The following is a 230,686-nucleotide window of genomic DNA, read 5'->3' as shown; positions in this document are numbered from 1 at the left end:
GTGGCTTTGATAGCAACTTTATGGGTATTAAAAAATTCATTTCCTTGTCTCGACATCCTAAAAGTAATTTTGTAAAAAATTTAAGCTCAAATTTACTATAAAGGCTTGTCCTTGTTTGAATTAAAACCTTAGTTTTTGTAAGGTTGTCATTAATAGTCTATGAATTCACCCATAAAAATGAATTTAAAACAAGAAATTGTAGGAATAAGCTAGAAATTATATACTAGGTGACTAAATTCACCTTAAATAATAACTCTTAGGAAACTTATAAAATTTTAGTGCGATTTAGTCGTGACATTGGGTTATAAAAAGCCTCTAATTTTTGCTTCAGTGATCAAGGCTAGGTCATTTTGTTTTTCAACGCCAAAGATTACTTTAAGTTGTCTTTTTCTATTCTCGATTCCTGCGAGGGATAAATTAATATGTTCTACCATATCCTTTGTTCTAGTGCCAATAGAAACATGGAAAAGGATCCTTTTATCATTGTAGTCTAAAATACTATCGTTGGCCATTTTTTTTCTAATGGCAACCAAGGCTTTCTGACTGTAATAAGGTGGATTGGTAATAACCCCTTTAACCATTGCTATAAGTGATTTTTCATCTATTTCCGATTTCACCATATAGCCATCAGGGTTTACATTTTTTAAAATGCTATTTATCCTATAGTTGTCACTAAAAGAAGACATAAAAACCACTTTGGTGTCCGGAACTACTTTTCGGGCCAATACTCCAAGGTCTTCCCCCGAATAAGGTTCTTCCAAATGTGTTTCTGTCAACTGGATGTCTAGTAATATTAAATCGTATTTAAAAGATCTAGCGGAATCTTCGATTTTTTGTTTTCCGATTTCATAGGTGTTAGCAGTTTCTACCCTTATGCCAAAATCTTCAAATTCAGCTGCTTCAAGTAGGTATTTATAGCCCATTGTGATCATTTCGTGGTCATCTACCGCTAAGATTCTTAATGTTCTCATAGTAAAAATTATAATATAGGTTATGCAGATTTTGGGGCTGCTTGTTTGTTAACTTTAGGTATAGTAATGATAATTTCGGTTCCCTTGCCAACCTGGCTATTCAATTTTAAGGTTCCCTTTAGTTTATCCAATCTGGAGTTTATATTTTTAAGTCCAATTCCTCTTTTTCCTTTTTTAGTATTAAATCCAATACCATTGTCCGTCACTATAATTTTAATTTGCTCATCGCAGGATTCAAACACCACTTCTACCTTTGTGGCTTGTGCATGTTTAATGCAATTTTGCAAGCTTTCTTGAACGATACGGTAAATATTTATTCTTATATCAGCGGTTAACTGGTCCCAATCTATATCATCATCATATCTAAAATTACAATGCATTTTTGAGGAATCCCTAATTGTTTGAAGTAATTCTTCAACGGAAAGAATAAAGTTATGAATATTTTCTTGGGATGCCTTGCTTAATTCATGTGAAATTGTACGGATTTCCTCTTCCAAATGCTGTAATTTTTTTAATAGTTCACTCCGTTTTAAAACGGACTCATTGTCAGATTTATTGTTGAGGCCTGTAAGTATAAGTCTTATCCCTAGCATTTGCCCTAAAATGCCATCGTGTAATTCTTCTGAAATACGTTTCTTTTCCAATTGTTTGCCTTCCTCCACCTTTTTGTTTTGAGCAAGCAACAGATTAAAAATTTCTTGATTTGTTTTTTGCTGGGCCTGTTCAAATCTCAATTTCTGATTTTTTCTCCGTTGATCTAGCATTACTAGGATAAGAACAGCCAATATCAGGAGACTGGCGGAAATCCCAATCCATAATTGCCGCTGCCTAGCCAGTAAAACATTTTGTTCAATGAATTGATCGGTCTCAAAACGTATTCGTGTAAATTTGTTTTGTAGGATACGTTCCTCATGGATAAGGCTATCATTAAGCTTAATATATGCATGGGTGTATCGTGTTGCATTATGCGGATCAATCCTTCCAAGTAATTCCAATAATTCCAACAATCGAAGATTGCTACTGCTCTGTTCTGCATTTTCTTTCCCTCTTCTTGCAAATTCCAAGGCTTTTACACTGTCTCTCTGACTTAAATAATGTTCTGCTATCTGGTATTGGGTCAGGGCCAGACCACGAATGTCATTAAGGCTATCCCTTATTTTTAATACATGCTTATATTTTTCCAATACTTTAAGGGTGTCTCCCAGTTTACTTTGGCTATAGGCGTAGTTGGATAGGACTGTAGCAAAGGTTCTCACATTTTTAGTTTTTATGCTATCTGCTACAATCACTTTATTAAAGAATTCCAAGGCTTTTTTATGCTCCCCCATTTTTTGGTAAACCATACCTATATTATTATAGGTGTTTAGGGTTGAAGAACTTTCGGGGTTGGATTTATTTAAATAAAAGAGTGCCTGATCGTAATATTCTATTGCCCTATCATATTCCTTTAATCCATTGGATAAGGAGCCCAAATTGTTATAACAGTGATAGAGATTTTCGTATTTATTTAAGGGTTTATAAAGTTCAATAGCCTTAATGGTGTTGATTTCGCTTCCGATATAATCCTTTACTGCGGACTGTATAGTGGCCATATTGTACAACATCCGTGCCGAGTAATACTTGTCATTGAGTCCCCTGAATATTTTTTCCGCCTCGGAATAGTGATAATAAGCACTATCCTCAACTGCATAATCACCAAAAAAAGTAGCCAGATCCCAATGATTATTAGCCAAAGAGGTTGAATCCCCTGTTTTCAAGGAATGTCGGATAGCTAACGTATTAGAAACACGAAATCTAGTAGAGTCTTCTTCCAATAAATAATTATACGATAATTCGGTAAAGTACTTGCTTCTTAAAGAGTCATTGTTAATATCTAGGGCAAGGTTATAGGCCTTGTTAAGATGATTTTTAAATTCGATAGAGGAAGTGCTATTTGTCTCGGATAAATAATACAGGACACTATCCGTTGGTTGGGAAATTTCCTGCGTCTCTTTGACATTGGTAGAATTGTTACATCCACATAGGGTACATAGCCCGACTAAGGATATTGAAATAAAATTCCTACATTTTATTTTTTGTTCCATATAGGGGGGAAGATAAAACAAAAAGCCCTAAACTAAATTGTTTAGGGCTTTTAACTTTGATGTTTTTGAAAAACTTATACCAAATCGGTTCTCTTTCTTCTATCCCTTATTATAATGTCCCCATCTGTTGCAAGGGCATTATTAGTATTCTGGATATTTGAGTTTAATGTTTGAGAATCCACTAAGTCGGTTCTCTTTCTTCTGTCCCTTATTATAATGTCCCCATCGGTTGCAAGGGCATTATTAGTATTCTGGATATTTGAGTTTAATGTTTGAGAATCCACTAAGTCGGTTCTCTTTCTTCTGTCCCTTATTATAATGTCCCCATCGGTTGCAAGGGCATTATTAGTATTCTGGATATTTGAGTTTAATGTTTGAGAATCCACTAAGTCGGTCCTCTTTCTTCTATCCCTTATTATAATGTCCCCATCGGTTGCAAGGGCATTGTTAGTATTCTGAATATTTGAGTTTAATGTTTGAGAATCCACTAAGTCGGTTCTCTTTCTTCTGTCTCTTATTATAATGTCCCCATCGGTTGCAAGGGCATTGTTAGTATTCTGAATATTTGAGTTTAATGTTTGAGAATCCACTAAGTCGGTTCTCTTTCTTCTGTCCCTTATTATAATGTCCCCATCGGTTGCAAGGGCATTGTTAGTATTCTGGATATTTGAGTTTAATGTTTGAGAATCCACTAAGTCGGTTCTCTTTCTTCTGTCCCTTATTATAATGTCCCCATCGGTTGCAAGGGCATTGTTAGTATTCTGGATATTTGAGTTTAATGTTTGAGAATCCACTAAGTCGGTTCTCTTTCTTCTGTCTCTTATTATAATGTCCCCATCGGTTGCAAGGGCATTGTTAGTATTCTGGATATTTGAGTTTAATGTTTGAGAATCCACTAAGTCGGTCCTCTTTCTTCTGTCCCTTATTATAATGTCCCCATCGGTTGCAAGGGCATTGTTAGTATTCTGGATATTTGAGTTTAATGTTTGAGAATCCACTAAGTCGGTCCTCTTTCTTCTATCCCTTATTATAATGTCCCCATCGGTTGCAAGGGCATTGTTAGTATTCTGGATATTTGAGTTTAATGTTTGAGAATCCACTAAGTCGGTTCTCTTTCTTCTATCCCTTATTATAATGTCCCCATCGGTTGCAAGGGCATTGTTAGTATTCTGAATATTTGAGTTTAATGTTTGAGAATCCACTAAGTCGGTTCTCTTTCTTCTATCTCTTATTATAATGTCCCCATCGGTTGCAAGGGCATTATTGGTATTCTGAATATTTGAGTTTAATGTTTGAGAATCCACTAAGTCGGTCCTCTTTCTTCTGTCTCTTATTATAATGTCCCCATCGGTTGCAAGGGCATTATTGGTATTTTGAATATTGGTATGTAGTTTTTGAGAGTCTACTAAGTCGGTCCTCTTTCTTCTATCCCTTATTATAATGTCCCCATCGGTTGCCAAAGCAGCATCAAAATTTTGTAATTGCGCTTCTATTGAAGCTGCGTTTGTTGTGGTTGTTGGAGTATACATATCATTCTGTGCGGTTATAATACCTACATTCAATAATGATAATGCTAAAAATCCTGCTAATTTTTTCATAAGTAAATAATGATTCGAGGGTTACTGATTATTTCTTCAGCTAATGTAGTGAAGAGGATCATCGAAAATATTCGCTGTGAAAAAACTATAGTAAAACACCTTCGTCTGCTAGTGAACGGGTGTAGTCTAAGAGGATTCTGTTAATTAAGAGTGGAAATGGTGTTTTTGGATAGAATCTGTTTTAAATTTTCTACGTTGCTTTTATAGGACTTGGAAAATGGCAGTTGCAATTTGGAGTGTTTTAAGGTGCATATGCCCTTTCCATAATTGATCCTAGAAACAAAATTGGTATTGATAATATAACTTTGGTGTACCCGAACAAAATTGGCTGGCAAATTGTTTTCAAAGGTCTTTAACGTTTTAAAAGCACTTATCGTACTTCCGTCTTCCATAAAAAAATCAGTAGTATTATTATCCGCCTGTAAGTACATGATTTCATTGGTATTTAAATAGCGGTAATCCTTATAGGATTGCAATAGTAAGGTCTGTGATTGTTGTTCCTTAGGCCATTTTATCCTAAGCTTCAGGATTGTTTTTCGAATATCAAAGTCATTATAGGGCATCAACCAATAATCGAAAAAATGATTTTTTAAAGCTTGATACGCGTATTGCTGTGAGGAAGCCAAAGCAATAAATACAGGAAGTTCACTTGTGTATTGATGTAATTCCATAATCATATGGAAATATTCCGATGCCTTTTCATTTAAATGAATGAATACAATGTCAGGAGTTTTTTTTAAGATTATATTTAAACCTCCCATACTGTCCTGTGCCACACCATTGCACATAAAATCGCCATACTCTGCAAGGTAATTTTGGAGTTGTAAGTTGGACTTCGCGTCAGAATCAAGTATGGTGTAAGTATACCCCATTATTAGGCCATTTTTGCGCAAATTAATGATCCTACAAGGGGAAGCTTGAGTTTCAACCATAGAAAAACTAAGGTTTTGGTATTTTTAGTTGATTTTTTAATAATTACTAGATTATTCCTACAATTTAATATGTTTAATACTTAGAGATAGCTACGAAAATCATTCACAAGCCTAAAATTCGGTTCGTTTTTATTAATGCCCTAGGGCGCCAATAGTTTTAATTTGCTTTAATTAAGGTGATTTAATGTAATTATAGGTTTGGTTTAAATGGTTATTTGATTAAACCGTATACTTAGTGGAGCAGATAAGTTTTGTTTATTAAACACTTTCTTTCCCATTCATGCTTAATTAGATCTGGCGTTATAAACAGTTTAATTATCAGTAGAATGTGTTTATTGCGCTTTAGTTGCGCTAATCTACCTAGGGGGTTATGTAGATTGTTTTTGAAAAGGCCAATTTTGATTCCAATGGTAAAGTTGCGTACGATACTTCTATGAGTAATTTGTAATAGGGAGCAGGAATTAATGGTAGAAAATAGGACGGTTTATGGATTGCTAATAAATATTTCTGCAATCTCAGGACTTATTCGCATAGGTTTAAAGGTGTCCGATTTCAGTAGGCACCACTCTGTTTTAGCTTTGATTAATAATTGACCGGTTTCCTTGTTAAACATTTCTACGACACGGATACAGATAGGGCCTTTACTTTTTTCGATAAAGGTGTTTAAGATTATTTCATCGTTTAGTTTTGCCGCACTCTTATACGTAATATGATGGGTAAGTACCACCCATACCGTTTCTTTAATTAGCGCTTCAGGTGCTTTGGCTAGCCAATGTTCCTTGGCTATATCTTGCATCCATTGTACATACCTAACATTGTTTACGTGTTCCAGATCATCAAGATCGTCCTGTACAACGATAAGGGTCTTTGAAAATGTTCCCATTTTTATTTTTTACGTATGTTAACCTCGAATAATTTATCCCAATTTTTACCTGTCACAAAAAATGTTTTTCTTTCTGGATGATAGGCGACACCGTTAAGAACATCTAGATCTTTATGTTGGGTGACCTTATCCTTTAAACCTCCAAAATTAATAACGCCTTCTATCGCGCCACTTTTTGCATCAATAATCATCATGCTTTCCTTTTGGTAAACGTTGGCGTAAATTTTTCCATCAACATATTCCAACTCATTGGCTTTATTAAAAATAGAGGTGTTGGTAACCGTTTCAAAATATCCTTCCTCCGCCATAGTTTGAGGATTTAAAAACCATATTTTCTCGGTTCCATCACTTTTAAAGATTTTGGTTCCGTCATTGCACAAGCCCCAGCCTTCCTTGCTCTGATCGTATTTAAAACTATCTATTTTCTTAAATTGGGTAAGATCGTATATAAAACCCACCCCACTTTGCCAAGTTAGTTGATAGATTTTATCGTTTAGAATGGTGATTCCTTCCCCAAAATAATGGTCTTCCAACGCTATTTTTTGCAATACTTGGCCAGTTTTATAATCTACCTTTCGTAAAGAAGACTGTCCTTTTTTTCCCGTGCTTTCGTAAAGAGTGTCCTTATAAAATTCAAGGCCTTGTGTGTAGGCAGTTTGGTCGTGCGGAAATTCATTGACTATTTCATAGGTGTATATTTCTGGGGCTTTTTCGGCCAATAGTTTTATATTTTTACTTATTTCCACCGTACTACCATTAAAACTAATATTGGCAGATATAGTTTTTGCTCCAAGTTGTGGTAGATTAAGTTTAATCTTACTGTCAACAGGTTTAATTTCGGTGTTGTTTATGTGGTAGGTGACCTGGTCAATTTTCACTTCCTTTTTGTTGATTATAGAGATATTAATCAATTCGTTTTGTTGGAATTCTGATCTTTTTCCATCCAATTGAATTTCAAAAAGCTGATTTGGATCTGAGTTCCCGCCGCATGCCATAAAGAATAAAGGAATCAGGAATAGGAAATTTACTTTTAAAGAGTTCATTGTTAGCGGGTGTTTGTAGTGATGAAAAGAATGGTATTTTTGATTTTTCACGGAGTATTAGTGCATTTTTTTTAAGGCGACTATTTATAGGAGCCTAAGAATCAAAACTTCATGAACAAATAATTTATTTAGCGATTTAGGGGCAAGATATTTAATAAAATTAAGACGGGAAAAGGATTGCATAAAAATTAAAAGTTTGTATATTTGCATCGGCAAGTCCTACACGACCAGCTCCTGTAGAATCCCCCAGGGTGGGAACGCAGCAAGGGTATATGGTTGTAGCGGTGCGATGTAGGTAGCTTGCCATTTTTTCTACCCTAAATTTAGCTTAAGAGAATGATGTGGATTGATAGTTATCCATATTTTTAAGCCTACTTCTCAATCTAATTCCTCTTTTATTTGTTAATTTGCAGTCTTATTCAAATTACATGGAACAAAAGGTAGTGCTGGTGACAGGTGGTTCATCGGGGATTGGTAAATCTATTGGGATTTATTTAAAATCTAAGGGATATAAGGTGTATGGAACTACCAGGAATTTGACCAATTATTCCAATTTTAAGGAATTTGATCTTTTGGAATTGGATGTTAGAAATCCAGACAGCGTTAAGCGTTCGGTTACAGAACTTATAGCCAAGGAGGGTAGGGTAGATGTGTTGGTTAATAATGCCGGAATTGGGATTACGGGACCAATAGAAGAAACACCACACGAAGAAATCCTAAAAGCATTCGACACAAATTTTAATGGTCCACTCCATGTTTCCAAGGCAGTTTTGCCCTATATGAGGAAACAAGGATCGGGCCTGATTATCAATATCACTTCCATTGCAGGTTATATGGGGTTGCCTTATAGAGGAATTTATTCGGCAAGCAAAGGAGCCCTAGAATTGGTTACAGAAGCGTTAAGAATGGAAACAAAGGATTTTGGGATACATTTTACGAATCTAGCTCCTGGAGATTTTGCAACCAACATTGCTGCAGGAAGATATCATGCACCAGTTTCGGAGAAGTCGCCTTACAGGGAACCTTATGGCAATACTTTGAAAATGATGGATGAACATGTGGAGAGCGGAAAAGATCCTATGCTTGTTGCTCGTATGGTATTTAAGATAATCAATACTAAAAACCCTAAAGTACATTATAAGGTAGGGGAGTTTATGCAAAAAATATCCCTGATTCTCAAAAAGATATTACCGGACAAAGTATACGAGAAACTCCTATTGAACCATTATAAATTGTAATTTTACATAACCTTTATATAGTTGGGTCTATATTGGACCTGTTCTTAGCATTAATAATTTTTAAAAATCGAATAACATGAAGTTTTTTATTGACACGGCAAACTTAGCGCAAATAAAAGAAGCCCAAGAATTAGGGGTATTGGATGGGGTAACTACCAATCCATCACTAATGGCAAAAGAGGGGATCACTGGAAGGAATAATATATTAAAGCACTATGTAGATATCTGTAACATTGTGGATGGAGATGTTTCTGCAGAAGTTATATCGACCGACCTAGAATCCATGATCAAGGAAGGTGAAGAATTAGCGGAATTGCACGAACAGATCGTGGTTAAGATTCCCATGATTAAAGATGGTATAAAAGCTATTAAATATTTTTCTGATAAGGGGATAAGGACCAATTGTACTTTGGTGTTTTCTGCTGGTCAGGCTTTGCTTGCAGCAAAAGCTGGAGCGTCATATGTTTCTCCTTTTATCGGTAGGTTAGACGATATTTCTACGGATGGTCTGAATCTGATTTCTGAAATTAGACTTATCTATGATAATTATGGTTTTAAAACTGAGATATTGGCAGCTTCTATTAGGCATACAATGCATATAATAGATTGTGCCAAAATTGGTGCTGATGTAATGACCGGTGCGTTGTCTTCTATAGAAGGTTTGCTAAAGCATCCATTAACCGATAGTGGATTGGCTAAATTCTTGGAAGATTACCAAAAGGGGAATTAATCTCTTCCGCTAACTAAGCAAATAAAATAGCCTCGTGACCATTTGGTTGCGAGGCTATTTTATTTGCAAATGCTTAAACTACCATTACGAGGTTTAAAAGCTGCTGTAGAGATCGGCAAATGCATCTACAATAAGACCGTCCTTGGTTATTATGCCTTTATTGAGTCCGCCTATTACTAAATTGTTTTTTAAATTTTCAAAATCATCGGTCCGGTACTGATAGTCTAAATCCAATTGATTGGTAATTAACATAGATTGCCAACGTTTCATTTCGGTATTGCAATTAATCCCTATAAAAGTAAATTTAGGCTTAATCTTTTTAAGTTGATTTACCCTTCGGCTGATATTCTCAAAATGCAGCTTTTGGGTCCCGGACCAGAAATAGAAAACGGTATTCGTATCATTCTCGGCAATATCCTGAAGAGCTATTTTATTGCCTCCGCTATCCATCACTAGTATTTCTGGTAATTTCTTGCCCGGTTGCATATTTTTCACGCCTTGGTAAACCGCTTCTATTTCTTTTATATGTCTATTGTTGGGAGAATACTTTTTAAAATCGGCAATAAATTCATTGTTATTTTCTTCGCTATCGTGAACATTTAGGAGATAATCTATGGCAACGCTCCTAAATAGGTTGTCCCTAAGATTTTTTGTATTCACTAAGCTGTCTATCAATTTTAATTTATGCTGATTAAAATGAAGTTTGTTGCTAACAACTTCCAAATGTTTTACATGGCAACCCGTTACACAGTGCATATAAGATAGGTTGTCAAAATGGGTTTTTAAGAAATTGTAGTAATAGCGGTGATAGGCAAGTTCGTCAATGTTGTAATCGAGCGTTTTTCTATAATCATAAAATTTCTCGTCTAAATCGGGGATAGCTTTTTCACCGGTGATCCGCCTATTCCAAAACGGGTATTTCTCTTTATAGGTATAGTAATTGTAGATGATACTTGCCTGTGCAATTAATATAGCATTGTTGGAAAGATCCACCTCTTTGCGCAATTCCTTAAGTGCGCTGGTTTTTAAATCCTGTAGGGAATCTATTTTATGATCAAATTGGGCAGGTTGAAGATGGGAATAAGAATAGATTAGAGGAAGTTCTTCTTCAGTGCTCAAAAACATATCCAGTAGAAAATTGTTTATTTCTTCCCCTCTACCAGAGAATATAAGAGATTCGTCAAAGTCTTCGGTATTTAATCGAATCATCAGGCTGTCGCCCTGCTCTAGGTAAATGTACTGTAACTCGGGATGATGATCAAAGTGATATAAACCTTCAACAGCAGAATCCAATCGGATGGAGAATCTGTTATCGCTATCCAATTTTGCGGAATCAATAATAACTTCGTTCTTAAAAAGCACCACATATTCACTCGTTGGGTTGACTATTTCACCAGCAAAGAATACGTTTGGGGACTTTTTAACTTTTGTACCACAACTTACAAAAGCAAGTATAAAAGCGTAGAGTAAAGGTTTATTCATATGCGAATAGCAACTTTATTGTGAACAAATCTAACAAACTCCATAGATAATGGCTGTTAATAGTGAGTTAAATATCTCCTATACTCCGTAAAGTGGGGGGTAATGCGATGACAATATACTTGGTTTGAAGGGGTAATTTTCGTTATTTTTGCACAAAATTTAAATCTTCTTTTATGCTATCAGTATCAAACTTATCTGTACAATTTGGAAAACGAATCCTTTTTGACGAAGTAAACGTTTCGTTTACCCAAGGTAATTGTTATGGTGTTATTGGTGCCAATGGCGCAGGTAAGTCCACTTTCTTAAGAATCTTGTCAGGGCAGATTGATCCTACCTCGGGACAGGTACATTTGGAGCCCGGAAAACGGATGTCCATCCTAGAACAGAACCACAACGCCTATGATGAGAATACGGTCTTGGAAAGTGTGGTTATGGGAAACAAGCCATTGTTTAAGATCAAACAGGAAATAGATGCGCTTTATGCTGATTACAGTGATGAAAATGCGGATCGGATAGGGGAATTGCAGGTTCAGTTTGAGGAAATGAACGGATGGAACGCCGATAGTAATGCTGCCGCTATGCTGTCCAATTTGGGAATTGCAGAAGTACTACACAATACCACTATGGCCGATGTGGATTCCAAGCTAAAGGTGCGGGTGTTGTTGGCACAAGCATTGTTTGGTAATCCAGATGTCCTGATTATGGATGAACCTACCAACGACTTGGATTACGAGACAATAAACTGGCTGGAAAATTTTCTAGCGGATTACGAAAATACCGTAATTGTTGTTTCTCACGATAGGCACTTTTTAGATGCTGTATGTACTCATATAGCGGATATAGATTTCAGTAAAATGAACCTTTACTCGGGGAATTATACTTTCTGGTATGAAAGTAGTCAATTGGCAGCCAGACAAAGGGCGCAACAAAATAAAAAGTCAGAGGAAAAAGCTAAGGAATTACAGGAATTCATTCAGCGATTTAGCGCAAACGTGGCGAAGAGTAAACAAGCAACTTCTAGAAAAAAGATGCTTTCTAAGTTGAAGATTGAAGATATAAAGCCGTCTAGTAGAAGGTATCCTGCAATAATCTTTGATAGGGAAAGAGAAGCTGGTGATCAAATATTGAATGTGGAGAAGCTTTCGGCTAAAACTGAGGAAGGAGAAATTTTGTTTCAAGACATCAATATTAATCTGGCAAAAGGCGATAAGGTTGCAATAATTTCAAGAGATTCTAGGGCAACATCTGCCTTTTATGAAATTCTAAACGATAACCGTAAAGCCGATGATGGGGAATTTCAATGGGGGATAACCACCAATCATTCCTATTTACCGGCAGATAACTCCAAATATTTTAATGAAAACATCAACTTGGTAGATTGGTTGAGGCAATGGGCTAAAACTGAAGAAGAGCGCGAAGAAGTTAGTATTAGGGGCTTTTTGGGGAAAATGCTCTTTAGTGGAGAAGAAGCCCTGAAAAAATGTACCGTACTTTCTGGAGGGGAAAAGGTGAGGTGTATGTTAAGTAGGATGATGTTGATGAGGGCCAATGTGCTTATGTTGGATGAACCTACCAATCACTTGGATCTGGAGAGTATTACTACATTTAACAATTCCTTGAAAAACTTTAAAGGAACAGTAATGTTCACTACCCATGATCATGAATTTGCGGAAACTGTGGCGAATAGGGTAATAGAATTGACACCCAAAGGTTGTATAGATCGTTATTTATCCTTCGATGAATACATGTCCGACAAAACTATCAAGGAACAGCGAAATAAAATGTACTCGGTTACGGTATAATCATTCGAGCTAAGATTTTCGGAAAGTCCTCTTGGTGTGCCGGTGGTCGCCTTCAGGAAAATTATAAAGTCTTTATCCTTTGATCCCTAATTTTGTATATCCGTAAGGAGATACAAAGGGTGAAAGGATAAAGATTTCTTGTTTTTCAGAATTTCAATCCAAGGATATACAGCCTTATTATGTTTTCAAATATTTGTTGTTCCAGATAGCATGATTAAAGTTTTTGCCTTTGGCAAAGCCATAGTATATCACAATTGCGGCAATGGTTTTAAACATAAAAAAGAAAATAATCCAAAATTGGGCTACGGAACTCGATTTGGATAACAAGCCATCCGGAACCATTAAAGTTAATAGGTAGCTTATGGCTACTACGGTGATAAACAGGTTTCCAATGCTCTTAAATGACCACATCAGTGTTTTTCTCAATGGATGAAGGTCATTTCCCCATTTATGAATCAAATAGTAATATTCGTTATCAATTGGTGCAAATAAAATGGGATCGTCCCGATCCTCTAGTTTAAAGAGTTTTGAAGGGGCAAGAATTTTGAAACCCTGGAGTTCCATTCCATGTGCTTTTTCTAAACTTCGGATTTTTGAAATGGCTTCATTGGGAATCACGCCTTTAAAATAATGAGAATCCAGAAACCGAAGCCTATAGTTTATCGCAATTTTCTTAATATGACTTATATGATAAATCTCTGAAGTTTCTAATCGATTAAAATCAAAATGATTGACAACTTTTGGAGACCTGACCGTCAAGTTTTGTACAATCCTTTTTTGTGTAGTATCTACTTCTTTGAGGATGTCAAAAACCTCTTGCATTAAAAATTCAGACGAATTATCCTTTTGTTTTGCAAGGATAAGTTTTTTCTGAATGTTGGTTTTTTGCAATAACATGGTCCTTTTTTTTGCAATGCTTATAAAGTTAATAAATTATGGATTCCAAATTACTTCGTAATTCATAAATTATTAAAAAATAATGAAGTCTATTACCCTTTGAAATGTACGTTTAAGGGATTGCTAGTGTTAATTTTTTGTTAGATAACGGCCTAATATAGAAGAGATTTCCCATTAAGTACACTCATTATTGTATATTGCCGAATAAATCTACCGTTCGTCGATGATTTTGTAAATTCAAGCCCTGAATCTTATGAAAACTGTTGCCTCCTTTTTTGTCCTACTTTTCTTCGTGGTCTTATATGGCCATGCGCAGATATCATCAAACAAACAGCTCCGTAAAAACTCCATTTTAGAAAGTACCTCGGAATCTGGTTACAGTACATTGTTGCAGGCGGTAAAAGCAGCTGATTTGGAGCAAATATTAAATGAAGATGGGCCGTTTACCGTATTTGCCCCCTCAGATAAGGCTTTTGCAAAGATGTCCAAGAACAAAATGAAGGTGCTTTTGCAGCCGGAAAATAGAAAAGAGCTATTTTCTCTTTTAACCTATCATATGGTTGCAGGCAACCTTACCGCTTCAAAAATGTTATTGGCAATGAGTAGGGGTAATGGGAAGGCTAGTTTTACAACTGTGCAGGGCAATAAAATATTTGCATCCATGCATGGGTTAGACATTGTCTTAACGGATCAATTTGGCAACAGCGCCAAAATAACTACTGCAGATTTTAACCAAAGAAACGGTGTGATCCACAAAATTGACGCTGTTATCCTGCCTGAAATGCTTTAGGAGTCTATCTAAGTTCTGCTCCTAGATCTTCTTGGTATCGCTTTAGTAATTTATTCATAATACCATCTATTTGCTTGTCTGTCAATGTAGCTTCCTCATTGCGCAAGGTGTAACTTACCGCATATGATTTCTTGCCATCGGGCAGACTTTTCCCAGTGTAAACATCAAATAGATTTACACTCTTTAGGAAATTATTTTCAGTTTGCAAAGCGATATCATAAATCTGTTTAAAGCTTATATTTTCGTTAACTAACAAAGCGTAATCGCGTTTTACCTCAGGGTACTTCGTAATTTCCTTAAAAACAATTTGATTGTTTAGAATCAATTCCAAAATAGTATCCCAATTAAAATCGGCATAAAGCACTTCTTCCTTAATATCGAATTCTGTTGCTACAGATTTTTCAACTATTCCCAGTGACACAATTTCATGACCTTCGATTTTTAGGCTGATTCCTTCGGAGAAAATAGTTCTGTCAGTGGGTTCTGATTGGAATTCTGGAAGGCCCAATCTGGTCAAAATACTAACCACAATGGATTTCAGATAAAAGAAGTCCGATTTTTTGGTGGGGGTGGTCCAGTTGTCTTCTGCTCTGTTTCCGGTAACAACAAGACTTAAATGCTTTTTTTCTTCTCTATTTTCTGGATATTGGTGGTATGTTTTACCAAATTCGAAGAATTTAAGATTGTGCATTCTTCTATTGGTATTATGCTCTACAGCCTCCAACCCAGTGAAAAGCATGGATTGTCTCATAACCGAAAGATCGGTGCTTAGAGGATTGAGCATGCTAATGGTTTGTTCCTCTTTTATATCCGCTGTTAATTTATTATAAAGGGGAGAGGTAAGACTGTTGGCTAATATCTCGTTAAATCCTTTGGCAGCCAGTAAATCACCTATGATATTTTGAATCTTATAATCCTCAAATTTGGATGTCGGGGCAATAGAAGCGTTGAGTTTTTCTGTGAACTCTACATTGTTATAGCCGAATATACGTAGTATTTCCTCAATTACGTCTACTTCTCGTTGTACATCTACCCTATAGAAAGGAATGGATAGTCCCAACCCGGACTCTGTAACGTTTTTTACCTTGATGTCTAGCGAGGCTAAAATAGATTTTATGGTGTCCTTAGGTATATCTTGACCGATTAATTTATTGATTTTGTCAAAGGTCAGGAATACATGGTAGTCGTCCTTTTTCTTTGGATAAATGTCCACGATGTCTGAAGTGACATCACCTCCGGTGATTTCGTGGATCAATAATGCAGCTCGTTTTAAGCAATATTCTACATTGTCTATATCAATCCCTCTTTCAAATCTAAAGGAAGCATCGGTACTTAGTCCGTGTCTTTTGGCAGTTTTACGGACACTAACGGGGTTAAAAAATGCGCTTTCAAGGAAAATACTATTAGTATATTCTGTAACTCCAGAATTTTCACCCCCAAAAACACCTGCAATACACAGTGGTTTTTCGGTATCGCAAATCATGAGGTCCTCTTCGCTCAAGGTTCTTTCAACACCGTCTAAGGTTGTAAATTTGGTGCCTTTGGGGAGCGTTTTAACGATGATTTTATTGCCTTTTATTTTAGCAGCATCAAAGGCATGTAATGGTTGTCCCAATTCGTGCAATACGTAATTGGTGGCATCCACTACGTTGTTCTTTGGGGTGATACCTATTGCCCTTAATCTATTTTTTAACCAATCTGGTGAGGGTTGTACTATAAGGTTACTAATTGTAATTCCGCAATACCTTGGTGCTAACTCACTTTTTTCTACCTCAACATCGATCTTTAAAGATCTATTAATGATATTGAAATTAGAAATGGGGGGCGTAATTAATTCCTTATGAATGTCTTTCTGCTTAAAACCAGCTTTAAGGTCCCTAGCAACACCAAAATGACTCATGGCATCGGCACGATTGGGAGTAAGGCCAATTTCAAAAACCTCATCGTTTTCCACGTCAAATATCTCTGAGCAAAGGGTTCCTGGCTTTAGGGTATCAGAAAGCACCAAAATGCCTTCATGTCCTTCCCCAATACCAAGTTCATCTTCCGCACATATCATTCCATGGCTCTCTTCCCCTCTAATTTTCCCTTTCTTTATAACCCAGGCTTCGCCTTCTTTGGTATATAATGTGGTCCCTATTGTGGCTACCGGTACTTTCTGGCCAACAGCAACATTGGGGGCTCCACAAACAATTTGTAAGGGTTGTTCTAGACCAATATCTACCGTTGTCAATTTTAATTTATCTGCATTAGGGTGTTTTATGCAGGTCATTACTTCACCTACCACAATTCCCTTTAGCCCACCTTTAATGGATTCGAAAGCGGAAATACCCTCAACCTCTAAACCTAAGTCTGTTAATAATTCCGCTGTCTTTTGAGAATCCCAGTCAATTTTTAAAAACTGTTTTAACCAGTTATACGATATTTTCATTGCTTATTTTTAGAGAGGTCAAATATAAAACAATGCAAGTAGACATTCAACAGGTAGCGCATTGAATTGTCTTATTTTTTATAGCTATGTCTTTTGTACTTTTAAACCTAGGATCGTGCGATTTTAAATTTACCTGAAACTTGAAATTAGAATTCTAGTAGTCAACCTTTAAAAGTTTGAGACCTATATTGTAGTTTTGTTCCTGAACAATAACCCTAAAGACATATTTAAAAGTGTATACCAAAAATCGAATTGCTCTAGTTTCTTCCTTGATGTTATTAATGCTTTCTTGTGTAGCTCCCCAAAATTCTAATTTAAAGGAGGGATTCTGGTTGGCAGAGCTCCAAACCTTGAATGATAAATACTTGCCTTTTAATTTTAAAATGATTCTTGATGAAAAAGGAAAATACACCCTAGAGCTTTACAATGCAGAGGAGATAATATATGTAGATGAGATTACAGTTAAAAAGGATTCCATTGTAATAAAACTACCGGTTTTTGAAGGTTATATTGCTGGGAAATTTACGCCAGATAGTATTAATGGCGTTTTTGTAATAGAATCTTTGGATAGGGTAGTGCCTTTTAGTGCCATTTTTGGAATAAACGAGCGGTTTGCCGATGGTAAGACACCAGAGTACAATATAACAGGTGATTGGGAAGCAGAATTTAGCCCCAATACCGAGGATAGTTATATGGCTAAAGGAATATTTAAACAGATAGGTAATAAGGTTCGTGGAACTTTTAGGACGGCAACAGGGGATTATAGGTACCTGGAGGGAGTGCTTCAAGGTGATTCCGTTAAGCTCTCTACTTTTGATGGAGCCCATGCCTATTTGTTTGCGGCGAAGGTTTCAGATAGCATTATGGAGGGTGAATTTTATTCTGGGAATCATTATATGGCGCCTTTTACGGCATTAAGGAATGAAAATTTTGAGTTGCCGCTTGGAGATGGAGTGACCTTTTTAAAAAAGGGATATGACAAGTTGGAGTTTTCCTTCCCTGATGCATCTGGAAAGATGGTGTCTCTAGACGATCCAGAATTTGAGAATAAGGTAGTTGTAGTGCAAATTATGGGAACCTGGTGCCCCAATTGTTTAGATGAAACCAAATTTTTGGTAGAATATTTGAAGGACAATGAGAATAAGGATGTCAGCGTAGTGGCTTTGGCCTTTGAATACGCAAAAACGCCGGAAGCGGCCTTTAAGGCGATTGACAGACTGGTAAAAAGAATCGGCGTGAAGTACCCCGTTTTATTAGCACAGTACGCTAGTTCCGATAAATCCTTAGCCGAGGATAAACTCCCAATGTTAAACCATATACTATCCTACCCCACTACAATAATGTTGGATAGAAAAGGAGTGGTCAGGAAAATCCATAGTGGATTTAATGGTCCCGCTACAGGGAACCATTATAGTAGTTTTAAAAGAGATTTTTACACTTATATGGATCAATTATTGGCTGAAAAGTAGAAAATGGGGGCTTGGGGAATATTTTATATAATGGTAGATTTCCCCAGTCCAATATTTTCGTAATTGTAATTGTAATTATCTTCCGAATCTATGATGTTTGCGGCGATAAAATCGCCTACCTCATTGGTGCCATACTTGCTGGAGACATTAAGATCCTGGGTAACTATTTGTTTTCTCATAGATTTATCCACAGCGGTCACAACCGACCTAGATTCCTCATGTAATCCAAAATGACTCAGCATCATTGCGGTAGATAGTATTGAGGCAACAGGATTGGCAATGTTCTTTCCTTCCGCTTGCGGGTATGATCCGTGAAAAGGTTCAAACATGGCATGATCGTTCCCTATAGAGGCAGAAGGCAATAATCCTTTGGTACCACATATTGCGCTCCCTTGGTCAGAAAGGATGTCCCCAAACATATTATCCGTTAATATAACATCAAAATGATTTGGATGTAGCATCATCTGCATGGCAGCATTATCCACAAAAAGGTATTCCAGTTGTACCTCTGGATAACTTTCCCCAATTTTGGAAACTACTTTACGCCATAGTCGAGAAGTTTCCAAGACGTTAGCCTTGTCTACCAAGGTTAATTTCTTTCTTCTATTTTTGGCGGCCTTAAATGCGAAATGGGCAATCCTACTGATTTCTTTTTCGGAATACTCACATAGGTCTGAAGCTAAGGTACCGTCTTTGCTCAATTTTTTCTCCCCAAAATATATTCCTCCGGTCAGCTCCCTATAGATAATGAAATCGGTTCCGAAAATGACATGCTTTTTTAAGGGCGATTTGTTTACCAGTGTAGGAAAGACTTTTACAGGTCTAATGTTGGCGAATAGTTCCAGCTCTTGTCTCAATTGAAGTAGGCCCTGTTCTGGACGTACCTTGGCACTAGGGTTCTCATCGTATTTTAGGGTACCAATAGTACCAAAAAGGATGGAGTCTGACGCCCTGCAGAGTGCTGTTGTAGCTTCTGGTAAGGGCTTACCATATTTTTCCATGGCCACGGCACCTATGTCTCCCTCCGTAAAGGTAAAATGATGGTGGAAGGTTTCCTCTACGGCACGTAGACATTTTATGGACTGGGCCAAAACCTCAGGTCCAATTCCATCTCCCCCTAAAACTGCAATTTTTAGATTCATTTATGCAATGCTTTCAATTGAAATACCACTTTTTACAATAATGTCATGGATGTCCTTGTCCAAAATTTCCTTTTGCCTGTCAGCGAACTTTAAAAACTCTTGATAAACTAGGTCTAATTGGGTTTTTGTAAGTTCATAACCTACAATTTTAGCACGGTATGCCAATGCTGCTCTTCCACTTCTGGCTGTTAGGACAATGGAGGATTCGTTGACACCAACATCGGCTGGATTTATGATTTCGTAGGTTTCCCTATTTTTAATAACCCCATCCTGATGGATTCCCGAACTATGGGCAAAGGCATTGGCACCAACGATGGCTTTATTAGCCTGTACCAATACACCCATTTTTTGAGATACCATTTGACTGGTATCATATAATAATTTACTGTTTATATTAGTATCAAGATTTAGAGTAGGATGCTGTCTTAGAATCATTACTACCTCTTCCAAAGAAGTATTCCCTGCCCTTTCACCAATACCATTGATGGTGCATTCTATTTGTCTGGCTCCGTTAATGACCCCTGCAATGGAGTTGGCTGTGGCCAATCCAAGATCATTATGGCAGTGGCAAGATAGAATTGCTTTGTGTATACCAGTAACGTTCTCTTTTAAATATTTTATTTTTGCCCCATATTCATCTGGCAGACAATATCCCGTGGTATCTGGAATGTTTAAAACGGTTGCACCAGCCTTTATCACAGCTTCACAAACCCTTGCCAAAAACTCGTTATCTGTTCTTCCGGCATCTTCTGCGTAAAATTCCACATCTTCCACAAAGGTCTTCGCGTATTTTACTGCAGCTACGGCCCTTTCAATAATGGCCTCCTTATTGGAATTGAACTTGAATTTAATATGTGAATCTGAAGTGCCAATCCCAGTGTGAATTCTTGGTCTTTTTGCCATTTGTAAGGCCTGGGCTGCTACTTCAATATCTTTTTTAACGGCACGGGTAAGCCCGCATACTATAGCATTTTTAACTAATTTAGAAATTTGATGAACTGAATTAAAATCCCCTGGACTGGAAATAGGAAAACCAGCTTCAATTACATCAACTCCCAAAAGATCTAATCTCTCGGCTATGATTAATTTTTGCTCTGTATCCAATTTACATCCGGGTACTTGTTCCCCATCCCTTAGCGTTGTATCAAATATATGTACCTTATCTTTGCTCATTATATTTACGTAATTTTATAGGCGCAATACGAATATAGGACCATTAGGTTCCATCGTTGTGGATTAAATTGAATATTTACAATGGTGATGAACTTTTTATAGTAGTTAAAACACTGATTATCAATCATATAAACCTTTTTTATTACGATGACAAATGCTCATAAAGATGCGTTATTTGTTTTGGTTAAATCGCTTTCAAAGTCAGAAAAACGTCAGTTTAAATTATACGTTGGTCGCTTGGGCGTTAATACCGATGCGAAATTTTTGGCACTATTTAATTTATTGGACAAAATTAAGGTCTATGATGAAAAGTTAATACTAGAAAATGGCATTGTTAAAAAAGCCCAATTGTCCAATCTTAAGGCACATTTGTACAAACAGATTCTAGTGAGCCTTAGACTAAATCCAGTTAACCAGAACATAAGGGTGCAGTTAAGGGAGCAGTTGGATTTCGCCACTATACTTTATCAAAAAGGCCTATATAAACAAAGTTTAAAAATTTTGGATAAGGCGAAGGCTACTGCTATAGAAAATGAGGAGAAGAACGTAGCCTATGAGATTGTGGAACTGGAAAAAGTTATTGAGACCCAATACATTACCCGAAGTATTCCCGATAGGGCAGATGAGCTTGCGGTACAGGCAAAGCAATTATCGGAACAAAATGTAATGACTAGTAAGCTTTCAAACCTCTCCTTACAATTATACGGACAAATGCTTAAAATAGGCTATGTACGTAGCGACGAGGATTTTATAAGGGTGAAGAAATATTTCGATAAGCACCTGCCTAAAGTCAAATTGAAAGATCTTGGCTTTCGTGAAAAATTATGGTTATATAAGGCCCATCTTTGGTATAGTTTCTTAACCCAAGATTTTTTGTCCTGTTATAAGTATTCTAGTAAATGGGTGGACCTATTTTACGAGAACAAGGAGATGATTCATCTTAACCCAGTATTCTTTCTAAAAGGGAACCATTATTTGTTGGAATCCTTATTCTATGTTAAGTATAGCTCTCAGTTTAAAGAGACATTGGAGCAATTGGAGGAAATTGTGGTCAGTAAAGATTTTCCTGCCAATGACAATATTGCGTCACTTGCTTTTATCTATATCAATTCCAACAAGTTGAACCTTCATTTTATGGAAGGGAATTTTGAAAAGGGGTTATATCTGGTTAAAATTATAGAATATGGGATTGGCAAACACAAGGATCGGATAGACGAACACCATATTATGATACTGTATTACAAAATTGCCTGTCTCTATTTTGGAGTGGGAGACAATAAGACCTGTATACAATATTTAAAACGTATCATTAACAATAAGAACCTGAAAATGCGCGAGGATCTCATGTGTTTTTCTAGGGTTTTAAGTTTAATAGCGCACTATGAAGCCGGTATGGATTACCATTTGGAGGTTCAACTAAAGAGCACTTATAAGTTTTTGTTGAAAATGAACGACCTCCATGCGGTACAGAAGGAAATGCTCAAATTTTTAAGACGTTTGGGAGATATTTTTCCCCATGAATTACCTAATGAATTCCAAAAGCTTTATATAGAATTAAAAAAATATGAAAACCATCCATATGAAAAACGAGCTTTCTTGTACTTGGATATAATTTCTTGGTTGGAAAGCCACTTACAGAATAAACCAGTTGCACAAGTTATACGGGAGAAGGCAGCATCCAATACCAGATAAACTTAAATATTACATACATGCGTCCCATAGGCTCTCCTTGGGTAAGGGGGCAACTAACTCTAAAAGCTCTTTTTTAACAGGATGAACAAAGGTTAATTTTCTGGCATGTAAATGTATACTGCCATCTTTATTACTCCTGTCCGAACCATATTTTAAATCTCCTTTTATAGGGCATCCCAATGCTGCTAACTGTGATCGGATCTGATGGTGCCTCCCTGTTTTTAAATCGATTTCTAAAAGAGTATAACGGTCCAGTTTCTTCACGACTAAATAGTCTAAAATTGCCTTCTTACTGTCTGGCACCTCGTTTTTATGGGCGTAAGATTTATTTTGTTTCGGATTGCGCTTTAACCAATGCACTAAGGTGTCATTTTCCTTTTCCGGATATTTTTTAACAATGGCCCAATAGGTTTTTTTAGCGTCCTTTTCCGCAAATAACTTATTTAACCTGGGCAATGCCTTTGAGGTTTTTGCAAATACGACTATACCAGTGGTGGGCCTGTCCAGTCTATGGGCCACACCAAGGTAAACGTTACCAGGCTTATTGTGTTTAATTTTCAAGTATTCTTTAACCACTTCACTTAAGGGAGTATCTCCGGTCTTATCTCCCTGTACAATATCGCCCGCCCTTTTATTTATGGCAATTAGGTGATTGTCCTCAAAGATTACCTGTAAATTGGAGGGGTTGGAATGTTCTTTCTGTACGTCTACTGACACTGCGGATCTGGATAAAGGGTTTAAATAGATTTCTTGCCGACTATTTGTAGCGACTAGTACTGTTCTTCATCGTTAGGGAAGTCCTTAGTTTTTACGTCTTCTACATATTGAGAAATGGCATTGCTCATTTCTTCGTAAAGATTTAGGTATCTACGTAAAAATCTAGGATTAAATTCTTGTGTAATTCCCAATAAATCATGCACCACCAATACTTGTCCATCTACTCCATTACCCGCACCTATGCCTATTATGGGGATAGAAACACTTTCTGCTACCTCTTTGGCCAGTGTAGCGGGGATTTTTTCGAGGACAATGGCAAAACAACCTGCTTTTTCCAGCATTTTGGCATCATCCTTTAATTTTTGTGCCTCGTCCTTTTCTTTTGCCCTAACGGTGTAGGTGCCAAATTTGTAAATAGACTGTGGAGTAAGGCCTAAATGCCCCATTACGGGAATACCTGCGTTTAAAATTCGCTTAACAGACTCCTTAATTTCTTGTCCGCCCTCAACTTTTACGGCATGGGCTCCACTTTCTTTCATGATGCGAATAGCAGATCGCAAAGCCTCCTTAGGGTCACTTTGATAACTGCCAAAAGGAATATCTACAACAACAAGTGCCCTGTGCACTGCCCGAATTACGGAAGAAGCATGATAGATCATTTGATCCAAGGTGATGGGTAGGGTAGTCTCATGACCGGCCATTACATTACTGGCAGAATCGCCAACCAATATTACATCTACATTGGCAGCGTCCACAATTTTCGCCATAGAATAATCATAAGCGGTCAGCATGGATATTTTCTCGCCGTTTTGCTTCATATCAACAAGCGATTTTACAGTAACTCTTTTGTATTCTTTTTTGGCGACAGACATGTAATTTTTTTTAGATCGATAAAAGTAAGGAGATTTGTTGTAAAAATTGATGGTATTCATAGGACTTTGTGGATAAGGCCTTTGTTTTTAACTTATTTTTGATAGAGGATCCATAAATTTATCCAAATGTGATTAATACCCAAGGGTCATGGAAAATTATCTAAATCACTGGCACTAGGCGTAAGGAGAAACGCCCATATAAAATATTCAATTTTTACCTGACTCGATTGTTGGCTGTCGAATTTCAGAAATTGACAGTAAATATTTGCTTCATTGGGTGCCCCGATTTATTGGAAATACTTCGGTTAAAAGCAATTTTTTCACCATTGTGGGACCAAACCGGATTTGTAGGCGGATTGGTGGATGGTTTCGTTATTATTTCTCCCTTTTTATCCCCTATTTTTAGTAGGACTAAAGCATTGTCCCAAATGTATATCAAGCTATTTTTTTTTGGATGCCATCGAATTCCACCCATCACATTGGTAGCATGAAAGGTTTGTTGAAGGGGCGTGCCTCCAATTGGTGATAGGGTAAATACCTGTTTAATATTTTGATTGTCCTTGGCGACAAAACCCAATAAACTACCATCAAAAGATGATCGTACAATTCCCTCACAACCGGGAAAATCTCTTTTGGCAGTGAAGGTCAGCCTTCGTTGTTGGGCACCTTTTGGAGGAGAGGGCATGGTGGTGGCCGTGCCTTCCAAGGGACCAATTCCTGCAATGCTGATGTCGGCAGGGATATCCACTATAAATACTTCATCAACGGCTACTCCTTTGGTGTTTTTCACCGTACCTATAAAGGCTCGGGCCCGTTGAAGATCGCCATTTATTTTTTGATATCCGGAATGTCCAACCCAACTGTCACCGGTGGCCTTATTGATCTGGTCGCTACCCGGTAAGGGATCGGGAACTACGGTTACAACGAGGGCGCTAAACCACTCCCCAGAAAAATCTTCTCCCGTATTGGTTTGGGAAACGGCTACAGTTATATTTTTTTTGGATACGCCTATAGTTCTTAGGTTATAAGGAAGTCCCGTTTTGTCTTCCATTTTTTTCATTAGGGCATCATTATAGGTATAGCCAATCCATTGCCCGTCACCGCTAAATTCATGTCGGTGTGTTCCTCCACGTAGTGCCCCAGGTGTAAAAGGGATAGAAGTATCCCTAGCATCCATAAAAATGGGTAGGTTTGGGGTGTTGTCATTGACGATTACCCCGGTCCTTCGCCATTGCTCATAAGGTTGATTTGGACTACAGTTTTTAAGGCCGTGGATAAACACGACTTCGTTATCGGTATGACTATAGCTGACAGCACCTACCCCAGGACCATAGACTGTATTTTGATTTAATTGGTAAAGGACTTTTTTTTCCCCAGTCTCTACCTTTACTTTTTCAATCTTACCATTGGTCCCAATTCCGCCTTCGACTGTTCTGGTATCGTACACCAACCATTGGTCGTCTGGCGAGAAATTATCGTTATTGTCTAAATCGTGATTATAGGATAGATCGTTCGTAAGTTGATGCTCCTCTTTATACTGTTTTTGGTCGCAGCTATTCAATATCATATTTATTGCTATTAGAAGTAATAGGGACCTCTCTTGGAATAGTATTTTTATTAATATTGATAAACCTACCATTTTTTTAGGGTGATATTACTTTGGGAAATAATTGGTGTTTATTGTCTAGAAAGCTGATATAATATGGTTATGCTTTATTAAGATCTAAATTAGAAAGGTTAAAAAGTAAAAGGATACTAATAAAAATACTATACCGTCCGATATCAAATACCAAAGACGCGTGATGTATAGTTTGTTGTTAAAATTGATTTAGCGAAGTCAACTTCGCTAAATCAATATCTAAAAGTCTTCTTTTTAATTATTTGGTAATACGTGCTTTAGGTCTGCTGTCGTTAATCGAGTTTTCAGTTACGCTTACCTGCAGGCAGTTAGGCGCAATTTCCGATTCTGGAATAAATGTTAGTTAAAGCTCGCTTTCAGGGCCCGGATCTAGTGACTCAATATTCAGTACTTCATACTACGTACTAATGACTAATTAACCGGTGCACTGATCACACCCAAATATCTTCCCATCCAATAGGGGAGGAGCCAAATATCCCCTGCAGAATATTCTTCTCCGCCATCCTTTCCAATCCTGTCTAACCGAAACATATTGCCATTGTGGCGTTGTACAGGCCTTTCATCCGGTGGCAACACTTCGGTGATAGTTTGATTTCTAAAATTGGGTTCCATAAAGGTGATGTCCTTTCTGTGACTGTTCATAATATCCCAAGTCACGAGATCCATAGGGTGCTCCCTAAGATACCATGCAGCTTCTTCTAGATCAAATTCTTGTGTGCCTGTCAATGCAGTCATAATATTCCAAGCGCCTTCTTTTTCTGGTCTTTCAATTTCCCAGTGGTCTATGATAGCTTCCTTGAATTTTGTTTTAAGGGTATCGTTAAAGGCATACTTATACAGGCCCCAATATCCTACAAAATACATTTCGTCGTCGGAATGGTTCCAGGATTCAGATAGCATTTTACTCCAGTCGTCCGCATCATCCGGAGCCATGGCAACATCTTTCATAGGCCACATAAGGTTGTCTAAATACCCGTGATTTTCCATTAGGTCGAAGGCTTTCTCCTTATACTTTTCTTTACCAGTAAAATGATAGGCCGTTTGCAACATCCCAATAATATTGGAAGCATTTATCTTTCTATCGCCCACCATCTTGGGGCGTGCATTTACATATTCAGGGTTCCATCTTCCCCAAGTGGTAGGTTTGCCATCAAAGTCCACCATATACATGTCATTCCTCACGATGTGGCTCATAAGGGTGTCAATCAGCACAATGGCACGGTCCTTCAACTCGTTATCCATTAGTTCTGCCATTACACCATAGGCAAATATATGGCCTATAGCCTCATCACTGCTGGTAGTAGATTTCCAGTCCCATTCAGGATCATCTGTATGCTGCCATCTTTCAGGATCTCCTAGACGTTCTATATACCCACTGCGCTCAAAGGAACGGGAAGGGAATCCGGGAACTTTATTTATATTGAAAAGACGTTCCATGGCATCCATAGATTCCATACAGTTCTGCAGGGCATCTTCCGATTCTGTAACGGCATAACGGAATACTTCTCCTGCCAAACACATTGTCGTCCAAAGTCCATCGTTATCGGAATCAGAAAGTCGGCCAGAATCAATATTTCCATTATCCAGATCCACTAGTGAGGAATTAAACCCTAAGCGAATGTGCCTATTCCGAACTTGTTTTTCATAATACTGTGCTTTATCATAAAGGGTCATTTCCTTATATACAATCTGACCTAGTCCAGCATCGGTAAGGATTAGGATAGAACCATCGTTTGCTTTTGAAATATGATTGACCATATTTCCCGGCAACCACCTTTTCCCGTAATAGTAATTAAATTTGCCGTCTTCCCTCAACATAAAAGCACCTTTTGTAGAGCCAAACCATAGATTTCCATCTATATTCTCTATATAAGTTATTTCTGTCCACGGTAAATTTTTATGGGTTTCCCCAATTTTTTTCCCAGTGTCCGATGCTACTTCCATATATCCATCCAAGGTGCCGACAATTAATTTGTTGCCTAAAATGGCCAAGGAATTAAATTTTTCCCCTTTAAAAATTGTTGTCAAGGTTTGCTTTTGGGGATCAAAAGCAGCAATTGAATTTTTCCCCAGGATATAGAAAGTGTTGGAGTTGTGGTCAAATTTAATAGTAAGTACAGTATCATTGGCGAATGCCCCTGTCCATGAATTATTGCTTTTGGATACATATTGAAGGGTCCCACCGTCGCTTATTAAAAAACCAAAATCCTTTCCAGCAGAAAAAATGGTGGCCCTGGGTAAATTGTGTTTTAGATATAAGGTTCCTGCCCAAGCATTGCTTAGTACCGCTTTATCATCTAAATAAATAAATTGATTTTTGTACAGAGTAATGGCGGTAATTTTTTTATCAGTTAGTGGTCTGTAGGTTTTATCCTCCATTAGAATTCCTGGATAAAGGAATTGACCGTCGTGGGTGCGTAGTATGCCTTGTGAGGAAGCAACCTGAATTAATTGATTCCTATCCATATGGGCCGAAAATAAGTTTAGGTCTTCCTTATTGATTGCATATTTAATGCTGTAATCCTGAGGGTAGGGGACATCCTTATATACTGGCATGGATGCGGTTGAATCATCTTGCTTTGGAGCTTTTGCACAGGCAAGGGATAGCAACAGGAGGGACCATGCTAAATTTTTGAAATAAGTTCTCATGTCAATATAAATTTTGGTTGATTAAAAGAGCACATTTTACTCCATTACAAAATAACCTTGTTTACGATTACTATACCTCGTATATTTTACATGATTTACATTGTATTTTGACTTAATTATCAGAATGCGACATTTCTATGTAGTCAGGATGTTAGGATTATTGAGATTAACAATTTGAAAATGAGTTAATGTGAAGATTTGGAAATGGATACTAATGGTTCATGTAGCAATGGAAACAATGTAAAAATGGAACAATGGGGTAGTTTTAAAATGAGTTAATTTGAAGATGTGCTAATTTGAAGATTTGAAATTAAACTAATGTAGTAGTGTACTAATAAGTTGGTTTAATAAAGTTCATTTTTTAAGGCCTGAGGGGGGACTCAATACACCCTGCATGATACGAATCAAAATCAACAATCACTTAAATACACTCCTACAGCAAGGCCTCCTTCCGAGGTTTCCTTGTATTTGGTACTCATGTCTTTGGCGGTTTCCCACATAGTGTTCACTACCTTGTCTAGGGGGACCTTAGCATTTGAAGGGTCTGAGTCCAGTGCTAGTTCCGCCGCATTAATAGCCTTTATGGCACCCATGGAGTTGCGTTCTATGCATGGAATCTGCACCAATCCACCTATGGGGTCACAAGTGAGTCCGAGGTGGTGTTCCATAGCAATTTCTGCTGCCATTAGCACCTGTTCTGGGGTGCCGCCCATAAGTTCGGTCAAGGCTGCAGCTGCCATAGAGGAAGAAACTCCAATTTCGGCCTGACACCCACCCATGGCTGCAGAGATGGTGGCACCTTTCTTGAAGATACTGCCTACTTCTCCCGCAACAAGCAGAAATTGTTTTATGTGATCAAAGCTAGCTTCGTGGTTTTCAATTACCATATAATACATGAGAACAGCTGGGATAACTCCTGCACTTCCGTTGGTGGGAGCAGTTACCACTCTTCCCAAAGAGGCGTTTACCTCATTGACACTAAGTGCAAAACAACTCACCCACTTAAGGATAGAACGAAATTTCACCTCTGTTTTACGTATGGTCTGTAGCCATTCCTCCGGAGTGGAGTAGGGATGGTCCCCAATTAATTTTAAATGTGAGTCGTATGCCCTTCTCCTAACGTTGAGGCCACCGGGCAAATGGCCTTCGGTATGACAGCCAGTGTACATAGAACCTAACATGGTATCCCAGATATGATGTAAGCCTTCATCTATTTCCGCATCGGTACGAAGGGAACGTTCGTTTTCCAGAACTAGTTCCGAGATGGATTTTTGCTCAGTTTTACAAGCTGCCAAAAGTTCTACCCCGTTTTGTATAGGAAACGGAAAGGTTTTAAATACTTTAATATTTTTTTTGGAGATGGCCCTTTCTTCTTTTACTACAAATCCCCCACCAATAGAATAATAGGTTTCCTTGATTTTCTTGCCATTAGCGAGTGTAGCTTTAAAGATCATTCCATTGGCATGAAAGGGTAGGAATTCCCGAACAAAGACAATGTCTAACTTAGGGTCGAATGGAAGTTCCAGAGTATTGTTTAAACGAAGTATTTTTAGTTCCTTAATTTTTTGAATGATTCCCTCTATATTTTCAATGGGCACGGTTACTGGATCGGCACCTGTTAATCCCATCATTAAAGCGATGTCGGTAGCATGTCCTTTCCCTGTAAGGGCCAAGGAGCCGTAAGCTTCTATCCGTATACTAGTTATGGAGTGAAATACATTTTTCGCATTTAGCTCCCCTATAAATCGTTCTGCGGCACGCCACGGCCCTAAAGTGTGGGAACTAGATGGTCCAATCCCAATTTTGAGCATGTCGAAAACACTGATGCATTCCATCTCCCTATCTATCTTTTATTGACAGGTAAATATAGGACTATAAATTGGGTTTTGTGGCCTACCAAATGCTATGTGTTGAAATTAGGGTGGCCTTTTCTAGAGTAGTAATAATTAACAATATTCTGTTCACTGTGTACTGTTTTCATGATCTTCGAGATCTTTACGTAAATCCAATTTTCTAAAAGTTGGGGAAATGGCTCCAGTAAAGAAAACCGTTGCCAGCGTCATACAACCACCAAAGACCACAGCGGTAACAGTTCCCATTAGCTTGGCGGTAAGTCCACTTTCAAAAGCGCCCAATTCGTTAGAGGAACCTACAAACATGGAATTTACAGAGGCTACCCTACCGCGCATATGGTCGGGTGTCCTTAATTGTAGGATGGTTTGCCGTATAACCATGGAAATGCCATCTGTAACCCCACTTAAAAACAAGGCAATTACCGACACCCAAAACCAGGTAGAAACACCGAAAACAATGATACAGATTCCAAATCCAAAAATAGCCCCCAATAATTTCATTCCAGCATTTTTATTTAAGGGGAAATGGGCTGAGGTGAACATTATGATCAGGGCACCTACTGCCGGAGCGGCCCTTAAAACACCAAAGCCTTCTGGGCCTACTTTTAAAATGTCTTGGGCATAGATGGGGAGAAGTGCCACAGCGCCACCAAAAAGGACCGCAATCATATCCAATGTCAACGCACCAAGAATAATTTTGGTGCCAAATACAAATTTAATCCCTTCTTTAAGGCTTTTTATCACCGGTTCCCCGATATTAGGATTTAAGATGGGCTTTTTTTTGATTTTGGTAAGCGTAAGTATGGCCATTAAAGAAAAGGAAAATATAAGGCACATGGACCAGTGCACCCCAATCCAGTTAATACTAAATCCTGCTAAGGCCGGTCCCAACACTGCACCCATTTGCCATACTGAACTGCTCCATGTTGCAGCGTTTGGATACACTTTTTTTGGTACGATTAATGCGAACAGCGAAAAAATAGTCGGTCCTAAAAAAGCGCGAACTATTCCACCTAGGAAGACTAAAAAATAAATGGAGTACAATATTTTATTTTTGGACCAATCGCCCACTACAACTGGCCAAGTCAATAAAAAAAGCCCCAGACTGATCACAGAAAAGCCTAAAATGCATTTTATAAGCAATCCCTTTTTTTCTTTTTGATCTACAATATGCCCAGCGAAAAGTGCTAGGGAAACTGCAGGTATTACTTCCATAAGACCTATAATTCCTAGGGATAAAGGATTCTTGGTGAGGGAGTATACCTCCCATTCTATAACAATGAATTGCATGGACCATGCGAATACCATTGCAAAACGCACCAACAAAAAAATATTGAATTCCTTGTATCTTAATGCGGCATAAGCATCGTTCCTGGTCATTGGTCTAATAGTTGATTCCTAAGAAATTGGAGGATCTAATTTATTGTTTATTTATGAATTCAACATTACCACATGCATACCCCTTATAACCCCTTATTTCCATAAAAATACCCAAAATTCTGTAAGCTAAAGTCCGTGTTCTCGGGCCTTGCCCTAGGGAAGGACTCAATACTCAGTTCTACTACTAAATCGTCCTATAGTTTTTTTACAAACTTAGTCAGGATCACAATTTGTTGTCCATCTACCTTACCTTCTATAAATTCTGCATTTTCGTGATCCAAGGAAACACGTCTTACGGCAGTTCCTCTTTTGGCGATCATACTAGATCCCTTTACTGGTAAATCTTTTATAAGTACCACACTGTCCCCAGCTTCAATTACTACACCATTGCTATCGCGATGAATAATTTGATTTTCGGAAGGGGCACCTTCCCCAGTGGCTTTGGCCCATTCCAACTCATCCTCTTCTAGATACATCATATCCAAAAGATCTTGTGGCCAACCTTCATTTCTAAGCCTGCTAAGCATTCTCCAGGCAATAACTTTTACAGGAGTATGTTCGCTCCACATACTATCATTTAAACATCGCCAATGATTTGGATCAGTGTTATCTGGATTCTCTACCTGATCCTTACAGATAGAACACGCCAAAAGACTGCCATCTAATCCATTATTTTTTGCAGGTTGAACTTCTAATACTTCTAATTTTTCGGTGCTGGTACAGAGCTCACATTTATGATTGCTTCTTTTTCCCAATTCGCGCTCAATATTCATTATTATATATTTTAGAGCAACAAAATTACACGAATTGTATTAATAGGCGCTATATAAGCTTGAAAAATAGGGTTTTGGAACACGCTAATTATTTAATCCCATTTCTCTAGTAAAAATGTGACTTTCCAATGTTTATAAGTTCTAAGTTTTACGATTCCTTAAGAAGGTAAAGCGGGCTATTTTTGCACCCCTCTAAAAAGAATTATACATGCTAAAAGTAGGCGATAAGCTATATAATGTTAGTCAGAATGGATTCAGCGATTTTATGCGATATACCTTTTCTGAAGTTGTGCGATTGACTAAAACCTTGGCTATTTTGGAAAATGGTGAAAGAATAAGAAATATCAAGACTACCTCGGCGCTAGATAACGATTTTTGTTATTCCCAGGCCAACAACCGATGGGTTTACTGGTATTTGGTTTCCGAAGAAATACTGCAGAGAGCAGAAGCGGAAAATGAAAAAATAGCCGTGAGGGATTGGTTTGCTGATCGCTCCTTTAGTTTGGAAGAAAAGAGAATGATCTATAGGCTGTTCAAAGAAAAGGGAATATTGAGCAATAATGAAAACCCCAAGGAACACTCTTTAGATCCTTTTCAATAGATTAACCAATCTGGAGGGGTGCCTAATGGCATAGTACAATCCTATACATAGATTTCCAACACAAACTTACCCGCTTCTACTCTAAATGGGCTGTTTGCGTTGATTGCCTTATTAAATTCCAATAAAATCCTTCAACAAATGAAAATATTGGGCTATATCAAGTTATGGCTTCCTATTTTTCTTCCTATAGTAAATTCATAACAAAAAACGAACTCACTGTTAAATATTGATAGTTTATATAAAATCACTATTTTTAGAAACGGATTAGAGATAATTAAATGGGGCTTATGTTTTTTGGAAGTCCAATAGCCCATCTATTTTCTGGCAATATATTCTTAAAAACTATTGGTAGAACTTGCCATACTTTAATTCAGGATTCCTTTCTCGGCAGCGGATAAATGATGCTTCTGAAAGGATCAATCAATTTAGACTGAAATTAGTAAACATTAAATAAAAACGAGTTTTATATGAAACGACGAAATTTTGTTCAATATGCGGGATTGGGTGCCGGGGCTTTATTGATGCCATCTCTTTTTATGGGAAATAATATTCCCGAGCAGGCATTGTTAGAACCTGGCATGGATAAGATCACCAAAAAAATCATGGCCGATGTGGCCTTAAACACAGCAAAGTCGCTAGGGGCCACTTATGCGGATGCCAGAATTGGCAGATACCTCAATCAGTATGTGTTTACTAGGGAAGATAAGGTACAGAATGTGGTAAATACAGAATCTTTTGGGATTGGTATCAGGGTAATCGCTAATGGGACATGGGGTTTTGCCTCTACAAATAATGTTTCCCAAGATGGTATTAAAAAAGCTACTGAAAAGGCGGTCGCCATTGCCAAAGCGAACTCCAAGATTCAGAAAGATCCAGTAAAGCTGGCCCCGGTTATGGCTTATGGAGAAGTTTCATGGAAAACACCGATTAAAAAGGATTTTAAGGAAGTTCCAGTTTCGGAAAAGGTAGATCTTTTGTTGAGTTCCAATGCAGCAGCAATGGAAAATGGAGCAAATTTCGCCAATTCTGCACTATTTATGGTCAATGAGCAGAAATATTTTGCTTCCACCGACGGTTCTTATATCGATCAAGATATTCATCGTATTTGGCCAACTTTTGGAGTAACCGCGGTAGATCGTGTAGCAGGCAAGTTTAAATCGCGACAGGCATTAAGCGCACCAATGGGTATGGGGTATGAGTATATGGACGGTTTGGATTCCGAGAAATTGGAGGGTCCAGCCGGACTTATTTTGTATAGAAATAGTTATGATATGATTGAGGATGCTGCTATGGCGGCAAAGCAAGCAAAGGAAATGCTTACTGCCAAATCTGTGGATCCTGGTAAATATGATCTAGTATTGGAGCCCAACCACTTGGGATTGACCATTCATGAATCTGTGGGACATCCATTGGAACTGGATCGGGTACTTGGTTATGAGGCCAATTACGCGGGAACCAGTTTTGCAACCTTGGATAAGTGGAAGTCAAAGGATTTTCAATACGGAAGTGATATTGTAAACTTGGTAGCAGATAAAACTCAGCCCGGCTCGTTAGGAGCAGTAGGGTATGATGATGAAGGGGTTAAGACCAAGAAATGGGATCTTGTCCGTAACGGTATCCTGACCAATTATCAGGCAATCCGGGATCAAGTGCATATGATAGATCAGAATGAATCCCATGGTTGTTGTTATGCACAGAGTTGGAACGATGTACAGTTTCAACGTATGCCCAATGTTTCTTTAGAACCAGGCAAGGATAAATATTCCATACACCAAATGATCAAAGATGTGGAGAAAGGTATCTATATCGTAGGAAGAGGTTCATATTCCATAGATCAACAACGGTATAACTTCCAATTTGGAGGCACCGTATGTTACGAGATAAAAAATGGGGAAATCGTTGGCATGTTAGATGACGTTGCTTATCAATCCAACACACAGGAGTTTTGGAATTCCTGCGTTAAAATATGTGATGAAACCGATTATCGCCAATTTGGATCATTTTTCGATGGGAAGGGGCAGCCCTCCCAAGTCAGTGCGGTATCACATGGGAGTGCTACTTCCAGATTTAAAAACGTTAACGTAATCAATACCGGTAGGACTATCTAACATATTTTACGACAAATAATTTTAATATTATGGCAATATATACAAAGGATGAAGCTAAGCGTATCATGGAAAAAGCAATGAGCTTTTCCACAGCGGATGCTTGCGAAATTAATATGAATGGCAGTGAGAGTGGCAATATTAGATATGCCCGGAATACGGTTTCTACCTCTGGTCACCGATCAAATCAAAACTTGTCTATACAATCTAGCTTTGGTAAAAAATCTGGTACAGCTACTATAGATGAGTTCGATGATGTTTCTTTGGAAAAGGTGGTTAGAAGAGCAGAGGAACTGGCTAAATTATCGCCTGAAAACCCTGAATTTATGGAGCCATTAGGTCCGCAGTCCTATGACGACTCCATTAGTTATAATGAGGAAACAGCAAATATAACCCCGGAATATCGGGCCAATGTGGCCAGTAGTAGTATTGACCCAGCAACAATGAATGAGGTGACGGCTGCAGGGTTTTTTAACGACTCTTCAGGATTTAGTGCGATGATGAATTCTAACGGGCTTTTCGCCTATAATAAATCAACGGATTCTGATTTCACCGTAACTATGAGAACCAATGATGGTACCGGTTCCGGATGGGTATCCAGGGATTTTAACGATATAACTAAATTTGATGCTTCAGAAGCCTCAAAAATTGCCATGGAGAAAGCTTTGATGTCCAAGGAGGCGAAAGCGATAGAACCAGGGAGATATACGGTAATCTTAGAACCCGCGGCTTCCGCAGATTTGCTTCGCAATATGTTTGGTTCTTTCGATTCTAGAAGAGCGGATGAGGGAAGAAGCTTTATGTCCAAAGATGGGGGCAATAAATTAGGTCAAAAGATTGTAGACGAAAGGGTGAATATTTGGTCAGATCCCCTGCATCCCGAAGTCCCAACAGCTACTTGGAATGGAGAAGGACAACCCCTTAAGAAAATGAGCTGGATAGAAAATGGGGTGGTAAAAAACCTTTCTTATAGTCGATATTGGGCAGAACAGAAAGGCGTTAGCCCTGTGCCTTATCCTTCCAATTTTATTATGGAAGGTGGTTCGGCATCCTTGGAAGACCTGATAAAAGACACTAAAAAGGGAATTTTGGTTACCAGATTGTGGTACATTAGAAGTGTAGATCCGCAAACATTGCTTTACACTGGTCTTACACGTGATGGAACTTTTTATATTGAAAATGGAAAGATTAAGCACCCTGTGAAAAACTTTAGGTTTAATGAAAGTCCTATAATTATGCTGAATAACCTTGAAACCCTTGGGAAACAGGTTAGGATGAACGGTGATTTAATCCCTTATATGAAGGTTAGGGATTTTACCTTTACTAGCTTGTCCGATGCCGTATAGAACAAATTAATACTGTTAAACTGGTTGCTATGACATTCATAAGTAACCAGTTTTTTATTTTCCATGGTAAGGTTTTTATAGCACCTTAATGTGGGAACATTAGTACGATAAATAACTTAAGGAACCTACATAAGCATTGAGCAATAAGTTTTTTTTTACGAGATTACAATATGAATCAGGAAATTGGGATGTGGATCAGCGTATGCCTTCCAACCTACTTAATTCTTTGGTAGAGTATACTACCTTGGCGGTAGATACCCGAGAAAATATTATTCCTTTGGCAAGTGATGATATTTTTGAGTGTCCCTTTTGCTATATTTCTGGCCATAAACTAGTACAGTTTACCAAAAAAGAAAGGGAGAACTTTGAAAAGTATGTACGGAATGGTGGATTTGTCTTTGCCGATGATTGCAATCACGATATAGATGGTTTGTTCGCAAAATCTTTTGAACGCCAGATGGATGATATTTTTGGCACGGGGACACTGAAAAAAATTCCGAATGACCATGAGCTCTATTCTATTTTTTTTGAATTTGAAGACGGTCCGCCTACAACCTCACAGGAACTCAACGGTTGGGGCGATGATTTGGTACACGAGTATTTAAAGGCTATTGAAATAGACGGAAGAATTGGTGTGTTATACAGTAATAAGGACTATGGCTGCGAGTGGGATTATGATTTTAGAAATAAACGCTGGTATAAAATAGACAATACCCGCTTTGGAGTAAATATTGTGATGTACGCACTTACTTCTTAAATAGAAAATAAATGGATAAGGAATTGATGGATATAAAAACCGAGATAGACCAACTAACCGCTAAACTTCTGGATCTTAAAAACGAGATTGCCAAGGTAATAGTTGGGCAGGAAGAAACCATAGAGCAGTTGATGATTGCCTTTTTAGCGGGAGGGCATGCCCTTTTAGAAGGGGTTCCCGGTTTAGCAAAGACATTAATGATCAAGACGCTGGCACAGGCCATAGATTTAAAGTTTAAGCGCATCCAATTTACCCCCGATCTTATGCCATCAGATATCATAGGAACCGAAATTTTAGAGGAGGACCACAGTACGGGAAGAAAGTTTTTCGAGTTTAACAAAGGTCCAATTTTCGCCAATATTATTTTGGCGGATGAGATCAACAGGACCCCTCCAAAGACCCAAGCGGCCCTATTGGAAGCTATGCAGGAGTTTGAGGTAACCTATTCCGGGAAGACCTATAAATTGGATAGGCCCTTTTTTATTCTAGCTACCCAGAACCCCATTGAACAATCTGGTACCTTCCCATTGCCCGAAGCCCAACAGGATCGATTTCTTTTCTATATTAAAATAGCATATCCCACAGCTCAGGAGGAAATACAAATTTTAAAGCACACTACCGGAATAAAGGATCAAGTCATACAAGCTGTTATAAGCGGGGAGGAGATACTTAAATTACAAAAACTAGTTAGAGAAGTACCTATTAGTGATAAGCTGGTAGAATATGTAAGTATGGTTGTAAGGGCTACAAGGCCAGAAACCACCAGCGAAGCGTATGTAAAGGAATGGGTAAGTTGGGGTGCCGGGCCGCGTGCCGGCCAGGCGATGATCCTAACTGCCAAGGCTAGGGCATTACAACAAGGCAGACTTTCAGTAACCTTGGATGATGTTAAAAAAGTAGCTTTGCCAGTATTGAGACATAGGATAATAGTGAATTTTAAAGCTGAGGCGGAAGGCATTACTTCAGACATGGTCACCCAACACCTTTTAAAGTCCACTGCAATTACAAACTAAGTACACTAACAAGTGAAGCAAGATTATCATCAGCTATTACAGCCCGAAATAATTAATAGTATCTCTGGGCTTTCCCTTATTGCCAAGGTTATTGTGGAGGGGCATTTTACTGGCTTAAATCAAAGTAGAAGAGTAGGGCAGGGGCTTCAGTTTAGTCAGTATAGAGCGTACCAGCCCGGTGATGATATGCGCCTAATGGATTGGAAAATGTTGGCTAGATCGGGTCGGTATTATATAAAGCAATCAGAAATTGATACCCATATAACCGTGAAATTTATTTTGGATGCAAGTAAATCCATGGCCCACAAGGAAAAAGAGATTTCAAAAATGGATCATGCAAGGGTATTGATCGCTTCCTTGGCTTATTTGGCAGAACAACAAGGGGATGCGGTGGGATTATTTGCAATAAACGATCAAAAGCTACATAGTCTTTATCCATCAGGACAAAAACAACATTATAAGATGTTTCTTCATCAGCTTCTCCAAATAGAGAATGAAGGGAAATGGCCTACGGATTCCCATTCCTTTCAAAAAATACATGATAGTGGCCAAAAAGAACTGATTTTCTTTGTTACCGACCTACATGAAGAGGGGGAAGAACTAACAGCGACCATCAAACAGTTAAAAAAAGCAACCAATGAAGTGGTAGTAGTGCATATTATGGGGGGAAAGGAAATGGACTTCAGCTACAACGGAAACATCCTGTTTGAGGATCTTGAATCGGGAAAACGTGTAAAGGTAAATGCAAAGATGTCCCGCAACCTCTATCTTTCTTTACTGAATACTAGGATAGATACAGTGAAGAATGAATTGTTGTCTCATAACATAGGGTACCAATTATTTAGGATGGATGAACCCATCGGAAAAGCACTTCAAATATTTATAAAAACGAGGAGTAGTATACTGTAATATGAACTTTGGAAACCCTACTTTTTTGTGGACATTTTTAGGGCTTTTAATTCCTATCGCCATTCATCTATGGAATAGGAAAAAATTAAAGGTTATTAAGATTGGGAGTATCAAATTGCTGGAAGCCTTGCCACAAAGACATACCAGTAGCATTAATTTGAACGAGTGGGCGTTACTAATTTTACGTATGTTGATTATGGTGCTTTTGACCCTAATAATCAGTGAACCTACCTTTAAAAAGTCAACAATAAAAGAACCGATTACTTATATTGTAGAGCCTTCACTTTTCAACAATGTTGGAGTTAAGGCAATTTTGGATACCATTACCCAAGGAGAGATACGATTATTGTTGAAGGGTCTTCCCCTAAAGGAAGGAGATAATTGTGCAGAGGGTTTAGCTCATACGCCCAATTATTGGCAACTAGCCAAAGAAATGGAATCCCTTGCAACGGACAGTATCGTAGTATTTTCCACAGGATCTAGGAAATGGGTAAAAGGAATGCGCCCAATTGTAGGAGCTAATATTAATTGGACGGTCCTCAATCCAACCAATCAGGTAAGCGGAGATGTTGAGGCTAGGGTCAACCAGGATTCGGTTACCATACTTACCGCCATGGGGACAGCAATGCAGCTCGCTTTTAAAAAGGAGACGTTTTCCGTAAATAATAAAAACATAGAAATAAATGAGACAAGGGATAGCATGCAAATATTTGGGGGGTTAAACGTAAGGCAGGTACCGTTACAGTTGGATACCCCTTTAAAGATCCTAATTGTTTATAACGATTCCCTTATCAGTGAGATGACCTACATAAAATACGCTTATAGAGCCTTATCTAAATTCTTGAGGAGGGATATTATTGTGGAAGAAGCTAGGGAAAATGAAGCTTTGGACACCACGGGGCTACATACGCTGGTTTGGTTGTCCAAAGCACCTGTTTTACCGGTTAATGTACCACAGTTGGTTTATAGGCCCGATGGAATGGCAAATACACTGATTGTAAATGGTAAACGCAACAATGTGTATCATCTTACTGAACCACTTAATTCGGAAAATATCCTCCAAAAGGGAATAATGGAATCGCTGTTGAACATGCTAAATCTACGTAAAGACCTATTCAATAAAATAGAACCTTATGATATTAGGGGAATGGAGAAGAGGGAATTGGAACCAATTATTACTAATCTGGAGAGCGATATTGTTTTTTATAGGACGGAAAACATAAGTCTTTGGCTATGGCCATTTTTGATCGTACTTTTAGTAGGGGAACGCATTTTGGCCAAATACCGCAGACAATAATGGATACGGGAAGGGATATATTGGTAGCTATTAGAAAGCGCTGGATGGTCTTATGGGCGCTGGAGGTTTTTCTTTACGCCCTAGGACCTGCCATTTTTCTTACTATCCTAGGGGTCGGTAAATTAGTCGTTATAATCACCTTTGGAGGTCTTTTGATCCTGCTGGTACTACTTAAAAAACCTTGGAAATTGACGTTGGACCGACTCTGTGCTACGATTGATAAAGATTGGGCACAGCTGGAGTATAGTACAGGTCTTATGCTCTTGCCAAAGAAAGAGTTGTCTAGTTTGGCCGTGCTGCAAAAATATAAGGTAACGGAACACTTAAGAGTAGCCAAAAATGATATTAAACCGGAAACACATTTCAAAAGAGCCACAATCATATTATGTTTATTTATAGTGTTGGGCATTCTCAGTATATCCATCAACGGCGAAGAACAACCGCGGTTACAAGAACAATTGCCACAACAACAGATTACTTTTAAACCTAAGGATTCCACTGAAATCCAATCGGTTATACCAGCGTTGGAGAAACAAAGGCTTTCCATTCGTTATCCTGCCTATACAAAGCTTCCAATGTTGGCCAGCTCTACAATGGAGGTGAAGGCATTGGAAGGTTCAAGAGTAGCATGGAATCTTCAGTTTAATACAGCCGTAGATAGCGTATTTATAGAAAGTATGGGAACTAGTGTTCCCATGCAGCTCAATGATGGGGAATATCGGAAGGAGATTGTCCTAAGGGCCTCCGGATTTTATAATTTTAGGTTTGTTGGAGCTTCTGGAAAATCTTTTTTTTCGGAATTATATCCAATTGAAGTTACTAATGATAGGAGTCCGACCATTGAAATTCAGGATATAGATCAATTTACCTCCTTTAATATTGATGAGAATAAAGAATTGAATTTTAATGTCTATATAAAGGACGATTATGGAATTGGGGCAGCTTATATTATCGCAACCGTAAGTAAGGGAACGGGGGAATCTGTAAAATTTCGAGAAGTAAAAATGGATTTTGATAAAGGGTTGGTAACTGGTAGTCGTAATATGACGTTGTCCAAAAAACTGGATTTAGACAAATTAAAAATGGAAGCTGGAGATGAGCTATACTTTTATGTGGAAGCCTCAGACCAAAAGGAACCAAATAAAAATACATCGCGAAGCGAAACCTATTTCGCTGTAATAAGGGACACCGTTTCCAGTTACTTCGCCGTGGAAGGGTCTTTAGGGGCTGATTTAATGCCCGATTATTTTAGGAGTCAGCGACAATTAATCATAGATACGGAAAAACTTATAGGTACCAGATCAAGTTTACCTAAAACCGAATTTAATTATACCAGTAACGAGTTGGGTTTTGACCAGAAAGCACTGCGTATTAAATATGGGGAATTTATGGGAGACGAAACCGAGATGGGGAGTCACATAGAGGAAGAAAACTTGGTAAATAATGGAGAAACTAACAGTAATAACCCATTAGAAGAGTATACCCATGATCATGATGGGGACAATAGCCATAATTTGGTGGATCATGAACATCAAGGGGAACAAATCCATATGGAGAAGGAAGATCCTTTGGAGAGTTACCTCCATAATCACGATGACCCCGAGGAATCTACCTTATTCACACAATCCCTTAAAAGTAAACTAAGACAGGCCATGGATCAAATGTGGGACGCTGAGCTGCAACTACGCTTATTTGCTCCTGAGAAGTCGCTTCCCTATCAATACAGCGCTTTAAAACTCATCCAAGAAATAAAAAACAGTGCCCGTATCTATGTGCATAGAATAGGCTTTGATCCACCTCCTATTAAGGAAACGGTAAGACTAAGTGGAAAGTTAGATGATATTGCCAGTTATCAAAAGATAGATCGTAAAGCTGCACCTATAACGTATCCCTCAATTCGTACTGCCATTGTAAGGTTGGAGAAAATTAAGGATTCTGGTAGTATAGTTTCCGAGGAGGATAGGGTAATTTTTGGTGAAGCGGGTCATGAACTTGCTGCCAAAGCTATTGAGGAACCTGGGAAATACTTAAACACCTTGCAACTTTTAAAAAAATTAGTGGAAAAAGGAGAAAATTCGCGTCAAATACTATGGGAAGTTCAGCGGGGCCTATTATTTGCTCTGCCCAAACCAATACCAGACCCGAAAAAGGATCATGAATATTATGGGGAAATGCAGGAATTACTACTAATGGAATTGCAAAGCCATGATTGAACCTATTTATTTTTTGAATGATCGTTTGTTTTGGTTCATTATGGGCGGGCTTATCCTCTTATGGGGTGTCTTTATTTGGAAAGAAGGTGCCTTATTTCCTAAAGGAAGATTTTTCGTAAGGATGTTGGTTGCAACTTTGGCCCTGTTGGCGCTGGCCTTAATTGCATTAAAGCCTATGATACCCTCAAAATATAATCCCATGGTAGGAGTCGTGCTTACTCCAGGATATCAGGTCCAATTATTGGATAGTTTAAGAAAAACACATGATAATTTAAAGGTGTTGAACTATGATGATGGAGTTGATATTTCCGATTTCTTATCACTATTACATCCAGTTTATATATTGGGGCGGGGGATAGCACCTTTTAATTTTTGGCAATATAAAAAACGCTCTTCCACATATCTAGGAGGTACTCTTTCCTCAGGGGTCGTCCGATTGAATTATGACCAAGAAGGGACCGAAGGCTCAAAATTGATTGTTAAGGGAGTTTACAATAAACCTCAATCGGGCAATGTATTGGTCTTGACGGATCCAGCTGGGACTGGTCTGGATTCCGTTGCCATGAGCAACTATATTAACCAGGAATTTTCATTGATTTCCGATCGTAAGGTACAGGGACAATTCCTGTTTTCTCTAGTGGAAAAAGATTCGATGGGGATTATAGTAGGTACGGAACCTCTGCCGCAAATTATAAGGAAGAAAAAGATATTTAAAGTGCTGATACTAAATGGTTTTCCAACTTTTGAGACCAAGTATTTAAAAAACTTTTTGGCAGAAGCCGGACATGAGTTGGTAGTAAGGAGTCAAATGACCAAAGGGAAATTCAAATTTGAATACTTCAATACCGAAAAAATAGTGGTCAATCAACTTTCACATACGCTGCTTAAAGCTTTCGACCTATTGATTATGGATTCCGAAACTTATTTGGGATTACCCAAAACTACACTAGAGGTATTGAAGGTTTCGGTATTGGATAATGGGCTCGGAATTTTTGTTCAACCTAACGAAACCTTATATACATCACAAGGGAATCTCCTAGATTTTAATTTCATAAAGGATAACATAAAGGAAATGGATTGGGAAAAGGATTCAAAAACCAAAATGAGTAAATATCCCTTCCATATTCATGATGAAATGAGAGTTGAACCCATTCACAAATCCCATAATACGCTGTTAACAGCATATAAGCGTTTAGGAAAAGGGAGGGTTGGAACTTCGGTAATGCACGGGACGTTTTCTTTACTGTTAGTAGGTGATTCACGGGGTTATAGGGAGTTCTGGACCACAGTGATTGAGGCTATAGGTAAAAGGCATATTCCCGGAGCAGATTGGAAGGTGGAAAATTTCCCTGTATTTGTAAATGAACCTTTAAACTTTAAATTGAATAATTTCACAGCGGATTCCGTTGTTAGGAGTAGTGATGGGTATAGCGTCCCATTGATGCAGCATGTGGAAGTGAAAAATTTATGGTCTGGAACCACTTTTCCCAGGCAAACTGGTTGGAATAGTTTGCAACTGGAAATAGATACTACTACCAATAATGCATTTTATGTTATGGATACTCTTTCTTGGAGTTCTTTACGGGGGTATGATCTAATTCAGGAAAATAAAAGATTTTTTAATTCAAAAAAGGATGCTGCTAAAATTCCATCCCAATACCAACTCATGAATCCATTGTGGTTCTATAGTATTTTTATTTTGGGCATAGGGTATTTATGGTTAGCACCCAAGTTAACAAAAGAAGAGTAGTAAGAAAACAATTGGTAGTTTTCTAGCTAGCTTAGGTGCTCTTAAATTATTCCTTCAGTAAATCTGAGATAACGTTACTCCTTTACATAGGCGGAAATCTCTTCCCCAAATGCTAAAAGGGAACTAATTTCCTCTGAAGTGAAATCGTAGGGGACTGGTTTAGCAACACCCAAGGTGCCGAATAAGGTATTGTTCCACATCATGGGTGCCACTATAGAACCTTCTACTTTTGTTTCTTTTGCGGCCGGACGTGCCACACCCGATTCATCAGTTTGAAGGTTGCACATTTCCACCGGTTCACGGCGCTCGGCGGCTATCCCTGCCATTCCCTTTCCAATCGGAATTTCCGAAAGTTTAGGCAATAAAAATGGAGGAATTCCTTGATGCGATTTTAGCATTAATAGTGATGAATTATCGTCCAAAAAATGAATGGTCCCAGTGGTGCAATTAAAATGGGCAATAATCTTGGATAAGATCTCCTGCCAGTTTATTGGATTGGCAGATAGAAGCGGAGAAATTATAGTGTTTGGTGATGTGTTATGCTGTGTCATGGTTTTTTTTAAAAAATATTTAAGATCAAATCTACTGAATTTGGTTCAATTCCTATGCGTTCAACTAATCTTGATTGGCATTGTTTACCTCTATCCAATACCCCTCTGGATCTTTTAGGTAAATCTGCTGTACGCCATCCGTGCGAAGGGTAATTGCTCCCTTTTTGCCCGGCCAATCCTCATAGACCACATCATTTTTATTTAAATGATCTATAAACCCTTCTAAATTGGGTGTGGACAAGCAAAGATGCATGCTTTTGTGTTTTTTCATCGTTACTGTGTCCTTATAGATGAGGTGTATCTGCGATGCCCCATCAATGGAAAACCAACGAAATCCTGGCGAGCGATCTGGATGTGGAATTTCTGTTAATCCAAGGATGTTGGAATAAAAATCTCCTGTTGTTACTAGATCATTTACAATAAGAGAGGAATGGTCTATAGAAAACGTAAAGGATTGACTATTGGACTGAAGACCAATTAGTAGAAATAATAAGATTAATGATTTATACATGTTTATTTTTAATAGTGATTATAATCTGTACCTACTTTTGTTGTGTAGATAGGTTTTCGCAGCTTTAATTTTCCTTAATGTTTTGGTCAATACTGGCCAATAAACCATTAACGATCAGATACTGTGAAATGGCATAGGTGCCCATGATTAAAAAATGTGCTTTTGGTACGGAAACGTGGAACTTATCGATAGCCAAAATGCTATCTGAAATAATGAAGAAAAAGGCCCCTAACAATACCAATATATAACTCTGCCTACTTACGTTACCCATCCGGTTTTGGGATGTAATGGCCATGGTCAAAATTGCAATAATATATATAGACACCGGAATCATTAATCCCCTTAAATCCTTTATTATTAAGCTAAATAGGGCAATTCCATAGGTAACAAGACCTATACTTACAATCCAAGACACCTTGGAATATTTAGTATTTCGTTGTTTTATAAATACAATGGTATAGCCAATATGGGCTAGTAAGAACGACATCAATCCAAACATAAAAAAGGAAGGTGAACGATTGTCGAAAAGTAACAATGTGTCACCCACTAATGAGAAGAACATGGCTAAGACCGTATATTCGTATATACTTTTTGGCAGGTGTTTACCTTTTATTCCAAAATAGATCATCAAAGAAATAACGATCAACGGCTTGGTAAGAAGTCTGTATTCTTGATAGTCCAAATATCCACATAGTAGATCTATGCAGACAATGATTATATATCCGAGTAAAAATGAAATTGATTTAAAGCTCATATTGAAATTCGGGATAATATTATGGTTTGGTTGGGGTCGTTCTACTTTTTTTAATAACAATAAAACAAAGTGTTAGTTGTAATAAAACGGCAATGGAATTGGTAAGCCATAACGCTATGGTATTAAATCTGACTCCATACAAACACCAGAACAAATAAATAAAAACCCAACCAAATAAAAAGCCATTAGAAAGGCTACTTGGGCCTTTAAACTTGTATTCTTTATAAACTTGAATTGCAATTACCAAACAGGCACTTAATCCTGCCATGATACCTATACTTTCAAAAATATTTTCTGAAATACCATAAATTAAATCCATACAGTAACATATTAAACTATAAACGGAGCAATTATCAAATTAAAGACCTGTAGGAAAGTTGATTTATGCTCCAATACCTGCATCTGGTAGGTATAGTTTTATTAAACTTTTTAGATAGGATTATAAAAATTATTTTAAAAATAGCCTTTTTAATGTTATGGCATACTTCCTCATACAGGTTGCTACGCCACTAAATATAAAGATTTATATGGTTATTCTGCCCTATATTTAATCATAATATCCTTAAAAAGCACGCTAGTAGATGGTGGCGTGTAGGAAATGGCGTTGGCGCCAGCCTCAATAGCCATTAAAATATCGTCTTCATTTTTGCCGCCAGTTGCCAAAATAGCGATGTTCTGATCCAAGTCACGGATTTTTTTTATTATGTCGGCCGTTTTAGTGGCACCAGATACATTAAAGATATCCACTCCTGCAGCAATTCTTCCCTTTATATCGTCCTTTTCCGAAACTATGGTTATAGTGACCGGAATATCAATTTTGGATTTAAGCAGTTGTATCAGGTCATTGGGGGTAGGTTTGTTTAATACGACCCCAAGTGCGCCTTGAAATTCTGCATGCAAAGCCAGTTCCACACATCTTTCCCCAGTGGTTATTCCTCCTCCAACTCCACAGAAAATAGGCTTGTCCGAAGCAAGAATAAGCGAATGGGTGATTAGGGGTTGTGGGGTAAACGGGTAAACAGCGATAATGGCACTTGCATTGGTGTTTCTAATAATGGCCACATCCGTACTAAATAAAAACGACTTTAATAACTGTCCAAAGACTCGTATTCCTGAACATTGATCTATAACTTCAGGTACGGTTACAATATTGTTTCTAAGCCGACTACCAAAGGAAGGAATTTTTTTCATTCGTTGGATTATTTTAGAATAGGAAAGGATCGTATATCATGGAATAAAAACTAATTATCTATAGGGAATTGGTGTTTGGAAAGGTAGTAAATATTTTGTCTGTGTCCATTTAAAACATATGCTCCGATGAGTTTTTTCGTAACTGCAACATTGGTTCCGTTCTAATTTGCCAATTTTTCTATGGCGAATTTGCAGCTATGGAATCGTTTTTTAACACTTTTCCAATATATTGCTTTATGCCATCCTATATAAATCGTTTTGGTGCATGGCATATTTAATTGGCATAGCTCCTTCAGGATTGCACTCTTAAAATTAAATTGACCTTATTCTTCCAAAGAACCAAATTTCCCCAAATTATAATCCTTAATCGCTTCTGTTAATTCTTCTTTTGTATTCATAACAAAAGGACCTTGTGCGGCTATGGGTTCATTAATTGGGGCGCCACTCAATACAAGCACTACGGCCTTTTGTGTAGCCTCTAGGATGAAATCGGTGCCGTTATTTTCAAATAGAACAAAGTGGTCCGTAGGCACGGTTTCTTGATTGTTTACTTTAATTTCCCCTTGTATAACCAGCAAGGCGGTAGTATAGGATTCGGGAAAGGTGAAATTTGCTTTCCCACCCTCTTGTAACTTAACATTCAATAAGTTTACTGGGGTAAAGGTGGAGGCGGCCCCTAAAATACTCTCGTATTCCCCTGCAATTACCTCTATTAGGCCCATATCATCCTTCAAGTGGTACTTATTGACCTGAGAATTGGTAATACCTTGATATTTAGGGGGACCCATTTTATCTTTGGCCGGAAGGTTGACCCATAACTGCACCATTTGAAAGTAGCCTCCCGCTTTGCTAAACCCCTCCTCATGATATTCTTTATGTAGAATTCCCGATGCGGCGGTCATCCATTGTACGTCCCCTTCCTCAATAACACCGCTGTTTCCAGAACTATCGTGATGGGCAACTTTTCCTTGATAAGCAATGGTTACCGTCTCAAAACCCCTATGCGGATGTACACTTACGCCCCTTGGCGCATCTGAAGGGGGAAAATAAAAAGGGGAATTGTAATCCATAAGAATAAATGGATCCATCCTTTTCATATCTAACCGAAAACCACTGGGAATAAAATTGTGTACCCTAAATCCATCTCCCACATAGTGTGGCTCCCTTGGAGCAACGACTATTTCAATAGCTTTTTTATTCATATGTAGATATTTATTGATTTTTAACGGTCATATGCGATTCGCATATCTTAATTCGTATTTGCGACCAGATTTCGGTCATGCTCATTTCATAGTTTTTAATTATTGTTGTGTGTTACAATATTAGGAGAAAATAACCTCCGGTACATTGATGTGGGATAAGAAATATATTAATTGGATTTAAAGTGTTTTCTGGCCAGCTCTTTTCTAACTCTGCTTAGGCTCTCCGGAGTAATTCCCAAATAGGAAGCAATCATCCATTGCTGTGCCCTTTTTGTAAGGTTGGGGTATAATGTGATAAAGTTTAGGTAGCGAGATTCCGCGTTTGCACTTAATAATAAATTGATTCTCTTTTGTTGGTACCGAATATGGTTCTGAAGTGCAATTTGGTGGTAGTTTCTAAAAGTGTTGCTAATTTCACTTGCCGGATTTAGGAAATCGGAATCAATCAATGCAACTGTACTCTCTTCGATAGTATCTATAAATAAATCCGAAGGCTCATTAAAAAATGCACTACTGCGATCGGCGACGATCCAACTTTCAGTTCCAAACTGAATAATATGTTCTTTCCCGGAAGAATCTATAGTATAAGAACGTAAAAGGCCTTTTTCCACAAAAAAAGAATGAGTGCATACTTCCCCGGGCCTAAGTAATATTTCTCCTTTCGCTATATCCCTAAACTCCACCTTTTTTATCAGCTCTAGAAACTCGGTTTCGGAAACGCTCGCCTTTGTTTTTAAGTATTTTGTAAAATTCTCCACAATTGTACATTTATGGTTAAGGCTTTGAAAATCTATACTCCATGTCCTTGGGCGTACATTACAATAAATACGCCAATTAAAGGGTTGGTTGAAGATAGTGAAAAACAACATGCTACATTCCTGAAATTTACTAAAAAAGATATTATTCCAAAGCTTCCTTGTACACTTTTAGACATCGCTCACGGGCCTCCTTATGATCTACCATTTTTTCTGGATAGGAAAGATTATCTAGGTCGGGAATCCAATTTTTAATGTACTTCCCGTCCTTATCAAATTTATCCGCTTGGGTCATAGGATTAAAGATCCGAAAATAGGGAGCTGCATCCACTCCGCAACCAGCTGCCCATTGCCAGTTCCCTACGTTGGAACTCATTTCATAGTCCAGTAATTTTTCTGCAAAATAGGCTTCTCCCCATCGCCAATCTATCAAAAGGTGTTTGCAGAGAAAACTAGCCACCAGCATACGGACTCGGTTGTGCATATATCCTGTAGCATTTAATTCATGCATCCCCGCATCTACCATAGGGTAACCCGTTTCGCCTTTCTTCCATTTTTCAAATTCCTTTTCGTTATTGCGCCATACAATTCGGTCGTATTTGGGTTTGAAGGCATCCTTCACAGTATTTGGAAAATGCCATAATATCTGCATAAAAAATTCCCTCCATATCAGTTCACTCCAGAAAACGTGGTTGTTCTCGGCAATGGCTTTCTTCATAACCTGTCGGATAGAAACCGTACCAAACCGCAAATGGGGCCCAATTCTGGATGTTCCGTTCTCAATGTCTGGAAAATTCCGGGTATCCTCGTAATTGTTAATCAATTTGGAGTTAAGGGAATACTCAGGAACTTTAATAGTAGCTGTGGTAAAGCCGATATCCGAAAGTGATACATTAGGAAGTCTGCTATTTTGTACTAAATTTTTTAAATGTTCTTCTGAGTTACTTTTATTTAAATGGTATTTTTCGTTAAACTGTGTTTGCCACTTATTTTTATAGGGTGTATATACCAAATATGGATTCCCGTCCGATTTTACGGTCTCGTCCTTTTCAAAGATAACCTGATCTTTATAGGTCTTAAATACAAGCTTGTTTTTTGTCAAAATGGTGCTAATTTCCTCGTCTCGGCGTCTGGCATAAGGCTCATAATCCCTATTGGCAATTACTTGTTGCACCTGATAATTTTGGAGTAGGTTCTGGAATATTTCCTTTGGTTTTCCATAGAAGAGGGCCAAGGATGAATTAAATTCCTGTTGAAGCTGGGAACGCATCTGTTGTAATCGATCGTAAATGAAGCCTACCCGAGGGTCATCTTTGGATAGATTCTCTAATATTTCCTCATCAAAAATAAATATAGGCAATACCGGAAAGGAATCTTTCAATGCACTATAAAGGCCAACATTGTCCTCTAACCTTAAATCTCTTCGGAACCAAAATATTGATATTTTTTCACTCATTTTATTTTTTTAATCCCTGTCTGCGTTTTAATCTATCATGCGCTAATGTTGCGCTTGCGTTTCCTGGGTTTATTATTTTTTAACTCGATTTAAATTCTAGGGATGTGGTGGTGTGTTGAACCTCCCCAAAAAGGGCTATTAATTTTTCTCTTCTATAGTCGAATATTTTTTGCAATTGCGGCTTTACCACAGATGGATGTGCAAGTTGTCCAAAAAGTCCAAATGGGAGCTTGTAATCGATGATATCTTCCATTTCCACTCCCTCTGGAACCGATGTTAAAAAATGTTTGTGATGCCAAAGAGCATATGGTCCATAGCGTTGTTCATCCACAAAATATTCCCCATCCCTAACATGGGTTATTTCAGTTGTCCATTTGGTGGTATAACCGGGAAATGGTGAAACTTTATATTGAATAATCTGCCCGGGGAACATGGGCCTGTCTCCTCCAGATAAGATAGAGAACCCCATAGCATCTGGAGTTATAACCTTAAGATTCCTAGGGTCTATAAGAAACTTCCAGGCAATTTCCTTGGATATAGGAAGAATTTGCTTGGAGCGTAATTGGTAAAGTTTCATTGTATTTGTTTGTGTAAAGTTAAAATATTATTGTTTAACAAAAAATAATAAAAGTTAAACATAATTTAATTATCTATTTACTGGCTAGTAATTGGAGCTTGAATTAATAGGTGATTAATTTTCTAACATAGCGGTTTTGAGGGTATAGCAATGTGAAGTTTGATTTAAAATAGTTAAATTAGCAGAAACTTAATAAACAGAATTAGCCATGAAAAAGATTACGATTTTAGCATTAATATTTGCGGTATCGATGGGGGTACAAGCGCAAATTGTGACACCAGAGGCTAGTCCTTTTGCTACTTTAACACAAAAGGTTGGACTTTCTGATGTTTCATTAGAATATTCTAGGCCTTCTATGAGAGGGAGAACCATTTTTGGTGATTTGGTGCCTTATGATAAATTATGGAGAACTGGAGCCAACGCAAGGACGAAAATCACTTTTAGTGATAATGTGATGATTGGAAACCAAGAACTAAATGCAGGCTCCTATGCTATTTTCACCCAACCAGGTGCTTCCAACTGGGAGATTATTTTTTATACGGAAGCAGATGGCGGTGGAGCGCCCGCAGTGTTGGATCAAAGCAAGGTTGCGGCAAAAGTAACTGCAGAAGTTCATCAAATACCCATGTCGATTGAAACCTTTACCATTTCCTTCGACCACCTTTCAGATAATTCGGCTACATTAGGACTGCTTTGGGAAAATTCCTATGTAGGTGTTAAATTTGATGTGCCTACAGAGAAAGCTGTGATGAAAAACATAGAAAATGTAATGAATGGTCCGGGTGCTGGAGATTACTATGCAGCAGCGGTTTATTACCTAAATTCTGATAAGGATATCAATAAGGCGAAAGAATGGATGGATAAGGCTATGGCCATGACCAAAGAACCAGCTTTTTGGCAGTTAAGACAACAATCTCTTATCTATGCTAAGGCCGGTGATAAAAAACAAGCTATTGCAACGGCAAAGAAATCTTTGGCAGCATCGGAAGCGGCGGGTAACGCAGATTACGTTAAAATGAACAAGGACTCTCTTAAGGAATGGGGAGCTAAATAGTTGTCATAAAATTAAAACCAATAAAAGCCCACCTAGAAGCGGGCTTTTATTATAAAATATAATATTTAAACTTATTTTTTAAAATTTTGTAATTGGAATTTTTGAACTGATTTTCCTTTATTGGGCACACGTTTGAAAAAGTATAAATAATGAAAAGACTTACAAATTTTCATTTGATATAAAATAACAACTAATTCCTTTTTTCGAAAAATTGTAAGTTATCGTTGTTGTTTCCAACGATTATCCATTCTTTATCTTTAATAGAAACAGAAATAATTTTTTTGACATCTTTATTTGCAAAAAATCCACTTTCTTTTATTGTTAAGAAATCAAAATCTCCCTTTCCGTTACCCAGCATTAAAACTCCTGTACCGGCATCGTTTCTGGGGGTCTCAATTTCGGAAACAAACATATTTCCAACCAAAATCACATCCAGATTCCCATCTCCATTAAAATCCTCCACTAGCATATCATTAATACTGCTGAACTGTGCCTTGTTAGGCAAAGCTGAAACCTTGAAATTACCATTTCCCAAATTTTCAATATAGGATGAAGCAAAGGTATCAGCTTTATAATGGAGTGACCTCTCTAAATTTTCCTTACCATATATTTGATCTATTTCCAAAGATGCAAAGAGATCGTATTTTTGAATTTTACTCTTTAAACCAGGTATTTGCTCAGATGAACAAGAAAACCCCCTTAGAGGGTAATGCTTTTCACCGTTGTAGTAACCCAACACAATATCATAACTACCGTTGTTATCAAAGTCGTTAAAGTATATGTCGAAAGGTTTCTCGGTCGAGGTTTTATACTTATAATTTAGCCCAATATTGCCGACGATAAAATCCATGTCGCCATCCTTGTCAAAGTCTCCTTTTTCAATGCTATACCACCAGCCTGTTGTGGCGTCCAACGAAGGAATTATTTCTTTTTTTAATTTACCTTGCTCATTCTTAAATACTGTTATCTGCATCCACTCCCCAACTACTATGAGATCCATGTCGCCATCATTGTCATAATCGCTCCATACGGCATCTGTTACCATGCCTAAGTCTTTAAATTCGGGAGCAATTTCCAACGTACGGTTCACCAACTTCCCATTTTCATTCTTTAATAACATGCTTGTAGCAGGCATCGGGTAATGATGTGGCACATGCCTTCCACCAACAAAAAGATCTATATCCCCGTCCTTGTCATAATCCTCGGCCACCACTTTAGAACCACTAGTATGGTCAATATTCAAGATGGCTCCTTTGGAAAAAACTCCATTTCCCATGTTCAAATAAAGTCGGTCTATATAATGTGGGTCGTTAACATTAAATTCGTTTCCACCGCTCACAACGTATAGATCTTCAAGTCCGTCTCCATTTATGTCTAGAAACAAAGCGTCAACATCTTCATAAGCAGCATCTTTATCCCATATACCATGAACGATTTCTGTGAAATTTCCATTTTGATCTGAAATGAAAAGTGAAGCACTAAATCCAGTAGCCCCACCAACAAAGATATCCTCTAGGCCATCATTATTTACATCACCCTTAGCAAGTGCAGGTCCAAATTGTGACATTTTATGAGGTAAGAGGACTTGATATTCAAAATCATTAAATTCGTTTTCTTTGTGTACAAACTCAATGGGGAATGATTCTTCATGTAATTCTTTAAATAATGTTTTACTGCTATTTGCTGCTAAGTAGGGTTTAAACATACCACCTGCCATGTTTAATTTTAAAAGTTGATTGGTCTTTATGTTATATAATTTTGTAATTGAATGATTGGGCCATTGAACCCTTAAACTGTCTATCAAAAATTCATTCCCTGTACCAAAATGTAAGATGGGTTCACTTGTCGAATAAATACCACGGACATTGGTATGTTCTAAATATTGTTTGCCCCCATTTAAATACAATGTAGCTTTTGTGCCAAATACTGGTCTATTTATTGAATCGGTCAATTTAATACGCAAATAATTATTGGCCTCAAAATTCTCTGAATTATTTCTATATACAAATGCCTTATCATTGATGTTGTTTACAATTAGGTCCAAATCCCCATCATTATCCAAATCTGCGTATGCAGAACCATTGGAAAAGGATTCTTCTTTAAGCCCCCATTCATCCATTACTTTCTTAAAATTAAGGTTCCCCATATTTTTATAGGCGTAATTTTTCAAAGGCTGCGAAGGAAGTACAGAAAGCACCTTCTTTAGGTCTAAAATATCGAAGACACTTTTTACATTACCTCCTTGAGGATTTTCCTGTAAGTATTTAAAAGTAGTTTCGTTGATGAGCTTTCCTACTTTTTTATCTGCGTCCGTGTTTCTAATATCGTGGAGCAGACCATTGGTTATATAGGTATCCTTTAAACCGTCGTTATCTAAATCGACAATAAGATTAGACCAGCTCCAATCAGTAGCTGCCATTCCAGTCAATTGAGCAATATCACTAAAGGTGCCATTCCCATTGTTAAGTTGTAGGGTATTGTACATAAATTGATAATGGCCTCCTTCATTGACCACGTTCCAGAACGCATCCGGATTCATTCCGCCCATATTCGATTTTGAGCGGAAGTTATCTTCCGCTACCATATCAACTACAAAAATATCTAAATTACCGTCATTATCAATGTCGGCCACATCCACTCCCATACTATAGTAGGACATATGGTTGAGTGCTTTGTTTCCTACATTGGTAAAAGTACCATCTTGGTTATTGATTAGTAGAAAATCTGGGGCATTAAAATCATTAGCAACATAAAGATCAGTCCAACCATCATTGTTAAAATCGCTTGCCGATACACCATTTGGAAAACCTGTTATCTTAAGCCCGGCCTCCTCGGTGGTTTCAACAAAAAAGTCCTTGCCGGTATTTTTGTAAAGTTTAACATGATATTCGTCTTTAAGCAAAGTAGTACCTGAAAATTTGGAATAACTTCCTGGATTTGGAGGTTGTGTCAACAAAAACAAGTCCAATAACCCGTCATTATCATAATCCAAAAAAGTGGCATGCCTTGTTCTTTGGGAATCGGCAATCCCAATTTTCCCTGCAGATTCTATAAAAATCCCATCCCCGTTATTGATGTATAAAAGATTACTTCTCAAATTTGGTTTATCATCATAAAGTTCACGACTGATATAAATATCCAAATTACCGTCATTGTTTACATCTGCGATGGTGACTCCAGTAGACCACCCGCCATCGTCATTAATTCCAGCCAAGTCTGTTACATCCTTAAAAATAAAGTTACCCTGGTTCATATATAGTTTGTCTGGAACTAAATTTCCGGCAAAATATAGGTCTTGTAATCCATCATTATTAAAATCACCCACCCCAACACCTGCGCCTCCATAAAAATTAGAGTATAGTAATATATTAGCTTCCTTGGTGTCCTTAATTTTATTATTGAATTCTATTCCTGTATTAGTAGATTTCAGTAAAGTGAATCGATTAGAATTCTGGGCTAATCCGAAATTGGATAGCAAATAAAGGAAAAACAAGGCGAACCAAGAATGGAACAAACTGTGCATTTTATTTTTCATTTTATTAAAGTCTTAAACTATTAAAAATAGAAAAGAGGAGAGTTTCCTCTCCTCTTTATTACTTATAAACTGAAGTAAAATGTGATACAAAATAATGTTTTAAGATTATTTTACCCACCACATTTTAGTTGTCCAAGTATCGCCGCCCATATTGGAAACAGCGGCATTGAAATTATCAGGGTTATTGCTTCCTTCTGAGGAGGGATATACTTGCCTTAATGGAATTTGTCCGTTGGTGAAATTTCCAGAAAAACTAACTGGTGTCAAAACTGGATAACCTGTTCTTTTCCAATTATTCCATGTTTCCACAAAATTACCCATAAGTCCGGTTGAAGCCCAGAATTGCTCATTGATCATCTCTAAAGAGGCCTCTGTGGAACTTATGTCCAAAGGACTGGCTGCGGCAAAGTTAAGGGCATCACCCTCACTAATTACAGCGGCCTCACCAAAACTACCCATTGAAAGCATTCCACCAACTATTCCGTTAGAATAATGTTGAGCAGCGGTAGCTGGTGTTGTATAGCCTCTTACGGCAGCATCAGCAAGTAATAACTGTATTTCTCCATAAGTAAGTAGGAAAATTGGAGCTCCCCTTTCCCTATAAATTCCTGTAGGTCTGGAATAGCTGCCTATTTTAGCAACATTATCTCCCGTTCCTGTTGGTCCTGGAAAATCTGGGTGATTACTAATATCAGTAGCACCACCACTAGTGTCATATCCGTTTGGCAATCCGATTTGAATAGTTGGATCTGAATTTCCAACAGTATTGGGGTCAAAGTTCGCAGCTAAGCCAGCAGGAGGTATCTCCGCGGATATTTCCAATCTTGGATCACCATTTGAAACTAGATAATCTATTAAAGGCTTGCTCCACCGAACTTCGTAAGTATCATCCACTGTTCTCAGTGAGGTAGCATTATTGTTAGGGAAATTATCCGCATCCATCATTAGTACCGCCTCATCAGCAGTATTTTCGAAAATGCCTCCTGACAACGCTTTGGCAAGATAAGATTGAGCCTCGGTCGGGTTGGAATTCACCATCCTCATGGCGAGTTTAAGCATTAAGGAATATCCAAACTTACGCCATTTTGTTATGTCTCCACCATATAGAGGGTCATTGGAAGGAGAGCGTTGAGAGTTGTCCAGAGCACTCAAAGCTGTTTCAAGGTCTTGCAACATTGCAGGATATAATACCTCTTGCTTATCATAAGCAGGTTGGGTAATACCATCTTCAGCCATTAGAGCCTCAGAATAAGGAATATCTCCATAAATATCCGTAACAAATGACAATGTCAACACCTTCATCATTTTTCCCAAAGCTTGTAGGTTGACCAATTCTGGATTGGCACTCGCCAATTTTTCCATTTGATCAGCTCTAGAGGCATTTGAAAAATCATTGTTCCAAACATTTTGTATATAAGAATTTATACTCCCTGAAGCTACATATTTATCTCCATTGGAATAATAATTGGCCCCTCCAGTCGTAGTTGACGCCAAAGTTTGTGTCCACATACTCTGGAACAATATAGAGCCATTGTAGCCCGTAGTGTTTTGGGCATAACTGGCTAGAATATTCGGTAGAATTAGGTTTGGATCAAAGGTTTCCGCGCCAGCTCTATTTGGGTCAGTGTTTATTTCATCGAAATTTTTATCACATGATGATAAAATTAGGATGAACCCAATAAAAAATATATTAAGGTATCTTTTCATAATTATTGTAATTTAAAATTAACATTTAACCCTATGCTTCGGGTAGAAGGTAAACTTGTTCCTTCTATACCAGTATAGTTAACATTGGAACCAAAATTATTCTCAGGGTCAATATTCTTAGAATCTCTCATTAAAATGGCCAAGTTTCTAGCAACCAAGGAGATATTTACACCTTTAAGTACACTTGTGTTTTGGAATAATTGTGAAGGCAATGTATAACCCAGGACCAACTGTCGTAATTTAATAAAATCACCATCAACAACACTTGTCCCAGTAACATTTTGGGCTAGAGCCTTATAATAAACTTCTGCATCTGCGGTTATTCCATTGGTTGTAACTCCACCTTCTCTACCTAGTAGAGTCGTTTTGTTTAATCCCCTCCATGTTGAATAATATTCAGTAGCGGAAAGTACTTTGTTACCAAAACTATAATCTATTAAAAATGAAAGATTAAATCCTTTGTAATTGAAATCGTTGTTCCAACCTCCATAAAGGTTAGGTAGGACAGAACCAAAATTTTTAAATTCGCCCCTTACAGGAAGACCATTAGCGTCGACTACTATACCACCGTTGGCATCATATTCATAGTCGTATGCCCTGATTTGGGGACCTGCCTCTCCAACTACAAAGGAGGTGACGGCATTACCCAATGTACCCCTATTCTGACCAAGGTTTATAGGATTATCATCCAAATCAGTTTTTAACACTTCATTTTTTAAAGTAGTTATATTGATTGAACTTGTCCATGAGAAATTATCGTTTTGAATTGGGACACCGGTTACCAAAACTTCTAAACCTTTATTCTGAATAGAACCATTACCAATTACACCAGAAGAAAATCCGGAAGATATGGAGTAGTTTGCATTTTGAATCTCATTTTTAGTTTTCTTATCAAAATAAGAAATATCAAAAGCCAGTCTGTTTTGGAAAAATTTAATATCTAATCCAAATTCATACTCGCTAATTGTAAATGGTTTTAACTTATTAGGTAAACTGGTTGGTGAAGATCCCGTGGGTATTCCGTTAAAGGTGTTGCCAGAATTATAATACACCGAAGTTAGATAGGGGTCATTAGGCTCACCACTAGTAACCGCATAGGAAGCTCTTAATTTTCCATATGTAATGCTCTCTGAATCTACTAAATCTGAAAAGGTAAAAGCACCTGTAACGGAAGGAGTAAATATTTCTCTATTTTCAGCGGGTAAGGTAGAGTAGGTGTCATATCGACCAGTTGTACTTAGAGTCAAATACCTTTTATAACTTAAATCTAAAGAATAATAAGCTGATTGAACCTCTCGTTTATCAAAGTCATAAGATCTTCTAATGTCTACTACATTAAAAGGTGAATATAGATAAGGTAGTACAAAGCGATTTCCACCTACACCAACAGTCTCATATTTATTCTTTCTTAAGTTGGCCCCTATAATTGCATCTAATTCAAAATCCAGATTAAATACAAAAGAGCCTCCTAATAAGCCTTCCAAGTTAAATTCTGAACGCTCAGATTGGCCTTTATTGCTTAGATTACCCTTAAGATCTGCTGTATAGGCCAATCCCCAAGGTTCTACGTCAAAGAACGTATCATTTGCAACGTCATTACCCATACGGACCATAGCATATATCTTCTCAGTGAAGTTATATTTTGTGGACAAAATAGAGATGGTTCTTTTTCTTCCATAATCGTTTACGCCTTGGTTGGCAATAAAATATGGATTAGTAACATATATATCATCACTAAATACCGTTTCAGCACCAGTTATAGGGTCATATCCAGGAGCATAAATTGTAGGATCTACATTGGGCGCCAGAAACAGGAAATTATTTGGGTTTCTTGGACCATCACTTAGAGTTGGACGATTATCCGTTTGCTCGTCAATATAGGATACGGAAGCGGCAACATTTAATTTGTCAGTAATGTTTTGATCTGCACTAATGCTAAAATTATATCTTTTTAAGCCACTATTGGGTACAATCGACTTCGCATCAAGATAGGAACCAGATGCTCTAAATGAACCATTTCCTAAACCTTTGGTAACCCCAACGGTATTTGTGAAATTACTTCCAGTCCTGTAAAAATCAAGGTAATTATTTTTAGCGACATCATAGCTGTATTGATTTCCATCGAAACCGACAACTTGGCTACCGTCCAATTTGGCACCCCAAGCTGATCTTGCCGTAGTACGTGCATCAGGAGCAGTAACTGGTTTAATACCACCTATTCCTTGTCCATATTGTTTTTGAAAATCTGTATAATCAACCCCTTGTTCTACAGAATAATTAGTGTTGTAAGAGATTTCCCAATCAGTACCTTTTTTTCCTTTTTTGGTTGTAATTAAAATCACCCCATTGGAGGCCCTAGATCCATATAAAGCAGATGCAGACTGCCCCTTAAGGACGGTCATTTTATCAATATCATCCGGGTTGATATTTCCAATACCATCTCCGCCATCGGCACCGCCCCATTGGCCAGCACTTCCTCGTTGAGTATTGTCCAAGGGTACACCGTCTATAACAAATAATGGTGATCCACCAGAAGTACTAGAGAGACCACGCATAAATATCTTTGAGGTGCCACCTGGACCACTACTAGTTCCCTTAATACTAACCCCGGCCACACGTCCAGCCAAAGAATTGGCAACGTTGGTCTCACGCGCTTTGGTGAAATTATCACCATCCACGGTGGTAACTGCATATCCTACCTTTCGTTGTTCTTTTGTAATACCAAGAGCAGTTACAACTACTTCGCCTAGTTGCTCAGCATCTTCAGATAAAGTTACATTGATAGTAGATTGACCATTAATTGGAACTTCCGTGGAGGAATAACCTAATGATGAATAGACTAATGTGCCAGTAGAGTTTGAAATTTCAATAGAGTAGTTGCCATCAAAATCTGTTGATGTACCATTCGTGGTTCCTTTTTCTACGACATTGACTCCAGGCAGCTGTGCGCCCGAATCGTCGACGACTGTCCCTGTCACCGTTTTACTTTGAGCCAGCAGCGGATAAGTTCCGAAAACCAGCACAAAAAATAATACGAGTTTTTTTAACATAATTTAATCTTTTTAGTGTTAGTTAATTAGTTGTTTGTTAAAATAATGTTAAGGGCGAAAATAAACTAAAATTTCATTTAATCATATAGATTTTTCATTTTTGTGCTCGAGCACAAAAATGAATTCCTTAATGCGTCTATGGTTTTAATTATTTTTTTTGTAAGGGGAATATGAAATACCTAGAGGTGATAATGGGCGTTTTCGGAGGTAATGATATCAATGGGTAGGAATTTCAAAGTAGGTAAATTCTTTCCAAAAAGGAAATGCTTCGCAATATTTGCAACGCATAAATAAGCTTGTTTGTAAGGTTTTTGGTGGATTAAAAAATCGATTTTACCTTCTTTTAGATATTTGATATTTTCCTTTAATACATCATATCCAATAATTGTAATATCTTTTTTATTCAAATCTTGTAAAATGTTAAGAAACAGATATGCTTTGGAATTGGTAATGTAGAACGCACTTGTCTTAGGGTTCTCCTTTAGAAATAATGCTACTGCCTTACTAAAGACCAATTCATTGTTGGACTTAAATGTTTGCGTAGTAATAACATGTTTACTGCCGCTGTGTTCTTTAAAATAATTTTTAAACCCATTTTCCTTTTGCTCCATATGAGGTTCTTTGTTTATATGGACAATGGCAATGGTGTCATTTTCTTTGATAATCCTATTCATTAGGTTGGCAGCTACCCTACCACTTTGATTAAGGTCTTGGCCTATAAAAACATAATCTGTTAACGTATTAAGTTGGTTGTTGAACAGGATTGTGAAGATATTGGTGTTTTTACATATTCTTAATACTTCCTCTGACTCTTTTAAAAAAGTGGGCACCATTATAAGTACATTTGGACCAGATTTTATCGCTTTTTGGGACTGTTCTACAAAAGAAAACTTATCAATCGGATCATAAAAATATTTTTTGACCTGTATGCCAAATGGGTTAAATTCATTTGAAGCAGCAGTAATCCCTTTGTTGGCGGAATTCCAAAAGGATTCTATATTTGGATCTGGAAGCAGAACGGCTATTGAATAAATTTTGTTGTTTTTGAGATTTCTTGCGTGGAGATTGGGTTTAAAATCGATATTTTTAAGTATACTATCTACTTTTTCGAAAGCGTCCTTTGATACTTTTCCTCGATTATGTAATACCCTATCCACAGTGCCCTTGGAAACACCTGCCATTTGAGCAATATCCTTAATGGTGTACTTTTTTTTAATCATTGCTTTTAGTTGAAAAAAGATTCACATAAAATAGATCAAGTGGTATTAAATTCCATAAAATCTTATCCCAAGTATAGTGTTATTCCTACTGTTAGACGAATATTTTTAAGGATATTCTTTCGCTCTTAAAAACATTTTTAAAATGCAGATTCTCGAAAAACTAAAGTAAGATTTTATTGACTAAATAGTTTTTATAACCAAGGTCTATTATTGATTTTTCACTTGAAATTCTATGATTTCACCGGTGATACCTTTAACAAACGGTCAAAGCTCTCTAAAACAAATGCCAGCAATATAACAAGGCTACATCCAAAGGCATTTAACCACAGATAGGACATCCAATCTAAATACCATCCCATAATAACGATAACTTGGGTGATTAGAGCAGCTACAAAAACGGCATTCCCTTTAATAAATCTAAAGAAAAAGGCAATTAAAAAGATGCCCAAAACATTCCCGTAAAAAATAGATCCAATAATATTTACCAATTGTATTAAATTATCAAAGAGATTAGCGAAGCATGCAATCAATATTGCAATAACACCCCACATTAACGTAAATAATTTCGATACTTTTACGTAATGTTGAGGTGTATGTTCGCCTTTATTGTTGCGTTTATACAGGTCTAAGGCGGTAATGGTTCCTAAGGCGTTCAATTCGGCGGCGGTAGAGGACATCGCTGCTGACAGGATAACGGCCAACAAAAGACCGATTAATCCTTTAGGTAAGTAGTGCAGGATAAAATGGATAAAGACATAATCTTTGTCATTGGTCTCAACACTACCATCTGCTTTAGAAATAAGTGACTTTGCGACTTCCCGATTAATTTTCTCCTTATTGTTAATGTTAATGATCTGCTGCTTGGCGTCTTGGGTTGCGTCGTACTCCTTAAGATCCAAAGCTGCGGAAAATTTGTTCTGTGCTATTCTTTTTTCGACCTCTAGGCTTAGATGTTCCTTCTCTAAAATTTGATAATCCTCGGCATAGGGGGAGTTCATTACCGCATTGGTGGCTGCTGGATTAAAGTTTAAAGGGGAATGGTTGTACTGAAAAAAAACAAAGACCATAACACCCACTAAAAGAATAAAGAATTGCATGGGAATCTTTAGTATTCCATTAAATATCAGTCCCAATTGACTTTCACGAACAGATTTTCCTGAAAGATAACGTTGTACCTGACTTTGGTCTGTTCCAAAATAAGCAAGGGCTAGGAAAAGTCCGCCTGTAATACCACTCCAAAATGTATATCTACTTGAGGTGTTAAAATCGAAGTCCAATATATTTAATTTATCACTGGCACCTGCGACCTTTAAGGCTTTGGTAAATGTAATATTGTCCGGTAGATAGCCTAAAATAAAGAAGAATGCGATAAACATTCCGGTCATTATAATAAACATTTGCTGTTTTTGGGTTACACTTACAGCCTTTGTGCCCCCTGATACCGTGTAAATAATTACCAATATCCCGATAATGATATTAAGTGTCCGCAAATCCCACCCCAATACCGCAGATAAGATTATAGAGGGGGCGAAAATGGTGATTCCCGCCGCAAGTCCACGTTGTATTAGGAACAGAATTGCGGCCAAGCTCCTGGTCTTTAAATCGAACCGATTTTCCAAAAACTCATAAGCAGTGTATACTTTCAGTCGATGGTAAAGGGGTATAAATACAATACAGATGATAATCATAGCCAACGGGAGTCCAAAATAGAACTGTACAAACCCCATCCCGTCATGATACGCTTGTCCAGGAGTAGATAAAAAGGTGATGGCACTGGCCTGTGTGGCCATGACAGATAGGCCTATGGTCCACCATTTGGTAGAATTACCTCCAAGTACATAATCGTGAACATTTTTGCTCCCAGTTGTTTTCCAAACACCGTAACCAACTATAAAAAGCAGCGTTCCCCCAAGTATAATCCAATCTATACTTGCCATATTATTGGTTTGCGGTCATTATTAAATAAAATATGAAAATATAAATCGCATTGAGGACAAGGACCAAGGTATATTCTTTCTTCCAAATAAATTTATCGTGCATAGTTATCCTTTTATTTCTCTTTTGATTTTTCCTGAGTCAGGGAAAGCATATTGGCAAATAACCTGTATGCGCCAGTCACCCCTGCTGGGAGTTCCCTAAAAAAACTCAATCCTGTATAAACATAGTACCCATTGCCGTAAGGAGCAACAAGCAGACTTCCTTCTAAAGGAGATTCCCCGTTATCTTGCATAGATAAAATAGGAGTAAACTCCTTGGACCATTTTTCAGGAAAATACAACCCGCGTTCTTGGATCCAGCCATTAAAATCCGTCAGTGTAATTTTATTCGGATAATTTACTAGTGGGTGGTCAGTATCCAAAATTTTCACCTCGGAAGCCTCATCCGTTACTCGGTCTCTTCCGATAGTGAGCGGGTAGGGAGCAAACTCTTCCATGTCCCAACTATTTCTGCCGGAAGTGTTGTATTGAATGATCAGATTTCCGCCATCCTTTACATAATCCAATAAATAGCGTTGTTTAAATTTTAATGCGTCTACTACATTGTATGCTCTGATTCCTACCACAATGGCATCAAACTTTTTTAACGATCCTGAATTTATGGATTCTGGGGTAATAATAGAAACTTTATATCCAATTTGCTCTAAACTTACTGGGATTTCATCCCCTGCACCATTAATATAACCTATTTGATCCCCTGATTTGAAAATGTTTAAACGCACTACCTTGGATTCTGAAGGCAATAAAACAGTTTGTTTGGGAATATGGTCATATTCAATCTCAATTAATTCTTTGGAAATCTCTTTGCCGTCTATACGTATCATCGGAGAAATAAGATTCTCATTTTCTGTTGTAGGGGGAGTTAATAGAAAACGAATTAGCTGTTGATCACCTTTTTTATCAATTTTAAAAGGCTTTGTTTCTTGATCTACGCTCCATCCATTGCCAAAACATAGTTGAATTTCTCCTTCAATAGTATCTTTATGGGCCTTTATGGTTACCGGAATTTCTTTGGGTAGGTTATCGGAAAAGATAATTACCTTATCTTTAAAACTGGCAGTGGCCTCTGGTAAAACGGTAAACGGCTGGTATATTTCTCCTTTATCGGGTTTAGAATAACGGTATACCACAGGTTTGTTTATGTGGATCGGAAATCCGTTAAATTCCAGTTCAAAGGTTACGGTGAATGCCGCAGGGGTCTCTGGTTTTCCAATGAGGCTTTGGTCGTCTACTTGATACATACCTATACCCCACTTGTTATTTAACCAATAGGGGTTGGAAAATTTGGTATTGCTGGGAATCTGTAAATCTATTTGAAACAATTCCTTTATGTTTTTCTGTAAGGGAATCGCTTTATGTACTGGCAGCTGGTTGGCCACGGAGATATTTTTTAGAATAATACCAGAATCACTCCTGTTTAGGGCTTCTATATTTACGGCTAATTTACCGCCTGGGTACATAGATGGTTCTGCTGCAGTTGCTTCTAAATAAAGTCCACTTACTGAAAGGATAATATTTTCTAACTCCTTAAGTTTCCGTGTACGCCAATGCTCATCTTTTACTTTCTGTAATGCCTTGTAGCCCGCAAGAAGCTGTGGTAGATGTATTGAAGGGTTGGTGAAATCAAAATTTTTCTCCACATTATAAAGAATTTCTCCAACGGCTTTACCGCCCTCAACTCGAGACCAGCTGGTGTTTATCCCATCAAAAATATTGGATTTATCAGCGGGAAGGTCTCCTTTTAGAAGCTCCAAATATTCATTTTCACTTCCGCGAACGTTCAACCTACCAAATCCTTGGCAACGATGTTGGCTACTGGCAAGGGAAGCAATTTCATTGTTAGACAATCCGCTGAGGGGGTAATAAACACCAACATCCAAATTCAACATATTGGATTTATTGGCTTTTTTAAATTTTTCCTCACTCCCGTAAAACCACCATGAGGTGTTGAAAAATAATCGTTTTGGTTGCCAAACCTCTGTAGTTTTAAGTTGTTCTGGATACAGTTTTGGATTGGCGGCCAAATCAAAAGCCTCCACACTCAACATAGCCGAAGAGGTATGGTGCCCATGGGTAGATCCAGGGGTGCGGTGATCAAACCTGTTGATGATAACATCAGGTTTTAAATTACGGATAATCCATATAATATCGCTTAGCACCTCTTCTTTGTTCCAAAGTTTTAGGGTTTCTTTCGGATGTTTAGAATACCCAAAGTCATTGGCCCTAGTGAAAAATTGGCTGCCGCCATCTATGCGCCTCGCGGCCAATAGTTCCTCTGTCCGGAGTACTCCCAACAATTCCTGAAGCTCTGCCCCAATTAAATTTTGCCCACCATCTCCTCGGGTCAATGAGAGGTAGGCGGTTTTGGCTTTTACCTCGTTGGAGAGGTAAGAAATAAGTTTTGTGTTTTCGTCATCTGGATGTGCTGCAACATATAGTGCTGTGCCTAAAAAATTGAGTTTTTGAATGGCGTGGTAGATGTCCGATGAGCTACTTTTATTGGGCGATTGCGGAAAAATAAGGTTACACGATAGTATTATTCCTAGAAAGAATACCCAAAAGGAGCGCATATGGTGTTGTTTTAGTTGGTTGTCAAATATAAAAAGATATATGGGGTAGGTGTAAAATTTACGAGTTCTTTAACAACTTATAAATCACTGGTGTTACCTATAGATTTTTCGTAGGTTGTTGCTAGACCCACTGCCTTTTGGAGCATTAGATTGTTGGGATAGGTAAAGAGTTCTCCGTTGGTTCTTCTTAGGTGAATGTGAAAAGCCCTAATATCCTCAATAACATAAATTTCGTGCGGTAATTCTATCTCCTTATCCATAATTTTAATCCGGTCCCCAATCTTAAAGGGAAAGGAGAAGAATAGGATAATCCCAGCGGTTATATTACTCAAAATGGACCATTGTGCGAAAAGTGCTACTCCTATCACCGCAAAAACAGATGAAAAAACAAGGCCAATTTCTTTAAAATCCACCCCCCAAATTAGGATCAGGGCAAGAATACCAAATGCGGTTAGACCAGCAGTGGAGTATTTTACGATTAAGCGGGTCCTAACCTCATTAATATCACTAAGTTTCCCAACTTTTCTGATGGTTTTGGCACCTAAATATTTCAGTATCATCAATACTAAAAAGCATATGATAGTGCCAAAAAGTTCGTTCTTATATTCAAGGTAAAGTAGTTCCATATAATAAGTTATAGTCCTAAGCTATCTCGCAAAAATACATCACTATTTTTGTTTTCCTGCCAATACGCCTGCTTTAATGTTTTTATTTTTGAAGCTGTAGAGGTGAGGGTCTTGGCATCTTGTCCGAATCCACTTTTATAACTTTCTGTCCAACTTTCTATGCCAAAGGGGAAGGAATTTGAAAAGGTAATAGATAGTGTTCTTTCCAATGAGGGGTATGCAATAGTGTAAACACTTTTTTCGCCGCTGTTCCCTAAGTGGACATTTGCCTCATAAGACGTTAACTCCTTATGCGCCAAACGAAGATATTCTAGGGAGGGGACCATTTTGATCTTTCCCGTGGGTAAATTATTGGGATTGATACGGATCTTGTTCCATATTTCATTTTCCAAATGTGCTTTTTCCAATTCTTGATATTGATCTCCTTCCGATTCGAAGTAGGAATAGGAATTCACCTCAAAATGCGATCTGTTATTTAATTGTGTAAAGACTTGTCCACACCATTCCTGTACGGAAGAGGTCAATTTTATAGCATGCTGGTTGTCATAAACCGGATAGAAGCTACTATTCATAATGGAGTACGGGTATATTCCCGTTAAGAATTTTTTGGTACTGTTTAGTTTTAATACAGAAATATGGTCCGAATTGGGCTGGTCTGGTTTTACTTGTTTATCCGCCATAAAAGGTTCGGTAACAAAAATCAGGACGGCTTTACCATCCCTAATTTCCCCGTATCTGGCTTGCTCTAGTCTGTAAGAGGTGATTTCTGCCTTTCCGCTATACCAATATTCCTTAAACTCTTTTGATAAAGGTGTTTTTTCGGTCTTAGTTTTGGTGGGGATAATTTCCGAGTTTCCCACAAAGCCGCTTTCAGTAGATTTTATATCTTTTTTACAAGAAACAATTGCGGTGAAAAAACAAAGTGCGAAAAAGACTGGGATTAACTTGAATTTCATATTGAAAGGATTTTCAATAAAAATATTCAAAATAAGCTAGTCTACCATGGCTATTAACGTTTTATAGACCAAATGTGTAGGCAAGCCTACCACGTTGGAATAGGAGCCTTGGATTTCCTCGATACCAATTAGGCCTATCCATTCCTGGATCCCATAGCCACCTGCTTTATCAAAAGGTTTATAATGGTCTACATAGTGACGAATCTCTCCTTCTGATAATTCCTTAAACTTCACTTTGGTCTTATGAGCTACTACTTTTTGACTCAGGGGAGTCGTGAAGCAGACCGATGTAATTACCTGATGCCAGTCATTGGACAGCGTTTTTAACATGGCAACAGCTTCCGATTTATCTTGTGGCTTTGCCAGAGATTTTCCATTATGCCAGACCACGGTATCGGAAGTCACCAAGATGTCATTTTCCTTAAGTTTATCCTTAAACTGTGAGGCTTTTAATACCGCCAGATAGTTGGATATTTGTTCCCCTTGCAAGTCTAAAGGATAAACCTCGTCCACCGGAATGGTTTGCACCTTAAATGGAATCCCCATTTCTTTGAAATATTGTTGCCTTCTGGGGGAGGCAGACGCTAAAATTATAGTGTGATTACGAAATTTATCTTCCAGCATTTATTAGTCGTTTCTTGCGCTAAAATTATCGGCCCAATGGCCCCTTATCTTCAAAACTTGCTCTATGACGTCTCTAACACAGCCATCGCCCCCATTTTTATGGGAGATGTATTTGGAGACGGATTTTACCTCCGGGACAGCATTTTGGGGGCAACAGGGTAAACCCGCTATTTTTAAGGGAGGAACGTCGGGAATATCATCCCCCATATATAATACGTTCTTAGGGTCAATATTGTAAAGGTCCAAGTATTCGTCAAATGGATCGATCTTGTGATGAGCTCCCATATGTATATCGGTAACTCCTAGGCCCCGTAAACGCAATTTCACCCCCTCATTAGTGCCTCCAGAAATTATACAGACATTATACCCTTGCTGTATGGCCACCTTTACGGCATATCCGTCCTGTACATTCATAGTCCTTAACAATTCCCCATCGGTAGTTACAATAACTTTACCGTCGGTAAAGACGCCGTCCACATCAAATATAAATGTGGTTATATCCTGTAATAGTTCCTTATAGCTCTTTTCCATATTTTTCGCTGATCGATTTGCTTATCAAGGCGTAAATATCCTTATAATTTTTATTTTTAAGTTGATTTAAATGATTTTCAATGGTACTAATGTCATTTCTTCTTGCCGGCCCCGTCTGCGCATCTAGCGGAGCCATATAATCTAGTTTTTGTACGGTTTCCTTGATCAAAGGGAGCAGGATATGGAATGGCAAATTGTGATCTTCGCAAATATCATGTCCAATATGAAATAGGTGATTGGTGAAATTATTTACAAATACTGCCGCTAAATGTAGGGATTTCCTTTGCTTCGAAGATACTTCCTGCACATTGTTGGATATCATCCTAGCCAAGCGCCCAACCAACTCTACATCCGCTGTGTTCTCGGCCTCAATGCAAATGGGGACCGACTTAAAATCGATGGTTTTTCCCATACTGAAACTTTGAAGAGGATAAAAAACACCTCTTCTATTTTTGTGACTCAATGCAGTTATGGGCACACTTCCCGAACTATGCACTACCATCCCCTTTTTGTTTTCCAAAGCGTTGGCCACTTCAGCAATGGCATCGTCACTCACCGCAATTAAGTAGATTTCGGCATCTTTAATTTTGTTGAAATCAGTACTTACCTCCACCGCGTTTTTAAAGTAGGATAGGTTGACTTTGTTTCGGCCGATTACCTGAAGGATTTTGACTTCCTTTTGTTCCATAAAAGTATCGAACAAATGTTTTGCCACATTGCCCGATCCTAGAATTACTATAGATATCATGTTCAAAAGTAATTAATCTACCAAAACTTCATCGTTTTACGACAAAAGAAAATTTTCATATCGTTTATTTTTTTTGAAGTATAGAATTATGAACGGTGTCTATAGGCTAAAGGTAGGAAATACGGTATGCAGATTTATTAGCAAGGAAAATTTGTAACCAAGGACTGAAAAAAGTATCCAACTTGGTAGTGTTTCCTTATGTTGTTTTTTTGGGGTATTTAGATTTGTATTTCTCCTTTTAGAAGGTTTATTTATTGTTGTTCCTATAGCAATTTTTGTACATAGGAAGTTAGAATTTCAAAGGCGCTTTAGTTTAGTTTTGAAATTATGGCATTGCCCTATCAATTAACAAAAGATTTGCTTATAAAACCTATTAAAATATGTATTTTTGCGCTTTTGAATTAAACTTTTCTTTCCAAGATGACCGAACTCTTAAAAAAGATTTTCTTTTCCAGTCGATTGATGGCCGTTTTATTTATTGTATTTGCAACAGCCATGGCTTTTGGAACCTTTATAGAAAGCTGGTATAGTACTGATACCGCTAGGATATGGATCTATAATGCCACTTGGTTTGAGGCGATCATGGTATTTTTTGTCATTAATTTTATTGGTAATATATCGCGATATAGATTGTTGCGAAAAGAAAAATGGGCGGTCTTAATGCTACACCTTTCTTGGATATTGATTATTGTGGGCGCTTTTGTTACCCGCTACATCAGTTTTGAAGGAATGATGCCTATAAGAGAGGGGAAAACCGAAAATGTGTTTTATTCCGATAAAACCTATTTAACAGTGTATGTAGATGGGGAAATTGACCAAGAACGGAAACGCAAAGTTTTAGAAGATGGTATTTTAGTAACAAAGCAGGCTCTTAAGTCAAACTTACCTTGGACCTCAGATTTTAATGGTCAACCCTTTACTGTTTCGTACGTAGATTTTATAGAAGGGGCAAAGGAAGGATTAATTGAAGATCCTAACGGAAATGAATTCCTGAAAATTGTTGAATCGGGTGAAGGGGAAAGGCATGATCATTACTTGGAGAATGGAGAGGTAGCCAGTATTCATAATGTCCTTTTTGCACTTAATAAATATACTGCAGGAGCTATCAATATAACGATCGCTGATGGGGAATATAAGATAGATTCGCCCTTTGAAGGGCAGTTTCTACGCATGGCAGATCAGTTTCAGGGCGAAGTGGCTAAGGATAGCCTTCAGGAATTCCAGCTTAGATCCTTGTACTCTATGGCGGGAATGCAATTCGTAATCCCAGATCCAATGGTGAAAGGTGACTATGGAATTGTGCCTATTCCCGAAAACGAAAAAACGGATAATGATACCGATGCTTTGGTTTTGGATATCACCAGTAATGGAGAGACAGTACGTAAAAAATTTTTAGGGACCAAAGGAATGTCCAATTTTTCAGGAGGTTTTGAGGTAGGTGGACTGGAATTCAATATTAGTTATGGCTCAAAAGTATATACCTTGCCTTTTGCCATTAAGTTGAACGATTTTATTGCGGAAAGACATCCTGGAACAGAAAATAGCTATTCCTCATTTATGAGTAAGGTAACTGTGGAAGACGAACGCCCTTTTGATTACGATATTTATATGAACCATATTTTGGAGCACAAGGGATACCGCTTCTTCCAGGCGAGTTTCCATCCGGATGAAAAAGGGACGGTATTGTCCGTAAACCACGATTTTTGGGGTACTTGGATAACCTATATAGGCTACTTTTTATTGTACACTGGTTTAATGGGGATCATGTTTTTTGGTAAGACAAGGTTTAAAGACCTCGGAGTTGCCTTGGAAAAATTAAAGAAGAAACAGGCGAAAATGGCAATGGTCCTTATGTTTGTGACCGGATTTACAATGGTTGCCCAAGACCCATCAACTGTAGACGAACATGCCCATAGCAATGTGCCTACAGCGGAACAGATAGATTCCCTTTTACACGCCATAACACCTTCTAAGGAACACGCAGCAAATTTTGCTAAATTAGTAATACAGGATGCGGGTGGCCGTATGAAGCCAATCAATACCTTCTCATCAGAGCTATTGCGGAAATTGAGTTTAAAAGACAAGTATACCGACTTTAATTCCGACCAAGTTTTCCTGTCCATGATGTTAAATGCTCCGGCCTGGTACAATGCAGAATTCATTGCATTGGATAAAAAGGGGCAGAATGACAGCCTAAGAAAGATAATTGGGGTACCACTTGATAAAAATTATGTAAAGGCTACGGATTTTTTCGATTCCAAAGGGCAGTATAAATTGGCACCTTACCTTAAAGATGCTTATAGCACCAATACTCCAAACCAGTTTCAAAAGGATTTTAAGAGTATAGATGAACGTCTTATACTTTTAAATAGAGCCTTGGGAGGCGAAATAGTAAAGATATTCCCCTTGCTCAACCATGAAAATAATAAGTGGATCTCTGCGGTGGAGTTTAGAGGAGGACAATACCCTGTTGCCGATTCCCTCTATGCTAATTTTATAAAAAACGCCGTTCCTTTTTATTTAATGAGCTTGGAGAAAGCGGTAAACACAGGTGACTATTCTGAAGCCGATAAATTATTGGCGGCCTTTAAGAAGAACCAAGAAAATCACGGGAGCGAAGTATTGCCCTCCAAGAGCAAGGTAAAGGCGGAAATATTTTACAATAAAGCCGATATATACAACAAGCTATACAAGTACTATGCACTGGCTGGACTATTGATGTTTACACTTTTGGTGTTCCAGATCATTAAAGATAGAAAAGCACTTCGCATCAGTATTTCAACCTTAAAGGTGATAATTTACCTGTTCTTTATTGCCCATACCCTTGGCTTGGGCCTCCGTTGGTATATTTCTGGACATGCTCCTTGGAGTGACGCCTATGAAAGTATCCTATATGTTTCCTGGGCTACCTTGGGGATGGGACTTTTGTTTGCAAAAAAGAGCAATATGACCGTTGCCGCATCTACCTTTGTAACATCAATGCTGTTATTTGTAGCACACCAAAGTTGGGTAGATCCCTCTATTGCCAATTTAGTACCAGTATTGGACAGTTATTGGCTAATGGTACACGTATCTATAATTGTGGGGAGTTATGGGCCATTAACAGTGGGGATGATATTAGGAGTGGTCTGTCTTCTTCTAATTACGTTGACCAATGAAAAGAATAAGGAGAAAATGAAGTTGAACCTTCAGGAACTTACCATTATAAACGAGCTTTGCCTTACTGTAGGATTGGCGATGTTGACTATTGGAAATTTCTTGGGCGGACAGTGGGCCAATGAAAGTTGGGGCCGTTATTGGGGATGGGATCCAAAGGAAACTTGGGCTTTGGTTTCCATAATGATATACGCCTTTGTACTACATGTTAGATTGGTTCCCGGATTAAGGAGCAGCTGGACCTTTAATTTTTTAAGCGTTATTTCTTTTGGAAGCATTATGATGACCTATTTTGGGGTTAATTTCTATCTAGTAGGGTTGCATAGCTACGCCAGTGGGGCGCAGGTAATAACCCCAACCTTTATATATTATACTGTTGTTGGAGTAGTGCTACTAGGAGGTGTTAGTTATTGGCGTTACAAGAAACACTATGCCAAGTAAGAAGTCTAAAAAGTTATTTTTCTTGATATTGGCAGTGTAATTGTTTTGTACCACCTTTCAGGTTATGGCAATTAATATTGACCAATTACCGACGTTTAAAATACGACTTTACCTAAGGGTTAATGACTCGTTAACCTATAAACTCTCCGACCCATGGGTCGGAGCTATTCGGTTGCACTATAATTTTTATTCCATCGTAAAAAGAAAATACTATTAAATTGGGATCCCAGCTATTTTTGTAACTTTAGCGACCTTAGTCCGTTACATAAAATCGAAAACATGGCTCAAAATAAGAAAGGTTTAAACACGGTATGCACCCATACTGGTGAATTGGAGGACAAAACGTATAAGGGTGCCATTTCACCCCTATATATGAGTACATCTTACGCATTTGAAGATGTGGATGTAAAACGTTACCCTAGGTATTTCAATACCCCCAATCAAGTGGGACTGGCAATAAAGATTGCTGCGCTAGAACATGCAGAAGCTGCCCTTATATTCGGTAGCGGTATGGCTGCGATCAGCACCTCACTTTTGGCCTTTTTGAGGGCTGGAGATCATATTGTATTGCAAAAAACTTTATATGGAGGCACCTACAATTTGGTGACGGAAGAATTTGAGAAATTTGGTATTTCCTATTCTTTTACAGACGGCTTACATGCAACGGATTTTGAAGAAAAAATCCAAAACAACACCAAGGTCATCTATATAGAGACTCCATCCAATCCCTTATTGACCATTACGGATCTAAAGGCTGTTGCGGAGATCTCTAAAAAGCACGGAATTGTGTCTATGATAGACAATACTTTTGCAAGTCCAGTTAATCAGAATCCGCTGGATTTTGGTATTGATGTGGTCATCCACAGTGCTACTAAATATATGGGCGGACATTCGGATATATGCGCAGGGGCGGTCGCTTCTTCGGAAGAAAATATGCAGCAGATCTTCCATCTGGCCAAAAATCTAGGAGGTAGTCTAAGTGATTATACGGTTTGGTTGTTGGAAAGAAGTATTAAAACCATGGGAATCAGGGTAAGGGCACAGAACCAAAATGCGCAACGGATGGCTGAATATCTATTAAGCAACGAAGATATTGATGCGGTGTACTACCCTGGTCTACCGTCTCATCCAGACCATGAAATTGCCAAGTCTCAAATGAAAGGTTTTGGAGGGATGCTTTCCTTTGAGCTGAAACCTAAATTTGACGCTTCAAAATTTCAAAAATCCTTAGAGTTGATAAAACCTTCCATGAGTCTTGCTGGTGTGGAAAGCACCACCTTGTCTCCAACACTCACCTCACATTCTCTACTAAGTGCGGAAGAACGCAAAAGGCAAGGTATTGCAGATGGACTGATTCGATTTTCAGTAGGAATTGAGGAAACCGAAGATTTGATACATGATATTGAGCAAGCCTTAAGAAAAGTTAAAGAAGCCATTAAGCTGTCGATTTAAATATATAGGCAGATGTCTTTTACTTGAGGGGGAGGAATAATAATAATTAATTTAAAGTTTAAATGGATAACAAGTTAGGGGTCCATAAATGGCTTTGTAAAAAGAATTGATGAAATTAGACATATTAGTGTTCGGGGCACATCCGGACGATGCGGAATTAGGTGCAGGAGCTACCATAGCAAAAGAAGTTGCAAATGGTAAAAAAGTAGGCATTGTAGATTTAACCCGTGGGGAGCTGGGTACGCGCGGCTCAGCGGAAATCAGGGATAGGGAAGCTGTAGCTTCAGCTAAAATATTGGGAGTAAGTGTGCGCGAAAACCTTGGTTTTGCCGATGGATTTTTTGTTAATGATAAGGAACATCAGCTTAAGGTTGTTGAAATGATCCGTAAATACCGCCCAGATACCGTATTGTGCAATGCTATAGAAGATAGGCATATTGATCATGCCAAAGGAAGTAAATTGGTAAGTGACGCCTGTTTTTTAAGCGGATTGATGAAAATAGAGACCAAACTGGAAGGGGAGGGGCAAGACGCATGGCGCCCAAAAGTGGTGTATCATTATATTCAATGGAAAGACCTTAAACCCGATTTTATTGTAGATGTGTCTAATTTTATGGAGGTGAAAACCCGTGCGATAATGGCCTACAGCTCCCAGTTTTACGATGCTAAAAGCAAGGAGCCCGAAACGCCAATCAGTAGTAAAAACTTTACCGATAGTGTATTGTATAGGGCACAGGATCTAGGCCGCTTGGTAGGTGTGGAATATGGGGAAGGCTTTACTACAGAAAGATATATAGCCGTAAAAGACTTGGGCAGCCTTATTTAAGCCGACTTTTTACGTTGCCGTTTTCCTTTGGGAACGGTGAAATAAAAGGTAGATCCTTTGTTGATTTTGCTTTGTACCCATAGTCTTCCACCGTTATTTTTTACCATTTCCTTACATAGTGGTAATCCTAATCCGGTACCTTTTTCGTTATTGGTACCATAGGTGGAATAATTGGTATTTTCCTGTAGTATCTTCTTTTGAATATTTGGAGGTATGCCTTGACCAGTATCTTTAATATAGACTTCTATATATCCATCCTTTTCCTTGGCGCCAAAGGTGATACTTCCATTGTAGGGCGTAAATTTAATGGCATTGCTCAATAGGTTGCGCAATACAATATCCAATTGATTTTCATCGGCCTTGATACAAGTGTCATCGGAAACTAAATTCTCTACTTTGATCTTCTTTGAGCTTATAAGCTCGTTTAATAGATTTATATTAGCCTGCACAAGATTAGATAATACCACATTGGATGGGATGGTGGTGGATACATTCAGTTGCGACCGACCCCAACTAAGGAGATTGTTTAGGGTGAAGGATATATTGTTGACATCATTTTTTAGCTTTGGAACAAATGCCATAAACTCGGAACTGTCCATATCACCTCGGTTTAACATTTTTAATACGGTTTCTAAAGCGCCTATAGGGCCGCGTAGGTCGTGGGCAATGATGGAAAATAGTTTATTCTTTGTTTCATTGGAAAGCTGCAATTCTAGCTTATTTTGTTCTAAATCTTTCTTTTGCTTCTTAAGATCTAGGTTTAATTTTTTCTGAATTTTCTCTGCCCTAGCAACAAAAAATCCAACAATCGCCATTATTGTTATTACCAGTAGGGATATATATATATAATTTTGCTGTTTGGCCAATGCTTTTTTATTTTCTACTATCAGGGCCTCCTGCTGATTTTTATGGTCAATTTCCGTTTTTAATAAGGTAAGGCTGTTTCTGTTCTCATCCTTGAATAAGGTGTCCGATATTTTTTGAAAAATCTCATGGTATTTTAAGGCCATAGCATGGTCTTCCTCTTGCTTGTATATTTTATACAGTGTTTGAGACCCGAACTTCATACCATCCATCGATTTTATTTTAGAGGCAATACCGAAGGATTTTAGCGCGTACTCCAATGCCACACTGTCGTTCTTAAGTGCAAAATTTGCTTCAGCCATGCCATTGTATAACTCAATGATTCCTCTTTCATCCTGAAGATGCTCATGTAATAACTTGCTTTCGTCATACCAATAGAGTGCTAGCGAATGGTTCTTTTTCATTAGGTATATTTTACCTTTTACCATATAAGAATGGGCAAGCCAATCCCATAATTCATTATTTTTGAAAATATCTATGCTCTTGTTAACGTTGGTAAGGGCAGATTTAAAATCATGCATTTCCGTATAGGTAATTGCCAAATTGCTCATGGTCTGAGCGGAGGAGAGGTCATCGCCTATGTTATCGTTAATTTCTTCTACCTTTTCATAGAAGTAAATAGCCTGTTTATAGTCCTTTTGGGACACATATATATTGGCTATATTTTCATTGAGGATAGCCTCCATTGATTTGTTACCATGGGTCTGTGCCAATTCAATATTTTCTAAATACCCTTTTAAAGCTAAGGAGTAGTTACCTACGTACACGTGTTCGGAGGCCAGGTTATTCGCGGTTCTAAGAATCAGGTCTGTATTTTGAAGGGTTTTAGCCAATACCAGGGACTGATGGTATAATTCTATTGCATTGATATGCTCTCCTTGATCGGAATAGTAGTCTCCTAAATTTTTTAAGGCCTCACTCTCTTCTTCCCGGTTGTTTAGTTTTTCGCTTAACAGCTGTGCCTCTTTGGATAATAATAAGAGGCTGTCCGAATTAATAAAGCGCAATTTAGCAGCTAAATCGTTTAAGAGTTGAATATAAGAATTTTCGTCAGTTACGATTTTTGTACCTTTTCTTATTTCCTTTATTTCATTAACCAAGAAAGGTACTGACTTTTCCTGGGCAAAAGTGGATAGCCCTAGAAAAAGAAAGAAAATTATTACTATATAATATCTTAAATCCCACCACATAATTATAAAATATGATTCAACATTACGCATTATATGTTGTCATTGCGATTTATAAAATTATAATCCTTGTTAATGAAAAACTAACTATTGTTGTGAAAGTAGGTAATTTAGTTGTTTCAGCCTTAAAAACGGCCTTTACATCGAAGATTTCAGGAAAATTTGACCAAGTTTGTCCCTAAATGAAAGATTGTAAAGTATAATTAAAAATAAGGTCAATTTTATTTTGCTTGATGGAACTAAAATTTTATCTTTGCCACCGTTTACAAATGGTGGTTGTAGCTCAGTTGGTTAGAGCGCTGGATTGTGGTTCCAGAGGTCGCCGGTTCGAACCCGGTCTTCCACCCAGAAATACAAGCCTTATCTTTACGGATAAGGCTTTTTTTGTGGGTTTATATGAAGTGCTTTTTTTAGCTAATATAATTCCAAATGTTCTTATGCTTTACGATCTGGGCATAGGTTTGGCGTATAACTGGATGCTGTTCCAGTTGAATATCTTCCTTTAAAAGTTTAAGGGCGTAATATCTAGCCGTCTTTAATATGTCATTATCCTTTATAATATCTGCGATTTTTAAATTCAATACCCCACTCTGCTGCGTTCCCATTAAATCTCCCGGTCCACGGAGTTTCAAATCAACTTCGGCAATTTCGAATCCATCTGCGGTCCTGACCATGGTTTCCAGTCGTGTTTTGGAATCTGAAGAAAGTTTGTGGCTAGTCATTAAAATACAAAAACTTTGATCTGCACCGCGACCTACCCTTCCCCTCAACTGGTGGAGCTGGGAGAGCCCAAATCTTTCCGCGCTTTCTATAATCATAACAGAAGCATTTGGGACATTTACACCCACTTCTATGACCGTTGTCGCAACCATTATTTGCGTTTCGCCTCTCACAAATCGATTCATTTCATAATCTTTGTCAACGGGTTTCATTTTGCCGTGGACTATAGAAATTTGAAACTCTGGCATCGGAAAATCCCTTGAAATACTTTCGTATCCATCCATTAAATCCTTGTAATCCAAGGCTTCAGATTCCTGTATCAATGGATATACTATGTAAATTTGGCGTCCTTTTCCAATTTCGTCCTTTATAAATTGGAATACCTTTAATCGGTTGGAATCGTATCGGTGCACGGTTTTGATTGTTTTCCTACCTGGGGGAAGTTCGTCTATAGTGGAAATATCCAAATCACCGTACAAACTCATAGCCAACGTTCTCGGAATGGGGGTAGCAGTCATCACCAAAATATGAGGAGGAATATCGTTCTTGTGCCATAATCTGGCACGTTGGGCAACCCCAAACCGATGTTGTTCGTCTACAATGGCCAACCCTAAATTTTTATATTGAACCTTATCTTCCAGTAAGGCATGTGTGCCTATCAAAATATGCAGATCCCCATTCTCTAACTGCTCATGGATTATTTTACGGTCCTTTTTCTTAACCGAACCAGTAAGTAGGGCAATATTTACTCCAATATCATTTAAAAGTTCCTTTATTCCAGTGTAATGTTGATTTGCTAATATTTCAGTAGGAGCCATCAAACACGCCTGAAAGCCGTTGTCAATGGCTAACAACATGGTCATTAAAGCTACTATTGTTTTTCCCGAACCTACATCGCCCTGCAATAATCGATTCATTTGAGCATTGCTGCCAAGATCGGCCCGTATTTCCTTGATGACCCTTTTTTGGGCATTGGTAAGGTCAAATGGAAGATGGTTTTTGTAAAATTCATTGAATAATTTTCCCACTTCATTAAAAGAATATCCTTTTATCCGTTGCTTATGGAGTAGGTTTTTTGAAATAAGCTGTAACTGTATATAGAACAGCTCCTCAAATTTTAATCGAAATTGTGCCTTCGCCAGAAGGTCTTGATTTTTCGGAAAATGAATATTGAAAAGTGCATCCTTCTTTGGCAATAGATTCAACTCGCTTAAAATTCCCTGGGAAAGGGTCTCTGAAAACCTGCCATTGGTCTCAATAAATAATTGTTGCACAAGTTTCCCTACTACTCTATTTGTAATTCCTTTGTTGGATAATTTTTCTGTGGATGGATATACTGGCTGCATGCCAATTTTTAGTCCCTTTTCATGTTCTTCTAACAATTCCATATCTGGATGTGGCATGGAAAAGATACCATTAAACCAATTTGTCTTGCCAAATATTACGTAGGGTACATTTAATTTAAGATTCTCCCGGATCCATTTTTGTCCGCGGAACCATACTAGTTCTATTTCCCCTTGGCCATCAGTAAATTTGGCAACCAAACGCTTTCCTCTTTTTTGTTCTACGGTCTTAATGTTGACAATCTTTCCTATTATTTGAACATCAGCACTGGTTCTTTGTAGTTGATTTATTTTGTAGTATTGTGTTTTGTCGATATACCTATTGGGAAATAAATGTAATAAGTCTTGGCAGGTTTCTATTCCAAGCTCCGACTTTAGTGTTTCGGCCCTGTTGGGTCCCACACCCTTCAGGTAGGCTATTGGTGATTGTAGTATGCTGGGGTTCATTCGCTTAAGATAATTAATTTGCCGGTGCTGATTAATGCCTGCTGGGAATAATCCCGAAATGTTCATTTGTGGTACTAAAATAGGACTTACGTTATCTACCTGCAAAAAACTAAAATGCTAAATTTGATAAGACATTTGTCAATACCTATGAAACAACTAGTAATAATCCTTTTCTTGATGCTGGTTTCCGGCCTTGCCGCACAACATCAAGATAAGGTGATTTTCACCCACGGGAAGGTGGAAATTTTTGTAGATGCTCCAAAGAAGACCTTAAAAGGGAGGGTGACTTATAGGTTAAAAATCCTACAAAATTTAGACACTGTTTTTTTGGATGCTCAAAATCTGGAAATTGAAACCGTTCTCCTCAATACTAAAAATGTTACATTTCGCAACAACGGTAAAACCGTAACCGTCTACAATAGATTCCGTAAAAACAGAGACTATACCTTGAATATTAGCTATACTGCTAAACCAAAACAAACGATTTATTTTATAGGTTGGGATAGTTTATCTACTATTAATCAGGTTTGGACCCAGGGCCAGGGGAAATACACTAGCCATTGGCTCCCCAGTTTTGACGATATGCGGGAAAAGGTAGAATTTGATTTAAACATTAGCTTCGATAAAAATTATGAGGTAATCGCCAATGGAGAGTTGGTTGATACCAAGGAAACGGGAGAGTTAAAGCAATGGGTTTTTAATATGGAACGCCCAATGAGTAGCTATCTCTTGGCTTTTGCAATAGGGAAGTATACTAAAAAACAACTTTCTTCAGATAGGGGAGTACCCCTTCACCTATATTATTATCCAAAAGATTCCTTATTCATTGAACCCACCTATAGGTATACCCAGGAGATTTTTGAGTTTTTGGAGCAGGAGATCGGAGTGGCTTACCCCTGGTTAAAATATGATCAGGTGCCGGTTCGCGACTTCCTTTATGCTGGAATGGAAAATACGGGAACCACTATTTTTTCCGACAATTTTATGGTGGATTCTATTGCTTTTAAGGATAGGAACTATGTAAATGTCAATGCCCATGAAATGGCGCACCAATGGTTTGGAAATCTGGTAACACAAACTGATGGTCATGCGCATTGGTTGCATGAGGGTTTTGCCACTTACTATGCGCTTTTGGCAGAAAAAAATATTTTTGGGGAGGCGTATTATTATTGGAAACTATATGATTCCGCTCTAAGATTAAATGAAGCCTCCAACAATAATGGGGGAGAGGCCTTAACAGACCCCAAGGCGAGTAGCCTAACTTTTTATGAAAAAGGAGCCTGGGCACTGCATGTTTTACGGCGTCAAATAGGCGATTCCGTATACAAAGCTGGTATTGTGCGATATTTGGAAAAATATAAATTCGGAAATGCGGGAATTGACGAGTTTTTACACGAAATGGAGCTGGCTGGCGAGTCTGATCTTAACGTTTTTAAAAAAAAGTGGCTAAATGGAACACTATTCCCATTTCTGGAGGCCAAAGATATCTTGATTGCCGAATCTAAAGATCTAGAACAGCTTTTTAAACTTCAGGAAGAATTGATCACCACAAAAAAGGAAAAGGAGCATGTTATTTGGAAATATTTTGAGCAATCAAAATCGATGCCGTTAAAAGCTAAGCTAATAACGACTTATTATAAGTCGTTGTCCGAAGATTTTATAAGAAAGGCCTTTAAGACCAAGGATCTAAGTGTACGTCAGGCTATTGCAACCTCAATTGTGCAAATCCCAATAGGATTAAAGCATGAGTTTGAATCGATGCTCAAAGATGAAAGTTACCTTACTTTAGAGCACATATTGTACAAATTATGGATATATTTCCCAGATGGTAGACTTCAATACTTAGAGGAGACCAAGAATATAATTGGTTTTCCCGATAAAAATGTTCGGATATTATGGTTGACTTTAGCATTGTTGACCAAGGATTATGAGTCTCAAAAGAAAGAAGATTATTATAAGGAACTCAGTGGTTATACCGATTCTAGTTATTCTTTTGAGGTAAGACAGAAAGCTTTTGGAATGTTGCAAGAGGTAATTGGTCTTTCTGATAAAAACCTATTGGATCTGATTGAAGCAACACAACACCATTCTTGGCAATTTAAACAATATTCACGAAGCTTGGTCGATCAGCTTATAAAAGAGCACAGCATAAGGGATAGAATGGAAAATTTAAAAGTAAAACTAAAAGGCGAGGAATTGCGTTATATGAATAACAAATTGAAGGCAGAATGAGGGCAATGGTAATTTCAGGGGGTGGCAGTAAAGGTGCTTTTGCGGGTGGCGTGGCGCAATATCTTATACAGGAAATGAACCACAAATATGATCTCTTTCTAGGTACCTCTACGGGTAGTCTTTTAATTTCACATCTGGCACTCGGTAAAATTGAAAAGATAAAGCAGGTATATACCTCAGTGGATCAAAAGCAGATTTTCAGCAATTGTCCCTTTGTTATCACTAAAAAACATGGTATTGAGACTATTGGGATCCACCATATAAACGTACTAAGGAATTTTTTTAGTGGAAGTAAAACCTTTGGTGAAAGCCATAATTTGCTACAGTTGATCAAAAACACGATTTCCGAAAAAGAATTTGAACAATTAAAACATGATGCGGAAGATATTGTGGTAACCGTTTCCAATCTTTCTTTAAATCAGGTAGAATACAAATCGATTAAGGATTGTACCTATGTGGAATTTTGTGATTGGATTTGGATTTCCTGTAATTACACGCCATTTATGAGTCTAGTAAAGCGGAATGGCTGCGAATATGCCGATGGGGGGCTGGGTAGCATGGTGCCCATAGAAGAGGCGATAAAAAGGGGCGCAAAGGTGGTGGACGCCATTATTCTTCAGACCGAAGTGACCCAACTCAATAGAATGCCTTCCAAAAATGTATTTTCATTGCTCACCAATATGTTTGCTTTTATGTTAGATAGAATAGAAAATCAGAATATTAGAATAGGCAAGTTTTCCGCTAGCCATAACAATGCTATTATTAATTTTTATTACACTCCAACGGTGCTAACAACCAATTCCCTTATTTTTGAAAAAGAAAAAATGTCCCTTTGGTGGGAAAGTGGCTTTAATTTTGCCAAATACAAAAATTCTGAAACCAACCAAATAGAAACAGCAATAGTATGAGGGCATTGGTAATTAGCGGAGGTGGCAGTAAAGGTGCCTTTGCCGGGGGAGTGGCGCAATACTTAATGGAAGTGGAGAAACGGGAATATGATATTTTGGTAGGCACCTCTACTGGAAGTTTGTTGATTCCTCAATTGGCCTTGAATAAGATCGAAAAACTTCACGCCCTTTATACCAATGTAAACCAGCATGCCATCTTCAGCCTTAATCCTTTTGTAGTCCGTAAAAAGGAAGGTAGGGAATATGTAGCCATAAACTATCTCACCTCTCTCCTTCAATTTGTAAAAAAAAGGAGAACTTTTGGGGAAAGCAAGGCCTTGCGTAGGACCATCAAAAAAAATTTTTCGTTGCAGGAATTCGACGCTATTAAAAGAACGGGGAAGGAAGTGGTGGTCACAGTTTCCAACCTTTCCAAAAATAAGGTAGAATATAAATCAATTAAAGATTTTACCTATGCCGAATTCTGTGATTGGATTTGGATATCCTGTAACTATATTCCCTTTATGTCCTTGGTGAAAAAGGATGGATTTGAATATGGCGATGGTGGCTTAGGCTGTGTTGTGCCGATAAGGGAGGCCATAAGACGTGGCGCAACCGAGATCGATGCCATTATTTTGGAATCTGAAAATATGGAACACAATAAGGTACTTGGTAAAAACCCGTTTTCCTTAATGCTGAGTATTTACGGATTCGTATTGGATCAAATAGAATCCCACGATATTTCCGAGGGGGTATTGGCCGCAAAACATCGAGGGGTAAAATTAAATTTATATTATACACCTACTAGGCTAACCGAGAATTCTCTGATCTTTAATAAAAAATTAATGACCAAATGGTGGCAACAAGGCTATAGCTACGCAGAAGATAAATTTTCTAGCACCCCTGATCCCAGTCTAACAGAACAAGAATAAAGGATACCTTTCTGAAAAGCGTTGTGGCTCTAGGGTATTAAAACAGTTATAATGGCTGATAGGTCTAAATTATCGTGTTTTATCGCCCTATAGGCGCTGGAGAAAGAACAGATTACAGCGAATTAAATCATTTTAATCTATCCCTAAACAGAAATTAATTTCAGCCCTATTTCAAGGATTCAAATGATCCAATTAAACAAAAATATCGAGGATCATTTAGACTTGATTGCGACTATTCTTTGGTAAGTGGAATAAAAGTACGATTGGTTTTATTTGATTTAAGATAACCCAATTGACTGGCTGTATTACCAAAGATCTCCAATTTCCTTTTTCACATAAGACAATGCTGTAGCGGATGGCGAAGCTTTATCTAAGCTTGCATTTAGGATGTCTTCCCTAAATTTATCGGAAGTTTCGGATTCGCTCATTCCCGCTTTGCGTATTATTTGAATGGTAGCACTTTTAGCTGCCTTTATAATGTTCCAGCAATCATCCGTCATGTAGATTTGCTGGGAAAGGTTATGATCAAACTCGTTTTCTATACTTTTGATCAGCAAATTTTCATATTCGTTTTTGTTGGTAGACTTTGGGCCGACACGGACCACTAAACTTGGAATGGAAATCCTTTCCAAAAACAACGCCATTCTTTCATAGGCTTGTAACCGTATGGGAAGCGTGTTTTTTTGAGAATCCTTATGTAATAAATACCTTCTTCTGCCTTCCTCGTTTCTGGTATGTAGTCTAAAAAAATAAAATGCCACAACACCGGTTACCACTGCAGGCAACAGATATGCAAAGAGTTGAAAAATTTCATCACCAGTCATAATTGTATTAAAGGTTATGGTTTGTAGTTGATTAAACGGACTAATGCGAAAAAAATTATGGCCCGCTCAATTTTTTTGCGGGCCGAAATTTAGATTTTCAGAGTAAATTTTAAACGTCCTAAACTTTATAGAACCTCCAAAGGAAAAATTATGGGTTTTTCAGATTATCTCTAACCATTTTATAAAACTCATAAAATTTTGGCTGCACAATAATTTCCGTAGCGGTCTCAATAGTGTACATTCCCAGTTCTGATTTGCCAGTGGCTCTAATCCTTTTTGGTTCCACTTGATATTTGCCCTCTAAAAGATTGGCAACGGTAGAAGCCTGTTGGGTACCTATTTGCCAATTATTGTTCTTCTTATCCGCAGAATTCACCAGGTTACTATTGCTGACAATTTCTATATCCATAGTTGGATGAGCTTTTAAAATGTTGGCAATTTTACTTATTATTGCCTCTCCAGAGTCCGTTATTTTTGCACTTTTTGTTTGCTCACCAAAAAGGAAACTATTATCCAAAACCACGGTAATGGCACCATCGCTAACCGTAATTTTGGGGTCTGGACCTAAGTTTTGCTTAAAAACGGTTAAGACTGCCAGGGTAACGGAATCCCTACTGCTCAGGGCCTCTCTAATTACCCTCAATTGTCCTTCTTTTTCTTGTATATTGGCCAAAGTACTGTTAATATTATCTGATCTTCTAGTGGAGGCTTCCGTGAAATTGTTCAAATTTTGTAGGAGAATGCTATTGGTTTCTTTCATTTCTTCTACTTGGACTTCATAAGATTCTACCTTGGTAGAATTGATCCTTTCTTGTCGCTTTACCTCGGACAATGCAGTTTCAGTGGAGCGTAATCGCGATTCTAAATCTTCAATTTCCTGAACTAGTTCTTTTTTGCTTTGGGCATGCGAAATAGAAATGGTCATTAATAAGACTAATACGGTAATTAATTTCTTTCTCATTTATACTATTTAATTTAATAATTAACTTGATTTCATTTTACTGAATGGCGCAAATTTAACCAAATACTTTACATATTAAGGGTTAATTTGAAACGGTCCATAAGGTGCCAGCCGTTTTGGTTTTCTATCCATATTTAGTATGATGGCACTTTGAACTATTAGTGGCAAACTATAACAGCGCTTGGGAATTTGCCAAATGATATTCCTTTACATTCCCGGTGTATAATTCCACCTATTTATTTAAAAAGTCAAGGCTCATTTCGGTCATGGCTTGTACTCCCAACAGCAATCCACTATCGTCTATCTTAAAATCTGGCGTATGGTGAGGAAAGGATTCTTCGCTACCTGGCGTCATGCCTCCCAAAAAGAAAAAGAAACCTGGCACTTCCCTCTGATAATAGGAGAAGTCCTCGGCTCCAGTAACGGCCTTTTGAGTCTGTACGTTAGAATTGCCCGCTACCCTAATGAGGGTGGGCAACATCTTGTCAACCAATTCTGGATCGTTGTAAGTAATTTCAGTAGCATTTTTAATTTCAATAGTGGCCTCCCCTCCGTAGGCCTTGGCAATTGTAGGGACCATTTCTTTCATTCTGCGATTAATCATTTCTTGCATGTCGTAGTCCAAAGTTCTTATAGTACCTATCATTTCTGCAGTTTCAGGTATAATATTGAATCGCACTCCCGAAGTTATTTTACCCACGGTAATTACAGCAGCTTCATTAGTAAGTTGTGCCTCTCTGCTTATAATGGTCTGAAGCCCATCAATAATCTTGGCGCTTATTAATATTGGGTCTACTCCCGACCATGGTTGGGAACCATGGCTCTGTTTTCCTTTTACCTTAATTTCAAAACTTTGTGCTGCTGCCATAGTCCCTCCAGATTTATATCGGATAACCCCGACCGGCGTCTGGGAATTTATATGCAAGCCAAAAATGGCGTCAACATCAGGATTTTTAAGCACCCCTTCCTTCACCATTAACAGGGCGCCACCTTCCTCTCCTGGTGGAGGACCTTCTTCCGCGGGTTGAAAGATAAACTTTACTGTACCCTTTATCTTGTCTCTGTTCTTAGATAAAATCTCAGCGACACCCATTAGGATTGCGGTATGGGTATCATGACCGCAAGCATGCATAACCCCCACTTCTTGCCCTAGAAACTCCGACACCACTGTAGATTTGAAAGGCAGATCGTTCCGTTCTACCACGGGCAAGGCATCTATATCTGCCCGTAGTGCGATTACCTTTCCAGCTTTGTTTCCCTTGAGCACGCCAACAACCCCGGTTTTGGCAACCCCTGTTTGTACCTCTATCCCTAAAGAACGAAGGTGCGTTGCAATTTTCTCTGCTGTTTTAAACTCCCTGTTGGAGAGTTCTGGATGCTGATGAAAATCGCGTCTCCAGTCAATTACTTGTTGTTCAATATCGTTATATTGCTTTTCCAGTTTATATTTTTGGGCCGTTATACTATAGCAGCTTAGGAGTATTATTACAATAATTAAATGTTTCATAGTTGGTTGTTTTAAAAATTAAAAAGTCCATCGGCATTCAACTGAGTGTGGAATAAAGATGTCTCAGCAGATAACGAGATGCGTATTCCCAGAATATTATGCCCAATAAATTTATCTTGTACCAAGGTTAGTTTAGAATTTAGTCATTTGCACAGCACAGGGTTAAACAAGGAAGAGCTTTTAAAAAAGTTTATTATTCCATAAATATATTCAAATTAGCATTAGGATTTGGTTGGGGTGTTCATAATTATTGGAACTTCCATTTTTGGATAAGGCTATTTATGGTTAAATTCACCGATCCTAAAGATTTAAATCTAATAGACACTTGGAGAATTATATAAATGAGTTAAATGAGGCCCAAAAGGCTCCCGTCCTTCACAAAGACGGTCCCTTAATGGTGATTGCCGGCGCTGGTTCGGGAAAGACTAGGGTGCTGACCTATCGTATTGCCTATCTTATGAGTAAGGGGGTAGATGCCTTTAATATCTTATCACTGACCTTTACCAATAAGGCAGCACGGGAAATGAAGAAGCGTATTTCCGATATTGTAGGATCCTCAGAGGCCAAAAATTTGATGATGGGAACCTTCCACTCCGTCTTTGCTAAGCTTTTACGTTTTGATGGGGACAAGTTGGGATACCCGAGTAATTTTACGATTTACGATACTCAAGATTCTCAGCGACTCCTTTCAGCGATAATAAAGGAAATGGGGCTGGATAAGGATATCTATAAATACAAACAGGTACAGAACAGGATATCGTCCTATAAAAACAGTCTTATTACCGTAAAGGCATATTATAACAACCCCGACCTTTTAGAGGCCGATGCCATGGCCAAAAAACCGCGAATGGGTGAGATATACCAGAATTATGTGGATCGATGCTTTAAGGCTGGGGCAATGGATTTTGATGATTTATTGTTGCGTACCAATGAGTTGCTTACCCGTTTTCCTGAAGTATTGTCCAAATACCAGAATAGATTCAGGTATATTTTGGTAGATGAGTATCAGGATACCAACCATTCCCAATATTTAATCGTCAAGGCACTGTCCGACAAATTCCAGAATATTTGTGTGGTAGGGGATGATGCTCAGAGTATTTATTCGTTTAGGGGGGCTAATATCAGTAATATCCTAAACTTTCAGAAGGATTATGACAATGTAGGTATGTACCGTTTGGAACAGAATTACAGGTCTACTCGGAATATTGTAAATGCAGCCAACTCCATAATTGCAAACAATAAGAACCAATTGGAGAAGGTGGTTTGGACCTCTAATGAGGATGGTCCAATGATCAAAGTCCACCAGAGTCCAACCGATGCGGAAGAGGGTAGGTTTGTGGCCGGCTCAATTTTTGAACACAAAATGCAAGAGCAGTTACCCAATGGTAATTTTGCGGTACTCTACAGGACTAACTCGCAATCTAGGGCCATTGAGGATGCGTTGCGTAAACGGGATATTCCCTATAGGATTTATGGCGGACTATCATTTTACCAACGGAAGGAAATAAAAGATGTACTTTCCTATTTAAGATTGGTGATTAACCCTAAGGACGAGGAGGCGCTTAAGCGTATCATAAACTTTCCTGCTAGAGGAATAGGACAGAGTACCATGGATAAACTAACCGTGGCCGCTAACCATTATAACCGATCAATTTTTGAGGTTATAGAGAATTTGGACCGTATAGACCTAAAAATAAATTCTGGAACAAAAAGAAAATTGGGCGATTTCGTGACCATGATCAAAAGTTTTCAGATTATGAACGAAAGTGCAGATGCTTTTGTCCTGTCAGAACATGTTGCCAAAAAAACAGGGGTGCTGTTAGAGTTTAAAAAGGACGGTACGCCAGAGGGAATTGGCAAAATGGAAAATATAGAGGAGCTGCTGAACGGGATAAAAGACTTTGTTGAGGGACAAAGGGAGTTGGCCGATGCCAAAGCAGATATAGGGGAATTTTTGGAAGATGTGGCCCTGGCTACAGATTTGGACAAAGATACTGGTGATGATGATCGGGTAGCCTTAATGACCATTCATTTGGCCAAAGGATTGGAGTTTCCTTATGTGTATGTCGTAGGAATGGAAGAGGATCTATTTCCTTCTGCCATGAGTATGAGTACTAGAAATGAACTGGAAGAAGAAAGAAGATTGTTTTATGTTGCTTTGACACGGGCGGAGAAACAAGCCTATTTAACCTTTGCTCAAACCCGGTACCGATGGGGGAAATTAGTAGATGCAGAACCTAGTAGATTTATAGAGGAAATAGACGAGAAATATATAGAAAATTTAACTCCTATAAAAAGTCACAGGTATACGCCTTTAATAGATGTAGACATTTTTGGCGATATGGATAAAAGTAGGTTGCGCCAGATAAAGCCTATGAAAGGGACACCACCAAGTGGCAATTCCCCTAATGAAAACCAATTGCGCAAGCTGCGTAAGTTGAAGCCCGAACTAGGCGTTCCTGTAGGCAACACCAATTCGGTAGACCCCAACCTATCCGAGGGTTCTTTAGTAAACCACACTAGATTTGGTAGGGGCCAAGTGATAAAAATAGAAGGTGTAGGAAATGATAAAAAAGCGGAGATAAAATTCGATAAAGGCGATATTAAGAAGTTGTTGCTCCGCTTTGCCAAGTTAGAGGTACTCTAATCTTTTTTATAAGTTAGTATTTAGGTCACAGTTAAACTATAGGTGATTTTGTATAAAGGCCTTTAATTTAATAGAGGTATCCAAAAGATCCAACCCAATCCAACCATGACCACCATTAGGGTATAGGGTAAATTCGTGGGTTACGTTTAATTCCTTTAATTTGTCCCTTAGGTCTATTCCTTGGGAATTGGGAATTAAGGGGTCTTGCGCTCCATAAAACAATATGGTTGCAGGGGAAGTTGAGGTTACTTGGTATATAGGACTCACCGCTTCCAATACAGCTGGGTCACTTCCAAATTGATCTAAAAGTTCTCTTAGTTCTTGATCGGTTGTATTTACATATGACTCGTCTAGCAAATTGGTTGGCCCTACAATACTGCAGACCATCTTTACTTGTTTCTTTGTATCATGGGCGTAGCTCCATAATAAGGAAAGATGTGCACCGGCACTGGCGCCAATAAACCCAATCTCGGGAGATATTTGAAATTCCTGTACCCTATTGCGCAATTCGTTTACCACTCTATCTATATCATTTATTTGCATGGGATATGGAGGGGTGTTAACATCGGCTAGCCTATAGTTCATATTCACAACCGCTATTTCCGGGAGTTGTTCCCGAATAAAATCTTTAAAGGCATCCATTTCCGACTTATCACCTTTGTTCCATCCACCTCCATGTATCAAAATCAGTACTTTAGTGTCCTTAGTTCTATTTTTTGGAAGATAAATGTCATATTTTTGATGTGAATCGGTACCGTATTCCAAATTGATGATGTTTTTGGCTTCCAATGAGGTAATGTCAGACGTAATTGCATCTTCCGAACAGGAAGTGATGCAAAAAAAAAGGAAGCCGAGAAGTAGAATATGTGGTAGCTTATACATGAAAAATTATTTCTTAAATTGATAACGTTTATTTTGAACGAATACTATGTCTGAATTTATTAAAATTTATCCGGAAAATCCTAATCCTAAGGAAATTAACAAGGTGGTCAATATTTTACGCAAAGGTGGATTGATAATCTACCCGACAGATACGGTATATGGTTTGGGTTGTGATATTACCAATACCAAAGCGTTGGAAAAAATTGCTAGGATCAAGGGGGTGAAATTGGCCAAGGCAAATTGGTCCTTTATTTGTGCGGATCTGAGTAACTTGTCTGACTATGTTCGTCAAATTGATTCAGCAACTTTCAAGATCCTTAAGAGGGCTTTACCTGGTCCTTATACCTTTATACTCCCAGGGAACAATAACCTACCAAAAGAGTTTAAAAAGAAGAAAACGGTGGGTATAAGGGTCCCCGACAATTCTATTGCCCGATCATTGGTGGAGGTCTTGGGAAATCCTATAATCTCAACCTCGATAAGGGATGAGGATACCGTATTGGAATATACCACCGATCCAGAATTGATCTATGAGAAATGGAAAAACCTTGTCGATGTTGTAATAGATGGTGGATATGGGGATAACGTTGGTTCTACGGTTATAGACCTCTCCGAGGACGAACCTATAATTGTAAGGGAAGGGAAGGGGAGTCTAGATATTTTTTAAGCGTCATAGTACGTATTTCCTGTTTTTAGGAAACTAGGATTTACGTGACGAAGAGTTTTGAATTATTCCATTACTTCACTTAAATTGATCTATTAAGCTTGATCTTCCTCTAAAACTCTGCTTAAAATTATTAGTTCTAAGCATTAAAATTTAAAGTTTACCACAAAAAAAAAGCGACCAATTTGGTCGCTTTTAAAATTTATAAGAAGTATCCCTTAGTTAATTTTAGGATCTTTCATTCCTTCTTCGATCATGCTGTAGAACTGATCAATTTTTGGAAGTACTACGATACGAGTTCTTCTGTTCTTAGCTCTATCAGTATCTGATACAGGAACATATTGAGATCTACCTGCAGCAGTCATACGCTTTGGATCTACGTTGTAATCGTTCTGTAGGATACGAACAACAGAAGTAGCGCGTTTAACACTCAAATCCCAGTTGTCCAACAATACACCGCTTCTGTACGAAAGTGGATCAGTGTGACCTTCAACCATAAATTCGAAATCTGGTTTGTTGTTGACTACCTGAGCAACTTTACCCAATACATCCTTAGCTTTATTGGTTACTGTATAGCTACCACTTCTAAATAATAATTTATCGGAAATAGAAACAAAAACAACTCCTTTTTCAACGCTAATTTCGATGTCTTCATCATCCAAGTTTCCAAGAACACCTTTTAAACTTTGAACTAAGGACAGGTTTACAGAATCTCTTCTTGTAATAGCGTCGCTAAGTTTTCTAATGGTAAGGTCTCTTTCTTTAAGACTTTCTAAAGATTTCTCTAAATTGTCGGCTCCTTTACTAGTAAGGGTAGTAAGGTTGCCCATGTTGTTAATTAAATCTTGATTATTTGACTTTAAGAATTTGTTTTGATCTTCTAAAGTCTGCATCTTGGATGTGGCCGCGGCCTTATCCTCTAAACAAGTGTTTAATTTAACAGTGGCGGAATTCAGCAAATCTTGTGTTTCTTTGGCTTTAGCCTCTAAATTTGCATACTTTTTTTGCGACACACAGGAGGATAATAATAGGGTTGCTCCTAAACAACCTAAAATAATTTTTCTCATAGTTATTCTAATAATTAATTATTGTTCTATAATTTGTGCAAGGTAATAGATTGCTGCCAAAAATATATAAAATGCTCACATATAATAGCCTTAATTAGTTAATTTTTTATTAAAATGTTAAATTTTCTTACATTATGTACGAAATGGGACCATACAATTGACTTTGTAGTGTAATAGGTGCCCATGAAATTTCGTTTTTCCCGTTTCTTGAACATGGTGTTGAAGTGCTTGTAAAAACTTAAATGTGCTCGTAAAATTGCCCAACAGTGCTGAGGCTTACCTTGAAAAACAAAACGGACACCGGCAACTCCATCCAAGAATAATCGTAAACCTAATATCGGAATCCCTTTTTTGGGCGGAAGGTTTTTGAGTATAGAGAACAAAGAATTTCTAAAATTTAAAAAGGTCTTTTTAGGATCCATATTGCTCAAAGTGGATCCTCCTAGGTGATAAATTTTTGAACTCCCCACATAATAGACATGATAACCATTGTTTTTTGCTCTCCAACACAGATCTATTTCTTCCTGGTGGGCAAAATAATCCTCATCAAAACCTTGAAGTTGGTGAAAAACATCACTTTTTATAAACATACATGCGCCAGTGGCCCAAAAAATCTCCTTTTTGTCATTGTACTGGCCCAAATCTTGTTCCAATTCCTGAAAAATACGTCCCCTGCAAAAGGGATATCCAAATTTATCTATAAACCCTCCTGCAGCCCCAGCGTATTCAAAATGGGTTTTATTCTTATAATCCAATATTTTTGGTTGTATAATGGCTGCTTTCGAATTATTTAAAAATTCTTCGGTGATAGGCGACAACCAATCTTGAGTTACTTCTACGTCCGAATTCAGTAAACAATAAACATCGGCCTTTATTTGTGGTAAGGCATCATTATAACCTTTGGCATAGCCACCGTTGCTGCTATTCTGAATGATTTTGATCTCTGGATACTGTTTCTTAAGGAAGGCGATGGAATTGTCTGTAGAGGCGTTGTCCGCTACATAAATATCAGCTTCCTTCGAGAAAGCCGTCACGGAGGGGAGAAACTTCTCTAAAAGCGCTTCACCATTCCAATTAAGTATTACTACTGCAATTTTCAACATTTGTGGATTCCCAACGTTAATTTTGGGGTTTTTATATTAAAGAAAAATTATTTAAGGGAGCAAAGTAAGGTAATTTTTTACTTAGTTAAATTCAATTGTTTTTTTAGCACTTGTAAATTTAATTTAAGTAAAATGTGATTGGATATTTCAAAATGTTTAAGGGGTGTAGTTAGGGATGGTTTTAAGGAAAGTGTACATTTCCCCTTCTAGGTCCATTTTACAATAAAAATTTTCCAGCCCATTGGTCACCATTAGATATTTTGCATTTAGTTGAAGGTTGTATCTTGCTATCTGATCAAAAACATGCTGGGTTATAGTTATTTTTGGGGCTTTGCATTCTACCAATAATTCAATTTCACCGTCCGGACTAAATATCACTACATCATATCGTTTCTTTAAATTATTGATCAGTAGTTGTTTTTCGATATTAATGTGGCTGAGAGGGTAATTTTTTTCTTTCCACAAATAATGGACCACGTGTTGACGCACCCATTCCTCGGGTTGTAGGACTACAAATTTTTTGCGGATCACATCAAAAATATAGATTTTATTTTCCCTATTTTTGAAGCGAAATGGATATGATGGAAAGTTTAATGGCTCCATGATGTAAAGTTGATGAATTTTTTTAAATGGATGAAGTAAAACAAATTGTAGGCAATATAAAAAAGGGAAATATAGCACCAATATATTTTCTAACAGGAGAGGAACCCTATTATATTGATAAAATTTCGGAGTATATTGAGAAAAATGTTCTTTCCGAGGAAGAGCGTGGATTTAACCAAGTGATCCTCTACGGTAAGGATGTTAGTGTAGAGGATATTGTAGGGAATGCCAAGAGGTATCCAATGATGGCCGAAAGGCAGGTAGTAATCATTAAAGAGGCGCAGCACTTATCTCGGTCCATAGAAAATTTAACATCCTATGCGGATAATCCCCAACCGTCTACGGTATTAGTGATTTGCTATAAGTACAATAAGTTGGACAAACGAAAAAAGCTGTATAAGGCCATCAATAAAACGGGCGTTATTTTTGAAAGCAAGAAGCTATACGAGAATAAGGTTGCAGATTGGATCAGGAAGGTGCTAAAATCCCGTGGATACGATATAAGCTTCAAGGCTGCCAATCTTTTAGTGGAATTTTTGGGTACAGATCTAGGGAAAATTGACAAGGAATTGGAGAAACTTTGTCTTGTGGTTCCCAAGGGGGTCGAAATTACCCCAGAAGCTATAGAGGAGAATATAGGGATCAGTAAGGATTACAATAACTTTGAGTTAAAAAAGGCCATTGGTGAAGGAAATGTGGTGAAGGCCACGATGATCGTTAATTATTTTGGCCAAAACCCCAAGGACAATCCTTTTGTACTTACAATTACCTTGTTGTATTCCTTCTTTAATCAGTTATTGGCCTATCACGGGCTAAAGGACCATTCCTCAAAAAGCGTTTCAAGCGCACTGGGGATACGGCCCTATTTTGTTGAGGAAATTCAGATTGCCGCAAGAAACTATCCCATGAGACGTGTTAGCGGAATTATTTCTGAGCTAAGGGAGCTCGATGTAAAAGGGAAGGGGGTAGGTTCTACCATTTCCCATCAAGACCTTTTAAAAGAGCTGCTGATAAGGATATTCCATTAATAGGCTACTTTATTTTTTGTCCAAACTGTATTTTCCAGGACCTAACAAAAGTATACTGGTAAAACCTACTAAAAATAATATTGCTTTTTCCTTAACGCCTATTGGGTCATTGGCATGAACAATAAATAGTGCAACCATCATGGTTAAAATAATTGGTACAGAGGCCCAACGGGTCCTTATTCCAATAATCACCAAAATAGGACATATAAATTCTCCAATAACCGCTAAGAATAGGGAAGGAGCCGCTCCGATACCCAATGGATTTCCAAATTCGAAGTTGCCTTGTATTAGATTTAGAAATTTAGGAATTCCGTGGGTTAGCATCAAAACAGCAAAACCAACACGTAAAAGAAGTAAGCCGAAATCTTTCATTAGGGGGGAATTAGGTTTAGATTAATTATTAATAATGGGGTTAAAAATAACTAATTGTTTATTATTAATATCGATTTTAATTAAATTAAAATAATGGATAGAACAGTTTTCGCTCCATTGCTTTCTAATTCAGTTTTATCTTAGTTTAGGAAATTCACTGGGGTTGGATTCCCGCATTATGGAATATACTTTTTCAAAGATATCCTCCGCATTTGGTTTGGAAAAATAATCCCCATCTGTGGCATATGCTGGCCTATGTGGCGCGGAGGTCAATGTTTGGGGGGCACTATCCAAGTATTGATAAGCACCTTGTTTTTCTGTTATTTCGTGGATCAGGTAGGCTGAACATCCACCGGGAACATCCTCATCTATAACTAATAATCGATTGGTCTTTTGAATACTCTTTAGAAGGTTATGAGCTGTATCAAAAGGCATTAGACTTTGGGCATCCACAACCTCAGCATCTATCCCCACTTCTTTTAGTTCCAATGCAACCTGCATTACAATTCGCAATGTAGATCCATAGGATAAGAGCGTAATATCATTACCTGGCTTCAGTACTTCCACCACACCAATAGGGGTACATAATTCGCCCAGATTATTGGGTCTATCCTCTTTTAGACGATATCCGTTCAGGCATTCTATAAGTAGTGCAGGTTCGTTACCTTTCATTAAGGTATTGTAAAAGCCGGCCGCTTTGGTCATGTTTCTCGGGACTAGAATATACATTCCCCTTAACAGGTGAATTAGTCCGCCCATTTGAGATCCTGAATGCCATATACCTTCCAGTCTATGTCCTCTAGTCCTTACTATCAATGGCGCACGTTGTTTACCTACAGTCCTGTACAATAAGGTAGACAAGTCATCGGTTAGGGTGTATAAGGCATAGAAAATATAATCCAAATATTGGATTTCGGCAATGGGACGTAAGCCGCGCATGGCCATTCCTATTCCCTGTCCAATAATGGTTGCTTCCCTAATGCCACAATCGGCAACCCTAAGTTTCCCGTATTTTTTTTGCAGTCCTTCCAACCCTTGGTTCACATCGCCTATGGCGCCGGTATCTTCCCCAAAAATTAAGGACTCAGGATATTTGTTAAATAATTGATCAAAATTATCCCTTAATATTACCCTGCCGTCAACCTCATCGGGGTCTTGGTCATAAGTGGCCTTCACCTCGGGAACATGGATGGCGCTATTTTCTTGTTTATTGTATAGAAAGGAACTGAATGTGGACTGGGATTCCTCCAGAAATGTCTCCGTCCAGTTGGCCAAGGCCTCCTTTTCTTTAGAAGTTTCCCCCAATAAATAACGCATGGCCTTTCTTGCTGTAGAGGCCAAGTCTTTTTTAATTGGCTCTTCCGTTGCTATTAGGTCATTTTTAAGTTTTGTGATAAAATTTTTGTTGGGACTTGCGTTTGCGGCATTTTCAAGTAGATTTACCAACGTTTTTCTCAGTTCCCTATGTGGGGCTAAAAACTCTTCCCAAGCTTCCTTTTTTGCGCTTCGGACTACTCTTTTTATATTCTTTTCAATAGTTCCTAATTCCTCTTCCGTTGCAATTTTATTTGCAAGAATCCATTCCCGATAACGTTTGTTACAATCGTTATCCCTTTCCCAAGACAATCGGTCTTCACTCTTATACCGTTCATGAGATCCAGAAGTAGAATGCCCCTGTGGTTGGGTGAGTTCAGTGACATGGATAATAACTGGAACATGCTTTTCCCTAGCTATATCGGCAGCGTTTTCGTAAGCGTGAATCAGCCCAGTATAGTCCCAGCCCTTCACTTTTATAATCTCAAAGCCCTTATCCTTCTTATCACGTTGGAATCCGGCCAATATTTTGGAAATATCTTCCTTAGTGGTCTGATACTTTGCATGGACAGAAATTCCGTAATTATCGTCCCATATGCTTATGACCATCGGTACTTGCAATACACCGGCGGCATTAATGGTCTCAAAAAAAGCGCCTTCACTGGTACTGGCGTTGCCAATAGTGCCCCATGCTACTTCATTTCCATTCTTGGAAAACTTTTCGCTATTAATTCCCTTAACGTTCCTATAAATTTTGGAGGCTTGTGCCAGTCCTAATAGCCTAGGCATTTGCCCTGCAGTACAAGAGATGTCTGCGCTACTATTTTTTTGTTTGGTGAGATCTTTCCATGTGCCATCCTCGTTTAGGCTGAAGGTAGTGAAGTGTCCTCCCATTTGCCTACCGGCACTCATGGTTTCTTTAGTGATATCCGTGGTAGCATAAAGCCCATGAAAAAATTCTTTTGGAGAAAGCAGGTTCAACGCCATCATAAAGGTTTGATCCCTGTAATATCCACTTCTGAAATCTCCATCCATGAAGGAGCGTGCCATGGCAAGTTGTGGAAGCTCCTTCCCGTCGCCGAAAATTCCAAACTTTGCCTTCCCGGTCAAAACTTCCCTTCTTCCCAACAAACTACACTCCCTACTGGTAACTGCAATTTCGTAATCTTTCAATATTTGAATTTGAAAGTCGTCAAATGAAATATCGCTGCTAGTTTCGGAATCTATATTCATCACGGGATTAATGGTTTATTGCAAAAATATCAAATCATTATGGTTTTTGCAAACCATCAAATGTGATAATGCTTAATAATTCCTTAAAATAGTGGTCTGGGTAATTTTATTTATTGGTAATATCGCAAAAAATTAAGGTATAATTACGAATATTTCAATTCATTAAAACCATTTTCTAGTAAATAGTCCGGTTAAGGTCCTAGGGCTAAAGGTAATTACGAATCTGATTTTTTGATCGTACTGGGGTTGTGATATTTCCCAACCATTGTTGGAATATATTGGAAAATAGAGTTCAAAATAGTCGGTCAATAGGTTTAAGCGTATACCAGAATCGTATACAAACCGCTCTTTTATTCCTCTGTTTTTCACGAAACCTAGATCCCCATAAAGCTCTATCCATCTCCATAGGTTGACACTAGAATTTATAGTGGCCATCCAATCATTGGCAAACGGATGTTCTAATTTCGATTTAAATCCCCCTTCGGCAACAATAATCTGCTGGCTATAAATTCCGGAGCCCTCGGAACGGCCCAAATAACTATAATCAAAAAGATAATCTGTTGGCCGGTCTAGAGCGAAACTGAAAAAATTTGTGTTGCCCGCAGTCTTGTTGCGCACAAATTTCCCGGCAAAAAAGCGAATATTGAATTGGGTGTTGTTTTGAAATAGCTTTCGATATTCCAACTCATAGGCCAATTTAGTGAAAAGACTGGAATGTTGAGCATCCACAGACCAAGATAGGTAATTAAGAATATTATTGGTGGTGTTAATATATTTCGCATTAATTACACTGTAGTCGGGGTCCGATTCTAAGCCGTTGTTTTCTAGGGTGTTGTCTATTGTTCTGAATACATTTACAGATCTAAATATTAAGGCTTCCCGCTTATTCAATAGTAGATTATCTGGCCTCCATCCAAAACCAATTGAAGGACTAATGGTGCTATAACGCGAATTTTTTTGAAAATGAGAAGTAGACCCCCTTAAGGAGTAATTAGTAACGTATAATCCACTTTTTCCGTGATACTGTCTAAAATTAAAGTTTCCATAGCCAACGAAAGATTTCTCATTTGGAGCGTAGGAAGGTGCAAAGTCGAATACGAAAGGGCGTTCCAATAACGTTTTGTTATGTAGCCGCATTCCTGGTGACAGACCGTCATATTTGTTAAAGCTCAGTATTGGGACATAAAATACCTGATTGAAATAAGGGTCCTCGGCATCTTTAAAGAATTGGAATTTCAACTTTTTATTACTAGTGAAGAATCCATTGAGCGATTTCCAATTATCTCGCTGGTTAAATTCTGGAATGGTCTGGTCGTAATTCAGGACTAAGCGCTCTTCGTTATTTCTGGGAATATGGAAAGTTTTTTCTTCGGTAATATTGGTGAACCAATACTTGGAGACCACGGTGTCGTTTTTGATGCCAAACAGTGATATGGGTACATTGGTGCCTTGTTTATTCTTTAAGGTGACCAACAGCGAGTCTTGTGTTTTTATAACCTTCGTTATTTTAAAATCGATCTTCTGTGTGGTAGATACGTATTCATCAAAAAACCAATTGATGTCCTTGCTTGAGTTTTCTACGACTATAAATTTAAAATCCGCAGCGGTGGATGCCTTTAATTTATAGAACTTATAAAATTCTCTAACACTTTGATCAATCTGGGTTTTTCCGGTATAATCTGCCAAATAGGCCAACCCCAATCCCGCCTTGTATCTATTGGCTATTTTTTGGTTGAATTTGATCAAGGAATCATTAGGAGTTGTCAAGGATTGATCAATGTTTTTTCGAGCAGATAGCATGTGTAACAAGGGATATTGCTCGTTAAAACTCATTTTTGCCAAGTGAAAGCTTCGAATTCCCCAAATACTCGATAATTTTCCTAGCAATTTCTGGTCCGGATAATGTTGTTCCACAAAATTGATCATCAGATAATTTATAATGGCGTCGTTAACCCAATTTTCTTTTCTTGGGTTTAGAAACATCGTTTCCTTGATAAGGCTGTTTAAGGCAGTTTTTAAAAATTTCATTTCAAATTGAAACTTTTCCTCATAGGGTCTAATAAATTTGGGCAGCTGGTTTATTCCATATAAAGGGTCCTTGTTGTAATCCCATTCACTTACAAGTAATTGTTTGTGAGGGTATTCCCCTAAGCTTTCCTGTATAAATTGTGAAATTTTATTTATGGAAATTCCGGAAGATATTTCATCATATCTAGAAGACTCCAAATCCGTAACCATCGTTAGTCCCGGGGTAACATGTTTGGTAAACCGCCTAGTGGGACCAATTATTAGTTCCGCACTTTTTTGATCGGTCCCGGTTAGGATTATTTGCTGTTTGTTGCCCGAGTTCGATTTCTCCGATTCATAAAAATTAGAAACTAAGTATAGGTCTTTTGGAAAAGTAATTTCCAACGTAGTATTGGTAATTACAGTGAATAGGTCTTCCAAATTTTTATTGGAATATAAGTGCCACTCACCATCATAAACTGCGGGAGTCAGATACCAATCCTTTAAAAAATATTCCCTATTGTCGCTAAATCCATAAGGAGTAAACTTGTTAGGAGGTAATTTTACTCTATAGGTAATGAATAGCTTAACGGAAGAATGTGGGTGCAAGGGGGCATTAAGGTCAATTTTAATAATATCCCGCCCTGGCGTATAGTGCCAATCTAGCCCCTTATGTTCAAAATCTACGGCACTTATTATTTTGGTATATCCCCGTTCTTCCTCTTTTGCAAGATGGAGTCCCTTCTTAAATTCCTCGGAAAATCTTTTGGCCAATGCTGAGTTTTTATCTGCATAGGCATTAGCCCAGTCATTAAAATAAAGTGCATTTAAGGTGTCCTGGGACTCATTGTAGTACTGAATCTCTTGTTGGATGCCAATTTCTTTTGCCTCTTCATTTATGGTTGCTATAAGCTTATTACTGTGTTGGGAATAACCGAGATGGCCTAATAAAAAAAATATCAGGAATATGGTGTTAAGGGGTCTATTGGCCAATTCTTTCAAAAAATTTGGAGTTTAAAAATTTGGAGTTAGTAGGTTGCCTTTGTAAAAGGCGTCAATAATATCCACTACCTCTTCCTCAGTATCTACAATTTGTATTAAATCTAGATCCTTTGGACTAATATTACCTACCTCTAGCATGGAACTTTTTATCCATTCGATCAGTCCGCTCCAAAACTGTGTCCCAACCAATATAATTGGAAACTTTTCAATTTTATTGGTTTGTATGAGGGTAATGGCCTCGAAAAGTTCATCCAAGGTTCCAAATCCACCAGGCATAACTACAAATCCCTGTGAATATTTCACAAACATCACCTTGCGGACAAAGAAGTAATCAAAATCCAAACTTTTATCCTTATCAATATACGGATTATCATGCTGTTCAAATGGCAAGTCTATATTTAAACCCACGGAGGTTCCCCCGGCTAAATGGGCACCTCTGTTCCCAGCTTCCATGATACCGGGACCACCTCCTGTGATAATTCCATAACCTGCTTCAGAAATTTTCTTGGAAACATTAACGGCAAGTTCATAGAACGGGTCTCCAGGTTTAGTTCTGGCAGAACCAAAAATGGAAACACATGGTCCAATTGCACTCATTTTTTCGAATCCGTTTACAAATTCGCCCATAATTTTAAACAAGGCCCAGGAATCATTGGTCTTTATCTCATTCCAGCCCTTATGATGTTGTTCTTTTCTCATATGATGTTGTTATATGTCAATTTTTAAACCTTCCTAAACGGATCAAAATTTGTTAGGGGGCAAAACTTATTAAGGGTATTGCGCTAATTTGGTATATAAATCTTAATAAGTTACAAACCTAATTCTTTTCTTAGAAACTTGGAAGTATAACTTTTTTTGTCCTTTGCCACTTCCTCAGGGGTGCCTTTCGCAACTAACATGCCGCCTTTTCTACCCCCTTCATAACCTATATCCAAGATATAATCCATCATCTTTATAACGTCCATATTATGCTCAATGATTAGGACGGTATTGCCATGATTTACAAGCTCATTTAAAACGTTCATCAGAACCCTAATATCTTCAAAGTGAAGGCCAGTGGTTGGCTCGTCCAAGATATAAAAAGTGTTTCCAGTATCTTTTTTCGATAATTCGGTAGCCAATTTTATACGCTGTGCCTCCCCTCCGGACAAAGTGGTAGATTGCTGTCCAAGAGAAATATAGCCCAATCCCACATCTTGAATCGTTTTTAGTTTTCGATGAATTTTAGGGATTTTCTCAAAAAACTCCACCGATTCGTTGATCGTCATTTCAAGGACATCAGCGATAGATTTCCCCTTGTACCTTATTTCTAGAGTCTCCCGGTTAAACCGTTTGCCGTAACAGGTTTCACAATCCACATATACGTCTGGCAAAAAATTCATTTCTATGACCCTTAAACCTCCACCTTTACAGGTTTCACACCGTCCTCCAGATACATTAAAACTAAAACGACCAGGTTTATAACCTCTAATTGCAGCTTCCTGAGTCTTGGCGAACAAGGTTCTTATTTCACTGAAAACGCCGGTGTAGGTGGCCGGATTTGATCTCGGAGTCCTTCCTATAGGCGATTGGTTAATGTCTATGACCTTGTCTATATGCTCCAGACCACTGATTTTTTTATAAGGCATTGGTTTTTTAACCCCATTAAAATAATAAGCGTTTAGAATTGGATATAGGGTCTCATTGATCAAGGTAGACTTGCCACTTCCAGAAACGCCTGTAACCCCGATCATTTTTCCCAAGGGGAGTTCTACGGAAATATTTTTAAGATTATTTCCGGTGCACCCCGTTAATTTAATAGATTTCCCGTTACCTGGTCTTCTGGATTTGGGGACTTCTATATTTAATTCCCTGTTGATATAGGCCGCAGTAAGTGTGTGATGATTTTTAAGGTCGGCAGGGGTGCCCTGTGAGATTATTTCCCCTCCGTGTTTCCCTGCTTTTGGTCCAATATCTATTACATGGTCTGCGCGTTCTATCATATCCCGATCATGCTCCACCACAATTACCGAATTCCCTAAATCCCTCAGTGATTCAAGGGATTTTATTAATCGCTCGTTGTCTCTCTGGTGCAATCCAATACTGGGCTCGTCCAAAATATAAAGTACCCCTACCAATTGAGATCCTATTTGGGTAGCCAATCTGATCCGCTGGGCTTCCCCTCCGGATAAGGATTTGCTGCTTCGGTTTAGGGAAAGATAATCGAGCCCCACATCCAATAGAAATTGGATCCTAGTTCTTATTTCCTTAATTATTTCTTCCGCGATCTTTAGTTGGTTGCCCGATAGTCTTGCCTCTAAATTCTGGAAATAATCCGCTAACTCGGAAATATCCAAATTGGATAATTGGGCAATATTTTTATCGTCTATCCTAAAGTTCAACGAGGCTTGTTTTAAACGTGTCCCTTCGCAGCTGGGACATTCAACTTTATCCATGTATTCCTTGGCCCATCGTTTAATGGAGGTGGAATTGGCTTCGTTAAATTGACTTTTTATAAAGTGTGATATGCCCTCGTAGTCAATTTTGTATTGCCTTTTAACGCCTAGGGCCTTGGAGTCTATTTCAAAACTTTCCTTACCTCCATAAAGAAGAATTTGAACGGCTTGATCTGGAATTTTAGAAATAGGGTCGTCCAATTCAAAGTTATAGCGTTGGGCAATGATTTCAATCTGTTTAAAGGCCCAGGTTTTTTTATATGGCCCCAAGGGGGCAATGCCGCCGGCAGTAACCGATAATTTTTTGTCAGGAAAAATCTTGTTTTCGTTTACCTCGTATAGGTGTCCTAAACCATTGCAATCAGGACACATTCCTTTGGGTGAGTTAAATGAAAATGTATTGGGTTCTGGAGAGGGATAGGAAATCCCAGTGGTAGGACACATTAGGTCTCTACTAAAGTAACGGGGTTCTTCGGTACCTTCCTCTAAAATCATTAGTACATTATCACCGCTGTACATAGCAGTATTAATGGTTTCGGTTATGCGCTTGTCCAACTCGGAATTCTCTACTATTTTTAGTCGGTCAATAACAATTTCTATGTCATGGGTTTTGTATCGATCCACTTTCATGCCCTTTACAATGTCTTTTATCTCCCCATCTACCCTCACCTTCACAAAGCCTTGTTTTGCGATCTGCTCAAACAGTTCCCTATAATGTCCTTTTCTAGACCTGATCACCGGAGCGAGGATGTTAATTTTCTTGTCCTTATAGGCAGATATTATGAGGTCTTTTATTTGTCCATCGTCATAGCTAACCATTTTTTCACCAGTATTATAGCTATAGGCATCACTGGCCCTTGCGAACAGAAGTCTAAGAAAATCATAAATTTCCGTTATAGTGCCCACAGTGGATCGGGGCGATTTGGAGGTGGTTTTTTGCTCTATGGCAATAACCGGAGACAACCCATCTATTTTATCCACATCCGGACGTTCCATTCCGCCTAAAAATTGTCGTGCATAGGCAGAGAAAGTCTCAATGTACCTTCGTTGCCCCTCCGCATAAATAGTATCGAAGGCTAGGGACGATTTGCCACTGCCGGAAAGACCCGTTATCACCACAAGTTTTTCCCTTGGGATGGTAACATCTATATTTTTAAGGTTATGGACCCGAGCTCCCTGAACCTCAATATTTTCTTCGTATTCTATCATTATTATAAACAAAGCGCGAAGTTACGATTTTGACCTCTAAAAATGAAGTGAGCTGAATTTAGTTTTTTGTTATGTAAGGGCTTAACCATAAATTAGCGGGATTAACATTAAATTAATTTTATATGCGACTATTAGGAATAGGATCACGAATTCTGCACAACGAATTTGGGAAAGGTGTGGTGACCAATGTAACTTCCAAACATTACTGGGTTACGTTTATTGATAGTGGATTGGAAACTATAGCTATTGATTCTGATTTTGAAATTATTGAGTTACTGGAGGATGAGGTGGATACTATAAGTTTTTCAGAAGTTGAGGAATCCCTGATACGTATTCTTAGGAAGTGGGGAGATAACAGTTCTATTACTCCTTTAGCGGACAAATGGAAAGGTGGATCTCTAGTTTTAAGGCCTGGAGATTCTAATTTAACAGAAAAGGAAATTCCAATAGACACTTTTTTTCATAAAATTGTTATGGTAAGGGATCGGATAAGGGTAATGGAACAAAAAATTAATGGTAGTTCAAATTTAGATGATCGAGAAAAGGTTGATCTACAACAATACCTAACCCGTATCTACGGCAGCTTAACTACATTTAATATACTTTTTAAAAACCAAAGCGATAATTTCGTAGGGGAAAAAACTAGGTGATTTCTTAGGACTTTAGAATGTAAGAATCCTCTACTTTTTTAGACAGCTGTTTTTTCACCTCTAAAAGTGGTGGGTTCAGGAATAGTATTATTTGAATAAAGGAAGTTGTTGACCAAGGGTTTTAAGTTTGTCCTAGACAGGGTTTCCTTGGTATGGATAGGAGAGAGGTCTCTGGTGATTATTTCTGTTTTCCCCAGATCGTAATAAATTGCATAACGCCGTTTAAGATCGTAGATCAAAAACTCATTATGGGGGAATTTTGATCGATAATATTTGGATATCAATGGCAATACATCACAATGTGGAGCCAAGGCAGAAAAATAAATGTCATCTTGGGAAATCCTGAATTTTGCGATTGCCTCTATCCTATGCTTTTCCCTAGCAACCATACCAGCATAATGATGAAGTTTTATTTTAATGGATTGCAATTCTTCCAACTCCCCTTCTGAAAGATCATGATAAAGGGAATAGATGTATTTATAGAGCGGTAATTCAATGCCGTTTGTTTCGCTCAAAAAGGAAAAATATATAGTTTTAATAGCGGCATTGTTTTTTATCTGGATCCCATTCCAAACACGCCTGGCCTTATCCCGATCGGTGATAATAGTCTCCGTTTCTGTAAAAAGGCCTTTTTGGACCTTTTTATTTATCTGAATATCCATCACTCTCATTTTGGTTTCGAAGGTCCTGTATATAACAGATAGAAATCCATTGAAGCTTCCGTCGTAACGTAAAATCTTTGCGTTTTCCATACTTAGTCGAATAAACTGGGTTGTATATAAATTCTTTTTCTCGATATATCGGGTTTAAGCCTTGTTGGTGTTGTTCTAAGATTTTCACCATTTCGGGTTTTACGCACCACCAAGGTTTCATCCTCCATTGCCGAAATAGCCAAATGGCTTAATTTTCGATGTAGATCTTCTATGGTCATGGAATATGGCTTTGTAATTACTCCAAATATATGGAATTATTCCTAATTATGGAAATAATCCAATTTAATTATTGGATATAATCCAAAATATGTATATTTGAGGATATTAATGGACTATTCCGTACAGGATAACGGCTACTATTTTTAGGGCCATAAATTAAATTTTGGGATATGAACGATGATTTAGATATTGCAATCAAGCGTTTTACTGAGATACGTAGAGAACTTGGTTTTACCCAAGCTGAATTTGCTAACCTTTTAGGGGTTTCCAATACCACTGCAGATATAGAGCGTGGTAGAACAAAATTATCAGGGACCGTAGTTGCTCAACTGCTTAAACAATTTAATATAAATCCGCTTTGGTTGTTCGGGGACAGTACCCATAGGCATTTGTCTCCCGTTAATGACAGTGTTTTACCTAAAGTAGTTACTGTTGATTCTTCTGATAATGAAAATATGGTATTGGTAAACGCAAAGGCGGCAGCAGGATATCCCCAAAATATACAGGATACTAGTTGGTATAGGCAACTTCCCGCCTTTGATATTCCACTTCCCGAGTTTAGAAATGCTACCTATCGCGGCTTTCAGGTAGATGGGGACAGTATGATGCCTAACTTACGAACAGGGGAGTGGGTCTTGGCAAAGGCAGTAGAAAGTTTACAGGACGTTAATCCAAATAAAATTTATGTGGTAGTCTTGTACGATGCTGTATTGGTGAAGAAAATAGAAAAATCTCCAGATCCTAGGGAGATCAGCCTCATTTCCATAAATGAGAATTATCCGCCCTATCGCGTTAAAACTGATCAAGTGCAGGAGTTGTGGCAAGTAGGTAGTAAATTAACATTTGGCGTGGACGCTACTTCTGAGAATGGCTTGTTACGCCAATTACAGGAATCCATGGAGGAATTGAAAAGTCAGATTAGACGGGTAAATAATTAGTTTACTAGTAGTCCAAGGATGGCATTTTCCACTTCAATATGAAACTGATAAATCTTCTACTATTCACTATTCGTTACTTTATCTGATAGCTGTAAGTTATATTTGGTGATCTAATAGTCACTAATATGTAAACAAATAGTGGTGTACACCACGAAATTTCAAGGTTATACAACAATATCTGTGTTTTATTGTCAATTCAGTTTATATTCGTTTTAGTAAAAGATCCCAAATCTTATCATTACAGATACATACAAAGGCACTGCAATTAATTTGTATTGCCTTTTATTGTTTTTTATTTAAATTTTGAAGAAATCGTGGTTGTATTTCTTGACGGGGAAGACAGGTAAAATAGTTTCCCGTTAATTCGTGGCCAATTTTAATTTCATAGTCTAAATAAATTTGATTTCTACTAAAGGTTAATGGGATGAAATAACGAAGCAATGTTTGATGATGTTAGGAGGATCTTCATATAGATTACCCAATGGATAGCCAACTTAAAGAAATTGAAGGTATAAAAAAAAGATCTTGCTACTGTTGTAGGCAATAACTCAACAATGCAAATAATTTTACTCTTGGTAATTAACTTAAATTAAGGTTTTTATCGATGCCTATAACAAACATATAGTATTGACCCGGTTAATCCAATCTGACACACAACCAGTACAATGATAGAGTTCTTAAGTAAGAAGTTGGTAGTATTTGCCCTGTGTTCCCTCAGTTTGTGGAGTGTCATGGCTCAGGAAAAAGAAGCGGTGCCCAAACTATTTCAGGAGTTTAAAAGCATGCAAAAGACTGATGAAAGATTTCATTATTTCTTTAGCACGCGCAATCGTTATATAGATAATTCAGCCTATGATTGGCAAGCCATGGTTAACCTATATCACAATAACTCCAAAAAAGAGTACGATTCATTAAGTGTAACGAAATATGAGATAATGCAGGCCCAATTGTTTTATGATATTGGGGATTTTAGCAAAAGTGTAGCCATAGCCAATAACTTGTATGATAACCTAGAAGGACTAGATTTGGAGGAGAAGAGAATTCTTTTGGATCTAATCGACGATAATTATGCGAAGTTGGGACTATATGACCGCCAATTTGAAATAAGAAACGAGAAAAAGAAATTAGGAATCTCCGACAAGGTTGTTTTTTACGACATATACGCTAGTCTGGGACTTCATAGAAAGGCTATGGACGACTATATTAAGGATATGTTGAAAACTTTGGGAGAGGATGATTATTTTGGACAAGCGGAATATCAAAATAATGTAGGCACCTATCTGTTGTTGGATATGTCCACGCCCACAGCGCTTACCTATTACAAAAAGGCCGAGGGGTTTATCAATGTCTATCTAAATGATATTAGTAGGCAGAAAACCGAACAGGAAATCATTAAAGGAAATTTACTCAAAGGTGTTATTGAAGGGAATATAGGGAAATGTTATGCCCGACTTAAGGAATTTGACTTGGCCATTCCTTTTTTGGAAAATTCCATTGCTACTATAGAGGAGTACAATATGGGTGAATTTTTCAAAGAATATGTAGTAAATACGTTAGAATTATCGGACTGTCATTTACAGAAGGAAGAATATGGCAAGGCTAGGGAGTTGCTTCTTAAGGTGGCGGCTCTCAATAGTGTGGATAATATTGTTAGGAGAAATGGTTTGTTGGCTGCCTACTTCGATAGAACTGGGGATTATAAAAACTCCGTTGATTATTTAAAAAGGAATGTGAAAATTATGGATTCGTTGAATAAAAATGAGTCCTCAATGAAAAAGCAACAGTTGGCCGCAGTTGCAGGTCAGGAAATTGAGTACTCCAAAAAGATGATGGAGGAACAAAAGCTGGATTTAGAAAAGTCCAAAAGTGACCTTCAGGCTAAGGATGAACGGATACACATTGTGTTTATTTCCTTGATATTTACACTATTGGGTTTTGCGGGACTGGTATATGCTTATCTGAAAAGTATTAAAAATCAAAGGCTTATAGAGGATCAAAAAAAGATAATCGAAGCTTCCTTGGTAGAAAAGGATTCGCTTTTAAAGGAGATCCACCATAGGGTGAAAAACAATCTTCAAATGGTTTCCAGTTTGCTTAGCCTCCAGACCAAAAACACAAGGAGTAAGGCAGCGATACAGGCATTGGAGGAAGGAAAGAGTAGGGTAAAGGCCATGGCGCTGATCCATCAGAAATTGTATCAAAACGATGACCTTTCCGTTATAGAAATGCAGGGATATATCGAAAGTCTTATCAATAGTGTACAATCGGTATATAAAAAAGGAGGTCATAGTATTAATATCACGATAGACGCCGAAGGGGTTGAGTTGGATATCGATAGGGCAATTCCTTTTGGGCTTATCTTAAACGAATTGGTCTCCAACTCCTTTAAATATGCATTTCCGGATGAAGTAAAGGACGACGGAAATGGAAAAATATATATCCACCTAAATAAAAATAACGAGAAAGGGTACTTTGAATACTCTGATAATGGAATAGGATTACCTGAAGACACAGATATAAGGGAAAATTCCTCTATGGGAATACGTTTGATAAACCGATTGGTAAATCAGCTACAATCTACTTTAAATATCGATAAAACTACAGAGGGAGTTCGGTTTTGGTTCAATTTTAAATAACTTTGGAACTAAACAATTTTGATATGCAAATCACATTTTTAGGGCACGCTTCCCTACTAATTTCGGTAGGAGATAAAACACTTTTGGTAGATCCATTTATTTCTGGAAATGAAAAGGCAAAAGGGAAAATTAATATCCATGACCTTACACCCGATTATATTTTGGTTACCCATGCCCATCAAGATCACATTTTGGATGTAGAGGAAATAGCCCTTAGGAGCAAAGCAATAGTTATCAGTAACTTTGAAATAGCAACTTATTTCGAAAATAAGGGAATTACCGTACATCCTATGAATCATGGTGGTAACTGGAGTTTCGATTTTGGAGATTTGAAATATGTAAACGCTATCCATACTTCGTCTTTTCCCGATGGATCCTATGGGGGACAACCAGGAGGTTTTGTTTTGACCTCAGGAGGTAAACAAATCTATATCGCTGGCGATACGGCATTGACCATGGATATGAAACTGATTCCATTGTACGCCAAATTGGACCTGGCTATTTTACCGATTGGGGGTAATTTTACAATGGGGATCAACGACGCCGTTATGGCTTCTGACTTTGTGGAGTGTGATAAGGTATTGGGGTATCACTTCGACACCTTTGGCTACATTGAAATCGATCATAAAAAGGCGGTACAAACCTTTTCCGATGCAGGGAAAGAGCTTGTTTTATTGCAAATAGGGGAGAAGCTGGAAATATAATTAACGAACCTGGCTCTTTAAAACCATTCGGTGCAAGAGTTTTGGGAAAAATCGTTTCATATAAACGCCCATTATTTCCCATTTTCCTATATAGGCTTCAAATTTATCGCTTTGCATGGCCCGTAGCATTTTTTTTGCAAATTTTTCCGGGGACATTCCGTTCTGGGTGGCCTTGTCATTCTCTTTTTGGGATGCTCCCTTAGCGGTCAGTGCATTTCTTGCTATATTGGTGTTTGCAAATCCCGGACAGATCATGGTCACTTTTATATTGTCAGTGGCATGCTCCATTCTAAGGGTATCAAAAAAACCGTGCAGCGCATGTTTGGCTCCACAATAACCAGATCGGTACGGGGAACTAAATTTACCCATTAGACTGGTTACGGTAACGAATTGGCCTTGCTTTCGACCTACATAATGGGGAAGCAAGGCTTTGGTTAACGCAATTGTACCCATATAGTTCACTTCCATAAGCTTTTGATAAACACCTAAATCGGTGTCTAGAATCAGTGATCGTTGACTTATCCCAGCATTGTTGATCAAAATGTCTATTGGGCCGTAAATATCCATTGCTTTACTTACCAATGCAGACATGGTACTATAATTTTCCAAGTCCAATGGAAGTACCGCAATATTTTCAGGATTGGGGCAATTTCTTTTTACGGTTAGGAGCTGCTCCATGTTTCTGGAAGAAATAATTAATTTGCTACCATTGCTGTTCAGTTCCAATGTCAGCGCTTTACCTAATCCGGAAGAAGCTCCGGTAATCCATATAACCTTATCCCTGTTTGTTGTCATTTTATCAATTTAAGAAGAAAAAGATAGTTAAATTTGGCCTTATTGATTATGAAAGCTACCTATAAAAAATATATTCTGGATTTTAAAAGACCAAGTGGCACTTCTAGGGGTGTTATGACCCAAAAGGAAACTTGGTTTATTAGTTTGCACAGGGAGGCCCGTTCTGGAATTGGGGAATGTGGCATATTGAGGGGATTGAGTATAGATGATGTTCCCGGATATGAGGAGAAATTAAAATGGACCTGTAATAATATCCATCTGGGGAAAGAGGTGCTTTGGGATGCTCTTGCAGATTATCCCAGCATACAGTTTGGATTGGAACAGGCATTCCTCTCCCTAGAATCCAAAGACATGTTTGAATTATTTCCCTCAGAATTTACCAAGGGAGAGCGCGTCATTCCTATCAACGGCTTGGTGTGGATGGGAGATGAAGCATTTATGCACCAACAGATAGCTCAAAAACTTGTAGAAGGGTTCCGTTGTATTAAAATGAAGATCGGGGCAATCGATTTTAATAAAGAGTTGTCCATCCTAGCTTCCATACGTAAAACTTACGACCAAAATCAGATAGAACTAAGAGTAGATGCCAATGGAGCCTTTTCCCCTGCCGAGGCCATGGAGAAGTTACGCCTTTTGGCACCTTATGACATTCACTCTATAGAACAGCCCATAAAAGCGGGACAAACTGCTGCAATGAAAGAATTGTGTGGAAATTCTCCGATTCCTATCGCGCTAGATGAAGAACTTATTGGGATTACTAAAGTAACAGATAAGGAAGAATTGCTACTAACCATAAATCCACAATATATTATTTTAAAACCGAGTTTAGTTGGAGGATTTAAAGGGAGCGAAGAGTGGATAGCCATAGCAGAGCGACTCCATATTAAATGGTGGGTTACCAGCGCCCTAGAGAGTAATATTGGACTAAATGCCATTGCACAATGGACGTATACCTTACAGAATAAATTGCCCCAAGGATTGGGGACCGGTAGTCTATATACCAATAATTTTCAGAGCCCATTAACGGTTGAAAATGGACATATAGGATATTCGAAAAATAAAAATTGGGAAGAAAATTTAATGGAAAGTTTATGTATATAGAACAAGGGTATAAAGGTAAACATGAATCTTGGCGGTATGTGGTTGGGGTTTTATTGATTTTTATTGGTTGGCAGATTATTGGAATGATTCCCCTTATGGCAGCTTTGGTCCTCAAATCCTTGGGAGCGGAAACGATGCCTATGGATATTGGAGGAATGTCTAAACTACTGGGGAGCAACATGTTTTTGTTTCTAATGTTATTATCCTTTGTTTTTGGATTATTGGCCACCTTTGTTACCGTAAAATTTATTCATAACCAATCCATAGTTGCTCTAACCACTAGCAGAAAAAATATAGATTGGAAAAGGGTGTTCTACGCGTTTGGAGTATGGGCAGGGATTACCCTGATTATACTGGGAATTGACATTTACCTTTCCCCAGAGGATTATGAACTCAATTTTAGACTGGAACCCTTTTTAATCCTTTGTGCTATATCTATTTTCCTTATCCCCTTACAAACCAGTTTTGAGGAATATTTTATGCGTGGATATTTAATGCAAGGTATTGGTATTATGGTAGGTAAGAGATGGGTGCCCTTGGTCATAACCTCCTTAATATTTGGGCTGTTGCACCTTTTTAATCCTGAAGTGGAAAAATTAGGGTATGGTATAATGGTTTATTATATAGGTACAGGTTTTTTCTTGGGAATTATTACGTTAATGGATGAAGGTTTAGAGCTAGCAATTGGCTTTCATGCGGCCAATAATTTGCTGACGGCTTTGTTGGTTACCGCTGATTGGACTGCCTTTCAGACAGAATCTCTCTATAGGGATATATCCGAGCCAGTATTGGGATGGGATGTGTTTGTGCCCGTCTTAGTAATTTACCCAATACTGATATATGTGTTTTCCAAAAAATATGGCTGGACAAATTGGAAAGACCGTCTTGCAGGGGATGTGAAATCTAAGGAGAGTTTACAATTAGTAGAAGCAAATGGATCTGAACTATAATACTATTCACCCTAAATTTAAATTCAACGGAAACTATTACGGTTTTAAGGATCTGCAAGAGCAGGCTTATTGTTTGGTGAAAGAGGGTGAGGGATATGAGATAGCGATAGGGGATTTTTTACTGGATTGGTTGGATGGGTCTGATGTAGTGAAGGTGAATACCTCTGGTTCTACAGGTATTCCTAAAATAATAACCCTACAAAAAAAACACATGGTCAATTCCGCATTGGCCACCGGTACTTTTTTTAATATGCGGGAAGGGACCAAGGCATTACATTGTTTGCCTACTACCTTTATAGCGGGTAAAATGATGTTGGTAAGGGCCATAGTTCTAGGATGGGAGCTCCAGTGTGTTGCGCCAAATTCCCATCCGTTACAATCGGTTAAGGACTATTACGATTTTGGCGCAATGGTACCCCTTCAAATAGAAAATTCTCTTTCCTGTATAGGTCAAATAGGTACTGTAATCGTTGGTGGTGCTCCTATGTCTGCAGCCTTAAAAAGGAATGTAGCCTTGCTTCCTGTAAACGTATTTGAAACTTATGGTATGACCGAGACCATTACCCATATTGCCGTAAAAAAGGTGATTCACAAGCAGAGTAGCGACAATGAGACTGATGGTGGAGTAGCTTTTATAGCGCTTCCCAAGGTATACTTCTCCACAGACGAACGGGGATGTTTGGTAATAAATGCTTCCCATATTTCGGATGTTGAAGTAGTGACAAACGATGTAGTGCGCCTTCATTCGGATACGGAATTTGAGTGGTTGGGGCGATTTGATAATGTTGTTAATTCTGGCGGGATAAAATTAATTCCCGAACAAATAGAATCCAAGTTATTGGCATTGTTGACCTCTAGATTTTTTGTTGCTGGAATTGTAGATGCCACCTTGGGACATAAATTGATTCTTGTGGTGGAAGGATTGGACGATTCTTCACAATTGCAAAAGGATATCCAAACTCTTACCTCCCTTGATAAATACGAAATTCCGAAGGAAATCTACACCATCCCCAAGTTTATGGAGACTGGAAGTGGAAAGGTAAATAGGGGAGAAACTTTACGAGCTTTAGAGTTAAATTGAAGTATCCAATAACCAGTAGGCAGTAGGCAGTGAGCATTTTGCACATAGACACCTAACTAAATAAACAAATTGCTACATTATTATATTTCCAAATCATCAAATTGGCTCATTTCCAAATTAACATATTGTTCCATTGATTCATTGTTCCATTAAATCACTATACCTGAATCACTCCTAAGTTAAAGGGTTTTTCTATAGGCGCGTGGTTTGCGGCCTCTATGCCCATAGAAATCCATTTTCGGGTATCCAAGGGATCAATAACGGCATCGGTCCATAATCTGGATGCTGCGTAATAGGGTGAAATTTGGTCGTCGTAGCGTTGTTTTATTTTTTGGAATAGCTCCTCCTCTTTGGCTGGTGTAATTTTTTCTCCTTTTTTCTTTAAGGAAGCAGTCTCAATCTGCAGTAATACTTTTGCAGCGGAGTTACCGCTCATCACTGCCAATTCTGCACTTGGCCAAGCCACAATCAACCTTGGATCATAAGCTTTTCCACACATAGCGTAATTCCCTGCGCCATAGCTGTTTCCTATAACAATGGTGAATTTAGGCACTACGGAATTGCTGACCGCATTTACCATTTTTGCCCCATCTTTTATAATTCCACCATGCTCGCTCTTGCTGCCCACCATAAACCCAGTGACATCCTGTAAGAATACCAATGGAATTTTCTTTTGGTTGCAATTGGCGATAAAGCGGGTTGCCTTATCTGCAGAATCGGAATAGATGACCCCGCCAAATTGCATTTCCCCATTTTTGGTCTTTACTACCTTACGTTGGTTGGCAACAATACCTACTGCCCATCCATCTATTCGTGCATAACCGGTTAATAACGATTTACCATAACCTTCCTTATATTGTTCAAATTCTGAATTATCGACCAATCGTTTAATGATTTCGAGCATATCATATTGTTCGGCCCTTGATTTTGGAAGGATACCAAAGATATCCTCTTCTTTTTCCTTTGGTTTGTGGGCAACGCTCCTGTTGTATCCGGCCTTGTCAAAATCACCTATTTTGTCCACAATGTTTTTTATGGTCTCTAAGGCATCCTTGTCGTCTTTCGCTTTATAATCGGTCACCCCACTTATCTCGCAATGGGTGGTCGCTCCACCTAGGGTTTCGTTATCTATAACTTCCCCTACGGCGGCCTTTACCAAATAGCTTCCAGCTAAAAAAATACTACCGGTTTTATCAACAATCAACGCCTCGTCGCTCATAATGGGTAGGTAGGCTCCTCCAGCCACGCAACTGCCCATAACGGCGGCAATTTGGGTAATCCCCATGCTGCTCATTATAGCATTGTTTCTAAAAATCCTCCCAAAGTGTTCCTTGTCCGGAAAAATTTCGTCCTGCATGGGAAGGTAAACACCAGCGCTATCTACCAAATAAATTATAGGCAGACGATTTTCCATGGCGATTTCCTGTGCTCGAAGATTCTTTTTAGCGGTGATGGGAAACCAGGCCCCCGCTTTTACCGTGGCATCATTGGCCACTACAATACATTGTTTTCCTTTGACGTATCCAATTTTCACGATAACTCCACCAGAGGGACATCCTCCATGGGCCTCATACATTCCGTCTCCCACAAAAGCTCCGATTTCTATACTATCCTTTCCCTTGTCCAATAGAAAATCGATGCGTTCACGGGCACTTAATTTCCCTAGGGCATGTTGTTTTTCTAGGCGCTGTTTGCCACCTCCAAGTTTTACTTTGGTCAGTTTATGATTTAATTCCGAGCGTAATAGTTTATTGTGGTCTTCGTTCTTATTGAAGTTAATATCCATGTAATAGTGGGTTTACTTTGCGCCCTAAAGATAAGGAGTTATATTTAATGTTAAGTTATGGTCAATAGGGATTTTGGAATCAATTTACTTCCCAAATTGCACAACAAGGATGAAGTATGCATAATAAAAAAGATCTAGAAATAGTATGGAGCAAAAAATAAGGTGGGGAATTATAGGACTGGGCAATATTGCACATTCTTTTATAAAAGATCTAGCATTGGTGAACAATGCGGAAATTACGGCGGTAGCCTCCAGGAATTTGGAGAAATCTAAGACATTTGCTGGGGAATACCACGTGCCATTGGCATTTGGAAGTTATAGCGAGCTTTTGGAGTGCAAGGAGGTTGATGTGGTCTATATCGCTACCCCACACACCTTTCATGCAGAATTATCCATTATGGCAATGGATCACGGAAAACATGTTCTCTGTGAAAAACCTATGGGTATTAGTACAGAGGAGGTAGAAAAGATGATTGCATCGGCCAAGAAAAACAATGTGTTTTTAATGGAGGCCCTTTGGAGCAGGTTTAATCCCGCAATAAGGAAAGTAAAGTCACTGGTGGAAAGTGGGGAAATTGGGGACATCGCTTATTTGCACGCCGATTTTGCCTTTTATGCCTTGGATAGGGACTTTCAGGGCCGGGTATTGAACCCGAAATTGGCTGGGGGATCACTTTTGGATATTGGTATATATCCCATTTTCCTAACCTATCTCCTTTTAGGAAAACCCGATGAGGTCCTGTCTACCTCCAATTTTCACGATAATGGGGCAGAAATACAGACTTCCATGATTTTTAAATATCCCGAGGCTCATGCCGTTTTATATTCAGGATTTACAAGTGGCTCTGAAATGAAAGCACAAATATCTGGTAAAAAAGGAACTATTGTTATTCCCGAGAGATGGCACCAGGCCCAAGGATATTCCGTGCAAAGAGAAAATGAAAGGGAAGAATTTACGTTACCTACCCAGGGTAAGGGATATTTTCATGAAATTAATGAGGTACACGCCTGTCTTGCTGAAGGGAAGTTGGAGAGTGCTCTGTGGAGCCATCAAAACACTCTGGATCTAATTGGATTAATGGATACGGTGAGGTCCCAAAATGGAATTCACTTTCCACAGAAGGAATAAAGTGCACTTAGACAGATATAATCTTATAAAAATTACGATATTTGACCTTCTACAAATCAAACCAAATTTAAAGATGGGAATGAATAAGAATACGGTGCTTGCTTGGGCAACCTTTATAATGATAGTCGTAGGTCTTGCACTTATAGCATTGGGCGCATTTAGATATGATGATGTTGCCGGATGGGGTTTTGCCTCGGTAGGTATAGGTTTTTTTGCTATTGCCTGGGTATTTAATGCGCTAAAGGGAAGAGTGTAGCCTTTTTGTTGTGTCCTCATCAGAGGTTCACAATTGTGTTGTAAAGTTTGATGTGCTAGTGGCCTAGAAAAGGATGAGGAAATCTGTATGTATGCGGCAAGGTTGTAGGTAATCACACTTTTGGAGGGGATTTTGTAATACACTTTGTTTTTTAAAAGCATTAGGGCATCGGACAAACAACTTATTATTAAAGGGCAATTAGAATTTGCAGCGCGCTTTTAGAGTGAGAAGAATAATAAAGGCGATTTGATCTCCTTAAGAAATTGGAACACAAAAGGACATATGTCCAAACAGAAATAAATTAACATAAAACATTTAAAATAAGATATGTCAGACGATAAGAAAGTGATATTCTCCATGTCTGGGGTAACCAAAACATATAAAACTGCGAATACCCCGGTATTAAAGAACATCTATTTAAGCTTCTTCTATGGAGCTAAAATTGGAATTTTAGGACTTAACGGTTCTGGGAAATCTACCTTACTGAAGATAATTGCGGGAGTGGACAAGAATTTCCAGGGAGACGTAGTTTTTTCCCCAGGGTATAGAGTAGGATATTTGGAGCAGGAACCACAGTTAGACGAGAACAAAACCGTTTTGGAAGTGGTAAAGGAAGGAGTTGCGGAAACCGTAGCCATCTTGGACGAGTACAATAAGATCAACGATATGTTCGGACTTCCTGAAGTGTATGAGGATGCCGATAAGATGCAGAAACTTATGGATCGCCAAGCCGAGCTTCAGGATAAGATCGATGCTAGTAATGCATGGGAGCTGGATACCAAACTAGAAATTGCAATGGATGCCCTTCGTACACCGGATCCCGATAAAAAGATCGGTATCCTCTCTGGGGGGGAACGCAGACGTGTTGCCCTTTGTAGATTGTTGTTACAGGAACCTGAAATATTATTATTGGATGAACCAACCAACCACTTGGATGCTGAATCTGTACATTGGTTAGAGCATCATTTGGCGGAATACAAGGGGACGGTGATTGCGGTAACTCACGATAGGTACTTCTTGGATAATGTGGCCGGATGGATATTGGAATTGGACAGGGGCGAAGGAATTCCTTGGAAAGGGAACTATTCTAGTTGGCTCGACCAAAAGTCGAAACGTATGGCTCAAGAAAGCAAAACTGCTTCCAAGCATCAAAAAATATTGGAGCGGGAGTTAGATTGGGTAAGGCAGGGCGCTAAGGGACGGCAGACCAAACAAAAGGCTCGTTTACAGAACTATGACAAGTTAATGAGCCAGGACCAAAAACAATTGGACGAAAAATTAGAGATCTATATCCCGAACGGTCCACGATTGGGTACCAATGTTATTGAGGCGCAAGGGGTAAGTAAGGCATATGGGGATAAATTACTGTATGAAGACCTAAATTTCAAATTGCCACAAGCTGGTATTGTGGGAATTATAGGTCCTAACGGGGCTGGTAAAACCACTATTTTCCGCATGATTATGGGAGAGGAAACTCCGGATAAAGGAGAGTTTAAAGTCGGTGATACGGCAAAAATTGCCTATGTGGACCAAAGCCATTCCAATATTGATCCCGAAAAATCGATATGGCAAAATTTCAGCGATGAACAAGAGCTTGTTCTTATGGGCGGTAGACAGGTGAATTCTAGAGCTTATTTAAGTCGATTTAATTTCTCCGGGAGTGAACAGAATAAAAAAGTGAGCATGCTATCGGGTGGGGAGCGTAACCGTTTACATCTGGCCATGACACTTAAGGAAGAGGGGAATGTGTTGCTCTTAGATGAGCCAACCAACGATTTGGACGTGAATACCTTACGAGCATTGGAGGAAGGTTTGGAGAACTTTGCCGGTTGTGCGGTAGTCATTTCCCACGACAGGTGGTTTCTAGATAGGGTCTGTACTCACATTCTTTCCTTTGAAGGGGATTCTCAAGTCTATTTCTTTGAGGGATCTTTCTCTGAATATGAGGAAAATAAAAAGAAGCGCTTAGGAGGAGATCTTATTCCGAAACGTTTAAAATACAAGAAATTGATCCGTTAGGATTAAACTACTTTGCATATAAATCCGCTGTGGCCAATTAAAGGTGATGGCGGATTATTTTTCCTATGGCAGTCAGTTGCGTTAATAATCCTCTTTGGGATACCAGTCCAATTGCACTACTTCTATATCTGGCTTCTCCTTGCTTATCAATTTTCTGAATAATGCCACATCGCTAACATCTGGTTGACCGCGGTAGTGATAAGGGTATACTTTCTTGGGCCTAAATTCCAGTACCGCATCTGCAGCCCTATCAACACTCATGGTATAAGGCAGGTTCATACATATAAAAGCTTTGTCTATATTGTTTAGATTTCTCATTTCAGGAATATCTTCGGTATCTCCGGAAAAATAAATACGTTCCCCATTTTTACTGATCACATATCCATTTCCCCTGCCTTTTGGGTGAAAGGCTTTTGCTTCTTCCCTTAAATTATACATGGGAATGGCTTCTACAAGAATTCCAAATCGTTCCTTAGAATCCCCATTGTCCAAAATATCCATTTGGGGTGTAAATTTAGAGGGCATTTTTTCGGCAACGGCTTGGGGAAGGATTATCTTGGCATTTTTGGTATTTATTGCCTCTAAGGTCTCTAAGTTAAAATGGTCTCCGTGAATATCGGTAATCAGAATTAAATCTGGTTCGGGAACATCATTAAAGTTATCCTTTCCACCTACCGGGTCTATATATATGGTGGTATCATCCAATATGATTACCGCAGTTGCATGCTCAATTGGGATTATTTCTATATTGACAGCAGGATTTTCAGTGATGGGATTACTTTCGGTTGTTAGTTGGATTGCGGGTTTGGATTTTTCCTTGCATCCCAAAACAAGAATCGTGAACAATAGTAGTACCGCTTTAAATTTATGTGGAAATTTCATGACAGCGTATTTTAAGTTAAAATCAATTCCATTTTGATATCACTTCTGCTATAGGGCGGATCTTCCTCGAGAGGAATTTCTTTAAACCCATATTTTATATATATATAGATGGCATTTTCCAAGTGGGTACTAGAGTATAATACAATCTTTTCCCATTGGTTATGTTGGCCAACCTGAATTAGGTGCTGCAATAGGTGTTGTCCTATTTTAAGGCCTTGATACACCGGGTCCACCGCCATTTTACTCAATTCGTACTGCCTAGGATGGATATACGGTAAAAGGGCATAACAGCCTACAATTTGCCCATTCAACTGGGCAAAGTAAATATATCCGCCTATATTGATTATATTAGCTTCACAATTCGTTAAAATCTGACTATCCTTAGGTTCTAGCAAGAAGTATTTTTTTAACCAAGCTTCGTTCAAGGTTTTAAAGTCGACGGCATATTCAGATTTAAATGGCACTATGTTTATTGACATAAATGGCAATTAATATTATTGTGATACCATTAAGATAAGCATAATAGTTTTAATGAATAAATTATTTTTTTGCCAAAAAAATCTAAAAATCAAAAAAAATCGTATATAGTAGTGATACAAACAAATTTTTAATAGTTAACCAAAAAGAATTAATTAACATTTTAGAATATGACTGAAACAAAAAGCAATAATGGATTGAAAGTTATAGCAGGTTTACTTGGTGTAATTTTACTAGGTGTAATTATCTACACCGTAAGTCTTTATCAGGATAAGCAAAAAAACACTGCTTTACTTACAAAGGAAAAAGAATTGGTTGTTGAAGATCTTACCAGTTTAAAATCCGAATACGACAAAGCAATCTTGGAGAGCAATGCTACCAATGAGGAATTGGTTTCTGCTAGGGATAATATTGCAAAGTATATCGATTCCGTAAAAACTATGAAATCGGATATAGCGAGTCTTTACAGATACAGAAAGCAAGTGGGTATATTGACCAAAGAGAGAGAGCAGTTAATAAGAAAGGTAGATTCCCTAACTAGGTCCAATACTTTCTTGGCCATGCAAAGGGACAGTACTTATGTAGAATTGGAAAAGCAAACTGTCTTTAACGATTCCTTGGTAGTGCAGAACACCCAATTGGCCGATGTTGTGGAGAAAGGGTCTACGTTAAACCTTTCCAAGTTCAATGTAGATGCCGTGAAGGAAAGAAATAGCGGTAAATTAGTTTCTACATCCAGAGCTAAGTCTACAGATAAATTAAAGGTTTGTTTCACTATTGCCGATAATGTAATTGCGCAGGCTGGTGACAGACAATTTTTTATAGAAGTCTTGGATCCCCAAGGAAATGTTTTGGGGGAGAGCTTCTCCAAAACCAGTGATTCAGGGGCATCTGTAACCTACAGTAAAGGAACCGACTTTTATTATGAGAACCGTGCCTTAGATGTATGTGATTTTATTGATAAGCCTGTTGGAGATTTCCAAAAAGGTAATTATATGGTCAATGTTTATGACAATGGTCTAAAATTATTGGGCACTTCCAAATTCCAATTAAAATAATATACACTATCCACTTAACTTAAAAGGCCGATCTCATATAGATCGGCCTTTTTTTTGTGCTGTAATTTAAGGTTATGATTTAATGGTTCCCACCATATCTTCGGGCTTAACCCATGCCTCATATTCCTCAGCAGTTACGTAGCCGAGGTTAATAGCTTCTACCTTTAAAGTAGTGCCGTTTTTGTGAGCGGTATTTGCAATTTCTGCTGCTTTGTAGTAGCCAATTTTAGTGTTTAGGGCGGTAACCAACATCAATGAATTGTTCAATAGCTGCTCTATTACCTTGTAATTGGGTTCTATTCCAACAGCGCAATTTTCATCAAAACTTATACAGGCATCCCCCAATAATTGGGCAGATTGCAATATATTGGCGGCCATCATCGGTTTAAAGACATTGAGTTCATAATGCCCTTGGGTGCCACCGACAGAAATAGCAACATCGTTCCCCATTACCTGGGCACAAACCATGGTTAAGGCTTCGCATTGGGTTGGATTTACCTTTCCTGGCATAATGGAACTACCAGGCTCATTTGCCGGAATTATTATTTCCCCAATTCCAGATCTTGGGCCAGAAGCCATCATTCTAATATCATTGGCAATTTTATTTAGGGCCACCGCCAGTTGCTTTAATGCACCATGAGATTCTACAATAGCATCGTGGGACGCCAAGGCTTCAAACTTGTTTTCAGCTGTTTTAAAGGGTAATCCCGTGAATTTCGCAATGTATTCTGCTACAAGAACATCATAGCCTTCAGGGGTATTAAGACCGGTACCTACGGCAGTGCCTCCCAAAGCCATTTCACTTAAATGGTCCAAGGTGTGGTTCAACGCCCGTAGACCATGGTCCAATTGGGAAACATAACCTGAAATTTCCTGCCCCAAGGTTAGGGGAGTGGCATCCATTAGATGGGTACGGCCTATTTTCACCACCTTGGCAAATTCCTTGGCTTTTTTGTCTAACGTATTTCTAAGTTGGGTTACTCCTGGAATTGTTGTTTCTACAATTTTTTTGTAGGCGGCAATATGCATTCCAGTAGGAAAGGTATCGTTAGAAGATTGGGATTTGTTTACATCATCATTGGGTTGAATAGTCTTTTCCCCCTCACCAATTTTCTTTCCCGCTAGTTCCTGCGCTCTATTTGCAATTACTTCGTTCACGTTCATATTGCTCTGGGTGCCAGAACCAGTTTGCCAAATTACCAACGGAAATTGATCATCGTGCTTGCCCTGTAATATTTCATCACAGACCTCTGCAATAAGATCTCTTTTCTCTACTGTTAAAACACCTAATTCGTGATTGGTAAAGGCTGCCGCTTTTTTAAGATAAGCAAAGCCATAAACGATGTCCAAGGGCATAGAAGCCGCTGGACCAATTTTAAAATTATTTCTGGAGCGTTCGGTTTGAGCCCCCCAATACTTATTGGACGGCACTTTTACCTCGCCCATGGTATCTTTTTCAATGCGATATTCCATAATTTATATTCCCTTTAATGATAATTACAAATTTAAGGTTATCTGCCCAAGAAAGAAAGTATATTCCCGAGCATTCTATAGTATTCTCCCTTCTTCTTACTATTCCGATAAGCTCGAAATAGGGGGGTGCTTAAAGGAAGGTCAGATAATTTTGACACCACTTTAAGGCTAGTCCAAAAATTTGGCTTTTAATTCTGGGGTAGGCACCATACAGGCCTCCTTTTTCCCGTACCAGCGATAGCGATTTTTAGCAATATAATCGTACACCTTATTGCTGATACTTTCTGGGATCCATTCTAATGCAGCTACCAACCCCCAAACCCCACCAAAGGACTTTGCTATTTTTAATGCTGCGGTAGATTTGGTGTAATATGCCACTCCTGGTTCTATTAAAATTATAGAATCTACAGTTGAGGTATCAATATGGCGTTCTGAAGTTAATTTTCGTCCTATATCACTCTGGAGAGCGGCATATCTATACAAGTCGTCCTTGTCTCTTTGAATAACGTATTGGACAGCACCGTTGCATAAATTGCAAACACCGTCAAACAATAAAATCTTTTTTGAGCTTGTTTCCATTTAGCAAAGATACATTTGGCAATACTTAAAAACTAGATTTTAAAAACTATTCACCAAACTAAAAACCTGTGCCGATCGCGGCCAAGGAAACTTTATCGGTAATACTTAATCAATCTAGAGCCCTCTAGGGGAAGTAGTTCATTTTAAAAGCTACTTTCATTAAGCGTATGGGATGTCGATACCCATGGTTTATGGGCTACTTTTTCACTGCTTCTACCAATTCTAATTGGTCTACATTTACATTGGTAGTGAAAATACCATAATTTACAATGGCCTTATTTTTTTCCAGGTTATCTATACTGCCTACCGCCTTACCATCTATCATTCGCACACGATCGCCAATTTTAAAAACAGGACGGGGCATGTTTTTTTCCTTGACTTCGGCTTTCTTTTTTGCTACTTTTTTCTTTTCGCGGATCACTTCTACCTTTTTAATGACCTCTTGCTCTACTTTTGCTTTTTTCTCTTTTTGGGCCTTTACCTCAACTGTGGTTTGTTTTTTGCGCTTGCTGTTTTCTGTCTCTACGATTTTTAGCAATTCGGAAACCAAAGGCCGCTTCTTTTTATCTTCAAAATATTTCTCTGCAGCGGTATTTAATTTATTCCCCAAATAGATCATCCGCTGGTTATGGTCGTACAACTCCTGATAGTTCTCTAATTTGGATTTAATCTTGGAATTGAGATCTTCTAATTTTTGTGCCTCGGTCCTGGCCTTGGTCTCCTCCTCCTGAAGTCGGGAACCCGTTTTTTCCATTTTACTGCGTTCTTTTTGCAGTTTGGCAATGGTAGCATCAAAACGAACTTTGCCTCGTTCTATTTTCTTCTTCGCCTTGTTGATCAGGCTATAGGGGATGCCATTCTTTTGGGCCACTTCAAAGGTGAAAGAGCTTCCTGCCTGTCCCAAGACCAATTGATAGGTAGGTTCCAAGGATTTCCCATCAAAAAGCATATTGGCATTGGTAACATGGGGCAGTTCGTTGGCCAAAAGCTTTAAGTTTGAATAATGGGTAGTGATAACCCCATAGGCACCTCGCTCGTAAAACACCTCCAAAAAGGTTTCTGCCAAGGCACCGCCAAGTTCTGGGTCACTTCCGGTACCAAATTCGTCAATTAAAAATAAGGTCTTGTCGTTGCACTTTCGCAAAAAAGAGTTCATGTTCTTAAGTCGATAACTATAGGTGCTTAGGTGATTTTCAATGGATTGATTATCTCCAATATCGGTCAGTACATTATCAAACAAACACACTTTTGATCGTTCATGCACCGGAATCAATATGCCACTTTGCAACATCAGCTGTAAAAGCCCTATAGTCTTTAGTGTAATACTTTTCCCTCCCGCATTGGGCCCAGAAATAACAATAATCCTATTTTCGGGATGTAAGATGATGGTCTGGGGATAGGTCTTTTCCTTTTTATATTTATTGCTTAAAAATAGCAATGGATGGTAGGCATCTCTTAGATATAGCTCCTTATTTTCTGTAATTTCTGGTAAAAGGGCGTCCATTTCCAAGGCGTACTTGGCCTTGGACGCTGTAATGTCCATATAGGCCAGGAAATTTTGATAATCGTCCAAATGAGGGGCGAAAGGCCTAACTTGATTGGTTAGGTCGTTCAATATTTTCTGGATTTCTTCCTTTTCCTCAAATTCCAGATTGTTGAGCTCCCTGCTGTATCTTAAAGTAGCTTCGGGTTCTATATAGACAATGCTGCCTGTTTTGGAGGTTCCCATTACAGCTCCATTAACCTTCTTTCTGTACATGCTTTTTACGGCAAGCACCCGCCTGTTGTCTACAACGGATTCTTTTATTTCATCCAATAGATCGGCGGCCTGATAACTGCTGAGTGCAGTGGCAAAACTTTGATTTATCTTCACTTTTACCGTGCCCATCTGTGAGCGAATGCCCTGTAAATTATGGGAGGCAGTATTCTTGATTTCCCCAAATTTATCGATTACGTTTTCTATGGATTTTACAATTTCCGGGTATAAGGTTATCGATTCCGTAACGTGAAGGAGTAATGGATAGTATTCTTTAAACTTTGAAAAGAATTTTACATGGGTAGCTACAGAATTGCAAAGACTACCAATCCTTTTAAACCCTCCGATTTCTAAAGTGGTATTCTCAATCCTCAATAGTTTTAACTCTTGGTGTATAGCATCAAAATTATGATTGGGGATACTATTGTCATTGGAAAGAGAGGCTAAGTACTCCGAGGTTTGACCTAGAGTAGCCAACAGCTCCTCTTTGGATTCCAAGGGACCTACGGAAAGCACCTTTTCCTTGCCCATTTCTGTGCTACATCTAACAGAAAGTTGCTGGAGTACGGTATTGAATTCTAAATCTTGTAAGGTTTTGGAACTTATTTTTGTCATAGTACATTAAAAACATTCCAAAGGTAAGGAATAGGAGTGATATGAAATGCTATAAAAAGGGAAGTATAAGCAACAATTTTCTCGCTTTTAAATCCAGTTTCGCTGCTTTTAGTGATATGGAATTGGAATTAATATAATTTCTAAACAATATTTTTGGCATAGTAAGTGTTTAAGGGTTAGGTTAATTGGATGTTTAAATAGCATCAAATAGAAAACCAATAAAAATTGAACCATGAAAAATTCCAGATCAATACTTTGCTGTATAGGTGTTTTTACATTACTTATTTCATGTAGTGCTACCAACAACTTAACAATGGGCACTACCCAGCCTGCAGTCGTTTCTATTCCCAAAGAGGTAGCTACTATTGGTATTATTAATAGAAGTGCGCCATCGGAAAATAATCAATCTTTGGATAAAATAGATAAAATACTATCGGCCGAAGGCCTACATCTTGATGAAAAAGGAGGAGAGGCAGCCGTATTGGCCTTATCCGACGCTTTAATCAGGACAGATCTATTTACGGAAGTAAAAGTATTGGAAGGGACTCCCGAAATTAGAAAAGGCCTTAATATTCTTCCTACCACCCTTCCCTGGGACATAGTTGAAAAGCTTTGTGAAGAAAATGGGGTAGACCTTATTTTTTCATTGGAATTTTATGATACGGATACCAAGGTTTCTTACAGCGTAGGTACCTATGAATTCCCCAATCAACTTGGGCTAAAAGTATCACTACCTGGACATCAGGTTACTTTAAACACCCAGATCAATAATGGATGGCGCATCTATGATCCAAAGAATAGGGTAGTGCTGGACCAGTTTATATACTCTGATGGATTTATTGCTTCTGGAAAAGGGATTAACCCCATGAAGGCAGTGGAAGCCATAGCCCGTAGGAACGAAACTGTAATGGATTACAGCAAGAATATGGGCAATGCTTATGGATTGCGACTTTCCCCCCTTAGACATAGGGTAAATAGGGATTATTTTGTGCGGGGCACCGATAATTTTGAAGTAGCAAAAAGAAGGGCACAGACAGGCGATTGGATGGGAGCCGCCCAACTATGGGAACGGGAAGTGGGAAATCCAAAATCTAAAATCGCGGGAAGGGCATGTTATAACATGGCCATTATAAATGAAATTAACGGCGATTTGGAAACGGCAATGGATTGGGCCTCCAGATCATATACGGATCATAAGAATAAGGATGCACTTAGGTATTTAAAGATACTTGAATATAGGGCCGAACAAAATAGGGTGCTACAAGAGCAAGCCTCTCGATAACCAATTTGCTTCCACGACAATTATATTATTAGCTTGGATGTTCTAAGTTAGAAATAGTATAACCCAATGATCCCATTATAACATTCCATGAAAATTTCGGGTGGGAAAAAAATACAAGTCCATGCAGTTATGTGAAAATATGGGGGCCATTTAAAGCGACTGCATGGTGACCAATTTCTTATATACCCCATTTGCAGAAAGGAGTTCGGTGTGGGAACCGTGTTCTACAATTTCACCTTTTTGTAGTACTACAATGGTATCCGCATTCTGAATGGTAGAGAGTCGGTGCGCAATTACAATGGAAGTCCTGTTTTGCATCATTTTTTCCAGGGCATCCTGAACCAGTCGCTCACTTTCAGTATCCAGAGCAGAGGTAGCTTCGTCTAGGATCATTATAGGTGGATTCTTAAGTACGGCCCTTGCGATGGACAACCGCTGTTTTTGTCCCCCGCTTAATTTGTTCCCACTATCGCCAATGTTAGTGTTATATCCATTGGGGAGTTCTACAATAAAATCGTGCGCATTGGCAATTTTTGCTGCCTCGATAATTTCTTCCTCGGTAGCATTTTCCTTTCCTAATCCAATGTTATTTTTAACGGTATCATTGAAAAGTATTGAGTCTTGTGTTACCAGTCCTATTAAATTTCTGAGGGATTTTTTGGTGAAATCTTTAATATCGGTCCCATCAATTTGAATGACCCCTTCGTTAACATCGTAAAATCGGGTTACCAAATTGGCAATGGTACTCTTCCCGCTTCCAGACTGTCCTACCAGAGCTACCGTGTGTCCTTTGGGCACTACAAGGTTAAAGTGCTTTAATACGTACTCATCTTCGTATTTAAATGAGATATCCTTTATGGTGATTCCGGTTTCAAAGTTCTCTTTGGAAATAGCGTTGGTCTTTTCCACTATAGGGTTTTCGGTTTCCAAAATTTCCAGGACCCGTTCTGCAGCTGCATTTCCTTTTTTAACTCCAAAAGACGCCTTGCTAATAGATTTAGCGGGTGTTAATATGTTATAGGCTAATCCCATATAGGCGATAAACGATGAGGCATCCAAAGTCTTATCTATTAAAACCATTTTGCCTCCAAACCACAAGAGAACCCCGATTACTAAGATGCCTAGGAATTCTCCTGTCGGCGAAGCCAGGTTCTGCCGGTTCAATAATTTATTGGAAAAATCGAAAAACCTAAGGGTAGAAGTACTAAATGTTTTGTAAAACCTAGATTCGGCATTAAATGCCTTTATGACCCTGAGTCCACCTAAGGTTTCTTCTACAATGGAAAGAAATTCTCCCTGTTCTTTTTGCACTCGGTCCGATTTCTTTTTAAGTGATTTCCCGATTCTCGAAATAATCATCCCTGCAATGGGAATAAAAATAAAAACAAACAAGGTAAGTTCTGTGCTGATACCGAACATGATCAGAATCGTGAATAATATGGTCAACGGCTCCCTAACAATTAACTCCAACACGGAGAGGAAGGAATGTTGAATTTCAAGGACATCGGAGGTTATTCTGGCAATAACATCGCCTTTTCGCTTTTCTGAATAAAAGGAAATGGGCAGGCTTACTATTTTCTGATACATGCTGTTCCTTATGTCCTTCAGTACCCCATTCCTTAAAAAGGTTATGAAATACATCGCCAAATAATTAAAGAAATTTTTTAAGAGAAAAAGTATCAGAACCAAACCAATGACGAGGACTAGGCCTTTCATTTCATCGTCCCCAGAAAAAGCAGTTACCCTGTAATTGATATAGTCTTGTAGGTAATCCTTTAACTGTCCAAAACCGGTATAGATAGGTTCTTGCAATACTTTTTTCTCAGGCGTGAACAGCACGTCTAACATAGGGATTAACGCTGCAAAGCTCAGGGCGCTAAAAAGCGCGTATAAGATGTTGAAAAATATATTTAAAAATCCGTATTTACGATATGGTTTCGCAAAGCGAAGAATCTTTTTAAAGTACTCCATTAATCAATTTTCAGTTCATTTAAGATTCTATCAATCTTTGCATCTAATTGGGCGTCCACTTTTTTAAAGTCGGCCGCTTTTTCTAAGGGTGCATTGATGCTGAAATAGAATTTAATTTTAGGTTCTGTACCACTGGGCCTGGCCGCCATTTTGGTACCGTCTTCCGCGATGTAGATCAATACGTTAGATTTTGGAATATCAAGAGGAGTTATCTTGCCCGATGCTACATTCTTGGAGGTAGCCGTATTGTAATCTTCAACAGTGATTATTTTGGAACCGTCGATCGATTCTACGGGATTTTCCTTAAAATCAATCATCATTTGTTTGATTTCCTCGGCACCTTGCATGCCTTTTTTGGTAAGCGAGATTAACTTTTCTTTGTAAAATCCGTAGTCCACATAGCATTCTATTAAGTCCTTGTAAAAGGAACTGCCATTGGCTTTGGCGTTGGCTCCGATTTCACAGGCCAGCAGGGTAGAGGTAACCGCGTCTTTGTCGCGAACAAAGTCGCCGACCATAAATCCAAAGCTCTCTTCTCCGCCACCAATAAAGGGTTGTTCCGGGAAGTCCTTAATCATTTTAGCAATCCATTTAAAGCCTGTTAATGCGGTTTTGCACTCCACTCCATAAGCTTTGGCAAGTGAATCCATCATTGGGGTAGATACAATGGTGGAAGCAACAAACTCGTTCCCATTAATTCCTTTGGCCTTTCGCTGATCCAATAAAAATTTGGTCATCATGATCATGGATTGGTTTCCGTTCAGAATTTCCATCTTCCCTTCTAAATTCCGTACCGCTACTCCTAAACGATCGCAGTCGGGATCTGTTCCTATAACGATATCTGCGCCTATTTCCTCAGCCTTTTTTATAGCTATGGATAAGGCTTCGGGCTCTTCTGGATTGGGGGATTTTACCGTTGGGAAATTCCCATCTGGTTTTGCTTGCTCCTCAATTATGGTAACGTTTTTATATCCTGCTCTTTTTAATACTTCTGGAACCGCTGTTATAGAGGTTCCGTGAAGGGAGGTAAATACCACCTTATAGTTGTCCTTCTCCTTAGCGTTAAAGTTTCCGTTCTCAACGCAGGCATTTATAAAGGCCTCGTCTACTTCCTTGCCTATGAGTTTTATAAGTTCCTCTTTTGCTTCGAACTTAATATCTTCAAAAGCAAGGCTATTTATTTCTGCAATAATCTTTCCGTCCTGCGGGGGAACTATTTGTCCGCCATCGGTCCAATACACTTTGTATCCATTATACTCGGGTGGGTTGTGGGAAGCGGTCAACACAATACCTGCATGACAATTTAGATATCGTACGGCAAAGGAAAGCTCTGGAGTGGTCCGCAATTCGGAAAATAGATAAACCTGAATTCCGTTTGCCGAAAAAACTTCGGCTACCGTACGGGCTAAAGTATCGCTGTTATGCCTACAGTCATAGGCTATGACCACTTTAAGGTCGGTATTGGGATATGCTTTTTTAAGGAAGTTACTAAGTCCCTGAGTGCTTTTTCCCAAGGTGTATTTATTTATTCTATTGGTGCCAGCGCCCATTATACCACGCATTCCCCCTGTGCCAAACTCCAAATCCTTATAAAAGCGATCTTTTAATTCTTCAGTATTTTGCTCAATTAGAGTCTTTATTTCTTCTTTGGTCTTGGAATCAAAAAAATCGGTTAACCAGCTCTTGGCGTTATTTAGGATAGCTTCCATAGTTTCTTTGGATTGATTATATATTTAAAAATACGAAGAATTATTATTTATTAGGTTTAAGATTTACCTCTTCTGAAATAGTATACCGTGTTTCATTTTTTCTAGATCTCACCATAATTTCACCGAGAAAGCCGGCTAGAAATAATTGCGATCCTATCACCATGGCTATCAGGGCGATAAAGAACTGTGGGCGATCGGTAAGTAGTCTCCCGAAGGGGTTTAAAAATAATTTATCTATCCCAAGGTAAATGGCAAATCCAAATCCAATAGTGAACATAAGTACCCCGAGGGCACCAAAAAGGTGCATGGGCCTACGGGCAAATTTGGATACAAACCAGATGGTAATCAAGTCTAGGAACCCATTGATAAAGCGTTCCATGCCAAATTTTGTTTTTCCGTATTTCCGTGCTTGGTGTTGTACTACTTTTTCATCTATTTTGGAAAATCCTGCTGATTTCACCAATACGGGAATGTAACGGTGCATTTCACCAGAGACTTCAATGGTCTTTACCACATCTTTCTTGTAGGCTTTTAGGCCACAATTAAAATCGTGAAGGTGTACCCCAGAGGTTTTCCTAGCAGCCCAATTGAATAATTTGGAGGGAAGGTTTTTAGAGAGAATGGAATCGTATCTTTTTTTCTTCCAGCCAGATATAAGATCAAAACCATCCTCGTGGATCAATCTATAGAGTTCGGGAATTTCTTCTGGATTATCCTGTAAATCGGCATCCATGGTTATAATAACATCACCTTGAGCTGCTTTAAAGCCCGCATGTAAGGCTTGGGACTTTCCGAAATTTTTTAAAAACCGAATCCCCTTTACATTGGGATTGGTCTCTCCTAGTTGGGTTATTATCTGCCAGGAGCTATCCCAGCTCCCATCATCAATAAACAGTATTTCGTATAAAAAATGATTGGATTGCATTACGCGTACAATCCAATCATGTAGTTCTGTTAACGATTCTTCTTCGTTCAGTAAGGGAATTATTATAGATATATTCATTCGGTACTAATGCAAAATATTTTCAAAAGTACAAATTACTGAATAGTTTCCGTCTTTTTTAAAATTAAAGCTGGTATTAATGATAATACAGAACTGGCGACTATACTATAAATTAGCCCAAAAACAATTTGCATAGACGGAGTGGTGAATTTTTTGCCCACTTCCAATTGTGCATCCACTTGCTCTGGGGTCATTTTGGTAGTTTCTAAAAGTAAACCCTTTTGGTAGGTCATAGCTTTTTCCATCATCTCAGGATCTATTACCCCTGCCATCAACTGGTTAAATAATATACCGATGATACCACCTACAAGACCGATGCCTACACCAATTTTTACTCCTTGGGAAAATGACATAAAACCGTTGTTTGCCTTTTTAAACTGGATCATCCCTAGGATTATAATGGAAATAGTAATTATGAGACTTACAGCAAGAACCATCATGCCTCCCTGGTAATGCATATCCAAGGAAAATAGCATTAATGCAAATACAACGCTTATTGCACCGAGGATAAGGCCATAGGTTAAAGCGAATTTTCCCGTATTAGGTTTGTTAACTTCCATTTTTGAAAAGATTTAGTTGTTTTTTGGTTAGTATTGGTTTCACTATATTTGTTACAATTAAAGATAAGTAAATTTTATTTTTCTTTTTTGAGATTATAAATTGTTCATTTCAGAAAATTAACTAAATTTGCAGCTTGAAATCAAGAAGGAATTAACGTTTTTACAATGAAAAAAGATATACACCCAGCAAATTATAGATTGGTAGCCTTTAAGGACATGTCCAATGAAGATGTTTTTATTACCAAATCAGCCGCAGACACAAAGGAGACTTTGGATGTTGATGGAGTGGAATACCCCGTAATAAAATTAGAGATTTCTAGAACGTCTCATCCGTTTTATACCGGTAAGGCCAAATTAATTGATACGGCAGGTCGTATTGATAAATTCAAGAACAAATACAACAAATTCAAGAAATAATCTTTTTTTTTATAAAAAAGATAAAAAGTCACGCATAAGCGTGACTTTTTTTGTTTTAAATTAGTTGTATGAACTACATCCTCTTTGACGGTACCGTAAGAAAAGCATTGTTGCCCTTTACCTATACTAGGCCCGTTGCGGAAATTCGGATTGGTATTTTGACTATCCGAGAAAAATGGGAAAAGTATTTGGGAAGTACAACTACTACGATTACGGAGGACTATTTGTCGGAGAAATTCCCATTGGTGGAAATGGAAGATAATGTGTTAATCAATGCTTCCTTTTTGCCTAATGCCTCATTGGTGGAATTGGTTTCTAAACTGAAACAAAACGAGGTTGTTTTTTATAATGATGAGCTAATTGCCTTTTACGCTAAAGAAACACAGGAAGAAATAGATTTTTCCATTTATAGGCATATAAAGTATGAGGGTGATGTTTTACGGATAGAGAACACCTGGGATATTTTCTCTAAAAATGCCGAAGCTTTGCAGGCAGATTTCGACCTTATAACGGAAGGGAGGGAAAGTGCTCCAATTTCAAAAACAAACGACCTTATCTGTCCAGAAAATATATTCCTTGAAGAAGGAGCTAAAGTGGAGTTTAGCATTTTGAATGCTACGGACGGACCAATTTATTTGGGTAAGAATTCCGAGGTATGGGAAGGAAACCTTATCCGTGGAGGTTTTGCCCTCTGTGAAAAAGCAGTAGTGAAAATGGGAACCATGATCTATGGGGCCACTACCGTGGGACCTTATAGTAAAGTGTCTGGGGAGCTTAGTAATACCGTAATATTTGGATATTCCAGTAAAGGGCATGAGGGTTATTTAGGCAATTCCGTTTTGGGAGAATGGTGTAATATTGGGGCTAGCTCCAATAATTCTAACTTAAAGAACAATTATGCCAAGGTTAGATTGTGGAATTATGAAACCGAAACTTTTGATCAGACAGGATTGCAGTTTTGTGGGCTAATGATGGGCGATCACAGTAAAACGGCTATAAATACCATGTTCAATACGGGGACAGTGATAGGGGTAAATTGCAATATATATGTTCCCGGGTTCCCGAGGAACTTCATTCCTAGTTTTAGCTGGGGCGGAGCTACGGGTTTTAATACCTACCTTCCTGAAAAAGCATTTGAGGCAGCCAAAGTGATGATGGCCAGGAGGGGCGTAGAATTTAATGATATGGAGGCCAAAATCCTTACCCATGTCTTTGAGGAAACAAAAAAATGGCGTAACGAATAAGGCGGAACCGGTTTTAATAGAATTCTATGAATACACTAAGGGTATTCTAAGGGTAAATGTTAAGTTAAGCCGACATTATCACACAATCCTATCCGTTTTATGCCAAGATCTGCTGTAAAACCCACGATTTCCTTGTTCGTTATTTAACTATAACTTGCCGCAAGGTTTTGGATTATTGGTATATTTGCATCTCAATTAACAAGAATTTTAATGGGTACCAGATTGGAGTTCAATTTGGTGAAAGAGAGATGGATATGAAAAAAAAGGTCGCTTTCTACACATTGGGCTGTAAGCTCAATTTTTCAGAAACTTCTACGATAGCGCGTAACCTAACCGACGAGGGGTTTTTACGGGTTGATTTTACGGAGCGGGCAGATATGTATGTCATTAATACCTGCTCGGTAACAGATAATGCTGATAAACGTTTTAAATCCATTGTAAAGCAAGCGCAAAAAGTTAATCCAGATGCATTTGTTGCGGCAATAGGTTGTTATGCTCAGTTAAAACCTGAAGATTTGGCGGCTGTAGATGGGGTTGACCTTGTTTTGGGGGCTACAGAGAAATTCAATATCGCCGATTATGTAAACGATCTTTCTAAGAATGATTATGGGGAGGTGCACTCCTGTGAAATTGAGGAGGCTGATTTTTACGTGGGCAGTTACGCCATTGGCGATCGGACAAGGGCATTTTTAAAGGTGCAGGACGGTTGCGATTATAAATGTACCTATTGTACCATTCCTTTGGCGCGCGGGATATCCCGTAGTGATGTTTTGCAGAATGTATTGGACAATGCCAAGGAAATTTCGGAAAAAGGAATCAAAGAGATTGTCCTTACTGGTGTAAATATTGGGGATTACGGCAAGGGAGAATTTGGAAATAAAAAACACGAACACACCTTTTTGGACTTGGTAAAGGCATTAGATGGGGTTGATGGGATTCATCGCCTAAGAATTTCTTCTATCGAACCTAATCTGCTCAAAAATGAAACTATAGAATTTGTTGGGGGCAGCAATTCTTTTGTTCCTCATTTTCACATTCCATTACAAAGTGGTAGCGATGAGGTGTTAAAACTGATGAGAAGACGTTATTTAACCGATCTATATGTGGATCGGGTAAATAAAATAAAGGAAATAATGCCAGATGCTTGTATTGGGGTGGATGTAATAGTTGGTTTTCCAGGAGAAACTGAGGAGCATTTTTTGAAAACCTATAATTTTTTAAACGATTTAGATATTTCCTATTTACATGTATTTACCTATTCTGAAAGAGATAATACTAAGGCTGCGGAAATGGATGGGGTGGTTCCAAAAAGAGTTAGGAGTAAAAGGTCTAAGATGTTACGCGGACTTTCGGTGAAAAAACGGAGGGCATTTTATGAAGGACAACTGGGGACAACTCGTACTGTATTGTTTGAAGGTGAGAACAAGGAAGGCTACATTAATGGGTTTACTGAGAACTACGTAAAGGTAAAATTCCCTTGGGATCCCAATTTGATCAATACCTTACAAGTTGTGAAATTAAATGATATTGCGGAAGACGGATTGGTAAAATGTACCATAATGGAGCAGGTTGGCGCAACCGCACTATAAGTGTATTTGGCAGAGTTCTTTTCAAACTTTAGAAATAAAACAAGACCAAAAAAAACCTCTCGATAAGAGAGGTTTTATATTATATCCTAATCCCTACAGGGAGCATTTCCTTGTACTGTCTGTTTTTTCTCAAAAAGCCCGCAATTTCTGGACTGGTAGGTACTACACGTAGATTTTGTTCTTGTAAGTGGTTTAAAACACTTTTAATAAAATCTTCCTGAAATCCTATATCGATAATCTCCTCAGGAATAACTAGTTTCGTTAAAAATACCTTGCGTTCTTGGGAAGAGTACTCAATTTTAGCTAAATGACCATTGATATTAGCTTCAAATTGACGCAAGAAACTATTGTCCTTAATTTCTACTTCATTCATATAAATTGATTTTATTTATTCATTAGTTTTGGATTATAATGTTGAGAAATTATAATCGTAAAACAATAGTTAAAAATAAGTAGTGTTTAAAAAAAGCCGGACAGCAAATTTAATAAAAAAAATGTTATTTTCCTATTTATATAGCATATCCTTATTTTAATGACTAATAATAAAATACATGTGTATTTCGTACCCGGAATGGCTGCGAATATTTCAATTTTCGATAAGATACATTTACCTGAAGAAACCTTCGTCCAGCATTATTTGGATTGGTTTATTCCTAGTAAGGATATTAGCTTGGAAGATTATGCTTTGGAAATGTGTAAACATATAAAACATGCAAATCCGGTTCTTATCGGAGTTTCCTTCGGAGGCATTTTGGTGCAAGAGATGGCTAAACATGTATCCGTAAGAAAGGTAATTATTATTTCGAGTGTAAAAAGTAAGTTCGAATTGCCTAAGCGGATGATTTTTGCCAAATACACCAAATTCCACAAACTATTACCAACAGGATTGGTGAATAATATGGAGTTGCTGGCCAAATACGCTTTTGGGGAAGCGGCGACCAAGCGCTTGGCACTATATGAGCAATATCTGTCTGTAAGGGATAAATACTATTTGGATTGGTGTATAGATAAAATTGTGAATTGGCCACAATCCGAATGCTCAGAAAATTTGGTGCATATACACGGAGAGAAAGACCCCGTTTTTCCAATAGGACATATTAAGCAATGTATTTTGGTGAAAAATGGCACCCATACGATGATAATTCACAGATATAAGTGGTTTAATGAACACTTGCCCACAATTATTTTACAATAAGGGAGATGTATTTAATATCTTTGACATGTATAGGTACCCGTAGTGAAGAGTGGAGTGCCATAATAGTAGGGCTTAAAGCAATCTAAATAACAAGTATTAGAAATAAATAAAACGAGCTATATGAAAATTTTGAAGAATATTTTGATGATTTTGGGAGTGCTTTTTGTGGGCAGCACTTTGATTTTTGCTGTGCAAAGCAACAATAAGGAAATTGCGATGGCAGTGGAACCTGACAATTCCAAAGCAGTTACAAGCGACAATGCGGGATATCGTATTACAGCCATAGAAATTCCAGAAGATTTAAATTTTGCTGGAGAAGCTGTTCCTTTTGAGGATCCAGAAATTATGGAGCGTGTAGATCGGGAGTTTTTGGTGAATACCTACTGGCAGTCCAACGCCTTATTGCTGATGAAAAGAGCTCATAAGTTTTTCCCACTTATAGAGCCTATTTTGGCTAAAAACGGCATTCCAGACGATTTCAAGTATTTGGCCCTAGCCGAAAGTGGTCTTCAAAATGTAGTTTCCCCAGCAGGAGCAACGGGATTTTGGCAAATAATGAGTGGAACAGGCAAGGATTACGGATTGGAAATAAATAAAAATGTGGACGAAAGATACCATGTAGAGAAATCTACAGAAGTAGCGTGTAGGTACCTTATAAAATCTAAAGAAAGATTTGGAAGCTGGACTTTAGCTGCTGCAGCATATAACGCCGGACCAGCAGGTATTCAAAGATATATGGGGGTTCAGAAAGCTGATAAGTATTACGACCTTCTTCTTGGAGAAGAGACCGGACGCTATGTGTTCCGGATACTGGCGATTAAGGAGATTCTTTCAAACCCTGAGAAATATGGGTTTCATTTAGAACCTGAGGATATGTACTCTGCTGTGCCAACCTTTACCGTTGAAATTGACGAACCAGTAGCAGATTTTGCCGATTTCGCTCATCTGTATGAAATAAATTATAAAATTTTAAAGCGACATAATCCTTGGTTAAGAGAACCACACCTTAATAATAGCAGCAACAAGAAGTATACTATTGAAATTCCCAACAAAGGATATTATAAAATCTCCAAATAGATGTTCGACTTCCTAAAAGATAATATTTGGAAGATTCTTTTGGGAGTAAATTATTTATTGGTAATAGCCTTTTCAATTTTGATTGTTCTTAAGAATAAGAACCCAGTCAAAACACTTTCGTATATATTTGTTTTGGCCGTATTGCCTTTTGTGGGACTATTGGTGTACTATTTTTTTGGACAGGATTATAGAAAGGATAAGATATTTGAAAAAAAGTATATCCTAGACAATGATCGGTTAATTAAGTGGCGTAACAAATTTAGCCTGAACAAGGAGGAAAGGCAAGATTTAGAGGACCTTTTTGGCGAAGGGATACTCAAGATCTATCGCTTGTTGAGAAACAACGAAAATGCAGTTCTTACTTTTGATAATGAAGTGGAGATACTTATTAACGGGGAAGAGAAATTTAAGCAGCTCAGAAATGATTTGGCCCTCGCCAAGCATCATATACATATGGAATATTTTGTCCTCTTCGATAATGAATTGGGGAGCGAAATTATTAATATCCTATGTAGTAAAGCGGAAGAAGGAGTTTTGGTTAGGTTGATTTATGATGATGTAGGAAGCAGTATTTCTTCTAAGAACAAAAAGAAGCTTACAAAGAGCGGAGTGGAGCACTTTGCATTTCTCCCTGTTCTATTTTCCAATTCCACTAGCAAACTCAATTATAGGGATCATAGAAAGATTATAGTTATTGATGGACAGATAGGGTATGTAGGCGGAATTAATCTGGATCAAAAATATGATAATTCCTATGACAATGATAAATATTGGAGGGATACCCATCTCCGAATAATGGGGGGTGCGGTTGGTGCACTACAATCCTCCTTTGTTTTGAGCTGGAACTTTGTCTCCAAAGAGGAGCTGGAAATTGAGGAAATTCTTTTGCCTAAAAAGAAAGCAAATATCAAAAAACCAGTTGCCATCCAGATTGCGGCAAGTGGACCAGACAGTGATTGGGCAAATATTATGGAGGCTATATTTTGTGCTATCAACTCGGCTATGGATCGAATCCTAATCACAACACCCTATTTTATGCCCAACTCTTCTATTCTAACAGCGCTGACTACAGCAGCGAGGAGTGGAGTGGAGGTGAAGGTTATTATCCCCTACGAATCGGATTCAATGGCAGCTCAATACGCAACCGATTCCTATATAGAGGAGTGTTTAAATTCGGGAATCCATATTTATAGGTATAACAAGGGGTTTGTGCATGCCAAGACCCTGGTCATTGATGATATGTTCTCCAGTATAGGAACGGCCAATATGGACTATAGGAGCTTTTCCATGAATTTTGAAATCAATGCCCTCCTTTATAATAAAGAGGTCAATCAACAAATGGTAGAGCAGTTTAATCAAGACTTGCTAGATTGCGATGAGGTTACTCTAGAGCGATGGGAGAATAGAGGAATACTGCGAAAGCTTAAGGAATCTTTTAGTAGGTTGTGGGCGCCGTTAATGTAATATGCAGGTAGATATCCATTTATAAACCAATTGCCAATACAAGACTAAGGAAGTCTTGTATTGGCAATCATAAATGCAATATGGATTATTTTTTCTACACTGGAAACTGTGGATTACTAGTGTGAAATACGATTGTTATTTCTAAATAATATGTAGCGTTTCATGCTATCTAATTACTATATCTTTTTCATTTGCTGTTGCATCATTTTAATCTGATCTGTAAGCATATTCTGTTTGTCCAGTTTTTTGGCTTCGTTTAGCAGAGTAGTAGCTTCTCGCTTTCTGCGTTTTTGCATAGCAATACCAGCGAGGCTCAATTTCGCCATAGCCACATCATAATCCATATTAAGGCCTAATTTAAGAGCCTTTTTAAAATATTTTTCCGCCTGAGTAAGATTGGTCTGGGAGAAAATTATTCCGTTAAGGTAGTTGTAGTACCCATGTTGTTTCTGGGTTAGTGCACCTTCTGGGTTTTTAATCTTATCCAACCATTTTTTTGTGCCTGCAAGGTCCTGCTTCCTCATTTTTAAGAAGGCCAAAAGAATAATTTCGTTCCTAAAGTAAAGAAATACAAAAATAGAAGCCAAAAAGATCAGGGAAATTCCGTTTCCTATGTTGCCTTCTACAAATTGGTATACCGCATAAGCAATTATTAACGCAGCAATGATCAGCTTAAAGTTTTTGTTGAACATGTTCCTTTTTAATTAATTCGTAAGTTATTTTAGATTTTATAGTAGTGGGCAATTCCTGATCGCCTAATTGCACTAAGTTGGATACTCCAGTTGAAATTCCTTCCACAGTCATCTTAATAATGAAACCTGTATTGATATTGGAGATAATCCTTGTGTTTTGAGTTCCCTTTAGTTTCATGGTGGTGTTGGGATCCTTATTATACACGGTAACATTGGCCTTGCCATGTATAGTTGCTTTTTGGTCCGCAATTCCTATCAAGGTCCAAGTGTTGGTTGTCGTTAATTTTCCGTTATAGGAATTTTTCCACTTATCGTTGATGCTTACTTTCTGGATCGGATATATAAAGGTCATCTGTTTGTAGCTATTGGACAGAGCTTCTGACCCAAACTCCTTTTTTAAGGAATTTTTCATCAAGTTAATTGCAAAATCGTCTTTAAGTCCAGAGGCATTTGCCATTTTGGACACAAGGCTATCCCCGCCTTGTACTTTAAGGATATCTCCAGTTTTTGACAATATTAATTTCACCGGGTTCTCCAAAATAGTATTGAATATTTTAGATTGAATATCCCCTTGAATAACCTCTTTGGCCTTCACATTCATTAATTCCCCCTCAATGCTAGAAGTTATGATAAGATTTAAATCTTTAAATGTGAGTGCTATTTCGTACCCCTGCGCTACCTCAGATAGTACTCTAAACTCCAAAACACCGTCAATGTGATTGGTAATTACATGGGTGGCTCCATCTAATTCCTGTGTAATGATTTGCTCGGCTTTCTGTTTTACCTTATAGATATCTCCTTTTTTTAAATGATATGCCAAGGTCACTTGCCCTAAGCCCGCTATGTGCCAAAGGGTAAAAACAGATAAAATAACAAAGCGCTTCATGTTAATAATTGATTCTCGTTAAGCCGTTGCAAAAGTAATAAAATAGAACGGGCATGTAGGTGGACAATTCTAAAAAAAATATTTTTTTAATTAGATTTGTCAAAGCAAAAACTCTTTGTATATTTGCAGCCGGATTTTGTCTAAGACTTTTACAAAATTCCAATGCCAAATAATTGTCAATAGAAACTTAAGTAGATCATAAAAATAGGCCACGATGAGCAAAAGAACATTTCAACCATCAAAAAGGAAGAGAAAAAACAAACATGGTTTTAGAGAACGTATGGCTACTGCCAATGGTAGAAAAGTTCTAGCTAGAAGACGTGCAAAAGGAAGAAAGAAATTATCTGTATCTTCTGAACTGAAGCATAAAAAATAATGGGAATATTGTTTTTTAAAATTTCAAAGGTGTTACTTTTTACAGAGTAACACCTTTTTTTTGACCAATTTGTTTTATATTTTTAATACTCACTATAATGCCCAAAAGAAAAGATTTAAACTCTATTTTAATTATTGGTTCTGGTCCCATCGTAATAGGTCAGGCGTGTGAATTTGATTATGCTGGTACACAGGCACTTCGGTCCTTAAGGGAAGATGGAATAGAAACAGTACTGATTAATAGTAACCCAGCGACGATCATGACGGATCCTACTATGGCCGATCATGTATATTTAAAACCCTTGACTACCAATTCTATTCGGGAAATATTGGAAAAACATCCCAATATAGACGCCGTATTACCTACTATGGGTGGTCAGACCGCATTAAACCTATGTATAGAGGCGGATAATAAGGGAATTTGGGAAGAGTTTGGAGTGAAGATCATTGGGGTAGATATAGATGCTATCAATATTACTGAAGATCGCGAAAAATTTCGGGAACTTATGCTTAAAATTGGGATTGGTATGGCGCCACAGGCTACTGCAACCTCTTTTCTGAAAGGGAAGGAAATTGCCCAGAAGTTTGGATTCCCATTGGTAATTAGAGCTTCCTACACCTTAGGAGGTGCTGGAGCATCTATTGTGTATAAGCCAGAAGATTTTGACGAGATGCTTTCCCTTGGACTCGAAATTTCACCTATTCACGAGGTCATGATAGATAAGGCCTTAATGGGATGGAAGGAGTATGAATTGGAACTACTACGCGATAAGAATGATAATGTAGTTATCATCTGTACCATTGAAAATATGGACCCCATGGGAATCCATACCGGTGATTCTATAACCGTTGCACCGGCAATGACCCTATCTGATAGCACTTTCCAAAGAATGCGAGATATGGCCATTAAAATGATGCGGAGTATCGGGGATTTTGCTGGTGGCTGTAATGTTCAGTTTGCCGTAAGTCCGGATGAAAAGGAAGATATTATTGCCATAGAGATCAATCCTCGTGTATCACGTTCTTCAGCCTTGGCCTCCAAAGCTACTGGTTATCCCATTGCAAAAATTGCCGCTAAATTGGCAATTGGTTACAACTTAAATGAACTTAGCAATCAGATTACCAAGTCTACTTCTGCCTTGTTTGAGCCAAGTTTAGATTATGTGATTGTTAAAATACCGCGATGGAACTTCGATAAATTTGAAGGATCGGATCGTACGTTGGGACTTCAGATGAAATCTGTTGGTGAGGTTATGGGAATAGGCCGATCTTTTCAAGAAGCCTTGCACAAAGCTACGCAATCCTTGGAAATTAAAAGGAACGGACTGGGTGCAGATGGAAAAGGGTATACCAATTATGATGAAATTATACAAAAACTTACCGTACCAAGTTGGGACCGTGTATTTGTAATCTACGACGCCATACAAATGGGGATTCCGCTTAGCAGGATCCACGAGATCACCAAAATTGATATGTGGTTCCTTCGTCAGTATGAAGAACTTTATCAGTTAGAGAAAGAAATTTCCAAATACAGTATAGAATCACTTCCAAAGGATCTCTTGTTGGAGGCTAAACAAAAAGGTTTCGCCGATAGGCAGATTGCCCATATGGTAGATTGCTACGAAAGTGAGGTATACAACAAACGTGTTGCCCTAAATATTAATAGGGTCTATAAGTTGGTGGATACTTGTGCGGCAGAATTTGAGGCAATGACCCCGTATTACTATTCTACCTTTGAAGCTGAAATAGAAAAACCGGACGGCACAAAATATGTGCAGAACGATAGCGTGGTAAGTGATAAGAAAAAAATTGTGGTACTTGGTTCTGGACCAAATAGGATCGGACAAGGGATAGAGTTTGACTACTGTTGCGTACACGGCGTGTTGGCTGCAGCCGAATGTGGGTACGAGACCATTATGATCAATTGTAACCCAGAAACTGTATCTACCGATTTTGATGTTTCGGACAAGCTTTATTTTGAACCTGTTTTCTGGGAACATATCTATGATATTATTAGACACGAAAAGCCTGAAGGGGTTATTGTGCAATTAGGAGGACAAACCGCGCTTAAACTTGCAGAAAAGCTAGATAAATACGGTATCAAGATTATTGGGACAAGCTATAAATCACTAGATCTAGCAGAAGATCGTGGAAGTTTTTCCAATCTTTTAGCGGAAAACAATATTCCATTCCCACAATTTGGAGTGGCCGAAACTGCAGATGATGCACTGAGGCTTGCCGATGAGTTGGATTTCCCGCTTCTAGTACGACCTTCTTATGTGTTGGGTGGACAAGGAATGAAAATTGTCATCAACAAAGAGGAGTTGGAAGCGCATGTAGTAGATCTTTTAAGAAAGATCCCCAACAATAAATTATTGTTAGATCACTACTTAGATGGTGCTATCGAAGCGGAAGCAGACGCTATTTGTGATGGAGAAGATGTTTATATCATCGGGATTATGGAGCATATAGAGCCTTGTGGAATACACTCGGGCGATTCCAATGCTATCTTACCACCTTTTAATCTAGGTGAATTGGTTATGCAGCAGATAAAGGACCATACCAAGAAAATAGCCTTGGCCTTAAATACAGTAGGTTTAATCAATATACAATTCGCCATTAAGGAGGATGTGGTGTATATTATTGAAGCCAACCCTAGAGCCTCTAGAACGGTACCTTTTATTGCAAAAGCGTATAAGGAACCTTATGTAAACTATGCAACTAAAGTAATGCTAGGGGAGAAAAAAGTTAAAGACTTTAATTTTAACCCTAAATTGGAAGGTTTTGCAATTAAGCAACCAGTATTCTCATTTGATAAATTCCCTAATGTAAACAAGAACTTAGGGCCAGAGATGAAGAGTACTGGAGAAAGTATTTTGTTTATCGATAGTTTAAAGGATGATCAATTTTACAACTTGTACGCTAGGCGTAAAATGTATTTGAGTAAGTAAGCTTGCCATTACATTTCCGTGGGGCTGTCCCCAGATAATAAAAAACTCCTTTGCCCAATATAGTGGCAAAGGAGTTTTTTTATCTCAAAATGCAATTTATTTTTTTATCAAATATTACTTGATAGCTTTTTTAAAGCCTTCTACACCACCTACCACAGGGATTACAAGATTGGTGTTGGCCAAGTCTATTGTTAATTCGGTTCCCGGTTCCGGCCAAAGAGTAAACTCCCTATCACTGGAAAAAATCATTAATCCTATTTGCTGTCCTAGGGGAATAATTTGATCATCTGGCATTAAATTAAAGGAAACCTCATAAAATTCTCCTGGATTTAACGGTTCACCCTGGGTTAAGGAGCTGTGATTTTGAGGGTCGGCCCAACCTCTGGTAATAATGTTATCGGTAATCTTGGCATTATGGGCATTGTTCCATGGAAGGGAGACCAACCAAACGGACAGGTTGGCCGCGGTTTTAGTACTTGCTAGTGAAATGGTTACTTTTGCTGTTCCGGAAATATGAAGATCTTGGGATAATTTAGGAGTTACATAAAGTAGCCGGTGATCTGTATTTTCTGCCTGCGCTAATACAGCTCCCGAAAATGAGTAGTTATCAATTAGTTTTTCCTTTCCTTTATCTATGGATTTATCTAGGGATAGTCCTCCTGTGGCTGGCGCTCCTTTTTCTAAATACAAGGTTACCGGTAAAGCTTGGGGATTTGGATATTCAGCATAGGGTGTTGGTTGGTCTCTAGCATCGTTTTCGCGAACTATCCATGCCTTAGCATCGTTTTCCACACCGTTTTCAATTCCGTGTAAATAACGGCTGAACCATCGGTTCATCATCGTTAATGGTGGCTCTCCACCGTGACCATTTTGATGGTAATACGTTTGTACAGGCAGCCCCTTTTCCTTAGCGGCCTTATAGATCCTATAACTGTGTTCTGGCATCACGTTCCAATCGTTAAACCCATGCGCCATCAATAGGGCGGCTTTCATCGGTCCCATTTGATTTAAATAATCGCGTCCGGCCCAGAAATCGTTATAGTCCCCCGATATCCTATCCATTCCATTTTTCATCTCTATATCCCTTACATTAGCATTGTTATAAGGACGTTTGCTTTCATCACCGCTATGTATAAAATCGTATAATACATCTATATCCTCTCCAAGATAGCCCCCTGGCGACCTTACTAGTCCGTTAGATCTGTAATAATGATAGTAGGAGGTGTTTGGAGCGATCGGAATGATTGCTTCTAATCCCTTTACTCCCGTTGTTGCCGCTGCCAAGGGCAGGGTTCCGTTATAACTGGTACCGGTCATTCCTACTTTGCCTGTAGACCAATTGGCCTTCACCCTTTCCTTGCCATAGGGTTCCGTATATCCTTTTGCGCGGCCACATAGCCAATCTATAACTGCTTTGGGGGCCAAAGATTCGTTCTCTCCACCAACGGTAGGGGACCCTTGTGAAAGACCTGTTCCTGGTGAGGAGGAGTGGACCACGATATAGCCTCTAGGGACCCAGGTATCGATATGGGAATTAGAGATAATGGGTCTTTTTCCAGTACGGACTACCTCGGGGTGAACCCGTGGGGGAGCAGGTTCCCCTAGTTCATGCCTTACATCCCAAAAACTTCCTTCCAAAAAGGGAGCTACACCAGCAAAATAAGGACTGGTGATATATATAATTGGCAATTTTAGATTTTCGGTATCTGTTTGATAAGGCCTTGTAACGGCAACATGCATACGGTCTTTTTTTCCATCGCCATCAGTATCAAATTCGGTTTCAACCCAGAGGTCGTGCCGTATCCATTTTGTGGCATCTTTAAATTCAGGTACAATCTGGGCTTCTCCATTTTCAAATACCGGGAGAGTTTTTTTAGCTTGCGAAACCTCTTTTGTCTGGGCATTTACGAGGCATATAATCCCAAAAATAAAAGAGAGACAAAGAGTGAGGTTAACTTTTTTGTTCATAGTGTAAAAATTAAATATTTAGTAGTCGAGTATTTTAATAAAACTATTTAAAACCTTGTTTTTAAGGGTGATTTTATATCGGAATATGAAATTAGGGTCTAGCTTATCTATTTTGATATTTTCTCCTGACCAAAATCGCCTTAAATTTTAAACGACTATACATTAAACCGGAAATAAGAAGCGCAGCAGCCACCAAAAGAACATTAAATTGGATCAAGGTATATAGGTACCCACCAAAAATACCTCCTAAAAAGAAAAAGCTTATGATATAGAGTCGCAATCTAATGTTGGTTTTAATATGGTGCCTGTTCAGATGCTTTTTGGGGAACATTAAATAGGATAGCTCTATACCTAAATCTGTGAAGAGTCCGGTTAAGTGGGTAGTACGCACTACTGCATCTGATATTTTGGTAACAAATGAGTTTTGGACCCCCATAGCGAAAAGCAAAAGACAGGCAATTAAACTTGCAGACGGATCGCTTAGTGTCTGTACTAGGACAGCGATCATTACCAGTGTCCCTGCCTCCAAAAGTGTAGGGAGCACATAAATGTTTATTCTTTCGCGAATATCGGTCAGCTCTATTAAGGTACTTGAAATAAAGGAACCAAAAAGGAAGGAAAGGATATAGAGCAAATAAACGCTTCCCTGCCATGGTTCCCATCTATGGATTTCATCGATAAAAAACGCAAAATGACCTGTTACATTTGTGGTGAGCTTGTGGATGGACAAAAAACCAGTAACATTTACAATTCCTGCAACAAAGGAAAGTAAAGAAGCGATTTTTAAATTGTGTTTGGCAGTTCTATATTTGCCTTGATGTCTAAACATTTAAATCTTTTATTATAGGTTTCGTTGTCCTAATCAGTGGAAGCAGTTATTCCGTTAGCGAATAGCTTACGGACCCTGTGAAGGTCGGTTTTAAAGTTTAATCTTATGGTCAAAAAATACTCAAGTTGCCATTTTTGTGTTTTTTTTGCCGTACTATTAATGGGGTGATCCCATGCGGGATAAACTCGAAAACCCCGTTTCCCTTGCCTTTTGTCTCCGGTGATAATACCCTGCTCCAGCAATACAGATCTAGGAAAGACAAATTGCCCGTGTTGGCTATTATATTGCACATTAATTACAAACAGATCAATGTTGTCCCCGTCAGTAAATGGGGTAGTGGTTCCTTGCTCGGTTCTTTTCCATAAGGTTACAAACTGACCTATTTTTTGAGGAGTAATTTTAGCCATTCTCCCCATAATCGGCTTATGGTTAAGTTGATAGGTACATGCTTGGTATTCCGTGCTTTCCGGGGAGAGGCAAATATTGTTTAGCTCCATACCGCAAGGCGTATAGATTTCTTTAGAGAGAAAAGCCAAGTAATCAATTGTTTTTAAGGTCGATGCTTTTGTCAATTGCAAATTGAATTAGTTGTTGCAAAGTAGTTAAATGCACATTTATTCCGAGATAGCTTTCTGTATAATGGGCCAAATGTTCCTAGCGATAATTCGCTGTCCTTCCGCTGTAGGGTGAATTCCATCTGGTTGATTGAGTTCTGGTATTCCGGCCACGTTCTCCAACAAAAATGGGATCAACATCAAATTGTTTAGTGTTGCTAATTGGGGAAATAGATTTTTAAATTCAGCAGAGTACTCCGGGCCCATATTAGGTGGAATCTGCATTCCTGCCAAAATAATGACCGTATCCGGGTTTTCTGATTTTACTGTATCAATAATATCTTGTAAGTTTTTCTTGGTTTCACTCAACGGGATTCCTCTTAATCCATCATTGGCACCCAATTCCAAAATAAACACATCCACCTTTTGTTTTAGGACCCAAGAAACTCTATTCTTCCCACTGGCCGATGTTTCCCCACTAAGTCCAGCATTTATTACCTTATATTCCATGCCAAGGGTGTCTAGTTTTTCCTGAATAAGCGCCGGAAACGCTTCATTGGGATCTAGGCCCATTCCTGCAGTTAGGCTATTTCCATAGAACAAAACAACCTTATTGTTTACAGAATCCATTATTTCCGTGGTGTCCTGTTCGCTTATCACCGCATTATCCTCAGTTTTGTTTTGTGTTTTTTCCCCGCAGGAAATAAACGAGGTCAAAATAATTAAATAACAAAAGCTTAACAAGGTTCGCATGTGATAATGGATTTAATTCAAATTCATTTTCTTATTTTGCCTAATTGCAACTAAGGAAACAAAAGCAACATTAGAAGAATAATGGCAAAGATATTAAACGTAAGCAACTTGGAGAAATCTTACTCCAGTGGTTCAAAAAAACTAAAGGTACTTCAAAATATATCCTTTACGATAGAGAAGGGTGATACCTTTTCCATTGTAGGGCCTTCGGGCAGTGGAAAAACAACCTTACTTGGGCTTTGTGCCGGTTTGGATAGAGCGGATACCGGTATTATCGAACTTTGTGGGACCAACCTTGGTGTTTTAAGTGAAGATGAAAGAGCGCTATTGCGGAGTAGGGAAGTGGGTTTTGTATTTCAGGATTTCCAATTGTTACCGACACTTACAGCCTTAGAAAATGTAGTGGTCCCCTTGGAGTTGCAAGGGGTTAAGAAGGCATCGAAAAAAGGGATCGAGTTGTTGGAGAAGGTGGGATTGGCAAATCGTTTGCACCACTATCCATCACAGCTCTCTGGTGGGGAGCAACAGCGGGTTGCAGTTGCTAGAGCTTTTTCCAATGGACCTTCAATTTTATTTGCCGATGAACCAACGGGCAACTTAGATGCCGAAACTGGTGAAAAGATAATTCGTTTGCTTTTTGATCTTAATGCAGATACCGGAACCACCTTGGTAATCGTAACCCATGATATGGAATTGGCAGACATGACCCAACATCAGATTAGATTAAAGGGAGGTAAAATAATTACAGAACAAAATACGCCAATATCGTGAACAGGAATTCCAACGATCATTCCAAAGCAGGCTTTCTTTGGGTACTAATTATGGCTTGGCGTGATGGGAAGGCCAGTGCCAGAAAGTTGGTGCTTTTTATGGCCTCTATCGTCATTGGAATAGCCGCAGTTGTGTCCATCCAATCCTTTGGAGACAACCTTAAGAAAAATATTTCGGTACAGTCCAAATCCCTTATGGGTGCCGATTTTATTATAGATAGCAAGCGGCCAGCTAATAAGAGGGTTATAGAAATTATGGATTCGCTTGGGGGTGCCCAAGCCAAGGAAATCAATTTCCCATCCATGGCGACATTCGTAGCAAAGGGCAGCTCAAAATTGGTGCAGATCCGAGGTATTGAAGGTGGATTCCCATTTTATGGAGAAATAGATACAGACCCTAAAGAAGCAGCAATCCAGTACCAAGAAAATGGGGCCGCCTTGGTTGATGCTACAGTAATGCTTCAACTGGGAGTAGTCCCAGGAGATAGTATAAAGGTGGGGGAGGTTACCTTACCCATTGCAGGGGCAATAAATTCCATTCCAGGGAGTTCCTCGGTATTTAGTTCCATTGCTCCTGCGGTGGTAATCCCCTATCGTTTTATTGAAGATTCAGGGTTGATTCAACAGGGAAGCCGGTTGGAATATGAGTACTATTTTGTAGCCGCTCCAGAGTTAGATTTGGAGGCGATGGATAAAACGTTGAACCCTATTTTAGATGCCGAGGAAGCGGATTTGGACACCCATTTTTCAACCAGTCGCAATTTAGGGCGGAGATACGACAATTTTGGAAAATTTTTAAACCTAGTCGCATTTATAGCCCTGTTGTTGGGCTGCGTTGGTATAGCAAGCGCCGTTCATGTTTATATTAAAAGTAAACTGCCTAATGTGGCAGTGTTAAAGTGTCTGGGCGCCACCAAGAGACAGACGTTCTTGATTTATTTAACCCAAATTGCGGTGATAGGTTTCTTGGGCGGACTTATGGGCACTGTGGTAGGCTTACTGTTACAACAAGGATTCCCTATAATATTAGAAGGCTTATTACCTGTAGAAGTTAAGATTTCATTGGCACCCCAAGCAATTTTTATGGGGCTGTCGTTAGGGGTGTTAATGTCGGTATTGTTTGCCTTATATCCATTGATGGGAACACTTTATGTGTCACCATTGCAAGCATTACGAATAGGGAATGGGAACGCTAATGCCTCTAAATTGTCTGGTATCCTTGTGTCGGGTAGTATTTTTATATTTATTTTTCTGTTTTCGCTCTGGTTGCTTAGGGATTGGCGCTATGCGCTGGCATTTGTAGGTGGTATTTTAATAACCTTTACGGTATTAGCAGCAGTTGCCCATTTTTTGATGCGGGGAATAAAGCTATATTTTCCATCCACATGGAGCTTTACGGCCAGGCAGAGCCTATTAAATTTATTTCGTCCACAGAATCAGACTCTAATTCTGATATTGGCCATTGGGGTAGGTACCTTTTTAATCAGCACCTTGTATTTCACAAAAGATCTATTGCTCTCACAAGCCAGTTTAGAAAATGGAGCGGATAGTCCTAATATGATACTCTTAGATGTCCAAAGCGAGCAACGCGAAGCAGTTGCTGGTACCATTCGGGAAAATGATCTTTCTGTTTTAGATGATATCCCAATCGTAACAATGAGGATACAAGAATTAAAAGGGACTGCTGTAAACGAGATACGAAAGGATACAACTTCCAAGGTGAGAAGGTGGATTTTAAACCATGAGTTCCGGGTAACCTATCGCGATAGCATGACGGCCTCAGAATCTTTGGAGTCGGGGAATTGGGTAAAAGAAGTAATGCCTGGAAAGGAAATCCCTATTTCTGTAAGTGATAATTTTGCAAGGGATGCTTTGGTTTCCTTAGGGGATAAAATAATTTTTAATGTGCAAGGCGTAATTATGGACGCCAAGGTCCATAGTATACGGGCTGTGGATTGGAGTAGGATGCAGCCCAATTTCACCATCGTCTTCCCCAAAGGGGTGTTGGAAAATGCACCCCAATTTAGAGTGTTGACCACCAATGCTCCCAATACCACAATAGCCGCCAAATTGCAGCGAGACTTAGTGAGAAAATTTCCCAATATTTCCATATTGGACCTAAGACAGATATTGACGGTGATAGAGGGACTTTTAAATAAAATAAGCTGGATTATTAACTTTATGGCCTTCTTTAGTATCCTAACAGGAATAATCGTTCTATTAGGGGCAATACGTACTGGTAAATACCAACGTATCAGAGAAAGTGTGTTGTTAAGGACCTTAGGAGCAAGAAGTATTCAAATTATGCAAATAACAGCCTTGGAATATCTGTACCTTGGAGTTTTGGGAAGTCTATCCGGAATTCTCCTCTCCTTAGTTAGCAGTCAGTTTTTGGCATGGTGGATATTCGATGCTCCTTTTGTGCCCTCCACGGTACCATTTTTAATATTATTTCCAGGAATTGTAATGCTGGTATTGATTATAGGGCTTACCAACAGTAGAAGTGTAATAACGAGCCCGCCATTGGAGGTGCTTAGAAGAGAAGGGAATTAAAAATAACGGTAGTCCGTAATTAATTGATGGAGGGAGTGGATGCTCATTGGACACCTACTCCCTCCCACTAATGCGGTTTGCGAAAATTAAATGGCTAATCGACTTATATAGCCTTAATGTTGGCTTTTAATCCTTCCACGATCCCCGTGATATTAATTACCGTTTCTTTTAAATAATACTTAATAAGCACTTGTGGAATTCTGATGGTCGTAAAACCATTTTTAAATGAATGCATAGCCTCTTCTAGGTCAATTATCGCCTGTTCATGCGAGATACTATGATATTCGGTGCTAACCTCAATATTAAGCTTTACCCTAGAGATGGCTATATCAATGGATTTTGTTCCATCCCACCACTCTAACATTGGATTTAAGCCCGCATCTTTTAAGCCATAGTATAATTGTATTACTTCTTTGGAGGTGCCTTTCGTTTTAATTATTTTCTCCAATCGGATTTTATGCTTGGTACAAAGCTCCAATCCAAAAATGTCCAATGCATTTTTATGGTAGATATAATTAAGAGTTTTCTTACATTCTAAACAGATCATTTAAGTAGGTTAAAAAATTAATTAGGGACTACTATAACCTCATAATTGTTGGTTTATTATATTGGGATGATGTTAAAGTGATAAGTTTTAGATGAACTGCAACAATCCGTTAGTATAAAATTAAATCAGCCTGTAAATCACGTATTTTCACCTATCCAAAAAACTCATTTTAAGGAACTCTTCAGCCAAATTAAAAATACAAACAAGCTATTAATCCACTAAATTAGTGACTTATCTAGAGTTCATGCTCTAGTGTTGTTTCGCTGGGCACAAAAGGGCAGTAGGTATGAGACCTATGGTAAGGCCAATTGAATATTTTAGGCGAACAATATCCTTTTTTAATGGAATAACCATATATATTTACCAATGGATAAATTTGTAGGTAATATGAGGTTAGGTACGTTTATTTTTAGTGTTTTGGCTTGTTTGTTGGCAATAGCGTGCAAACCCGATACGAAGGCAGTTTTGAATATTTCAGAATCCTATTCCGCACCTTTGCTCACTTTTAGCGAAGCCAATCGTTTGGCACTTTTGCCGCTGGAATGTCTTCAAGTGGAGTACCCTAATAAATTAAACCAGTCCTTACAGGATTCCACACATTTGGGCAGTCCCAAACAATTGCACCCTGCATTCTACGGATGCTATGACTGGCATTCCTCTGTCCACGGACATTGGTCCTTGGTGTCATTGCTAAAACAATTTCCAAGGTTAAACCAGGCGGCTACCATACGAGATAAATTGATACAGAACATTTCCAAAGACAATATCGAGGCAGAAATTAGTTATTTTAATATGCCGGGAAATGCTACCTATGAACGTACCTATGGCTGGGCGTGGATCCTTAAACTTGCAGAGGAGTTGCATACTTGGGAGGATCCCTTGGCTAGGGAATTAGAGGCTAACCTACAACCCTTAACGGATTATATTATTACGGCATATATGAACTTCCTTCCAAAATTAAATTACCCCATTAGGGTAGGGGAGCATACCAATACCGCATTTGGACTTTCCTTGGCATGGGATTATGCGATATCTTTAAATAATTCCAATCTTAAGAATGCCATAGCCACCAGTGTTTCGCGTTTTTATAAGCAGGATACGGAATGCCCAATAAACTGGGAGCCAAGTGGATTTGATTTTTTGTCGCCCTGTTTGGAGGAAGCAAATCTTGTAAGAAAAGTATATAGTGAAGAACAATTTAAGGTATGGCTCCATAAATTCCTGCCACAATTGGTAGATCCTAACTTTACATTGGAACCTGGTAGGGTAGGTGACCGTGCTGATGGAAAGTTGGTCCATTTAGATGGATTAAATTTTAGCAGGGCCTGGTGTTTATACGGTATTGCCGAGACCTTCCCACAATACGAACACCTTAAAACTATTGCAGCGGACCATATTACTTATTCCCTGCCCAGTATTGTGGACGATAATTATAGTGGCACCCATTGGTTGGGAAGTTTTGCCTTGTACGCCCTAAACTCTGCTCATTAGTATGTTCCGTAAAATGGGCCCTGGGGTTTTGATCGCAGCCGCCTTTATTGGTCCTGGCACGGTTACAGCATGTACTTTGGCCGGTGTTCAATTTGGATATTCCCTTTTGTGGGCTATGATGCTTTCTGTTATTGCTACAGTGGTGCTACAGGAAATGGCGGCCAGATTGGGCGTGGTTACCCAAAAAGGACTGGCGACTGTAATTAAGGATCAATTAACGGTGCCATGGATAAGAAATATGGTTCTAGGGTTGATTTTAGGGGCAATTGTACTCGGAAATGCCGCATATGAAGGTGGGAATATTGGTGGTGCCTCATTGGGTTTGGAAGCAATTTTTGGTGATGGGCTTTTGGCCTATTATCCTTATGCTGTGGGAGCGGTTGCCTTTTTACTTTTGTTTTTCGGCAATTATAAAATCTTGGAAAGGTCCTTAGTTTCCCTTGTAGTTGTTATGAGTCTGTCCTTTCTAATTACCGCCATTGTTACCAAACCCGATATAATAAGTGTTTTTAAGGGGATCTTTGTTCCTCAAATACCCGAAGGGAGTGTACTCACCATAATTGCACTAGTCGGAACTACGGTTGTCCCTTATAACCTGTTTTTACATGCTTCATTAGTAAGCGAAAAATGGAAATCCAAAGCCGATTTAAAATCGGCAAGAAAGGATACCGTAATCTCGATCTTTATGGGAGGCTTGGTATCTATGGCCATTATTATTACCGCATCCGGTATCCCGATCAAGGAGATTACAACAGCAATGGATATGGCTGAAGGATTGAAACCACTTTATGGCAATAGCGCCAAATACTTTATGGGGATAGGCTTGTGTGCAGCAGGACTCACTTCTGCGATTACGGCACCTCTTGCGGCCGCGTATGTTGTGAATAGCTGCTTTGGTTGGAATGCGGGTTTGAAAGACCTACGTTTCAAATTGGTGTGGATGATAATTATAATTATGGGAGTAATTTTTATGTCCCTTGGCATAAAACCCATAGAAATTATTAAACTTGCACAAGTAGCCAACGGCTTGTTATTACCTATAATTGCGATATTCTTGTTGTGGGTTGTAAACTTAAAAGTGGTAATGCAAGGGCATCAAAATACTAATTTTCAAAACATTCTTGGAGTATTAATCATCTTGTTGGCGCTGGTACTAGGAGGAAAGAGTATATTCACCGTATTTGGACTTTTTTAATGAAAACATATTCCATCGATATCAACTGTGACCTTGGGGAAGGTTTTAATAATGAAGCCTTGATCATGCCTCATATCACCTCCTGTAACATTGCCTGTGGAGGTCATGCCGGCAACAAGGAAACGATGAAATGGGTAGCTGGTCTGGCCAAGGAACACAAGGTGTTGGTAGGGGCACACCCATCTTATCCAGACCAAGAGAATTTTGGTCGTACTACAATAAATATTTCCGATAGGGAGCTGATAAATAGTATAAAGTCTCAAATTCTTGATTTGGAAAGCGTGCTCGTTGAACTTCATATTCCATTGACTCATATAAAACCTCATGGCGCTTTATATAATGATGTTGCGAGGGATAGTAGGATGGCAGAGGTTTTTATTTCAGCAATTGCGGATCTTAAGGATAAGGTTGTACTGTATGTGCCCTATGGGTCAAAAATGGAAGAGGTGGCTTTAATAAACGGTTTCAAGATAAAATATGAGGCTTTTGGAGATCGGAATTATAATACTGACGGCTCTTTGGTGTCACGAAATCACGACAATGCATTGATCCAGGATCCCGTGACAGTTTTAAATCACATTCGTTATATGGTTGAGGAACAAGAGGTGAGGACGGTAGCGGGGACTTCCATAAAATTATTGGCGGATACCTACTGTATTCATGGGGATGCACCCGCTACATTACAAATATTAACGTATCTTTCCCAAGAGTTACCAAAGCATAAAATTTTTATAAAAAATTGAGGAATTACAATATATCGGTTCGGCAATTTGGAATACATGCCCTTTTGGTGGAATGGCCAAAAAAAGTAGAAGAAGCTATTTTAGTGGATATTCTGCAGTTTTCCCGTTACCTTAAGGATAACCACTTAAATGAAACTGAATGGGAGTTTATTCCTGCCTATAATTCCCTTACTTTGGTATGTAAGGATAGGGAGTTGGATTTCGCGGGTCTAAAACCACAATTTTTAGATTGGTACGATCGAAAAACAGAGGTTTTAGTATCAGATAGATATCTATGGAGGCTTCCCGTGTGTTATGATCAGGAATTTGGAATAGATTTGGAAGAGATCGCGCTTCACTTAAATCTTACTACTGCCCGCATAATAGAACTGCACTCAACTTCCATTTATACTGTTTACGGTATAGGGTTTTTGCCAGGATTCATGTATTTAGGAGGTGTGCCGGAAGCCTTGGAGGTGCCTAGGAGAGCTACCCCACGTGCCAAGGTACTCAAAGGTTCTGTAGCACTTGCAGGGAAACAAACGGGTGTATATCCCCAAGATTCCCCTGGGGGTTGGAATATAATAGGGAGTTGTTCTGTTGCAATGTTCAATTCTCAAAAAGAAGAACCTTGCTTCGTAAAGGTGGGCGATAAAATTCAATTTTACCCTATCTCCAAAGGGGAATATCAGTTGCATCTAATTGAAAGTGAAGTCGGAATCTATAAAATAGAAAAAATAGCGTTGGATGCTTAATATTTTAAAACCAGGTTTTTTTACTACAGTGCAGGATTCCGGTAGATTTGGATATAGGGACATGGGTGTTCCAGTTTCAGGGGTAATGGATGCCTATGCAGCTTCCAAGCTCAATGCCATTTTGGAAAATGATGAAAATTCTGCCGTTTTGGAAATCACTATGACCGGACCTACCTTGGAATTCAAGGAGGAAACCTACATTGCCCTAGGCGGTGCAGAAATGATGGCCACCCTGAACAATATTAGAATTTTAAACTACAAGGTTTATAAGGTGAAAAAGGGAGATGTACTGGCCTATGGTAAATTGGAGGTCGGATTTCGTGCCTATTTAGCGGTCAAAGACGGATTTAAGACTGCACCTGTTTTAGGGAGTAGGTCTTTTTACGCTCCAGTTACAGAGAGAAACTCTATAAAAACATTGGTGAGTTTGCCCTATGTGCCTTTTAAGGACTTTGATCCGAAAATTTCTGAGATCAAGGTAGATTCAGGACTAGACAGTATGACTCTTGAAGTATACAGGGGTCCAGAATTTGGGGAATTGACGGATAGGCAATTGGGTAAATTGTTTTCCATGGAGTTTTCTGTCGCAAAGGAAAATAACAGAATGGCTTACCAATTAAATGAAACTATAGACGGCTGCGATATGTCTATGCTCACCTCTGCAACTTTACCGGGGACAGTTCAGTTGACGCCATCGGGAAAATTAATCATTCTTATGAAGGACGGACAGACCACAGGGGGATATCCTAGAATATTGCAACTTTCCGACAGTTCCATTGCTATTTTGGCTCAAAAAAAATCTGGAGATTACATCAGTTTTATGTTAAAATAGAAAATGATTCTAATTTTTTTGCGTTCTAATTTTTAATTACTAGTTTTACTCGATGAAAATAAATAAGAATATAATCAATGTAGTCATTATTATCCCATAAAGGGGTGATACGGATTTCTTTTGATTAAAAAAGCCTGTATCAGATTCATTTGATGCAGGCTTTTTTTATTAAAATTTTTAAATATAGTTTTTTACGGAAATAGAGATCTATAAAATGAAATAGGACAAGAATAAATCCTACTGAATATGATATGAATTACAACTTTAACTAATTGATTTTGAGCTGTTTGAAATCAAATCTAGATAATTGAATTTAAATCATTCTTTTATGTTAAAGCACATAGGGGTTTTAAACCGTTATCTTTGAAAGTCATAGTGAAAGCATAGTATTAAAATTAGAAAAGAATACAGATCGATGGAATTAAATAAATACAGTAAGACTGTTACACAAGACCCTACATTACCAGCTGCACAGGCTATGTTACACGCTATTGGTTTAACGGATGAAGATCTAAAAAAACCTTTGATAGGAATAGCTAGTACTGGTTACGAGGGCAATCCCTGTAATATGCATTTAAATGATTTGGCGGTTCATATTAAGAAGGGCACTGAAAATGCTGGTTTAATAGGACTAATTTTTAATACAATTGGCGTTAGTGATGGCATAGCAAATGGTACTCCAGGGATGCGTTATTCATTGCCTTCTAGAGATATTATTGCAGACTCTATGGAAACCGTAGTAGAGGGGATGAGCTATGATGGTCTTATCACTGTTGTTGGGTGTGATAAGAATATGCCTGGTGCCTTAATGGCCATGTTGCGTTTAGATAGACCTTCCATTTTAGTGTACGGTGGAACTATAGCTTCAGGGTGTCATAACGGAAAAAAATTAGATATTATTTCTGCTTTCGAAGCCTATGGTCAAAAAGTAGCTGGAACCATTGATGAGTCAGAATTTAAAGAGGTTATTCATAAAGCATGTCCAGGCGCAGGTGCTTGTGGCGGTATGTATACAGCAAACACTATGGCTTCTGCAATTGAGGCTTTGGGAATGTCATTACCATATAATTCCTCAAATCCTGCAGTAAGTGATGGCAAATTAAAAGAACAAGAATCTATAAAAGCTGGTGAAGCGTTACGTCTTTTGTTGGAAAGAGATATTAAGCCTTCAGATATTGTTTCAAAGAAGTCTTTGGAAAATGCTTTTAGATTGGTTACGGTACTTGGTGGTTCTACCAATGCGGTACTTCACTTCTTGGCAATAGCTAAAGCGGCGCAGATAGAATTTACTTTAGAAGATTTTAAAAGGCTTAGTGATAACACGCCTTTATTGGCAGATCTTAAGCCAAGTGGGAAATATTCAATGGAAGAACTGCATGCCGTAGGGGGTATTCCAGGGGTATTAAAATACTTATTGGATAACGATATGCTTCATGGTGATTGTTTAACCGTAACAGGTAAAACGTTGGCCGAAAACTTAGAAAACGTCCCTAATTTACTGGAAGGTCAGGATATTGTAAGGACCTTGGATAAGCCCATAAAAGAAACAGGGCACATTCGAATTCTTTTCGGAAACTTGGCCACCGAAGGTGCTGTAGCCAAAATTACGGGAAAAGAAGGCCTATATTTTAAAGGAACAGCAAATGTATTTGATGGTGAAGATGCTGTAAACGAAGGCATTAAAAATGGTAAGGTCAAGAAAGGTGATGTCGTTATTATTCGATATGAAGGCCCAAAAGGAGGGCCGGGAATGCCAGAAATGCTAAAGCCAACGTCTTCTATTATGGGAGCAGGTTTAGGTAAAGATGTAGCTTTAATTACAGATGGTCGTTTCTCTGGTGGTTCTCATGGTTTTGTGGTGGGGCATGTTGCTCCAGAAGCTCAAGACGGTGGGAATATAGCTTTAGTTGAAAATGGGGATATTATTGCGATAGATGCTGAGAAAAATACTATAAATATTGAAATTTCAGACGAAGAATTACAGCATAGAAGAGCAAAATGGGTGGCACCAAAATTGAAGTTTCAGCGTGGTGTCCTATATAAATATGCCAAAACAGTATCATCTGCATCAAAAGGATGCGTTACCGATGAATTTTAATTATAAACAAACATTTCCCGAACAAGGAAATTTAAGGGTAGAGATGCCAATATGTTAACCGATTAGGTCTACGATTATGGAAACATTGAAAAAGGAAAAAGCAGAATCAGTAAAAAAAGTTACCATGAGAATAAGTGGTGCCGAAGCTATTATCCATTGTCTTTTAGCAGAGGGGGTAGATTTAATTTACGGGTATCCCGGTGGCGCCATTATGCCGCTCTATGACGAGTTGTATAAGTTTCAGGATAAACTTACCCATATCCTAACTCGGCACGAACAGGGAGCTACTCATGCCGCTCAAGGCTATGCAAGGGTAACGGGTAAGGTAGGGGTGGCAGTGGCAACCTCAGGTCCCGGTGCAACCAATTTGGTGACCGGTTTGGCGGATGCTCAGATAGACTCTACTCCAATGGTGTGTATAACCGGGCAGGTATCTCGCCATTTATTGGGTTCGGATGCCTTTCAGGAAACAGATATCATAGGAATCTCTACACCAGTTACCAAATGGAACTGTCAAGTGACCGAGGCTTCGGAAATACCGAAAGTATTAGCCAAGGCTTTTTATATAGCAAGGTCAGGTAGACCTGGCCCAGTATTGGTAGATATTACCAAAAACGCGCAATTTGAAGAATTTGACTTTAGTTATGAGCATTGCAAGGGTGTGCGTAGCTATATTCCATACCCAAAGCCAGATCCAAAATCGATCGAAATTGCGGCCGATTTGATCAATGCGGCCAAAAAGCCATTTATTGTGTTTGGACAAGGGGTTATTTTAGGGAAAGCTGAGGAACAATTAAAGGCATTGGTGGAAAAGGCGGGAATTCCTGCAGCGTGGACCGTTTTGGGACTTTCTGCAATGGATACCGATCATCCCCTAAATGTTGGAATGGTAGGGATGCACGGGAATTATGGGCCCAATTTATTGACTAATGAGTGTGATGTGTTGATAGCCATCGGTATGCGTTTTGATGATAGGGTTACCGGAAGTTTGGATACCTATGCAAAACAGGCAAAAATAATTCATTTCGACATAGACCCTGCGGAAATAAACAAAAACGTAAAGGCTGATGTAGCAGTCTTGGGCGACTCAAAGATGACCTTGGATTTATTGTTGCCTTTGATCAAATCTAACAAACACGAATCTTGGCACAATGAATTTAAGGAAAAATATAAGATAGAATTTGAACAGGTCATAAAAAATGATGTTTATCCTACCAAGGATAAACTCACTATGGCCGAAGTTATAGAGGAAATCAATATTGCCTCCGGGCATAAGGCAATTATAGTATCCGATGTTGGTCAGCACCAAATGATTGCATGTAGATATGCCAAATTTAAACAAAGCAAAAGTAATGTAACCTCCGGTGGATTAGGGACAATGGGTTTTGCTTTACCAGCGGCAATAGGAGCCAAAATGGGAGCCATGGATAGGGAAGTTGTGGCTATTATTGGTGATGGAGGATACCAAATGACAATTCAGGAGTTGGGAACTATCTTTCAAAACAAGACCCCTGTAAAAATCGTGGTATTGAACAATGATCATTTGGGGATGGTACGTCAATGGCAGGAATTGTTTTTTGAAAGTAGATATGCTTCTACCGTAATGGTAAATCCAGACTTTGTGAAAATTGCTGAAGGGTATGATATTCAGGCAAAACGGGTAAGTGAACGCAAGGACCTAAAGGCAACCATACAAGAAATGATGGCCTCCAAAGACGCTTACTTTTTAGAAGTTAAAGTAGAAAAGGAAGATAATGTCTTTCCAATGATTCCTGCAGGGGCATCGGTATCGGATATTAGATTGAAATAACAATACTATATACACCTGTGTTTTTAAAGGTTTTAAATGGGGCTCATGAACGATTTTAATATTTTGGACAGACCATTGTATCATTCTGAAATAGAAATGAAATCTAACGAGATTGGTTTCACTATGCCTTCGGACCTTTATATAGGATCTTTGTTGAAAACCTTGATTGCTTCCAAACCTAAGTCCCGCTTTTTGGAATTGGGTACTGGAATTGGACTTTCATTATCCTGGATGGTTGCCGGAATGGACGAAGATTCAGTGCTAATAACCGTGGATAATGATCCTGAACTCTGTAAAATTGCAGAAGGATTTTTTGGTCAGGATAAACGCGTTCAAATAGTTTGTGACGATGGCGCTAAATGGATCAATAGTTATAAAGGGGAGAAATTTGATTTGGTCTTCGCTGATGCTTGGCCAGGGAAATACAGTCGGTTAGACGAACTATTAGCCCTAATTAAGGTGGGTGGCTATTATGTTATAGACGATCTATTGGCACAACCAAACTGGCCAGAGGGACATCAGGAAAATGTAGATAATTTGGTGGCTGATCTAGAGAAAAGAAAAGATCTGGTCATCACAAAAATAAATTGGTCCACCGGATTGATCATTGCAGTAAGGAAATAGAATTAATATTAATTTAAAATTGCCCGAAAGTTTCCTTTAATAATCGGAAGGGCAAGATATTGGGAGATGGAAAAAAAATGGTTTACGATTTCAGTATACTCCGAAAATAGTGTAGGGTTACTGAACAGGATATCAGGAATATTCTTAAAGCGACATATTAATATAGAGAGCTTAAATGTTTCAAAATCAGAAATAGACAACGTTTCTAAATTCACCATTGTAGTGTATACTACTGATGAATGGGTGCGTAATATTGTGGGGCAGGTTGAAAAACAAATTGAGGTTATTAAAGCCTTTAGCCATACCGATGAGGAGACTATTTATCAGGAGTCTGCATTGTTCAAAGTGGCTTCTACCTTATTGTTCGACGAAAGAAATATTCAGAATATAATCAAGGAAAGCAATGCCCAAATTGTGACTGTTTCTAGGGAGTATTTTGTTTTGGCGAAAAGCGGTAGAAGAAATGAAATAGACGAAATGTATCAGCAATTAAAGCCGTATGGTATCATGCAATTTGTACGTTCGGGGAGAATAGCCGTTTCCAAGGCCGAAATGCAGATTTCGGCAATTCTAAAAGAATTTAATCAATAAATAATAACCCTGATAAACGTCAGGATAAAAATCGATTTTAAAAAATGGTAAATTATTTTAATACGCTATCATTAAGGGAGAAATTAACTCAATTGGGAAAATGTAGATTTATGGAATCTTCTGAATTTTCTGACGGGGTATCGGCATTACAAGGAAAAAAAATTGTTATAGTAGGATGCGGAGCCCAAGGATTGAACCAAGGTCTTAATATGCGCGATTCTGGGTTGGATATTTCCTATACCCTTAGGGATGCAGCTATTAAAGAAAAAAGACAGTCTTTTGTAAATGCTTCTGAGAATGGTTTTAATGTAGGAACTTATGAAGAATTGATCCCAACTGCTGACCTAGTAATTAATTTAACGCCAGACAAACAACATACGGCCGTAGTAACCGCCATTATGCCGTTAATGAAAAAGGGAGCTACCCTATCGTATTCACATGGTTTTAATATGGTGGAAGAGGGAATGGAAATCCGTGAAGATCTTACCGTTATTATGGTGGCTCCAAAATGCCCCGGTTCTGAAGTAAGAGAAGAATATAAAAGAGGATTTGGGGTGCCAACATTGATTGCGGTTCACCCAAATAATGACCCCGAAGGTAAGGGATTGGCACAGGCAAAAGCGTATGCTGTTGCTACAGGAGGTCACAAAGCGGGAGTTTTGGAATCTTCTTTTGTAGCTGAAGTGAAGTCCGATTTAATGGGGGAACAAACTATTTTATGTGGCTTGCTGCAAACCGGTTCTATCTTATGTTTCGATAAAATGATCGAAAAGGGGATCGATGCAGGCTATGCCTCCAAATTGGTACAGTACGGTTGGGAAACCGTTACAGAAGGATTAAAATATGGTGGAATTACCCATATGATGGATCGTTTGTCTAATCCGGCTAAAATAAAGGCGTTTGAACTTTCAGAAGAATTGAAGGATATTATGCGTCCTCTTTTTCATAAGCATATGGACGATATCATGAGTGGCCATTTCTCCAAAACCATGATGGAAGACTGGGCTAATGATGATAAGAACTTATTGACTTGGAGAGCGGCTACGGGAGAGACTGCTTTTGAAAAAACACCAGCGAGTTCCGATAAAATTTCTGAACAAGAATTTTATGACCATGGGGTATTGATGGTGGCTATGGTACGTGCCGGAGTGGAATTGGCTTTTGAAGCAATGACAGAATCTGGGATAATCGCGGAATCTGCATATTACGAGTCCTTGCATGAAACTCCATTGATCGCAAATACTATTGCTAGAAAGAAATTATTTGAAATGAACAGGGTTATTTCGGATACTGCCGAGTACGGGTGTTACCTATTTGACCATGCCTGTAAGCCATTGTTGGCAGACTTTATGACATCCATCGAAACAGATGTCATTGGAAAGCACTTTGCCGATGAAAAACATTTAGGAGTGGACAATGCTAAGTTGATTGCTGTAAACAAGGCATTGCGCGAGCATCCGGTAGAAATAGTAGGGGCAAGGTTGCGTGCATCCATGACCGCTATGAAGCCTATTGTGTAATATAAATTAAACGTATAATAAGACCTGTCGGAAATTTTTAACTGGGCAGGTCTTTTTTTTTCACATTTATGAATTCGTATTTTCCAAAAATTGAAGATGTTCGGAAGGCGGCGATTACGGTTCGTCAAGTAGCAGATATTACCCCATTAATGCAGAGTATTCGTTATTCCAAAACATACGATGCCAATATTTTATTAAAACGGGAAGACCTTCAGCGGGTAAGAAGCTATAAAATAAGGGGTGCATTTAATAAGATCAGTTCTTTGGATCCGGAACAATTGGTTAACGGTGTGGTTTGTGCTAGTGCAGGTAACCATGCACAGGGCGTGGCTTTTGCCTGTAACCATTTAGGAATTAACGGAATCATTTATATGCCTTCCGTGACACCAAAACAAAAGGTGGAGCAGACAAAGTTATTTGGAGGAAAATGGGTGACCGTAGTGTTGGAAGGAGATTCTTTTGACGATTCTTCCAAAGCAGCTAAGGTATATTGTTCCGACAATAAGAAAACCTTTATCCATCCGTTTGATGATCCCAAAATAATTGAGGGTCAGGCAACCGTGGGATTGGAGATTTTAGAGCAATCCAAGGTTCCCATAGACTACCTTTTTGTAGCTGTTGGTGGTGGCGGTTTGGCTTCTGGACTTTGCGCTGTCTTTAAGGCTCTATCTCCACAGACCAAAATCATAGGAGTGGAACCAGAAGGGGCTCCCTCCATGAAAACATCAATGGAAAAAGGAAAGAATACGGAATTGGATCAGATCGATAAATTTGTCGATGGAGCTGCAGTAAAACGGGTAGGGGACTTTACGTTTAACATCTGTAAGGACTATCTTTACGATATGGTCACCGTACCAGAAGGGAAGGTCTGCCAGACTATTCTGGATTTATACAATAGGGACGCCATAGTGGTAGAACCGGCAGGTGCACTGACCCTTACAGTTCTTGATGATTATAAGGAGGAGATTAAGGGCAAAAATGTGGTCTGTGTGGTCAGTGGAAGTAATAACGATATAACCAGAACTGCAGAAATAAAAGAAAGGGCCCTTTTGTATGGAAAGTTAAAGCATTATTTTATAGTGCGTTTCCCCCAGCGTCCAGGTGCCTTGAAACAGTTTGTGGCCGAAATTTTAGGTCCAGACGATGATATCACCCATTTTGAATATTCAAAAAAATCGAGCAAAGAGAATGCACCAGCAGTCGTAGGAATCGAATTAAAAAGTCCAGAAGACTTGGAGCCTTTGGTTAAGCGCATGAAGGAAAATAACTTTTATGGTGATTATATAAACGACAAGCCCGATCTTTTTCAATACCTAATCTAAGTAATGTAATATCGTTATTAGTGGATGTTTTACCGGCCTAACCAATAACATTAAAGTTTAGCTAAGTATTGGAAAAGCTCCAAAACAAAAGAGAAAGTGTTCAGCTGTGCAAGATTTTTACCGTGGTTTTTCAACCTAATAGTTAGGAAATATAACTTAGCGGAGCAAAGTGCACCTTAATTTAATAACAATTTGTTGTATTTTTATTATTTGGTAGGCAACGAAACCGTTTTCGATTGGCTGTTACCTATGCGCTCCAATTTTTTAGTATTTTAAGAAATCCACATTTAGTATTTTAGTGCTGAAAAAGTTAATTTTTTAATCCATTATAATTTATATCAAAATAGAATCTATGAGTAATACAACTATACCAAAGGAATATGAGATTACAAGTCAAATACAGCAAACGGCGTATTTGGTAAACGGGGAATTAAAAAAATGGACTGGAAAATCGAGCGAAGTATACTCCACCATATCCTCAACTGATACGTATGCCCCCACTTTGTTGGGAAGTATTCCGGATATGGGTGAAAATGAAGCACTAGAAGCTTTGGATGCTGCCGATAAAGCCTATGATAAAGGAAAGGGTACTTGGCCCACCATGAGGGTTAAGGAAAGAATTGAATGTATGGAGGCCTTTGTCATAAAGATGAAGACCAAAAGAGATGAGGTGGTGAAATTACTAATGTGGGAAATTGGTAAAACCCTTGGCGATTCACAAAAGGAATTTGATCGTACGGTAGAGTACATAGAGGATACCATTGAAGATTATAAAAAAATGGACCGTGATGCCGCCAAATTTGAAAAACATGACGGTGTATATGCCCATATTAGAAGGGGCCCATTGGGAGTAGTGCTCTGTTTGGGGCCATATAACTATCCGTTGAACGAAACATTCGCCCTGTTGATCCCTGCAATTATAATGGGGAACACCACTATTTTTAAACCTGCAAAACACGGGGTGCTACTTATAACTCCTTTATTGGAAGCTTTTCAGACTAGTTTTCCCAAAGGTGTGGTGAATATAATTTTTGGCCGAGGTAGAGCTGTAGCTGGTCCAATAATGCAGACAGGAAAGGTAGATGTCTTGGCGCTTATTGGGAACAGTAAATCTGCGAATGCCTTACAGAACCAACATCCAAAAAGCAATAGATTGCGATTGGTACTCGGGTTGGAAGCCAAGAATCCGGCCATAATTCTTCCAGATGCTGATTTGGACTTGACCATTAACGAGTGTCTTGCAGGAACCTTGTCATTTAACGGACAGCGGTGTACAGCTTTAAAGGTGATCTATGTACATGAGGATATCGCCAGTGAATTTAATAAACGTTTCTCAGAAAGAGTGGATGCACTTAAATTTGGAAATCCATGGGAGAACGGCGTAAACCTAACTCCTTTGCCAGAGCCAGGGAAACCGGCTTATATACAAGAGTTAATCGATGATGCCGTGGATAAGGGTGCTAAAATATTAAATAAAAAGGGCGGACAACATTCCGATAATTATATTTGGCCAGCGGTATTATTTCCAGTTGATAAGCAAATGAGAGTGTACCAAGAAGAACAATTTGGTCCAGTGATACCCATCTTAACTTTTAAGGATATAGAAGAGCCTTTGGACGATATGGCCGAATCCAATTACGGACAACAAGTAAGCCTTTTTGGAAAAGACGTCTATGCACTTGCCCCGTTAATTGATACCTTGGCAAATTTAGTGTGCCGAGTAAACCTTAATAGCTCATGTCAGCGTGGCCCAGACGTTTATCCGTTTACTGGTCGCAAAGATTCTGCCCAATCCACTTTAAGTGTTTACGATGCATTACGCTCGTTTTCTATAAGAACCTTTGTTGCATTTAAAGACAATGATCTTAACAATGAGACGATAGAGCAATTACTTGAAACCAAATTGTCCAACTTTATCAGTACCGATTATATTTTATAATGTAGACCGATTTAGAGTTGGCACTATAGAGACCTATCAGGTTTAAAACTGATAGGTCTCTTTTTTTGTAATTGTCGGTAAATATTTGCTTGCACTCCAATAGGTGCCTTAGGTTTTTAATGAATTGTACGCCACTCTAAACCACAGGAAGCCTTAAAGAATGGTTAAATAGGCTAGAAATGCTTGAAAAGAGCGTAATTTTGCGGCCTTTTAAAACGGAAAGGTAGAATTTACAAGTACTGTTTATTGCTCGTATACTTTGGTGTAAAGTCGAAAAATAACGGTAAGTGAGAAGGAATTATAGGAATATGGGATCGGATAAAACGAATAAAAAAGCACTTTTTGCTCTAGCCATGGGCGGATTTGGAATAGGAATGACGGAATTTGTAATCATGGGTATTTTACCCAATGTTGCCACGTCCTTACAGATTACCATTCCACAAGCGGGACACTTTATAGCGGCTTATGCCTTAGGGGTTGTGGTTGGGGCTCCTACCTTAACGCTGTTGAGTGGGAGATGGTCCGCCCATAAGGTGTTGTTGTTTTTGATGTTGTGGTTTACTGTTTTCAATACAATATCCGCTTTTTCCAGTAGTTATGAAATGTTGTTGGTTACCCGCTTTTTATCTGGTTTACCACATGGTGCCTTTTTTGGCATCGGGGCTGTTGTAGCGGGTAAACTTGCTAAAAAGGGGAAGGCCGCCCAAGCGATTGCCATTATGTTTGCTGGGCTAACGGTTGCCAATGTAGTTGGTGTGCCCTTGGGCACGTACTTGGGACAACATTATAGCTGGAGCCTTTCATTTATAATGGTAGGTGTTGTAGGCGTGTTTACCATGCTTGCTCTTTACTTTTGGATGCCTCAATTAGAGCGTTCTTCCTCCAAGGGGATGGTCAAAGACCTAAAGGTTTTTAAGAGCTTGGAATTATGGATAATCATTTTATTGACTATTGTAGGTACAGGAGGATTTTTTGCCTGGTATAGCTATATAGCTCCCTTACTCACAGAGGTTTCTGGGCATTCACAAACAATGGTAAGCTACGCGATGATCATCGCTGGCTCCGGTATGGTGGTAGGGAATTTTATTGGCGCTAAAATGGCAGAGAAGTTTAGTCCTATGAGGGCGGTAATTATAAGTTTATCCTTAATGGTGACCGTTCTGCTCCTCAATAGCGTTATAGCAACTAATCCTACTGGTATTTTAATTTGGACCTTTGTGATCGGGATGATATCGTTTACCGTATCAACTCCCATCCAAATGGCATTTATTAAATCGGCAAAAGGCTCCGAAATGTTGGGAGCTTCCATGAATCACAGTGCATTTAATATGGGAAATGCCTCTGGGGCATATTTTGGTGGCCTACCTTTGGCTATGGGCGCCGATTTTACCGCCCCTAGTATAGTTGGAGCTGTTATGGCAGGTAGTGGGGTGCTGATCGGGGTGCTAATCGTTATCACTAGAAGGTCTAAAAAGCGAAGAATGGATAGGGCACTGGTGTATGACCAATAGGCTTTGTTCTTCGATAAATAAGAAGGTTATAAAAAATGAAAGATCCCAATTGTAAATTTACAATTGGGATCTTTCTTATGTGGTAATGGAAATAGAGAGTTCTGTTGGGTGTTTCTTATATGTTTTTTGCCAACCAATCACCTATTTCACTAGTTTTATATGCTTTTCCATTTTCGGCTAAATCCTCGGAAACAATTCCTTCTTCTAGAGATTTGTTCACTACGTCCCTAATGGCCTTTGCTTCTTCTACAAGGTCAAAGTCCTCAAACATCATAGCTGCGGATAGAACAGTAGCCAAAGGGTTGGCAATATCCTTCCCTGCTGCCTGTGGATAGGATCCATGGATAGGTTCGTACAATCTGGCCTTGGTACCTACGGAGGCAGATGGCATTAGTCCCATGGAACCGGAAATAACAGAAGCTTCATCAGTTAATATATCTCCAAAAAGATTTTCAGTGATCATAACGTCATAAGAATTAGGCCATTGCACCAATCTCATGGCCACGGCATCTACAAACTCGTAGGAAACTGTTACCTCTGGATAATCTTTTTCCATAGCTTGAACGGTTTCTCGCCATAAACGAGAGGTTTCCAAGACATTGGCCTTGTCTACACAACACAATTTTTTGGAACGAGTCATTGCTAGTTCAAATCCTTTTTTTGCCAGACGTTTTACTTCCTCGCGTGTATAGGTACAAGTATCGTAGGCGGTATTACCATTATCCTCCCTGCCTCTTTTTCCAAAATAGATACCTCCCGTAAGTTCGCGCAGAATTATTAAGTCTGTTCCTTCTATTCTTTCGCGTTTTAATGGAGATTTGTCTATAAGGGAGGGAAAGGTAAAGGTGGGTCTAACATTGGCGAATAGGCCCAGCTTTTGACGCATTTTCAGCAAACCTTGTTCAGGCCTCACCTTGGCAGAAGGGTCGTTATCATATTTTGGATGTCCTATGGCACCAAATAAAACGGCATCTGCAGCCTCGCAAATGGCATGTGTCTCATCTGGGTAGGGTTCTCCAACGGCATCTATTGCTGCTGCACCGGTAAGGGCAGGCTTCCAATTGATTTCATGATTATATTTTTTCGCTATCGCATTGGATACTTTTACTGCCTGATCAATTACTTCAGGTCCTATTCCATCTCCTGCTAAAAGGGCAATGTTTAGTTTCATTATTTAGGTTTTTATTTATGATTTTGTTAAGGCCGAAAATTATTTTAATTGGCTTTAAATAATATTTAACATTTTTTCTGTGGCTTTTATTGCCGATACCGTTTGGTCGGAATCCAATCCTCTGGAAACAAACTCCTTCCCATTACAATCCCATGTGATAATCGTTTCGCATAAGGCATCGGAATTACTCCCTGGAGGAATCCGTACCGCATAGTCCACCAACAACGGTAACTTTAGATTTTTTGAGGCGTATACCTTTTTAAGCGCATTTATAAAGGCATCATACTGACCGTCCCCTTGGGCATGGGCCTCTATTAATTCTCCATTTATTTCTATAGCTAGGGTAGAGGATGGCTTTAATCCCTTAGCGTGTGTAAGTACATACGATTTTATAAAAACCTTTTGTTGGTAGGTATAACTGTCCAATACATCGGAAATAATAAAAGGTAGGTCGTCTTTGGTTACCTTTTCTTTTTTATCACCGAGTTCAATAATTCTAGCAGTAACCTTTTTGAGTTCCTCATCATTCAGGGTAAGTCCAAGTTCCTGTAAATTCTTTTGAATATTGGCCTTGCCAGATGTCTTTCCAAGGGCGTATTTTCGCTTCCTACCAAAGCGTTCTGGCATTAAATCGTTAAAATATAAATTCTTCTTATTGTCTCCATCAGCATGTATTCCTGCTGTTTGGGTAAACACATTGTCGCCCACAATAGGTTTGTTGGCCGGGATACCAAATCCTGTAAATACAGATACAACCTTGCTTACTTTATGTAGGGATGATTCGTTTACTGTAACCTCTACCTCGGGTAGGAAATCATTTATGACTGCTATTACACTCGCCATCGGAGCGTTACCAGCCCTTTCTCCCATGCCGTTAACGGTAAGATGGAGACCGTGACACCCGGCCTTTACGGCTTCCATTACATTGGAAACACTTAGGTCATAATCGTTATGTCCATGAAAATCGAAATGCATTTCCGGATAACGCGTTACTATTTCCGACATGTATTCGTGTGTCTGGGTATGGGTAAGAATTCCTAAGGTATCAGGAAGTAAAATTCGTTTTACGGGTTGGGTGGCCAAAAAATCTAAAAATTGAAAAACATAATCTTTAGAATTTCTCATCCCGTTGCTCCAATCCTCCAAATAAATATTACTGGAGATGCCTTCCGCACCTGCAGCAGTAAGAGTGGCTTGGATTTCCTTAAAGTGTTGATCAGGAGTTTTTTTTAACTGATGAATCAAATGGTTCATAGAACCTTTGGTAAGCAAATTTTGAACTTTTGCCCCGGCATTTTTCATCCAATCCAGAGAAACCCCGTTATCCACAAAAGTAAGGACCTCTATTCGGTCCAAATACCCAACTTTCCCGGCCCATTCAGTTATCTGTTTTACCGCAGAAAGCTCGCCTTCCGAAACCCTAGCGGAGGCTACTTCAATCCTGTCTACCTTAAGTTCCTCCAACAATAATTTTGCCAAGGTCAGCTTTTCGGATGCAGAAAAGGATACCCCAGAAGTTTGTTCCCCATCGCGGAGGGTGGTATCCATTATTTCAATTTTTCTTCTTTTCATTTATGCGGAACTAGTGTCGGTATCCTTAATTTCCCAGTAATATAACCAACTACATCCTCCTACTTCGGTGTTTTGCGAAGTGTAATAAATATAGGTCGATAGGTGAATTACCTGAAATATAGTGGTTTATAGTGGTGTGTTTTTGGCGAATTCCCTAATATTTTCTTTGATGTTCATTAAATAATCAATATCGTCGAAACCATTTAACATGTTCTGCTTTTTGTAGTCGTTGATATCAAAACTTTCCTTTTCACCAGTAGCGACAAGAGTGATGGTCTGTTCCTGTAAGTCTACCACCATCTCAGTCTTGGGATCTGCTTCTATTGCAGTATAAATTTTATGCAGGAAGTCGGCGCTTACTTGCACTGGAAGAACGCCTATATTAAGGCAGTTATTCCTAAAAATATCGGCAAAAAAACTAGATACCACACATCTGAAACCATAATCGTATACCGCCCATGCCGCGTGTTCACGTGAAGATCCTGATCCAAAATTCTTTCCGCCCACCAATATTTTACCGCCATAAATAGGGTTGTTTAAAATAAAATCCGATTTTGGGCTATTGTCCGGATGGTATCTCCAATCGCGGAATAAATTATCTCCAAAACCTTTACGTTCGGTCGCCTTAAGAAATCGAGCTGGAATTATTTGATCGGTGTCCACATTTTCTATAGGAAGTGGGACTCCAGATGTTTTTAAAATATTGAATTTATCGTATGCCATTTTTATTACTTTTATGCTTAGCACTTTATGCTTTACGCGAATTGTATTTTATTTTATAGGAGCTTCGGGTTTATTAAACCAATTCTTCCATTAGCACCCTTGGATCCGTAACCTTACCTGTAACGGCTGCCGCAGCTGCCACCAATGGACTAGCCAAAAGTGTTCTTGAACCTGGACCTTGTCTGCCTTCAAAATTTCGGTTAGAGGTACTTACGGCATATTTTCCAGTAGGCACCTTATCATCATTCATAGCCAAACAAGCCGAGCAACCTGGTTCGCGTAGTTCAAATCCTGCTTCGTGTAAAATATCCAAAATACCTTCCTCGCGTATGGAGGTTACTACATTATGTGATCCCGGTACAAGCCATGCGGTAACATTATCAGCCTTCTTCCTTCCTTTTACAATAGAAGCAAAAGCCCTAAAGTCTTCTATACGACCGTTGGTACAACTTCCTAAAAAGACAAAATCGATTGGTTTACCGATCATGTTGTCGCCTTCGTTAAAGGCCATATACTGAAGAGATTTTTTATAGGTGGCTACTCCGCCTTCCACAGCTTCCGCCATAGGTATCCCGTTAGAAATTCCCATTCCCATACCTGGATTGGTACCGTAGGTAATCATGGGTTCAATATCGGCAGCATCAAAAGTCACTTCTTGATCAAATTGTGCACCATCGTCTGTTTTTAAGGTACTCCAATAGGCCATAGCTTTATCCCAAGCTTCTCCAACTGGCGTAAATTCTCTTCCTTTAATATATTCAAAGGTTTGTTCATCAGGAGCAATCATACCGCCACGGGCACCCATTTCTATACTTAGGTTACAGACGGTCATCCTACCTTCCATACTCATATTGCGGAACACTTCGCCAGCATATTCTACAAAATACCCAGTAGCTCCAGAAGTGGAAAGCTTAGAGATAATGTAAAGGGCAACATCTTTTGGGGTGACACCTCGACTTAGGGACCCGTTAACATTGATCCGCATAGATTTGGCCTTTTGTTGCATAATACATTGTGTGGCCAATACCATTTCTACTTCCGAGGTTCCTATACCAAAGGCAATGGCACCAAAAGCACCATGCGTAGAGGTATGTGAATCCCCACAAACTATAGTGGCTCCAGGCTGTGTAATTCCATATTCCGGCCCAACCACGTGAACGATTCCGTTTTTTTCATGCCCCAATCCCCAATAGGAGATACCGTGTAATTTGGAATTTTCCTCCAATGCCCTAAGCTGATTGGCAGAAAGGGGATCTTCTACCGGTAAATGTTGGTTTATGGTAGGGGTATTGTGATCTGCGGTCGCAAAGGTTTTTTCGGGATACATCACAGGAATGCCCCTGCTTTTTAAGCCAAGAAAAGCTACAGGACTAGTAACTTCATGTATCATATGGCGATCTATAAAAAGTACGTCAGGACCATTTTCTATGGTGTGTACAACATGGGAATCCCAAACCTTATCGAATAATGTTTTTTTCATTTTACTATATTATAAACTACTTATTTGTATACTATTTAAAACAGGCAACTGCCCTGAAAATATAATTGGAGCTAAATTATAACGATTTGATAAATTGTTGAAATTAATATAGTGATAATTACGATGTTCAACATAAAAGTTCAGGATTGTTTGGAATATAACCTTATCTGGTTTTCTTAGGAATTCCCATTACACCTGTGCTTTAGGCAGTACTCGATTAGCCATATTAAAGGTGATGTAAACCTGTACTAAACAAAGAACGGGGACTTGAAATTAATTTCAGGTCCCCGTTCTTATGTGTTTATTCAAAGGTGAAACGACAACAATACTAGCCTATTATTTAGCCACCTTGTCTACGATAATCCTTGCGTCGCGATTGGCTAGCTCCCAAGCAGTAAGGAATACCAATCTCGACCTGTTTTCTAAAAGATCATAGTTTATTTTATCAGGAGTATCTCCAGGTAGGTGATAATCTTCATGAGTCCCGTTAAAATAAAATATAATCGGAATATTGTTCTTGGCAAAATTATAATGGTCGCTCCTGTAATAAAAACGGTTGGGATCGTTCTCATCGTTATAGGTATAATCCAATTCAATATTCATATATTTTTGGTTAACCTCTTCGGAAAGATCATGAAGTTCAGTACTTAACTTGTCCGAACCAATAAGATAAATATAATTTCTATCCCCTTTTCGGTTTGGGTCTATTCTCCCGATCATATCAATATTTAGATTGGCGACTGTGTTGGCCAATGGAAAGATAGGGTCGTAGTCTGCATAAAACTTGGATCCCAACAAACCTTTCTCCTCCGCTGTAACGTGTAAAAATACAATCGATCTTTTTGGACCATGACCTGCATCGGCCGCAGCTTTAAAGGCCTGTGCTATTTCCAGCATTCCTACAGTTCCAGAACCATCATCGTCTGCACCGTTGAAAATTTCACCTTCCTTATTTACGCCTACATGATCTAAGTGGGAAGAAATAATAATGTACTCATTAGGTTTCTCTGAACCTTTTATAAAAGCTACTACATTTTCGGAATGAATTTCCTCGTTATCACTCTCTATATTCAGCTCTAGCTGGGTAGGGACCGATTTGGATTTATTCTCTTCCAATATATTGGGCAGTAGTGCATTTGCAATGGTCGCATCTATGATTAAGTTGAAAAAATCCCCTGCATCGTCAGCTTTTAGACCCATACGCCCACTATCATTAGTCTGCATATAGTTGAATCTATTCTTAAACCTGTTGTAATTGTCACCATCAAAATAGAGTACTCCTAGAGCGCCTTTGGCTTCTGCCAATTCCATTCTTTTTCCAATAGATTCGGACATATTGCTCCAAACAGATTTTTCGTCGTTTCCAGAAAGGGTGTAGGTGCCATCCGCATTCACAGGCTCCCCTGCTTTCATCAAAACTATTTTTCCCTTTACGTCCAATCCTGCATAATCCGAATAATTTTCTTCCTCAATGCCATTGCTCACATACACTAAATTATCATATTTACCCGAGGCACTGGAAAAACTGAGGACTCCTTCACCATTCCTATAATCCTTCCCGTTAATGGTGATGCCGCCTATAGGTAATTTGTTAATACTTAAGGGAACGTCTTGAAAATAATCCCCGTCCGCTTTTGCAGCTGGGATTCCCAACTTAACATATTCCGCCCTTATGTATTCTACAGCCATCTTCTGTCCTGGTTTCCCGGTATCCCTACCTTCAAATTCGTCAGAGGCATAGATATATAGATGGTCCTTTAATTCCGATTCCGTAATTGTTTCGGCGTAGGTAAATGGGTCTACATTCGCTAACTTTTGATCCGTCTGTTTAGTAACGGTTTTTTGCGATGAATTGCACGCCATAGTCAGGCCCAGTGCAACAAACAAAATTCTTTTCATTATCTAATTATTAATTAATTCTAAATTTTTCAAAAATAGGGAAAATATAAAGGAATCTATCTTAGTATTTTTATAAAACTAACCAAACAATTCGCACTTATGACATTGGGCAGATTCAGTTGCTAAGGCCTATACCTTAAAGATTAAAGAGGTATTAATTTAACCTAATAGACCGTCATTTTAGCATTTTTGATTATTTTTCAAGGTAATATCTGCTCAATTTTAGCTACTATTCTTTTATAGTATTGGTTTCGTATGGATTAATTTTGGTGTTCGTATAAATTTTTTGAATATGGAGATGAAATGGGAAGGAGTAATGCCAGCTGTTACGACCAAGTTTACTAGGACGGACACCTTAGATTTAGAAATGTTCGAGGTAAATATTAATGCTCAATTAAATGCCGGAGTTAGCGGAATAATTTTGGGAGGTACCCTTGGTGAGGCCAGTACCCTTACGGATGAAGAAAAAAACACATTGATTCAAGAAACGGTAAGGATGGTTAACGGGATGGTGCCTGTTGTAATCAATATTGCGGAACAAACAACAAAAGGCGCTATTGCAGCGGCGCATAAGGCAGAGATATTTGGGGCTAGCGGTTTAATGATGCTTCCGCCAATGCGCTATAAGGCAAACGATTTGGAAACAGTAACCTATTTTAAGGCCGTGGCCAAAAGTACCGATTTGTCAATTATGGTGTATAATAATCCCGTAGATTATGGAATTATGGTTACGTTGGATATGTTTGAAGAACTGTTGTCTATCAACAATATACAGGCAGTTAAGGAGTCTACCCGGGATATTTCAAATATTACTAGGATGAAAAATCGTTTTGGCGACCGATTAAAGATTTTGACTGGGGTAGATACCCTTGGGTTAGAGAGTATCCTTATGGGGGCAGATGGTTGGGTGGCAGGCCTTGTATGTGCATTTCCGGCCGAAACGGTAGCTATCTATAAATTGGCCAAAGCCGGAAGGATTAAAGAAGCTTTGGCAATTTACCGTTGGTTTTTGCCCTTGTTGGAATTGGATATCACCCCGCAATTGGTTCAGAATATTAAATTGGCCGAAGTGGCCACTGGATTGGGAACAGAGATTGTCCGTGCCCCAAGACTACCATTATCTGGTGAAGAGAGAAAAAGAGTATTGAAAATTATTGAAGAGGGGGTAAAAACCAGACCCAAACCAACGCAAATTTAAGATGGCACTTAAAGATCAGTGGATTTACAAAATCTTAATACTTCCTACCTTTTGAATGCTAAGTTAAAATGTTAAATTAGTGGTATAAAATCCACTCGTTGGGAGTTGGTTAATATAATAGAAACATATAATGATTACAGGCAAGAATTACATAGGAGAAGAGCAATCGGCAAAAAGCAACAAAACATATCAAACCTTTGATCCAAAATTAAACATTCCCACGCAATGGACTTTTTATGAAGCAGATCATGAGGAAATAAATGCCGCAGTAGAGAAGGCGACCAAGGCGTTTGATTCCTATAGCAAACTTCCACAAGCTGAAAGGGCCCACTTTCTAAATACCATTGCTAGTGAAATAGAAGCATTAGGGGAGCAATTGATTACCGTATATATGCTGGAATCGGGAATGCCGGAAGGCAGGGCCAGAGGCGAACGGGGCAGGACCATGGGGCAATTGAAAGCATTTGCGGCCTTATTGATGGAGGGTTCTTGGGTAGAGGCCACGATAGATACTGCACAACCCGCAAGGGAACCAATGCCAAAGGTAGATCTTCGTAAGATGTTATTGCCCATTGGTCCTATCGCTGTATTTGGATCCAGTAATTTTCCATTAGCCTTTTCTACTGCAGGGGGAGATACGGCTAGTGCTTTAGCTGCCGGTTGTCCAGTAATTGTAAAGAGTCACCCTATGCATGCAGGAACTGGGGAATTAGTGGCTTCTGCAATAATTAAGGCCGCACAAAAAACGGGAATGCCAGATGGAGTCTTCTCTAACTTGAACAGCAGTGATGTGGAGGTTGGCCAAATGTTAACCATGCACCCCAAAATTAAGGGAGTAGGTTTTACAGGGAGTATAAACGGAGGAATGGCCCTGTATAGGCTGGCAAATCAGCGAAGAGAACCAATACCTGTATTCGCCGAAATGGGGAGCATAAACCCCGTAGTGGCCTTACCAGAAGTTTTAGAAGAAAAATCTGCGTATTGGGCAGCCCAGTATGCAGGATCTATTACTATGGGGGCAGGACAATTTTGCACTAACCCAGGACTTATAATAGGGATAAAAGGAGCAGGTTTCACCAACTTCATTACAAAATTAAGTGCTGAAATAGAGAAAATAGAACCCACATGTATGTTGCACCCAAATATCCATGAGGGATATGAAAGGGGGAAACAGGAATTATCCAAACAGCCTAACATAAAGGAAGTAGCTAGTTTTAAAGATACCATTGCCCCTAACTATGCGGCCCAAAAGGTAGTAACTGTAGAGGCTGGTGATTTCTTGGCTAACCCAATTTTGCACAGGGAAGTCTTTGGTCCTTTTTCTATAGTGGTACAATGTACGGACAAGGAAGAATTAGTGAAAGTTATTGATCATTTAGAGGGACAATTAACAGGGACGATATTGGGTACAGAGGGTGAAATAAAGAATTTCCCCGAAGTGGCCAATGCCATGGTAAACAGGGTGGGGCGTATTATATTTAACGGGGTACCAACTGGGGTGGAAGTCTGTCCGTCCATGATGCACGGTGGACCATTTCCAGCTTCTACTGACAGTAGGTTTACTTCCGTTGGGACCTCGGCTATTAAACGATGGGTTAGACCGGTATCTTTCCAAAGTTGGCCCGAAGAATTATTGCCCGAAGCCTTGCGAAATAGCAATGCCCAAGGAATCATGAGATTAGTGGATGGCGAATATACGGACCGAAACATTTAAAAATGTATGGCGCGAAAAACATTTTTCTGTGTAGATGCACATACCTGCGGAAATCCGGTTAGGGTTGTGGTAGGAGGAGGTCCACAACTCTACGGGAAGAGCATGAGTGATAAACGCCAACATTTTTTAAAGGAATACGATTGGATCCGCAAGGGCCTAATGTTCGAACCGAGGGGGCACGATATGATGAGCGGGAGTATATTTTATCCACCATCAGATCCCGCTAATGATTTTGGAATTCTTTTTATGGAGACCAGTGGATGCTTGCCCATGTGCGGACATGGAACAATTGGTGCAATTACTATAGGGATAGAGGAAGGACTATTGTCACCTAAAGTTCCTGGAGTGATCAATATGGAAACTCCGGCCGGATTGGTAAAGATCCAATACCACACAGCAGGGAAAAAGGTGGATTGGGTGCAATTGACCAATGTAAAATCTTATTTGGTAGCTTCGGAGCTTACTATATATAGTTCTGAATTGGGGGAATTGGTGTTTGACGTGGCCTATGGTGGAAATTTTTATGCCATTTTTGACCCTCAAAAAAATTTTAAAGGTATTCAGGAATACTCCGCCTCGCAATTGATAGAATACAGTCAGGAAATTAGGCAAAAAATAAACCTAGAGTATCCGGATAAGTTTGTACATCCTGAAAACACCACTATTAACGGCGTAAGCCATATACAATGGACTGGAACTACTATATCACCTGAAGCTACAGCCAGGAATGCCGTATTTTATGGTGATAAGGCAATCGACAGGTCACCCTGTGGGACGGGTACTTCCGCACGAATGGCGCAATGGCATGCCAAGGGAAAGTTGAAAATAGGGGAAAATTTTATCCATGAGAGTTATATTGGATCCCAATTTACAGGGAAGATTGAAGGGGAAACAACCTTAAATGGGATAAAAGCGATAGTACCTAGCATTAGGGGATGGGCACAGGTTTATGGGTATAATACTATCGTAATAGATGATGATGACCCCTATGCCCATGGGTTTCAAGTACTATAATATGGAGAAAAACGTCTTAATTATCGGTGGGGGAATAGTAGGACTTTGTTCAGCTTACTTTCTACAAAAAGAGGGACATAAGGTTACCGTTTTGGATAAGTCGGACATGAGTTCCGGAGCCTCATATGTAAATGCAGGTTATATTACGCCAAGTCATATTATTCCTATGGCCTCACCAGGGATGATTTCCAAGGGAATCAAATGGATGTTCAATCCGGTTAGTCCATTCTATATGAAACCGCGTTGGGATACCGATTTCTTTAAATGGTCCTGGTACTTTCACCGCTCGTCTACCAAGGAGAAGGTCGATTTGGCGATCCCATTGATCAAGGAAATAAATTTAATGAGCAGGGAACTTTTTATGGATATAAAACGCTCAGGGGATTTGGGGGATTTCCATTTAGAGCGGAAGGGCTTATTAATGCTTTATAAAACGGACAAAGAGGCCGAGCATGAAATGCAAGTGGCTAAAAAGGCCTCTTTTATAGGTTTGGAAGTGCAATTCTTAGACAAAAAGGCGCTGGATTTATTACAGCCCAATGTTAACATGGATGTTAGCGGGGCCATTCATTATGAATGCGATGGACATACTACGCCTACGGAATTTATGGAGAAAATGATAATTTTCTTAAAGAAATCAGGGGTGTTGATCCATCCCAATGAAGAAGTGATCGATTTTTTGATGGCAAACGGAACCATTGATCAAGTGGTTACGGACAAGGGAAATTATACAGTAGATGAAGTGGTTTTGGCTTCCGGTTCATGGAGCGAAAAGTTATCGAAGAAAATAAACGTCAAGCTTCCATTGCAAGCAGGTAAAGGGTATCGGATTAATGTGGCTAGGCCTACGGGAATTACTATTCCCGCTATCCTTATGGAAGCCAAAGTTGCGGTAACACCAATGACGGAATACACCAGATTTGCAGGGACTATGGAGTTTTCTGGAATCAATACAATTATTAGAAAAGAACGGGTTGCGGCCATTGCAAATGCCGTTACAGGGTTTTATCCTGATATTAAGATCAACCAGGAGGAAAAAGCCGCAGCCCAAAGTGGCTTGCGGCCAGTTTCCCCAGATGGACTTCCTTATATAGGTAAGTGTGGGCAAATAAAAAACTTGACCTTCGCAACCGGGCATGCCATGATGGGATGGAGTCTAGGTCCGGCTACCGGCAAATTGGTATCGGAAATCATTTCCGATAAAACAATAGGGATGGATATCAATGCCTTCTCACCAGACCGAAAATTCTAACGCCTTCATGGGATCACTTTGGTTGGATTTGGGTAAAAAATAGATACTTTTGATTTTTTACCCGATTTAAATAAAATAGCAAATATTAGTTACGGTCCGTATAATTAGAATTAATGGTCATGCCCCTCGGATTCACCAATCAAATTAAACCCACCCTTAACAATTACTTTATCACTATCCTTAACATTACCCCAGTCGGTAATAGCGGTAAATCCATTATAACTTTCCCCAATTTCAACCTCTTTGGCTTCAAAGGCATAGCCTTCATTATCTTGGGATACCATGACTAGTATAAATTGCTTTTTATCAACGGTGATAACACTATCATCTGGTAGTGCTTTAAATTTTTTATTTTCAGTAATAATTCCCGCTTCTACAAACATACCAACAGCAAAAGAATGATTTTCGTCATTATGTAAATGTCCGTGCACTTTTACCGTTCTACTTTGCATATCAATGGAAGTTCCTACCAGGTATACCTCTGCGTTGTACATCTGTTCAGAAGCTTCTGGGATTTTAAATTGTATGCCTTGGTCCTTTTTAATTTGCATGATATCTTTCTCAAATACGGATAATTCTAAATGAATATGATCGGTATTTATTATCTCCATAATTTCATCAGACGGGCTTACATACATACCTGGAGTAACATTTACTTTGGTTATGCTCCCATCAATCGGAGCGTAAAGGGTAACTTGGGAGACTATGTGTCCCTTTTCAACATTTTCCGGGGTTATGTTCAGCATTTGCAACTTTTTCCGAAGCCCATTGTACATGGCTAAATTCCGCTTGTATTCGCTTTCTGCCCTTAAGAAATTCTTTTGGGAGGTTATTTTTTCCTCAACAAGGGATTCTTGTCTCTCAAACTCCGATTTTAGGTAGACAAGCTGCTCAACGGATTCCATGTATTCTTGTTGCAATTCAATAAACGACGGATTTTCCAAGCTAAGTAAAGGATCTCCTTTTTTCACCTTATCGCCAATTAACAAGGGAGTTCTTTTAATGTAGCCCCCTGTAAAAGCACTGATGACAGCGCTGTTTTTAGGTGGAACATCTATAGTTCCCCTAACTTCCACCACTAGGGGGAAATCTTTTTCAACCAGATTTCCCAAGGCCATATTTTCTCCCTCAAATTGTGCTTTGGAAACCATTATCCTAGTCTCGTGCTGATCTTCATTTCCCTCAAGGTCAGGGGAATTGTTTATGTTGTTCTGATTTCCACATGCTGTAACATTTAGCAAAATAAAAGTGGTAATAAGGATATATAGTATACGGTACATAGTTGTTTTTTTATAAGTTAAGATAATTAATGGCAATGATGGTCTGATTATAGGCATTAAGGTTCGCTAGATAGCTAAGGGTTATTTGATACCCATTCTCCATACTTTGGATGTATTGAAAAAAATCGATTTCCCCACTCTGATAACTTAAAGTCGCCGTTTTAATGATTTCATCCGCGAGGCCCTGCCCTTCGTTTTCATAATAAGAAAGTACCTCCCTGTATTTATTTAATTGGCCTAAAAGAGATTCATATTTGGCCTTGAGGTGTATGGTATAATCTTCCATTTCCTTACTAGCAACATCTTTGGCTATTTTGGCTGCCTTTATTTTGGACGCATTTCCGCTAAAGAATAATGGGATTTTAACTCCCACTTGAAATCCATATAGGTTTTCCCCTAAGTTGGCATTGGTAGCCTGAAAATAATTAATGCTAAAGTCGGGCAACAAATGCTGTTGCTCCAAATTGCTTTTGGCGTTAAAAAGTTTATTTCTGTTTTCGAAATATTGGATGCCTTTATTTTCTTCCAACTTGGTTTGGTCCAATTTTAGTTTTTCCATGGGCATGGTCTTCACAACAAACACGGAATCTGGTTGCACGGTCTTGGACAGTTCGTAGAGGGCAATTTTAGCATCCTCGACGGCTTTTTTATAGAGGGCTTGAAGTTCTTTTTGTTTGGCCTGAGCGGTGATTTTCTCCAGATAATTGCTCTCTCCAAGTTCATACCTTCGTTGCGCTGCATATGAAAACCGTTCATATATTGCGTTTAACTCACCATAGGTTTTTTCCTTTTGCCTACTGTATTGCAACTCGTGATAGGCCGATGCCACTTCTTGTTGTAAACTGTTCAATTTTATGGCATAGGCACTATTTTCTATTTCATATAGAGCCTTGTTTACCCCTTTTTCGGCAAAGTAAATCGTAGGGAACAGGAAATTTTGTTGAATTCCATATACTTTTAAGAGCTCGTTGTTATAGGCCATATTATTTTGATCGTACTGGTAGTATACCTCTGTCTTATCAAAACTAAACGCGCTTCCTATGAAGGCTTTAGATTCATCAACCTTTAGGTTTGCTGCTTTGAGTCCTGTATTATTCCTTAGGGCTAAACTGCGGATCTCATCATAATTGAGTCCAGAATCCTGAGCATTAATAGCTCCGGCACCCAACATTATCAGCAGTATTGAACTGAGGAGGTTTTTGTTAATATTCAGTTTATTCATATTCTTTTTATCCTTTTTGTGATATAGGGAATACAAGATTGGAAGTACTACCAGCGTTAAAATAGTGGCGCTTATAAGTCCGCCAATTACCACTGTGGCCAATGGCCGTTGTACTTCTGCCCCTACATTTGTTGAGATGGCCATAGGCAAGAATCCGAGTGCTGCTGCAGAAGCAGTAAGCAAAACCGCACGCAATCTGTCTTTGGAACCTTGGACAATAAGTTCATCTGATTGTTCCATACCTTGAAATTTTAATTCCTTAAAGTGTTCTATCAGTACAATTCCGTTTAGAACGGCAATTCCGAATAGTGCTATAAAACCAACACCTGCAGAGATACTAAACGGCATATCTCTGATCCACAACAATAAAATTCCACCTACGGCAGACAATGGAATTGCAGAATAGATCAATAACGCCTCTTTAACCGATTTAAAAGCGAAATAAAGTAGTATGAATATAAGGATCAAGGCCACGGGGACCGCAATCATCAATCGGTCTTTGGCACTCTGTAGGTTCTCAAATTGTCCCCCATAGTCAATGGTATATCCTACCGGCAACTTTATAGTGTTGTCTATAAGATTTTGAACATCGTCCACTACAGATTGCAGGTCTCTGTTTCTTACATTCACACCCACGACGATCCTGCGCTTGGTATCATCCCTTGAGATTTTTGCCGCGCCTTCAGTATAGGTAATGTTGGCGAGTTCACTAAGGGGAATTTTTTGACCTGAAGGAGTGTCTACATATAAATTTTTAAGGCTAGAGATATCGTTCCTACTTTCTTTATCTAATCGTAAGGTCAAATCAAACCGTTGTTCACCTTCAAAGACACTACCTAGGTTGGCTCCAGCAAAACCCATAGAAATAATTTGGTTCAAATCAGCTATGTTGAGCCCATATCTAGCAATTTTAGACCTGTCAAACTTCACATTCATTTGGGGAAGTCCTGCTACTTTTTCAACGATTATATCGGCTGCACCCTCTACATTTTGAATCAGGTTTTTTATCTCGTTACCTTTAGCCTGTAGAATCTCCAAATCTTCACCAAAAATCTTTATGGCGATATCGGCACGTACCCCGGTGATCAATTCGTTAAATCGCATTTCAATAGGTTGAGTAAATTCTACTTCCATTCCTGGAATAACAGATAATGCCTCTTTAAACTTGTCGGCCAACTCATCCTTGGTTTCTGCAGAAACCCATTCTTTTTTATTTTTCAGGGTAATGATTACATCGCTTTCTTCCATAGACATGGGATCTGTTGGGACTTCGGCCGCGCCTATCCTAGTAATCACCTGTTTTACCTCGGGAAAATTATCCAGTAAGATCTGTTCTATTCTTGTGGTAATCTCAACCGTTTTACTTAAGGAGGTTCCCGTTTTTAATACAGGTTGTATTACAAAATCCCCTTCGTCCAAGGTTGGAACAAATTCCCCTCCCATTGTAGTGAACAGATATACGGAACCCGCCAAAAGCAAAGCAGAGATGGATAACACCACTTTCTTGTGACTTAAGGACCATTTTATGACTGGGTCATATCCTCTGTTCAATAAAGCCATAAGCCTTACGGAAATATTTTTAGAGGAAGTGTCTGAAGGTTTAATCCATAAGGAGGCGGCTACAGGCACATAGGTGAAGCATAAGAGCATGGCCCCCAGCAAAGCAAAACTAAACGTAAGTGCCATGGGTTTAAACATCTTGCCTTCTACACCGCTAAGGGAAAGAATGGGAATAAAGACAATAAGGATAATTAACTGACCAAATATGGCCGAGTTCATCATTTTTGAGGCACCCTGAAACGTAATCTTGTTTTTTAATTCCTGCCTTTGGCCTATTGCTACATTGGCTAGTTCGTCTCGTTTTGTGGTCATTTGATAGGCAATGTATTCCACTATGATTACGGCTCCGTCTATAATTATTCCAAAATCTATAGCGCCCAAGCTCATTAGATTGGCATCTACCTTAAAAATGTACATCATAGAAAGGGCAAACAATAGGCACAACGGTATTACCGATGCAACTACCAATCCAGAACGGAGGTTCCCCAAGAGCAAAACCACTACAAAAATAACGATCAAACATCCCAAGATTAGGTTCTCTGAAATGGTGTAGGTAGTTTTTTGAATTAGCTCGTTCCTTTCTAAAAATCCGTTGATATAGACCCCTTCTGGCAAGGATTCTGAAATTAGGTCAATTCGTTCGTGAACAGCATCGATGACCTTTTTGGAATTGGCATCTTTCAACATCATAATTTGCCCCAGTACCTTTTCACCCTCACCGTTTCCGGTGATGGCTCCAAAGCGTGTGGCACTTCCAAAACTAACTTCGGCAATATCCTTAATATAAACTGGTAGGGAGTTTGTTGTTTTAATTGCGATATTCCTTATATCCTCTAAGGAAGAAATGAGTCCATCGCCACGAATAAAGTAAGCCTGATTTACTTTCTCTATATACCCACCCCCAGATACACTGTTGTTCTTTTCCAAGGCAGTAAATATATCTGCCATAGTAACATTCATTGCATTCAGCTTATTGGTGTTGATGGCTACCTCATATTGCTTCAACTGACCACCCCAAGTATTCACTTCCACAACACCAGGGATTCCGGATAGCTGTCTTTTTACCACCCAATCTTGAATGGTCCTTAGTTCCATAAGGGAATATTTGTCCTCATATCCTGGTTTCGTATCTAGGATATACTGATATATTTCTCCCAAACCGGTGGTGATAGGCCCCATTTCTGGGGTGCCAAATCCTTCTGGTATTTTTTCGGAAGCCGATATTAATTTTTCCGAGATTAGCTGGCGGGGTAAGTAGGTGCCCATTTTGTCTTCAAAAACTATGGTAACCACCGAAAGTCCAAATTTGGAAACCGAACGAATTTCTACCACTCCTGGTAAATTAGCCATTTCCAACTCTACTGGATAGGTGATAAATTGTTCCATGTCCTGAGTGGACAAATTTTTCGAGGTGGTAATTACCTGTACCTGGTTATTGGTAATATCTGGGACGGCACCAATGGGAATCTGAGTAATGGAATAGAGTCCAAAACCTATAATAAATAGGGTGAATAAAAGAACAATTAATTTATTCTTTAAACTGAATTGAATAATATTGGATAGCATAATTCATATATAAAAGGTTTTCAAACTATGGTGTATAGCCTGATTCAAAAAAAAATACGGTACCTAAAATGAATTATACTTGTTTGGGGGGTTGAAAGATATCGGTGAACATTATCTGTTCGTAGGATTCCTCATAAAAAAAACCAGAAATGGTGTCAATGGCATGGGGAGTTTTTGCCAACATCAAGCTGTCTTCGTTTAATACAAAGGCAGTAGTGGAATGAATACAAGATTGATGGTTAAAGGGAAGATCCTCGTGGTCTTTGTGTTCTTCTTGATGCTCTATATAATGTTGTTCCTTAAGCGATCCGTAATGTTTGGAAACAAAATCGAATAAATTATCTCCATATTTTTGCTTATGGAAGTTGGCATGAGTTAAAAAATCATCCAACTGCGCCACGTTCACCATGTCCAAATGAAGGCTTTGGAATAAAAGTAATAATGATAGCGCTATGGAAAATATTTTACTCATCTAGCGGCAAATATAAAAATAATTTTGTGATAAAGACCTAACCATTGTCTTCTCTAGATTAATAATTAGTGAAACTAAATCGCATAGAGTCTATTCCACTGCCTTATTGGGAAAATCTATCAATTGGGGGAACTTTAGTTCCACTAGAACTAAAACAATAAATTGATGTGAATAAGAGTGGGCTTAGACTACTCTATAATTATTAGAGCTTTTTTTAATAGTTCTTTTTTATGTCGACTTAAAGGAATGACTTTACCATCTATTTCAACACTGGAGCCATTGAATTTGTCTATTTTATCGAGATTAACGATAAAGGATTTATGGATCCGTAGAAATTTATCTGAGGGTAGATTATCGGCAAAAGCTTTCATGGTCGATAGGATCAGCATGTTTCGTTCTTTGGAAATTATTTTTATATAATCGCCATTGGCTTCGACCCATAAAATTTCATTTAAAATCAGCTTAGTCTTTTTTAACTGATGATTTATATAAATAAATTCCTGTTCAATTTCCTCGGTATTTACTATTTTGTGGTTAATAGCCGCTTTTTTGACCGCGTTATCAAATCTTTTTTTGTCCAAGGGTTTTTTTAAATAATCCGCAACATCGTAATCAAAAGCTTTCATGGCATGCTCTGCACTACCCGAAATTACAATTATCTGTGGCTTTTCGTCCAAGGATTCTAGGAGATCAAATCCGCTGATCAGGGGCATTTCAATATCCAGAAAAATTAAATCGACAACGTTGAGCGCAAGAAAGTCTTTCGCTATTTCACCATTTCCAAATTCATGTAATAAAACAAGGCTTTTGTTTTCCTTTATCAGTTTTGAAATGGCACGTCTCTGAATTGCTGAATCGTCTATTAGAATACATTTTAATTTACTGCTTTTCATATAGTTCATTTACATAAAATACTTAGGAGAACTACAACTATTATGAAAACAGTCGCAGAAAGTTGCATCTTCAAACGTCCCTCTCGTAGAACATTTGGAAAACACAGCATTATCCATAGTAGAGTTTAGGGTTATTCTGTTACAAATATACGGTATGTTACTTAAATCGGAAATCTTTTCACTCTAGTTCAGTCTAAATGTAATATCCTAAGTGATTTCAAAGTTGAAAATGATTTTAGATTTTTGAAGATTTTTCTCTTTCCAATAAATCCTTTGTTATTCTGTGCATTATCGATTCAATTCTAATTGGAACCTCTAAACCCATCTTCAGTAATAAAGGGATGTTGAGGTTATATATTTTGTTTTTTTACTAGCTTTATATAGTTAGTTTTGTACTATGGTAAAAAAACACTTTACAACTTTATTTTTAGGAATAATTAATATTCTGTTGCTTAGTAGCACTTCGGAGATTGGTGCTCAAGAAATAAAAGTATTTAAAGTGGGGGATTTTGATTTAAGCGGTCCTGTTAAATCCTGTTTGGTGATAACTGACTATGGTAAGGAACAATACAAGTTTAATGAGAAAGGTTTGTTAACCAATGCGATTACCCGTTATAATGACGAAGATTATGATATTACCACGTATAAGTTAAACGGCAATGAACTAGTAGAAAAACGAGTTGAAAATTACAGGGATGGAATAATTGTTAAACATACTTCTCTTGCCAACTTTTACGAATTAGATACAACTGAAGGTAAGAAAATTACAGAAAAGATCATTTCCTACAACAAGCAGTTTTTGGACCAATATCAATATGATTATGGTAGGAATGGAAAACTGAACTCCATTAAAAGAATCAATGATAGTGGTATAGATGAAACTACTATAACTTACGAAGTTAAAAACGGAGAGTCCACAGAAACTTATTATTTAAACGATGTTATCTTAAAATCCATTCGTGTTTCAGAAGCTAGCGACCAAAACCAATTAGCTCAAAAAACAGTGTTGACCAAGCAGTTTTTGGAGGGAGAACCGCATAAGGCCTTGGAACAGAAGTATACGGAGATGGGGAAACTGATTTCGGAGGTTAAATTTTCGTTTAACAAGACCAAAAAAACTTTTCTACCGAGCGAAAGTGAATTTTATGAGTATAATCCGCAAGGAGATATATTATCGGTGAAAATTGTAAAAAATAAACTTGAAAGGGTAAAAAACTATCATTATCAGTATGACGATGCGGGAAAAGGGAATTGGATCAAACAAATTTTGACTCCTGATAATTCCTATATCACCCGTAGAATACACTATTATACAAAAGTGGAATCCCAAGAAAATAAGAGATAATAAAGGAAGGGAAATTTAAAAATTAATAACGATGCTTTTAAAGAACGTGTTAATCGGCTTTCTGATAGTACCGTTAGTGACCAAAAGACATCCTATACGCCTTATAGCGTACAGGATGTCTTTTTTTTAATTAATTTTTAAAGGAGATTACCTTCATGGTCTACCCTCAAATTTTTCTTGTCATTTCCATTTTGGATCTGTAATTGATAAACTTTCTTTACACCCTTATCCTTGTAATAGGTTACTCTATAGATATCTTTATGAATCTTCCAATTTGGATAAAGTTTAAAAATTTCATTGCGCACCGATAAAGGGGGCGCTACGTCCTTAAATTTTTCAAAAGTGGAAATCACTTTGCCGTCGTTACCGTAAGTTGCAATAATTCTGCCATTGGTTTGGGAGAAAATCACCTTAAAATCGTCGTAATCTCCCTTAAAATTAGGATTTTCGGTTACATCGTAATTGGCGACCTCTTTTTGCAGGTTCTGTACATACTCCGGTGTGGATTCATTGCTGACCATACTGTGATACGTATAGTTGGATATTGGCGTAATGGTAATACCCTCTAGCTTAACTTCCTTGTTCTGTGTCTCATCATCATTGGATTGCGAAAATCCCATGACAGCAAGGCACAATAGTGTAATTAAAAAAAATGATTTTTTCATGATTGATGAATTTAATGATTTGTATATCCTAAAATTACTAATTGACGCTTGCGCCCAGTGCTACCCAAGTAGCATTTGCACATGCTTTATCATAATTTTAACGTTATAAAACGATAATAACACCTATTAAATGAGGTAGGAAGGAACCTTTTTATGTAAAAGGGAGGAATCTATAATTTCTATATGCTTTCTTTTAATATCTAGTATGCCCTCTTCTTTAAAATCCTGAAGGTGTCTATTTAAAACTGCCCGTGTTGTTCCGATCAATGCTGCCAGTTGATCATGGGTGAATCCGTTGATCACTTCTATTTTATTGGTCGATTTATTTATATAACGCAGCAGAAGTTTAGCCAAGCGTGTTGAGGTGTCCTTTAGGCAAATGTCGGATACAACATTCTCTAATTGATCCATTTTTTTTAAAACATAAACTAATATTTGCTTATAAAAAACGGGGTTTTTTGTGGTCCAATCTCGCATAAGGTTCACAGGGATGTAAAGGACTTGGGTAGGAGACAGAGTTTCATAATATAGATCGGTGCTGGCCTCATTGATCAAGGAACAAATATTTAAAACATCGTTTTTGGTCAGTAAAGATAAGACCAATTCCCTATTGTTCTCGGAATCGTAGTCGTAGGCTTTCACCATTCCGAAAGTTATAATGTAAAATCTACGCAAGGCTTGACCCGACTGTAAGATACAGGTCTTTTCAGGCCAATTACAGGGAGTTGAAATGGCTATTAATTCCAATAAGGATTCATTATTAATATCGGAAAAAAGTGGATTATTCCGAATTTCATCAAAATATGTGGTAGACTTTTTTAAATTCATATACTTGTTCTTTTAAGTAGGTTAAATTTCTTTTAGTACGGTAAAAAAGTATAGAAAATTTCACTTAAGAGGGATAAGCCATATTGGTAATCTCCATAGTTATTTTAGAAAAGTCAATTAAAAATACAAAAAAAATGTAGGCCAAGTCACTAGGTTTCATTATTTAACAACAATTTTTATGTTGTCCCTAGAGGTATATTTTTGGGTTGTAGAGTATGAAAATTTTACGCCTATGAGGCGTGAAATTTTACTCTATCAGTTTATTTATTACGTTCATATTTACTTCATGACCTCCTTCAAATAGTATATACTTGGCCCTTCCCTGAAATAGAGCATCTATTTTGGGACGCTCCTTTTGTAAACGCTGGGGGGTCAAATATTCATCCTGCTTGCCCAGTACAATTTTTACTTCAGGATTCATGGACATTAGAAACTCAAAATCGGAGGGAGTAAGCTCTGCTGGAACTCCTCCTGCATACAAGATTAGCTCTTTGCATGGAATCTTACTTTTTGCGACCCATCGTGTTGCAATGGATACGCCCTGAGAAAACCCTAAAACAATAAGGCGACAATCTTCAGGAATATTTTCATTTAGGAGTACCTGATCTAGATATCGGATAACATTTTCGGTTTCCATTTCCGTATTTTCCTTGGTGAGCCAGCTGGCGCCAACATGCTTATAATTGGATTTTAGGTAGTACTTGGAGGGTGCCTGAGGAGCAATGATATAATTCTCCTCTTTGGGAAGGCCTTTAAAATACTTTAAAAAGTACTTGCTAAGAAATCCGATCCCATGTAGAACGATCCATACATTTTTGGTGCTCGAGTTTAACTCGTTTAAACAGAGATAGGTGTTGGTTGTTGTATAGGAGATGTTTTTTTCTTTGGGTTCCATAATCGTGATATATGGAATAAAGTAACGCTTTATTTGATTTTCTAATGCTTAATTTTACGAAAAAAAGGTCATGGACGGATATAAGGAGAAAATACTGGGAATTTGTAACGAAAGTAGTAAAGGAACCTTAATGGAAACCTTGGGAATGGAATTTATAGATGTTGGCGACAATTTTTTAGTGGCAAAAATGCCAGTTACCCAAAAAGTATATCAACCAGATGGGGTTCTACATGGTGGGGCAACTGTAGCTTTGGCCGAAAGTGTAGGAAGTGCAGCTTCGTATATTTTTTTGGATGCCAAAAAGTATTTCATCCGGGGTTTGGAAATCTCTGCCAACCACGTCAAAAGTGTTAGTGAGGGAGAAATCTTTGCCAAAGCCGTCATAGTACATAAGGGCCGTACCACACAAATATGGGATATTAAGATTACCGATCAGGACAATAATTTAGTTTCAATTTGTAAATTAACGACCATAGCGTTACCAAGAAAATAGTATGACTTTAAATTTTTTGGACCGAATTGCCCAGCAATATGGAAACCAGTTGCCTTTTGTGGCCTACCGTAAACCCAATGAAGAAGAAGTACGGTTGATCCTACAAAATGATCAGGAACTGCACCATGTTGTAGATTATAGGGAAAGCGGTTTTATTTTTGCTCCGTTTAATGCAAGTGATGAGGCCATTCTGTTAAAGAATGATGCTTCCTATTCTGAAATTTTAAATACGGAAAAGACCAGTGAAAACAGTGATTCACAACCAATGAAGGACGATGGAGCTGGCAAGGCTTTTCACTTAGGCCTGGTGCAACGGGGAATTCATGAAATTAAAGCAGGAAATTTGGATAAGGTGGTGCTCTCCAGAGAAGTGGAGGTGTCCACTTCCAAAGATCCAATACAATTATTTCAGAACATCTTGTCTCTGTATCCTACGGCATTCTGTTATATATGGTATCACCCAAAAGTTGGTATTTGGTTAGGTGCAACACCCGAAATGTTATTGGAAATGGAAAACCAAAGGCTAAAGACCATGTCTTTGGCCGGTACTCAGAAATATCTAGGGGAAGATAGCCCTGTTTGGGGCAACAAAGAGTTGGAAGAACAACAAATGGTTACCCAATTCATCACCGATTCCCTAAAAGACAAAATAAAATTGTTGACTATATCGGAAACCATGAGTTACCGTGCAGGTAATTTGTGGCACCTTAAAACATCAATATCAGGAATGACAACCCCTGAAATCGGATTAAGCGAAATCATCCATTCCTTACACCCAACCCCAGCGGTATGTGGCCTTCCAAAATTAAAAGCCAAGGATTTTATTCTTAAGAACGAAAAGTATCTCCGAGAATTCTACACAGGTTTCTTGGGAGAGTTAAATTTCAAGGAAGAAGTGAATCGACCTTCAAAGCGAAGGAATCAAGAGAATAGGGCGTATAGGACTATCAAGAATAAAACCTCTCTTTTTGTAAATTTGAGGTGTATGAAAATACATAAAAATAAGCTTACTCTATATGTTGGTGGTGGAATTACACGTGAATCTGATCCAGAAATGGAATGGAAAGAAACCTGCGATAAAAGTCGCACTATGCTGAATATTATCCGCAGTTAAACTTAATAGGGATTTGGATTGGATTTAATAAAGAGGAGGTTGTATTTTTGTATGAATGAAATATTCTACTATTCCTTCTTCCCAAACCGTTGTGTACCATTGCAAGGCAAGAGGTATTAAAAACATCGTTATTTCCCCTGGTTCTAGAAATGCCCCGTTGACCATTGGTTTCACGGAAGATCCTTTTTTTAAATGCTTCAGCATTGTTGATGAAAGGTGTGCTGCTTTCTTTGCCTTGGGTATTGCCCAACAGCTACGGGAGCCTGTAGTTATTCTTTGTACTTCTGGGAGTGCTCTATTAAATTATTATCCCGCCATTTCAGAGGCATTCTATAGCGATATTCCCCTGGTCGTAATTTCTGCAGATAGGCCACCTTATAAGGTAGATGTGGGAGACGGACAGACCATTAGACAGGAGAATGTTTTTGAAAACCATATTGCGTATGGGGCAAACCTGAAATTGGATGTATCCCATGCTACGGATAAAATTCGCAAATACGATGCACTCAGCCTCATGGGTACTGATGTTGGCATTGCACAGCAAGCGGTGCAGGAATTTAACGATACCGCTCTGGATAACGCCTTAAATTTGGCATGGTCCCAAAACAGTCCAGTACACATCAATGTACCTTTTGAAGAGCCCTTATATGATGTTGTTACGGAAACAACCTTAATTCCCATGGTTAATTTTGTTAGGGACAATCAACAGGAATTAGATCTAGGTAAATTGAAAGAAAGTGTAGAAGTTTGGAATGGATCGGAACGGAAAATAATTTTGGTAGGGGTTAATTTTCCGAATTCTGTGGAACAAAAATATCTGGAACAATTGGCAATGGACCCTTCTGTTATTGTTTTAACGGAGTGCACCTCCAATTTACACCATCATAATTTCTTTCCAAGTATAGATAGTATCATAGCACCTATAGAGAAATCTCCCGAAAAAGAAATGCTGTTTAAACAATTGCAGCCAGATATTGTGCTGACGTTCGGGGGGCTTATAGTCTCCAAAAAAATAAAAGCGTTTTTGCGGGAATATAGCCCAAAGTTTCATTGGCATATCGATCCTCAAAAGGCACCAAATACGTTTTTCAGCCTAACACATCATTTTCAGACAGATCCCAATAGATTTTTCGAAAAACTATTGCAAGTTTCTTCTGGTATCCAGAGCGACTACCAACAATACTGGACTCGGTTCAAAAATGAATATATCGCCAGAAGGGAACAGTACCTAAAGGAAATTCCGTTTAGCGATATGTTGGCATTTTATCGTATCATGGGCAGCATCCCCAAAGATTACCAACTACAACTTGGAAATAGTGCTACCGTACGTTATGGTCAGTTGTTCGATTTGGACCAATGCATAAATGTTTTCTGCAACCGGGGCACCAGTGGAATAGACGGCAGCACCTCTACGGCTATCGGTGCCGCCCTATATTCTGAACAACCTACTTTGCTGGTCACAGGGGATCTCAGTTTCTTATACGATAGCAATGGGCTATGGAATAAGTATATACGACCAGATTTTAGGATAATCGTTATCAATAATGGCGGAGGTGGAATTTTTAGGATTTTGCCAGGTAAGGACAAAACAGATAATTTTGAAAACTTTTTTGAAACCACACATCAGATAGATCTTGCTCTAATTGCTAAAGCCTATAGTTTTGATTTTATGTCCGTTGCAGATGAAGGGGCATTAGGAGCTGTATTGGATGATTTCTATGCGAAGTCTAATTGTCCTAAAATTTTGGAGATCAAGACCCCTAGATTATTGAATGATAAAATTTTGCTTAGTTATTTTGATTTTATATCTTACAACAGCAAATAGATATTGATAACTAATTTTTAACAAGTATTATGAACAAAAGAGACGAATTGATCGAAAAGTACGCGGCGGACATTAAAGAAAAATTTGGCGAAACACCAAATATGGATTTATTAACTAAAGTGACCATAGGATTGGGACCTTCAATTTACAATAATGATGCATCAAAAGTTTCTGGTTCGGATGCTAAGGAATTAGAAACGGTAAAGAAAAATTTTCTTGTAAAAAAACTTGGATTAGAAGATGGCCCTCAATTGATGGAGGCCGTAAAAGCTGTGACAGACAAATACGGTTCTTCCGTAAAAAATAAACATAGGGCGGTAGTGTATTATATGCTGGCCAAACACTTTAAAAAAGAATCTGTTTATAATAAATAAGTAACAAAATTAGAATGTTAGGGCCGCTCTTTAAAAAGAGCGGCTTTTTTTTATTGGGATTATTTTAAAGTGTATTTTTGCAGCATGATAGCACTTGGAGAATATAGTAATTTAGAAATATTAAGAGACACTACCGTGGGTCTTTTTTTAGGAGATGAGGAAGGTAATGATGTTCTATTGCCTAATAAATATGTGCCTGAAGAATTTGAGATCGGTGATTTCCTAGACGTATTTTGCTATTTGGATCATGAGGAGCGCATAGTGGCCACCACCTTGGAGCCCTATGTTATGGTGAATCAATTTAGGTTATTACAAGTAGCTGAGGTTAATGAATACGGTGCTTTTATGGATTGGGGATTGGAAAAGCACTTATTGGTCCCTTTCCGTGAGCAACGCAGTAAAATGCAGGAAGGCCAATGGTACGTTGTACACTGCTATTTGGATGAAAAGACCAACAGGTTGGTAGGTTCTAATAAATTAGATAAATTCCTGTCCAATGACACCCCTACTATAAATGAGCAGGATAAGGTAGACTTGGTCGTCACTAGATTGACCGACCTAGGTTGGGAAGTAATCATAAACAACAATTACAAAGGTCTAATTTATGCAAATGAGGTGTATAAAAAAGTTTCCATAGGAGATCAGTTGGAGGGATATATAAAACTTATAAGGCCTGATAATAAAATAGATGTTTCACTACAACCTATTGGATACAAGAGTTTGGAGCCTGCCGCCAATCTTATTTATGAAAAGTTGAAGGCTCAGGACGGTTTTTTAAAGCTTCATGACAAATCTGATCCTGAAGATATTAAGCGTTTACTTCAAATGAGTAAAAAAACCTTTAAAAAAGGAGTAGGGGCGCTTTATAAAGAACGAAAAATAGAAATTAGTGACGACGGTATAAGACTGATTTAAACGTTTATTTTATAGTTTTGTCCCAAAGTTACACTCTTACTTTTGTAAGTTGATTCGATTTGGAGTTAAACTACTGATTATTAGATACATGTAATTAGCGTGCCTTTAAATTTTGATGGTGAATATTTGTCATATTACCACAAAATCCATTACTTTTACAACAGCATAAAGATAATATTAAATAAATACATTATTTTTTGTTACATTTAAGTCTTCACCCCTAAAATAATACTTCTATGCCATTCATCGAAGAAAGTGATTTATTGGAATTGCATAAGGATATAGATAAGGCTCAAATAATTAATGAGCGTTTATTAGATCAAATAAAATATAAGAATAAGGAATTAAGGCGAAGTAAACTCCAAAGAAACCTTTTTGGTAGTATTACGGTACTTTTCCTTATTGTTTCTCTGGCCTTCTTTTCGTACAATGCTGGGATTATAAGATCATCCAATTTTGAGAATAGGACTAATTTACTAGTTTCAATTGATAGTCTAGATGTTATTAAGGCAAGAATAGACAACCTTAAGGAGCAGAACGAAGAACTGAGTTTAGTAAAGGAATTCTATTTGGCCAAAAAGTTTTTGGAGAAGGAAAAAATATATTCGGTACAGGTAAAATCATTCGTGGATAACAATCTTACCCTAGCATCGGAATCTCTTGGAAATACCATATTTGCCAAGGCAAATCCATTTTACTCATATTCTTTGGGGAATTTTGAAACTTTGGAAGAAGCTCGTTCATTTCGATTTCAATTGGTGAAAATGGGATTTAAAGACGCCTTTGTTGCGTCGTACAGAGATGGAAAACGCGTAGAAATAGAAGACCCCTACTAATTTGTTGAAAATAAAAGCTTGGCTCGATGCAGCGCGGTTAAGAACTCTTCCTCTTTCATTATCGGGAATAGTTGTTGGTACTGCCTTAGGAGGTATGTATGGAACATTTGACTGGCGTATTTTTATATTTGCGGTTCTTACTACCGTAGGATTTCAGGTAACCTCCAATTTTGCCAATGACTATGGGGATGGCGTTAAGGGTACCGATAATGAAAATAGGGTTGGACCTAAACGAGTATATCAAAGTGGTTTACTCAACAGAGCACAATTGAAAGGAGGAATAATTATTTCCATTGTGATCTGCTTGATTTTAGTATTGGCCTTATTGTATTTTTCTTTCGGTACAGAACATTTGGAATTCATTTTATTATTTGGTTTCCTCGGTATTTTAAGTATATGGGCAGCTATTAAATATACAGTAGGAGATTCCGCCTATGGTTATAAAGGATTTGGAGATGTTTTTGTATTTCTGTTTTTTGGACTATTGGGGGTAATTGGCTCTATGTTTCTCTATACTAAATTAGTGTATTTCCCCTCTTTTTTTCCGGCAATTACAATTGGATTGCTGAGTACAGGAGTGTTAAATTTAAATAATCTTAGGGACTACCGGTCCGATAAACTATCCAATAAAAACACAGTCATTGTGAAGATGGGGGTGCGCAATGGAAAGATATACCATACCCTATTGATTTGCGTAAGTTTTGTTTGCATGTTGATTTTTACTATTTTACATTTCGAAAATTGGAGAAACACAGTGCACCTAGTGGCCTTTGTGCCTATATTTATGCATTTAGTGAAAATGCTGCAGGTAAAGAACACCGTTTTGCTGGATCCAGAATTAAAGAAATTGGCGCTAAGCACCTTTTTATTTGCAATTCTGTTTTATTTTAGCTTTAATGATTTCAACCAACTAACCTAACAAAAAATTAAATTTTGGAACAACCAATTAGAATTCTTATAGTAGAGGACAACGTAATTATTGCAGACGACATGCAGTCCATGTTGGAGGAAATTGGTTACGAGATCGTAGATAATGTTATTGTTTATGAACAAGCTGTAGAGGTATTAAAGAATAATGAAGTAGATCTAGTGCTTATAGATATTATCTTGGCTTCGGATAAAACCGGAATAGACCTAGGTAAACACATTAGGGAAAACTATAATATTCCATTTATTTTTGTCACTTCCAACTCGGACAGAGCTACTGTAGAAAATGCGAAGAGCGTTAAGCCTAATGGCTATCTTGTAAAACCCTTTGAACAACAGGATCTTTACACCTCTATTGAAATTGCCTTATCCAATTTTATCTCAGTGGTAAAAAAGGGAGAGGAATCCCAGGAAGAAGAGGATGATAAATTAATGGCGAACAAGGTTTTGAAGGATTCTATTTTTGTTAAAAAACAACATTTATATTATCGGATCCAGTTTGGAGATATTCAATTTATAAAGGCCGATAATGTTTACTTAGAAGTAAATACTGTAGATAAAAAGTTTTTGGTACGGTCACCGCTTAAGGACTATTTGGAGAAATTGCCTCAAAATAAATTTTATAGGGCGCATAAATCCTATATTGTAAATGTGGACCATATTGATGCGATAAACTCAAAAGATATTCTGATAAACGAAACGTTGATACCTATATCAAAGGAGTTTAAGTTATTTATAATTTCGGCAATGAATTCATAAATACTATTTATCGAAAGGAATAAAAAACAAAAAAGGTGCCATTTGGCACCTTTTTTTACTGAAGCTCTGATTTTTTTGCCTTCGATTATAAAAATGCAAACAGATTCATAACTACCTGTTCATTTAATCTATTTAATAATGCAAGTATCATGACAGGCCTTTTAGAGGCATAGCTGAGCGCTTTTGCCTAATGGATTAGTTCGGAAGGAGGGGGTATTTCTTTTAATTCTTTCAATAGGACCATTGGTAAGGGGGCATTTTGTACATAAATTTTTGGATTGGTTGGTGGGTTATGATTGCTGGAACATAATTGCGCTTGGCAGGAAGCAGAAAAAATTAGATCTAATTTCTCGTGTACTTTTACACATGCTGGTCTAATAGAATGGTATTCCCGTCGGGGTCTACCACCACAATACTGGCCGGACCACTTGTGTTTTCCCCTGTCTTTTGCACCAACTGGACTCCTTTTTTTAGCAGATCTTTTTCAATTTTCCTAACATCGGCAAATGAATCTAATTTGTAAGCATTTTCATCCCAGCCAGGATTAAAGGTCAGTATATTGTTTTCGAACATTCCCTGAAATAATCCGATCAATGAATTACCGTTCTTCATAATTAGATAATTTTTTTCCAATACGCCTGCAAAGACGGAAAATCCTAAATTTTCATAAAATAATCTTGAAGCGTTAATGTCCTTGACATTCAAACTTACCGAAAATGCACCTAGTTCCATATGTGGTATTTTAAATAAATATATTCTAAGTTACGCATTTTTTAAGCTATTGAATTAACCACCTTATACTTTTGGAATATGCAATCAAAAGAAATTTTACGTTTGTTGCTTATTTATAAACTCGATATTCATAAATGCTAAGAATATCAATTCATTTGAGCCCTAGTCTTCATGGCAATAGGTTGAAAATTAATAGGTAGAGGTCATATCACTATCTACACATATAATGAAATCTGCCTTCTTAAGATGGTCTGGTAATAGTTTCTTTAGGTTGTCCTGAGATACGGTACTTAGGGTAACATAATTCAGGCTGGCATTATCCCTTTTAAGGTACCAAAGGATGCCCTCGTAGAAGTCTGAATGGTAGGCACCGTTGAAATGTAAAAAAAGTTGGTTTTGCTTATGGTTTTTTAAAATAAAGTAGGCCATGGTAGCGTCTTTTATAGCCTGTGCCATTATTAGTTTAGGGCTCCCATGATCTCCCATCATGGAAAGAATATTTTTGTAAGTTGGCAATTCGCTGTCAAACGGGATGGGTAGTGGTGCAATCCATGATTTTTCATCTGAATTAAGGGAGTCTAGAATGGAAAAACCATTTTTATAGACAAGGTTGGCATATCTTCTTGGAACATTGGTAGCGATAAATGGCAGCTTATTTGTTTTAGCAAAATCTACTAGGGGTGCATAATCCGTTTTATAATTGGGCCAGAGTCGCGCCATGGAATCCAATCCTTTATACGTGATTTCTTCATTTAAATATTTGTTTAGGGGGATCTGGTCATCCGCTTCAAACATTTCTGCTCCTAGAATAAGAGACCTCTGGCTACTTAATTCCGTGGTCACCTTAAGTTGCAACCAATGGGCAATAGGGTTGTCGTGCAATTCACCGAACAACACAACATCGGCCTTGGCTAGTTTACGTACCATTTTAGAATAGGAAACCTTTTTGCCCTTGGAATTGTAAAGTACATAGGGCTTCATCTGACCAAATACATTACTACACAATAGGAGTAGGGACAAAATGAGTATAGATTTAGGCATATTATTCTTGTTTAGATAGCATTAATAAAGAATTGAAATTATTTTAAATATGGAGATTATTGAAAAAAAATAGTCCTTAATTATGGAATATTATGCTATCCTATACAGTGAAAATAATTTAAAGAGAAGAGAATGTTACTTTTTCACGAAATAGCGTAGCATGGTGGAGTTTTCCAACATGGTAGGGATTAATTCGCTAATGGTGGGATGAATATGAATAGCATCACGCACGGTTTGATAGGACGACCCGGCATACATTTGATCAATTATGGTATGGATATATTCATCGGCACCGGCACCAATAAATGTGGCCCCTAATATGGAGTCTGTATCCACTTCAAGAAATATTTTTAATTTTCCTTTGGTCTCTCCCATTTCTTTGGCTCGGGCAATTTTACTCATAGGAATTTCTGACACTTTGGCAATTAGACCTTTTTTCTGAATATCTTTTTGGTTCATCCCTACACGAGCAAGCGGAGGATCAATAAAAGCAGCATAACAGGTAAATCTATCCGAAAGAAAACGTTTTTGATCTAGGAACAATTGGGAGTTTACAATCTGAAAATCATTATAGGCAGTATGAGTAAAGGCTCCTTCCCCGTTACAGTCGCCCAAAGCCCATATATGGTCTACCGAAGTGAGAAGGGTATCATCTACTTTTATATACCCATGCTTGGTTAGCTTAATCCCGGTGTTTTCTAGGCCCATATAGTCGGTGTTTGGGGTGCGACCTGTAGCTAAAAGTAAATGGGACGCCTTAAGTTTTTGGGAGTTATCATCGCAATTGAACGTTGCCTCTATATGGTCATTCTTTTTTTTCGCCCCAATACAATCCGATTTCAATTTTATCTCCACCCCACTATCTTCCATAATTTCGGCAATGAGATCCGAAATATCCCCATCTTCCTTTTTTAATAATTCTCCTCCCTTTTCTAGAATGGTGACTTTACTGCCAAATCGCCTGAACATTTGTCCAAACTCTAATCCAATATATCCCCCACCTACTATTACAAGGTGCTCTGGAATCTCCTCTAATTCCAAAATACTTTCATTGGTAAGATAGGGTACATCCTTAAAACCATTTGGAATGTAGGGTCTTGCTCCAACATTTATATAAATTTTATCCGCGGTATGCTGGTCGCCATTTACTTCAATGGTATGGTTGTTCACAAAGCTTGCCTTACCACGAATTAGGGTGATGGACTTATTTTCGGTCAGCATCTTTTCCAATCCATTACGGGAATCCTGTACTATGCCATCTTTACGCTGTTTTATTTTTTTTAGGTCTATAAGTACGTCCCCTTTGATCGTCACTCCTAGTTCACTGCTATTGCCAGCAATAAATGCACGTCTGGCAGAAGCTACATAGGACTTGGTGGGGGTGCAACCTACATTTACACAGGTACCCCCCAAATGATCTTTTTCAATAATTGCAATTTTCTGGCCGTGTTCCGCCAAACTTTGGGCTAAGGGAGGTCCCGCTTGCCCAGTTCCTATAATAATGGCATCAAAATTCATGGGTTATTGATTTACTCTTAAAATATCGTTTGTGGCTCCTAAACAGATCGGGTTTTTAGGATAGCATAAAAATCATCTCTTTTCACTCACCCTTAAATTTAATGATTAAATTTTACAGAAGTACTCATCTTTAAGGAAATTTCTATCTAATAATTATTAAATACCGTTTCTAAAGGGTTTCCATTTCAACCGTTTTTGTAAGTGCTTTGTCAGAGTCAATGGTAAGAGCCGTTCCAGATGAAGCGAAATATAATCTAGGGCTCGGTGCCGAAAAACCCGAAAAAAATACTATATTTTATCCTTTATTTCTCGAACAAATCCAAAGTTTATAGAATGTTGGTGGTCAACATTATGGTTGCATGAGTGATAGTAAATAGGATAAAAAAACACAACCCATACCAATTGGCACAGGTTGTTTGTTTAAATACATTTCATCAAGGAGGAGTGGGCCTTACCAATTCTTTATTTCCTCTTCCAATTCTTCCCTTTTTTTACCGGTTTTTTCCTGTAATCTCCCCATCATTTCATCAAATTTACCTTCGGCATAGGTAAGGTCATTATCGGTAAGATCACCGTATTTTTGTTTAAACTTACCTTTCACTTGTTTCCATTTTCCTTCTAACTGATCGCTGTTCATAGTGTCTTATATTTTGCCCAACCTACGAAGGTCGAGCAGGTTAATAATTATTTTAATTATAATCTTATATCTAAATTAATTATTATCCCTTGTATTAAATATCTCTAAAAAAATCATTTTTAACGCAAAACATCCATCATGTTTACTTTTTATGCTGGGAAAGGTAAAATGGACTAAAATGCTATTTAAAGTATTTTTTTAAAGAACACAGGGGGGTGCCCATACCTTACTACTAATTCCTTATCTATTGTTGTGGGAAAACTTAATTGAGGGAAATTTGACTAAATGTAGTTTTGGAAGTTGTGGATCTACAATTTAAACCTCTGTATGGCTTCCCATTATTGCGAACAGCAATATTACCTTAGAAATCAAGTAATATGTGTGCAATCTGAACATTCAAAACAGCTTGCACTTCTGTTGGTCCAATCTAATTTAAAAAACGTGGCTACGGCCAAATTTAATTAGGCCCTTCTTGTCCAAAATAAATTATTGCTACAAATGAGACATTTTAAGGAATTCCCTGCTACTTCTACTGTTTGAGGTTCTTTTTTATAAATAGGAGCATAGTAATTTCACGCTTTCTGGAATAGTTAATCTAATCCTAATAACGCTATTATAGTTCTGTCTTCGGAATATTTTGTTTAAAAAAAGTTGATTTAACTATTATTTTCGGGAAGATAAATATCAAAGGTAGCACCTATGCCCAATTCCCCAGACGCCGTAATAACACCATGGTGGTTTTCTATAATCCGTTTTATGATGGCAAGCCCTATCCCTGTTCCTTGATATTCGTTTCTTCCATGAAGACGTTGGAACAGTTCAAATATTTTTTCGCTGTATTGTTGGTCAAATCCAATTCCATTGTCGGAAATGGAAATATGGCAATAGCTTTTATGGTTCAATAATTTATTATTTTCAAAGGAATTCGCCTTTACAATCCTGGCGTTTATAGTAATACGTAGGGGTTCTTCAGATTTTGAAAACTTAAGGGAATTACTGATCAGATTATAAAACACTTGTTGAATTTGGAAAGGGATAATGTTCGCCGTACAGCTAGACTGGATATCTATGGTTGCGTTTTGCAGCAGCAGCTCTTCGGCTAGATCTTCTTCTACTTGTACAATAATACTGTCTAGCTCTACTTTTTTAAAATCCCCCTCTAGGTTATGGGTTCGGGAATAGGCAAGCAGATCTTCAATAAGCGCTTGCATACGTTCGGCCGATAGCTGCATCCGTTTAAAGAGGTCTAGGCCATAATCTGATAGGACGTCAGCTTCCCTTTCGGCTATCCGCGAGGCAAAGGTCTGAATCTTTCTTAAGGGCTCCTGTAGATCATGGCTAGAGATATACGCAAAGGACTGGAGCTCTTTGTTCATTTTCTGAAGCTCTTCATTTTTATGTTCAAGTTCTGCTTTTTTATCCATGAGGGCGTCATCGGCGATTTTTTTCGCCGTTAGATCCCGGGTGACTTTGGAATAACCTATCACCTCATTATTCTTACCATGGACCGCTGTAATTACCACACTCGCCCAAAACAAGGAGTTGTCTTTCCGTACACGCCAACCTTCCTGAACCGCCTGATCATTCTTTATGGCTCTCCGCAATAATTTACCGGGAAGCCCCTTCTTCTTATCCTCTACGGTATAAAAGTTAGAAAAATTCTTTCCTATAATTTCGTCGGCTTTATACCCCTTGATCTTTTCTGCACCAGCATTCCAATTTTCTACAATACCCTCTCGGTTTAAATATAAAATGGCGTAATCTTGTACTTCCTCTACCATTAAATGATAGCGCTGTTCACTTTTTTGAAGCGACTCGTTCAACTTCAATAGCTCTGATGTGCGTTCCTCAACCTGTTTCTCCAGCTCGTCGCGGAACATTTTTTGATCCTGAATATCCGTACTGGTACCTACCCACATTTGAATTTTTCCGTTTTCGTTCCTTTGGGGTTTTGCGCGACTCAATTGCCATCTGTATTTTCCATCATGTCGGCGAAAGCGATGCTCAAATAAAAAATCTGTGCCCGAGGAGATGGATTCCATCCATGTTTTAATGTTTTTTTCCCGCTCATCGGGATGAACAATTTGAATCCAACTATCCATTTCTATTTGTTCTGGCGTTAGCCCCGAATACTTATAAACAGATTGGTTAAAATAATTTATAACCCCATTAGGGTCTGCAATCCAAATGAATTGGGGCATGGAGTCTGCAAGTAATCGAAATTTTTTCTCACTCTCCTCAAGTTTTTGTTGTGCTTCAACATGCTCCGTAATATCTGTATTGCTTCCAAACCAATTGGATATAGTGCCTTCTTCATTTTTAACAGGTATCACCCTAGTAAGAAACTGTCTATAGGTATTATCAGCCCCTTTAATTGGAAATACCATTTCGAACTTTTGTCCGTGATCTAATGACTTCTGCCATTTATCTGATACGGAAGATAAAAACTTAGGGTCCACAACTCTTTTCCAACCCCATCCTTCCAATTCTTCATGTGTTAAACCTGTATACTCTATCCATTTTTCATTGTACCAGTAAACCGAGCCATTAGCATTGGCCATCAAAGCTAAATTAGGAATGTTATCTGCCATGGTGTGCAGACGAATTTCACTATCTATAATTTTTTGTTTGGCAGTAATCTGGTTGGTAATATCGATAAGGGTATTTATTACTCCGGTAATTTCTCCCCCACTATTATATAGGGGTTTTGGATAGGGAATAAAATGTCGTTTGGTACCATCGGGTCGCAGTACCACCAATTCTGGGTTCAATATTTCCCCTCCCTTTAACGCTATGGTCATTGGGAGCTCTTCCAATAACACAGGTTTACCCTCTGGAGTGAAAATTTTCCACGATCTACACCATAAATCCTTTCCAATTTTAGGAGTATGTCCCCAGAGTTTAACTGCCGCTTCATTATAGAGCTGTATATACCCCTCTGCATCACAAGTATACACGGCTACCGGTAAACCATATATAAGGGCTTTATACTTGGTCTCGTTATGAGTTGAATTCATATCAATTGCGTATTAGGGTTGAATTAGGAAAGCTTCCTTTTTAGGCTGTAACCCTGTGGTCGTATTAATTAAGGAGACAGCCTTTTTAATAACATCTTTTAGCTTTGAAAAAGCGGCTGGTTTTCGAATATAGTACAGAGCTCCTTGGTTGTAAAGTTCATCCATTACCTCAGGATTTGAGGAGGTAGAATAGATTATTACCGGCAATTGCTTCAACATATCATTTTGCTTTAATTCGATCAGACATTCAAAACCAGATTTGCACGGCATATTCAGGTCCAGAAAAATAAGTTGTGGAAGATTGGTTAGATTACTTTCAAGATAATTCATCAAGGCTTCCCCATTGTTCACTGTTTTTAAGGAGACGGCTAAGGAAAGTTCATCCAGGGCATCTTGAAAAAACATGCAATCGTCTTCATCATCATCGGCAAGCATAATAAATAAATGGTCGGCGGTCATTGTATCTATAGTTTAGAGTTACTTTAAGATATCGTGGAAAAGCGCATAAATTATCGGGTTTGATAAAGATAAGTAAATAAAAGAGGTTTTATCTTATTTTCCAAAGAGTGGCGATAAAAAATTACTCCTTATTATAGTGCTGTTATTTGTTCAATTTTAAAGGCATATCCTAATTCTGCAATTACTATGTTTTACGGCTAAACTATATGAATTGCCTCAGATATTGTTGTTGTAATTTTCTATTCACTATCTATGCTAATCGACATATTGGTCCATATTTCTTCATTCTAATATTCTACTCTCGCATATCATAGCACCTATTAGCTGCTGGTAAAATGGGTTCTAGGTTAGTGGTGGTTAAAGAAAATCGTTCAATAAATAAATTGTGAATATCTATTGTGATATTTCCCTACAATCCCTTTTATTACCTATATATTTGGCATCCTAAAAAATAAACTATGAGCGTAACTTGGTACGAATGCAAGGTAAAATACAGAAAGACACACGATACTGGAGAAATTAAAGTAACAACGGAAGCCTACCTCTTGGATGCCATTTCCTATACGGAGGCAGAATCTAGGATCAACGAAGAAATGGCCGCTTATACTAGCGAAGAATTCCTAATTACTACGATTAAGGTAGCGAATTTCTCGGAAGTACATCCCTATGAGAATTCCGATCGTTGGTTCCGATCAAAGGTTTCTTTGATTGCCTTTGATGAAGAAAGTGGTAAGGAAAGAAAGACCAATTTGTATATGTTGGTTCAGGCAAATGACGTAAAAGAAGCTTATGATAATACTATTACCGCTATGAAAGGCACAACGGGCGACTATACTATTCCTGCAATTTCCGAATCTCCTATAATAGATGTATTTCCCTACTTTACCGGAGAAGAAGAACAGTTAGAGAAATTTAATGCCATTGAAAAATCCGAACCCGAAATGGAAAACACTTTGGAAGAAAGCGATAACATATAATCCCTTAAACCCCGATGCCAGCATCGGGGTTTTCTATTAGCTCAGCAAACTGAACCCCTTATAAATAAAGTTTAGGGTTAGTTTTTCGCCATTAATCGACTTCAAAGTTGATTTTAAATCTTTCGGAAATCTTCAATTAATTAACCTACCCACTACAACTGAGGTATTAGTTGATCTACTAAATATATCGCTACGTACAGGATATTTAATTGTTCGGAAAATTAACTCGTTTCCTAATTTTGTCTTTATATTTAGGGCGTTCGGGCGGGCTATCCGTTTCAATTCCCCATCCGATGGAATGGGGGATTTACACTACTATCCCTAACGCAAACAGTTTATAATTAGCAATCTTCCTTAAAAAATGAAGCCACAACTTTCCAATGCTACCTTATATCTAATGAGTGTTTCGGCCGGACTAGTAGTAGCCAATCTTTATTACAACCAGCCGTTGTTACATCAAATTTCCGAATCTTTTGGGATATCGGATTCTGCGGTCAGCAACGTGGCACTCGCTACGCAATTGGGTTACGCATTTGGGTTGCTTTTTATTATTCCATTGGGAGATATGGTGTCCAATAAAAAAATATTACAGTATGATTTTCTGTTAATGATCATCTCCCTGTTGGCGGCTGCAGTGTCTAACTCCCTTTTTTTGCTGATCACAAGTAGTTTTTTTATAGGGCTTACCTCTACGCTCCCACAATTATTTGTGCCCATGGCAGCAGAACTCAGTGATGATAATGGGCGGGGACGTGCTATTGGAATCGTAATGAGCGGACTTTTAATCGGTATTTTAGGGAGTAGGGTAATCAGCGGCTTGGTAGGTGAACAATTTGGATGGCGGGTAATGTATTATGTGGCAGCGGGAATGATGCTATTACTTTTTATACTGCTCAGGTTTAAATTACCTAAAATAACTCCCAAATACCAAGGAAATTATGTGGACCTTATTAAATCGCTCTGGTTTTATTTTAAGACGGAACCTTCCTTAAGGTTGGCAGCTCTTAGAGGAGCATTGGGTTTTGCAGGCTTAAGTGCGTTCTGGACAACCTTGGTATTCCTTATGGAAGATTCCTTTGGTTACGGAAGTGGGGTTACGGGAACCTTTGGTCTGGTAGGTATAGTTGGTGCGCTTGCGGCGACTGTGGTAGGGAAAATGAGCAATAGGGTAAGCGGGAACAAGATCATTTTTTTTTCAAGTATTTTACTGATTATCTCTTGGGGGATTTTCCTGTTTTCTACCTATTCCCTTGTAGGGTTGATTATAGGGGTTATATTGGTAGACCTTGGATTGCAAGCCTTGCATATAATCAATCAAAATATTATCTTTTCTAAGAATCCAGAGGCCCGAAACCGTGTAAATACCGTCTATATGGTGGCATTTTTTATGGGCGGTGCACTGGGTACCACACTGGGGGCAATGGCATGGGAGTATTATGGATGGATAGGTGTTTCTGCTCTGGGAGGGGTATTCTCTATTGGTGTTTTAGCGGTGCATGTTTTTGCAAAACACAAAACGCCTTAGACAAGGGTTGGTGAGTAATGTAACATGTTTCCCCTTATAGGAAGGTAATTGGACTCCCATAGATAGGTTTTTGCTAAAGGCCTCACCGGCGGAATCGTATAATCTCCCCGGTTAAATCTGGAGGCAATTCATAGATAATTGAAGAGATTAAATTGCCAGAGGCCTAAGACTGTGGGCCTATTGGCAGAAGGATATAGTAGGTTTTAGCCTAACCATTGGAGCAGTGCAAAATTGGACTTATTTACGAAGTCCCAAGGTTAATTAAACACTAACACAATAATTAAACGCAATTAAACATGGATATATCTCAGGAATCACTTTCGAATAGCGATCTTAAACATCTGGCACATTGCTTAGCTTTAGCGGAAGAAGCAGTAAAGGCGGGGGACGAACCCTTTGGGTCCATTTTGGTGAACCAAAATAATGAGGTAATTGCAACGGCACGAAATAGGGTGAACCAATTAAACAATCTGGCACATCCCGAAATAGAACTTGCCCATTGGGCAGCAGACCATTTGTCCCCCGAAGAACGTAAAACAACCACCATGTACACTAGTGGGGAACATTGTCCAATGTGTTCCGCCGCCCACGGATGGGTAGGCTTGGGGGGAATTGTATACTTGAGTTCCGCAAAACAATTAAGGGAATGGTTGCAGGAAATAGATGTGCCTGCTGCTCCTATTCACTTCTATCCAATACAGGATATTGTGCCAAATATTCAAGTAAAAGGTCCGGGAAGTGGGGAGCTCTTGCAAGGCATCAAAGCGCTGCACAGAAAGTTCCATACCAAGCATTCCAAAACAAATAAAGGTTAATTGCAAATAGGATGTTTCTAATGACTAGGGGAAGGTAAAGGCGGCATTCCTGAAAGAAGAAACGGAAAATAGACCTGTTGGGTTATCCAAAGTTCGATAGGTCTATTTGCCTATTGTTTTTACTGTAAAATATAGAATGTTCACAGCAAAGGAAGTTTTTTTTACAGCTATTAATTACAACGACTGCAATTGGACTCGCCTACCAATTTGCCTTCATGGTTCAAGTTAAACTTACAGCACTCTTTAAAGTTCATAATCAGAATGGCTTTAGCGCGTCTTACTCTTGCCTTAACATTGGCCAAACTGATGCCAATTTCGGAGGCTGCTTCTTTTTGTTTCATTCCATTTATATAGACCAATGTCATTACCGTTCTATATTCCTGAGGAAGGTCAGTTATAAAGTGATCAAAACAGCAAAAATCTGAATAATTTTCAGTTTGGATGATAGGTGCGGAATTAAAGTCCTCTACTTTTTTAGTCGAGTTGTTAAAGTGATTGTAAATTTCATTCCTGACAATCTGAAATGCCCAAGCCTTTACTTTTTCCTGATTTTTTAATTGATCAATATTTTGATGAATCTTTAAAAAGGAATTTTGCATTATTTCATTAGTCGCATCTCGATCTTGTACTTTTTTTAGTATAAAAAAGTACATTTGACCGTTAAACTTGTTCCATATCGTGACAGTGTCCATTTTCGCTTTTAGAATGTTTAAGGTCGACCCAAAGGCCAACCTTTTTTCTTAACAACAATCGCACTTGTTGCATTCGCATTTGTCACAAGGGCAGTTGTTTTTTAAACAGTTCCCACAATTGCACTTGGTACAATCACAATCGGTGCATTTACAATTATTCATAGCCTTACTTTTTTAAGTTCTATATGGAGACTATTAATCTTATAATAAGATACAAAATTTCTACATTATTTTTTCTGACCCGGATATGTTAGCCTTGAAAGGTCCATGCAATAAACCGACTCTTTTTATTGCCTTGGTCCATTTGGATCACCTTAACTGTAGAAGGTAGGGTTTTATTAACGGCTCTTTTAATATCTTTTAAGTTTTCTTTTTGGGATATTAAAGAGGTAAACCAATGTATTTGATCCTTAAATTGAACACTTTCTACTGCCATTTTTTTTATAAATGCTGTTTCTCCGCCCTTGTACCACAATTCGTTGGAGAGTCCGCCGAAATTTTGAGAATCAGCTTCTGTAAGTCCAAGGTTATGGACCTTGCGCTTATTTTTCTGTTGCGCATCTGAACTATTTTTAAAGAAGGGAGGGTTACAGACCACCACATCAAAAGCATCATTTGAGAGTACAATATGCTCCAATATACTATTCTTGAAGGGTTGATGGCGTAATGTTATTTTTTTCAAAACCTCGTTTTTCCTTATGAGCTGTTGGGCATTTTTTAGAGAATCCAAATCTACCTCGCTCCCAGTACATTCCCAATCAAAATGACGGCATGCTAAAATGGGATAGATTAAGTTGGCTCCGGTACCGATGTCCAATAAATGAATATTTCTTTTGGGGATGAGGTCTGCTATGTGCAACAGATAATCTAACCTGCCTGGGATAGGGGGACAAAGATTTTTTTCCGGAATGTCCCAATAAGTAAGCCCGTAATGGAATTTTAATAAGGCGGTATTTAACGCCTTTACAGCTTCTTTGTCACCAAATTTTATAGTCTTGGTGCCATAATCGTTTACAAAAACAAAATCCCCCAGAATAGGATGATGTAAAATTAACCTTTCAAAATCATAATCTTTTATAAACGGATTTTTTGAATGCATGGATTGTATTACTTGTGACTAATAAAGATTGGTTAAGATAATTGGAGTTTCTATATTCCCCAATTCTTTAACCTGTTTATATATGACCAATTTCAATACCGTAATCCCTAGCTCTTTTATGTTGGGAAAATATAGTTAGTTAAGTCAATAAAAAGACCCATACATGTAGCCATTTCGTTGTTTTAAGACCACTGAATTAGGTTGAATACTGCTTCTCTGAATTCGACTTCAATGTTACAAAAAAATATAGGTTACCCATATTTTATTTCTCCTTTATTAACCTTTCCCATAATAGGAATTCTATTTAGGTAGGGACTACTGTAAAGCTCCTAGAAATTTTATAAAAAAAATGGATAGGAGCTGGAATTATAAGGTGGTTTAATCTGTATCAAATTGAAAGTCATGTAAAGAAATGCATCAGGTTTGATGAATAGGTGAATTTCACGGGGAATAGTTGGAAAATCACCCTATTATTAGTATACTATTCGCTTTAAAATTTTACCAAACTATTAAAAACAGTCTATGAACCGTATTACCTACAACTTATCTGAGGCCATTTATCTTCCTACGTCTTCTAGGTATAAGGATTCCACTAGAGGTTATCAGAAGTTCATTCCCCTAAATCACCGCGATACCTAGATTTCACACTTTAAATTGTTTTTCAGTCCTTTCTATTCGCTAATAAGAAGGGCATTACCTATTTCATTAAATTGATAAAGATATATGTCAGTAAAAGTAACAAGAAAAGAAAAGTCTTCAAAATTTTTGGGATTGGTGGTCAACAAGACCGTCTTTTTTGGGGCCACTTTAATCCTTATAGCCAGTGTAGTGTTTACTTTAATTTTTGAGAAGGAGGCAGATTATTATTTTGGAATTGCGCAAAGTTATGTTTCCGCGCATGGGGGATGGATCTATACCTTATCGGCCAATCTGTTCATTATATTTTGCCTGTACATGGCTTTAGGTAAATTTGGAAATATCCGTATTGGGGGTAAAAGTGCCAAACCAGAATTTAGTGTCTGGGCTTGGTTTGCCATGTTGTTCAGTGCGGGGATAGGAAACGGATTGGTATTATTTAGTATCGCGGATCCGGTGCGCGATTTTTTAAACCCACCTCGATTAGCAGGGCAGGAACCGGCAATTATTGCTCAAGAAGCTATTAATTTCTCGTTTCTTCATCACGGAATTCACGGTTGGGCCATTTATTCGGTTGTGGGATTATCCTTGGCCTATTTTACCTTTAACCGAAAAATGCCACTTACCCTACGTTCTGCCTTCTATCCACTATTGGGAAATAGGATTTATGGATGGATGGGAGATGTAATCGATATAATGGCGGTTATCACCACCCTATTCGGATTGGCCACTACTATAGGCTTTGGAGTAGGACAGATCAACTCTGGGCTCACCCATGTTTTTGGTGTCCCAAGTTCCCTATTTTATCAAATACTCATTATTGTTGCGGTTACTCTTGCAGCCACCATATCGGCATTTAGTGGGGTAGATAAGGGGGTTCAAATGCTTAGTAAACTAAATGTTAGAGTCGCTTCAGCCATCTTTCTACTCGTCCTTATTTTGGGTCCAACGACCTTTATTTTAAAATCCTATATCCAAAATATAGGGAGTTATCTTACCAATTTTGTGGATATGGCCACTTGGACGGAAGCGCTAAGGGGAACCGATTGGCAGAAAACGAGAACCATTATGTATTGGGGATGGTGGATTTCCTGGTCGCCTTTCGTAGGTACGTTCATCGCTAGGATCTCTAAGGGAAGAACCATAAAAGAATTTATCCTTTGTGTGTTGATACTACCGGCTTTGGTCACATTCCTTTGGTTTAGTGCCTTCGGAGGGACTACTATGCGCGACATTCTTATGGGAGATACGGCAATGATCGCTGCGGTAAACGATAATATTTCGACCGCTTTATACGTGTTTTTTGAAAAATTTCCTTTCCACATGTTACTGAAGGTTTTGGGAGTAGTGTTGATCGGTAGTTTTATAATTACTTCGGCAGACTCGGGTGCCTTGGTCGTAGATAGCATTATTTCTGGCGGAAAACTGAAGACCCCTCGATTTCAACGGGTGATTTGGGCCATGGCTACCGGGGTCATAGCAGCAGTACTTATGTATGGCGGTGGACTAAATGCCCTGCAGACTGCGGTTACCATTTCTGGGCTCCCTTTTGCCATATTACTCATAATGATGTGCTTTTCGCTCTTTACCGGTATGAAGGAAGACCATGAAAAAGAGGAACGGGAACAAAAACTGCTGGAAAAGGAAACCTATAGGAAAAACATTCTTCAATTGGTAAATAAGGAACGTGAAGCACGAAACTTGGTTGCAACTGAACTAAAAGAAGAAAAATCAACATTAACCGATAATAAATAGGAAATGACGAAGAAGATACGATTGGATAATGAATTGAACCTTATAGTAGCCTTAGATTTAACCCGGATGGATCCTATTCTATTAAAGTATGTTAGTTTTTTAAGTACTATATGGAAGGTAAAACATCTCTACTTTGTCCATAATATAAAACAATCCAAACTGTACAACCTATACGAGGATTTTTTAAAGGACTGCATTACAATTGAAGATATAGTGGAGCGGGAGTTGGAGCGTTCTATAGAAGAAAACTATAATGGGAAATCATCCTACACCTTAATCATCACCACGGATGATTATACAGAGAGCATTCTGGGGCATTTGTCTAAGGAATATCGTATAGATGTTGTGATAACGGGAAATAAGGACGAGTTGCAAGGTACAGGAGCGGTACCCCAAAAATTGGTGCGCATGTTGAACGCGAATTTACTATTGGTACCTGAGGATGCCAAGCATCGGTTGCAAAAGGTGTTGGTTCCAATCGACTTCAGTTCCGATTCCGCAAAGGCATTTTCGGCCGCTGAAAGTTTGGTAACTGGTGATAATGGAGAAATCCAAGCCTTACATGTGTACAATATTCCCTCATTTTATTTTCCCTATATTGATACTGAAGAAGCGAAGGACAAAACGAAAGCGCATTTGCATTCTAGATTCCAACAATATCGCAAAAAATATCGTCTTCCGGAAAATATTAATTTTAAACATATAGATAGGGAAGATTTCTCTGTAGGAGAGGTCATAGAACAACAGGCGGAGAAGGGTGAATTTGATATTATTCTGCTATCCGCTAGGGGAGGGAACAATATTACTTCCCTTTTTATTGGCAGTATAACCAACGATCTATTGTTGAGGAATCGGAATATGCCCCTGCTGGTTGTGAAATAAGATGTAGTAGTAAGCCGGCCAATGTTTAGTGGTTTTACCAGAGGATGAACAGTTAACATAAGTTTATTGATTTTTTCAATTGAATATAAGCTGATTGAATATCTTTGCACTCCATTATTACACAAGCTTGTCTAATAGTGATAATCTCTATTTTTTCAGTATTATGGAACAATTTTTTTATGATAATTTCGGCGTAAGTGAGAATGTTTTAAACTACTTAATTATTCCTTTTTTAATATTTTTGGCGAGAATCGGGGATGTTTCAATTTCTACTATCCGAATCATTTTTGTGATGAGTGGAAAGAAAAATATTGCTCCCATTTTGGGTTTTTTCGAAGCCCTTATCTGGCTTTTGGCAATAGGGCAGATAATTGAAAATATAGATAACCCTATGTCCTATTTCGCCTATGCTGGTGGTTTTGCTGTTGGAACCTATGTAGGCATGTATATTGAGGAAAGACTTGCCTTAGGCCGTGTTGTGTTACGACTAATTACCAAGGAGCGGGTTCAGGAATTACTGACCTTTTTCAACGATAATGACTATCGTTATTCCATGTTGGATGCTGAAGGGAAAACAGGAAAAGTTAATGTGGTCTTTTTAGTCTTAAAAAGAGAGCATCTTAATCATTTGACTGATGCCATCAATAAATATCACCCTAATGCATTCTATACCATAGAGGGAGTGAAAATGGTAAACGAAGCCAATTTGTCCGAGGAAGGCCGAAGAGGTATCGGTTTAAGGTGGTTGCAGTTAAAACGGAAATAAGCTTTGGGGAGTGTATTGTGGGTTGGAATTGGGCATTGTTATCTATTTTAGAATTATTACCTAAAATTTCGGGAATGGTATCTAAATGTATTCCAATACCACACAATACCCATTTTGGGTTGTAAAAACGACAACACCTCTAGTGGTCAAAGCCAAATTATATCGCTATGCTTTACTATTGGAAAGGGGGGTGTCTAAAATGTTTTTAGTCTCATTCTCAATCTTCCTTAGAGTATTATAATTCACAGCCTTGTCTGGTAAAAAGTTCATATATTTTTTTTCGATCGCTACTAAAATTTCATTTTCCGACTTCCTTGCTGTAAGTATGGAATTTATAAATTTCCTGTTGATCTGAACCTTTATATTGTCGTCCGTTTTTTCCAGAACTTGTAGCTTTTCGAATGGAGTTTCTATCATTTGATTAATGCTAGTCCAATTCTCCTTATTGTTCTTAATTTTTAAAATATGTTTGGATTCAAGGAAATCCACCATACCCATGTCGTCATACTTCTCATAATCGAACAAATTCCAAAACACAATCCCGAAGGAGAGTACCAATCCTGAAATTACGGGATAAACCCAATTATGGAGGTCAAATCCGTTTATTAATACCCAAAAGGAAAGTCCGATAGGCAAGAGCACAATGGTCTTTCCAATTATTTTTAATATTTTATTTTTCATTCTTTATGCCCTTAATGCCTTCTCCTCTAAAGATTCAAAACTAAACTAAAAAACTTCATTTCATCAAAATAACAGGGCTTGGTATTCCATAACTTTACCAGGAAGTTAGTTCTTAGAATGCATTGTTTGGCTGATTACTGTGTTCTATGGTAGCATTAAACCCCTTAACTGCTCCCATCCCTAGGTTAAATGGCCCTAATTGATGCATAGTGGGTAATTTTGCACCACTATCCATTACTTGCCACCCTTCCCAACTAGCCTCTAATCCACCTAGGGGAATAATTTTAACCCACATCTTAAAACTTTGTGGAATCCCCTTGGGGTCCAACGTCCATAAATACGAATCCCCAGGGGTATCTCCTCCGCTGGTATAGGTAACCAATAAGCCCTGTGATCCATTCTCCAAAGGCACTAGACTTCGTTGTGTACCAGTATCAAATACTTTGTATGGGGCCACCAACCAAAAGGAATCGTTGTTAAATTTAGTATGGGCCATTTTTATAGTTTTTAACCTTTCCGTTCCATTAAGTACAATGCCGTTTTTAATGGCCTTGCTTTTTGGAATATCTTTTAAATGAAGGGTAACTTGATGGTTTTTCCAACTTACATTAACAATTTGTTGTTGTTTGTCCCACATATAGTTATGACCTCCGCTGGCAAAGGACCATTCCAAAAAACGAGTGTTTTTATAAGCCTCATAATCTAGGGCGGTTAGCATTTTGTTAGCGAGGACATCTGCCTCCATGTTTGGGGTGACTTGCGGGCGTGACTCATGTAAAACAGCAAAGAGTATTGCTGCTACAGCTATTAAAAGTAGCACAAAGCCAAGAAACACTTTTCCTATTTTTTTTATCATAGCCAAAATACCTTAAAATCCAACTGCGGTATCATCCCCACGGTGGTCGGCTCCTCCTTCAAAACGGCCATCGGGCAGTACCATAATGGCATCTACCTTTCCTATTATAGGTGTGCGCTCCTCATTTATGATATATCCCTTGCTTTTTAGTTCCGTCAATAGTTCTGGAGAGAAACCTTGGGGTTCAAAAACTACATTATCTGGCATCCATTGGTGGTGAAAACGTGGGGCATCAACCGCGGCTTGCATACTCATATTAAATTCATACCCGTTCAATATCGTCTGTGCCACGGCAGTAATTATAGTAGATCCGCCCGGGGTACCCACTACCATCCAAAGTTTTCCTTTCTTTTCCACAATGGTTGGGGTCATACTGCTCAACATCCTTTTTTCGGGCATAATGCTATTGGCCTCGGCACCAATTAATCCAAACATATTTGGTACTCCTGGTTTGGCACTAAAATCGTCCATTTCATTGTTTAGGAAAAATCCAAGTTCATCCGAAAAAAGTTTGGAACCATAACCAGCGTTAATGGTAGTGGTGGCAGACACTGCATTACCAAAAGAATCTACGATAGAATAATGGGTAGTCTCATCACTCTCCACAATGGACACTTCTCCATGGGAGACCTCAGATGATTTTGTAGCCTTATCAAAACTAAAAGCTGCCATTCTCTGTTGTAAATACGAATCGCTCAACAACTCGTTCATCGGGAGATCCACAAAATCTGGATCTCCCAAATAATAATTTCGATCAGCATAGGCCCGCCTTGCCGCCTCTGTAAACAATTGGATGGTTTTGGCCGAGTTATGGCCGAATTTGGAAACCTCATAGGGTTCCATCATCTTTAAAATCTGTTGTATGGTAAAGCCACCGCTACTGGGCGGACTCATAGAAATGATTGTCAAATCTTTATACGTAAATTTTAGGGGATTACGCCATTTGGCCTCATAGCGTGCCAAATCTTCCACAGTTACATATCCACCTTTACTTTGAATAAAAGCACTCAATTTTTCGGCCACTTCCCCCTTGTAAAATCCGTCTTTACCTTCTTTGGCAATTTTTTTTAGGGTATTGGACAAGGCCTTGTATTTTATGGTGTCCCCTTCCTTAAAGGTCTTTGCAAAAAAGGTACTATCGCCATTTACCGCTATAAATTGCTCCCTGTAAGCCTCCAATCGTTCTTCCTGTTTTTGGGTGACTATAACTCCTTTTTCCGCCAAGGCAATTACGGGTGCCAACAACTCGTTTAGGGGCAAGGTTCCAAATTTTTTGTGTACTGCTATTACACCGGCTACGGTTCCCGGAACTCCTACCGCTGTTGCTCCCAAAGTGCTTTTTCCCGGAACAACATTCCCTAAAGAATCCAAGTACATGTCCTTATGCGCAGATAAAGGGGCTTTCTCCCGATAGTCCAAGCCTCCAACTTCCCCGTCAGCCATTCTGTATACCATAAATCCGCCTCCGCCAATATTTCCTGCAAAGGGATAGGCTACGGCAAGGGCCAATTCTGTTGCTACCATGGCATCAAAAGCATTCCCACCTTTTTGAAGAATGTCCGATCCAATTTTGGAAGCTTCCTCGCGTGCCGATACCACCATGGCATTTTCTGTCACCAATCCTTTTGGGACAGGAGAAGGTATATTCTTGCAATTGATAAATAGGATTATTCCAAATAGGAAACCAATTAACCGAATCATAGACTATTATTTTGCTGAAAAGATAGTCATATTCTCTTAAAATATAAATTCTATTAGTAGAATTGGACTTAAATCAATTCGTAAAATATAACCGATAGGTTTTAGGGGAATACTATAAACTACTTGGAGGAAAATCAGAAAAAGGCAGCCTGTGAAATGACCGCCTTTTTAGATTAATCGGCATCGCGATGTTCAAAATTGCTTAAAGAAATATAATGCCTGTCATGTTTGGAATCAGCAAATATATTATAGGAAGTAGGATAATACGAAGAGTGCTCATATTTGTCCGGTAATGGAAAATCACTACTAAAGGAAGCCATGCTATTTAAAAACTCCAAAGTGTCCATTGGTTCTAGGAATAGTACCTTCCCGTTATAGGAACCATACAAAAGGATATTCTGGAATACATAGTTGGGATCTATGACCCCTGGGGCGGAAAAAATGGACAAGGGTAACCAGTGTTTTCCCATTAATGGTTCTGCAGTTCCAGCTCCTGGCGGGGTAACATATCCATCGGGTATATAACCAGGAGGTGGATAGGTGTTGAATAATAGATCTGTTTCTGGTGACCAGGAGGGGATTGCCTCCCTTTCTGCTACCGAAACCATGACAAAATGAACATCAAAATGAGGAACATCAAAAGCACCTGGTGGTTCATGGCCTTCTGGATTCCAATTAAAAAACACATGATCAAAAGGAGTGTTTTCCATTGCTTTCTTGTGAAGTGGCAGTACCAAAGAGGTATGGCCTGGTCCGGAAGGCAACCCTGTAAGGGATTTGGCACTCATTTCAACACCCAATTCTTCTGGGGTTCCATCTTTTGCAATCCTAATCCATGACCGTACATGGCCATTTCCCAAGGATATTTGGGGGCCATAGTAGGTATTCGTTTTGTTGGCTTTTAAAACAGCCTTACCATTGATGGGTTCCAGCGCATCTCCTACTGTAGATTCCTTACTACAGCCTAGACTCATTAAGAGCAGCATACTTCCCACTCCCATGAATTTCAAATGTTTAAATCTCATAGTTATTGTTTTTTAGATAAGATTGAAAGAAATAACGGCACACCATTGTTTGCACAATGTGAAAAGGACATAACAATGGGGGAATGTATTTTAAGGATAATATTAAAAATAAAGGGGAAGCTTACCTTCTAATTTAGGGAAAGGATACTAAAGGTACTTATTAATTATAGTAAAAAACAATATTTGGATAAAAAATATCATCGTTGTCAGTTGACAATGAATGGGTTGGAGTTCTCAATTTCAATGTTTTTGACATACTTAATCAAGTCGTTGAAAAATAAACTAAATTCTTCTTCAAAAATAGTATAATGCTCCTCTAGGTCCAAGATAGCAAAATTCATTTTGGATTTATTTTTGGTTCTTCTGTTTATGCCATGCAAAACCCTGGAAATCCCAGACATTTTGGAATAATTGTAAATCCAATTATCCGCAATCATATGGGGCATCATGCGTTTAACACCCATTGGAAGTATTTCATAATTTTCATCCAATAAAAGATAAAAATCATTTACATAACGTTTTAAGGGAACTTTAGAATACGTATCCCAATTTTTAGCCAGAAAATGATCGTAGAAAATATCTACGATTACCCCACTATAATGGCTATAATTTTGGTGTAGTCGTTTTGTGCTCTGTCTGACTATAGGATGTGAGTCGGTATAAGTATCTATGGCCCTGTGTAAATGTATACCAGTTTGAACCCTTTTAGGGAGGTAGTGATATTTATTACCGCGTATACTATCGGCTATAAAATTTCCAATAGTGAGCTCATTGTCCCCGAAGGATAGGTAAATATGTGCTAAAAAATTCATCTAGGCAAAAAAATGTTATGTAAGACGAATTTACAACATAGCGTCATACGAATTAAACCTAACCCGCTATATTTGTATAAACTTATAATCTAACAAATGACTTTAATTAAATCCATTTCAGGAATCCGGGGTACTATCGGAGGAAAACCAGGAGACAATTTAACACCTATAGATGCCGTAAAATTTGCTGCAGCATACGGAATATGGCTAAAAGAATATTCTAAAAAGAAAAAGCTTAAGGTGGTTATAGGAAGGGATGCTCGACTTTCGGGAGAAATGATCCAAAATTTGGTGGTATATACCTTGGTAGGTCTTGGAGTAGATGTGATAGACTTAGATCTTTCCACCACCCCTACGGTAGAAATTGCAGTTCCTTTGGAAAATGCCGATGGAGGGATAATCATCACCGCAAGCCATAATCCTAAGCAATGGAATGCTCTTAAACTATTGAATGAAAAAGGAGAGTTTTTGGATGCCGCACAAGGTGCCAAAATTTTGGAAATTGCCGATGAAGAGGCGTTTGAGTTTGCAGAAGTGGACGATTTGGGGGAAATAACCCGAAATGATTCCTATATAGATATACATATTGATGAAGTTTTAGAGCTGTCCTTAGTGGATGCAGATGTGATACGGGCCGCAAAATTTAAGGTTGTGGTAGATGGAGTAAACTCTACAGGTGGAATTGCCATTCCCAGACTCTTAAAAGAATTGGGGGTAGAGGTGGTAGAATTATATTGTGAGCCTACGGGACACTTTCCACATAACCCGGAACCATTAAAGGAACATTTGGGTGATATCAGTGCTCTTGTAGTAAAGGAAAAAGCAGATTTTGGAATTGTAGTGGATCCGGATGTGGACCGCTTGGCCTTTATAACCAATGAAGGTGAGATGTTCGGGGAAGAATATACCTTGGTTGCCTGTGCAGATTATGTTTTGGGGAAGACGAAAGGGAATACGGTTTCCAATTTATCGTCTAGCCGCGCTTTAAGGGATATCACCCAAAAACATGGTGGCACCTACGAAGCCTCTGCAGTTGGCGAAGTGAACGTTGTGACCTTAATGAAAAAAAACAACGCCATAATAGGAGGTGAAGGTAACGGAGGAATTATTTATCCTGAAAGTCATTATGGGCGCGATTCCCTAGTAGGAACCGCTTTGTTTTTAATGCTAATGGCAGAAAAAGGAGGTACGGTAGCCGACCTTAGGGCCAGCTATCCCAGTTACTTTATGAGTAAAAAGAAAATTGAACTGACTCCGGGATTGGATGTCGATGGCATCCTAACCGCTATGGCTGAAAAATACAAGAATGAGGAAATCTCTACTATAGATGGGGTTAAAATAGATTTTCCAGAGAATTGGGTGCATTTACGTAAATCCAATACCGAACCAATTATTAGAATATACACCGAAGCTAAGAGTCAGGCGGAAGCGGACTCCCTTGCCGATAGAATAATAGGCGAGATAAAAGAGGTGGCCGGACTATAATATATAGCTATATAGTAAAAGGTCTTGGGTCTTACCAGGACCTATTAATTTTAATACGTTTCCATAATTTAAAAATTCTAAAATGAAACTACCTTGGATAAAACTATTTTTTGTAGGAGCCATGCTCTGGCCAACTACCCAAGCAAATGCCCAAACGGATACCCTTAGAATAATGAGCTTTAATATTCTTCACGGCGCAACGGTTAAAAACGATTTTAACCTAGATACTCTTGCTGGGGTGATCAATAGTTACCAACCCCATTTAGTAGCCTTACAGGAGGTAGATTTTAAAACGAAGCGTGCTAGGGAATACGATCTGCCAACGGAACTAGGGTATAGGACCAAAATGGCCTCTCTTTTTGCACGTGCTATGTATTATGATGGTGGGGAATATGGCGAAGGAGTCTTATCCCAATATAGTTTTGTGGAAACCGAGAATTTTGCGTTGCCCCATTTGCCAGATTCCGAACCCCGTGCGGCATTGATCGTTAAAGTAAAAACAAAAAATGGTAACACCATACAGTTTGTGGCCACCCACTTGGATCATTTAAAGGATAATTCAGATCGGGTACTACAAGCAAAAGCTTTAGTGGAAAGACTTAAAGATTCCCCATATCCTACTATTCTCACCGGAGACCTAAACGCCGAACCAAAAGATGAATCCATAAAATTGTTGTTGGGAGAATTTACCAAACCAAATATACCCAATGCCTATTTACCAACTTGGCCTTCAGACGACCCAAGAATAAATATAGACCATATACTGTATAATATGCCTCAAAAATGGAAGGTAACAGATTATAGGGTGCTTTGCGAAAACTATGCCACGGATCACTGTGTGGTGATGGCTACTTTGGTATTTACTCCTTAGTCAGTTGTTGCTGTAAATAAGAGCCACGTACCAATTTTGCAGTCTGGTGCTCCCCAGTATGACTCCAACCGGGTGGCATAAAAAGATATTTGCATTTATTTATAATACCTGGAGCTTTTCTAATATCATGGAATAAAGCGATAAACTCCCCAAAATAAACATCGAAAAAGTTCCCAGAATTCATTTTTCGGGTAATACCATATTCAATGACGAGATCATCCTGTTCCTCCTGATAAGTCCCAAAAACCTTGTCCCAGATATTCAGTAAATTACAAAAATTGGTATCCATATACAACGGATTTCGTGCATGATGTACCCTATGATGGGACGGAGTAAGAATAATCTTGTTCAAAAAACCCATCTTTCCATCTTTCATCATATTTTCACCCACATGTATAAAGGCGCCATACGTTCCATCAATAAACATGATCAAGAATAGTAATACCGGTTCTACTCCCATTAAAATACAGACGGTGGTCCTTATGGCATCGGCATAGGGTGCCTCCAGAAAAAAATGGGCATGGGTCACGGATAGGTTCATTTGCTCAGGGGCATGGTGGGTAGAATGCAAGCACCAGAATAGCCTAACCTTGTGTCCCCAATAATGGTATAGAAAGTGTCCGAATTCCCAAACGATATACCCATATATAAACCAGTACCAGGTCATTTTGGTTTGGAACAGAGCAAAAGGTTGAAGCCATCCAATAATCAAGGTAACCATAGCTAAGGCTATAAAACGCCCAATAAACCGGTTGCAAACATAAATGAGAAAATTCACTTTGTAGACCTTGGTATTTGGTTTTTTATAGACTAGGCCAAGGATAAACTCCAAAATCAGTAGTAAGGGAATAATAGGATAGATTAGGGATACCACACCATCATAGGTAGTAAACACACTGAAATCTCCAGACTGCAATAATTCCCAAGCATTTCCAACGCCAAGAAATCCAATAAGTTCTTCTATAAAGGTTTTTAGTATGTCCATTTTAAATACCTAGATTATTAATTAGGGTATAATTTAATAATAAAAATTAAAGAATATTCTGATTGGGAACAACTCTACCGCTGCGTATATGCTGCCATGAATTGTTCTTTTTGTGTTATTTTGTTATGGAATAAGTAAAATATTCATTTCTAATTGGTTACTTGCTTATAATTATAAAATTACAACGTCTATTGGCCAAATGTTGCCCATTACTGCAGGGAATGCCATTGGCACATTCGTTAATCAGTCGGGATTCCCCATATCCTTTAGCACTCACAATTCGTGACGCATTAATACCCTTTTCAATAAGGTAATTTTGGGTGGAAGTGGCCCTATTATTAGACAATTCCATATTAATTGCTGTTGATGCCCTAGAATCGGTATGGGCTTCAATCTTTATTTTTACGCTTGGAAAGGCGTTCATAAAGCTCACTATTTTGTCCAATTCCTTTGCCGCCTTATAAGTGATGTTGTAGCGGTTCAAATTAAAAAATATAGGATTAATCCTTACCTTTTCTACACCACCCTCATTGGTAACAAAGCTCGAAAAAGGGGTCAATTCTATGTTGTTTAGGTCTTTGTAAAGCTCAGGTGTATCAGCATTATTAACGGTCTTAAGTTCTTGCTTATATTCTGGTTTTAAAAAGGCAAATATATGATTGAGAGTAGGGGATATCAATGCTTCAAAATTACCTTCTTCGTCTGTGAAGGTTTCTGTAATTAATTTATTTGCTTGGTCATAGACCTTTACTATAACATTTGGGAGCGGTGCTTTGGTAATTTCGTTTATAATATTGCCCTTATACGGCATCATTTCGGCTATTTCTAAGAATCGATATATATCGTCATCTCCTTTGCCATTGACCCTATTGGAAGAAAAATAGCCAGAATTATTCTGGTCATTTATAATCAGGGCGAAATCATCCATATTGCTATTGATGGGAGATCCCATGTTTTTGGGAATGCCATAGCTGTTAGCAGGCTCAATTTCTGATTTAAAAATATCCAGTCCCCCAAGTCCAAAATGACTGTCCGAGGCAAAATACAAGTACTGTCCAGAAGTATAAGGAAACATTTCCCTTCCTGCAGTATTTATGGTAGGACCGAGGTTCACGGCAGGTCCTAGGTCCCCATCCTTATCAATATCCACATAATAGATATCCGTTTCCCCAAAACCTCCGAACATATCGGAGACAAAAAAGAGTCGTTTTCCATCCTTGGTTAAATAGGGATGTCCATAAGAATATTTGGGATTATTAAACTTTAAGGCTTTGAGGTGCACAATTGAATCTCCCACCACCTCTCCTCTTAATATCTGCATATTGGAGAACCCTTTTGGATTTACGACTAAGGAGTGATTATTGATGTAATTTTGGGTAAAATAAACGGTCTTAAAATCGGACGAGTAGGTGAGAGTTCCTTCGTGAAAGGAAGATTGAATATTGTTATGGAATTTCTGCACATCACTTAGTTCCCCGGTAGATTTGTCCCTCTTGGCCGTAAGAATGGAAAGATACGGTTGGTTGTTCCATGAATACATAGCGTCTTCGGATAACATAGGAGTTCGGCTGGAGGAGAATACAAGGGCATCCTTGTAGTACATTGGGGCAAAGTCTGAAAAGGGAGAGTTAATTTCCATGTTGGAAATTTGATATCCAGGGTTTTGCGCCATAAGGCTATCCAAATACTTTTCCTGCTCTAATATAGTTGCTAATTTTTGCTGGTCATAGTCATAGTATTCCTTTATCAAACTATTGGCCGCCTCATATTCCTGTCCAGCTTTTAGGCTTTGTACGTACTTAATAAAGATTGCTTCACCCACTCTTTTATCTTTAAGTTCATAGAGTTTTTGATACCAAATTTTTGCATTGGTATAGTCATTTATATTAAAATAACTTTCTGCCAAACGTTCTACAAATAAGGGTCGTGATCTTTTTTTTTCCGATTCCAGATGGTGGTAAATTGTTATGGCTTCCTTAAAATTTAAATTTTGAAAATGCTCGTTGGCTTCCGATCTAGAATACTGTGCCCAATGGACATTACATAGAAACAACGCGAATATGGAAAGGAGTAGTTTCATAAGTCTATACTTAGAAAAATCTGGGTGAGCGGGCGTTTGGTTCCCACCTTGGCACTAGGTACTTAATGATTATTTCGTGGGAACCTTGATTGTAATCTCCTATATCAGATATATTATAATCATAGGAATAGCCCATAAAAAGGTTTCTTGATATTTGAAATCCTGCCAAGGCACTATAGCTGTCCTTAAGCCTATGGGAGGCGCCTAAGGTGAATTTATTCAGAAATAGCACGTTTAGGGAGGTGTCTATGGTTAGAGGGGCATTATCTATGAGCTTGACTAATACGGAGGGCTTTAATTTTAGGGCGGCGGAAATATCCACTACATAACCCCCTATAAAATAGAAATGATGATCCCTGGTTATTAGATTTTTATCACTTACAACATTGGATTGTTTTAGTAATATGCTGGGAACGGAAAATCCGACATACCAATTCTCGCTGAATACAAAAACTCCAGCGCCTATAGCGGGAAGGACATTGAAATAATCGTCATAACTAAAAAGAATATCGTCCTCATCATAATAACTGCCTTTGGAATAATCCATCTCCAAAAAATTGACACCTGCATTGATGCCCAACGACATTTTTATTTTTTTGCTGAGGTTTAAGTAGTACGAGAAAATGGCATTTGCGTTAAATTCTGTCGATGGGCCAATGTTGTCCTTATATATGTTAAGCCCCAAGCCAATTCTATTATTGATAATTCCCGAAACGGTAAGTGCCTTTGTTTCAGGAGCGCCCTCAATCCCTATCCATTGTGCCCGGTAACTCAAAGTGGCATCCATCCGGTTATTTTCATTGACGTATGCAGGATTTATAGTGGTGGTATTATACATATACTGGGTATATTGCGGCAATTGCTGCGCCATCAGCCTTCCTCCTCCAAAGAGAAAAAACAGTACAATGATTCCTATATAACATTTTCGAATAATCTTCATTGATTAGTTTAAAGTATGTGCCCCATTATTCCTTTCTTAAAAATAACCAACCAGTTTTGTTTTCGCTTAAACCATTGGTTTTTAGGCTGTAAAAGTAGGTTCCTGTTGGTAATGGGGATCCTTTGCCCAAACTTCCGCTTACATTGGCAAAGCCGCGCCAATCATTTTGGTAGCCTTTTTTATGATAGACCAAAGCGCCATACCTGTTAAAAATCTGGAGGACCGATTCTGGGAAAGTTTCTATACAGTCTATCCTAAAATAGTCGTTATCTCCATCATCATTAGGTGTAAATTCATTATAAATCGTGATGCACGATGGTTCCAAAGTTATTTCCGCACTGTTGTTCTGCAAATTTTTGTCCTTGGGAAAAGCGCTCTCTATAGTAGAAATACTGCTATAATCCCCATTGGGTGTTGCCTCTACCTCTATATATAGTACTGCAGTTTCCAAGGATGGAAGCGATGAAAGAGTCCAAACTCGGTCGGATGGATTAAAACTCCCGTTGGTGGTTTTTGCGTTAATGTATGTAAACCCACGGCCTAATTGTTCATTAATTACAATATCGTTAAAGACGGATGTTCCATCGTTTTGTACGGTTATGGTCAAAATCACTTTTTCCCCAATGATGGGTCGCTTGTTGTTCACCGTTTTGGTAATTGTAATATCCGACGGCTCAATTAGGGCTATTTTAACCGGCAATCTGTCCACACTTTCACAATTATTGATCACTTGGGAAGCAAAATACTTTATACCATTTTCTAAAGGGGTATCAAAATGCAGTAGTTTTCCTTCTACCGGTGCATCGTACCAAATAATGTTTGTTTCAGTTACTTTTATATCCCCAATGGTAGGATTTTCGGAAGTTGAAAAAACTTGAACAGTATCGTTGGTTGTAGGTGACGAAGGAACACCTAATAAAACGGAGATGGCCAATCGTCCAGGACTCTCATCATTTGCTATTATTTGTGCTGCATAGTAAGTGGTATTTTCTTCCAGAAGACTGCTTGGATCCAATGGATTACCATTGGTCTCTTGGTGATACCAAATAACATTGGATTCATTTATTTGAATGGAGTGTAGGGTAGGCCTATTTAAAGCACAGAACTCTTGAGAGCTGTTCTTTGTTGTAGGAGGCAATGGGTCACCATACCTCCCTATTCTCTCTGTAAAGTCCTCCTTAAGGAGATCAACTGTCTTGTTTACCTTGGAAACAGCTTTGGGTACCATGGTACTATTAGCATGAGTTGTTAAGGCAAATAGCAGACAAAAAAGAAAATAAAAATTTCTGGTCTTAATTGAATAACAAAATTCCATTTTTTTAAATAAATCTTGTTCTATAACGCAGAAAAAAACAAAATATTTAATTAAAACGCTATAAATGGCAAAAGATGATACCGGCTTCAGCTGTTTTTATCAAGGAGTGAATGGTGATGGGAGTAGTGGAAATAAGTGAATTATAAGAATTTATTGTAATTCCTTAGGAGCTTTATCTCGGTGTTTCCATCTTCTATGTGTCCATAGGTAATAATCCGGCTTTTCCCTAATCTGTTGTTCAGTTAGTCTTAAGAATTTTTCAGTAATCTCATTTTTTTCGGTTTCCTTTCCCGAGACGGTTATGGGAATAAATTCTGCGGCGTAATACCCTCTTTTAATCTTGGTGACTTTTAGAAAAACTACCGCAAGATCCAATTTACGAGCCAAAGCTTCCGCACCATTGTAGATAGGAACTTTTACACCCATAAAATCGCTCCAATAGTGCGCCCTTTGGACTTGTGGCGATTGGTCACTTACCATCCCATATACTGCAGTTATTCCCTTACGCGCATTGGAAACTACAGTTTTTGGAGTTTCGTTGGTAGTAATAGGGGTCGTGTTCCATTTTGCCCTTATCCTTTTCACCATGCGGTCAAAATAAGGATTGCCAATTTTTTGATATACAGCATATCCCTTGGCGTCTACATAATTATTGATACTAACATTCCACTCCCAATTGGCATAATGGGAGCAAACGATCAAAATACTTTTGTCCTTCAAAATTTCTTGAAGCACTTCTAAATTGGTAATGCGATATCGTTGTTTCACTTTTTCTTTGGAGAGGGCCATTGTCTTCACCATTTCTAAGAACATATCACACATATGATGATAAAAGGATTTCCTTATTCGCAATAATTCGTCTTTGCGCTTATCGGGAAAAACGAGGTTTAAATTAGATAATACGATATCCTTACGATATCCCACTAGATGGTAGACCAGAAAAAATATAAAATCGGAAAAAGCATAGAATAATCTATAGGGTAAAATAGAGATAAGCCATAAAAAAGGATATACCAAGACGTAAACAAGAAGCTGCATGCAAAGAGGATTAGGCTAAATATAATTATATTTGGCGTCAAAGATAATCCATTTAAATATGAATAACATCCATTTAGCTACTATTGCCATAATGGCGGTCAATGTAATTGCCTCCTTAAAAGGCTTTAATGACACCTATTTTTTTGAACGTTATAAATTTGGTGTTGGTGCAATACAGACAGGGCAGAAAGACAGAATGGTTACCTCAGGGTTTTTGCATGTAGATTTCTCCCACCTTTTCTTTAATATGTTTACGCTCTATTTCTTCTCAGATGTGGTCATCAACTGGTTTGGGCCTGGAAAATTTTTGATATTATATTTTATAAGTCTTGTAGCAGGGAGCCTTTTGGCTATGTTTTTCCATAAAAAAGAACCGCATTATAGTGCTGTTGGTGCAAGTGGGGCGGTAACAGGTGTACTTTATGCTGCTATTTTATTGGAACCGGGAATGCGATTGGGAATTATGTTTATTCCCATTCCCTTGCCAGCCTACGTATTAGGGATATTATATTTATTCTATTCCATATACGGAATGAAAACCAGATTG

186 protein-coding genes, 1 tRNA gene and 1 other RNA gene (2 of these 188 only partly in view) are annotated in these 230,686 nt (G+C 38.4%); 84 read left to right on the top strand and 104 right to left on the bottom strand.

Annotation, left to right across the window (positions count from 1 at the left end; all coding sequences use genetic code 11):
- The 7 genes from KCTC52924_RS19085 to KCTC52924_RS19055 all read right to left on the bottom strand — a co-directional run.
- Positions 1-56: the beginning of a hypothetical protein gene (locus KCTC52924_RS19085; protein WP_251809316.1), read on the bottom strand. It extends 616 nt beyond the left edge of the window; only the first 56 of its 672 coding nucleotides appear in the window; it begins with the start codon at positions 54-56; its stop codon lies beyond the left edge, outside the window.
- Between the two features lie 246 nt (positions 57-302).
- A complete protein-coding gene (locus tag KCTC52924_RS19080; RefSeq protein WP_251809315.1) occupies positions 303-971 on the bottom strand; it encodes a response regulator in 669 nt (222 codons plus the stop codon).
- Between the two features lie 20 nt (positions 972-991).
- A complete protein-coding gene (locus KCTC52924_RS19075) occupies positions 992-3,055 on the bottom strand; it encodes a sensor histidine kinase (protein WP_251809314.1) in 2,064 nt (687 codons plus the stop codon).
- A gap of 74 nt (positions 3,056-3,129) precedes the next feature.
- A complete protein-coding gene (locus KCTC52924_RS19070) occupies positions 3,130-4,653 on the bottom strand; it encodes a hypothetical protein (RefSeq protein ID WP_370671488.1) in 1,524 nt (507 codons plus the stop codon).
- A 140-nt stretch (positions 4,654-4,793) separates the two neighbouring features.
- Complete coding sequence (locus KCTC52924_RS19065) at positions 4,794-5,525, bottom strand: LytTR family DNA-binding domain-containing protein (RefSeq protein WP_251807957.1); 732 nt, start codon at positions 5,523-5,525, stop codon at positions 4,794-4,796.
- 544 nt (positions 5,526-6,069) lie between these two features.
- Positions 6,070-6,468 (bottom strand): thioesterase family protein, encoded by a 399-nt coding sequence (locus KCTC52924_RS19060; protein WP_251807956.1) that lies wholly within the window; start codon positions 6,466-6,468, stop codon positions 6,070-6,072.
- Positions 6,469-6,470: 2 nt separating this feature from the next.
- On the bottom strand, positions 6,471-7,511 hold the full coding sequence (locus KCTC52924_RS19055; RefSeq protein WP_251807955.1) for a glutaminyl-peptide cyclotransferase: 1,041 nt from the start codon (positions 7,509-7,511) through the stop codon (positions 6,471-6,473).
- A 210-nt stretch (positions 7,512-7,721) separates the two neighbouring features.
- Here KCTC52924_RS19055 and ffs point away from each other — a divergent pair.
- The 3 genes from ffs (at position 7,722) to fsa (ending at position 9,479) form a co-directional block, all read left to right on the top strand.
- Positions 7,722-7,820: signal recognition particle sRNA small type (ffs, locus tag KCTC52924_RS19050), an RNA gene on the top strand.
- Between the two features lie 119 nt (positions 7,821-7,939).
- Positions 7,940-8,749, top strand: coding sequence for an SDR family oxidoreductase (locus KCTC52924_RS19045; protein ID WP_251807954.1), 810 nt, complete (start codon positions 7,940-7,942; stop codon positions 8,747-8,749).
- 76 nt (positions 8,750-8,825) lie between these two features.
- Positions 8,826-9,479: a fructose-6-phosphate aldolase gene (gene fsa, locus KCTC52924_RS19040; protein ID WP_251807953.1), complete on the top strand. Its 654-nt coding sequence runs from the start codon at positions 8,826-8,828 to the stop codon at positions 9,477-9,479.
- A 93-nt stretch (positions 9,480-9,572) separates the two neighbouring features.
- On the opposite strand, the gene KCTC52924_RS19035 is transcribed toward fsa, so the two are convergent.
- The gene (locus KCTC52924_RS19035) at positions 9,573-10,961 is read right to left on the bottom strand and encodes a transaldolase (RefSeq protein ID WP_251807952.1); all 1,389 of its coding nucleotides are present in this window, start codon (positions 10,959-10,961) and stop codon (positions 9,573-9,575) included.
- A gap of 173 nt (positions 10,962-11,134) precedes the next feature.
- Here KCTC52924_RS19035 and KCTC52924_RS19030 point away from each other — a divergent pair, with 173 nt between their 5' ends.
- A complete protein-coding gene (locus tag KCTC52924_RS19030; RefSeq protein WP_251807951.1) occupies positions 11,135-12,763 on the top strand; it encodes an ABC-F family ATP-binding cassette domain-containing protein in 1,629 nt (542 codons plus the stop codon).
- A 177-nt stretch (positions 12,764-12,940) separates the two neighbouring features.
- Here KCTC52924_RS19030 and KCTC52924_RS19025 read toward each other — a convergent pair whose 3' ends face one another.
- On the bottom strand, positions 12,941-13,660 hold the full coding sequence (locus KCTC52924_RS19025; protein ID WP_251807950.1) for a hypothetical protein: 720 nt from the start codon (positions 13,658-13,660) through the stop codon (positions 12,941-12,943).
- A 253-nt stretch (positions 13,661-13,913) separates the two neighbouring features.
- Here KCTC52924_RS19025 and KCTC52924_RS19020 point away from each other — a divergent pair, with 253 nt between their 5' ends.
- Positions 13,914-14,450: a fasciclin domain-containing protein gene (locus KCTC52924_RS19020; protein WP_251807949.1), complete on the top strand. Its 537-nt coding sequence runs from the start codon at positions 13,914-13,916 to the stop codon at positions 14,448-14,450.
- 4 nt (positions 14,451-14,454) lie between these two features.
- On the opposite strand, the gene pheT is transcribed toward KCTC52924_RS19020, so the two are convergent.
- Positions 14,455-16,881, bottom strand: a complete 2,427-nt coding sequence (gene pheT, locus KCTC52924_RS19015) for a phenylalanine--tRNA ligase subunit beta (RefSeq protein ID WP_251807948.1) — start codon at positions 16,879-16,881, stop codon at positions 14,455-14,457.
- Between the two features lie 233 nt (positions 16,882-17,114).
- Between pheT and KCTC52924_RS19010 the strand changes: the two genes are divergently transcribed.
- Positions 17,115-18,350, top strand: a complete 1,236-nt coding sequence (locus tag KCTC52924_RS19010; RefSeq protein ID WP_251807947.1) for a TlpA disulfide reductase family protein — start codon at positions 17,115-17,117, stop codon at positions 18,348-18,350.
- Positions 18,351-18,373: 23 nt separating this feature from the next.
- Here KCTC52924_RS19010 and leuB (KCTC52924_RS19005) read toward each other — a convergent pair whose 3' ends face one another.
- Both leuB (KCTC52924_RS19005) and KCTC52924_RS19000 read right to left on the bottom strand, forming a co-directional pair.
- The gene (gene leuB, locus KCTC52924_RS19005) at positions 18,374-19,492 is read right to left on the bottom strand and encodes a 3-isopropylmalate dehydrogenase (RefSeq protein WP_251807946.1); all 1,119 of its coding nucleotides are present in this window, start codon (positions 19,490-19,492) and stop codon (positions 18,374-18,376) included.
- Positions 19,493-20,665 carry a 2-isopropylmalate synthase gene (locus tag KCTC52924_RS19000; protein ID WP_251807945.1) on the bottom strand — a complete coding sequence of 391 codons (1,173 nt, stop codon included), beginning with the start codon at positions 20,663-20,665 and terminating at the stop codon, positions 19,493-19,495.
- A gap of 147 nt (positions 20,666-20,812) precedes the next feature.
- On the opposite strand from KCTC52924_RS19000, the gene KCTC52924_RS18995 reads away from it, so the two are divergent.
- Positions 20,813-22,357, top strand: a complete 1,545-nt coding sequence (locus KCTC52924_RS18995) for a hypothetical protein (protein WP_251807944.1) — start codon at positions 20,813-20,815, stop codon at positions 22,355-22,357.
- Positions 22,358-22,366: 9 nt separating this feature from the next.
- Here KCTC52924_RS18995 and KCTC52924_RS18990 read toward each other — a convergent pair whose 3' ends face one another.
- The 7 genes from KCTC52924_RS18990 to KCTC52924_RS18960 all read right to left on the bottom strand — a co-directional run bounded on the left by KCTC52924_RS18990 (position 22,367) and on the right by KCTC52924_RS18960 (position 32,240).
- On the bottom strand, positions 22,367-23,074 hold the full coding sequence (locus tag KCTC52924_RS18990; RefSeq protein WP_251807943.1) for an RluA family pseudouridine synthase: 708 nt from the start codon (positions 23,072-23,074) through the stop codon (positions 22,367-22,369).
- Between the two features lie 53 nt (positions 23,075-23,127).
- A complete protein-coding gene (panB, locus tag KCTC52924_RS18985) occupies positions 23,128-23,946 on the bottom strand; it encodes a 3-methyl-2-oxobutanoate hydroxymethyltransferase (RefSeq protein ID WP_251807942.1) in 819 nt (272 codons plus the stop codon).
- Positions 23,947-24,190: 244 nt separating this feature from the next.
- Positions 24,191-25,513 carry a DUF3748 domain-containing protein gene (locus tag KCTC52924_RS18980; protein WP_251807941.1) on the bottom strand — a complete coding sequence of 441 codons (1,323 nt, stop codon included), beginning with the start codon at positions 25,511-25,513 and terminating at the stop codon, positions 24,191-24,193.
- A gap of 483 nt (positions 25,514-25,996) precedes the next feature.
- Positions 25,997-28,234: a hypothetical protein gene (locus KCTC52924_RS18975; RefSeq protein WP_251807940.1), complete on the bottom strand. Its 2,238-nt coding sequence runs from the start codon at positions 28,232-28,234 to the stop codon at positions 25,997-25,999.
- Positions 28,235-28,644: 410 nt separating this feature from the next.
- Positions 28,645-30,069, bottom strand: a complete 1,425-nt coding sequence (locus tag KCTC52924_RS18970; RefSeq protein ID WP_251807939.1) for an L-serine ammonia-lyase — start codon at positions 30,067-30,069, stop codon at positions 28,645-28,647.
- A 126-nt stretch (positions 30,070-30,195) separates the two neighbouring features.
- Positions 30,196-31,467 carry an MFS transporter gene (locus KCTC52924_RS18965; RefSeq protein WP_251807938.1) on the bottom strand — a complete coding sequence of 424 codons (1,272 nt, stop codon included), beginning with the start codon at positions 31,465-31,467 and terminating at the stop codon, positions 30,196-30,198.
- Positions 31,468-31,661: 194 nt separating this feature from the next.
- Complete coding sequence (locus KCTC52924_RS18960; RefSeq protein WP_251807937.1) at positions 31,662-32,240, bottom strand: alkylphosphonate utilization protein; 579 nt, start codon at positions 32,238-32,240, stop codon at positions 31,662-31,664.
- Between the two features lie 208 nt (positions 32,241-32,448).
- Between KCTC52924_RS18960 and KCTC52924_RS18955 the strand changes: the two genes are divergently transcribed.
- The 9 genes from KCTC52924_RS18955 (at position 32,449) to KCTC52924_RS18915 (ending at position 44,231) form a co-directional block, all read left to right on the top strand.
- Complete coding sequence (locus tag KCTC52924_RS18955; protein ID WP_251807936.1) at positions 32,449-32,841, top strand: pyruvate kinase; 393 nt, start codon at positions 32,449-32,451, stop codon at positions 32,839-32,841.
- A gap of 467 nt (positions 32,842-33,308) precedes the next feature.
- Positions 33,309-34,949 (top strand): TldD/PmbA family protein, encoded by a 1,641-nt coding sequence (locus KCTC52924_RS18950; RefSeq protein WP_251807935.1) that lies wholly within the window; start codon positions 33,309-33,311, stop codon positions 34,947-34,949.
- A 29-nt stretch (positions 34,950-34,978) separates the two neighbouring features.
- A complete protein-coding gene (locus KCTC52924_RS18945) occupies positions 34,979-36,292 on the top strand; it encodes a TldD/PmbA family protein (RefSeq protein ID WP_251807934.1) in 1,314 nt (437 codons plus the stop codon).
- A gap of 136 nt (positions 36,293-36,428) precedes the next feature.
- Positions 36,429-37,049 carry a DUF4159 domain-containing protein gene (locus KCTC52924_RS18940; RefSeq protein WP_251807933.1) on the top strand — a complete coding sequence of 207 codons (621 nt, stop codon included), beginning with the start codon at positions 36,429-36,431 and terminating at the stop codon, positions 37,047-37,049.
- A gap of 11 nt (positions 37,050-37,060) precedes the next feature.
- A complete protein-coding gene (locus KCTC52924_RS18935; protein ID WP_251807932.1) occupies positions 37,061-38,062 on the top strand; it encodes a MoxR family ATPase in 1,002 nt (333 codons plus the stop codon).
- Between the two features lie 12 nt (positions 38,063-38,074).
- Positions 38,075-38,971: a DUF58 domain-containing protein gene (locus KCTC52924_RS18930; RefSeq protein ID WP_251807931.1), complete on the top strand. Its 897-nt coding sequence runs from the start codon at positions 38,075-38,077 to the stop codon at positions 38,969-38,971.
- A 1-nt stretch (position 38,972) separates the two neighbouring features.
- Positions 38,973-40,268: a BatA domain-containing protein gene (locus tag KCTC52924_RS18925; protein ID WP_251807930.1), complete on the top strand. Its 1,296-nt coding sequence runs from the start codon at positions 38,973-38,975 to the stop codon at positions 40,266-40,268.
- On the top strand, positions 40,205-42,481 hold the full coding sequence (locus tag KCTC52924_RS18920; protein ID WP_251807929.1) for a tryptophan-rich sensory protein: 2,277 nt from the start codon (positions 40,205-40,207) through the stop codon (positions 42,479-42,481). The genes KCTC52924_RS18925 and KCTC52924_RS18920 overlap by 64 nt, the downstream gene beginning before the upstream one ends.
- On the top strand, positions 42,474-44,231 hold the full coding sequence (locus KCTC52924_RS18915; protein ID WP_251807928.1) for a hypothetical protein: 1,758 nt from the start codon (positions 42,474-42,476) through the stop codon (positions 44,229-44,231). The genes KCTC52924_RS18920 and KCTC52924_RS18915 overlap by 8 nt, the downstream gene beginning before the upstream one ends.
- 74 nt (positions 44,232-44,305) lie before the next feature.
- On the opposite strand, the gene KCTC52924_RS18910 is transcribed toward KCTC52924_RS18915, so the two are convergent.
- From KCTC52924_RS18910 to KCTC52924_RS18870, 9 genes are all read right to left on the bottom strand, one after another.
- Positions 44,306-44,782: a GAF domain-containing protein gene (locus KCTC52924_RS18910; RefSeq protein WP_251807927.1), complete on the bottom strand. Its 477-nt coding sequence runs from the start codon at positions 44,780-44,782 to the stop codon at positions 44,306-44,308.
- 64 nt (positions 44,783-44,846) lie between these two features.
- Positions 44,847-45,293 (bottom strand): VOC family protein, encoded by a 447-nt coding sequence (locus KCTC52924_RS18905; protein ID WP_251807926.1) that lies wholly within the window; start codon positions 45,291-45,293, stop codon positions 44,847-44,849.
- Between the two features lie 64 nt (positions 45,294-45,357).
- Entirely contained in the window at positions 45,358-46,047 is a 690-nt protein-coding gene (locus KCTC52924_RS18900) for a lysoplasmalogenase (RefSeq protein WP_251807925.1), read from the bottom strand.
- A gap of 19 nt (positions 46,048-46,066) precedes the next feature.
- The gene (locus tag KCTC52924_RS18895) at positions 46,067-46,366 is read right to left on the bottom strand and encodes a hypothetical protein (protein WP_251807924.1); all 300 of its coding nucleotides are present in this window, start codon (positions 46,364-46,366) and stop codon (positions 46,067-46,069) included.
- A gap of 212 nt (positions 46,367-46,578) precedes the next feature.
- Positions 46,579-47,238, bottom strand: coding sequence for a hydrolase (locus KCTC52924_RS18890; RefSeq protein WP_251807923.1), 660 nt, complete (start codon positions 47,236-47,238; stop codon positions 46,579-46,581).
- Positions 47,239-47,561: 323 nt separating this feature from the next.
- A complete protein-coding gene (locus KCTC52924_RS18885) occupies positions 47,562-48,440 on the bottom strand; it encodes a pirin family protein (protein WP_251807922.1) in 879 nt (292 codons plus the stop codon).
- Between the two features lie 167 nt (positions 48,441-48,607).
- Positions 48,608-49,198, bottom strand: coding sequence for a Crp/Fnr family transcriptional regulator (locus KCTC52924_RS18880; protein WP_251807921.1), 591 nt, complete (start codon positions 49,196-49,198; stop codon positions 48,608-48,610).
- A gap of 142 nt (positions 49,199-49,340) precedes the next feature.
- Positions 49,341-50,651: a deoxyribodipyrimidine photo-lyase gene (locus KCTC52924_RS18875; RefSeq protein ID WP_251807920.1), complete on the bottom strand. Its 1,311-nt coding sequence runs from the start codon at positions 50,649-50,651 to the stop codon at positions 49,341-49,343.
- 79 nt (positions 50,652-50,730) lie between these two features.
- Positions 50,731-51,228 carry an SRPBCC family protein gene (locus KCTC52924_RS18870; RefSeq protein WP_251807919.1) on the bottom strand — a complete coding sequence of 166 codons (498 nt, stop codon included), beginning with the start codon at positions 51,226-51,228 and terminating at the stop codon, positions 50,731-50,733.
- Between the two features lie 208 nt (positions 51,229-51,436).
- Here KCTC52924_RS18870 and KCTC52924_RS18865 point away from each other — a divergent pair, with 208 nt between their 5' ends.
- Entirely contained in the window at positions 51,437-52,282 is an 846-nt protein-coding gene (locus KCTC52924_RS18865) for a DUF2911 domain-containing protein (protein ID WP_251807918.1), read from the top strand.
- Between the two features lie 190 nt (positions 52,283-52,472).
- Here KCTC52924_RS18865 and KCTC52924_RS18860 read toward each other — a convergent pair whose 3' ends face one another.
- From KCTC52924_RS18860 to KCTC52924_RS18810, 11 genes are all read right to left on the bottom strand, one after another.
- Complete coding sequence (locus KCTC52924_RS18860; RefSeq protein ID WP_251807917.1) at positions 52,473-55,817, bottom strand: VCBS repeat-containing protein; 3,345 nt, start codon at positions 55,815-55,817, stop codon at positions 52,473-52,475.
- A 105-nt stretch (positions 55,818-55,922) separates the two neighbouring features.
- Positions 55,923-57,524, bottom strand: a complete 1,602-nt coding sequence (locus KCTC52924_RS18855; RefSeq protein WP_251807916.1) for a SusD/RagB family nutrient-binding outer membrane lipoprotein — start codon at positions 57,522-57,524, stop codon at positions 55,923-55,925.
- Between the two features lie 2 nt (positions 57,525-57,526).
- Positions 57,527-60,574: a SusC/RagA family TonB-linked outer membrane protein gene (locus tag KCTC52924_RS18850; RefSeq protein ID WP_251807915.1), complete on the bottom strand. Its 3,048-nt coding sequence runs from the start codon at positions 60,572-60,574 to the stop codon at positions 57,527-57,529.
- Between the two features lie 179 nt (positions 60,575-60,753).
- Positions 60,754-61,794, bottom strand: a complete 1,041-nt coding sequence (locus KCTC52924_RS18845) for a substrate-binding domain-containing protein (RefSeq protein WP_251807914.1) — start codon at positions 61,792-61,794, stop codon at positions 60,754-60,756.
- 230 nt (positions 61,795-62,024) lie between these two features.
- Entirely contained in the window at positions 62,025-63,731 is a 1,707-nt protein-coding gene (locus KCTC52924_RS18840) for a sodium:solute symporter (RefSeq protein WP_251807913.1), read from the bottom strand.
- Positions 63,732-63,844: 113 nt separating this feature from the next.
- Positions 63,845-66,361 (bottom strand): PIG-L family deacetylase, encoded by a 2,517-nt coding sequence (locus KCTC52924_RS18835; RefSeq protein WP_251807912.1) that lies wholly within the window; start codon positions 66,359-66,361, stop codon positions 63,845-63,847.
- A gap of 77 nt (positions 66,362-66,438) precedes the next feature.
- Positions 66,439-66,987: a mechanosensitive ion channel domain-containing protein gene (locus KCTC52924_RS18830; RefSeq protein WP_251807911.1), complete on the bottom strand. Its 549-nt coding sequence runs from the start codon at positions 66,985-66,987 to the stop codon at positions 66,439-66,441.
- A gap of 8 nt (positions 66,988-66,995) precedes the next feature.
- Positions 66,996-67,943 (bottom strand): septum formation inhibitor Maf, encoded by a 948-nt coding sequence (locus tag KCTC52924_RS18825; protein WP_251807910.1) that lies wholly within the window; start codon positions 67,941-67,943, stop codon positions 66,996-66,998.
- A 36-nt stretch (positions 67,944-67,979) separates the two neighbouring features.
- The gene (locus KCTC52924_RS18820; protein ID WP_251807909.1) at positions 67,980-68,567 is read right to left on the bottom strand and encodes a Maf family nucleotide pyrophosphatase; all 588 of its coding nucleotides are present in this window, start codon (positions 68,565-68,567) and stop codon (positions 67,980-67,982) included.
- A 3-nt stretch (positions 68,568-68,570) separates the two neighbouring features.
- On the bottom strand, positions 68,571-69,098 hold the full coding sequence (locus tag KCTC52924_RS18815; RefSeq protein WP_251807908.1) for an HAD family hydrolase: 528 nt from the start codon (positions 69,096-69,098) through the stop codon (positions 68,571-68,573).
- Complete coding sequence (locus tag KCTC52924_RS18810; RefSeq protein WP_251807907.1) at positions 69,082-69,846, bottom strand: Rossmann-like and DUF2520 domain-containing protein; 765 nt, start codon at positions 69,844-69,846, stop codon at positions 69,082-69,084. Before KCTC52924_RS18810 ends, KCTC52924_RS18815 begins: the two co-directional genes overlap by 17 nt.
- A 420-nt stretch (positions 69,847-70,266) precedes the next feature.
- Between KCTC52924_RS18810 and ccsA the strand changes: the two genes are divergently transcribed.
- From ccsA to bshB1, 3 genes are all read left to right on the top strand, one after another.
- Positions 70,267-73,443 carry a cytochrome c biogenesis protein CcsA gene (ccsA, locus tag KCTC52924_RS18805; protein ID WP_251807906.1) on the top strand — a complete coding sequence of 1,059 codons (3,177 nt, stop codon included), beginning with the start codon at positions 70,267-70,269 and terminating at the stop codon, positions 73,441-73,443.
- A 279-nt stretch (positions 73,444-73,722) separates the two neighbouring features.
- Positions 73,723-74,895 (top strand): PLP-dependent aspartate aminotransferase family protein, encoded by a 1,173-nt coding sequence (locus KCTC52924_RS18800; protein ID WP_251807905.1) that lies wholly within the window; start codon positions 73,723-73,725, stop codon positions 74,893-74,895.
- 109 nt (positions 74,896-75,004) lie between these two features.
- On the top strand, positions 75,005-75,721 hold the full coding sequence (gene bshB1, locus KCTC52924_RS18795; protein WP_251807904.1) for a bacillithiol biosynthesis deacetylase BshB1: 717 nt from the start codon (positions 75,005-75,007) through the stop codon (positions 75,719-75,721).
- On the opposite strand, the gene KCTC52924_RS18790 is transcribed toward bshB1, so the two are convergent.
- Entirely contained in the window at positions 75,718-77,775 is a 2,058-nt protein-coding gene (locus KCTC52924_RS18790) for a tetratricopeptide repeat-containing sensor histidine kinase (RefSeq protein ID WP_251807903.1), read from the bottom strand. The genes bshB1 and KCTC52924_RS18790 overlap by 4 nt on opposite strands.
- Before the next feature lie 268 nt (positions 77,776-78,043).
- Between KCTC52924_RS18790 and KCTC52924_RS18785 the strand changes: the two genes are divergently transcribed.
- Positions 78,044-78,119: transfer RNA gene (locus KCTC52924_RS18785), tRNA-His, on the top strand.
- A gap of 63 nt (positions 78,120-78,182) precedes the next feature.
- On the opposite strand, the gene recG is transcribed toward KCTC52924_RS18785, so the two are convergent.
- Complete coding sequence (gene recG / locus KCTC52924_RS18780) at positions 78,183-80,282, bottom strand: ATP-dependent DNA helicase RecG (RefSeq protein ID WP_251807902.1); 2,100 nt, start codon at positions 80,280-80,282, stop codon at positions 78,183-78,185.
- A gap of 147 nt (positions 80,283-80,429) precedes the next feature.
- Here recG and KCTC52924_RS18775 point away from each other — a divergent pair, with 147 nt between their 5' ends.
- Genes KCTC52924_RS18775 through KCTC52924_RS18765 form a run of 3 tightly spaced genes read left to right on the top strand, consistent with a single transcriptional unit; the run spans position 80,430 to position 84,333 of the window.
- Positions 80,430-82,514 carry a M1 family metallopeptidase gene (locus KCTC52924_RS18775; RefSeq protein WP_251807901.1) on the top strand — a complete coding sequence of 695 codons (2,085 nt, stop codon included), beginning with the start codon at positions 80,430-80,432 and terminating at the stop codon, positions 82,512-82,514.
- Positions 82,511-83,422 (top strand): patatin family protein, encoded by a 912-nt coding sequence (locus KCTC52924_RS18770; protein WP_251807900.1) that lies wholly within the window; start codon positions 82,511-82,513, stop codon positions 83,420-83,422. Before KCTC52924_RS18775 ends, KCTC52924_RS18770 begins: the two co-directional genes overlap by 4 nt.
- On the top strand, positions 83,419-84,333 hold the full coding sequence (locus tag KCTC52924_RS18765) for a patatin family protein (protein WP_251807899.1): 915 nt from the start codon (positions 83,419-83,421) through the stop codon (positions 84,331-84,333). Before KCTC52924_RS18770 ends, KCTC52924_RS18765 begins: the two co-directional genes overlap by 4 nt.
- A 305-nt stretch (positions 84,334-84,638) precedes the next feature.
- Here the strand turns inward: KCTC52924_RS18765 and KCTC52924_RS18760 are convergent, their stop codons facing one another.
- The 3 genes from KCTC52924_RS18760 to KCTC52924_RS18750 all read right to left on the bottom strand — a co-directional run bounded on the left by KCTC52924_RS18760 (position 84,639) and on the right by KCTC52924_RS18750 (position 87,625).
- Positions 84,639-85,157 carry a hypothetical protein gene (locus KCTC52924_RS18760; RefSeq protein ID WP_251807898.1) on the bottom strand — a complete coding sequence of 173 codons (519 nt, stop codon included), beginning with the start codon at positions 85,155-85,157 and terminating at the stop codon, positions 84,639-84,641.
- A gap of 148 nt (positions 85,158-85,305) precedes the next feature.
- A complete protein-coding gene (locus tag KCTC52924_RS18755; RefSeq protein WP_251807897.1) occupies positions 85,306-86,118 on the bottom strand; it encodes an OmpA family protein in 813 nt (270 codons plus the stop codon).
- Between the two features lie 232 nt (positions 86,119-86,350).
- Positions 86,351-87,625 (bottom strand): amidohydrolase, encoded by a 1,275-nt coding sequence (locus KCTC52924_RS18750; RefSeq protein WP_251807896.1) that lies wholly within the window; start codon positions 87,623-87,625, stop codon positions 86,351-86,353.
- Between the two features lie 325 nt (positions 87,626-87,950).
- Between KCTC52924_RS18750 and KCTC52924_RS18745 the strand changes: the two genes are divergently transcribed.
- On the top strand, positions 87,951-90,272 hold the full coding sequence (locus tag KCTC52924_RS18745) for an ATP-dependent helicase (protein WP_251807895.1): 2,322 nt from the start codon (positions 87,951-87,953) through the stop codon (positions 90,270-90,272).
- 36 nt (positions 90,273-90,308) lie between these two features.
- Here KCTC52924_RS18745 and KCTC52924_RS18740 read toward each other — a convergent pair whose 3' ends face one another.
- Positions 90,309-91,154 (bottom strand): alpha/beta hydrolase, encoded by an 846-nt coding sequence (locus KCTC52924_RS18740; protein ID WP_251807894.1) that lies wholly within the window; start codon positions 91,152-91,154, stop codon positions 90,309-90,311.
- A 46-nt stretch (positions 91,155-91,200) separates the two neighbouring features.
- On the opposite strand from KCTC52924_RS18740, the gene KCTC52924_RS18735 reads away from it, so the two are divergent.
- Positions 91,201-91,821, top strand: a complete 621-nt coding sequence (locus KCTC52924_RS18735) for an L-threonylcarbamoyladenylate synthase (RefSeq protein ID WP_251807893.1) — start codon at positions 91,201-91,203, stop codon at positions 91,819-91,821.
- Between the two features lie 215 nt (positions 91,822-92,036).
- On the opposite strand, the gene KCTC52924_RS18730 is transcribed toward KCTC52924_RS18735, so the two are convergent.
- From KCTC52924_RS18730 to KCTC52924_RS18720, 3 genes are all read right to left on the bottom strand, one after another.
- Positions 92,037-92,885, bottom strand: a complete 849-nt coding sequence (locus tag KCTC52924_RS18730; RefSeq protein WP_251807892.1) for an OmpA family protein — start codon at positions 92,883-92,885, stop codon at positions 92,037-92,039.
- A 98-nt stretch (positions 92,886-92,983) separates the two neighbouring features.
- The gene (locus tag KCTC52924_RS18725; protein WP_251807891.1) at positions 92,984-93,988 is read right to left on the bottom strand and encodes a glycosyltransferase family 2 protein; all 1,005 of its coding nucleotides are present in this window, start codon (positions 93,986-93,988) and stop codon (positions 92,984-92,986) included.
- Between the two features lie 156 nt (positions 93,989-94,144).
- Positions 94,145-94,591, bottom strand: a complete 447-nt coding sequence (locus KCTC52924_RS18720) for a type I restriction enzyme HsdR N-terminal domain-containing protein (RefSeq protein WP_251807890.1) — start codon at positions 94,589-94,591, stop codon at positions 94,145-94,147.
- A gap of 26 nt (positions 94,592-94,617) precedes the next feature.
- Here KCTC52924_RS18720 and holA point away from each other — a divergent pair, with 26 nt between their 5' ends.
- Positions 94,618-95,619 carry a DNA polymerase III subunit delta gene (gene holA / locus KCTC52924_RS18715; protein ID WP_251807889.1) on the top strand — a complete coding sequence of 334 codons (1,002 nt, stop codon included), beginning with the start codon at positions 94,618-94,620 and terminating at the stop codon, positions 95,617-95,619.
- Positions 95,620-95,628: 9 nt separating this feature from the next.
- Here the strand turns inward: holA and KCTC52924_RS18710 are convergent, their stop codons facing one another.
- The 5 genes from KCTC52924_RS18710 to uvrA form a co-directional block, all read right to left on the bottom strand.
- The gene (locus KCTC52924_RS18710; RefSeq protein WP_251807888.1) at positions 95,629-95,991 is read right to left on the bottom strand and encodes a DoxX family protein; all 363 of its coding nucleotides are present in this window, start codon (positions 95,989-95,991) and stop codon (positions 95,629-95,631) included.
- 135 nt (positions 95,992-96,126) lie between these two features.
- Positions 96,127-98,538 carry a thiamine pyrophosphate-dependent enzyme gene (locus KCTC52924_RS18705; RefSeq protein WP_251807962.1) on the bottom strand — a complete coding sequence of 804 codons (2,412 nt, stop codon included), beginning with the start codon at positions 98,536-98,538 and terminating at the stop codon, positions 96,127-96,129.
- 162 nt (positions 98,539-98,700) lie between these two features.
- Positions 98,701-101,547 (bottom strand): metalloprotease, encoded by a 2,847-nt coding sequence (locus KCTC52924_RS18700; RefSeq protein ID WP_251807887.1) that lies wholly within the window; start codon positions 101,545-101,547, stop codon positions 98,701-98,703.
- Between the two features lie 12 nt (positions 101,548-101,559).
- Positions 101,560-102,246, bottom strand: coding sequence for a TIGR00730 family Rossman fold protein (locus KCTC52924_RS18695; protein WP_251807886.1), 687 nt, complete (start codon positions 102,244-102,246; stop codon positions 101,560-101,562).
- A 110-nt stretch (positions 102,247-102,356) separates the two neighbouring features.
- Positions 102,357-105,191, bottom strand: a complete 2,835-nt coding sequence (gene uvrA / locus KCTC52924_RS18690) for an excinuclease ABC subunit UvrA (RefSeq protein WP_251807885.1) — start codon at positions 105,189-105,191, stop codon at positions 102,357-102,359.
- 122 nt (positions 105,192-105,313) lie between these two features.
- Here uvrA and KCTC52924_RS18685 point away from each other — a divergent pair, with 122 nt between their 5' ends.
- Positions 105,314-105,841: a hypothetical protein gene (locus tag KCTC52924_RS18685; protein WP_251807884.1), complete on the top strand. Its 528-nt coding sequence runs from the start codon at positions 105,314-105,316 to the stop codon at positions 105,839-105,841.
- Positions 105,842-105,879: 38 nt separating this feature from the next.
- Here the strand turns inward: KCTC52924_RS18685 and KCTC52924_RS18680 are convergent, their stop codons facing one another.
- Together KCTC52924_RS18680 and KCTC52924_RS18675 are read right to left on the bottom strand one after the other, a co-directional pair.
- Positions 105,880-106,593 (bottom strand): TIGR03915 family putative DNA repair protein, encoded by a 714-nt coding sequence (locus KCTC52924_RS18680; protein ID WP_251807883.1) that lies wholly within the window; start codon positions 106,591-106,593, stop codon positions 105,880-105,882.
- Positions 106,594-106,595: 2 nt separating this feature from the next.
- Entirely contained in the window at positions 106,596-106,772 is a 177-nt protein-coding gene (locus tag KCTC52924_RS18675; RefSeq protein ID WP_251807882.1) for a hypothetical protein, read from the bottom strand.
- 171 nt (positions 106,773-106,943) lie between these two features.
- Between KCTC52924_RS18675 and KCTC52924_RS18670 the strand changes: the two genes are divergently transcribed.
- The 3 genes from KCTC52924_RS18670 to KCTC52924_RS18660 all read left to right on the top strand — a co-directional run bounded on the left by KCTC52924_RS18670 (position 106,944) and on the right by KCTC52924_RS18660 (position 111,051).
- Positions 106,944-107,711: a LexA family transcriptional regulator gene (locus KCTC52924_RS18670; protein WP_251807881.1), complete on the top strand. Its 768-nt coding sequence runs from the start codon at positions 106,944-106,946 to the stop codon at positions 107,709-107,711.
- Positions 107,712-108,376: 665 nt separating this feature from the next.
- On the top strand, positions 108,377-110,347 hold the full coding sequence (locus KCTC52924_RS18665; RefSeq protein ID WP_251807880.1) for a sensor histidine kinase: 1,971 nt from the start codon (positions 108,377-108,379) through the stop codon (positions 110,345-110,347).
- A gap of 23 nt (positions 110,348-110,370) precedes the next feature.
- On the top strand, positions 110,371-111,051 hold the full coding sequence (locus KCTC52924_RS18660; RefSeq protein ID WP_251807879.1) for a metal-dependent hydrolase: 681 nt from the start codon (positions 110,371-110,373) through the stop codon (positions 111,049-111,051).
- Here KCTC52924_RS18660 and KCTC52924_RS18655 read toward each other — a convergent pair whose 3' ends face one another.
- Positions 111,052-111,846, bottom strand: a complete 795-nt coding sequence (locus KCTC52924_RS18655; protein ID WP_251807878.1) for an SDR family oxidoreductase — start codon at positions 111,844-111,846, stop codon at positions 111,052-111,054.
- 48 nt (positions 111,847-111,894) lie between these two features.
- Between KCTC52924_RS18655 and KCTC52924_RS18650 the strand changes: the two genes are divergently transcribed.
- Genes KCTC52924_RS18650 through KCTC52924_RS18640 form a run of 3 tightly spaced genes read left to right on the top strand, consistent with a single transcriptional unit; the run spans position 111,895 to position 114,978 of the window.
- Positions 111,895-112,947, top strand: coding sequence for an o-succinylbenzoate synthase (locus KCTC52924_RS18650; protein ID WP_251807877.1), 1,053 nt, complete (start codon positions 111,895-111,897; stop codon positions 112,945-112,947).
- Complete coding sequence (locus KCTC52924_RS18645; protein ID WP_251807876.1) at positions 112,938-113,897, top strand: CPBP family intramembrane glutamic endopeptidase; 960 nt, start codon at positions 112,938-112,940, stop codon at positions 113,895-113,897. Before KCTC52924_RS18650 ends, KCTC52924_RS18645 begins: the two co-directional genes overlap by 10 nt.
- Positions 113,881-114,978, top strand: a complete 1,098-nt coding sequence (locus tag KCTC52924_RS18640; RefSeq protein ID WP_251807875.1) for an AMP-binding protein — start codon at positions 113,881-113,883, stop codon at positions 114,976-114,978. The genes KCTC52924_RS18645 and KCTC52924_RS18640 overlap by 17 nt, the downstream gene beginning before the upstream one ends.
- Before the next feature lie 157 nt (positions 114,979-115,135).
- On the opposite strand, the gene KCTC52924_RS18635 is transcribed toward KCTC52924_RS18640, so the two are convergent.
- Positions 115,136-116,764, bottom strand: coding sequence for an acyl-CoA carboxylase subunit beta (locus KCTC52924_RS18635; RefSeq protein ID WP_251807874.1), 1,629 nt, complete (start codon positions 116,762-116,764; stop codon positions 115,136-115,138).
- Between the two features lie 145 nt (positions 116,765-116,909).
- Here KCTC52924_RS18635 and KCTC52924_RS18630 point away from each other — a divergent pair, with 145 nt between their 5' ends.
- The 3 genes from KCTC52924_RS18630 to ettA all read left to right on the top strand — a co-directional run bounded on the left by KCTC52924_RS18630 (position 116,910) and on the right by ettA (position 120,168).
- Positions 116,910-117,893 carry a Gfo/Idh/MocA family protein gene (locus KCTC52924_RS18630; RefSeq protein WP_251807873.1) on the top strand — a complete coding sequence of 328 codons (984 nt, stop codon included), beginning with the start codon at positions 116,910-116,912 and terminating at the stop codon, positions 117,891-117,893.
- A gap of 73 nt (positions 117,894-117,966) precedes the next feature.
- Positions 117,967-118,149 (top strand): CAL67264 family membrane protein, encoded by a 183-nt coding sequence (locus KCTC52924_RS18625; protein ID WP_072763534.1) that lies wholly within the window; start codon positions 117,967-117,969, stop codon positions 118,147-118,149.
- Between the two features lie 327 nt (positions 118,150-118,476).
- Positions 118,477-120,168: an energy-dependent translational throttle protein EttA gene (gene ettA, locus KCTC52924_RS18620; protein WP_251807872.1), complete on the top strand. Its 1,692-nt coding sequence runs from the start codon at positions 118,477-118,479 to the stop codon at positions 120,166-120,168.
- A gap of 81 nt (positions 120,169-120,249) precedes the next feature.
- On the opposite strand, the gene KCTC52924_RS18615 is transcribed toward ettA, so the two are convergent.
- Together KCTC52924_RS18615 and KCTC52924_RS18610 are read right to left on the bottom strand one after the other, a co-directional pair.
- The gene (locus KCTC52924_RS18615) at positions 120,250-121,050 is read right to left on the bottom strand and encodes an MBL fold metallo-hydrolase (RefSeq protein ID WP_251807871.1); all 801 of its coding nucleotides are present in this window, start codon (positions 121,048-121,050) and stop codon (positions 120,250-120,252) included.
- 11 nt (positions 121,051-121,061) lie between these two features.
- The gene (locus tag KCTC52924_RS18610; protein ID WP_251807870.1) at positions 121,062-121,529 is read right to left on the bottom strand and encodes a GNAT family N-acetyltransferase; all 468 of its coding nucleotides are present in this window, start codon (positions 121,527-121,529) and stop codon (positions 121,062-121,064) included.
- A 168-nt stretch (positions 121,530-121,697) separates the two neighbouring features.
- On the opposite strand from KCTC52924_RS18610, the gene KCTC52924_RS18605 reads away from it, so the two are divergent.
- The gene (locus KCTC52924_RS18605) at positions 121,698-122,585 is read left to right on the top strand and encodes a hypothetical protein (RefSeq protein ID WP_251807869.1); all 888 of its coding nucleotides are present in this window, start codon (positions 121,698-121,700) and stop codon (positions 122,583-122,585) included.
- Positions 122,586-122,657: 72 nt separating this feature from the next.
- On the opposite strand, the gene fumC is transcribed toward KCTC52924_RS18605, so the two are convergent.
- The 3 genes from fumC to KCTC52924_RS18590 all read right to left on the bottom strand — a co-directional run bounded on the left by fumC (position 122,658) and on the right by KCTC52924_RS18590 (position 127,008).
- Positions 122,658-124,058, bottom strand: coding sequence for a class II fumarate hydratase (gene fumC / locus KCTC52924_RS18600; RefSeq protein WP_251807868.1), 1,401 nt, complete (start codon positions 124,056-124,058; stop codon positions 122,658-122,660).
- Positions 124,059-124,226: 168 nt separating this feature from the next.
- Entirely contained in the window at positions 124,227-124,637 is a 411-nt protein-coding gene (locus KCTC52924_RS18595; RefSeq protein WP_251807867.1) for a thiol-disulfide oxidoreductase DCC family protein, read from the bottom strand.
- Positions 124,638-124,833: 196 nt separating this feature from the next.
- A complete protein-coding gene (locus KCTC52924_RS18590; protein ID WP_251807866.1) occupies positions 124,834-127,008 on the bottom strand; it encodes an endonuclease MutS2 in 2,175 nt (724 codons plus the stop codon).
- A gap of 232 nt (positions 127,009-127,240) precedes the next feature.
- Here KCTC52924_RS18590 and KCTC52924_RS18585 point away from each other — a divergent pair, with 232 nt between their 5' ends.
- Positions 127,241-128,290 carry a DUF6340 family protein gene (locus KCTC52924_RS18585; RefSeq protein WP_251807865.1) on the top strand — a complete coding sequence of 350 codons (1,050 nt, stop codon included), beginning with the start codon at positions 127,241-127,243 and terminating at the stop codon, positions 128,288-128,290.
- 150 nt (positions 128,291-128,440) lie between these two features.
- Here KCTC52924_RS18585 and KCTC52924_RS18580 read toward each other — a convergent pair whose 3' ends face one another.
- From KCTC52924_RS18580 to KCTC52924_RS18565, 4 genes are read right to left on the bottom strand one after another with little or no spacing between them, the layout of a single operon-like run.
- Complete coding sequence (locus KCTC52924_RS18580; protein WP_251807864.1) at positions 128,441-130,261, bottom strand: ABC transporter ATP-binding protein; 1,821 nt, start codon at positions 130,259-130,261, stop codon at positions 128,441-128,443.
- Positions 130,261-131,970, bottom strand: coding sequence for a phospho-sugar mutase (locus tag KCTC52924_RS18575; protein ID WP_251807863.1), 1,710 nt, complete (start codon positions 131,968-131,970; stop codon positions 130,261-130,263). Before KCTC52924_RS18575 ends, KCTC52924_RS18580 begins: the two co-directional genes overlap by 1 nt.
- Before the next feature lie 43 nt (positions 131,971-132,013).
- Positions 132,014-132,973, bottom strand: coding sequence for a glycosyltransferase family 2 protein (locus tag KCTC52924_RS18570; protein WP_251807862.1), 960 nt, complete (start codon positions 132,971-132,973; stop codon positions 132,014-132,016).
- Between the two features lie 35 nt (positions 132,974-133,008).
- A complete protein-coding gene (locus KCTC52924_RS18565) occupies positions 133,009-133,533 on the bottom strand; it encodes a DUF4199 domain-containing protein (RefSeq protein WP_251807861.1) in 525 nt (174 codons plus the stop codon).
- A 165-nt stretch (positions 133,534-133,698) separates the two neighbouring features.
- Here KCTC52924_RS18565 and KCTC52924_RS18560 point away from each other — a divergent pair, with 165 nt between their 5' ends.
- From KCTC52924_RS18560 to mtaB, 3 genes are all read left to right on the top strand, one after another.
- Positions 133,699-133,950, top strand: a complete 252-nt coding sequence (locus KCTC52924_RS18560; protein WP_251807860.1) for a type B 50S ribosomal protein L31 — start codon at positions 133,699-133,701, stop codon at positions 133,948-133,950.
- 68 nt (positions 133,951-134,018) lie between these two features.
- On the top strand, positions 134,019-135,194 hold the full coding sequence (locus KCTC52924_RS18555; RefSeq protein ID WP_251807859.1) for a GlmU family protein: 1,176 nt from the start codon (positions 134,019-134,021) through the stop codon (positions 135,192-135,194).
- Between the two features lie 254 nt (positions 135,195-135,448).
- A complete protein-coding gene (mtaB, locus tag KCTC52924_RS18550) occupies positions 135,449-136,783 on the top strand; it encodes a tRNA (N(6)-L-threonylcarbamoyladenosine(37)-C(2))-methylthiotransferase MtaB (RefSeq protein ID WP_251807858.1) in 1,335 nt (444 codons plus the stop codon).
- A 79-nt stretch (positions 136,784-136,862) separates the two neighbouring features.
- On the opposite strand, the gene KCTC52924_RS18545 is transcribed toward mtaB, so the two are convergent.
- Positions 136,863-137,156 (bottom strand): N-acetyltransferase, encoded by a 294-nt coding sequence (locus KCTC52924_RS18545; RefSeq protein ID WP_251807857.1) that lies wholly within the window; start codon positions 137,154-137,156, stop codon positions 136,863-136,865.
- A 159-nt stretch (positions 137,157-137,315) separates the two neighbouring features.
- Here KCTC52924_RS18545 and KCTC52924_RS18540 point away from each other — a divergent pair, with 159 nt between their 5' ends.
- The 3 genes from KCTC52924_RS18540 to cls all read left to right on the top strand — a co-directional run bounded on the left by KCTC52924_RS18540 (position 137,316) and on the right by cls (position 140,519).
- Complete coding sequence (locus KCTC52924_RS18540) at positions 137,316-137,978, top strand: alpha/beta fold hydrolase (RefSeq protein WP_251807856.1); 663 nt, start codon at positions 137,316-137,318, stop codon at positions 137,976-137,978.
- 120 nt (positions 137,979-138,098) lie between these two features.
- Entirely contained in the window at positions 138,099-139,055 is a 957-nt protein-coding gene (locus KCTC52924_RS18535) for a lytic transglycosylase domain-containing protein (protein WP_251807855.1), read from the top strand.
- Positions 139,056-140,519 (top strand): cardiolipin synthase, encoded by a 1,464-nt coding sequence (cls, locus tag KCTC52924_RS18530; RefSeq protein WP_251807854.1) that lies wholly within the window; start codon positions 139,056-139,058, stop codon positions 140,517-140,519.
- 176 nt (positions 140,520-140,695) lie between these two features.
- Here the strand turns inward: cls and KCTC52924_RS18525 are convergent, their stop codons facing one another.
- Both KCTC52924_RS18525 and KCTC52924_RS18520 read right to left on the bottom strand, forming a co-directional pair.
- A complete protein-coding gene (locus KCTC52924_RS18525; RefSeq protein WP_251807853.1) occupies positions 140,696-141,211 on the bottom strand; it encodes a DUF2892 domain-containing protein in 516 nt (171 codons plus the stop codon).
- Positions 141,192-142,097: a DUF6263 family protein gene (locus tag KCTC52924_RS18520; protein ID WP_251807852.1), complete on the bottom strand. Its 906-nt coding sequence runs from the start codon at positions 142,095-142,097 to the stop codon at positions 141,192-141,194. Before KCTC52924_RS18520 ends, KCTC52924_RS18525 begins: the two co-directional genes overlap by 20 nt.
- Positions 142,098-142,311: 214 nt before the next feature.
- Here KCTC52924_RS18520 and rpmH point away from each other — a divergent pair, with 214 nt between their 5' ends.
- Positions 142,312-142,473 carry a 50S ribosomal protein L34 gene (gene rpmH, locus KCTC52924_RS18515; protein WP_026809253.1) on the top strand — a complete coding sequence of 54 codons (162 nt, stop codon included), beginning with the start codon at positions 142,312-142,314 and terminating at the stop codon, positions 142,471-142,473.
- 97 nt (positions 142,474-142,570) lie between these two features.
- Entirely contained in the window at positions 142,571-145,423 is a 2,853-nt protein-coding gene (gene carB, locus KCTC52924_RS18510) for a carbamoyl-phosphate synthase large subunit (RefSeq protein ID WP_251807851.1), read from the top strand.
- Positions 145,424-145,537: 114 nt separating this feature from the next.
- Here the strand turns inward: carB and KCTC52924_RS18505 are convergent, their stop codons facing one another.
- The 4 genes from KCTC52924_RS18505 to KCTC52924_RS18490 all read right to left on the bottom strand — a co-directional run bounded on the left by KCTC52924_RS18505 (position 145,538) and on the right by KCTC52924_RS18490 (position 149,527).
- Complete coding sequence (locus KCTC52924_RS18505) at positions 145,538-147,391, bottom strand: Xaa-Pro dipeptidyl-peptidase (RefSeq protein ID WP_251807850.1); 1,854 nt, start codon at positions 147,389-147,391, stop codon at positions 145,538-145,540.
- Positions 147,392-147,494: 103 nt separating this feature from the next.
- Entirely contained in the window at positions 147,495-148,220 is a 726-nt protein-coding gene (locus KCTC52924_RS18500; protein WP_251807849.1) for a YoaK family protein, read from the bottom strand.
- Positions 148,221-148,249: 29 nt separating this feature from the next.
- On the bottom strand, positions 148,250-148,792 hold the full coding sequence (locus tag KCTC52924_RS18495; RefSeq protein ID WP_251807848.1) for a MepB family protein: 543 nt from the start codon (positions 148,790-148,792) through the stop codon (positions 148,250-148,252).
- Positions 148,793-148,834: 42 nt separating this feature from the next.
- Entirely contained in the window at positions 148,835-149,527 is a 693-nt protein-coding gene (locus tag KCTC52924_RS18490) for an arylesterase (RefSeq protein ID WP_251807847.1), read from the bottom strand.
- 81 nt (positions 149,528-149,608) lie between these two features.
- On the opposite strand from KCTC52924_RS18490, the gene KCTC52924_RS18485 reads away from it, so the two are divergent.
- Together KCTC52924_RS18485 and KCTC52924_RS18480 are read left to right on the top strand one after the other, a co-directional pair.
- Positions 149,609-150,298, top strand: a complete 690-nt coding sequence (locus tag KCTC52924_RS18485) for an ABC transporter ATP-binding protein (protein ID WP_251807846.1) — start codon at positions 149,609-149,611, stop codon at positions 150,296-150,298.
- 50 nt (positions 150,299-150,348) lie between these two features.
- Positions 150,349-152,850, top strand: a complete 2,502-nt coding sequence (locus tag KCTC52924_RS18480; RefSeq protein ID WP_251807961.1) for an ABC transporter permease — start codon at positions 150,349-150,351, stop codon at positions 152,848-152,850.
- Between the two features lie 103 nt (positions 152,851-152,953).
- Here the strand turns inward: KCTC52924_RS18480 and KCTC52924_RS18475 are convergent, their stop codons facing one another.
- Positions 152,954-153,397 (bottom strand): hypothetical protein, encoded by a 444-nt coding sequence (locus KCTC52924_RS18475; protein ID WP_251807845.1) that lies wholly within the window; start codon positions 153,395-153,397, stop codon positions 152,954-152,956.
- Between the two features lie 366 nt (positions 153,398-153,763).
- Between KCTC52924_RS18475 and KCTC52924_RS18470 the strand changes: the two genes are divergently transcribed.
- The 13 genes from KCTC52924_RS18470 to KCTC52924_RS18410 all read left to right on the top strand — a co-directional run bounded on the left by KCTC52924_RS18470 (position 153,764) and on the right by KCTC52924_RS18410 (position 169,807).
- Entirely contained in the window at positions 153,764-154,888 is a 1,125-nt protein-coding gene (locus KCTC52924_RS18470) for a DUF2891 domain-containing protein (RefSeq protein WP_251807844.1), read from the top strand.
- A gap of 1 nt (position 154,889) precedes the next feature.
- On the top strand, positions 154,890-156,083 hold the full coding sequence (locus KCTC52924_RS18465) for an Nramp family divalent metal transporter (protein ID WP_251807843.1): 1,194 nt from the start codon (positions 154,890-154,892) through the stop codon (positions 156,081-156,083).
- Positions 156,083-156,826 (top strand): 5-oxoprolinase subunit PxpA, encoded by a 744-nt coding sequence (gene pxpA / locus KCTC52924_RS18460; protein WP_251807842.1) that lies wholly within the window; start codon positions 156,083-156,085, stop codon positions 156,824-156,826. Before KCTC52924_RS18465 ends, pxpA begins: the two co-directional genes overlap by 1 nt.
- Positions 156,823-157,560, top strand: coding sequence for a 5-oxoprolinase subunit PxpB (gene pxpB / locus KCTC52924_RS18455; RefSeq protein WP_251807841.1), 738 nt, complete (start codon positions 156,823-156,825; stop codon positions 157,558-157,560). The genes pxpA and pxpB overlap by 4 nt, the downstream gene beginning before the upstream one ends.
- Positions 157,553-158,392, top strand: coding sequence for a biotin-dependent carboxyltransferase family protein (locus KCTC52924_RS18450; RefSeq protein WP_251807840.1), 840 nt, complete (start codon positions 157,553-157,555; stop codon positions 158,390-158,392). Before pxpB ends, KCTC52924_RS18450 begins: the two co-directional genes overlap by 8 nt.
- A gap of 415 nt (positions 158,393-158,807) precedes the next feature.
- A complete protein-coding gene (ilvD, locus tag KCTC52924_RS18445; protein WP_251807839.1) occupies positions 158,808-160,490 on the top strand; it encodes a dihydroxy-acid dehydratase in 1,683 nt (560 codons plus the stop codon).
- Positions 160,491-160,566: 76 nt separating this feature from the next.
- The gene (gene ilvB / locus KCTC52924_RS18440; protein WP_251807838.1) at positions 160,567-162,300 is read left to right on the top strand and encodes a biosynthetic-type acetolactate synthase large subunit; all 1,734 of its coding nucleotides are present in this window, start codon (positions 160,567-160,569) and stop codon (positions 162,298-162,300) included.
- 45 nt (positions 162,301-162,345) lie between these two features.
- Complete coding sequence (locus tag KCTC52924_RS18435; protein ID WP_251807837.1) at positions 162,346-162,924, top strand: O-methyltransferase; 579 nt, start codon at positions 162,346-162,348, stop codon at positions 162,922-162,924.
- A 66-nt stretch (positions 162,925-162,990) separates the two neighbouring features.
- Complete coding sequence (gene ilvN / locus KCTC52924_RS18430; RefSeq protein WP_251807836.1) at positions 162,991-163,515, top strand: acetolactate synthase small subunit; 525 nt, start codon at positions 162,991-162,993, stop codon at positions 163,513-163,515.
- A 44-nt stretch (positions 163,516-163,559) separates the two neighbouring features.
- Positions 163,560-165,035, top strand: coding sequence for a ketol-acid reductoisomerase (ilvC, locus tag KCTC52924_RS18425; RefSeq protein WP_251807835.1), 1,476 nt, complete (start codon positions 163,560-163,562; stop codon positions 165,033-165,035).
- Positions 165,036-165,103: 68 nt separating this feature from the next.
- A complete protein-coding gene (gene ilvA, locus KCTC52924_RS18420) occupies positions 165,104-166,357 on the top strand; it encodes a threonine ammonia-lyase IlvA (protein WP_251807834.1) in 1,254 nt (417 codons plus the stop codon).
- Between the two features lie 352 nt (positions 166,358-166,709).
- Positions 166,710-168,296 carry an NADP-dependent glyceraldehyde-3-phosphate dehydrogenase gene (locus tag KCTC52924_RS18415; RefSeq protein WP_251807833.1) on the top strand — a complete coding sequence of 529 codons (1,587 nt, stop codon included), beginning with the start codon at positions 166,710-166,712 and terminating at the stop codon, positions 168,294-168,296.
- 308 nt (positions 168,297-168,604) lie between these two features.
- Positions 168,605-169,807 (top strand): MFS transporter, encoded by a 1,203-nt coding sequence (locus KCTC52924_RS18410; protein WP_251807960.1) that lies wholly within the window; start codon positions 168,605-168,607, stop codon positions 169,805-169,807.
- Between the two features lie 115 nt (positions 169,808-169,922).
- Here the strand turns inward: KCTC52924_RS18410 and leuB (KCTC52924_RS18405) are convergent, their stop codons facing one another.
- The 5 genes from leuB (KCTC52924_RS18405) to KCTC52924_RS18385 form a co-directional block, all read right to left on the bottom strand.
- Entirely contained in the window at positions 169,923-170,978 is a 1,056-nt protein-coding gene (leuB, locus tag KCTC52924_RS18405; protein WP_251807832.1) for a 3-isopropylmalate dehydrogenase, read from the bottom strand.
- 54 nt (positions 170,979-171,032) lie between these two features.
- The gene (locus KCTC52924_RS18400; RefSeq protein WP_251807831.1) at positions 171,033-172,550 is read right to left on the bottom strand and encodes an alpha-isopropylmalate synthase regulatory domain-containing protein; all 1,518 of its coding nucleotides are present in this window, start codon (positions 172,548-172,550) and stop codon (positions 171,033-171,035) included.
- A 126-nt stretch (positions 172,551-172,676) separates the two neighbouring features.
- A complete protein-coding gene (leuD, locus tag KCTC52924_RS18395; RefSeq protein WP_251807830.1) occupies positions 172,677-173,273 on the bottom strand; it encodes a 3-isopropylmalate dehydratase small subunit in 597 nt (198 codons plus the stop codon).
- 73 nt (positions 173,274-173,346) lie between these two features.
- Entirely contained in the window at positions 173,347-174,753 is a 1,407-nt protein-coding gene (leuC, locus tag KCTC52924_RS18390) for a 3-isopropylmalate dehydratase large subunit (RefSeq protein WP_251807829.1), read from the bottom strand.
- 336 nt (positions 174,754-175,089) lie between these two features.
- Positions 175,090-176,652: a M28 family peptidase gene (locus tag KCTC52924_RS18385; RefSeq protein ID WP_251807828.1), complete on the bottom strand. Its 1,563-nt coding sequence runs from the start codon at positions 176,650-176,652 to the stop codon at positions 175,090-175,092.
- Between the two features lie 292 nt (positions 176,653-176,944).
- Between KCTC52924_RS18385 and KCTC52924_RS18380 the strand changes: the two genes are divergently transcribed.
- The 4 genes from KCTC52924_RS18380 to KCTC52924_RS18365 all read left to right on the top strand — a co-directional run bounded on the left by KCTC52924_RS18380 (position 176,945) and on the right by KCTC52924_RS18365 (position 181,830).
- A complete protein-coding gene (locus KCTC52924_RS18380; RefSeq protein WP_251807827.1) occupies positions 176,945-177,850 on the top strand; it encodes a dihydrodipicolinate synthase family protein in 906 nt (301 codons plus the stop codon).
- A gap of 130 nt (positions 177,851-177,980) precedes the next feature.
- Positions 177,981-179,564 carry an aldehyde dehydrogenase (NADP(+)) gene (locus tag KCTC52924_RS18375; RefSeq protein ID WP_251807826.1) on the top strand — a complete coding sequence of 528 codons (1,584 nt, stop codon included), beginning with the start codon at positions 177,981-177,983 and terminating at the stop codon, positions 179,562-179,564.
- A 6-nt stretch (positions 179,565-179,570) separates the two neighbouring features.
- A complete protein-coding gene (locus tag KCTC52924_RS18370) occupies positions 179,571-180,578 on the top strand; it encodes a 4-hydroxyproline epimerase (protein ID WP_251807825.1) in 1,008 nt (335 codons plus the stop codon).
- A 1-nt stretch (position 180,579) separates the two neighbouring features.
- Positions 180,580-181,830 (top strand): FAD-binding oxidoreductase, encoded by a 1,251-nt coding sequence (locus KCTC52924_RS18365; protein WP_251807959.1) that lies wholly within the window; start codon positions 180,580-180,582, stop codon positions 181,828-181,830.
- 110 nt (positions 181,831-181,940) lie between these two features.
- On the opposite strand, the gene KCTC52924_RS18360 is transcribed toward KCTC52924_RS18365, so the two are convergent.
- The 4 genes from KCTC52924_RS18360 to KCTC52924_RS18345 form a co-directional block, all read right to left on the bottom strand.
- Entirely contained in the window at positions 181,941-183,110 is a 1,170-nt protein-coding gene (locus KCTC52924_RS18360) for an efflux RND transporter periplasmic adaptor subunit (protein ID WP_251807824.1), read from the bottom strand.
- Between the two features lie 10 nt (positions 183,111-183,120).
- On the bottom strand, positions 183,121-187,458 hold the full coding sequence (locus tag KCTC52924_RS18355) for a CusA/CzcA family heavy metal efflux RND transporter (RefSeq protein WP_251807823.1): 4,338 nt from the start codon (positions 187,456-187,458) through the stop codon (positions 183,121-183,123).
- 73 nt (positions 187,459-187,531) lie between these two features.
- Positions 187,532-187,930, bottom strand: coding sequence for a hypothetical protein (locus KCTC52924_RS18350; protein WP_251807822.1), 399 nt, complete (start codon positions 187,928-187,930; stop codon positions 187,532-187,534).
- 188 nt (positions 187,931-188,118) lie between these two features.
- Positions 188,119-188,823, bottom strand: a complete 705-nt coding sequence (locus KCTC52924_RS18345) for a LytTR family DNA-binding domain-containing protein (protein WP_251807821.1) — start codon at positions 188,821-188,823, stop codon at positions 188,119-188,121.
- Between the two features lie 397 nt (positions 188,824-189,220).
- On the opposite strand from KCTC52924_RS18345, the gene KCTC52924_RS18340 reads away from it, so the two are divergent.
- Entirely contained in the window at positions 189,221-190,168 is a 948-nt protein-coding gene (locus KCTC52924_RS18340; protein WP_251807820.1) for a hypothetical protein, read from the top strand.
- A 137-nt stretch (positions 190,169-190,305) separates the two neighbouring features.
- On the opposite strand, the gene KCTC52924_RS18335 is transcribed toward KCTC52924_RS18340, so the two are convergent.
- From KCTC52924_RS18335 to KCTC52924_RS18325, 3 genes are all read right to left on the bottom strand, one after another.
- On the bottom strand, positions 190,306-190,833 hold the full coding sequence (locus KCTC52924_RS18335) for a hypothetical protein (RefSeq protein WP_251807819.1): 528 nt from the start codon (positions 190,831-190,833) through the stop codon (positions 190,306-190,308).
- Between the two features lie 126 nt (positions 190,834-190,959).
- On the bottom strand, positions 190,960-191,661 hold the full coding sequence (locus KCTC52924_RS18330; protein ID WP_251807818.1) for a Crp/Fnr family transcriptional regulator: 702 nt from the start codon (positions 191,659-191,661) through the stop codon (positions 190,960-190,962).
- Positions 191,662-191,908: 247 nt separating this feature from the next.
- Complete coding sequence (locus tag KCTC52924_RS18325) at positions 191,909-192,556, bottom strand: alpha/beta hydrolase (protein ID WP_251807817.1); 648 nt, start codon at positions 192,554-192,556, stop codon at positions 191,909-191,911.
- A gap of 70 nt (positions 192,557-192,626) precedes the next feature.
- Between KCTC52924_RS18325 and KCTC52924_RS18320 the strand changes: the two genes are divergently transcribed.
- From KCTC52924_RS18320 to KCTC52924_RS18285, 8 genes are all read left to right on the top strand, one after another.
- The gene (locus KCTC52924_RS18320) at positions 192,627-193,049 is read left to right on the top strand and encodes a PaaI family thioesterase (protein WP_251807816.1); all 423 of its coding nucleotides are present in this window, start codon (positions 192,627-192,629) and stop codon (positions 193,047-193,049) included.
- A 1-nt stretch (position 193,050) separates the two neighbouring features.
- Positions 193,051-194,163: a chorismate-binding protein gene (locus KCTC52924_RS18315; protein ID WP_251807815.1), complete on the top strand. Its 1,113-nt coding sequence runs from the start codon at positions 193,051-193,053 to the stop codon at positions 194,161-194,163.
- A 55-nt stretch (positions 194,164-194,218) separates the two neighbouring features.
- The gene (menD, locus tag KCTC52924_RS18310; RefSeq protein WP_251807814.1) at positions 194,219-195,988 is read left to right on the top strand and encodes a 2-succinyl-5-enolpyruvyl-6-hydroxy-3-cyclohexene-1-carboxylic-acid synthase; all 1,770 of its coding nucleotides are present in this window, start codon (positions 194,219-194,221) and stop codon (positions 195,986-195,988) included.
- 29 nt (positions 195,989-196,017) lie between these two features.
- The gene (locus tag KCTC52924_RS18305; protein WP_251807813.1) at positions 196,018-196,362 is read left to right on the top strand and encodes a DUF2853 family protein; all 345 of its coding nucleotides are present in this window, start codon (positions 196,018-196,020) and stop codon (positions 196,360-196,362) included.
- A gap of 84 nt (positions 196,363-196,446) precedes the next feature.
- On the top strand, positions 196,447-197,277 hold the full coding sequence (locus KCTC52924_RS18300; protein WP_251807812.1) for a S1 RNA-binding domain-containing protein: 831 nt from the start codon (positions 196,447-196,449) through the stop codon (positions 197,275-197,277).
- Between the two features lie 236 nt (positions 197,278-197,513).
- Positions 197,514-198,113 carry an SPOR domain-containing protein gene (locus KCTC52924_RS18295; protein WP_251807811.1) on the top strand — a complete coding sequence of 200 codons (600 nt, stop codon included), beginning with the start codon at positions 197,514-197,516 and terminating at the stop codon, positions 198,111-198,113.
- A gap of 1 nt (position 198,114) precedes the next feature.
- A complete protein-coding gene (menA, locus tag KCTC52924_RS18290; RefSeq protein ID WP_251807810.1) occupies positions 198,115-199,032 on the top strand; it encodes a 1,4-dihydroxy-2-naphthoate octaprenyltransferase in 918 nt (305 codons plus the stop codon).
- 14 nt (positions 199,033-199,046) lie between these two features.
- Positions 199,047-199,799 carry a LytTR family DNA-binding domain-containing protein gene (locus KCTC52924_RS18285; RefSeq protein ID WP_251807809.1) on the top strand — a complete coding sequence of 251 codons (753 nt, stop codon included), beginning with the start codon at positions 199,047-199,049 and terminating at the stop codon, positions 199,797-199,799.
- 360 nt (positions 199,800-200,159) lie between these two features.
- Here KCTC52924_RS18285 and KCTC52924_RS18280 read toward each other — a convergent pair whose 3' ends face one another.
- The 6 genes from KCTC52924_RS18280 to KCTC52924_RS18255 all read right to left on the bottom strand — a co-directional run bounded on the left by KCTC52924_RS18280 (position 200,160) and on the right by KCTC52924_RS18255 (position 207,203).
- Positions 200,160-200,531, bottom strand: coding sequence for a VOC family protein (locus KCTC52924_RS18280; protein ID WP_251807808.1), 372 nt, complete (start codon positions 200,529-200,531; stop codon positions 200,160-200,162).
- A gap of 189 nt (positions 200,532-200,720) precedes the next feature.
- Positions 200,721-201,572 carry a ChaN family lipoprotein gene (locus KCTC52924_RS18275; protein ID WP_251807807.1) on the bottom strand — a complete coding sequence of 284 codons (852 nt, stop codon included), beginning with the start codon at positions 201,570-201,572 and terminating at the stop codon, positions 200,721-200,723.
- Between the two features lie 135 nt (positions 201,573-201,707).
- Positions 201,708-203,090, bottom strand: a complete 1,383-nt coding sequence (locus KCTC52924_RS18270) for a mercuric reductase (RefSeq protein ID WP_251807806.1) — start codon at positions 203,088-203,090, stop codon at positions 201,708-201,710.
- 451 nt (positions 203,091-203,541) lie between these two features.
- Complete coding sequence (locus KCTC52924_RS18265; protein WP_251807805.1) at positions 203,542-203,727, bottom strand: CsbD family protein; 186 nt, start codon at positions 203,725-203,727, stop codon at positions 203,542-203,544.
- A gap of 656 nt (positions 203,728-204,383) precedes the next feature.
- On the bottom strand, positions 204,384-206,744 hold the full coding sequence (locus KCTC52924_RS18260) for a PAS domain S-box protein (protein ID WP_251807804.1): 2,361 nt from the start codon (positions 206,742-206,744) through the stop codon (positions 204,384-204,386).
- A gap of 12 nt (positions 206,745-206,756) precedes the next feature.
- Positions 206,757-207,203, bottom strand: a complete 447-nt coding sequence (locus tag KCTC52924_RS18255; protein ID WP_251807803.1) for a response regulator — start codon at positions 207,201-207,203, stop codon at positions 206,757-206,759.
- Between the two features lie 458 nt (positions 207,204-207,661).
- Here KCTC52924_RS18255 and KCTC52924_RS18250 point away from each other — a divergent pair, with 458 nt between their 5' ends.
- The 3 genes from KCTC52924_RS18250 to KCTC52924_RS18240 all read left to right on the top strand — a co-directional run bounded on the left by KCTC52924_RS18250 (position 207,662) and on the right by KCTC52924_RS18240 (position 210,520).
- Positions 207,662-208,180: a DUF4494 domain-containing protein gene (locus KCTC52924_RS18250; RefSeq protein WP_251807802.1), complete on the top strand. Its 519-nt coding sequence runs from the start codon at positions 207,662-207,664 to the stop codon at positions 208,178-208,180.
- A gap of 361 nt (positions 208,181-208,541) precedes the next feature.
- Positions 208,542-209,705 (top strand): MFS transporter, encoded by a 1,164-nt coding sequence (locus tag KCTC52924_RS18245; RefSeq protein ID WP_251807801.1) that lies wholly within the window; start codon positions 208,542-208,544, stop codon positions 209,703-209,705.
- A 296-nt stretch (positions 209,706-210,001) separates the two neighbouring features.
- Positions 210,002-210,520: a nucleoside deaminase gene (locus KCTC52924_RS18240; RefSeq protein WP_251807800.1), complete on the top strand. Its 519-nt coding sequence runs from the start codon at positions 210,002-210,004 to the stop codon at positions 210,518-210,520.
- A 170-nt stretch (positions 210,521-210,690) separates the two neighbouring features.
- Here KCTC52924_RS18240 and KCTC52924_RS18235 read toward each other — a convergent pair whose 3' ends face one another.
- Both KCTC52924_RS18235 and rlmF read right to left on the bottom strand, forming a co-directional pair.
- Complete coding sequence (locus tag KCTC52924_RS18235) at positions 210,691-211,212, bottom strand: sigma-70 family RNA polymerase sigma factor (RefSeq protein ID WP_251807799.1); 522 nt, start codon at positions 211,210-211,212, stop codon at positions 210,691-210,693.
- A 250-nt stretch (positions 211,213-211,462) separates the two neighbouring features.
- Positions 211,463-212,311 carry a 23S rRNA (adenine(1618)-N(6))-methyltransferase RlmF gene (gene rlmF / locus KCTC52924_RS18230; RefSeq protein ID WP_251807798.1) on the bottom strand — a complete coding sequence of 283 codons (849 nt, stop codon included), beginning with the start codon at positions 212,309-212,311 and terminating at the stop codon, positions 211,463-211,465.
- Between the two features lie 723 nt (positions 212,312-213,034).
- On the opposite strand from rlmF, the gene KCTC52924_RS18225 reads away from it, so the two are divergent.
- The 3 genes from KCTC52924_RS18225 (at position 213,035) to KCTC52924_RS18215 (ending at position 216,350) form a co-directional block, all read left to right on the top strand.
- The gene (locus tag KCTC52924_RS18225; RefSeq protein WP_251807797.1) at positions 213,035-214,702 is read left to right on the top strand and encodes a BCCT family transporter; all 1,668 of its coding nucleotides are present in this window, start codon (positions 213,035-213,037) and stop codon (positions 214,700-214,702) included.
- A gap of 3 nt (positions 214,703-214,705) precedes the next feature.
- A complete protein-coding gene (locus tag KCTC52924_RS18220; RefSeq protein WP_251807796.1) occupies positions 214,706-215,584 on the top strand; it encodes a universal stress protein in 879 nt (292 codons plus the stop codon).
- 163 nt (positions 215,585-215,747) lie between these two features.
- The gene (locus tag KCTC52924_RS18215) at positions 215,748-216,350 is read left to right on the top strand and encodes a DUF2179 domain-containing protein (RefSeq protein ID WP_251807795.1); all 603 of its coding nucleotides are present in this window, start codon (positions 215,748-215,750) and stop codon (positions 216,348-216,350) included.
- Between the two features lie 165 nt (positions 216,351-216,515).
- Here KCTC52924_RS18215 and KCTC52924_RS18210 read toward each other — a convergent pair whose 3' ends face one another.
- The 5 genes from KCTC52924_RS18210 to KCTC52924_RS18190 all read right to left on the bottom strand — a co-directional run bounded on the left by KCTC52924_RS18210 (position 216,516) and on the right by KCTC52924_RS18190 (position 221,425).
- Positions 216,516-217,031, bottom strand: coding sequence for a cytochrome c biogenesis protein CcdA (locus KCTC52924_RS18210; RefSeq protein ID WP_251807794.1), 516 nt, complete (start codon positions 217,029-217,031; stop codon positions 216,516-216,518).
- Positions 217,032-217,143: 112 nt separating this feature from the next.
- A complete protein-coding gene (locus tag KCTC52924_RS18205) occupies positions 217,144-217,887 on the bottom strand; it encodes a hypothetical protein (protein WP_251807793.1) in 744 nt (247 codons plus the stop codon).
- Between the two features lie 12 nt (positions 217,888-217,899).
- On the bottom strand, positions 217,900-219,588 hold the full coding sequence (ggt, locus tag KCTC52924_RS18200; RefSeq protein ID WP_251807792.1) for a gamma-glutamyltransferase: 1,689 nt from the start codon (positions 219,586-219,588) through the stop codon (positions 217,900-217,902).
- Between the two features lie 173 nt (positions 219,589-219,761).
- Complete coding sequence (locus KCTC52924_RS18195; RefSeq protein WP_251807791.1) at positions 219,762-220,613, bottom strand: DUF5602 domain-containing protein; 852 nt, start codon at positions 220,611-220,613, stop codon at positions 219,762-219,764.
- A 206-nt stretch (positions 220,614-220,819) separates the two neighbouring features.
- Positions 220,820-221,425 (bottom strand): ACP phosphodiesterase, encoded by a 606-nt coding sequence (locus KCTC52924_RS18190; protein WP_251807790.1) that lies wholly within the window; start codon positions 221,423-221,425, stop codon positions 220,820-220,822.
- Positions 221,426-221,521: 96 nt separating this feature from the next.
- Here KCTC52924_RS18190 and glmM point away from each other — a divergent pair, with 96 nt between their 5' ends.
- The gene (glmM, locus tag KCTC52924_RS18185) at positions 221,522-222,910 is read left to right on the top strand and encodes a phosphoglucosamine mutase (RefSeq protein ID WP_251807789.1); all 1,389 of its coding nucleotides are present in this window, start codon (positions 221,522-221,524) and stop codon (positions 222,908-222,910) included.
- 82 nt (positions 222,911-222,992) lie between these two features.
- Positions 222,993-223,781: an endonuclease/exonuclease/phosphatase family protein gene (locus tag KCTC52924_RS18180; protein WP_251807788.1), complete on the top strand. Its 789-nt coding sequence runs from the start codon at positions 222,993-222,995 to the stop codon at positions 223,779-223,781.
- On the opposite strand, the gene KCTC52924_RS18175 is transcribed toward KCTC52924_RS18180, so the two are convergent.
- From KCTC52924_RS18175 to KCTC52924_RS18155, 5 genes are all read right to left on the bottom strand, one after another.
- Positions 223,771-224,766, bottom strand: coding sequence for a sterol desaturase family protein (locus KCTC52924_RS18175; RefSeq protein ID WP_251807787.1), 996 nt, complete (start codon positions 224,764-224,766; stop codon positions 223,771-223,773). The two genes, KCTC52924_RS18180 and KCTC52924_RS18175, sit on opposite strands and share 11 nt — an antisense overlap.
- 157 nt (positions 224,767-224,923) lie before the next feature.
- Complete coding sequence (locus KCTC52924_RS18170; RefSeq protein ID WP_251807786.1) at positions 224,924-226,846, bottom strand: OmpA family protein; 1,923 nt, start codon at positions 226,844-226,846, stop codon at positions 224,924-224,926.
- Between the two features lie 10 nt (positions 226,847-226,856).
- On the bottom strand, positions 226,857-227,786 hold the full coding sequence (locus KCTC52924_RS18165) for a type IX secretion system membrane protein PorP/SprF (protein ID WP_251807785.1): 930 nt from the start codon (positions 227,784-227,786) through the stop codon (positions 226,857-226,859).
- 25 nt (positions 227,787-227,811) lie between these two features.
- Positions 227,812-229,014 (bottom strand): gliding motility-associated C-terminal domain-containing protein, encoded by a 1,203-nt coding sequence (locus KCTC52924_RS18160; RefSeq protein WP_251807784.1) that lies wholly within the window; start codon positions 229,012-229,014, stop codon positions 227,812-227,814.
- Between the two features lie 237 nt (positions 229,015-229,251).
- The gene (locus tag KCTC52924_RS18155) at positions 229,252-230,139 is read right to left on the bottom strand and encodes a lysophospholipid acyltransferase family protein (RefSeq protein WP_251807783.1); all 888 of its coding nucleotides are present in this window, start codon (positions 230,137-230,139) and stop codon (positions 229,252-229,254) included.
- Positions 230,140-230,197: 58 nt separating this feature from the next.
- On the opposite strand from KCTC52924_RS18155, the gene KCTC52924_RS18150 reads away from it, so the two are divergent.
- Positions 230,198-230,686 carry the 5' portion of a rhomboid family intramembrane serine protease gene (locus KCTC52924_RS18150; protein ID WP_251807782.1) on the top strand. It continues 162 nt past the right edge of the window, so only the first 489 of its 651 coding nucleotides appear in the window; its start codon is at positions 230,198-230,200; its stop codon lies off the right edge, out of view.

It is taken from the genome of Arenibacter antarcticus (assembly GCF_041320605.1).
In the GTDB taxonomy this organism is placed as follows: Bacteria; Bacteroidota; Bacteroidia; order Flavobacteriales; family Flavobacteriaceae; genus Arenibacter; species Arenibacter antarcticus.
This window is presented reverse-complemented; position numbering and strand designations above follow the sequence as displayed.

Excerpts from the sequence above, each read along its gene's own strand:
- KCTC52924_RS19080 (WP_251809315.1), bottom strand. The coding sequence starts at position 971 with ATGAGAACATTAAGAATCTTAGCGGTAGATGACCACGAAATGATCACA.
- KCTC52924_RS19075 (WP_251809314.1), bottom strand. The coding sequence starts at position 3,055 with ATGGAACAAAAAATAAAATGTAGGAATTTTATTTCAATATCCTTAGTC.
- KCTC52924_RS19070 (WP_370671488.1), bottom strand. The coding sequence starts at position 4,653 with ATGAAAAAATTAGCAGGATTTTTAGCATTATCATTATTGAATGTAGGT.
- KCTC52924_RS19065 (WP_251807957.1), bottom strand. The coding sequence starts at position 5,525 with ATGGGGTATACTTACACCATACTTGATTCTGACGCGAAGTCCAACTTA.
- KCTC52924_RS19060 (WP_251807956.1), bottom strand. The coding sequence starts at position 6,468 with ATGGGAACATTTTCAAAGACCCTTATCGTTGTACAGGACGATCTTGAT.
- KCTC52924_RS19055 (WP_251807955.1), bottom strand. The coding sequence starts at position 7,511 with ATGAACTCTTTAAAAGTAAATTTCCTATTCCTGATTCCTTTATTCTTT.
- KCTC52924_RS19045 (WP_251807954.1), top strand. The coding sequence starts at position 7,940 with ATGGAACAAAAGGTAGTGCTGGTGACAGGTGGTTCATCGGGGATTGGT.
- fsa (WP_251807953.1), top strand. The coding sequence starts at position 8,826 with ATGAAGTTTTTTATTGACACGGCAAACTTAGCGCAAATAAAAGAAGCC.
- KCTC52924_RS19035 (WP_251807952.1), bottom strand. The coding sequence starts at position 10,961 with ATGAATAAACCTTTACTCTACGCTTTTATACTTGCTTTTGTAAGTTGT.
- KCTC52924_RS19030 (WP_251807951.1), top strand. The coding sequence starts at position 11,135 with ATGCTATCAGTATCAAACTTATCTGTACAATTTGGAAAACGAATCCTT.
- KCTC52924_RS19025 (WP_251807950.1), bottom strand. The coding sequence starts at position 13,660 with ATGTTATTGCAAAAAACCAACATTCAGAAAAAACTTATCCTTGCAAAA.
- KCTC52924_RS19020 (WP_251807949.1), top strand. The coding sequence starts at position 13,914 with ATGAAAACTGTTGCCTCCTTTTTTGTCCTACTTTTCTTCGTGGTCTTA.
- pheT (WP_251807948.1), bottom strand. The coding sequence starts at position 16,881 with ATGAAAATATCGTATAACTGGTTAAAACAGTTTTTAAAAATTGACTGG.
- leuB (WP_251807946.1), bottom strand. The coding sequence starts at position 19,492 with ATGAATCTAAAAATTGCAGTTTTAGGGGGAGATGGAATTGGACCTGAG.
- KCTC52924_RS19000 (WP_251807945.1), bottom strand. The coding sequence starts at position 20,665 with ATGAGCAAAGATAAGGTACATATATTTGATACAACGCTAAGGGATGGG.
- KCTC52924_RS18995 (WP_251807944.1), top strand. The coding sequence starts at position 20,813 with ATGACAAATGCTCATAAAGATGCGTTATTTGTTTTGGTTAAATCGCTT.
- panB (WP_251807942.1), bottom strand. The coding sequence starts at position 23,946 with ATGTCTGTCGCCAAAAAAGAATACAAAAGAGTTACTGTAAAATCGCTT.
- KCTC52924_RS18980 (WP_251807941.1), bottom strand. The coding sequence starts at position 25,513 with ATGATATTGAATAGCTGCGACCAAAAACAGTATAAAGAGGAGCATCAA.
- KCTC52924_RS18975 (WP_251807940.1), bottom strand. The coding sequence starts at position 28,234 with ATGAGAACTTATTTCAAAAATTTAGCATGGTCCCTCCTGTTGCTATCC.
- KCTC52924_RS18970 (WP_251807939.1), bottom strand. The coding sequence starts at position 30,069 with ATGGAATGCATCAGTGTTTTCGACATGCTCAAAATTGGGATTGGACCA.
- KCTC52924_RS18965 (WP_251807938.1), bottom strand. The coding sequence starts at position 31,467 with ATGACCAGGAACGATGCTTATGCCGCATTAAGATACAAGGAATTCAAT.
- KCTC52924_RS18960 (WP_251807937.1), bottom strand. The coding sequence starts at position 32,240 with ATGAATATTGAGCGCGAATTGGGAAAAAGAAGCAATCATAAATGTGAG.
- KCTC52924_RS18955 (WP_251807936.1), top strand. The coding sequence starts at position 32,449 with ATGCTAAAAGTAGGCGATAAGCTATATAATGTTAGTCAGAATGGATTC.
- KCTC52924_RS18950 (WP_251807935.1), top strand. The coding sequence starts at position 33,309 with ATGAAACGACGAAATTTTGTTCAATATGCGGGATTGGGTGCCGGGGCT.
- KCTC52924_RS18945 (WP_251807934.1), top strand. The coding sequence starts at position 34,979 with ATGGCAATATATACAAAGGATGAAGCTAAGCGTATCATGGAAAAAGCA.
- KCTC52924_RS18935 (WP_251807932.1), top strand. The coding sequence starts at position 37,061 with ATGGATAAGGAATTGATGGATATAAAAACCGAGATAGACCAACTAACC.
- KCTC52924_RS18925 (WP_251807930.1), top strand. The coding sequence starts at position 38,973 with ATGAACTTTGGAAACCCTACTTTTTTGTGGACATTTTTAGGGCTTTTA.
- KCTC52924_RS18920 (WP_251807929.1), top strand. The coding sequence starts at position 40,205 with ATGGCCATTTTTGATCGTACTTTTAGTAGGGGAACGCATTTTGGCCAA.
- KCTC52924_RS18915 (WP_251807928.1), top strand. The coding sequence starts at position 42,474 with ATGATTGAACCTATTTATTTTTTGAATGATCGTTTGTTTTGGTTCATT.
- KCTC52924_RS18910 (WP_251807927.1), bottom strand. The coding sequence starts at position 44,782 with ATGACACAGCATAACACATCACCAAACACTATAATTTCTCCGCTTCTA.
- KCTC52924_RS18905 (WP_251807926.1), bottom strand. The coding sequence starts at position 45,293 with ATGTATAAATCATTAATCTTATTATTTCTACTAATTGGTCTTCAGTCC.
- KCTC52924_RS18900 (WP_251807925.1), bottom strand. The coding sequence starts at position 46,047 with ATGAGCTTTAAATCAATTTCATTTTTACTCGGATATATAATCATTGTC.
- KCTC52924_RS18895 (WP_251807924.1), bottom strand. The coding sequence starts at position 46,366 with ATGGATTTAATTTATGGTATTTCAGAAAATATTTTTGAAAGTATAGGT.
- KCTC52924_RS18890 (WP_251807923.1), bottom strand. The coding sequence starts at position 47,238 with ATGAAAAAAATTCCTTCCTTTGGTAGTCGGCTTAGAAACAATATTGTA.
- KCTC52924_RS18885 (WP_251807922.1), bottom strand. The coding sequence starts at position 48,440 with ATGAATAAAAAAGCTATTGAAATAGTCGTTGCTCCAAGGGAGCCACAC.
- KCTC52924_RS18875 (WP_251807920.1), bottom strand. The coding sequence starts at position 50,651 with ATGAGTGAAAAAATATCAATATTTTGGTTCCGAAGAGATTTAAGGTTA.
- KCTC52924_RS18870 (WP_251807919.1), bottom strand. The coding sequence starts at position 51,228 with ATGAAACTTTACCAATTACGCTCCAAGCAAATTCTTCCTATATCCAAG.
- KCTC52924_RS18865 (WP_251807918.1), top strand. The coding sequence starts at position 51,437 with ATGAAAAAGATTACGATTTTAGCATTAATATTTGCGGTATCGATGGGG.
- KCTC52924_RS18860 (WP_251807917.1), bottom strand. The coding sequence starts at position 55,817 with ATGAAAAATAAAATGCACAGTTTGTTCCATTCTTGGTTCGCCTTGTTT.
- KCTC52924_RS18855 (WP_251807916.1), bottom strand. The coding sequence starts at position 57,524 with ATGAAAAGATACCTTAATATATTTTTTATTGGGTTCATCCTAATTTTA.
- KCTC52924_RS18850 (WP_251807915.1), bottom strand. The coding sequence starts at position 60,574 with ATGTTAAAAAAACTCGTATTATTTTTTGTGCTGGTTTTCGGAACTTAT.
- KCTC52924_RS18845 (WP_251807914.1), bottom strand. The coding sequence starts at position 61,794 with ATGATTAAAAAAAAGTACACCATTAAGGATATTGCTCAAATGGCAGGT.
- KCTC52924_RS18840 (WP_251807913.1), bottom strand. The coding sequence starts at position 63,731 with ATGGCAAGTATAGATTGGATTATACTTGGGGGAACGCTGCTTTTTATA.
- KCTC52924_RS18835 (WP_251807912.1), bottom strand. The coding sequence starts at position 66,361 with ATGCGCTCCTTTTGGGTATTCTTTCTAGGAATAATACTATCGTGTAAC.
- KCTC52924_RS18830 (WP_251807911.1), bottom strand. The coding sequence starts at position 66,987 with ATGGAACTACTTTACCTTGAATATAAGAACGAACTTTTTGGCACTATC.
- KCTC52924_RS18825 (WP_251807910.1), bottom strand. The coding sequence starts at position 67,943 with ATGAAATTCAAGTTAATCCCAGTCTTTTTCGCACTTTGTTTTTTCACC.
- KCTC52924_RS18820 (WP_251807909.1), bottom strand. The coding sequence starts at position 68,567 with ATGCTGGAAGATAAATTTCGTAATCACACTATAATTTTAGCGTCTGCC.
- KCTC52924_RS18815 (WP_251807908.1), bottom strand. The coding sequence starts at position 69,098 with ATGGAAAAGAGCTATAAGGAACTATTACAGGATATAACCACATTTATA.
- KCTC52924_RS18810 (WP_251807907.1), bottom strand. The coding sequence starts at position 69,846 with ATGATATCTATAGTAATTCTAGGATCGGGCAATGTGGCAAAACATTTG.
- ccsA (WP_251807906.1), top strand. The coding sequence starts at position 70,267 with ATGACCGAACTCTTAAAAAAGATTTTCTTTTCCAGTCGATTGATGGCC.
- KCTC52924_RS18800 (WP_251807905.1), top strand. The coding sequence starts at position 73,723 with ATGGCTCAAAATAAGAAAGGTTTAAACACGGTATGCACCCATACTGGT.
- bshB1 (WP_251807904.1), top strand. The coding sequence starts at position 75,005 with ATGAAATTAGACATATTAGTGTTCGGGGCACATCCGGACGATGCGGAA.
- KCTC52924_RS18790 (WP_251807903.1), bottom strand. The coding sequence starts at position 77,775 with ATGTGGTGGGATTTAAGATATTATATAGTAATAATTTTCTTTCTTTTT.
- recG (WP_251807902.1), bottom strand. The coding sequence starts at position 80,282 with ATGAACCCCAGCATACTACAATCACCAATAGCCTACCTGAAGGGTGTG.
- KCTC52924_RS18775 (WP_251807901.1), top strand. The coding sequence starts at position 80,430 with ATGAAACAACTAGTAATAATCCTTTTCTTGATGCTGGTTTCCGGCCTT.
- KCTC52924_RS18770 (WP_251807900.1), top strand. The coding sequence starts at position 82,511 with ATGAGGGCAATGGTAATTTCAGGGGGTGGCAGTAAAGGTGCTTTTGCG.
- KCTC52924_RS18765 (WP_251807899.1), top strand. The coding sequence starts at position 83,419 with ATGAGGGCATTGGTAATTAGCGGAGGTGGCAGTAAAGGTGCCTTTGCC.
- KCTC52924_RS18760 (WP_251807898.1), bottom strand. The coding sequence starts at position 85,157 with ATGACTGGTGATGAAATTTTTCAACTCTTTGCATATCTGTTGCCTGCA.
- KCTC52924_RS18755 (WP_251807897.1), bottom strand. The coding sequence starts at position 86,118 with ATGAGAAAGAAATTAATTACCGTATTAGTCTTATTAATGACCATTTCT.
- KCTC52924_RS18750 (WP_251807896.1), bottom strand. The coding sequence starts at position 87,625 with ATGAAACATTTAATTATTGTAATAATACTCCTAAGCTGCTATAGTATA.
- KCTC52924_RS18740 (WP_251807894.1), bottom strand. The coding sequence starts at position 91,154 with ATGTATAAGCTACCACATATTCTACTTCTCGGCTTCCTTTTTTTTTGC.
- KCTC52924_RS18735 (WP_251807893.1), top strand. The coding sequence starts at position 91,201 with ATGTCTGAATTTATTAAAATTTATCCGGAAAATCCTAATCCTAAGGAA.
- KCTC52924_RS18730 (WP_251807892.1), bottom strand. The coding sequence starts at position 92,885 with ATGAGAAAAATTATTTTAGGTTGTTTAGGAGCAACCCTATTATTATCC.
- KCTC52924_RS18725 (WP_251807891.1), bottom strand. The coding sequence starts at position 93,988 with ATGTTGAAAATTGCAGTAGTAATACTTAATTGGAATGGTGAAGCGCTT.
- KCTC52924_RS18720 (WP_251807890.1), bottom strand. The coding sequence starts at position 94,591 with ATGGAGCCATTAAACTTTCCATCATATCCATTTCGCTTCAAAAATAGG.
- holA (WP_251807889.1), top strand. The coding sequence starts at position 94,618 with ATGGATGAAGTAAAACAAATTGTAGGCAATATAAAAAAGGGAAATATA.
- KCTC52924_RS18710 (WP_251807888.1), bottom strand. The coding sequence starts at position 95,991 with ATGAAAGATTTCGGCTTACTTCTTTTACGTGTTGGTTTTGCTGTTTTG.
- KCTC52924_RS18705 (WP_251807962.1), bottom strand. The coding sequence starts at position 98,538 with ATGAATATAGATTCCGAAACTAGCAGCGATATTTCATTTGACGACTTT.
- KCTC52924_RS18695 (WP_251807886.1), bottom strand. The coding sequence starts at position 102,246 with ATGAGAAAAGAACAACATCATAAGGGCTGGAATGAGATAAAGACCAAT.
- uvrA (WP_251807885.1), bottom strand. The coding sequence starts at position 105,191 with ATGATAGAATACGAAGAAAATATTGAGGTTCAGGGAGCTCGGGTCCAT.
- KCTC52924_RS18685 (WP_251807884.1), top strand. The coding sequence starts at position 105,314 with ATGCGACTATTAGGAATAGGATCACGAATTCTGCACAACGAATTTGGG.
- KCTC52924_RS18680 (WP_251807883.1), bottom strand. The coding sequence starts at position 106,593 with ATGGAAAACGCAAAGATTTTACGTTACGACGGAAGCTTCAATGGATTT.
- KCTC52924_RS18675 (WP_251807882.1), bottom strand. The coding sequence starts at position 106,772 with ATGACCATAGAAGATCTACATCGAAAATTAAGCCATTTGGCTATTTCG.
- KCTC52924_RS18670 (WP_251807881.1), top strand. The coding sequence starts at position 106,944 with ATGAACGATGATTTAGATATTGCAATCAAGCGTTTTACTGAGATACGT.
- KCTC52924_RS18665 (WP_251807880.1), top strand. The coding sequence starts at position 108,377 with ATGATAGAGTTCTTAAGTAAGAAGTTGGTAGTATTTGCCCTGTGTTCC.
- KCTC52924_RS18660 (WP_251807879.1), top strand. The coding sequence starts at position 110,371 with ATGCAAATCACATTTTTAGGGCACGCTTCCCTACTAATTTCGGTAGGA.
- KCTC52924_RS18655 (WP_251807878.1), bottom strand. The coding sequence starts at position 111,846 with ATGACAACAAACAGGGATAAGGTTATATGGATTACCGGAGCTTCTTCC.
- KCTC52924_RS18650 (WP_251807877.1), top strand. The coding sequence starts at position 111,895 with ATGAAAGCTACCTATAAAAAATATATTCTGGATTTTAAAAGACCAAGT.
- KCTC52924_RS18645 (WP_251807876.1), top strand. The coding sequence starts at position 112,938 with ATGTATATAGAACAAGGGTATAAAGGTAAACATGAATCTTGGCGGTAT.
- KCTC52924_RS18640 (WP_251807875.1), top strand. The coding sequence starts at position 113,881 with ATGGATCTGAACTATAATACTATTCACCCTAAATTTAAATTCAACGGA.
- KCTC52924_RS18635 (WP_251807874.1), bottom strand. The coding sequence starts at position 116,764 with ATGGATATTAACTTCAATAAGAACGAAGACCACAATAAACTATTACGC.
- KCTC52924_RS18630 (WP_251807873.1), top strand. The coding sequence starts at position 116,910 with ATGGAGCAAAAAATAAGGTGGGGAATTATAGGACTGGGCAATATTGCA.
- KCTC52924_RS18625 (WP_072763534.1), top strand. The coding sequence starts at position 117,967 with ATGGGAATGAATAAGAATACGGTGCTTGCTTGGGCAACCTTTATAATG.
- ettA (WP_251807872.1), top strand. The coding sequence starts at position 118,477 with ATGTCAGACGATAAGAAAGTGATATTCTCCATGTCTGGGGTAACCAAA.
- KCTC52924_RS18615 (WP_251807871.1), bottom strand. The coding sequence starts at position 121,050 with ATGAAATTTCCACATAAATTTAAAGCGGTACTACTATTGTTCACGATT.
- KCTC52924_RS18610 (WP_251807870.1), bottom strand. The coding sequence starts at position 121,529 with ATGTCAATAAACATAGTGCCATTTAAATCTGAATATGCCGTCGACTTT.
- KCTC52924_RS18605 (WP_251807869.1), top strand. The coding sequence starts at position 121,698 with ATGACTGAAACAAAAAGCAATAATGGATTGAAAGTTATAGCAGGTTTA.
- fumC (WP_251807868.1), bottom strand. The coding sequence starts at position 124,058 with ATGGAATATCGCATTGAAAAAGATACCATGGGCGAGGTAAAAGTGCCG.
- KCTC52924_RS18595 (WP_251807867.1), bottom strand. The coding sequence starts at position 124,637 with ATGGAAACAAGCTCAAAAAAGATTTTATTGTTTGACGGTGTTTGCAAT.
- KCTC52924_RS18590 (WP_251807866.1), bottom strand. The coding sequence starts at position 127,008 with ATGACAAAAATAAGTTCCAAAACCTTACAAGATTTAGAATTCAATACC.
- KCTC52924_RS18585 (WP_251807865.1), top strand. The coding sequence starts at position 127,241 with ATGAAAAATTCCAGATCAATACTTTGCTGTATAGGTGTTTTTACATTA.
- KCTC52924_RS18580 (WP_251807864.1), bottom strand. The coding sequence starts at position 130,261 with ATGGAGTACTTTAAAAAGATTCTTCGCTTTGCGAAACCATATCGTAAA.
- KCTC52924_RS18575 (WP_251807863.1), bottom strand. The coding sequence starts at position 131,970 with ATGGAAGCTATCCTAAATAACGCCAAGAGCTGGTTAACCGATTTTTTT.
- KCTC52924_RS18570 (WP_251807862.1), bottom strand. The coding sequence starts at position 132,973 with ATGAATATATCTATAATAATTCCCTTACTGAACGAAGAAGAATCGTTA.
- KCTC52924_RS18565 (WP_251807861.1), bottom strand. The coding sequence starts at position 133,533 with ATGGAAGTTAACAAACCTAATACGGGAAAATTCGCTTTAACCTATGGC.
- KCTC52924_RS18560 (WP_251807860.1), top strand. The coding sequence starts at position 133,699 with ATGAAAAAAGATATACACCCAGCAAATTATAGATTGGTAGCCTTTAAG.
- KCTC52924_RS18555 (WP_251807859.1), top strand. The coding sequence starts at position 134,019 with ATGAACTACATCCTCTTTGACGGTACCGTAAGAAAAGCATTGTTGCCC.
- mtaB (WP_251807858.1), top strand. The coding sequence starts at position 135,449 with ATGAAAAAAAAGGTCGCTTTCTACACATTGGGCTGTAAGCTCAATTTT.
- KCTC52924_RS18545 (WP_251807857.1), bottom strand. The coding sequence starts at position 137,156 with ATGAATGAAGTAGAAATTAAGGACAATAGTTTCTTGCGTCAATTTGAA.
- KCTC52924_RS18540 (WP_251807856.1), top strand. The coding sequence starts at position 137,316 with ATGACTAATAATAAAATACATGTGTATTTCGTACCCGGAATGGCTGCG.
- KCTC52924_RS18535 (WP_251807855.1), top strand. The coding sequence starts at position 138,099 with ATGAAAATTTTGAAGAATATTTTGATGATTTTGGGAGTGCTTTTTGTG.
- cls (WP_251807854.1), top strand. The coding sequence starts at position 139,056 with ATGTTCGACTTCCTAAAAGATAATATTTGGAAGATTCTTTTGGGAGTA.
- KCTC52924_RS18525 (WP_251807853.1), bottom strand. The coding sequence starts at position 141,211 with ATGTTCAACAAAAACTTTAAGCTGATCATTGCTGCGTTAATAATTGCT.
- KCTC52924_RS18520 (WP_251807852.1), bottom strand. The coding sequence starts at position 142,097 with ATGAAGCGCTTTGTTATTTTATCTGTTTTTACCCTTTGGCACATAGCG.
- rpmH (WP_026809253.1), top strand. The coding sequence starts at position 142,312 with ATGAGCAAAAGAACATTTCAACCATCAAAAAGGAAGAGAAAAAACAAA.
- carB (WP_251807851.1), top strand. The coding sequence starts at position 142,571 with ATGCCCAAAAGAAAAGATTTAAACTCTATTTTAATTATTGGTTCTGGT.
- KCTC52924_RS18505 (WP_251807850.1), bottom strand. The coding sequence starts at position 147,391 with ATGAACAAAAAAGTTAACCTCACTCTTTGTCTCTCTTTTATTTTTGGG.
- KCTC52924_RS18500 (WP_251807849.1), bottom strand. The coding sequence starts at position 148,220 with ATGTTTAGACATCAAGGCAAATATAGAACTGCCAAACACAATTTAAAA.
- KCTC52924_RS18490 (WP_251807847.1), bottom strand. The coding sequence starts at position 149,527 with ATGCGAACCTTGTTAAGCTTTTGTTATTTAATTATTTTGACCTCGTTT.
- KCTC52924_RS18485 (WP_251807846.1), top strand. The coding sequence starts at position 149,609 with ATGGCAAAGATATTAAACGTAAGCAACTTGGAGAAATCTTACTCCAGT.
- KCTC52924_RS18480 (WP_251807961.1), top strand. The coding sequence starts at position 150,349 with ATGGCTTGGCGTGATGGGAAGGCCAGTGCCAGAAAGTTGGTGCTTTTT.
- KCTC52924_RS18475 (WP_251807845.1), bottom strand. The coding sequence starts at position 153,397 with ATGATCTGTTTAGAATGTAAGAAAACTCTTAATTATATCTACCATAAA.
- KCTC52924_RS18470 (WP_251807844.1), top strand. The coding sequence starts at position 153,764 with ATGGATAAATTTGTAGGTAATATGAGGTTAGGTACGTTTATTTTTAGT.
- KCTC52924_RS18465 (WP_251807843.1), top strand. The coding sequence starts at position 154,890 with ATGTTCCGTAAAATGGGCCCTGGGGTTTTGATCGCAGCCGCCTTTATT.
- pxpA (WP_251807842.1), top strand. The coding sequence starts at position 156,083 with ATGAAAACATATTCCATCGATATCAACTGTGACCTTGGGGAAGGTTTT.
- KCTC52924_RS18450 (WP_251807840.1), top strand. The coding sequence starts at position 157,553 with ATGCTTAATATTTTAAAACCAGGTTTTTTTACTACAGTGCAGGATTCC.
- ilvD (WP_251807839.1), top strand. The coding sequence starts at position 158,808 with ATGGAATTAAATAAATACAGTAAGACTGTTACACAAGACCCTACATTA.
- ilvB (WP_251807838.1), top strand. The coding sequence starts at position 160,567 with ATGGAAACATTGAAAAAGGAAAAAGCAGAATCAGTAAAAAAAGTTACC.
- KCTC52924_RS18435 (WP_251807837.1), top strand. The coding sequence starts at position 162,346 with ATGAACGATTTTAATATTTTGGACAGACCATTGTATCATTCTGAAATA.
- ilvN (WP_251807836.1), top strand. The coding sequence starts at position 162,991 with ATGGAAAAAAAATGGTTTACGATTTCAGTATACTCCGAAAATAGTGTA.
- ilvC (WP_251807835.1), top strand. The coding sequence starts at position 163,560 with ATGGTAAATTATTTTAATACGCTATCATTAAGGGAGAAATTAACTCAA.
- ilvA (WP_251807834.1), top strand. The coding sequence starts at position 165,104 with ATGAATTCGTATTTTCCAAAAATTGAAGATGTTCGGAAGGCGGCGATT.
- KCTC52924_RS18415 (WP_251807833.1), top strand. The coding sequence starts at position 166,710 with ATGAGTAATACAACTATACCAAAGGAATATGAGATTACAAGTCAAATA.
- KCTC52924_RS18410 (WP_251807960.1), top strand. The coding sequence starts at position 168,605 with ATGGGATCGGATAAAACGAATAAAAAAGCACTTTTTGCTCTAGCCATG.
- leuB (WP_251807832.1), bottom strand. The coding sequence starts at position 170,978 with ATGAAACTAAACATTGCCCTTTTAGCAGGAGATGGAATAGGACCTGAA.
- KCTC52924_RS18400 (WP_251807831.1), bottom strand. The coding sequence starts at position 172,550 with ATGAAAAGAAGAAAAATTGAAATAATGGATACCACCCTCCGCGATGGG.
- leuD (WP_251807830.1), bottom strand. The coding sequence starts at position 173,273 with ATGGCATACGATAAATTCAATATTTTAAAAACATCTGGAGTCCCACTT.
- leuC (WP_251807829.1), bottom strand. The coding sequence starts at position 174,753 with ATGAAAAAAACATTATTCGATAAGGTTTGGGATTCCCATGTTGTACAC.
- KCTC52924_RS18385 (WP_251807828.1), bottom strand. The coding sequence starts at position 176,652 with ATGAAAAGAATTTTGTTTGTTGCACTGGGCCTGACTATGGCGTGCAAT.
- KCTC52924_RS18380 (WP_251807827.1), top strand. The coding sequence starts at position 176,945 with ATGGAGATGAAATGGGAAGGAGTAATGCCAGCTGTTACGACCAAGTTT.
- KCTC52924_RS18375 (WP_251807826.1), top strand. The coding sequence starts at position 177,981 with ATGATTACAGGCAAGAATTACATAGGAGAAGAGCAATCGGCAAAAAGC.
- KCTC52924_RS18370 (WP_251807825.1), top strand. The coding sequence starts at position 179,571 with ATGGCGCGAAAAACATTTTTCTGTGTAGATGCACATACCTGCGGAAAT.
- KCTC52924_RS18365 (WP_251807959.1), top strand. The coding sequence starts at position 180,580 with ATGGAGAAAAACGTCTTAATTATCGGTGGGGGAATAGTAGGACTTTGT.
- KCTC52924_RS18360 (WP_251807824.1), bottom strand. The coding sequence starts at position 183,110 with ATGTACCGTATACTATATATCCTTATTACCACTTTTATTTTGCTAAAT.
- KCTC52924_RS18355 (WP_251807823.1), bottom strand. The coding sequence starts at position 187,458 with ATGCTATCCAATATTATTCAATTCAGTTTAAAGAATAAATTAATTGTT.
- KCTC52924_RS18350 (WP_251807822.1), bottom strand. The coding sequence starts at position 187,930 with ATGAGTAAAATATTTTCCATAGCGCTATCATTATTACTTTTATTCCAA.
- KCTC52924_RS18345 (WP_251807821.1), bottom strand. The coding sequence starts at position 188,823 with ATGAAAAGCAGTAAATTAAAATGTATTCTAATAGACGATTCAGCAATT.
- KCTC52924_RS18340 (WP_251807820.1), top strand. The coding sequence starts at position 189,221 with ATGGTAAAAAAACACTTTACAACTTTATTTTTAGGAATAATTAATATT.
- KCTC52924_RS18335 (WP_251807819.1), bottom strand. The coding sequence starts at position 190,833 with ATGAAAAAATCATTTTTTTTAATTACACTATTGTGCCTTGCTGTCATG.
- KCTC52924_RS18330 (WP_251807818.1), bottom strand. The coding sequence starts at position 191,661 with ATGAATTTAAAAAAGTCTACCACATATTTTGATGAAATTCGGAATAAT.
- KCTC52924_RS18325 (WP_251807817.1), bottom strand. The coding sequence starts at position 192,556 with ATGGAACCCAAAGAAAAAAACATCTCCTATACAACAACCAACACCTAT.
- KCTC52924_RS18320 (WP_251807816.1), top strand. The coding sequence starts at position 192,627 with ATGGACGGATATAAGGAGAAAATACTGGGAATTTGTAACGAAAGTAGT.
- KCTC52924_RS18315 (WP_251807815.1), top strand. The coding sequence starts at position 193,051 with ATGACTTTAAATTTTTTGGACCGAATTGCCCAGCAATATGGAAACCAG.
- menD (WP_251807814.1), top strand. The coding sequence starts at position 194,219 with ATGAAATATTCTACTATTCCTTCTTCCCAAACCGTTGTGTACCATTGC.
- KCTC52924_RS18305 (WP_251807813.1), top strand. The coding sequence starts at position 196,018 with ATGAACAAAAGAGACGAATTGATCGAAAAGTACGCGGCGGACATTAAA.
- KCTC52924_RS18300 (WP_251807812.1), top strand. The coding sequence starts at position 196,447 with ATGATAGCACTTGGAGAATATAGTAATTTAGAAATATTAAGAGACACT.
- KCTC52924_RS18295 (WP_251807811.1), top strand. The coding sequence starts at position 197,514 with ATGCCATTCATCGAAGAAAGTGATTTATTGGAATTGCATAAGGATATA.
- KCTC52924_RS18280 (WP_251807808.1), bottom strand. The coding sequence starts at position 200,531 with ATGGAACTAGGTGCATTTTCGGTAAGTTTGAATGTCAAGGACATTAAC.
- KCTC52924_RS18275 (WP_251807807.1), bottom strand. The coding sequence starts at position 201,572 with ATGCCTAAATCTATACTCATTTTGTCCCTACTCCTATTGTGTAGTAAT.
- KCTC52924_RS18270 (WP_251807806.1), bottom strand. The coding sequence starts at position 203,090 with ATGAATTTTGATGCCATTATTATAGGAACTGGGCAAGCGGGACCTCCC.
- KCTC52924_RS18265 (WP_251807805.1), bottom strand. The coding sequence starts at position 203,727 with ATGAACAGCGATCAGTTAGAAGGAAAATGGAAACAAGTGAAAGGTAAG.
- KCTC52924_RS18260 (WP_251807804.1), bottom strand. The coding sequence starts at position 206,744 with ATGAATTCAACTCATAACGAGACCAAGTATAAAGCCCTTATATATGGT.
- KCTC52924_RS18255 (WP_251807803.1), bottom strand. The coding sequence starts at position 207,203 with ATGACCGCCGACCATTTATTTATTATGCTTGCCGATGATGATGAAGAC.
- KCTC52924_RS18250 (WP_251807802.1), top strand. The coding sequence starts at position 207,662 with ATGAGCGTAACTTGGTACGAATGCAAGGTAAAATACAGAAAGACACAC.
- KCTC52924_RS18245 (WP_251807801.1), top strand. The coding sequence starts at position 208,542 with ATGAAGCCACAACTTTCCAATGCTACCTTATATCTAATGAGTGTTTCG.
- KCTC52924_RS18240 (WP_251807800.1), top strand. The coding sequence starts at position 210,002 with ATGGATATATCTCAGGAATCACTTTCGAATAGCGATCTTAAACATCTG.
- KCTC52924_RS18235 (WP_251807799.1), bottom strand. The coding sequence starts at position 211,212 with ATGGACACTGTCACGATATGGAACAAGTTTAACGGTCAAATGTACTTT.
- rlmF (WP_251807798.1), bottom strand. The coding sequence starts at position 212,311 with ATGCATTCAAAAAATCCGTTTATAAAAGATTATGATTTTGAAAGGTTA.
- KCTC52924_RS18225 (WP_251807797.1), top strand. The coding sequence starts at position 213,035 with ATGTCAGTAAAAGTAACAAGAAAAGAAAAGTCTTCAAAATTTTTGGGA.
- KCTC52924_RS18220 (WP_251807796.1), top strand. The coding sequence starts at position 214,706 with ATGACGAAGAAGATACGATTGGATAATGAATTGAACCTTATAGTAGCC.
- KCTC52924_RS18215 (WP_251807795.1), top strand. The coding sequence starts at position 215,748 with ATGGAACAATTTTTTTATGATAATTTCGGCGTAAGTGAGAATGTTTTA.
- KCTC52924_RS18210 (WP_251807794.1), bottom strand. The coding sequence starts at position 217,031 with ATGAAAAATAAAATATTAAAAATAATTGGAAAGACCATTGTGCTCTTG.
- KCTC52924_RS18205 (WP_251807793.1), bottom strand. The coding sequence starts at position 217,887 with ATGATAAAAAAAATAGGAAAAGTGTTTCTTGGCTTTGTGCTACTTTTA.
- ggt (WP_251807792.1), bottom strand. The coding sequence starts at position 219,588 with ATGATTCGGTTAATTGGTTTCCTATTTGGAATAATCCTATTTATCAAT.
- KCTC52924_RS18195 (WP_251807791.1), bottom strand. The coding sequence starts at position 220,613 with ATGAGATTTAAACATTTGAAATTCATGGGAGTGGGAAGTATGCTGCTC.
- KCTC52924_RS18190 (WP_251807790.1), bottom strand. The coding sequence starts at position 221,425 with ATGAATTTTTTAGCACATATTTACCTATCCTTCGGGGACAATGAGCTC.
- glmM (WP_251807789.1), top strand. The coding sequence starts at position 221,522 with ATGACTTTAATTAAATCCATTTCAGGAATCCGGGGTACTATCGGAGGA.
- KCTC52924_RS18180 (WP_251807788.1), top strand. The coding sequence starts at position 222,993 with ATGAAACTACCTTGGATAAAACTATTTTTTGTAGGAGCCATGCTCTGG.
- KCTC52924_RS18175 (WP_251807787.1), bottom strand. The coding sequence starts at position 224,766 with ATGGACATACTAAAAACCTTTATAGAAGAACTTATTGGATTTCTTGGC.
- KCTC52924_RS18170 (WP_251807786.1), bottom strand. The coding sequence starts at position 226,846 with ATGAAACTACTCCTTTCCATATTCGCGTTGTTTCTATGTAATGTCCAT.
- KCTC52924_RS18165 (WP_251807785.1), bottom strand. The coding sequence starts at position 227,786 with ATGAAGATTATTCGAAAATGTTATATAGGAATCATTGTACTGTTTTTT.
- KCTC52924_RS18160 (WP_251807784.1), bottom strand. The coding sequence starts at position 229,014 with ATGGTACCCAAAGCTGTTTCCAAGGTAAACAAGACAGTTGATCTCCTT.
- KCTC52924_RS18155 (WP_251807783.1), bottom strand. The coding sequence starts at position 230,139 with ATGCAGCTTCTTGTTTACGTCTTGGTATATCCTTTTTTATGGCTTATC.